General features: G+C 68.0%; 213 protein-coding genes, 4 tRNA genes, 3 pseudogenes and 1 riboswitch (2 of these 221 running past the window's edge). Of the genes and pseudogenes, 125 read left to right on the forward strand and 95 right to left on the reverse strand.

Going from position 1 to position 221,052, the window contains the following annotated elements:
* The 3 genes in view from N5I32_RS01355 to N5I32_RS01365 are tightly spaced (at most 29 nt apart) and all read left to right on the forward strand, a layout consistent with a single transcriptional unit that may run on beyond the window.
* A protein-coding gene (locus N5I32_RS01355; protein WP_261493599.1) for an LLM class flavin-dependent oxidoreductase crosses the window boundary here: on the forward strand, positions 1 to 757 show its 3' portion. It extends 272 nt beyond the left edge of the window; only the last 757 of its 1,029 coding nucleotides appear in the window; its start codon lies off the left edge, out of view; the stop codon is at positions 755 to 757.
* 29 nt (positions 758 to 786) lie between these two features.
* Positions 787 to 981, forward strand: a complete 195-nt coding sequence (locus N5I32_RS01360) for a 4-oxalocrotonate tautomerase (RefSeq protein WP_261493600.1) — start codon at positions 787 to 789, stop codon at positions 979 to 981.
* A gap of 3 nt (positions 982 to 984) precedes the next feature.
* Complete coding sequence (locus N5I32_RS01365) at positions 985 to 1,755, forward strand: alpha/beta fold hydrolase (protein ID WP_261493601.1); 771 nt, start codon at positions 985 to 987, stop codon at positions 1,753 to 1,755.
* Here the strand turns inward: N5I32_RS01365 and N5I32_RS01370 are convergent.
* The 5 genes from N5I32_RS01370 to N5I32_RS01390 form a co-directional block, all read right to left on the reverse strand.
* Positions 1,742 to 2,608, reverse strand: a complete 867-nt coding sequence (locus N5I32_RS01370) for a LysR family transcriptional regulator (RefSeq protein WP_261493602.1) — start codon at positions 2,606 to 2,608, stop codon at positions 1,742 to 1,744. The genes N5I32_RS01365 and N5I32_RS01370 overlap by 14 nt on opposite strands.
* A 101-nt stretch (positions 2,609 to 2,709) precedes the next feature.
* Positions 2,710 to 3,783, reverse strand: a complete 1,074-nt coding sequence (locus N5I32_RS01375; protein ID WP_261493603.1) for a DUF1513 domain-containing protein — start codon at positions 3,781 to 3,783, stop codon at positions 2,710 to 2,712.
* A gap of 2 nt (positions 3,784 to 3,785) precedes the next feature.
* Positions 3,786 to 4,784, reverse strand: coding sequence for an imelysin family protein (locus N5I32_RS01380; RefSeq protein ID WP_261493604.1), 999 nt, complete (start codon positions 4,782 to 4,784; stop codon positions 3,786 to 3,788).
* A gap of 1 nt (position 4,785) precedes the next feature.
* Positions 4,786 to 6,321 (reverse strand): di-heme oxidoreductase family protein, encoded by a 1,536-nt coding sequence (locus tag N5I32_RS01385; protein WP_261493605.1) that lies wholly within the window; start codon positions 6,319 to 6,321, stop codon positions 4,786 to 4,788.
* On the reverse strand, positions 6,318 to 7,583 hold the full coding sequence (locus N5I32_RS01390) for an imelysin family protein (RefSeq protein ID WP_261493606.1): 1,266 nt from the start codon (positions 7,581 to 7,583) through the stop codon (positions 6,318 to 6,320). Before N5I32_RS01390 ends, N5I32_RS01385 begins: the two co-directional genes overlap by 4 nt.
* Before the next feature lie 230 nt (positions 7,584 to 7,813).
* On the opposite strand from N5I32_RS01390, the gene N5I32_RS01395 reads away from it, so the two are divergent.
* From N5I32_RS01395 to N5I32_RS01435, 9 genes are all read left to right on the forward strand, one after another.
* A complete protein-coding gene (locus N5I32_RS01395; RefSeq protein WP_261493607.1) occupies positions 7,814 to 9,094 on the forward strand; it encodes a GNAT family N-acetyltransferase in 1,281 nt (426 codons plus the stop codon).
* Positions 9,095 to 9,311: 217 nt separating this feature from the next.
* Positions 9,312 to 10,496 (forward strand): FAD-dependent oxidoreductase, encoded by a 1,185-nt coding sequence (locus N5I32_RS01400; RefSeq protein WP_261493608.1) that lies wholly within the window; start codon positions 9,312 to 9,314, stop codon positions 10,494 to 10,496.
* 4 nt (positions 10,497 to 10,500) lie between these two features.
* Positions 10,501 to 10,758 carry a sarcosine oxidase subunit delta gene (locus tag N5I32_RS01405; protein ID WP_261493609.1) on the forward strand — a complete coding sequence of 86 codons (258 nt, stop codon included), beginning with the start codon at positions 10,501 to 10,503 and terminating at the stop codon, positions 10,756 to 10,758.
* Entirely contained in the window at positions 10,748 to 13,681 is a 2,934-nt protein-coding gene (locus N5I32_RS01410) for a sarcosine oxidase subunit alpha family protein (protein WP_261493610.1), read from the forward strand. Before N5I32_RS01405 ends, N5I32_RS01410 begins: the two co-directional genes overlap by 11 nt.
* Entirely contained in the window at positions 13,678 to 14,178 is a 501-nt protein-coding gene (locus tag N5I32_RS01415; protein WP_261493611.1) for an aminomethyltransferase family protein, read from the forward strand. Before N5I32_RS01410 ends, N5I32_RS01415 begins: the two co-directional genes overlap by 4 nt.
* Positions 14,179 to 14,370: 192 nt before the next feature.
* Positions 14,371 to 14,952, forward strand: coding sequence for an OsmC family protein (locus N5I32_RS01420; RefSeq protein ID WP_261493612.1), 582 nt, complete (start codon positions 14,371 to 14,373; stop codon positions 14,950 to 14,952).
* 51 nt (positions 14,953 to 15,003) lie between these two features.
* Positions 15,004 to 15,180: a hypothetical protein gene (locus N5I32_RS01425; protein ID WP_261493613.1), complete on the forward strand. Its 177-nt coding sequence runs from the start codon at positions 15,004 to 15,006 to the stop codon at positions 15,178 to 15,180.
* 197 nt (positions 15,181 to 15,377) lie between these two features.
* Entirely contained in the window at positions 15,378 to 16,625 is a 1,248-nt protein-coding gene (locus tag N5I32_RS01430; RefSeq protein ID WP_261493614.1) for a flavin-containing monooxygenase, read from the forward strand.
* 11 nt (positions 16,626 to 16,636) lie between these two features.
* Positions 16,637 to 17,782 (forward strand): NAD(P)/FAD-dependent oxidoreductase, encoded by a 1,146-nt coding sequence (locus N5I32_RS01435; RefSeq protein WP_261493615.1) that lies wholly within the window; start codon positions 16,637 to 16,639, stop codon positions 17,780 to 17,782.
* 122 nt (positions 17,783 to 17,904) lie between these two features.
* Here the strand turns inward: N5I32_RS01435 and N5I32_RS01440 are convergent, their stop codons facing one another.
* Complete coding sequence (locus tag N5I32_RS01440) at positions 17,905 to 18,054, reverse strand: hypothetical protein (RefSeq protein WP_261493616.1); 150 nt, start codon at positions 18,052 to 18,054, stop codon at positions 17,905 to 17,907.
* Positions 18,055 to 18,348: 294 nt separating this feature from the next.
* Between N5I32_RS01440 and N5I32_RS01445 the strand changes: the two genes are divergently transcribed.
* The 12 genes and pseudogenes from N5I32_RS01445 to N5I32_RS01500 all read left to right on the forward strand — a co-directional run bounded on the left by N5I32_RS01445 (position 18,349) and on the right by N5I32_RS01500 (position 31,733).
* Positions 18,349 to 18,705, forward strand: a complete 357-nt coding sequence (locus N5I32_RS01445; RefSeq protein WP_261493617.1) for a group I truncated hemoglobin — start codon at positions 18,349 to 18,351, stop codon at positions 18,703 to 18,705.
* A gap of 3 nt (positions 18,706 to 18,708) precedes the next feature.
* Positions 18,709 to 19,758 (forward strand): adenylate/guanylate cyclase domain-containing protein, encoded by a 1,050-nt coding sequence (locus N5I32_RS01450; protein ID WP_261493618.1) that lies wholly within the window; start codon positions 18,709 to 18,711, stop codon positions 19,756 to 19,758.
* A gap of 1 nt (position 19,759) precedes the next feature.
* Positions 19,760 to 21,688 (forward strand): hybrid sensor histidine kinase/response regulator, encoded by a 1,929-nt coding sequence (locus N5I32_RS01455; protein ID WP_261493619.1) that lies wholly within the window; start codon positions 19,760 to 19,762, stop codon positions 21,686 to 21,688.
* On the forward strand, positions 21,685 to 22,383 hold the full coding sequence (locus tag N5I32_RS01460) for a response regulator (protein WP_261493620.1): 699 nt from the start codon (positions 21,685 to 21,687) through the stop codon (positions 22,381 to 22,383). The genes N5I32_RS01455 and N5I32_RS01460 overlap by 4 nt, the downstream gene beginning before the upstream one ends.
* A gap of 187 nt (positions 22,384 to 22,570) precedes the next feature.
* A complete protein-coding gene (locus N5I32_RS01465) occupies positions 22,571 to 22,744 on the forward strand; it encodes a hypothetical protein (protein WP_261493621.1) in 174 nt (57 codons plus the stop codon).
* 11 nt (positions 22,745 to 22,755) lie between these two features.
* Positions 22,756 to 23,793 (forward strand): annotated as a pseudogene (gene cysK / locus N5I32_RS01470) (cysteine synthase A); the annotation flags it as partial.
* Between the two features lie 75 nt (positions 23,794 to 23,868).
* Positions 23,869 to 24,258 (forward strand): glutaredoxin, encoded by a 390-nt coding sequence (locus N5I32_RS01475; RefSeq protein WP_261495889.1) that lies wholly within the window; start codon positions 23,869 to 23,871, stop codon positions 24,256 to 24,258.
* A gap of 33 nt (positions 24,259 to 24,291) precedes the next feature.
* Positions 24,292 to 25,551, forward strand: coding sequence for an MFS transporter (locus tag N5I32_RS01480; RefSeq protein ID WP_261493622.1), 1,260 nt, complete (start codon positions 24,292 to 24,294; stop codon positions 25,549 to 25,551).
* Positions 25,552 to 25,644: 93 nt separating this feature from the next.
* Positions 25,645 to 28,074 carry a GcvT family protein gene (locus N5I32_RS01485; RefSeq protein WP_261495891.1) on the forward strand — a complete coding sequence of 810 codons (2,430 nt, stop codon included), beginning with the start codon at positions 25,645 to 25,647 and terminating at the stop codon, positions 28,072 to 28,074.
* Positions 28,075 to 28,464: 390 nt separating this feature from the next.
* Positions 28,465 to 28,590, forward strand: coding sequence for a hypothetical protein (locus N5I32_RS01490; protein ID WP_261493623.1), 126 nt, complete (start codon positions 28,465 to 28,467; stop codon positions 28,588 to 28,590).
* Between the two features lie 61 nt (positions 28,591 to 28,651).
* The gene (locus N5I32_RS01495; RefSeq protein WP_261493624.1) at positions 28,652 to 29,335 is read left to right on the forward strand and encodes a TVP38/TMEM64 family protein; all 684 of its coding nucleotides are present in this window, start codon (positions 28,652 to 28,654) and stop codon (positions 29,333 to 29,335) included.
* A gap of 67 nt (positions 29,336 to 29,402) precedes the next feature.
* Positions 29,403 to 31,733, forward strand: coding sequence for a heavy metal translocating P-type ATPase (locus tag N5I32_RS01500; protein WP_261495892.1), 2,331 nt, complete (start codon positions 29,403 to 29,405; stop codon positions 31,731 to 31,733).
* 190 nt (positions 31,734 to 31,923) lie between these two features.
* Here N5I32_RS01500 and N5I32_RS01505 read toward each other — a convergent pair whose 3' ends face one another.
* From N5I32_RS01505 to N5I32_RS01535, 7 genes are read right to left on the reverse strand one after another with little or no spacing between them, the layout of a single operon-like run.
* On the reverse strand, positions 31,924 to 33,450 hold the full coding sequence (locus N5I32_RS01505) for a M81 family metallopeptidase (RefSeq protein WP_261493625.1): 1,527 nt from the start codon (positions 33,448 to 33,450) through the stop codon (positions 31,924 to 31,926).
* Between the two features lie 13 nt (positions 33,451 to 33,463).
* Positions 33,464 to 34,411, reverse strand: coding sequence for an ABC transporter ATP-binding protein (locus N5I32_RS01510; RefSeq protein WP_261493626.1), 948 nt, complete (start codon positions 34,409 to 34,411; stop codon positions 33,464 to 33,466).
* On the reverse strand, positions 34,408 to 35,367 hold the full coding sequence (locus tag N5I32_RS01515; RefSeq protein WP_261493627.1) for an ABC transporter ATP-binding protein: 960 nt from the start codon (positions 35,365 to 35,367) through the stop codon (positions 34,408 to 34,410). Before N5I32_RS01515 ends, N5I32_RS01510 begins: the two co-directional genes overlap by 4 nt.
* The gene (locus N5I32_RS01520; RefSeq protein ID WP_261493628.1) at positions 35,364 to 36,203 is read right to left on the reverse strand and encodes an ABC transporter permease; all 840 of its coding nucleotides are present in this window, start codon (positions 36,201 to 36,203) and stop codon (positions 35,364 to 35,366) included. Before N5I32_RS01520 ends, N5I32_RS01515 begins: the two co-directional genes overlap by 4 nt.
* A complete protein-coding gene (locus tag N5I32_RS01525; protein ID WP_261493629.1) occupies positions 36,200 to 37,126 on the reverse strand; it encodes an ABC transporter permease in 927 nt (308 codons plus the stop codon). Before N5I32_RS01525 ends, N5I32_RS01520 begins: the two co-directional genes overlap by 4 nt.
* A 24-nt stretch (positions 37,127 to 37,150) precedes the next feature.
* Positions 37,151 to 38,734: an ABC transporter substrate-binding protein gene (locus N5I32_RS01530; RefSeq protein WP_261493630.1), complete on the reverse strand. Its 1,584-nt coding sequence runs from the start codon at positions 38,732 to 38,734 to the stop codon at positions 37,151 to 37,153.
* 24 nt (positions 38,735 to 38,758) lie between these two features.
* Positions 38,759 to 39,682, reverse strand: coding sequence for a MurR/RpiR family transcriptional regulator (locus tag N5I32_RS01535; protein ID WP_261493631.1), 924 nt, complete (start codon positions 39,680 to 39,682; stop codon positions 38,759 to 38,761).
* A gap of 107 nt (positions 39,683 to 39,789) precedes the next feature.
* Between N5I32_RS01535 and menC the strand changes: the two genes are divergently transcribed.
* From menC to N5I32_RS01570, 6 genes are all read left to right on the forward strand, one after another.
* On the forward strand, positions 39,790 to 40,923 hold the full coding sequence (menC, locus tag N5I32_RS01540) for an o-succinylbenzoate synthase (RefSeq protein ID WP_261493632.1): 1,134 nt from the start codon (positions 39,790 to 39,792) through the stop codon (positions 40,921 to 40,923).
* A complete protein-coding gene (locus N5I32_RS01545; protein ID WP_261493633.1) occupies positions 40,920 to 41,630 on the forward strand; it encodes a GNAT family N-acetyltransferase in 711 nt (236 codons plus the stop codon). The genes menC and N5I32_RS01545 overlap by 4 nt, the downstream gene beginning before the upstream one ends.
* Positions 41,631 to 42,328: 698 nt before the next feature.
* Positions 42,329 to 43,216 (forward strand): LysR family transcriptional regulator, encoded by an 888-nt coding sequence (locus N5I32_RS01555; protein ID WP_261493634.1) that lies wholly within the window; start codon positions 42,329 to 42,331, stop codon positions 43,214 to 43,216.
* 107 nt (positions 43,217 to 43,323) lie between these two features.
* A complete protein-coding gene (wrbA, locus tag N5I32_RS01560) occupies positions 43,324 to 43,947 on the forward strand; it encodes an NAD(P)H:quinone oxidoreductase (protein WP_261493635.1) in 624 nt (207 codons plus the stop codon).
* Positions 43,947 to 44,585: a DsbA family oxidoreductase gene (locus tag N5I32_RS01565; protein ID WP_261493636.1), complete on the forward strand. Its 639-nt coding sequence runs from the start codon at positions 43,947 to 43,949 to the stop codon at positions 44,583 to 44,585. Before wrbA (N5I32_RS01560) ends, N5I32_RS01565 begins: the two co-directional genes overlap by 1 nt.
* A gap of 182 nt (positions 44,586 to 44,767) precedes the next feature.
* Positions 44,768 to 45,646 (forward strand): EamA family transporter, encoded by an 879-nt coding sequence (locus N5I32_RS01570; protein WP_261495893.1) that lies wholly within the window; start codon positions 44,768 to 44,770, stop codon positions 45,644 to 45,646.
* 82 nt (positions 45,647 to 45,728) lie between these two features.
* Here the strand turns inward: N5I32_RS01570 and N5I32_RS01575 are convergent, their stop codons facing one another.
* Entirely contained in the window at positions 45,729 to 48,215 is a 2,487-nt protein-coding gene (locus tag N5I32_RS01575; protein ID WP_261493637.1) for a heavy metal translocating P-type ATPase, read from the reverse strand.
* 234 nt (positions 48,216 to 48,449) lie between these two features.
* Here N5I32_RS01575 and N5I32_RS01580 point away from each other — a divergent pair, with 234 nt between their 5' ends.
* Positions 48,450 to 48,650 carry a heavy-metal-associated domain-containing protein gene (locus tag N5I32_RS01580; protein WP_261493638.1) on the forward strand — a complete coding sequence of 67 codons (201 nt, stop codon included), beginning with the start codon at positions 48,450 to 48,452 and terminating at the stop codon, positions 48,648 to 48,650.
* An 89-nt stretch (positions 48,651 to 48,739) separates the two neighbouring features.
* Positions 48,740 to 49,015, forward strand: coding sequence for a hypothetical protein (locus N5I32_RS01585; RefSeq protein ID WP_261493639.1), 276 nt, complete (start codon positions 48,740 to 48,742; stop codon positions 49,013 to 49,015).
* A 241-nt stretch (positions 49,016 to 49,256) separates the two neighbouring features.
* On the opposite strand, the gene N5I32_RS01590 is transcribed toward N5I32_RS01585, so the two are convergent.
* Together N5I32_RS01590 and N5I32_RS01595 are read right to left on the reverse strand one after the other, a co-directional pair.
* Complete coding sequence (locus N5I32_RS01590; protein WP_261493640.1) at positions 49,257 to 50,060, reverse strand: class I SAM-dependent methyltransferase; 804 nt, start codon at positions 50,058 to 50,060, stop codon at positions 49,257 to 49,259.
* 200 nt (positions 50,061 to 50,260) lie between these two features.
* The gene (locus N5I32_RS01595; RefSeq protein WP_261493641.1) at positions 50,261 to 51,310 is read right to left on the reverse strand and encodes a GlxA family transcriptional regulator; all 1,050 of its coding nucleotides are present in this window, start codon (positions 51,308 to 51,310) and stop codon (positions 50,261 to 50,263) included.
* A 144-nt stretch (positions 51,311 to 51,454) separates the two neighbouring features.
* Between N5I32_RS01595 and N5I32_RS01600 the strand changes: the two genes are divergently transcribed.
* From N5I32_RS01600 to N5I32_RS01635, 8 genes are all read left to right on the forward strand, one after another.
* Positions 51,455 to 52,348, forward strand: a complete 894-nt coding sequence (locus N5I32_RS01600) for a beta-keto acid cleavage family enzyme (protein ID WP_261493642.1) — start codon at positions 51,455 to 51,457, stop codon at positions 52,346 to 52,348.
* Positions 52,345 to 53,349 (forward strand): ABC transporter ATP-binding protein, encoded by a 1,005-nt coding sequence (locus tag N5I32_RS01605; RefSeq protein WP_261493643.1) that lies wholly within the window; start codon positions 52,345 to 52,347, stop codon positions 53,347 to 53,349. The genes N5I32_RS01600 and N5I32_RS01605 overlap by 4 nt, the downstream gene beginning before the upstream one ends.
* A gap of 78 nt (positions 53,350 to 53,427) precedes the next feature.
* Positions 53,428 to 54,537, forward strand: a complete 1,110-nt coding sequence (locus N5I32_RS01610) for an extracellular solute-binding protein (RefSeq protein ID WP_261493644.1) — start codon at positions 53,428 to 53,430, stop codon at positions 54,535 to 54,537.
* 97 nt (positions 54,538 to 54,634) lie between these two features.
* Positions 54,635 to 55,486 (forward strand): ABC transporter permease, encoded by an 852-nt coding sequence (locus tag N5I32_RS01615; RefSeq protein ID WP_261493645.1) that lies wholly within the window; start codon positions 54,635 to 54,637, stop codon positions 55,484 to 55,486.
* The gene (locus N5I32_RS01620; protein WP_261493646.1) at positions 55,483 to 56,286 is read left to right on the forward strand and encodes an ABC transporter permease; all 804 of its coding nucleotides are present in this window, start codon (positions 55,483 to 55,485) and stop codon (positions 56,284 to 56,286) included. Before N5I32_RS01615 ends, N5I32_RS01620 begins: the two co-directional genes overlap by 4 nt.
* Positions 56,286 to 57,446 carry an acyl-CoA dehydrogenase family protein gene (locus tag N5I32_RS01625; protein ID WP_261493647.1) on the forward strand — a complete coding sequence of 387 codons (1,161 nt, stop codon included), beginning with the start codon at positions 56,286 to 56,288 and terminating at the stop codon, positions 57,444 to 57,446. The genes N5I32_RS01620 and N5I32_RS01625 overlap by 1 nt, the downstream gene beginning before the upstream one ends.
* Positions 57,443 to 59,542 (forward strand): acetate--CoA ligase family protein, encoded by a 2,100-nt coding sequence (locus tag N5I32_RS01630; protein WP_261493648.1) that lies wholly within the window; start codon positions 57,443 to 57,445, stop codon positions 59,540 to 59,542. Before N5I32_RS01625 ends, N5I32_RS01630 begins: the two co-directional genes overlap by 4 nt.
* Positions 59,539 to 60,678 carry a serine hydrolase domain-containing protein gene (locus N5I32_RS01635; protein WP_261493649.1) on the forward strand — a complete coding sequence of 380 codons (1,140 nt, stop codon included), beginning with the start codon at positions 59,539 to 59,541 and terminating at the stop codon, positions 60,676 to 60,678. Before N5I32_RS01630 ends, N5I32_RS01635 begins: the two co-directional genes overlap by 4 nt.
* A 23-nt stretch (positions 60,679 to 60,701) precedes the next feature.
* Here N5I32_RS01635 and N5I32_RS01640 read toward each other — a convergent pair whose 3' ends face one another.
* From N5I32_RS01640 to N5I32_RS01655, 4 genes are read right to left on the reverse strand one after another with little or no spacing between them, the layout of a single operon-like run.
* Positions 60,702 to 61,304: an amino acid synthesis family protein gene (locus tag N5I32_RS01640; RefSeq protein ID WP_261493650.1), complete on the reverse strand. Its 603-nt coding sequence runs from the start codon at positions 61,302 to 61,304 to the stop codon at positions 60,702 to 60,704.
* A gap of 11 nt (positions 61,305 to 61,315) precedes the next feature.
* Complete coding sequence (locus N5I32_RS01645) at positions 61,316 to 63,400, reverse strand: CoA transferase (protein WP_261493651.1); 2,085 nt, start codon at positions 63,398 to 63,400, stop codon at positions 61,316 to 61,318.
* Entirely contained in the window at positions 63,397 to 64,197 is an 801-nt protein-coding gene (locus tag N5I32_RS01650) for an alpha/beta fold hydrolase (RefSeq protein ID WP_261493652.1), read from the reverse strand. The genes N5I32_RS01645 and N5I32_RS01650 overlap by 4 nt, the downstream gene beginning before the upstream one ends.
* 8 nt (positions 64,198 to 64,205) lie before the next feature.
* Entirely contained in the window at positions 64,206 to 64,601 is a 396-nt protein-coding gene (locus tag N5I32_RS01655) for a RidA family protein (RefSeq protein WP_261493653.1), read from the reverse strand.
* A gap of 142 nt (positions 64,602 to 64,743) precedes the next feature.
* On the opposite strand from N5I32_RS01655, the gene N5I32_RS01660 reads away from it, so the two are divergent.
* Complete coding sequence (locus N5I32_RS01660; protein WP_261493654.1) at positions 64,744 to 66,225, forward strand: aldehyde dehydrogenase; 1,482 nt, start codon at positions 64,744 to 64,746, stop codon at positions 66,223 to 66,225.
* A gap of 71 nt (positions 66,226 to 66,296) precedes the next feature.
* On the opposite strand, the gene N5I32_RS01665 is transcribed toward N5I32_RS01660, so the two are convergent.
* Positions 66,297 to 67,181: an AraC family transcriptional regulator gene (locus N5I32_RS01665; protein WP_261493655.1), complete on the reverse strand. Its 885-nt coding sequence runs from the start codon at positions 67,179 to 67,181 to the stop codon at positions 66,297 to 66,299.
* A 209-nt stretch (positions 67,182 to 67,390) separates the two neighbouring features.
* On the opposite strand from N5I32_RS01665, the gene N5I32_RS01670 reads away from it, so the two are divergent.
* The 4 genes from N5I32_RS01670 (at position 67,391) to N5I32_RS01685 (ending at position 71,275) form a co-directional block, all read left to right on the forward strand.
* Positions 67,391 to 68,314 (forward strand): aldo/keto reductase, encoded by a 924-nt coding sequence (locus N5I32_RS01670; RefSeq protein ID WP_261493656.1) that lies wholly within the window; start codon positions 67,391 to 67,393, stop codon positions 68,312 to 68,314.
* Between the two features lie 168 nt (positions 68,315 to 68,482).
* Entirely contained in the window at positions 68,483 to 69,517 is a 1,035-nt protein-coding gene (locus tag N5I32_RS01675; RefSeq protein ID WP_261493657.1) for an LLM class flavin-dependent oxidoreductase, read from the forward strand.
* Between the two features lie 8 nt (positions 69,518 to 69,525).
* Positions 69,526 to 70,323 (forward strand): carnitinyl-CoA dehydratase, encoded by a 798-nt coding sequence (locus N5I32_RS01680; protein WP_261493658.1) that lies wholly within the window; start codon positions 69,526 to 69,528, stop codon positions 70,321 to 70,323.
* A 1-nt stretch (position 70,324) separates the two neighbouring features.
* Complete coding sequence (locus N5I32_RS01685; RefSeq protein WP_261493659.1) at positions 70,325 to 71,275, forward strand: 3-hydroxyacyl-CoA dehydrogenase NAD-binding domain-containing protein; 951 nt, start codon at positions 70,325 to 70,327, stop codon at positions 71,273 to 71,275.
* A 144-nt stretch (positions 71,276 to 71,419) separates the two neighbouring features.
* Here the strand turns inward: N5I32_RS01685 and arsB are convergent, their stop codons facing one another.
* From arsB to N5I32_RS01710, 5 genes are read right to left on the reverse strand one after another with little or no spacing between them, the layout of a single operon-like run.
* Positions 71,420 to 72,427 (reverse strand): ACR3 family arsenite efflux transporter, encoded by a 1,008-nt coding sequence (gene arsB, locus N5I32_RS01690; protein ID WP_261493660.1) that lies wholly within the window; start codon positions 72,425 to 72,427, stop codon positions 71,420 to 71,422.
* On the reverse strand, positions 72,424 to 73,707 hold the full coding sequence (gene arsJ, locus N5I32_RS01695; protein ID WP_261493661.1) for an organoarsenical effux MFS transporter ArsJ: 1,284 nt from the start codon (positions 73,705 to 73,707) through the stop codon (positions 72,424 to 72,426). The genes arsB and arsJ overlap by 4 nt, the downstream gene beginning before the upstream one ends.
* Complete coding sequence (locus N5I32_RS01700; protein ID WP_261493662.1) at positions 73,704 to 74,702, reverse strand: ArsJ-associated glyceraldehyde-3-phosphate dehydrogenase; 999 nt, start codon at positions 74,700 to 74,702, stop codon at positions 73,704 to 73,706. Before N5I32_RS01700 ends, arsJ begins: the two co-directional genes overlap by 4 nt.
* Positions 74,699 to 75,544 carry an arsenate reductase/protein-tyrosine-phosphatase family protein gene (locus N5I32_RS01705; protein ID WP_261493663.1) on the reverse strand — a complete coding sequence of 282 codons (846 nt, stop codon included), beginning with the start codon at positions 75,542 to 75,544 and terminating at the stop codon, positions 74,699 to 74,701. Before N5I32_RS01705 ends, N5I32_RS01700 begins: the two co-directional genes overlap by 4 nt.
* A 50-nt stretch (positions 75,545 to 75,594) precedes the next feature.
* Positions 75,595 to 75,825 carry a hypothetical protein gene (locus tag N5I32_RS01710; RefSeq protein WP_261493664.1) on the reverse strand — a complete coding sequence of 77 codons (231 nt, stop codon included), beginning with the start codon at positions 75,823 to 75,825 and terminating at the stop codon, positions 75,595 to 75,597.
* Positions 75,826 to 76,429: 604 nt separating this feature from the next.
* Between N5I32_RS01710 and N5I32_RS01715 the strand changes: the two genes are divergently transcribed.
* From N5I32_RS01715 to N5I32_RS21415, 5 genes are all read left to right on the forward strand, one after another.
* Entirely contained in the window at positions 76,430 to 76,912 is a 483-nt protein-coding gene (locus tag N5I32_RS01715) for an Lrp/AsnC family transcriptional regulator (RefSeq protein ID WP_261493665.1), read from the forward strand.
* 183 nt (positions 76,913 to 77,095) lie between these two features.
* A complete protein-coding gene (locus N5I32_RS01720; RefSeq protein ID WP_261493666.1) occupies positions 77,096 to 78,238 on the forward strand; it encodes a glycine cleavage T C-terminal barrel domain-containing protein in 1,143 nt (380 codons plus the stop codon).
* A 30-nt stretch (positions 78,239 to 78,268) separates the two neighbouring features.
* Complete coding sequence (locus N5I32_RS01725) at positions 78,269 to 78,718, forward strand: OsmC family protein (RefSeq protein WP_261493667.1); 450 nt, start codon at positions 78,269 to 78,271, stop codon at positions 78,716 to 78,718.
* Positions 78,719 to 78,739: 21 nt separating this feature from the next.
* Positions 78,740 to 79,537: an enoyl-CoA hydratase gene (locus N5I32_RS01730; protein WP_261493668.1), complete on the forward strand. Its 798-nt coding sequence runs from the start codon at positions 78,740 to 78,742 to the stop codon at positions 79,535 to 79,537.
* Positions 79,538 to 79,593: 56 nt separating this feature from the next.
* The gene (locus N5I32_RS21415; RefSeq protein WP_439648168.1) at positions 79,594 to 79,992 is read left to right on the forward strand and encodes an integrase core domain-containing protein; all 399 of its coding nucleotides are present in this window, start codon (positions 79,594 to 79,596) and stop codon (positions 79,990 to 79,992) included.
* A 190-nt stretch (positions 79,993 to 80,182) separates the two neighbouring features.
* Here N5I32_RS21415 and N5I32_RS01740 read toward each other — a convergent pair whose 3' ends face one another.
* Positions 80,183 to 80,560: a hypothetical protein gene (locus N5I32_RS01740; RefSeq protein ID WP_261493669.1), complete on the reverse strand. Its 378-nt coding sequence runs from the start codon at positions 80,558 to 80,560 to the stop codon at positions 80,183 to 80,185.
* 164 nt (positions 80,561 to 80,724) lie between these two features.
* Here N5I32_RS01740 and ppsA point away from each other — a divergent pair, with 164 nt between their 5' ends.
* Positions 80,725 to 83,112: a phosphoenolpyruvate synthase gene (gene ppsA, locus N5I32_RS01745; protein WP_261493670.1), complete on the forward strand. Its 2,388-nt coding sequence runs from the start codon at positions 80,725 to 80,727 to the stop codon at positions 83,110 to 83,112.
* A gap of 359 nt (positions 83,113 to 83,471) precedes the next feature.
* Here ppsA and N5I32_RS01750 read toward each other — a convergent pair whose 3' ends face one another.
* Positions 83,472 to 84,173 (reverse strand): IS6 family transposase, encoded by a 702-nt coding sequence (locus tag N5I32_RS01750; protein WP_261493671.1) that lies wholly within the window; start codon positions 84,171 to 84,173, stop codon positions 83,472 to 83,474.
* A gap of 320 nt (positions 84,174 to 84,493) precedes the next feature.
* Here N5I32_RS01750 and N5I32_RS01755 point away from each other — a divergent pair, with 320 nt between their 5' ends.
* The 4 genes from N5I32_RS01755 (at position 84,494) to N5I32_RS01770 (ending at position 89,577) form a co-directional block, all read left to right on the forward strand.
* A complete protein-coding gene (locus tag N5I32_RS01755) occupies positions 84,494 to 85,243 on the forward strand; it encodes a sulfotransferase family 2 domain-containing protein (RefSeq protein WP_261493672.1) in 750 nt (249 codons plus the stop codon).
* Positions 85,244 to 85,327: 84 nt separating this feature from the next.
* Positions 85,328 to 87,397: a caspase family protein gene (locus tag N5I32_RS01760; protein ID WP_261493673.1), complete on the forward strand. Its 2,070-nt coding sequence runs from the start codon at positions 85,328 to 85,330 to the stop codon at positions 87,395 to 87,397.
* A 33-nt stretch (positions 87,398 to 87,430) separates the two neighbouring features.
* Positions 87,431 to 88,720, forward strand: a complete 1,290-nt coding sequence (locus tag N5I32_RS21310; RefSeq protein WP_261493674.1) for a tetratricopeptide repeat protein — start codon at positions 87,431 to 87,433, stop codon at positions 88,718 to 88,720.
* A gap of 68 nt (positions 88,721 to 88,788) precedes the next feature.
* Complete coding sequence (locus N5I32_RS01770) at positions 88,789 to 89,577, forward strand: hypothetical protein (RefSeq protein ID WP_261493675.1); 789 nt, start codon at positions 88,789 to 88,791, stop codon at positions 89,575 to 89,577.
* Here the strand turns inward: N5I32_RS01770 and N5I32_RS01775 are convergent.
* From N5I32_RS01775 to N5I32_RS01785, 3 genes are read right to left on the reverse strand one after another with little or no spacing between them, the layout of a single operon-like run.
* A complete protein-coding gene (locus N5I32_RS01775) occupies positions 89,548 to 90,201 on the reverse strand; it encodes a hypothetical protein (RefSeq protein ID WP_261493676.1) in 654 nt (217 codons plus the stop codon). The genes N5I32_RS01770 and N5I32_RS01775 overlap by 30 nt on opposite strands.
* 22 nt (positions 90,202 to 90,223) lie before the next feature.
* Positions 90,224 to 90,559, reverse strand: coding sequence for a hypothetical protein (locus N5I32_RS01780; protein WP_261493677.1), 336 nt, complete (start codon positions 90,557 to 90,559; stop codon positions 90,224 to 90,226).
* Between the two features lie 57 nt (positions 90,560 to 90,616).
* Positions 90,617 to 91,069: a hypothetical protein gene (locus tag N5I32_RS01785; RefSeq protein ID WP_261493678.1), complete on the reverse strand. Its 453-nt coding sequence runs from the start codon at positions 91,067 to 91,069 to the stop codon at positions 90,617 to 90,619.
* 85 nt (positions 91,070 to 91,154) lie between these two features.
* Between N5I32_RS01785 and N5I32_RS21315 the strand changes: the two genes are divergently transcribed.
* Complete coding sequence (locus N5I32_RS21315) at positions 91,155 to 93,311, forward strand: glycosyltransferase (RefSeq protein ID WP_261493679.1); 2,157 nt, start codon at positions 91,155 to 91,157, stop codon at positions 93,309 to 93,311.
* Here the strand turns inward: N5I32_RS21315 and N5I32_RS01795 are convergent.
* The 20 genes and pseudogenes from N5I32_RS01795 to N5I32_RS01890 all read right to left on the reverse strand — a co-directional run bounded on the left by N5I32_RS01795 (position 93,308) and on the right by N5I32_RS01890 (position 111,392).
* Positions 93,308 to 94,393: a radical SAM protein gene (locus N5I32_RS01795; RefSeq protein ID WP_261493680.1), complete on the reverse strand. Its 1,086-nt coding sequence runs from the start codon at positions 94,391 to 94,393 to the stop codon at positions 93,308 to 93,310. The genes N5I32_RS21315 and N5I32_RS01795 overlap by 4 nt on opposite strands.
* Before the next feature lie 98 nt (positions 94,394 to 94,491).
* The gene (locus N5I32_RS01800) at positions 94,492 to 95,658 is read right to left on the reverse strand and encodes a nucleotide sugar dehydrogenase (protein WP_261493681.1); all 1,167 of its coding nucleotides are present in this window, start codon (positions 95,656 to 95,658) and stop codon (positions 94,492 to 94,494) included.
* A 19-nt stretch (positions 95,659 to 95,677) separates the two neighbouring features.
* Positions 95,678 to 95,818: pseudogene (locus N5I32_RS01805) on the reverse strand (IS6 family transposase); the annotation flags it as partial.
* A gap of 248 nt (positions 95,819 to 96,066) precedes the next feature.
* Complete coding sequence (locus N5I32_RS01810; RefSeq protein ID WP_261493682.1) at positions 96,067 to 96,771, reverse strand: IS6 family transposase; 705 nt, start codon at positions 96,769 to 96,771, stop codon at positions 96,067 to 96,069.
* 118 nt (positions 96,772 to 96,889) lie between these two features.
* A tRNA-Ser gene (locus N5I32_RS01815) sits at positions 96,890 to 96,979 on the reverse strand.
* A gap of 121 nt (positions 96,980 to 97,100) precedes the next feature.
* Positions 97,101 to 97,754: a glutathione S-transferase family protein gene (locus N5I32_RS01820; RefSeq protein ID WP_261493683.1), complete on the reverse strand. Its 654-nt coding sequence runs from the start codon at positions 97,752 to 97,754 to the stop codon at positions 97,101 to 97,103.
* Positions 97,755 to 97,820: 66 nt separating this feature from the next.
* Complete coding sequence (locus tag N5I32_RS01825; RefSeq protein WP_261493684.1) at positions 97,821 to 99,119, reverse strand: amidohydrolase family protein; 1,299 nt, start codon at positions 99,117 to 99,119, stop codon at positions 97,821 to 97,823.
* Positions 99,119 to 100,063: an ABC transporter permease gene (locus tag N5I32_RS01830; RefSeq protein ID WP_261493685.1), complete on the reverse strand. Its 945-nt coding sequence runs from the start codon at positions 100,061 to 100,063 to the stop codon at positions 99,119 to 99,121. The genes N5I32_RS01825 and N5I32_RS01830 overlap by 1 nt, the downstream gene beginning before the upstream one ends.
* Complete coding sequence (locus N5I32_RS01835; RefSeq protein ID WP_261493686.1) at positions 100,063 to 101,112, reverse strand: ABC transporter permease; 1,050 nt, start codon at positions 101,110 to 101,112, stop codon at positions 100,063 to 100,065. The genes N5I32_RS01830 and N5I32_RS01835 overlap by 1 nt, the downstream gene beginning before the upstream one ends.
* Positions 101,102 to 102,646: an ABC transporter ATP-binding protein gene (locus N5I32_RS01840; protein WP_261493687.1), complete on the reverse strand. Its 1,545-nt coding sequence runs from the start codon at positions 102,644 to 102,646 to the stop codon at positions 101,102 to 101,104. Before N5I32_RS01840 ends, N5I32_RS01835 begins: the two co-directional genes overlap by 11 nt.
* Positions 102,646 to 103,674: a BMP family protein gene (locus N5I32_RS01845; protein ID WP_439648169.1), complete on the reverse strand. Its 1,029-nt coding sequence runs from the start codon at positions 103,672 to 103,674 to the stop codon at positions 102,646 to 102,648. The genes N5I32_RS01840 and N5I32_RS01845 overlap by 1 nt, the downstream gene beginning before the upstream one ends.
* 115 nt (positions 103,675 to 103,789) lie before the next feature.
* The gene (locus tag N5I32_RS01850; protein ID WP_261493688.1) at positions 103,790 to 105,298 is read right to left on the reverse strand and encodes an aldehyde dehydrogenase family protein; all 1,509 of its coding nucleotides are present in this window, start codon (positions 105,296 to 105,298) and stop codon (positions 103,790 to 103,792) included.
* Between the two features lie 6 nt (positions 105,299 to 105,304).
* A complete protein-coding gene (locus N5I32_RS01855) occupies positions 105,305 to 105,652 on the reverse strand; it encodes a cupin domain-containing protein (RefSeq protein WP_261493689.1) in 348 nt (115 codons plus the stop codon).
* A 7-nt stretch (positions 105,653 to 105,659) separates the two neighbouring features.
* On the reverse strand, positions 105,660 to 106,001 hold the full coding sequence (locus tag N5I32_RS01860; RefSeq protein WP_261493690.1) for a cupin domain-containing protein: 342 nt from the start codon (positions 105,999 to 106,001) through the stop codon (positions 105,660 to 105,662).
* Complete coding sequence (locus N5I32_RS01865) at positions 105,998 to 106,363, reverse strand: cupin domain-containing protein (protein ID WP_261493691.1); 366 nt, start codon at positions 106,361 to 106,363, stop codon at positions 105,998 to 106,000. Before N5I32_RS01865 ends, N5I32_RS01860 begins: the two co-directional genes overlap by 4 nt.
* A complete protein-coding gene (locus tag N5I32_RS01870; RefSeq protein ID WP_261493692.1) occupies positions 106,360 to 107,637 on the reverse strand; it encodes a nucleotide disphospho-sugar-binding domain-containing protein in 1,278 nt (425 codons plus the stop codon). The genes N5I32_RS01865 and N5I32_RS01870 overlap by 4 nt, the downstream gene beginning before the upstream one ends.
* Before the next feature lie 10 nt (positions 107,638 to 107,647).
* A complete protein-coding gene (locus tag N5I32_RS01875; RefSeq protein WP_261493693.1) occupies positions 107,648 to 108,643 on the reverse strand; it encodes an ABC transporter ATP-binding protein in 996 nt (331 codons plus the stop codon).
* Complete coding sequence (locus N5I32_RS01880; RefSeq protein WP_261493694.1) at positions 108,640 to 109,434, reverse strand: ABC transporter permease; 795 nt, start codon at positions 109,432 to 109,434, stop codon at positions 108,640 to 108,642. The genes N5I32_RS01875 and N5I32_RS01880 overlap by 4 nt, the downstream gene beginning before the upstream one ends.
* Positions 109,427 to 110,293, reverse strand: coding sequence for an ABC transporter permease (locus tag N5I32_RS01885; RefSeq protein ID WP_261493695.1), 867 nt, complete (start codon positions 110,291 to 110,293; stop codon positions 109,427 to 109,429). Before N5I32_RS01885 ends, N5I32_RS01880 begins: the two co-directional genes overlap by 8 nt.
* Positions 110,294 to 110,342: 49 nt before the next feature.
* Entirely contained in the window at positions 110,343 to 111,392 is a 1,050-nt protein-coding gene (locus tag N5I32_RS01890) for a polyamine ABC transporter substrate-binding protein (RefSeq protein ID WP_261493696.1), read from the reverse strand.
* Positions 111,393 to 111,562: 170 nt separating this feature from the next.
* On the opposite strand from N5I32_RS01890, the gene N5I32_RS01895 reads away from it, so the two are divergent.
* Both N5I32_RS01895 and N5I32_RS01900 read left to right on the forward strand, forming a co-directional pair.
* Positions 111,563 to 112,537: a GntR family transcriptional regulator gene (locus tag N5I32_RS01895; RefSeq protein WP_261493697.1), complete on the forward strand. Its 975-nt coding sequence runs from the start codon at positions 111,563 to 111,565 to the stop codon at positions 112,535 to 112,537.
* Entirely contained in the window at positions 112,530 to 113,819 is a 1,290-nt protein-coding gene (locus tag N5I32_RS01900; RefSeq protein WP_261493698.1) for a glycosyltransferase, read from the forward strand. Before N5I32_RS01895 ends, N5I32_RS01900 begins: the two co-directional genes overlap by 8 nt.
* On the opposite strand, the gene N5I32_RS01905 is transcribed toward N5I32_RS01900, so the two are convergent.
* Positions 113,816 to 114,430 carry a TetR/AcrR family transcriptional regulator gene (locus N5I32_RS01905; protein ID WP_261493699.1) on the reverse strand — a complete coding sequence of 205 codons (615 nt, stop codon included), beginning with the start codon at positions 114,428 to 114,430 and terminating at the stop codon, positions 113,816 to 113,818. The genes N5I32_RS01900 and N5I32_RS01905 overlap by 4 nt on opposite strands.
* 114 nt (positions 114,431 to 114,544) lie before the next feature.
* On the opposite strand from N5I32_RS01905, the gene N5I32_RS01910 reads away from it, so the two are divergent.
* The gene (locus N5I32_RS01910) at positions 114,545 to 116,119 is read left to right on the forward strand and encodes a trimethylamine methyltransferase family protein (protein ID WP_261493700.1); all 1,575 of its coding nucleotides are present in this window, start codon (positions 114,545 to 114,547) and stop codon (positions 116,117 to 116,119) included.
* 49 nt (positions 116,120 to 116,168) lie between these two features.
* Here the strand turns inward: N5I32_RS01910 and N5I32_RS01915 are convergent, their stop codons facing one another.
* Positions 116,169 to 117,062 carry a hypothetical protein gene (locus tag N5I32_RS01915; protein WP_261493701.1) on the reverse strand — a complete coding sequence of 298 codons (894 nt, stop codon included), beginning with the start codon at positions 117,060 to 117,062 and terminating at the stop codon, positions 116,169 to 116,171.
* 521 nt (positions 117,063 to 117,583) lie between these two features.
* On the opposite strand from N5I32_RS01915, the gene N5I32_RS01920 reads away from it, so the two are divergent.
* The 8 genes from N5I32_RS01920 to N5I32_RS01950 all read left to right on the forward strand — a co-directional run bounded on the left by N5I32_RS01920 (position 117,584) and on the right by N5I32_RS01950 (position 125,232).
* Positions 117,584 to 117,991 (forward strand): hypothetical protein, encoded by a 408-nt coding sequence (locus N5I32_RS01920; protein ID WP_261493702.1) that lies wholly within the window; start codon positions 117,584 to 117,586, stop codon positions 117,989 to 117,991.
* Positions 117,988 to 118,872, forward strand: coding sequence for an AAA family ATPase (locus N5I32_RS01925; RefSeq protein WP_261493703.1), 885 nt, complete (start codon positions 117,988 to 117,990; stop codon positions 118,870 to 118,872). The genes N5I32_RS01920 and N5I32_RS01925 overlap by 4 nt, the downstream gene beginning before the upstream one ends.
* 399 nt (positions 118,873 to 119,271) lie before the next feature.
* Positions 119,272 to 119,532, forward strand: a complete 261-nt coding sequence (locus N5I32_RS21320; RefSeq protein WP_369414219.1) for a helix-turn-helix domain-containing protein — start codon at positions 119,272 to 119,274, stop codon at positions 119,530 to 119,532.
* Complete coding sequence (locus tag N5I32_RS01930; RefSeq protein ID WP_261493704.1) at positions 119,529 to 119,738, forward strand: hypothetical protein; 210 nt, start codon at positions 119,529 to 119,531, stop codon at positions 119,736 to 119,738. The genes N5I32_RS21320 and N5I32_RS01930 overlap by 4 nt, the downstream gene beginning before the upstream one ends.
* Entirely contained in the window at positions 119,738 to 119,956 is a 219-nt protein-coding gene (locus tag N5I32_RS01935; RefSeq protein WP_261493705.1) for a hypothetical protein, read from the forward strand. The genes N5I32_RS01930 and N5I32_RS01935 overlap by 1 nt, the downstream gene beginning before the upstream one ends.
* 139 nt (positions 119,957 to 120,095) lie before the next feature.
* Positions 120,096 to 120,797 (forward strand): HK97 family phage prohead protease, encoded by a 702-nt coding sequence (locus tag N5I32_RS01940; protein ID WP_261493706.1) that lies wholly within the window; start codon positions 120,096 to 120,098, stop codon positions 120,795 to 120,797.
* A gap of 4 nt (positions 120,798 to 120,801) precedes the next feature.
* Positions 120,802 to 121,998 (forward strand): phage major capsid protein, encoded by a 1,197-nt coding sequence (locus tag N5I32_RS01945; protein ID WP_261493707.1) that lies wholly within the window; start codon positions 120,802 to 120,804, stop codon positions 121,996 to 121,998.
* Between the two features lie 168 nt (positions 121,999 to 122,166).
* Positions 122,167 to 125,232 (forward strand): tape measure protein, encoded by a 3,066-nt coding sequence (locus tag N5I32_RS01950; RefSeq protein ID WP_261493708.1) that lies wholly within the window; start codon positions 122,167 to 122,169, stop codon positions 125,230 to 125,232.
* A 22-nt stretch (positions 125,233 to 125,254) separates the two neighbouring features.
* On the opposite strand, the gene N5I32_RS01955 is transcribed toward N5I32_RS01950, so the two are convergent.
* Positions 125,255 to 125,443 (reverse strand): ribbon-helix-helix domain-containing protein, encoded by a 189-nt coding sequence (locus N5I32_RS01955; protein WP_261493709.1) that lies wholly within the window; start codon positions 125,441 to 125,443, stop codon positions 125,255 to 125,257.
* A gap of 137 nt (positions 125,444 to 125,580) precedes the next feature.
* Between N5I32_RS01955 and N5I32_RS01960 the strand changes: the two genes are divergently transcribed.
* From N5I32_RS01960 to N5I32_RS01975, 4 genes are all read left to right on the forward strand, one after another.
* Positions 125,581 to 125,712 (forward strand): hypothetical protein, encoded by a 132-nt coding sequence (locus N5I32_RS01960; protein ID WP_261493710.1) that lies wholly within the window; start codon positions 125,581 to 125,583, stop codon positions 125,710 to 125,712.
* The gene (locus N5I32_RS01965; protein WP_261493711.1) at positions 125,702 to 125,986 is read left to right on the forward strand and encodes a hypothetical protein; all 285 of its coding nucleotides are present in this window, start codon (positions 125,702 to 125,704) and stop codon (positions 125,984 to 125,986) included. The genes N5I32_RS01960 and N5I32_RS01965 overlap by 11 nt, the downstream gene beginning before the upstream one ends.
* Before the next feature lie 75 nt (positions 125,987 to 126,061).
* Complete coding sequence (locus N5I32_RS01970; RefSeq protein ID WP_261493712.1) at positions 126,062 to 126,631, forward strand: MerR family transcriptional regulator; 570 nt, start codon at positions 126,062 to 126,064, stop codon at positions 126,629 to 126,631.
* Positions 126,632 to 126,821: 190 nt separating this feature from the next.
* Complete coding sequence (locus N5I32_RS01975) at positions 126,822 to 127,823, forward strand: tyrosine-type recombinase/integrase (protein ID WP_261493713.1); 1,002 nt, start codon at positions 126,822 to 126,824, stop codon at positions 127,821 to 127,823.
* 83 nt (positions 127,824 to 127,906) lie between these two features.
* On the opposite strand, the gene N5I32_RS01980 is transcribed toward N5I32_RS01975, so the two are convergent.
* From N5I32_RS01980 to N5I32_RS01990, 3 genes are all read right to left on the reverse strand, one after another.
* Positions 127,907 to 127,983, reverse strand: a tRNA-Arg gene (locus tag N5I32_RS01980).
* A gap of 29 nt (positions 127,984 to 128,012) precedes the next feature.
* The gene (locus N5I32_RS01985) at positions 128,013 to 128,477 is read right to left on the reverse strand and encodes a GNAT family N-acetyltransferase (RefSeq protein WP_439648170.1); all 465 of its coding nucleotides are present in this window, start codon (positions 128,475 to 128,477) and stop codon (positions 128,013 to 128,015) included.
* Positions 128,477 to 128,788, reverse strand: coding sequence for an ETC complex I subunit (locus N5I32_RS01990; protein WP_261493714.1), 312 nt, complete (start codon positions 128,786 to 128,788; stop codon positions 128,477 to 128,479). Before N5I32_RS01990 ends, N5I32_RS01985 begins: the two co-directional genes overlap by 1 nt.
* Before the next feature lie 272 nt (positions 128,789 to 129,060).
* On the opposite strand from N5I32_RS01990, the gene N5I32_RS01995 reads away from it, so the two are divergent.
* Positions 129,061 to 129,837 carry a DUF5020 family protein gene (locus N5I32_RS01995; protein ID WP_261493715.1) on the forward strand — a complete coding sequence of 259 codons (777 nt, stop codon included), beginning with the start codon at positions 129,061 to 129,063 and terminating at the stop codon, positions 129,835 to 129,837.
* Positions 129,838 to 130,183: 346 nt separating this feature from the next.
* Complete coding sequence (locus N5I32_RS02000) at positions 130,184 to 130,639, forward strand: MerR family transcriptional regulator (RefSeq protein WP_261493716.1); 456 nt, start codon at positions 130,184 to 130,186, stop codon at positions 130,637 to 130,639.
* On the opposite strand, the gene N5I32_RS02005 is transcribed toward N5I32_RS02000, so the two are convergent.
* Together N5I32_RS02005 and N5I32_RS02010 are read right to left on the reverse strand one after the other, a co-directional pair.
* Complete coding sequence (locus N5I32_RS02005) at positions 130,636 to 131,292, reverse strand: class I SAM-dependent methyltransferase (RefSeq protein ID WP_261493717.1); 657 nt, start codon at positions 131,290 to 131,292, stop codon at positions 130,636 to 130,638. The genes N5I32_RS02000 and N5I32_RS02005 overlap by 4 nt on opposite strands.
* An 11-nt stretch (positions 131,293 to 131,303) precedes the next feature.
* The gene (locus N5I32_RS02010) at positions 131,304 to 132,149 is read right to left on the reverse strand and encodes a 3-methyl-2-oxobutanoate hydroxymethyltransferase (protein ID WP_261493718.1); all 846 of its coding nucleotides are present in this window, start codon (positions 132,147 to 132,149) and stop codon (positions 131,304 to 131,306) included.
* 214 nt (positions 132,150 to 132,363) lie between these two features.
* Between N5I32_RS02010 and uvrB the strand changes: the two genes are divergently transcribed.
* From uvrB to N5I32_RS02025, 3 genes are all read left to right on the forward strand, one after another.
* Positions 132,364 to 134,541 carry an excinuclease ABC subunit UvrB gene (uvrB, locus tag N5I32_RS02015; protein ID WP_261493719.1) on the forward strand — a complete coding sequence of 726 codons (2,178 nt, stop codon included), beginning with the start codon at positions 132,364 to 132,366 and terminating at the stop codon, positions 134,539 to 134,541.
* Positions 134,542 to 134,691: 150 nt separating this feature from the next.
* On the forward strand, positions 134,692 to 136,515 hold the full coding sequence (locus tag N5I32_RS02020) for a PHA/PHB synthase family protein (RefSeq protein WP_261493720.1): 1,824 nt from the start codon (positions 134,692 to 134,694) through the stop codon (positions 136,513 to 136,515).
* Positions 136,516 to 136,541: 26 nt separating this feature from the next.
* Positions 136,542 to 138,155, forward strand: coding sequence for an MBL fold metallo-hydrolase RNA specificity domain-containing protein (locus N5I32_RS02025; RefSeq protein ID WP_261493721.1), 1,614 nt, complete (start codon positions 136,542 to 136,544; stop codon positions 138,153 to 138,155).
* A 56-nt stretch (positions 138,156 to 138,211) separates the two neighbouring features.
* Here N5I32_RS02025 and N5I32_RS02030 read toward each other — a convergent pair whose 3' ends face one another.
* Both N5I32_RS02030 and N5I32_RS02035 read right to left on the reverse strand, forming a co-directional pair.
* Entirely contained in the window at positions 138,212 to 139,555 is a 1,344-nt protein-coding gene (locus N5I32_RS02030; RefSeq protein WP_261493722.1) for an ATP-binding protein, read from the reverse strand.
* A complete protein-coding gene (locus tag N5I32_RS02035) occupies positions 139,552 to 140,211 on the reverse strand; it encodes a response regulator transcription factor (RefSeq protein WP_261493723.1) in 660 nt (219 codons plus the stop codon). The genes N5I32_RS02030 and N5I32_RS02035 overlap by 4 nt, the downstream gene beginning before the upstream one ends.
* A gap of 151 nt (positions 140,212 to 140,362) precedes the next feature.
* Here N5I32_RS02035 and N5I32_RS02040 point away from each other — a divergent pair, with 151 nt between their 5' ends.
* The 9 genes from N5I32_RS02040 (at position 140,363) to N5I32_RS02080 (ending at position 149,570) form a co-directional block, all read left to right on the forward strand.
* Complete coding sequence (locus N5I32_RS02040) at positions 140,363 to 140,671, forward strand: PepSY domain-containing protein (RefSeq protein ID WP_261493724.1); 309 nt, start codon at positions 140,363 to 140,365, stop codon at positions 140,669 to 140,671.
* Positions 140,664 to 141,311, forward strand: a complete 648-nt coding sequence (locus N5I32_RS02045) for a cytochrome b/b6 domain-containing protein (protein ID WP_261493725.1) — start codon at positions 140,664 to 140,666, stop codon at positions 141,309 to 141,311. The genes N5I32_RS02040 and N5I32_RS02045 overlap by 8 nt, the downstream gene beginning before the upstream one ends.
* A 164-nt stretch (positions 141,312 to 141,475) precedes the next feature.
* Positions 141,476 to 141,865, forward strand: coding sequence for a hypothetical protein (locus tag N5I32_RS02050; protein ID WP_261493726.1), 390 nt, complete (start codon positions 141,476 to 141,478; stop codon positions 141,863 to 141,865).
* A 61-nt stretch (positions 141,866 to 141,926) separates the two neighbouring features.
* Positions 141,927 to 142,394 carry a DUF2271 domain-containing protein gene (locus tag N5I32_RS02055; protein WP_261493727.1) on the forward strand — a complete coding sequence of 156 codons (468 nt, stop codon included), beginning with the start codon at positions 141,927 to 141,929 and terminating at the stop codon, positions 142,392 to 142,394.
* 12 nt (positions 142,395 to 142,406) lie between these two features.
* Positions 142,407 to 144,614, forward strand: a complete 2,208-nt coding sequence (locus N5I32_RS02060) for a PepSY domain-containing protein (protein WP_261493728.1) — start codon at positions 142,407 to 142,409, stop codon at positions 144,612 to 144,614.
* Positions 144,595 to 145,575: an FAD:protein FMN transferase gene (locus tag N5I32_RS02065; RefSeq protein ID WP_261493729.1), complete on the forward strand. Its 981-nt coding sequence runs from the start codon at positions 144,595 to 144,597 to the stop codon at positions 145,573 to 145,575. Before N5I32_RS02060 ends, N5I32_RS02065 begins: the two co-directional genes overlap by 20 nt.
* 4 nt (positions 145,576 to 145,579) lie before the next feature.
* A complete protein-coding gene (locus N5I32_RS02070; RefSeq protein ID WP_261493730.1) occupies positions 145,580 to 147,499 on the forward strand; it encodes a heavy metal translocating P-type ATPase in 1,920 nt (639 codons plus the stop codon).
* Positions 147,496 to 148,737 (forward strand): MFS transporter, encoded by a 1,242-nt coding sequence (locus N5I32_RS02075; protein WP_261493731.1) that lies wholly within the window; start codon positions 147,496 to 147,498, stop codon positions 148,735 to 148,737. The genes N5I32_RS02070 and N5I32_RS02075 overlap by 4 nt, the downstream gene beginning before the upstream one ends.
* A gap of 107 nt (positions 148,738 to 148,844) precedes the next feature.
* The gene (locus tag N5I32_RS02080; RefSeq protein ID WP_261493732.1) at positions 148,845 to 149,570 is read left to right on the forward strand and encodes a DUF6782 family putative metallopeptidase; all 726 of its coding nucleotides are present in this window, start codon (positions 148,845 to 148,847) and stop codon (positions 149,568 to 149,570) included.
* A gap of 12 nt (positions 149,571 to 149,582) precedes the next feature.
* On the opposite strand, the gene N5I32_RS02085 is transcribed toward N5I32_RS02080, so the two are convergent.
* From N5I32_RS02085 to N5I32_RS02105, 5 genes are all read right to left on the reverse strand, one after another.
* On the reverse strand, positions 149,583 to 150,011 hold the full coding sequence (locus N5I32_RS02085; protein WP_261493733.1) for a GFA family protein: 429 nt from the start codon (positions 150,009 to 150,011) through the stop codon (positions 149,583 to 149,585).
* Positions 150,012 to 150,100: 89 nt separating this feature from the next.
* A complete protein-coding gene (locus tag N5I32_RS02090; RefSeq protein ID WP_261493734.1) occupies positions 150,101 to 150,466 on the reverse strand; it encodes a TFIIB-type zinc ribbon-containing protein in 366 nt (121 codons plus the stop codon).
* 92 nt (positions 150,467 to 150,558) lie between these two features.
* On the reverse strand, positions 150,559 to 152,277 hold the full coding sequence (metG, locus tag N5I32_RS02095) for a methionine--tRNA ligase (protein ID WP_261493735.1): 1,719 nt from the start codon (positions 152,275 to 152,277) through the stop codon (positions 150,559 to 150,561).
* Positions 152,278 to 152,451: 174 nt separating this feature from the next.
* The gene (locus N5I32_RS02100; protein ID WP_261493736.1) at positions 152,452 to 153,675 is read right to left on the reverse strand and encodes an MFS transporter; all 1,224 of its coding nucleotides are present in this window, start codon (positions 153,673 to 153,675) and stop codon (positions 152,452 to 152,454) included.
* An 82-nt stretch (positions 153,676 to 153,757) separates the two neighbouring features.
* Positions 153,758 to 154,333 carry a YceI family protein gene (locus N5I32_RS02105; protein WP_261493737.1) on the reverse strand — a complete coding sequence of 192 codons (576 nt, stop codon included), beginning with the start codon at positions 154,331 to 154,333 and terminating at the stop codon, positions 153,758 to 153,760.
* A 219-nt stretch (positions 154,334 to 154,552) separates the two neighbouring features.
* Here N5I32_RS02105 and wrbA (N5I32_RS02110) point away from each other — a divergent pair, with 219 nt between their 5' ends.
* The gene (wrbA, locus tag N5I32_RS02110; protein ID WP_261493738.1) at positions 154,553 to 155,146 is read left to right on the forward strand and encodes an NAD(P)H:quinone oxidoreductase; all 594 of its coding nucleotides are present in this window, start codon (positions 154,553 to 154,555) and stop codon (positions 155,144 to 155,146) included.
* A 19-nt stretch (positions 155,147 to 155,165) separates the two neighbouring features.
* Here the strand turns inward: wrbA (N5I32_RS02110) and N5I32_RS02115 are convergent, their stop codons facing one another.
* The 5 genes from N5I32_RS02115 to N5I32_RS02135 all read right to left on the reverse strand — a co-directional run bounded on the left by N5I32_RS02115 (position 155,166) and on the right by N5I32_RS02135 (position 158,845).
* Positions 155,166 to 156,098: a 1-phosphofructokinase family hexose kinase gene (locus N5I32_RS02115; protein WP_369414223.1), complete on the reverse strand. Its 933-nt coding sequence runs from the start codon at positions 156,096 to 156,098 to the stop codon at positions 155,166 to 155,168.
* Positions 156,099 to 156,198: 100 nt separating this feature from the next.
* Positions 156,199 to 157,140, reverse strand: coding sequence for an MBL fold metallo-hydrolase (locus tag N5I32_RS02120; protein ID WP_261493739.1), 942 nt, complete (start codon positions 157,138 to 157,140; stop codon positions 156,199 to 156,201).
* A gap of 79 nt (positions 157,141 to 157,219) precedes the next feature.
* Positions 157,220 to 157,936, reverse strand: coding sequence for an LrgB family protein (locus N5I32_RS02125; protein WP_261493740.1), 717 nt, complete (start codon positions 157,934 to 157,936; stop codon positions 157,220 to 157,222).
* Entirely contained in the window at positions 157,929 to 158,282 is a 354-nt protein-coding gene (locus tag N5I32_RS02130) for a CidA/LrgA family protein (protein WP_261493741.1), read from the reverse strand. Before N5I32_RS02130 ends, N5I32_RS02125 begins: the two co-directional genes overlap by 8 nt.
* Positions 158,283 to 158,437: 155 nt before the next feature.
* On the reverse strand, positions 158,438 to 158,845 hold the full coding sequence (locus tag N5I32_RS02135) for a metallopeptidase family protein (protein WP_261493742.1): 408 nt from the start codon (positions 158,843 to 158,845) through the stop codon (positions 158,438 to 158,440).
* Between the two features lie 73 nt (positions 158,846 to 158,918).
* On the opposite strand from N5I32_RS02135, the gene gltX reads away from it, so the two are divergent.
* Positions 158,919 to 160,244: a glutamate--tRNA ligase gene (gltX, locus tag N5I32_RS02140; protein WP_261495897.1), complete on the forward strand. Its 1,326-nt coding sequence runs from the start codon at positions 158,919 to 158,921 to the stop codon at positions 160,242 to 160,244.
* Between the two features lie 78 nt (positions 160,245 to 160,322).
* On the opposite strand, the gene N5I32_RS02145 is transcribed toward gltX, so the two are convergent.
* Complete coding sequence (locus tag N5I32_RS02145) at positions 160,323 to 160,889, reverse strand: gamma-glutamylcyclotransferase family protein (RefSeq protein WP_261493743.1); 567 nt, start codon at positions 160,887 to 160,889, stop codon at positions 160,323 to 160,325.
* Between the two features lie 124 nt (positions 160,890 to 161,013).
* A riboswitch (glycine riboswitch) is annotated at positions 161,014 to 161,114 on the forward strand.
* Positions 161,115 to 161,261: 147 nt separating this feature from the next.
* On the opposite strand from N5I32_RS02145, the gene gcvT reads away from it, so the two are divergent.
* The 10 genes from gcvT (at position 161,262) to N5I32_RS02195 (ending at position 172,569) form a co-directional block, all read left to right on the forward strand.
* A complete protein-coding gene (gene gcvT, locus N5I32_RS02150; protein WP_261493744.1) occupies positions 161,262 to 162,389 on the forward strand; it encodes a glycine cleavage system aminomethyltransferase GcvT in 1,128 nt (375 codons plus the stop codon).
* Positions 162,390 to 162,407: 18 nt separating this feature from the next.
* On the forward strand, positions 162,408 to 162,767 hold the full coding sequence (gcvH, locus tag N5I32_RS02155) for a glycine cleavage system protein GcvH (protein WP_261493745.1): 360 nt from the start codon (positions 162,408 to 162,410) through the stop codon (positions 162,765 to 162,767).
* Positions 162,768 to 162,779: 12 nt separating this feature from the next.
* Positions 162,780 to 165,629, forward strand: a complete 2,850-nt coding sequence (gene gcvP / locus N5I32_RS02160; RefSeq protein WP_261493746.1) for an aminomethyl-transferring glycine dehydrogenase — start codon at positions 162,780 to 162,782, stop codon at positions 165,627 to 165,629.
* A 112-nt stretch (positions 165,630 to 165,741) separates the two neighbouring features.
* Entirely contained in the window at positions 165,742 to 166,059 is a 318-nt protein-coding gene (locus tag N5I32_RS02165) for a DUF3775 domain-containing protein (RefSeq protein WP_261493747.1), read from the forward strand.
* Positions 166,060 to 166,102: 43 nt separating this feature from the next.
* Positions 166,103 to 166,567, forward strand: a complete 465-nt coding sequence (trxC, locus tag N5I32_RS02170) for a thioredoxin TrxC (protein ID WP_304504705.1) — start codon at positions 166,103 to 166,105, stop codon at positions 166,565 to 166,567.
* A gap of 73 nt (positions 166,568 to 166,640) precedes the next feature.
* A tRNA-Ala gene (locus tag N5I32_RS02175) sits at positions 166,641 to 166,716 on the forward strand.
* Positions 166,717 to 167,266: 550 nt separating this feature from the next.
* Entirely contained in the window at positions 167,267 to 168,694 is a 1,428-nt protein-coding gene (locus tag N5I32_RS02180) for an oligosaccharide flippase family protein (RefSeq protein WP_261493748.1), read from the forward strand.
* A gap of 499 nt (positions 168,695 to 169,193) precedes the next feature.
* On the forward strand, positions 169,194 to 170,309 hold the full coding sequence (locus tag N5I32_RS02185; protein ID WP_261493749.1) for a DegT/DnrJ/EryC1/StrS family aminotransferase: 1,116 nt from the start codon (positions 169,194 to 169,196) through the stop codon (positions 170,307 to 170,309).
* Positions 170,303 to 171,355 (forward strand): glycosyltransferase 61 family protein, encoded by a 1,053-nt coding sequence (locus N5I32_RS02190; protein WP_261493750.1) that lies wholly within the window; start codon positions 170,303 to 170,305, stop codon positions 171,353 to 171,355. The genes N5I32_RS02185 and N5I32_RS02190 overlap by 7 nt, the downstream gene beginning before the upstream one ends.
* A complete protein-coding gene (locus N5I32_RS02195) occupies positions 171,352 to 172,569 on the forward strand; it encodes a glycosyltransferase (protein ID WP_261493751.1) in 1,218 nt (405 codons plus the stop codon). Before N5I32_RS02190 ends, N5I32_RS02195 begins: the two co-directional genes overlap by 4 nt.
* Positions 172,570 to 172,603: 34 nt before the next feature.
* On the opposite strand, the gene N5I32_RS02200 is transcribed toward N5I32_RS02195, so the two are convergent.
* Positions 172,604 to 173,452, reverse strand: coding sequence for a MurR/RpiR family transcriptional regulator (locus N5I32_RS02200; protein ID WP_261493752.1), 849 nt, complete (start codon positions 173,450 to 173,452; stop codon positions 172,604 to 172,606).
* A gap of 74 nt (positions 173,453 to 173,526) precedes the next feature.
* Here N5I32_RS02200 and N5I32_RS02205 point away from each other — a divergent pair, with 74 nt between their 5' ends.
* The 5 genes from N5I32_RS02205 (at position 173,527) to aguB (ending at position 178,587) form a co-directional block, all read left to right on the forward strand.
* On the forward strand, positions 173,527 to 174,264 hold the full coding sequence (locus tag N5I32_RS02205) for a 5-formyltetrahydrofolate cyclo-ligase (RefSeq protein WP_261493753.1): 738 nt from the start codon (positions 173,527 to 173,529) through the stop codon (positions 174,262 to 174,264).
* A gap of 28 nt (positions 174,265 to 174,292) precedes the next feature.
* Positions 174,293 to 175,267 carry an ABC transporter substrate-binding protein gene (locus tag N5I32_RS02210; RefSeq protein WP_261493754.1) on the forward strand — a complete coding sequence of 325 codons (975 nt, stop codon included), beginning with the start codon at positions 174,293 to 174,295 and terminating at the stop codon, positions 175,265 to 175,267.
* Complete coding sequence (locus tag N5I32_RS02215) at positions 175,267 to 176,037, forward strand: ABC transporter ATP-binding protein (protein ID WP_261493755.1); 771 nt, start codon at positions 175,267 to 175,269, stop codon at positions 176,035 to 176,037. Before N5I32_RS02210 ends, N5I32_RS02215 begins: the two co-directional genes overlap by 1 nt.
* Entirely contained in the window at positions 176,027 to 177,598 is a 1,572-nt protein-coding gene (locus N5I32_RS02220) for an ABC transporter permease (protein ID WP_261493756.1), read from the forward strand. Before N5I32_RS02215 ends, N5I32_RS02220 begins: the two co-directional genes overlap by 11 nt.
* A 107-nt stretch (positions 177,599 to 177,705) precedes the next feature.
* The gene (gene aguB, locus N5I32_RS02225) at positions 177,706 to 178,587 is read left to right on the forward strand and encodes an N-carbamoylputrescine amidase (protein ID WP_261493757.1); all 882 of its coding nucleotides are present in this window, start codon (positions 177,706 to 177,708) and stop codon (positions 178,585 to 178,587) included.
* A gap of 9 nt (positions 178,588 to 178,596) precedes the next feature.
* Here aguB and N5I32_RS02230 read toward each other — a convergent pair whose 3' ends face one another.
* Positions 178,597 to 179,745, reverse strand: a complete 1,149-nt coding sequence (locus tag N5I32_RS02230) for a 3-hydroxyacyl-CoA dehydrogenase (protein ID WP_261493758.1) — start codon at positions 179,743 to 179,745, stop codon at positions 178,597 to 178,599.
* A gap of 127 nt (positions 179,746 to 179,872) precedes the next feature.
* Here N5I32_RS02230 and N5I32_RS02235 point away from each other — a divergent pair, with 127 nt between their 5' ends.
* The 13 genes from N5I32_RS02235 to N5I32_RS02295 all read left to right on the forward strand — a co-directional run bounded on the left by N5I32_RS02235 (position 179,873) and on the right by N5I32_RS02295 (position 192,386).
* On the forward strand, positions 179,873 to 182,155 hold the full coding sequence (locus N5I32_RS02235; protein WP_261493759.1) for a bifunctional salicylyl-CoA 5-hydroxylase/oxidoreductase: 2,283 nt from the start codon (positions 179,873 to 179,875) through the stop codon (positions 182,153 to 182,155).
* The gene (locus N5I32_RS02240; protein WP_261493760.1) at positions 182,152 to 182,892 is read left to right on the forward strand and encodes an SDR family NAD(P)-dependent oxidoreductase; all 741 of its coding nucleotides are present in this window, start codon (positions 182,152 to 182,154) and stop codon (positions 182,890 to 182,892) included. Before N5I32_RS02235 ends, N5I32_RS02240 begins: the two co-directional genes overlap by 4 nt.
* Positions 182,889 to 183,320, forward strand: coding sequence for a MarR family winged helix-turn-helix transcriptional regulator (locus N5I32_RS02245; RefSeq protein WP_261493761.1), 432 nt, complete (start codon positions 182,889 to 182,891; stop codon positions 183,318 to 183,320). The genes N5I32_RS02240 and N5I32_RS02245 overlap by 4 nt, the downstream gene beginning before the upstream one ends.
* Positions 183,317 to 184,129: an enoyl-CoA hydratase family protein gene (locus N5I32_RS02250; protein ID WP_261493762.1), complete on the forward strand. Its 813-nt coding sequence runs from the start codon at positions 183,317 to 183,319 to the stop codon at positions 184,127 to 184,129. Before N5I32_RS02245 ends, N5I32_RS02250 begins: the two co-directional genes overlap by 4 nt.
* Before the next feature lie 60 nt (positions 184,130 to 184,189).
* Positions 184,190 to 185,323, forward strand: a complete 1,134-nt coding sequence (locus N5I32_RS02255; RefSeq protein WP_261493763.1) for an acyl-CoA dehydrogenase family protein — start codon at positions 184,190 to 184,192, stop codon at positions 185,321 to 185,323.
* Positions 185,320 to 185,739 (forward strand): acyl-CoA thioesterase, encoded by a 420-nt coding sequence (locus N5I32_RS02260; protein WP_261493764.1) that lies wholly within the window; start codon positions 185,320 to 185,322, stop codon positions 185,737 to 185,739. Before N5I32_RS02255 ends, N5I32_RS02260 begins: the two co-directional genes overlap by 4 nt.
* Positions 185,717 to 186,130, forward strand: coding sequence for a RidA family protein (locus tag N5I32_RS02265; RefSeq protein WP_261493765.1), 414 nt, complete (start codon positions 185,717 to 185,719; stop codon positions 186,128 to 186,130). Before N5I32_RS02260 ends, N5I32_RS02265 begins: the two co-directional genes overlap by 23 nt.
* Positions 186,131 to 186,155: 25 nt before the next feature.
* Positions 186,156 to 187,778 carry an AMP-binding protein gene (locus tag N5I32_RS02270; protein WP_261493766.1) on the forward strand — a complete coding sequence of 541 codons (1,623 nt, stop codon included), beginning with the start codon at positions 186,156 to 186,158 and terminating at the stop codon, positions 187,776 to 187,778.
* A gap of 88 nt (positions 187,779 to 187,866) precedes the next feature.
* Positions 187,867 to 189,009, forward strand: a complete 1,143-nt coding sequence (locus tag N5I32_RS02275; protein WP_261493767.1) for an ABC transporter substrate-binding protein — start codon at positions 187,867 to 187,869, stop codon at positions 189,007 to 189,009.
* 55 nt (positions 189,010 to 189,064) lie between these two features.
* Positions 189,065 to 189,976, forward strand: coding sequence for a branched-chain amino acid ABC transporter permease (locus N5I32_RS02280; protein ID WP_261493768.1), 912 nt, complete (start codon positions 189,065 to 189,067; stop codon positions 189,974 to 189,976).
* Position 189,977: 1 nt separating this feature from the next.
* Positions 189,978 to 190,958, forward strand: a complete 981-nt coding sequence (locus tag N5I32_RS02285) for a branched-chain amino acid ABC transporter permease (protein ID WP_261493769.1) — start codon at positions 189,978 to 189,980, stop codon at positions 190,956 to 190,958.
* The gene (locus N5I32_RS02290) at positions 190,951 to 191,700 is read left to right on the forward strand and encodes an ABC transporter ATP-binding protein (protein ID WP_261493770.1); all 750 of its coding nucleotides are present in this window, start codon (positions 190,951 to 190,953) and stop codon (positions 191,698 to 191,700) included. The genes N5I32_RS02285 and N5I32_RS02290 overlap by 8 nt, the downstream gene beginning before the upstream one ends.
* Complete coding sequence (locus tag N5I32_RS02295; protein WP_261493771.1) at positions 191,697 to 192,386, forward strand: ABC transporter ATP-binding protein; 690 nt, start codon at positions 191,697 to 191,699, stop codon at positions 192,384 to 192,386. Before N5I32_RS02290 ends, N5I32_RS02295 begins: the two co-directional genes overlap by 4 nt.
* Before the next feature lie 20 nt (positions 192,387 to 192,406).
* On the opposite strand, the gene N5I32_RS02300 is transcribed toward N5I32_RS02295, so the two are convergent.
* Positions 192,407 to 193,774 (reverse strand): MATE family efflux transporter, encoded by a 1,368-nt coding sequence (locus N5I32_RS02300; protein WP_261493772.1) that lies wholly within the window; start codon positions 193,772 to 193,774, stop codon positions 192,407 to 192,409.
* Between the two features lie 15 nt (positions 193,775 to 193,789).
* Positions 193,790 to 194,134 (reverse strand): MarR family winged helix-turn-helix transcriptional regulator, encoded by a 345-nt coding sequence (locus tag N5I32_RS02305; protein WP_261493773.1) that lies wholly within the window; start codon positions 194,132 to 194,134, stop codon positions 193,790 to 193,792.
* A gap of 247 nt (positions 194,135 to 194,381) precedes the next feature.
* Here N5I32_RS02305 and N5I32_RS02310 point away from each other — a divergent pair, with 247 nt between their 5' ends.
* The gene (locus N5I32_RS02310) at positions 194,382 to 195,230 is read left to right on the forward strand and encodes a sugar phosphate isomerase/epimerase family protein (protein ID WP_261493774.1); all 849 of its coding nucleotides are present in this window, start codon (positions 194,382 to 194,384) and stop codon (positions 195,228 to 195,230) included.
* A gap of 7 nt (positions 195,231 to 195,237) precedes the next feature.
* Here the strand turns inward: N5I32_RS02310 and N5I32_RS02315 are convergent, their stop codons facing one another.
* Together N5I32_RS02315 and N5I32_RS02320 are read right to left on the reverse strand one after the other, a co-directional pair.
* Positions 195,238 to 195,849 (reverse strand): helix-turn-helix domain-containing protein, encoded by a 612-nt coding sequence (locus tag N5I32_RS02315; RefSeq protein WP_261493775.1) that lies wholly within the window; start codon positions 195,847 to 195,849, stop codon positions 195,238 to 195,240.
* A gap of 90 nt (positions 195,850 to 195,939) precedes the next feature.
* A complete protein-coding gene (locus tag N5I32_RS02320) occupies positions 195,940 to 196,965 on the reverse strand; it encodes an amidohydrolase family protein (protein WP_261493776.1) in 1,026 nt (341 codons plus the stop codon).
* Positions 196,966 to 197,047: 82 nt separating this feature from the next.
* On the opposite strand from N5I32_RS02320, the gene N5I32_RS02325 reads away from it, so the two are divergent.
* On the forward strand, positions 197,048 to 198,082 hold the full coding sequence (locus N5I32_RS02325) for an aromatic ring-hydroxylating dioxygenase subunit alpha (RefSeq protein WP_261493777.1): 1,035 nt from the start codon (positions 197,048 to 197,050) through the stop codon (positions 198,080 to 198,082).
* A 432-nt stretch (positions 198,083 to 198,514) separates the two neighbouring features.
* Here the strand turns inward: N5I32_RS02325 and N5I32_RS02330 are convergent, their stop codons facing one another.
* The 3 genes from N5I32_RS02330 to N5I32_RS02340 all read right to left on the reverse strand — a co-directional run bounded on the left by N5I32_RS02330 (position 198,515) and on the right by N5I32_RS02340 (position 199,364).
* Entirely contained in the window at positions 198,515 to 198,697 is a 183-nt protein-coding gene (locus N5I32_RS02330; protein WP_261493778.1) for a hypothetical protein, read from the reverse strand.
* A 70-nt stretch (positions 198,698 to 198,767) separates the two neighbouring features.
* Positions 198,768 to 199,046, reverse strand: coding sequence for a DUF982 domain-containing protein (locus N5I32_RS02335; RefSeq protein ID WP_261493779.1), 279 nt, complete (start codon positions 199,044 to 199,046; stop codon positions 198,768 to 198,770).
* 111 nt (positions 199,047 to 199,157) lie between these two features.
* Positions 199,158 to 199,364, reverse strand: a complete 207-nt coding sequence (locus N5I32_RS02340) for a cold-shock protein (protein WP_261493780.1) — start codon at positions 199,362 to 199,364, stop codon at positions 199,158 to 199,160.
* 235 nt (positions 199,365 to 199,599) lie between these two features.
* Here N5I32_RS02340 and N5I32_RS02345 point away from each other — a divergent pair, with 235 nt between their 5' ends.
* The gene (locus tag N5I32_RS02345; protein WP_261493781.1) at positions 199,600 to 199,782 is read left to right on the forward strand and encodes an HNH endonuclease; all 183 of its coding nucleotides are present in this window, start codon (positions 199,600 to 199,602) and stop codon (positions 199,780 to 199,782) included.
* Positions 199,783 to 199,917: 135 nt separating this feature from the next.
* Here N5I32_RS02345 and N5I32_RS02350 read toward each other — a convergent pair whose 3' ends face one another.
* Entirely contained in the window at positions 199,918 to 200,181 is a 264-nt protein-coding gene (locus tag N5I32_RS02350; RefSeq protein ID WP_261493782.1) for a hypothetical protein, read from the reverse strand.
* 101 nt (positions 200,182 to 200,282) lie between these two features.
* Here N5I32_RS02350 and N5I32_RS02355 point away from each other — a divergent pair, with 101 nt between their 5' ends.
* Genes N5I32_RS02355 through N5I32_RS02370 form a run of 4 tightly spaced genes read left to right on the forward strand, consistent with a single transcriptional unit; the run spans position 200,283 to position 204,054 of the window.
* A complete protein-coding gene (locus tag N5I32_RS02355; protein ID WP_261493783.1) occupies positions 200,283 to 201,065 on the forward strand; it encodes a methyltransferase domain-containing protein in 783 nt (260 codons plus the stop codon).
* Positions 201,066 to 201,084: 19 nt separating this feature from the next.
* Entirely contained in the window at positions 201,085 to 201,471 is a 387-nt protein-coding gene (locus N5I32_RS02360) for a GtrA family protein (RefSeq protein WP_261493784.1), read from the forward strand.
* On the forward strand, positions 201,468 to 202,478 hold the full coding sequence (locus N5I32_RS02365) for a glycosyltransferase family 2 protein (RefSeq protein ID WP_261493785.1): 1,011 nt from the start codon (positions 201,468 to 201,470) through the stop codon (positions 202,476 to 202,478). The genes N5I32_RS02360 and N5I32_RS02365 overlap by 4 nt, the downstream gene beginning before the upstream one ends.
* Positions 202,459 to 204,054 carry a hypothetical protein gene (locus N5I32_RS02370; RefSeq protein WP_261493786.1) on the forward strand — a complete coding sequence of 532 codons (1,596 nt, stop codon included), beginning with the start codon at positions 202,459 to 202,461 and terminating at the stop codon, positions 204,052 to 204,054. Before N5I32_RS02365 ends, N5I32_RS02370 begins: the two co-directional genes overlap by 20 nt.
* A 293-nt stretch (positions 204,055 to 204,347) precedes the next feature.
* On the opposite strand, the gene N5I32_RS02375 is transcribed toward N5I32_RS02370, so the two are convergent.
* Positions 204,348 to 204,422, reverse strand: a tRNA-Gln gene (locus N5I32_RS02375).
* An 89-nt stretch (positions 204,423 to 204,511) separates the two neighbouring features.
* Between N5I32_RS02375 and N5I32_RS02380 the strand changes: the two are divergent.
* Positions 204,512 to 205,711: pseudogene (locus N5I32_RS02380) on the forward strand (BaiN/RdsA family NAD(P)/FAD-dependent oxidoreductase); the annotation flags it as partial.
* A 114-nt stretch (positions 205,712 to 205,825) separates the two neighbouring features.
* Here the strand turns inward: N5I32_RS02380 and kdsA are convergent.
* The 4 genes from kdsA to N5I32_RS02400 all read right to left on the reverse strand — a co-directional run bounded on the left by kdsA (position 205,826) and on the right by N5I32_RS02400 (position 210,253).
* Entirely contained in the window at positions 205,826 to 206,659 is an 834-nt protein-coding gene (kdsA, locus tag N5I32_RS02385) for a 3-deoxy-8-phosphooctulonate synthase (protein WP_261495902.1), read from the reverse strand.
* A 16-nt stretch (positions 206,660 to 206,675) separates the two neighbouring features.
* Positions 206,676 to 208,223 (reverse strand): KpsE/RkpR family capsule polysaccharide export protein, encoded by a 1,548-nt coding sequence (locus N5I32_RS02390; RefSeq protein WP_261493787.1) that lies wholly within the window; start codon positions 208,221 to 208,223, stop codon positions 206,676 to 206,678.
* Positions 208,213 to 208,866 carry an ABC transporter ATP-binding protein gene (locus N5I32_RS02395; protein ID WP_261493788.1) on the reverse strand — a complete coding sequence of 218 codons (654 nt, stop codon included), beginning with the start codon at positions 208,864 to 208,866 and terminating at the stop codon, positions 208,213 to 208,215. Before N5I32_RS02395 ends, N5I32_RS02390 begins: the two co-directional genes overlap by 11 nt.
* Positions 208,867 to 208,999: 133 nt before the next feature.
* Entirely contained in the window at positions 209,000 to 210,253 is a 1,254-nt protein-coding gene (locus N5I32_RS02400) for a Na+/H+ antiporter NhaA (protein WP_261493789.1), read from the reverse strand.
* 120 nt (positions 210,254 to 210,373) lie between these two features.
* Here N5I32_RS02400 and N5I32_RS02405 point away from each other — a divergent pair, with 120 nt between their 5' ends.
* Positions 210,374 to 211,000 (forward strand): uracil-DNA glycosylase family protein, encoded by a 627-nt coding sequence (locus N5I32_RS02405; protein ID WP_261493790.1) that lies wholly within the window; start codon positions 210,374 to 210,376, stop codon positions 210,998 to 211,000.
* Positions 210,978 to 211,784, forward strand: a complete 807-nt coding sequence (locus N5I32_RS02410) for an SseB family protein (protein ID WP_261493791.1) — start codon at positions 210,978 to 210,980, stop codon at positions 211,782 to 211,784. The genes N5I32_RS02405 and N5I32_RS02410 overlap by 23 nt, the downstream gene beginning before the upstream one ends.
* A 67-nt stretch (positions 211,785 to 211,851) precedes the next feature.
* Here the strand turns inward: N5I32_RS02410 and N5I32_RS02415 are convergent, their stop codons facing one another.
* The 8 genes from N5I32_RS02415 to N5I32_RS02450 all read right to left on the reverse strand — a co-directional run.
* On the reverse strand, positions 211,852 to 212,790 hold the full coding sequence (locus N5I32_RS02415) for a 2-hydroxyacid dehydrogenase (RefSeq protein WP_261493792.1): 939 nt from the start codon (positions 212,788 to 212,790) through the stop codon (positions 211,852 to 211,854).
* Between the two features lie 4 nt (positions 212,791 to 212,794).
* On the reverse strand, positions 212,795 to 213,934 hold the full coding sequence (gene rodA, locus N5I32_RS02420; protein ID WP_261493793.1) for a rod shape-determining protein RodA: 1,140 nt from the start codon (positions 213,932 to 213,934) through the stop codon (positions 212,795 to 212,797).
* A complete protein-coding gene (mrdA, locus tag N5I32_RS02425; RefSeq protein WP_261493794.1) occupies positions 213,931 to 215,874 on the reverse strand; it encodes a penicillin-binding protein 2 in 1,944 nt (647 codons plus the stop codon). Before mrdA ends, rodA begins: the two co-directional genes overlap by 4 nt.
* Positions 215,871 to 216,410, reverse strand: a complete 540-nt coding sequence (locus N5I32_RS02430; RefSeq protein ID WP_261493795.1) for a rod shape-determining protein MreD — start codon at positions 216,408 to 216,410, stop codon at positions 215,871 to 215,873. The genes mrdA and N5I32_RS02430 overlap by 4 nt, the downstream gene beginning before the upstream one ends.
* Positions 216,403 to 217,320: a rod shape-determining protein MreC gene (mreC, locus tag N5I32_RS02435; protein ID WP_261493796.1), complete on the reverse strand. Its 918-nt coding sequence runs from the start codon at positions 217,318 to 217,320 to the stop codon at positions 216,403 to 216,405. Before mreC ends, N5I32_RS02430 begins: the two co-directional genes overlap by 8 nt.
* A 35-nt stretch (positions 217,321 to 217,355) precedes the next feature.
* Positions 217,356 to 218,390, reverse strand: a complete 1,035-nt coding sequence (locus N5I32_RS02440) for a rod shape-determining protein (RefSeq protein ID WP_261493797.1) — start codon at positions 218,388 to 218,390, stop codon at positions 217,356 to 217,358.
* Between the two features lie 190 nt (positions 218,391 to 218,580).
* Entirely contained in the window at positions 218,581 to 220,164 is a 1,584-nt protein-coding gene (locus N5I32_RS02445) for a 2-isopropylmalate synthase (protein WP_261493798.1), read from the reverse strand.
* A gap of 247 nt (positions 220,165 to 220,411) precedes the next feature.
* A protein-coding gene (locus N5I32_RS02450) for an MORN repeat-containing protein (RefSeq protein WP_261493799.1) crosses the window boundary here: on the reverse strand, positions 220,412 to 221,052 show its 3' end. Its footprint extends 844 nt past the window's final position; only the last 641 of its 1,485 coding nucleotides appear in the window; its start codon lies beyond the right edge, outside the window; its stop codon occupies positions 220,412 to 220,414.

Here is a 221,052-nt window from a genome sequence, read left to right on the forward strand (position 1 = left end):
CGTGCAGGCGCAGGCGCTGTGCGACGGCCGCCTGATCCTGGGCGTCGGCAAGGGCGCCTTCGGCTACGAGACGGGGCGCATCGGCGTGCCGATGGAGGAGACGAAGGCCCGGTTCGAGGAAAGCCTTGCCGTGCTCGAAGCCCTGCTCGCGCGCGACGAGGTGTCGTGGGACGGCGCCCTTTACCGCTTCGAGGCGCTGACGGTGATGCCGCGCCCCGAGGCGCCGATCCCGATCGCGCTTGCCATCATGGCCCCGCCGGGGATCGAGGCGGCGGCGGCGCGCGGCTATCACATCCAGACGACACCCCTGGGTGCCAGCCACGGCGTCCTGCAGGAACAGGTGAATGCCTTCCATCGCGGCAAGGCGCTGGCGGGGCCGGGCTGCACCTCGCGGCTGTCGCTGCAACGGGGGCTTTACCTCGCGCGCGACGATGCCGACGCCCGCGACAAGATCGCGCGCGCTCATCGCTATTACAAAAGCTTCGACAACGTCTTCGGCGGGCCCGGTATCGTCGAGCACGGCATCATCCGGCCCCTGCCGCGCAAGCAGACGGTCGAGGAACTGGGGCAGAACGTGCTGATCTGCGGCGCCTCGGAGATGATCGACCGGCTGTCGGGCTATGCGGAGCTCGGCATCGACGAGGTCATCGCATCCTCGAACTTTGGCCAGCCGCAGGACGAGACGCTCGACATGATGGCCCGCCTCGGCGCGGAGGTTCTGCCGCACCTGCGCGCCGCCGGCCGCAAGGTTGCCTGAAACATCGCAAACGAAAAGGGAAACCCCGAATGCCCGTCATCCGCATCGAAATGTTCGAAGGTCGGAGCGTCGACCAGAAACGCGCCTGCGCCGAGGCCGTCACCCGTGCCTTCCTCGACACCTGCGGGGGCACGCCGCAGTCGGTCCATGTCGTCTTTCAGGACGTGGCAAAGCACGACTGGGCCGTGGCCGGGCGGCTGGCCAGCGACCCGAAGCCGGAGTGAGCCATGCCGATCGACTGCGCCTACACGGTCGAGGGCACTGGCCCGGCCCTTTTCCTCATCCACGGTATCGGCGCGCGCCGGGCCACCTTTGCGGGGCTGGTCGAGGGGTTGAAGGACCGCTTCACCTGCATCCGCTACGATCTGCGCGGCCATGGCGAAAGCCCGCTGCCGGGCGGGCGCTTCGGCCTTGACGATCTGGTTGACGACCTTGAGGCGCTCAGGGCGCGTCTGGGCATCGAGAAGGCCCATTTCGCCGGCCATTCGCTGGGTGGCATGATCGGCCCGGCCTATGCGCGGCGCCATCCGGCCCGTGTGCTGTCGCTGGGTCTCTGGTCCACCGCCGCGTTCCGCACCGAGGACGACAGCGCCAAGGTCAGGGCGGTAGTGGCCGCCATGCGCGAGAAGGGCATCGGCCAGGTGCTCGACACGCTGACCGCACGCTGGTTCACCGACGATTTCGCCGCCGCCCACCCCGAGGTGATCGAGCGGCGCAAGAGGCAGGTGATGGACACCGACGCCGAGGTGTTCCTGAACGTCTTCGACATCTACGCCGAGACCGAAATGGGCCCCTGGCTGCACGAGATCGCGGCACCCGCGCAGGTTCTGACCGGGGAACTCGACGGCGGCTGCAACCCGCGTCTCAACCGGCTGATCGCGGCGGCGATGCCGGAGGCGGAACTGGTGATCCTCGACGGTCTCAAGCACGCGATCTTCATCGAGGCGACCGATCGCGTCCTGCCGCCGGTGCGCGACTTCCTGATCAGGCGGGGCTAGGGCCGGCGGCGGCGATCGTCTCCCTCAGCGCCTCGACCGAGGGTCTGAACCAGGCCCAGCCCGCCGCCAGGTTCGGCCGCGCGACCAGATAGGCGGTGCGGCGGAAGACGGGCGCGCCCTCGACCCGGTGGAGCCTGCCCGCCGCGATGTCATCCGCGACCATACGTTCGGGCAGGAAGGCCGATCCGCCCCAGGTCGCCAGGTAGTCGCGCGCCCAGTCGCTCGACCCGAGCGTGACGACCGGGGTGCGCGCCACCGCGAAGGTTTCGGCATGCAGGCGGCGGAACTCGCGCCCGAGATCGACATAGACGTAATCCGGGTCCCACTCCATGTAGCCGCGCCGCACCGTCGCGACCTGGATCAGCCGGTCCTGGAACAACGGCACCACGTCAAGCTCGCCCGACACCGCCGCATCGAACATCAGCGCCACGTCGATCAGCCCGGTGGACAGCCAGTTCTCGATGTCGTCGGTGCTTCCCGGCCAGAACGACAGCGCGACGCCGGGATGGTCGCCGCGCAGGCGGTCCGCCCAGGTCTTGGCGACCCCGTGCCAGAGGTCGAACTGGCAGCCGACGTTGCACACGCTCTCGAAACCCGCGCTGAGCGACAGGGTCTGGCGGGCCTGGCTCCAGGCGCGGGTCATCACCTCGGCATAGCGCAGGAACTGGAACCCGGCCGAGGTCAGCTCCGCCCCCGCACGGCTGCGGATCAGGAGCTTCTGGCCGAGAAGATCCTCAAGCCCGTTCAGCCGCGCCGTGACGGTCGATTCGGTGACGTTCAGCCGCTCTGCCGCGCGGTTGAGGTTGCCGGTCTTCACGACCTCCAGGAAGGTCTGGACAAAGGCGATGTTCATGGACGCCGTTCCTGCCGCCGGTACGCGCCGGCCGATGGGCCGCCTGCACGGTCATACGTCAGGGGCCGGGCCTTGGCCACCCGCAACGCCCCTCCAAGGGGTCAAAGCGCGACGATGTGGTTATCCCAGGCGCGGGGGGCGCGGGTGTGGGCCACGGGCCGGCCCCCCTCGGTCACGACGAAGGCGCCGAAGCCGTCGGTCATCACCAGCCGCGCGCCCGCAGCGGCAATCCCGCAGACATCGGCGCGCAGGATCTCGTGCGCAAAGCGGCCGTCGCTGCCGAAGACCTGCACCCGCCCGCCCTTGGGGGAGGAGATGGCGACCTGCCGGCCCGCGTCGAAGACCGCGATCGACCCGGCATAGCCCCGCATCGCGCGGTGCAGATCGTCCGGGGCCTTCGCCAGCCGGGGCGCGCCGCCGTTCAGGCGGTGAAAGCCCAGAAGCGCCGGCGCCTGATCCTCCGCGCCTTCCCACTGCATCGCGAAGGCAACGGTGCCGAGGGCGTCGATCGCCAGGTGGCGGATCGAGGCCCGGTGCAGGTCCGGCGCCAGCCGCGCCTGATCCTCCACCCGGCCATCGGGGGAGAGGTAGGTGAGGTTCGGCGCCATCGTGTCGAGGTTCAGCTTGTCGCGGTCGCCGGGGCCGGTGCGGATGCCGCCGTTCGCGACCGCCAGCACCTCGGACCCCGGCAGGCGGCGGATCTCGTGCGGGCCGATCCCGCCCGAGGCGATCTCTCCTATGAGGCGGTAGCCGTCGGGCCGCGACCAGAGCGCGATGCGCCCTTCGCCGGTCGCGGCCTCCACCTCGGAGGTGTAAAGCACCGCGCCGTCCATCGAAAAGGCGCCGTGGCCGTTGAACGCGCGCCCCGGCGCCGCGGCCAGCCGCGCCGTCACCGCGCCGGTCGCGCAGTTCAGGACCAGCGCATAGGTGCCGGGGCGGCGGGCGAAGGCCACAGCCTCGGGCGCCTCGGGGTGGGCGGCGGCGGCATGGCCGCGCGCGGGCAGGGGCACGCGGAAGAGGTCCGCCCCCTCCTCCGTCAGGCCGAAGAGCGCATGGGTGCCGTCGGGTTCCTGCGCCGCCGCCAGGAAAGCGGGGCTGCCGGCATCGGCCCAGCCCAGCCGGGGCAGCGCCGCCGCGGCAAGGACGGTGCCGAGGAAGCGGCGGCGGCTTGTCATGCTCAGTCCCCGTCCAGCGCGTTCAGGCCCATGGTCACGCCGAGTGCTGCCGAAAGCTCCTCGTTCGCGACGGTCCTGAGAAGCGTCAGCGCGGTCTGCACCGCCTCGAGCCGGAAGCGGCCGGTCGGGTCCGCGACGCCGGAAAAGTCAGGGTCATCAAGCCGCGCGGCCATCCAGCGGACGCGCTCGAAATCCTCCCCGGTCAGGGTCGCCCCCTCGGGGACAAGGGCGCGGGCCAAGGCCTCATGCGCCGCAAGTGACAGCTCCAGGTTGCGCTGCGACCGGCCCGACAGCCGCCCCTCGGCGCGCGTCGGGCGCGGGGTTTCGACGGTGCCGAGGGGCAGGCCGATCCGCTCGACGATGTCGAACTGAAGCGAGGTGAGAAGCGCGGTGAAGACCGCCTGCCGCGCCTCGATCGCATCGAGGAAGCGCGCGTTGCCGGCATCGCCCGCCGTCCGCAGCACCGTGGCGAAGTCCTCCTCCCAGGCGGTGGCCACCTCATGCGCCGTCGCGCTCAGGTCGGCTGTGGCAAGCCGGACCAGCGCGCAGCCCGCGTCCGACTTCGTGTAGGTGTTGAAGCGCGGGTCGTATAACATTGATTCCATAGCATAAAGACCGCGAACGGAGACCGGCTGCGTCCGGAACGCCGCGGCATCTTCCGCCCCCGGCTGCCAGCCCGCCAGCCACCGCGCCAGCGCCTTCGGCCGGTGGCCACCATTGTCCGGCCAGTAGGCGATGATCTGGCGTTGCGCGCCATCCTCGAGCGGGCCGAAGCGCAAGTCGGCGATGCCGAACCAGGCGTCCATCGCGCCCGCCCAGGCCGCGCGCAGGTCTTCGGACGTGGCCCGGCAGTCGGCGACCGCGGCGGCCTCCAGCGCCCCGGTCGCGGTGGTGAAGACGGCAAGGCCGGGGCTCACGACCTCGTCCAGCACCCGGTCGATGACCGGATCGGCGCGAAGCGGCAAGGGCAGCAGGCAGAGGGCGGCGATCAGCAGGCGCATGTCACAGGCTCCCCAGGAAGCTGACCAGGGCGTCGCGGTCCTCTTTCGGCAGGTGGTAGACGGCATCGCGCGCGGCCTTCCCCTCGCCCCCGTGCCACATCACCGCCTCGAGGAACGTGGTGGCGCGTCCGTCGTGCAGGTAGCTTTCGCGCCCCGACACCTGCGCCGTCAAGCCGATCCCCCACAAGGGCGGCGTGCGCCATTCGGTCCCCGTGGCGCGGCCCTCGGGGCGGTGGTCGGCCAGCCCCGCGCCCATGTCGTGGAGCAAGAGGTCGCTGTAGGGCCAGATCAGCTGGAACGACTGCGCGACCGCCCCCTCCATCCGGCCGGTCACGTATTTCGGCACGTGGCAGCCGATGCAGCCGGCCGTGTAGAAGATCTCCTTGCCGCGCAGGACCGCCGGGTCGGCCACGTCGCGCCGCTCCGGCACGCCGAGGTTGCGGGCGTAGAAGGTGACGAGGTCGAGGTTTACCTGCGACACTTCCAACCCGTCGGCGGGGTCGGCGCCGGTCTCGGCGTCCAGGCAGGCGGCTTGCGCGGCCGTGCAGTCGCCGTGGCCCGAAGGGTGCAGCGGCGTCGACAGCCCCATGTCGCCGGAAAAGGCGCCGGCACTTTGCTCCTCCACCGTGGGCTGGCCGGCCTTGTGGCCGAAGCGCCCCAGCATCGGCACCCCGTGGCGGGCCGAGAGGACGATGCTCGCCCGCCCCGAGATGCCGTCGCCGTCGGCGTCGTCGGGGTCGGCATGGGCCAGGATGTCGGCCGCCGGGATCGCCTCCAGCAGGCCGAGCCCGATCATCTGAGGCGCGACACGGGGTGACAGCATCAGGTCGGGTGCGGGCGGCCCGTAGCCCGGATCGGCAAGGCGGTAGCTGGGCGCGTGCATGGTGATCGCCTCGCCGTCGGGGAAGGTCAGCGGGGTTTCCTCCGTCTCGACCTCCATCCGCCCCTCGGCGGGGAGGCCGGCCAGCGTGAAGTTCTGCAACTGCCCGCCGTAGACCGGGTCGGGGCTGGTCGCGATCCAGTCCGGGATCAGCGCGGTTTCCGCCGCCGCGCCGCCGGGGACCGACAGGCGCAGGAACAGCGCCACCGCATCCTCGTCCGGGCGTGCGGGGGGCAGGCCGCGGCCGTCCTTCAGGTGGCAAAGCTGGCAGGCGCGCGCGTTGAACAGCGGCCCGAGGCCATCGGAGGACTGCGTGGAGGAGGGCGCGGAAACCCAGGCCTTGGTGAACAGACCGTTGCCGAGGTTGAAGGTCATCCGCCCCTCGAGCCCGATGTTGGCCGAGGGGTCGGAGAAGGCATCTGCCGTCGCCCGCGCCCGCACCGTCGCCGCGCCGGCGGGCTTCGCCTCGAACCGCTCGGGGGCGGTGAAATCGCGGGTCGGGGCGGTGACGGCGGCGATGCGCGCGTCCTCCTCCGCGGTGCGGGGCAGGAGCGGCAGGTGCAGGTCCCTCAGGTCTCCGGTGTGGCCAGGGGCCGGGTGCGCGGACGCGGCGAGAAGCGCCAGTGCCGCCAGCGGAAACCCGAGGGCCCGCGTCATTGGAACACGTCCCCCGCGCCTTCGAGCGTCTCGTCGCCCTCGACGACCACGCCTGCGAGGCCGAGCGCGGTCGAGGCCCGCTCGATCGAGCGTGACTGCGCCACCAGCGCCTCGACCAGCGCGGTGATTGCGGCCTCGCCCCCGGCATTGCCGACCTGAAGCAGCATGTCGTAGCTCTGCCCCTCGTCCGCCAGCGTGCGGAGCGCGTCCGCGGCCGCGAGGCTTTGGCCGATCTCGCCGCCAAGCGCCCCGGCCAGCGCGGGATCGGCCGCCGCCAGCGCGTCCTTCAGCGCGGGTCCGGTAACCTCGGTCCCGTCGATCCGGGTGTAGCGGCCGAGATAGACGTTCTCCACCCCCTTGATGTCGAAGTAATGGCTCTCAGGCGTGTTGTCGGAAAAGCAGTCGTGCTCCTCCTCCGGGTCGTTCAGGATCAGCCCCAGCTTGACCCGCTGCCCGGCCATCTCGCCGTAGGAGAGGTTGCCCATGCCGGTCAGGATCGCGGCGAGGCCCGCGTCGGCATCGGCGGCAACGGCGGCGCGCGCATCGCCCCCCTCGGCCCATTGCGCGGCCATCCAGGCGAGGTCGGAAACCAGAAGGTCGGTCGCGACCTTGAGGTATTGCGCGCGCCGGTCGCAATTGCCGCCGGTGCAATCGGCGCCCTGCGCATAGTCGGTCCAGGGGCGGCCGCCCGCCTGCGGCGCGTCGCTGACCAGATCCTGCCCCCAGAGCAGGAATTCGATCGCGTGATAGCCGGTGGCCACGTTCGCCTCGTTCTCGCCCGCCTCCTGCAGCACGTCGGTGAGCAGCGCGGGGGTGATCGTGGTGGCATCGACCGTCGCGCCCGACAGGGTGAAACTCGGGTTGGCGATGACGTTCAGTTGCGCCAGCGCGTTTTCCTCGGAACCGAAATAGGCGGCATCGACATAGTCGATCAGCCCCTCGTCCAGCGGCCAGGCGTTCACCCGGCCTTCCCAGTCGTCGACGATGGGGTTGCCGAAGCGGAAGACCTCGGTCTGCATGTAGGGGTCGCGCGCGGCGCGCCAGGCGGCGCGGGCGGTGTCAAGCGCCTCGGGCGAGGGTGCTGAGATCAGCGCGTCGACCGCGACCTGAAGATCGCGCGCCAGCGTCAGGCTGTCCTCGTAGCCCGCCTCGGCGATGTCGGCATAGGTCGCCACGATCGCCGGCCCGTCCGCGGCCGACGCACCGGGGACGAAGGCGAGAAGGGCGAGGGGGGCGCAGCAGAGAAGCCTGTGGGCGCGCATGGTGTCGTTCTTCCGAATCTGTCCTGGTCGCGGCTAAAACCAACAGAAGTTGTCAGAATTGTAAATCCGATAAAAATAGTAATCTAATGCACGGCCCGATGACCTGCCGCAACAGCCTGCGCGTTTCCCGAATGGCAGGCCAACATCGGCAATTCGCGGATTGGTTGAGCATCAAGAAACGCCTCGCGTTAAAAGTGGTCGCATCGCGGATCTTGCCGCATAGTATCACGATGAATCGAAGCAGCGTCCTGCGCACCGACATTCTTGCCGCGGCCGGTGCCGGGGCGATTGCGCAGGCATGTGCCGACGCCGTGTCGGCGCGGCTTGTCGGTTGCGGGCATGCGGATACCGCGCATCCCGACGCCCGGACCGGGGCCGGTCTCCTGCAGGAGTGGGAGGACTTCCTTGCCGAAACCCGGCAATCCACCCGCTACAACGGTGCCCGCCGTTTCCAGGCCCGGGCGGCGGCTGTCGCGGCCGGCGCCAAGGACAACTGGGGAGAGCCCGTGGCGGCGCTTTTCTCGGACACCGGGGTCCGGGCGCTGATCACGGGTGCGGCGCGGGCGCGCGGCCCTTGGTACGGGGCGCGCCGCCTCTCGGGCCTGCTGCCGCCGCTGCGATGCCTCTCGATCCCCGAAAGCGGCATCGTCCTTGGCGATCAGGCCGCAGCCCTCGACGCGGTCCGACGCCACCTCGGGGCGCTGCTGGACCGCGGCGCGGTGGATCGGATCGACATTCTGAACGTGCCGACCGACAGCGCCCTTCACGCCGCACTAGCCCGCGACCTCGGCGGGCGGTTCCGGGTGATGTCGAACGACCATGTGCGCCACCTCCGGCAACTGCGCGAACCGGGGAGCGGGGCGCCGATCCAGCAGAACTCGGCCAAGACGCGCCAGAGCCTGCGCCGAAAGCTCAGGAACCTTTCGGACGCGTTCGGCGGCGCGTTCGAGTTCCTGCGCTTCGATGCGCCCGAATCCACGGACCGTTTTGTCGCGCTGGCGGCCGAGGTCACGGCGCACACCTATCAGGTGGCACTGAACGTCGGGGTCAAGGATGACGCGCCAACCCGCGCCCTGGCACGCGAACTGGCGGCCGAGGGTCTGTTCCGCGGCTATGTCTTCCTGGGTGCGGGCCGGCCCATTGCCCATGTCATGGGCGATCTGGAATGCGGCACCTTTCGCCTGTGGGCGACCTCGTTCCTGCCCGAGTGGGGCCGGTTCTCGCCGGGGATACTCCTTCTCGACCGGGTCTTCGATGACCTGACCGAAGAGGGGGCAGAACGTTTCGACTTCGGCCACGGGGACGCCGCCTACAAGCGGCTCTTGTCCACCGGATCGCAAACCGAGGCGGACCTGACCCTCTACGGGCCGGGAAAGGCGGCGGCGCTGGCCTGGGCCGTCCACTGCGTCACCGTCAGGTGCAAGTCGCTGCTGCGGCAGGCGGCGGCACGGTGGGGCGTGCTCGACTGGCTGCGGAAGGCGGGACGCGGGGCGCTTCGCCGCATGGGCTGAGGCGGGCGGGGGCTTGTCGTCCCGTTCGAGCGCCGCGGCCCGCCTCCCCGCGCGGGGGCTGGATCGGCGGCTGAAGCAGCGGCTGAATCGGGCAGTCGCGCACCGTTGCCGGTTGCCAATGCGATGTGCATGAGGCAACATCATTATCAGCATGCAACGATATTCCTTCCTTTCCCTCTGTCGCCACGCGCTCGGTCAGCATCGGGGCTGGGCGCCGGTGTGGCGGACGCGGCCGCTGCGCGACCGCTACAGCGCCATCATCGTGGGCGCCGGCGGGCACGGGCTGGCGGCGGCCTACCACCTGGCGAAGGATCACGGCATCACCGATGTCGCGGTGCTCGAGGCGGGCTGGCTGGGCGGCGGCAATGTCGCGCGCAACACGGTCACGATCCGGTCGAACTACATGCGCGACGAATCGATCCCGTTCTACGTGAAGTCGGTCGCGATGTACGAGGCGCTGACCCGCGACCTCAACTTCAACCTGATGCATTCGCGGCGCACGATGATCGACGTGCTGCAGACCTGGGGCATGGTGCGCGACCGCCGCCGCCGCCGTCTGATCATGGACATCTACGGCTCCACCTATCGGGACATCGACGTGGCCGAACTGCGCCGCCGCATCCCGGCGCTGACCGGCGGCGGGCCCGGGAGCCGCCTGCCCATCCTGGGCGCCGCCGTCCACACCGACGCCGCGGTGAACCGGCATGACGCGGTGGCCTGGGGATACGCGCGCGCCGCCGACGCGATGGGGGTGGAGATCCACCAGCAGACCCCGGTCCGGACGCTTTTGCGCGGGGCGGACGGCGCCATCGCCGGGGTCGAGACGGCCCGCGGGCCCGTGCGGGCGCCGGTCGTCGCGCTTGCGGTCTCGGGCCACACGACGACGCTGACAGAGACGGTGGGCCTGCGCCTGCCGCTTCGCACGATCAACCTCACCGCCTTCGTCTCCGAACCCGTGAAGCCGGTCGTCGACGTGGTGGTGAACTGCCCCGACCTCGGCGTCTACCTGTCGCAGTCCGACAAGGGCGAACTGGTGATCGGGGGCGCGACCGACCTGGGCCAGTCGTTCCGGCGCGACATCAAGCAGTCGGTGTTCGAGGACACGGTCGCCGCGATGCTGGAGCTTTTCCCGGCGTTCCGGCGGCTGAAGCTGATGCGGCAGTGGGGCGGGCATCTCGACATGGCGCATGATGCGAGCCCCATCGTCTCGGCCACCGACATTGCGGGGCTGATCGTCAGCGCGGGCTGGTGGGGCGGCTACAAGGCCATTCCCGCCGGCGGCGCCGGTCTGGCCCACCTGATCGCCACCGGCCGCCCGGACGCGCTGACGGCGCCCTTCGGGCTGAACCGTTTCCGCCATCTCGACTACGTGATCGAGACCGGCACGACCACGGCGAGGTAGGGCGATGCTGGTGCTCGACTGTCCCTTCTGCGGGCCCCGGAACGAAAGCGAGTTCGCCTATGGCGGGCCCGCCCTGGCGCCGCGCCCCGCCGATCCTTCGGCCGTCAGCGACGCGGACTGGGTCGACTGGCTGACGGTACCGCCGAACCCGATGGGCGAGGTCGAGGAGCGCTGGTGGCATCTGCGCGGCTGCGGCGCGTGGCTGACCGTGCGCCGCCACACCGTGACCCATGCGGTGACGGAGGTGCGCCTTGGGCGGTAACGGGTGGCGGCTGGCGGAGGGGGGGCGCATAGACCGGTCGCGGCCGCTCCGGTTCCGCTTCGACGGGCGCGACCATGTCGGGTTCCACGGCGACACGCTGGCCTCCGCGCTGCTGGCCAACGGGGTGCGGCTGAGCGCGCGCAGCTTCAAGTATCACCGCCCGCGCGGGATCATGGGGGCGGGCGTGGAAGAGCCCGCGACGCTTGTCCATCTCGCGGGTGAGCTTGCCTCGGGCAACCGGCCGGCGACGACGCTGAGGCTGAGCGACGGGCTGGAGGCCTGGCCGGTGAATGCCTGGCCCTCGGCGCGGCTCGATATTGGCGCGGTCAACCAGATGATCGCGCGGCTGATCCCGGCGGGGTTCTACTACAAGACATTCAAATGGCCTGACTGGCACCTTTACGAACCGGCGATCCGGCGCGCCGCAGGGCTTGCGCCGGCCCCCGCGACGCCGCCCGACGGCGCCTGGGAGGCGCGCCACGCCCATGCCGACATCCTGATTGCCGGGGCGGGGCCGGCAGGCCTGATGGCCGCGCTGGTCGCGGGCCGGGCGGGCGCGCGGGTGATCCTGGCCGACGAGGGGATCGAGGCGGGCGGATCGCTGCTGACGCGCCGGCTCTCCATTGCCGGCGCGCCGGCCTTGGACTGGGTCACGGCGGCGGTCGCGGAGCTTGCCGCCCTGCCGAACGTCATGCACCTGCAGGATGCGGCCGTCTGGGCCTGCCGCGAGCACAACCTTGTCATGGTCGAGGAGCGCGCGCCCTCCCGTCCCGCGATCCTGGGGCGAAGCTGGCGCGTCCGGGCGGGGCGGGTGATCACCGCGACCGGCGCCATCGAGCGGCTCATGGTCTTCGAGGGGAACGACCAGCCGGGGGTCATGCTCGCCTCGGCCGCGCAGGCTTATGTCAACCGCTGGGCGGTCCGGCCGGGCCGGCGCGCGGTGGTCTTCACCAACAACGACAGCGCCTATGCCGCCGCGGCCGACCTGGCGCGCGCGGGCGTCGAGGTCGCGGCCATTGTCGACAGCCGCGACCCGGTGCCGGAGCATGCCCGCGCGGCGTCAGCGGGCCTGCCCGTGCTGGCGGGCCACGTCGTGCGTTCGACGCAGGGCGGCCGGGCGCTGCGTGCGGTGACCGTGGCCCCCCTGGCGGGCGGCGGCGCGCGGCGGATCGACTGCGACCTGCTCGCCGTGTCGGGGGGCTGGAGCCCGGCGGTTCACCTCTATTCGCAGTCGCGCGCGCCGATCGCCTGGGACGACCGGCTGGCCGCCTTCCTTCCGGCCGGACCCGCGGGGCCGGTCGCGGCGGCGGGGGCGGCCGACGGCGCGCTGGAGCTTGGCGTGGCCCTTGCCGACGGTGCAGCGAAGGCGCGGGCCGCCCTTGCGGACCTGGGGTTCGCCCCGCCCGATGCCGCCCTGCCGGAGGCGGAGGATCTGCCCTATGGCATCACCCCGCTCTGGACCGTGCCGGGCGCGGGGGCGAAGGCCTTCCTCGACATCCAGAACGACGTCACCGTGGCCGACATCGAACTGGCCCTGCGCGAGGGCTATTCCAGCATCGAGCATGTCAAGCGCTACACCACCGGCGGCATGGGGCTCGATCAGGGCAAGACCGGCAACGTCAACATCATCGGCGCGGTGGCCGAGCGTCTGGGCAAGACCCCCGGCGAGGTCGGCGTGACCACCTTCCGACCGCCCTGGACGCCGGTCGAATTCGGCGCCATCGCCGGGCGGCGGTCGGGGCCGGTCGTCCTGCCCTATCGCCACACGCCGCTGACGGACTGGCACATGGACCAAGGCGCGGTGATCTACGAGGCGGGCGCGCGCTGGCGCCGGCCCGGCTACTACCCCCGCCTCGGCGAGGCGTTCCAGGACACCGTCAACCGTGAGGCGCGGACCGTGCGCGAGGGCGTCGGCATCTACGACGGCGCCCCCTTGGGCAAGTACGAGATCAAGGGCCGGGACGCGGCCCGCTTCCTCGACTGGATCTACACCAATGTCTTTTCGTCCCTGACGGTCGGGAATGGCCGCTACGGGCTGATGCTGACCGACGACGGGCTGATCCTTGACGATGGCGTGTCGTTCCGGCTGGCCGAGGATCGTTTCGTCATGTCGACCTCTACCGGCAACGCCGATGCCGTCGGACAGCATATGGAGAAGTTGCTCCAGATCGAACGGCCGGACTGGCAGGTCATGATCACCAATGTCACCAGCCAGTGGGCGAACGCGACGATCTGCGGCCCGAAGGCGCGTGCGGTGCTTCAGGCGATGGGCACCGACATCGACATGTCGCCCGCGGCCTTTCCGTTCATGTCCGTCCGCGACGGCCGGGTGGCGGGATTGCCCGCACGGGTCGCCCGCGTCTCCTTCACCGGCGAGTTGTCGTTCGAGGTCAACGTGCGCCCCCGCGACCTGCCCGCCCTTTGGGCCGCGGCGATGACGGCCGGCGCGCCCTTCGGCATCACGCCGATCGGGTCCGAGGCCAACCATGTGCTGCGGGTGGAAAAGGGCTTTCTCTCGCTCGGGCATGAGGTCGACGGCACCGCCGATCCCCATGACCTCGGCATGTCCTGGGTGATGGCGGCGGCCAAGCCCGACTTCATCGGCAAGCGGTCGGTGGACCTGCGCCGCGCCTCGGGCCGGCCACGCCGGGAACTGGTGGGCTTCCGCCCGCTCGACCCCGACCGGCAGGTTCCGGAAGGCGCGCCGCTGACCCCCGGCGGCCGGACCGAGGCGACCGAGGGCTTCGTCACCGCCTGCGTCTGGTCCGTGGTCGAGGGGCGCTGGCTGGGGCTGGCGCTGTTGCAGGACGGCCGTGCCCGGATCGGCACGCGGGCGCATGTGCGCCTGCCCGGTGGCGTGATCGAGGTGGAGCTTTGCCCGCCGGTCTTCCACGACCCGAAGGGGGAAAGGCTGCGGTCATGACAGGCTACGATGTCGCGATCGAAAGCCTGCCGATGCAGGCGGTCATCGACCTGAAGGGCGAGGCGGCGGCACTGGCGGGCTGGTGCGGCGACGTCCTGCCGCAGTTTCCGGCGCGGCCGAACAGCCTGACCCGCGCCTCGGGCCGCGCGCTTCTGCACATCGGGCCCGGCCACTGGCTCCTCTGCGCCGACCTCGCCGACGAAGACAGCCTGATCGCGGCCCTGCGGCCCGACGCGGCCCCGCCGCAGGTATCGGTCGTTCCGGTCTCCGACTCGCTTGCCCATTTCGCGGTGACAGGCCCCGACGCGGCCGAGGTGATGGCCGTGGCCACGCCGCTTGACCTGCATCCGACCGTCTTCGCCGAGGATGCGGCGAGCTTCACCGAGGCCTTCGGCCTCCGCGCGCTGGTTCGCCGCCACCCCGGCGGGTTCGCGCTGTCGGTCGACCGCAGCTTTGCCCCGATGATCCTTCAGGCGCTGAGCCTCTCCGCCGGTTGAGGACGCCGGGCCTGATCCCCCTTGCCGACGGTGCGCAGGGTGCCGGCGTGACCGCCCTTCGCGGCCCCGGGCGGCGAAACCATTGAAACACTCCGGGCAATTCGACTGAAACGCGGCGCCTCTAGGTCTTCGCCCCATCGGTCCGGACGGATCGAGCGAAACCAGACACACCGTCAATCCAGGAGAGATGACATGACCACCGCAACCATCGAGAAACCCGCCCGCGTCGCCATGAACGGCGTCGACATCCCGACCTTCGTCGCCACGCTCGGCGTCGTGGGCCAAAACCCCGAGATCGCGCACTTCACCTTCCGCGCGAGCGGCGAATGGCTTTCGGGAACGCATTCGCGGACCAGCTTCGAGGGTTTCTTCGGCGCCATGGGCGAACAGAAGCACCGCCAGAGCTACGCGATCGAGGGCGACCATCCGCAGGTGCTCTGCGGGGCCGACAACGGCGTGACCCCGGTCGAGATGCTGCTGGCGGCGCTGTCGGCCTGCCTGACCGCGGGCATCGGCAACATCGCCGCGATGCGGCAGGTGAAGCTCCATTCGGTCGAGACCTCGATCGAGGGCGACATCGACCTCAACGGCATCCTCGGCCTCGACAAGTCCGTGCGCAACGGCTTCTCGGGCATCCGCGCGACCTTCCGCATCAAGGGCGAGGCGTCCGACGAGGTGCTGGAGGCCATCGTTCACCAGTCCGTCGCGCGTTCAGCGGTGTTCGACGTGCTGACCAACGGCGTTCCCGTCACCGTCGCGGCCATCGCCGCGTGACCGACCCGCAGGGGCCGCGCCGGCCCCTGCCGCAAAAGGAGCAGGACAGAGATGAAACGGAAATTCGACACGCCCATGGGCAAGACCTACGGCCACGGCTTCGACGCCGTGACCGACCGCGCCGACATCCGCGCCTTCGTCACCTGGTGGAACGACAGGTCGGCCTTTCCCGTCGGCGGGCAGGCGCCGGAGCCGCTGGACCTTCCGGCCCCGCGCATGGCGGCCTGAAACCCCCCGCCATTCCACCCGAAGCGCCCGCGGCACCCTGCTGCGGGCGTCTTCGTTTCCGCGCGCCCCGGAGGTTTCCCCGGACGCGCCCCGGACCCACCGCGAAACAACTGAAACCGGAACCCCCGCCGCGCGCCATCGGCCTGAAACCTGGCGCTGGCATCCCGTGCCGAAAGCACAGGATCCCGGAGAAAACCATGCCATTGCACATTGATGTCGTCGTCATCGGCGCGGGCCAGGCCGGCCTTGCGCTCAGCCATTGCCTGACCGCCCGCGGCATCGAGCACGTGGTTCTGGACCGCGGCCGGGTCGGCGAACGCTGGCGGTCGGAGCGCTGGCCGGGCCTGCGGCTCCTGACGCCGAACTGGATGACGCAGCTGCCCGGACTGGCGCCCGACGTCGAGCCCGACGGCTTCATGCCGGCGGGGGAGTTCGCGGGCCTTCTCGACCGCTATGCGGAAAGCTTCCGCGCGCCTCTGGTCACGGGGTGCGAGGTGCTGTCGCTGGAACGCGGCGCGCGCGGCTTCGTCCTGCGCACGACTCTGAGCGGCTGGAGCGCGAACCAGGTGGTAATCGCGACCGGGGCCTGCGACAGGCCCGCCGTGCCCGACTGGGCGCGCGCGCTGCCCGCGGGGGTGCGCCAGGTGACGCCCGCCGCCTACCGCGGCCCCGACGATCTGGCGCCGGGCGGCGTGCTCGTCGTCGGCGCCTCCGCGACCGGCATCCAGATCGCCGGCGAAATCCGGCGCTCGGGGCGGCCGGTGACCCTTGCGGTCGGCCGCCATGTCAGGACGCCACGCCGCTATCGCGGGCGCGACATCTTCTGCTGGCTCGACGAAAGCGGCTTCCTGCGCCAGCCCCGCGACCCGGCTGCCGACAATGGCCGTCTGCTGGCGATGCCGTCGCTGCAACTGGCGGGCAACGCCGATGGCGGCGACATCGGGCTCGATCCGCTGGCGGCGCTTGGCGTCACCATCACCGGGCGCGCGACCGGGGTGCGGGACGGGCGGGTGGAGTTCGCCGCGACCCTTGCGCGCGAACGGGCCGCGGCCGAGGCGCGGCGGCAGGGGCTCCTGGCCGGCATCGACCTGCATGTTTCACGGCACGCGCCTTATGCGCCGGAAGATCCCGCCGCCTGGGCAGCGCCCGCGCCGATGGCCGAAGGTCCGCGCACGCTCGACCTTTGCGGCGGCGCCGTCCGCACGGTCGTCTGGGCCACCGGGTTCCGCCGCCGCTATCCGTGGCTGCGGCTCCCCGTCCTCGACGCGGCGGGAGAGATCGAGACGCGCGGCGGCAGGACGCGGATTCCGGGGCTTTTCGTCCTTGGCCTGCCGTTCCTGCGCCATCGCAGTTCGGCCTTCATCTACGGAGTCGGCCGCGATGCCGAATGGATCGCCGCCGCGATCGAGGCCGGACGCAGACATCCCCATCTGATTGCAGCCTGAAGGAGAAGGCCATGACCGGATCACAGACCCCGAACACCTACGATGCCATCGTCGTCGGCGCCCGCTGCGCCGGGGCGGCGGTGGCCATGCTCCTGGCGCGCCAGGGCGCGCGCGTGCTGGCGGTCGATCACGACCAGCCCGGCACCGACACGATGTCCACCCACGCGCTGATGCGCGGCGCGGTGTTCCAGCTGCGCAAGTGGGGCGTTCTGGCCGAAATGGAGGTCAGGGGAACGCCGGCCATCCGCCGCACCAGTTTCCTTTACGGCGACGAGGCCATCGACATTGACCTGAGGATGGAGCACGGCATCGACGCGCTGCTTGCCCCGCGCCGTGCCATTCTTGACGCCGCACTGGCTGGTGCGGCCGCAGCGGCAGGGGCGGAACTGCGCTATGGCACCGGGCTTGCCGGTCTCGTCCGCGACGCGGCGGGGCGGGTCTGTGGCGCCGAACTGCGCCTGCCCTCGGGCGGCATCGAAACGGTCCGCGCGCCCATCGTCATCGGCGCCGACGGCCGCCGCTCGGCGGTGGCGCGCCTGGCCGGGGCCGGCATCCTGCACCGGGGCCGCCACGCCGCCGCCTGCGCCTACCGCTATGTCGAGGGGCTGCCCAACCGCGGCTATCGCTGGCATTACGCGGCCGGGGCGGCAGGCGGGGTCATCCCCACGAACGAGGGGCTGAGCTGCGTCTTCGTCGCGCTGCCGCCGCCGGTCCTTGCCGAGGCCCGCGCCGCCGGGTGGGAGGCGCTTCTGCGCCACGTCCCGACCCTGGGCGATGATCTTGCCTCTGCCCGCCCGGTCACCGCGCCGGTGGTGTTTCCCGGCCTGCCGGGCTACTTCCGCCAGTCCGCCGGCCCGGGCTGGGCGCTGGTCGGGGATGCGGGCTATTTCCGCGACCCGATCACCGCCCACGGGATCACTGACGCGTTCCGCGACGCCGAGATCCTGGCCGGGGCGGTGGTCCATGGCCGGGTTGCGGACTATCCGCTGACCCGCGATGCCCTGTCGCGCGACTTCTTCGAGCTGACCGACCGGCTCGCCTCGTTCGACTGGACGCTGGCCGAGGCGAAGGTGCTGCACCAGGCGCTCAACAAGACGATGAAGGCCAACCAGAACTGGATCGCCGGCATGGGAGACGGGCGGGCCGAGGCGGCCTGATCCATCCGCCCGAACGCGCAAGACCCGCCTTCGGGCGGGTCTTTTCGCGTTCCGGGCCGGCCAACGGCAAAAAGGCCCGCCGGGTGTGGCGGGCCTTCAGGCGCTTGCGCGCGGGCAAGGGGTCAGGCGCGGCGGGCGCGGGCGTTCACGTCGTCCACGAACAGGCCGATGTCGCGGCACAGGGACGGGGAAAGGTGGCGCACCGCGAAGTAGGCCCGGCGCTCCTCACGCCGTTTGCGCAGGGCATCGTAAAGGTCGTTGATCGCTTTCATCTCAGGGTTCCTTCCGGGGTTTCGATGCCCCTCTTTTCCACCCGCAGGGTTTCAGGGCGATGTCGCGGCGCGCCCGAATGCGCTTCAATTCCTTCGGCCGCGGCGGGCTGGCTGAAACAGTTGAAACATTCCGGGCGGGGCGGCGACACACGTCTGAAACAGCGGGCGGGGAGCATGGAGCCCCTCGAAGGCCGGAAATGCTTGCCACGCGGAGCCCGATTGCCCATGCTTGACGCTTACCAGTTCCTGTCGGCCGCCTGTTCCGGAGGCCCCGAGCATCAGGGAGGTGAACGCATGCAGAAAACGCTGTTCGAGAAGTACGGCGGCTTCTCCTTTGTCAGCAAGATCGTGCTCGATCTCTACGACCGCCTGCTCGACGACGACGATATCGGACCGTTCTTCGACGATATCGAAATGGCGCGGATCGTGGACCATCAGACCAAGTTCATCTCCTCGCTCATGGGGGGGCCGGCCTCCTACACCGACGACCAGATCGAGAAGATGCACGCCCGGCTGTCGGTGACGCACGCGCATTTCGACCGCCTGCAGGACATCTTGCGCGAAACGCTGGCCGATCACGGGATCGAACAGGCCGATGTCGATGCCATCGCCGCCTCGTTCGAGGGCCGGCGCGGTCGGGTCGTGGGATAGGCCATGTCCATCGCCGCGATCAACGAGCAGCTGCTGCGGGCGATCGGGGTGGGCGTCGCGCTCCTCGACCTCGATACGATGCGGCTGCGCTTCTGCAACGACACCTTCCGCGAATGGTTCGGCGAGATCGAGGCGGGGCAGCATCTGGCCGACCTGTTCTCCGGTCTCGAGATCGACGCGCTGAAGGCCGCCCTGCACGGCGAGGGGCGCTACAGCTCGGAAACGACCTTTCGCGTGCGCCGCCGCACCATGACGGTGGCGATGGCCTTCAACCGCGCGCTGGACGGCGAGGAACGCATCGTCGTCCTCGTCTGCCAGAACATCTCGCGGATCAAGGAGCTGGAATCGATGATCGATTCCTACTCGATGATGGTCGAGCGCAACACCCGCGAGATCCGGCGCGAGAAGGAGCAGGTCGAGAAGCTGCTGCTCAACATGATGCCGCGGTCGGTCTACGAGGAATACAAGACCTTCGGCATCGTCACCCCGCGCCTCTACGATCCGGTCGCGGCACTCTGCCTCGACTTCGTGGGCTTTGCCGAGACGGTGGTCGAACATGACCCCGGCGTGATCGTCTCGGAGCTCAACGACATCTACACCGCGTTCGACCGCATCGGCGAACAGTTCGGCTGCGCCCGCATCCGCGCGGTGGGGGATTTCTACATCGCCGTCGCGGGCATGCCCGACCCGTCGGAGGACTACGCCCGGTCGGCGGCAAGTGCCGCCGTGCGCTACCTGCGCTATCTCCACCAGCGCAACGAAAGCCACCCGATCAAGTGGACCTGCCGCATCGGCATCGCCGCCGGCCCGGTGGTGGGGTCGGTCGTCGGCGTGCAGAAATACATCTACGACGTGTTCGGCCCGGCGGTCGTCCACGCCAGCCGCATGCGCGCCGCCGCGCGTCCCATGCAGATCGTCGGCAACCGCGACTTCGTCGACCGTCTCGACGACCGTTTCGCCACAGCCCCCGCAGGCCGCCTCGACCCCGGCGCGGAGTGCCGGGACGAGGCCTTCGCGATCACGGCCGAGGTTCACGCCGGCCAGGACGGCTGACATGGCCGCCGGGCTCGAACCTTCCGTTCCGGACGGCGTCGGCATCGGGGAGGACGCGGAGGCGCAGAGCGCGGATCTTCTGGTGGAGGTGATCGACGCGCTGTCGGTGGGGCTTGCGATCTTCGACGAGGACGCCCTTCTGCAACGCTGCAATGCCGGGTTCCGCAGGATGAACCCGGTGCTGGCCGATCTGCTCGAGATCGGCATGGGCTGGGATATCATCCTGCGGGAATGGGCCCTTCGCGGCGGTATCCCCGCCCCGGCGCGCGACCGTCTCGAAAGGGCCGAGGCGCGGCTGGCCGATGGCGAGGCGACGGTCGCCCCGCTCGAATTCGGGATCGGCGGCTCGGTCTTCGAGATCGCCATGCGCGCGACGGCAGCCGGCGGTTTCGTCCTGGTCCAGAACGACATCACCGAGCGGCGCAACCTGGAGCAGAGCGAGCGCGAGGCCGACCTTCTGCTGCGCAAGGTGCTGGAGGCCTGCCCGGCCAACATCGTCATGTCGCGCGTGGGCGACGGCGAGGTGATCTACCGCACTCCGGCGGCAACGGAACTTCTCGGGACGGCGAAGCGGACCCACGGCATCTTCGCCTCGCGCGAGGAGCGGGCGGATTTCATCACCGCCCTTCTGCCCGACGGGCGCGTGGACAACATGACGGTGACCGGCCTGCGCGCCGACGGCACACGCTTTCCCTGCGTCATCTCGGCCCGGCTGATCGACTACCGGGGCGAGGATGTGATGGTCTCGACGACGGTCGACATCAGCCGGGAAATCCAGTTGCGCCGCACCCTGGCCGAGCAGCGCGAACAGATCTTCCAGGCCGAGAAGATGTCGGCGCTGGGCGAGTTGCTGGCTGGCGTGGCGCACGAGCTGAACAACCCGCTGTCGGTCGTCGTGGGCCATGCGCTGATGCTGCGCGACGAGGATATCGACCCCGAGACGCTGAGGCGGGTGGAAAAGATCAGCGATGCCGCCGAACGCTGCGCGCGGATCGTGAAGTCGTTCCTGGCGATGGCGCGCCAGCAGCCGGCGCGGCTGGTTCCCGTCGATCTGGGCGAGACGCTGGAAATGGCGATCGAGGCGCTGCGCAACGGCGCCGATGGCCTTCAGACCGCGATCGACCTCGACATCGCGGACGCCCTGCCGCCGGTGCGCGGCGACGCCCACCAGATCGCCCAGGTCGTCATCAACCTTGTCACCAACGCCGATCAGGCGATCCGCGACAGCGGCACGGGCGACCGCGTGCGTATCTCGGTGCGCCTCGACGACCGGCAGGGCATGGTCGAGATCACCGTGGCCGACAACGGCCCCGGCATCCCCGACGCGATCCAGGGCCGCATCTTCGACCCGCTCTACACGACCAAGCCCGTGGGCAGCGGCACCGGCATCGGGCTGGCGCTTTGCCACCGCATCGTGACGGCACACTCCGGCCAGATCCGGGTGCTGCCCGACCGCGGCACGGGTGCGGTCTTCGTCGTCCGCCTGCCGGTGACGCGCGGCGATGTCCTGCCCGAGGGGACCGGCGGGCTGGCCCGCGCGGGCGGGTCGCGCGGCCGCATCCTCGTCGTCGACGACGAGGAGGACGTCGTCGACCTGATCCGCGAGGTGCTGGTCCGGGCGGGCTTCGACGTCGATACCGCGGCCTCGGCGGAAGCCGCGCTTGCGATGGTGGAGGAGGGCGACTATGCGCTGATCCTGACCGACCTCAACATGCCGGGGATGGGCGGGCGCGGCCTTTACGAGCGCCTTCTGCGCGAACGCCCGGCGCTGGCCCGGCGCACCGGCTTCGTCACCGGCGACACGATGAGCCCGCAGGCGCGCGGCTTTCTCGACGGCGCCGGGCGGCCGTGCCTTGAAAAGCCGATCGCGCCGGCGGAACTGAGGAAGCTCGCCGAAACCATGCTGGGAAGCCGGGGGGCGCCGGGATGAGCGACCATGTCCTGATCTGCGACGACGAGGCCGACCTGCGCGAGATGCTGGCCGAATACCTGGGCAAGCGGGGGTTCCGCACCACGCTGGCCGCGGGGGCCGCGGACCTGCGCGCCGCCCTTCAGCGCGAAAGGCCCGACGTCATCCTGCTCGACATCGCCATGCCGGGCGAGGACGGGCTGTCGGTCCTGCGCAGCCTTCAGGGCCCGGATGCGCCGCTGGTCATCATGCTGACGGCGGCGGGCGAGGTCGTCGACCGGATCGTCGGGCTCGAGATGGGGGCGGACGACTATCTGGCCAAGCCGGTGGACCTGCGGGAGCTTGTCTCGCGCATCAAGGCGGTGCTGCGCCGGCGCACCGCCCCCGCCCCGCAGCCCGAGACCGAGCGGACGCGGTTCCGCTTCGGCAAGACCTGGCTCGACCTCGCCGGGGCGCGGCTGATCGACGAGGACGGTCAGGAGATTCCGCTGACCTCGATGGAGTTCAACCTGCTGAAGCTTTTCGCGAAGAACCGGGGCAGGGTGCTCAACCGCGACCAGATCCTCGAGGGCGCGCACGACCGGTCCTGGGACCCGTTCGACCGGTCAATCGACATCCGCATCTCGCGCATCCGCAAGAAGATCGAGGCCAATCCCGCCAAGCCCGAGGTCATCCGCACGGTGCGCGGCGTGGGCTACATCTACGACCCCTCCTGAAACATTTGAAACCGCGAAGCACCGGGGGCGCAATCGCGCCGAAACGGTCGCGCCGCATGTTCGCGCCATCCACCCCGACCGTGGATGCCGGCAGGACACCCCCGCCTTTCATCGTGGCTGCGGTCCCCGGCGTGGCACGGCCGGCCCCGTCAACCCACCCCGTCACTCCAACCGGAAGGTTACCGAAATGCACGTCTCCGATCACCCTCGCAAGCACGCGCCTGCCGCGACCGCCGACATTCTCGGCCCCTTCAGCCCCTGGCCCCGCCGGACGGGCAAGCCCCGGCGCCGACTGCTGGCAGGCGGGGCCGCCGCCGCTGCGGCCGCGGTCTTCGTCCATTGCATCGCCCCCCTGCCGTGAGGGCCGCCCCGATGACACGCACCCTGAACAGCCTTCTCGACACCATCGGCAACACACCCGTCGTCCGCCTTTCGCGTATGGCGCCGGAGGGCGTCGAGGTCTTCGTCAAGCTCGAAGCCTTCAACCCGATGGGTTCGGTCAAGGACCGCCTGGCGATGGGCATCATCGAGGCAGCCGAGCGTGACGGCTCGCTGCGCCCCGGTCAGACGGTGATCGAGGCGACCAGCGGCAACACCGGCATCGGGCTGGCGATGGTCTGCGCGGCCCGGGGCTATCCCCTCGTCGTCACCATGGCCGAGAACTTCAGCGTCGAGCGGCGCCGGCTGATGCGGTTCCTGGGCGCGAAGGTGATCCTGACGCCGGCCTCCGAAAAGGGCTCCGGCATGGTCGCGAAGGCGCGCGAACTGGCCGAGCGGCATGGCTGGTTCCTCTGCCGCCAGTTCGAGAACGAGGCCGGACCCGACATCCATTCCCGCACCACGGCGGAGGAGATCCTGCGCGATTTCGCCGGGGCGCCGCTCGACTGCTTCGTCTCGGGCCTCGGCACCGGCGGCACGATGAAGGGCGTCGCGCGGGTGCTGAAGGCGCAGAGCCCCGCGACCCGCATCATCGCGGCCGAACCCGACAACGCGCCCCTGCTGGGATCGGGCCGCGCGCAATCCTATGCGCCCGACGGCGGCCCTGCGGCCAGCCATCCGGCGTTCCGGCCGCACCTGATGCAGGGCTGGACTCCGGATTTCATCCCCCGGCTGGCCGCCGATGTCGTCGCGGCGGGCCACATCGACGAAATCTGCCCCGTCGCGGGGGCCGAGGCGCTGGCCGTGGCGCGGGATCTGGCGCGGAAAGAGGGGATCCTCTGCGGCATCACCGGCGGGGCGACGCTGGCCGCGGCGCTGACGGTCGCACGCCGCGCACCGAAGGGCGCGCGCATCCTCGCGATGCTGCCCGACACCGGGGAACGCTACCTCTCCACCCCGCTTTTTGCCGACATCGACGCGGCGATGGACGCGGAGGAACAGGCCATCGCCGCCTCCACGCCGCGGTTCCGCTTCGACACCGCCGCCGCGCCGGCCCCGGCTGCAGCGGCGGCCCCCGAAGCGCCGGCCCCCGACGCAATCGCCCACATGGAGGCGCTGATCGCGGACCCGGATCATCCGGTCGTGCTGTTCGCGCTGGAATGGTGCGAATTCTGCTGGTCGGTGCGCAAGCTGCTGGCCGCCGCCGGCGTCCCGTTCCGATCTATCGATCTCGACGGCGCGGCCTACCGCGAGGGCGACCTCGGCGGGGCGGTCCGCAAGGCGCTTGCCGCCCGGACCGGTGCCGCGACGATCCCGCAGGTCTTTGTCGGCGGGCGCCACGTCGGCGGCGCGACCGAGACGTTCGAGGCCTTCAACGACGGCAGCCTGGGGCGGATGCTGGCCGCGCTCGGCCACGAGGTCCGCGGCGCGGAGGTGGGCAATGCCTACCGCTTCCTGCCGGCCTGGCTTCACCCGCGCACGCCGAAGGCGGCCTGAACGGCCGTGCCCGACGCCCCGAAAGGATATACGATGACACCGTCCCGCACCCCAGAACCCGCCTTCCGCTGGGTGATCGTCGCCGCCGCCGCGGCGATGCTCGCCATCGCGATGGGGCAGCTTGTCAACGGCCTGTCGGCCTTCCTCGCGCCGCTCGAGCGGGAATTCGGCGCGACACGGGGGCAGGTCGCGCTGGTCAACACGATGGGGCTTGTCGGTCTGGCGATCGGCGGGATCGTCATGGGCGCGCTCGCCGACCGCGTCAGCATCCGGGCCGTCGTCCTTGCCGGGGCGGTGATGACCGGCCTTTGCATCGCCACCGCATCGCAGGTGACGGCACTCTGGCAGCTTCACCTGCTGTTCCTCGTCGCCGGCGCGCTCGGGGGCGGCGCGCTCTTCGCCCCGCTCTTTGCGCTGGTCGGCACCTGGTTCCGCACCGGCGCCGGTCTGGCCATCGGCATCGTCTCGGCCGGGCAGGCGATCGGGCAGGGGGGCGTTCCGCTGGCCAACGCGCTCCTGATCGAGAGCCTGGGGTGGCGCGGGGCCTTCCTGGCGGTCGGGCTGGCATCGCTTGCGCTGCTCGTCCCGCTTGCCCTGCTAGCCCGGCGGCCCGGCGCACGGCCCGGTCCGGCCGCCGCCGCCCAGCCGGGACAGGCGGCCGGGGGCGCCGCTGCCATGCGCCCCGCGACCGTCATCGCGACGCTCAGCCTGGCGGTGCTCTGCTGCTGCAGCCTGATGTCGGTGCCGCTGATGCACCTGGCCCCGCTGGTCCAGCTTTGCGCCATCCCCGCACCGGAGGCCGCGGGCGTGGTGATGGTGATGATGCTGGCCGCGATCGCGGGCCGCGTGGCCTTCGGCCGGCTGGCCGACATGATCGGCGCGCTGCCGGCCTATTTCGCCGCCTCCGCCTGGCAGACCGCGCTGGTGGTCATGTTCACCTGGATCGACGATCTTGGCCTGTTCTACATCTTCTCGCCGATCTACGGCTTCGGCTATGCGGGCGTGATGACCGGCGTGCTGACCACGATCCGCGCCCTGACGCCCCTGAACCGGCGCGCCGGCGCCACGGGGATCATCCTGGCCTTCGCCTGGATCGGCCACGGGCTTGGCGGTTTTCTCGGCGGTGTCTTCTTCGACCTGACGGGAAGCTACGACCTCAGCTTTGCCGCCGCCATGGCCGCGGGGTTGGTGAACCTGATCACGATCGGCGCCCTTGCCTGGTGGGTGCTGCGCGGACCGGCCGGGCGGGCAACGGTCAACGGGTCTTTTGCCGCGGGCTCTGGCCGGATATGACTTGCGGGCAAGGGGCCCGGCCGCTTCGGATGACCGGAAGCCCCTGTCCGAAACGGCGGGAAGAGATCGGCGATGACGAACCCTGATGCGAAGCTGAAATCCCATGCGCAGGCGGTCGTCATCGGCGGCGGGCTGGTCGGCTGCTCAATCCTGTACCACCTGACCAAGCTTGGCTGGACCGACGTGGTGCTGCTGGAGCGGGCGGAGCTGACCTCCGGCTCCACCTGGCACGCGGCGGCGAACATCCACGGCCTGCACGACAGCACCAACATCAGCCGCCTGCAGCACTACACGATGGGCCTTTACAAGGATCTGGAGGCCGAGACGGGGCAGGGCTGCGGCATCTTCCAGCCGGGCAGCCTCTATCTGGCGCAGACCGAGGCGCGCGAACACCAGCTGCGGCTTCAGGCCGCCAAGGCGCGCTACTACGGGATGAACTTCCACGAGGTCAGCCGGGACGAGGCGGAGCGGCTGCACCCGCTGGTCAATTTCGACGGCATCCGCTGCATCATGTACGAACCCCAGGGCGGCAACGTCGACCCTTCGGGCGTGACCATGGCCTATGCGGCCGGCGCGCGGGCGCGGGGGGCGCAGATCCACCGCAACTGCCCGGTCACGGCGACGGTGCCGCAAGCGGACGGGACGTGGATTGTCGAAACCCCGCTCGGCAGCATCCGCGCGGGCTGGGTGGTGAACGCGGCCGGGCTCTGGGCGCGCGAGGTCGCCGCCCTGGCGGGGATCGCGCTCCCGCTGATCCCGACCGAGCATCAGTATTTCGTCACCGAGACCATCCCCGAGATCGCCGCGATGGACCGCCGCCTGCCTTCGGTTGCGGACCGGGACGGCGAGTATTACCTGCGGCAGGAGGGCAAGGGCCTTCTGGTCGGCGCCTATGAGCGCGACATGAGGTTCTGGGCCGAGGATGGCACGCCGCAGGGCTTCGGGCACGAGCTTTTCGCCGATGAACTGGAGCGGATCGAGCCCAACATGCTGCGCGCCATCGACCGGGTGCCGGTGGTGGGCAGCGCTGGGATCAAGCGGGTAATCAACGGGCCGATGATCTGGTCGCCCGATTCATCGGCACTGTTCGGGCCCGTGCCGGAGCTGCGCAACTATTTCTGCTGCAACGGGATCATCCCCGGCTTCTCGCAATCCGGCGGACTTGGCCTTCTGTCAGCGGAATGGATCGTGGAGGGCGAGCCGAAGCTCGATATGTTCGGCTGGGACCTCGCCAGGTTCGGGGCTTGGGCGGGCAAGGACTTCACCAAGGCCCGCGTCCGCGACCAGTACGCGAACCGCTTCAAAATCCACTTCCCGAATGAGGAACGCGCCGCCGGTCGCCCGGTGCGGGTGCGGCCGATCTACGAGACCCAGAAGGCCATGGGGGCGGTCTTCGGGCTGAACTACGGCTGGGAACATCCGCTGTGGTTCGCAGCCGAGGGCGAGCCCCGCGAGGAGACGATCGGCTTCGACCGCCAGAACTGGTGGGGTCCCGTGGGCCGCGAGGCACGGATGCTGCGGGACCGCGCCGGGATCATCGACATCTCAAACTTCGCCCGCTACCGGATCACCGGGCCGGGGGCCAAGGCGTGGCTGGACGCGCTGTTGGCCAACCGCATTCCCGGCCTGCCGGGCCGCTCCTGCCTTGCCCCGCTGATCGGCAAGCGCGGCGGGATCGCGGGCGATTTCACCGTCACCTGTCTGGGCGAGGGCGACTATTTCATGGTCGGCTCGGGCATGGCGGAACGCTATCACAAGCGGTTCTTCGATGCCGTTCCCTTGCCTGCTGGAACCCGTTGGGACAGCGTGACCGAGGCCATGGCCGGCTTCAACGTGGCAGGCCCCTTGGCGCGGGAGCTGCTGATGCGGCTGACGAATGCGGACCTGTCAAACGACGCCTTCCCCTTCCTGCGATCGGCACGGATCGAGGTGGCGGGGGTGCCCTGCATCGCGCTGCGGGTCAGTTTCACCGGCGACCTGGGGTGGGAGCTGCACTGCGCCGAGGCCGATCAGGCGCGGCTTTACGCGGCGCTCCTGAAGGCGGGCGAACCGCTTGGTGCCGGCCCCGTCGGCAGCCGGGCGCTGATGAGCCTGCGGGTGGAAAAGGGCTATGGGTCCTGGGGGCGCGACTATAGCCCGGAATACTGGCCGCAGGAGACGGGGCTTGCGGGGCTGATCAAGCTGGACAAGCCCTTCCTGAACCGGGATGCCTGCGCTGAAGTTATGGCGCGACCCCCGCGAGAGATGCTGCGCAGCCTGGTGATCGAGGCAACAGGGGCAGAGGCGACGGGGGCAGACGCGACGGGGAACGAGCCGATCTTCGATCTGGACGGCAGGCCGGCAGGGAAGGTGTCGTCCGGCGCCTACGGCTATCACGTCGAACAGTCGCTGGCGCTGGCCTACCTGCGCCCCGACATCGCGGCGGGAACCGCGCTGGACGTCATGGTGCTGGGAAAGCCGCATCGCGCCAGGGTGTTGCCCGGCCCCGCGTTCGACCCGGAAGGAAGGCGGCTCAGGGCCTAGCGGGACGGACGGGGCAACCGGAAAACCACCACCGTCGCCGTTCCCGGCATCGGCTCCGGCGCCTGCGCGATGGCGGCCCTGCGGCCGCCTTGTGCGCAGGCGGCCCTTCAGCCGGGTCAGGGTCGCGAAGGCAGCCGTCCACGGGCGGCAGCGTAGCGCGCCCGATGGCTCCCGCATCAATTCCTCACCCTCGGTCGGAACCTGTCGGCATGCATCCGCCGGATCGGTCCCCGCATCCCCGGCGGTCGCACGCCTGCATCCCCTGGCCACGGCCCCCCGGATCGACGGCCAGATCCCGTCCCGGCGGCACGAGCGAAACTTGCGGTCGCTGTCTGTCGTCAAAGCCCCGCAAAGGGCGCATAATCCCGATGAAGGCGAGGAGGTGCGACGATGAACTGGAGTGACATGGGAAACGGAATGGGTTTCGGGATGGGGTTTGGCTGGCTGTTCGGCCTGCTGATCCTCGTGCTCGTGGTCTTGGCGATTGCGGCGCTGATCAAGTATCTTCGGAAATAGGGGAAGGAGGGCGCGTTGACCTGCACGATGATCCGGATGATCGCTTGCGCCGCGGTCTGAGATGAGCCTGCGCGCCGCCATACTCGCAGCCCTGGCGATCCTCGCGATCGTCCTCATCGGCGTCTGGCAGTTTGCGCCCTCGGCCTTCGCCGAGGCCTGCGCACTTGTGGACCGCGAGCGTCTGGAGGCAATCGTTGCGCGTGCGGGTCTCTGGGGGCCGGTCCTGATCGTCACGCTCATGACAATCGCGGTCGTGGCCAGCCCGATCCCGAGCGCGCCGATCGCGCTGGCGGCCGGGGCGGCCTACGGGCACGTCTGGGGCACGGTTCAGGTCGTCATCGGCGCCGAGCTTGGCGCGCTGATCGCCTTCGGCCTCGCACGGGTCCTGGGGCACGATATCCTGCGGCGCGTGTTCGGCGCCTCGGTCGATGCCGGGCTCCTCGGTTCGCAGGCCGCGTTGACGGCGACGGTCTTTGCCAGCCGCCTCATGCCGTTCGTGTCCTTCGACATGATCAGCTACGCGGCCGGGCTCAGCCGCCTTCAGGCCTGGCGGTTCGCCCTCGCGACGCTTGCCGGCATCATCCCGGCAAGCTTCCTGCTGGCGCATGTCGGGGGCGAGGCGGCCAGCGGAGACCTTGGCCGGGCCGGCTGGGCGGTGCTCGGCCTCGGGTTCGTGACGGGGCTGCCGCTGATCTGGGCGGCGATGCGGGGAAAGGGACGCCCCTCGGCTGACGATCGCCGGTGATTCCTCTTGAGCCTCCCAGCGTTGGAGGCTTCAGGCATGAGTCGACAGGATGAAAGGTTGGCATGTCATGGACCACGATCACCACCACGAGAAGGCCGACCTTCCGGCCGGAACGAAGACGGCAACGGACCCGGTCTGCGGCATGACGGTGGCCGTCAGGCCGGACGGGCGCCAGGCCGAGTTCGCTGGCGGGACCTTTCACTTCTGCTCGGAGTCGTGCCGGACGAAGTTCAGGGCCGACCCGTATTTCTACGCCTCCGGCAACGCGGGGAAGGCAGGGCAGCGCGCGCGGCCCGGAACGCAGTACACCTGTCCGATGCACCCCCAGATCGTTCGCGACGAACCGGGAAGCTGCCCGATCTGCGGCATGGCGCTGGAACCCATGGTCCCATCGGACGAACCCAGCCCTGAGCTTGTGGACTTCACGCGGCGGATGTGGATATCGGCGGCGGCGGCGGTGCCGCTTGTCATCATCACCATGGGCGAGCTTGTCGGGCTCGACGTGCGCGGATGGATGGGGCATCGCCTGTCCGTCCATGCCGAGTTCATTCTGGCGACCCCGGTGATCCTCTGGGCGGCGCTGCCGTTCTTCCGGCGCGGGATCGACTCGATCCGCAACGCTTCGCCCAACATGTGGACGCTGATTTCTCTCGGCGTCGGCGCGGCCTACCTCTATTCACTGGTCGCGACCTTCGCGCCAGGTCTGTTTCCTGCCGAGTACCGGATGGGCCACGGTGTCGGCACCTATTACGAGGCCGCCGTGGTGATCGTGGCGCTTGTATTCCTGGGCCAGGTGCTGGAGTTGCGCGCGCGGGAACGGACGGGCGATGCGATCCGCGCGCTCCTGGACCTCGCGCCCAAGACCGCGCGGCGGATCCTGGCGGACGGCTCGGAATACGACGCGCCGCTCGAGAACATCGTGGAGGGCGACCTTCTCCGGGTCCGGCCCGGCGACAGCGTGCCGGTTGACGGCGAGGTGGTCGAGGGTCGGTCCTCGGTCGACGAGAGCATGATCACGGGCGAACCGGTGCCGGTCGAGAAGGTCGAAGGCGACCGCGTCACCGGCGGCACGATCAACAGGAACGGCACGCTGGCGGTGCGCGCGACACAGGTCGGCGCCGACACCGTGCTGGCGCAGATCGTCGAGATGGTCGCGGGCGCGCGGCGGTCGCGGGCGCCGATCCAGGGGCTGGCGGACCGGGTGTCGTCGATCTTCGTGCCGACGGTGGTGCTGGTGGCGCTTGCCGCCTTCGGCGTCTGGCTCTGGGCCGGCCCCGAACCGGCGCTGGCCTTCGCCATCGCCGCGGCCGTGTCGGTGCTGATCATCGCCTGCCCCTGCGCGCTGGGGCTTGCCACGCCGATCTCGATCACCACGGCGGCCGGCCGGGGTGCACAGGCGGGCGTCCTGATCAAGGATGCCGAGGCGCTGGAACGCATGGCGCGGGTCGATACAGTGATCGTCGACAAGACCGGGACGCTGACCGAGGGAAAGCCGCGTCTGACCGACGTGCTGGCGCTCGCCCGCGACGAGTCGGAGGTGCTGGCCCTCGCCGCCGCGCTGGAGCGCGGGTCGGAGCATCCCCTGGCCGAGGCGATCGTGGCCGGCGCGAAGGACCGCGGGCTGACGCTTGATGCCACGCAGGAATTCGAGGCGGTCACCGGCAAGGGCGTGCACGGCACCGTCGCGGGCCGCAGGGTGGCACTCGGCAACGCGGCGATGATGACCGATCTCGGGCTTTCGACGGACGCGGCCGAGGCGCGGGCCGACGCGCTGCGCTCGGAGGGCAAGACGGCGATGTTCGTGGCCGTGGACGGCGTGCTTGCCGGAATCGTCGCCGTGGCCGATCCGATCAAGGAAACGACCGCCGCGGCGATCCGCGACCTTCATGCGCTGGGGCTGACCATCATCATGGCCACCGGCGACAACCGGCGCACCGCCGAGGCGGTGGCCTCAAGGCTCGGCATCGACGAGGTGCGCGCGGGCGTCCTGCCGGAGGACAAGCAGAAGCTGGTCGAGGAGTTGCGGGCGAAGGGCGCCTCGGTGGCGATGGCCGGCGACGGCGTGAACGACGCCCCGGCGCTTGCGGCGGCGGATGTCGGCATCGCGATGAGCACCGGGGCCGACGTGGCGGTGGAAAGCGCGGGGATCACGCTCATGCGCGGGGACCTCGCCGGCCTCGTGCGGGCGCGGAAACTGGCCGTGGCCACGCTCGGCAACATCCGGCAGAACCTGTTCTTCGCCTTCGTCTACAACGCCGCGGGCGTGCCCATTGCCGCCGGCGTCCTCTATCCCCTGACCGGCCTCCTGCTCTCGCCGATGATCGCGGCTGCGGCGATGAGCCTTTCGTCGGTCTCGGTCATCACCAACGCGCTGCGCCTCAGGCGGATCGACCTCTGAGCCTGGTCCCGCGGCGAAGGTTCGCGCCGAACCGTCGGGTCGGACCTGGGCGCCCGGGGGCCGGGAAAGGGCGATCGCGGGCAGCGCGGCACGAACGGCAGGAAACCCGCGACCGATCGGTGTGCGCGACCTCGCTGACTGCCGGCGGAGACCGATCCGGACACCTGAACGCCGGCGCGCCGGCAATGCGTCACGCGTTTTCAGGCGCGTGTCCGGGAACCGGAAAGGCAGCATCGCGATCAAGGGGCCAGACCGGGCGACGCACGCGCGCATAGGGCCGCAGATGCGCCTGCGGGGTGGCAAGCGCGCCGGTGTCGCAGACGATGACGCGGCCGGCGACCGGTTCGAAGGCGGCGCGGAAATGCTGCATCGACTTGACCACCAGAAAGCGCTGGCTTGCGGGTTCGATGCCGAAGGCGCGCACCTGCTGAAGGTCCAGCATCTGGCCGGGAAGCGTCACCACCAGAATGTCGATCCCCTGGACACGGAAGACCGCCGTCGGGCCGAAGCTGTGGGTGATGCCGCCCAGAATGGGACCGTCGCCGGTAAAGACGCCGTCCGAAAGATGCCTCACCTCGCCTGTCAGGCGCAGCGGGCCGCCGCCGAAGGACGGATCGCACTTGCCGCCAAGAACCAGGGTCACGCTGTCGCCGACCTTGTGGCGGTGCAGAAGCGCCGCCGCCTCTGCGTCGATCATCGGGGCAAAGGCGCCCGGCGCGGCGCCAGCCTCGAGCAGGGCCTTGAGCAGGGCGGTCGCATCGCCATAGGCACCTGCGCCGGGGTTGTCGGCGTAATCGGCGATCACCAGGGGCCCCCCGGCCGGGTCGAAGTCGCGGGCCTGCGCCGCGGCCTCCGCCGGGGTCAGGAAGGTGTTCGCGACCTTGCCGCGCCCGTCCCAGATGCTGTGCGCCAGGCCTGCGGCGATGTCGCGGGCCTGCGTCTCGCGACCTGCGTCATAAGTGACCAGCACGGTTGGCCCCATCTCGGTGATGTCGGCCTCGGAAAACCCGGCGTTGATCGACACGGCCAGAATCCCCGGCTCCGCCTCGTGCGCGCGGGCGCGGGCGTAGAGCGCCGCGGTTTCGGGCACGTCGGTGCGGCCGGCGTTGGCCTCGTCCAGCATCGGCACATGGACGCGCAACGTGCGCGGCTGGACCTCGCGGCGCATGGCCCGGTCCAGGATGCGGCCCGCCTGCAGGCCGATCTCGCGCATGTCGATGTGGGGATAGGTCTTGTAGCTGACGAGGATCTGCGCCAGGTCGACCATCGCGGGCGTCACCATCGCATGCAGGTCCAGCGTGACGGCAATCGGCAGGTCCGGCCCCACGACCTCCCGCAACCGGCGCAGAAGCTCCCCTTCTCCGTCCTCGCAGAAGCTTGGCACCATCGAGCCGTGCAGCGACAGAAGGATGCCGTCCAGCGTGGCCCGATGTTCCCGCGCCGCCTCGCAGATGAGGCCGGCGATGTGGTCGAAGGCCGCGCGCGAGACGGTGGCGCCGGGCGTGGCGTGGGCCGAGACGGTGTGCGTGACCTGCCAGCCCGCCTCGCGGCCCGCATCGAGAAAGCCCGCCAGTTCGTCGTTCACGTCGCCGAAGCGGTCGATGGCGGCCTGCCCGAGGTCGAACACCTCGTCGTGGAAATCCTGAAGCGTCGTCTCCCCCTTCTTGAAGGTGTTGCTTTCATGGACAAAAGCGCCGGTCAGAACGTGGAAGGGCATGAGCGTGAGCCTTTCAAAGCGGGTGGAAACAGGCCACCGGGTGGGTCGCGTCCCCATCCAGCGCGGGGGGCTGGCGGCGGCAGAGGTCCGAGGCGCGCGGGCAGCGTGCGGCAAAGGCGCAGCCCGGCGGCAGGGCGAAGGGGCTGGGGATCTCGCCGCTCAGCGGTTCGATGGCCCTGCGGCGGGCCGGATCGGGGGCGAAGTTCGACTCCATCAGCGCCTGCGTATAGGGGTGGCGCGGCGCTGTGGCCGTGTCGGGCAGCACCTCGACCACCGCGCCCAGATACATCACCACGATCCGGTCGCAGAAATAGCGCACCAGCCCGAGGTCGTGGCTGATGAACAGATAGCTCAGCCCCAGCCGGTCGCGCAGATCGGCCAGAAGCGCGATGATCTGCGCCTGGATGGACACGTCAAGGCTGGCGGTGGGTTCGTCCAGCACCACGAAATCGGGCCGCAGCGCCAGGGCGCGGGCAATGCCGACGCGCTGGCGCTGGCCGCCCGACAACTGATGCGGATGGTTGCCCGCCAGTGCCGCCGGCAGGCCGACCGCCGCCAGCATCGCCTCGACCCGGTTCGCGGGCAGCGGTTCGTTCTGCACGCGGAACGGCTCTGCCAGCACATCGGCCAGCGTGTAGCGCGGATCAAGGCTGGAATAGGGGTCCTGAAACACCATCGCCATGCGCCGGCGCATCCGGCGCAGCGCCGGGGGGGAAAGCGCGGTGATCTCGGTGCCGTCGAAGGTGACGCGGCCCGAGGTCGGCTCGATCAGCCGCAGCACCAGCCGGGCGAGCGTCGACTTGCCGCAGCCGCTTTCGCCGACCACGCCCAGAACCTCGCCCTTGCCGACGCTCAGCGTCACGTCGCGCACGGCCATCATCGCGCGCGGACGGGCGAACAGCCCGCCCCCGGACTGGAAGCGCTTGCCAAGCGCCTCGATCCGGATCAGGGGCGCAGTCATGCCGACACCTCGGGGTGGTGGCAGGCGACCCGGCCTTCGCCGCGCGAAAGGATCGGCGGCGGACTGGCGCGGCAGGCTTGGCTTGCGCGGGGGCAGCGCGGATGGAACCGGCAGCCTTCGGGGAAGGTCATGGCCGAGGGGACCGCGCCGGGAATGCCGGTCAGGCTACCCTTCGCCATGCCCGCTTGCGGGATGCAGCCGATCAGCGCGGCGGTATAGGGATGGGCGGGCGCGGCAAAGATCGGACCGACCGGGCCTTCCTCCGCGACACGGCCCGCGTAAAGCACCGCCACCCGGTCGCAGACCTGCGCCACAACGCTCATGTCATGGGTGATGAGCAGGAGCGAAACGCCGCGGTCGCGCACCAGATGGCCGAGGATATGGATGATCTGCGCCTGCACCGTCACGTCCAGCGCGGTCGTGGGTTCGTCGGCGATGATGAGGTCGGGATCACCCGCGAGCGCCATGGCGATGACGATCCGCTGCTTCATGCCGCCCGAGAGCTGATGTGGCCAGGCCTCGGCGACGGTCTCCGCCTCGGGGATGCGAAGCTGGGTCAGAAGGTCCAGCGTGCGGGCGCGGGCCTCGTCCCTGGACAGCCCCAGATGCAGGCGCGACACCACGTCCACCTGCGCGCCGATGCGCTGCACCGGGTCGAGCGCCGTCATCGGGTTCTGGGTGACAAAGCCGATGCGCCCGCCGCGCAGCCTGCGCCGCTGCACCTCGGTCATCGCGGCCATGTCCTGCCCGTCGAAGCGCACCGCGCCCGCCGTGACGCGCCCGCCGATCAGCGGCAGAAGGCCCATCGCGGCCATCGCGGTCAGCGACTTGCCCGAACCGCTTTCGCCGACAAGGCCCAGGATCTGCCCGCGTTCGACGGTCAGCGCGATGCCGTCAAGCAGCGCCACCTTGCCGATCGCGACGCTGAGGGACTGAAGCTCAAGCAGCGCGCTCATGCCTCCCTCCGCAACCTTGACCGGATGTCGAGTTCGGCAATCAGCGCATCGCCGTAAAGGTTGATGGCGACGACGGTGACCGCCACCGCCAGGCCGGGAAAGATGATGACCCAGGGCGCCTTGAAGACGAGGGCGGAGCCTGCCGACATCATGCCGCCCCAACTGGGCACCGGGGGCTGGGCGCCAAGGCCGAAAAAGCCCAGCGTCGCCTCGAGGATGATGGCGTCGCCGGTCGCCAGCATGGCGGAAACCAGGACCGGGGCCAGCGCGTTGGGCAAGAGGTGGCGGAAGAGGATATGGGCATGGCCCGCCCCGAGCGAACGCGCGGCCTCGATGAAGGTCTCCCCCTTCAGCGTCAGGATCTGGGCGCGGGTCAGGCGGGTGAACTGCGCGATGTAGGCGACCGCGATGGCGATCATCACTCCGATGGTCCCCGGTCCGATGATCGCCACGAGGATCAGCGCGATGAGGATTTCCGGGAACGACCAGCTGAGGTCGACGACCATGGTCACGGCACGGTCGAGCCAGCCGCCGAACCACGCCGCCGCCGCCCCCAGCACCATGCCGCACAGGACCGAGATCGAGATCGCCGTGGCGCTGACCGAAAGCGAGGTGCGGGCGCCGTAGATCAGCCGGGTCAGCAGGTCGCGCCCGAATTCGTCGGTGCCCAGCCAGTGCCGCGCCGAGGCCGGTTGATAGGCCTGCGGCAGGTTCTGTACGTCATAGGCATAGGGCGTCAGCAGGGGTGCTGCCAGGGCGGCCGCGATCACGAGGATCAGCCAGCCCCCGGCCAGTCCGCCCTGCGGGCGACGGAAGGCGCGCAGCGGCGCCGTCATGTCATGGCCGCCCGCACGCGCGGGTCCATCAACGCCTGCAGGATGTCGCCCATGAGGGTGCCGAGCATCACCGCCATCGCCAGCATCAGAAGGCAGGCCTGCACCACCGGATAGTCGTGCTGGGAAAGCGACTTTATCAGCAGCGTGCCGAGGCCGGGGCGGGCGAACACCACCTCGACGGTGACGGCCCCGCCGAGGATCCAGCCGATGCGCAGGGCAAGGATGGTCACCACCGGGATCAGCGCGTGGCGCAGCACATGGCGCAACTGGATGCGCAGGGGCGACAGGCCCTTGGCATGCAGAAGGGTGACGAAGTCGCGCCCCGCCGCCTCGATCATCGACACCCGTGTGATGCGGGCCACCAGCGCGGTGCCGCCAAGCCCGATGGTCAGCACCGGCAGCACCAGAGACTGCCAGCCGCGCGCGCCCGAGACCGGGAACCATCCGAGGCCGACCGAGAAGATCAGGATCAGGATCAGCCCCAGCCAGAAGCTGGGCATGGTCGACCCCACAAGGACGCCGCCCATGATCGCCCGGTCGGGCCAGCGGTCGCGGCTCAGCGCCGCCACCACGCCCAGCGTCACGCCGACGACGGTGGAAAACAGGAGCGCCAGCCCCCCGAGCCGGAGCGAATGCGGCAGCGCCTGCGCGATCAGGTCCGCGACCGGACGGCGCGCCACGATGGCGGTGCCCAGATCCCCTTGCAGGACGTTCGAAAGCCAGATGAGGTATTGCACCGGCAACGGCCGGTCCAGACCGTAGCGCGCCTCCATCTCGGCGCGCGCCTCGGGGGACGACCCGATCTTGAGAAGATTGTCGATCGGATCGCCCGGAATGAAGTGGAGGATCGAGAAGATCACCACCGAGACGGCCAGGAAGACCGGCACCAGCATCAAGAGCCGTTTGATGAGCCAGGACAGCATGCCGGTCTTCCCGTGGTCTGCCGGTTACTCCTTGACTTCCAGGTCGAGGAAGGCCGCCGCGCCAAAGGCCGGCGCGTCGATCGTTTCGGGAAGCGCGATGCGGTCGGTGCTGTAGGCCATGGCCTGCACCGGCTGGTAGATCGGCGCCATCGGGAACTGGGTCAGGACGTATTCATGATAGGCGGTGAAGTTGGCGATCCGCTCGTCCATGTTCTTCGCCCCGGTCATCGCCGCCGCGCGCAGTTCCTCGGCCTTGGGATCGTTGAACATCGACACGTTGGGATAGCCCAGCCGGTCGCCGCCGAAGAACCAGTCGACGATGTCGGCGTTGTCCCAGTTGTAGGACCGCACGGCCAGTTGCTGTTCGCCGGTCCGGTACTGGTCGCGGATCATCGAACTGTCGAAGGTGGTAATCTCCGCCTCGATCCCCACGGCCTTCAGCTGCGCCTGCACGACCTCGGTCAGGCGGCGGAAGATGCTGTCGCTTTGCGTCCAGAGCGCGACCTTCAGCGGCTGGCCATCCTTCATCCGCACGCCGCCCTCGCCCATGGCCCAGCCGGCCTCGTCCAGCAGGGCATTGGAACGGGCGGGGTCGAACCTGATCTTCGCGCCGTCCGGGACCTGGCTCTCCGGCAGGGCCGAGATCAGGAAGGTATCGGCCACCGCGCCGACCCCGCCGAAGACCGAGGCCAGGATTTCCTCCTGGTTGATCGCCTTGGCGGCGGCCTCGCGCACGCGGATGTCGTCGAAGGGCGCGCTGGTGACGTTGATCGGCATGTACCAGACGTCCTGCCCCGGCAGGGTCAGCACGGCCAGGTTGGCCTCTTTCTGCACCTCGCCCATCAGGTCGGCCGGGACCGACAACAGGAAATCCACCCCGCCGGTCTTCAGTTCCAGAAACGCGGTCGAATCCTCTGGGATTTCGCGGAAGGTGAGGCGTTCCACCTTGGCCGGACCCTGGTTCGCGGCCACGGCGGGGCCCCAGGTGTAGCCCTCGTTGCGCACCAGCACGGTTTCCTGCCCGATGGCAAAGCTTTCCAGCCTGAAGGGGCCGGTGCCGTAGACCTCGGTCACGCCGTAGTCGTCGCCAAGGGCCGCGAAGGACTTCGGTTCGACCACGCCCATGAAGGTCGACGACAGGTTGTAAAGCAGGTTCGGCTCGGGCCGCGACATCACGAACCTGACGGTGTGCTCGTCCACCACCTCGACCGAGGCGATGGCCTCGGCCATGTAGCCGTTCTCGCCCTCGGTGGTTTTGAACAGATCAAGCCAGCCCTTCACGGCTTCGGCGTTGAACGGCTCGCCGTTGTGGTAGGTCACGCCCTGCTTCAGGTGGAAGGTCCAGGCCATGCCGTCGGGCGCCTCTTCCCAGCTTTCGGCCAGCCAGGGGTGGTAGGACAGGTCCGCGGCCTGGGAGACCAGCCGGTCGAAGATCAGGCCCGTGGCCGTGTTCAGCATGGTGGCCTTGATCGGGTTGTAGGTGGGGGCGCCCACCTCGTTCGTGGCCATCACGAAGACGGCCTCCTGCGCCATCGCGCCTTGCGCGGCGATCAGGGCGGCCAGGCTGACGCTGGCCGACAGCAGGGTCTTGCGGAAAAGAAGGGTCATGGCGGGTCCTCTCTGTTGGATGGGTCAGGGTTTGCCCGGGTTTCGCCCCGGGACGGTATGTCCGATGAAATCGTCGTAAAGTGCGGAGACGCGGGCCATGCGGCCCTCGACCTCGGCGCCCAGTTCGCGGAACACGCCATTGACCAGAAGCCCGATCAGCGAGGACATGGCCGACGTGGTGTCCCAGAAGTGGTTGAGGTCGGTCGGCACGGCGAAATGTTCGCTCACCAGCCCCGGCGCCCAGTCGCAGTAGGGGTCGGTGATCAGCGTGACGGGGATCCCCTCGTCCCGCGCGGCCACGGCGAGGTCGCGGGTCAGGCGCGAATAGCGGCGCCCGTCGATCAGGACCAGCGTCGTCTCCTCCGGGTCCGACAGCAGCACCTCGGCGAAATGCCCGCCCGGGACATCGGCCAGGTTCACGCCTGCGCGGAGGTATTGCAGGTTGTGGACCAGTTCCGCCGCATGGCCGCGTTCGGTCTGGAAGCCCGCCACCCAGACCGCCTGCCTCCGCGCCAGCCGCTGCACCGCCGCGCCAAAGGCGGGAGTGGCGGCCAGTTCGTAGACGTTGACAAGGGCCGCGATCTCGCGTTCCAGCGCACGGGCCAGTTCTTCGTTGCCCTGCTGGCTGCGCTGGTGAAAATCCTTCAGGCGGTCGCCGATCAGCCAGGCCTTTTCGCCAAGGTCCACCTGCAGCCTGGACTTCAGGTCCTTGAGGTGCCCGTAGCCGATCGACCGGCAGAACCGCCCGACCGAGGCCTCCGACACGCCCACCTTGGCGGCGATGGTGGCCGCCGTCTCGAACGGCAGGGACGACAGGTTGGAGGCAAGGTAATGCGCCAGCGCGCGTTCCGAAGGGGTGCCGTTCCTGGCCGCGAGGGACAGTCGCTGATGCAGGTTGTCACCGGGCGTCGGCGCCTTGTCTTCCGTCTCTGGCCGGTCCTGGTCCACAGCACGTCCCCCTTTGTCGGGGAAGCCTGTCAGAAAACTTTCATTCGGTCAACGATGCAAGTAAACTGCAACAGATCGCCCGCATCCCACCCGACCGGAGGACCCCGATGCCCATTTCCACGCCGACCCGTGCCCCCTTGCGTATCGACGGGGCCACATTGCGGCTGGTGCGCCTGCCGCTGGTCACGCCCTTCACCATCGCGACCGGCACGATGACCGAAAAGGTGTTTCCTCTGCTGACCTTGCGGGCCGACGGGCTTGAGGGCTACGCCGAGGGCGTGATGGACCCGCTGCCCGATTATCTGGAAGAAACCGTGGCCGGCGCGATGGACCTGATCGCACGGGTGCTGCTCCCGCAGGTGCTGGGCAGAAGCTTCGCGCACCCCGAGTCGCTGGCGCGCGCCTTTGCCCCCTGGCGGGCGAACTTCATGGCCCGGGCGACCGTCGAAATGGCCTTCTGGGATCTCTGGGCGAAATCGCTGGGCCTGCCCCTGCAGACCGTGCTGGGTGGCGCGGGCGAGGCCATCGACGTCGGCGTGTCGCTGGGCATCGGCCCCGTCGCCGGCACGCTGGAGCGGGTGGCGACCCACCTTGAGCAGGGCTACAAGCGCATCAAGCTGAAGGTGAAGCCGGGCCATGACATCGCCCTTCTGGAGGCGGTGCGCCATGCCTTCCCGGATGCGCACCTGACCGTGGACGCCAACTGCTGCTACACGCTGGCCGACAGCGACCTGATCCGCGGGATGGACGATTTCGCGCTGGACTACATCGAACAGCCGCTGGCCTGGGACGACATCCACGATCACGCGACCCTGCAACGGCGGATTCGGACGCCGCTTTGCCTCGATGAATGCATCCGCACGGTGGACCACGCCCGCAAGGCGCTGCAAACCGACGCGGCGCGCGTGATCAACATCAAGGTCGGCCGGGTGGGCGGCCATGCCGCCGCCCGCCAGATCCACGACCTCTGCCAGTCCTTCCAGGTGCCGGTCTGGTGCGGAGGCATGCTGGAATCCGGCATCGGCCGGGCGCACAACATCCACCTCTCCACGCTGCCGGGCTTTACCAAGCCGGGCGACACCTCCTCGGCCAGCCGGTATTTCACCCGCGACATCATCGAGCAGAAGCTTGAGACGGAGGGCGGCCGGATGCCTGTGCCGAAGGGACCGGGCATTGGCGTGACGCTGGATCTCGACTATCTGGGGACGGCAACGCTTTCGGTGCAGGACTTCGCCGCATGACCGACCTGACCTTCCGCGACCTCTCCGGCATGGCCGAGTTCCGCGCCGCGGAAAACCTGCAACGCGCGGTCTGGGGCGAGGGGGACCAGCCCGACCCCGCCGACCTGATGATGGTCATCCAGGCGGAAGGCGGCCTGGTCGGGGGGGCCTTCGCGGGGGACAGGATTCTGGGCTATGTCTTCGGCTTTCCCACGCGCGAGGGGCGGGTGCAGCATTCCCACCGGCTGGCCGTGCTGCCCGAGGCGCGGGGGCTGCAACTGGGGGTGCGGCTGAAGTTCTATCAGCGGCGCTGGTGCCTTGAGCGCGGCATCACCCATGTCCGCTGGACCTTCGACCCGCTTCGCCTGGTCAACGCGACGATGAACATCCATCGCCTTGGCGCCACCTCCGACACCTACCTGCCCGACTATTATGGCGAGATGGCGGGCATCAACAGCGGCCTCGCCTCCGACCGGCTTCTGGTCGACTGGGATCTGGCCGCGCCGGTGAGCCGCGCGCTGGCCGAGGGCCTGCCGCGCCCGGCCCAACCCTGCCGGCCCCTGAACGTGACCCTGCCCGAAGACCTGGAAACCCTGACCCGCGACGACCCGGAGCAGGCCCACGCCCTTCGCATCGACCTGCGCAAGGCGTTGCAGGCCGCCCTCGCCAACGGGCACCGGATCATGGATTTCGACCGAAACCGCCGCCAGTACCTGCTGACGCCCTGAACACGCGGGTGGGTGCCAGGGCCGCGCGGCGGCGGGCAGCAGGGTGTCGCGGCGGTACTTGAGGAACTCGACGCCCGTGCGGTTCTGGCGACCGACGGCCCGCGCGCCCAGCCGGCGCAGGGCGCCAAGGTTGCGACGAGAGGGCGGCAACAGGAACGTGACGAAGGGGATGCGCCCGTCGCATGCGCGGCAGGCTTCCTTCGCGGCGGCGAAGCGCAGCACTTCGACCTCTCCCCAACCACCGCCCAGCAAAGGCATGCGCGCGCGCAGGCGCGGGTCCGACATATGCGCGGCCAGTTCCGCCAGCGGCACCCCGGTCAGGCGCGCGAACCGGGCTGAGGGCGGCGTGACGGGGTTCTGGAACCCCCATCTCGGGCGGGGGCCGAGTGCGGTTCATCGCGCGCCGACGGCATGGTGCGGACGGGCACATCACGATTGGCCCTCCTGTTCCTCGAACCTCGCCGACCGCCTCATGCTCTGGCCGGCACCTGCCTTTCGGGCGAGGAGGTGGCGACCGGCACGGGCGCGTCGCGGTCCGCGGCCGGCGACCGTGTCTTCGGTCCCGCCGGCATGCATGCTGGTGCGCATGCGCCCCGCGACCTGTTCCCGCGCCGGTCCTGTTTCCCGGTCCCCCTTTGTTGTGTCGGGAAAGCCTTTGGTTCAGGATTGCGGAAACACCCGAGGGGATCCCGCCCGAGATGGACAAGCTATCCGTCATGCATGCCTTCCGCCGCATCGTCGAACGCGGCAGTTTCGCGCGTGCGGCGGAAGACCTTGGCGTCTCGCCCGCGCTTCTGAGCCGCGAGATCAAGCTGCTGGAGGAAGGTCTCGGGACAAGTCTCCTCACGCGCACGACACGATCCATGTCGCTGACCGATGCCGGCCGGCTTTACTACGACGAAGCGTCGGGCATCCTCGACGCCGTGAGCCAGGTCGAAACCCGCATCCGCGAGGGTTCCGGCGTCGTGCGGGGCCATCTGAAGGTGAACGCCTCCAGTTCCTTCGGGCAGACGATCATCGCGGCGATGCTGCCCTCGTTCCTGGGGGCTTATCCGGATCTTCGTCTCACTCTCTCGATGGACGACCGGGTGGTCGACATGGTCGAGGGCGGTTTCGACGTCTCGATCCGCATTCGGGCCGCCATGCCGGACTCGGCGCTCGTGGCGCGCAAGATCGGGACGATGCGGCAACGGATCTTCGCCGCACCCGCCTATCTTGCGCGGGCCGGCGTTCCGCAGACGCCGGAGGACATCGCAGGTCACAGGGTGATCGGTTTCCTCCTCGCGGATCACCTGACCTCGTGGGTGCTGAACGGCCCTTCCGGTTCGACCTCGGTTGACCTCGATCCACCGGTCCGCGTGGGCAACAGCCTTGTGCTGCGCGATCTGCTGATCGCGGGTCAGGGTATCGGAACGCTGCCGGACTTCGTCTCGAAGCAGCCCGAGGCGCGCAAGGAGCTGGTCCGCGTCCTGCCGGACTGGGAGCTTCCGGCGCCGGACATCTTCGCGGTGGCGACCTCGCGGCTGGGGATGGATGCGCGCGTGACGGCGTTTCTCGACCATCTCCGCGCGGCGCTGGACCCCTGACATCATTCAACCTGCGTAAAGAATGAAGTGAGCGCCGGCGGGTTATTCCGGCGCGACCGATCTCCCATCCTCCCGGGCACCGAAACCCGAAGCCTGATGAGGATCCCATGACCCGCGTCCTGATACTCTACTATTCCAGCTACGGCCACGTCCGTGCCCTTGCGCAGGCCGAGGCCGAGGGCGCCCGCAGCGTGCCCGGCACCCGGGTGGACCTGCGGCGCGTGCCCGAAACCGTCCCTGAAGATGTCCGGCAGAAGGCCGGTTTCGTCGCGGACGATACGCCCGTTGCGACCCCTGCCGATCTGGAAACCTACGATGCCATCATCTTCGGCACACCGACGCTCTTCGGCATGATGGCCGGGCAGATGAAGTCGTTCCTCGACCGGGCCGGCGGGCTCTGGGCGCGCAATGCGCTGGTCGGCAAGGTGGCCGCGGTCTTCACCTCCACCGGCTCGCAGCATGGCGGGCACGAGGCGACGCTGCTGTCCACCCAGATCCCGCTCCAGCATTTCGGGATGCTGATCGCGGGCATGCCTTACACCTTTTCGGGACAGAAGTCTGCCGGGGGCATCGTCGGCGGCGCCCCCTATGGCGCCGGCACCATCGCCGGTGCCGACGGGGCCCTTGTGCCCACCGAAACCGATCTGGCCGGCGCGCGCTTCCAGGGCGCCCATGTGGCCCGGATCGCCGCGCGGCTGGCCGTGGCCAGCCCGGCCGAGGAGGCTGCGTGATGGCCTCGCTCACCATCGACTTCTTTCACGACGTCGTCTGTTGCTGGTGCTTCAACATCTCGTCGCGCGTACGCAGCCTGGCCGACGAGTTCGATCTCGACCTGCGGCACCGGACCTTCGTCCTGCAGGCCAGCCGCGCCGAGATGGCCGCGCGCTGGGGCACGCCCCGGGACGCGCGCGAGACCATCCTTGGCCACTGGGCCGCGTGCCGCCGCGCCAGCGACCGGCCGGAACGTGTCGCCATCGACGCGATGCGCGCCGCGCCATTCGAGTATCCGCACGGGATGACGGCCGCGCGCGGGTGCAAGGCGGCGGAGCGGCTCGCGGGGCAGGCCGCGCACTGGGACATGTTCGACCGGCTCCAGCAGATGCATCTGGGCGAAGCGCGCAACGTCGCGGACGCGGAGGTCGTTCTGAGCGCCGCACGGGACCTGGGCCTCGACGCCACGGCCTTCGCGGAGGCGTTCGACGACCCTGTCACGGTCCGCGCCGTCGAGGCTGACCGCCAGCGCGCCCGCACGCTCCACGTCCGCTCGATCCCGGCCCTCATTGTCCGCGAGACGGGCACCCGCCTCGTCAACGGCCCGCGCGAGGACCTGGCCGCACAGCTGCGCGCCGACCTCCGTCTTGTCGCCTGAAGGGGACCTTCATGGCCGTCCTTCCCTTCCGCCGCAGCCACCGGAGGTGCCACCGCGGGTCCAGGGGCGTGCTCTGCGACCTGCCGTCCCACATCCTGCGCGACATCGGCCTCGATCCGTGGCCGGAACGTCCGCGCATCCCCTTTTCCGGCTCTGGTGAGCCTGTTCCGGAGACCGTGCCGATGTCTCGTACCACCGATATCCTGTTCACTTCGCTTGCCCCGGCGGTCTGGGGCAGCACCTATCTCGTCACGACCGAGGCACTGCCCGCGGGGCATCCCGTCACCCTCGCTGCACTTCGCGCGCTGCCCGCGGGGCTGCTGCTGCTCGCTCTCACGCGCTGCCTGCCGCCGCGCGCCTGGCTCGGACGGGCCTTCCTGCTCGGCAGCCTGAACTTCGCGTTGTTCTGGGTGCTGCTGTTCGTGGCGGCCTACAGGCTTCCTGGCGGGGTCGCGGCCACGCTGGGATCGCTGCAGGCGATGATGGTCATCCTGATGGCGCGCGGGTGGCTCGGGACTCCGATCCGGGCGGGGGCGGTCGCCGCGGCCGCCACGGGGGCGCTGGGCGTGGCGCTGCTGCTGATCGACCCCGACTCCGCGCTCGACCCCATGGGCATCGCGGCCGGCCTTGGCGGCGCGGCTTCCATGGCGGCGGGCACGGTTCTCAGCCGGAAATGGCAGCCGCCCGTCTCCTCTCTCAGCTTCACCGCCTGGCAACTGACCGCCGGCGGCCTGATCCTTCTGCCGCTCGCGCTTTTGCTCGAGCCTCCGCTGCCGCCTCTTTCGGCATCGAACCTCGCCGGTCTCGCCTGGCTCGGCCTCGTCGGGGCCGCCGCGACATATGCGATCTGGTTCCGTGGTGTCGCAAGGCTGGAACCCGGCGCGGTCTCCATGCTCGGCATGATGAGCCCCGTGACCGCGGTGATCCTGGGCTGGGTGTGGCTGGGTCAGTCCCTCTCGGCCGTGCAGGCGGTCGGCGCGGCCATCGTTCTGGGCGCTGTCTGGGCAGGGCAGCGCTGCAATCGCGGCCGGTCCGGCGCGGGGCAGGTCGGGGTGGCATAGACGATGACGGTGCCGGTCGTGAGAGGTCTCCTCGTGCTGGATCTTGGGGGCGCCCCCGGCCGGGCCGGGGGCGCGGGGGCCGTCAGTGCGCGGCGCGGGCGGTGTCGTGCATCGGCGCCCTGACGCGGCGGAGGCGGAGCGCGTTGCCGAGCACGAAGACCGAGGACAGCGCCATCGCGCCTGCCGCGAAGACGGGCGACAGAAGGATGCCCGAGACGGGCCAGAGGGCGCCGGCGGCGACCGGGATCAGCGCGGCATTGTAGGCGAAGGCCCAAAACAGGTTCTGGCGGATGTTGCGCATCGTCGCGCGGGAGAGCGCGATGGCGTTCGGCACGCCCTTCAGGCTGCCCGACATCAGCACCACGTCGGCGGCCTCGATGGCCACGTCGGTGCCGGTGCCGATGGCAAGGCCCACGTCGGCCTCGGCCAGCGCCGGGGCGTCGTTGATGCCGTCGCCGACGAAGGCCACGGGTCCGAGCGCCTTCAGCCGCCTGATCGCCGCGACCTTGCCGTCGGGCAGCACCTCGGCCACCACCTCGTCGATGCCGAGCCGGCGGGCGATGGCCTCGGCCGTGCGGCGGTTGTCGCCGGTGATCATCGCGACCTTCAGGCCAAGGCCGTGCAGCGCGCGGATCGCCTCGGGCGTCGTCTCCTTGATCGGGTCGGCCACCGCGATGATCGCGGCCGTGTGCCCGCCGATGGCGGCGTAGAGCGGCGACTTGCCTTCGTCCGCAAGCCGGGCCGCCGTGGCCGCGAAGGCGCTCACGTCATGGCCGAGCTTCGCCATGTAGCGGTCGGCGCCGATCTCGACACGGACCCCGCCAGCCTCGGCATTGACACCGAACCCCGTCACGCTCTCGAACAAGGCGAGCGGGGGCAGGGCCAGCCCCTCGGCCCCGGCCGCCTCGACGATGGCGCGCGCGATCGGATGTTCCGACTTCGCCTCGACGGCGGCGATCCGGGACAGCACCTCGGCGCGGTTGAACCCGTCCGACAGCACGAGGTCGGTGAGCGTCGGCTTGCCCATCGTCAGTGTGCCGGTCTTGTCGAGCGCGACCACGCGGGCCTCCTGCAGACCCTGCAGCGCATCGCCCTTGCGGAAGAGGACGCCCAGTTCCGCGCCGCGCCCCGTGCCGACCATGATCGAGGTCGGCGTGGCCAGCCCCATCGCACAGGGGCAGGCGATGATCAGGACGGCGACCGCGTTCACCAGGCCGAAGGTCAGCGCCGGGTCGGGTCCGAAGAAGAACCAGACGCCGAAGGTCAGCGCCGCGAGCGTCATCACCGCCGGCACGAACCACATCGTTATCCTGTCGACGAGACCCTGGATCGGCAGCTTTGCCCCCTGCGCCTCCTCGACCATGCGGATGATCTGGGCGAGCATCGTGTCGCCGCCCACAGCCGTGGCGCGGAAGGCGAAGGCGCCGGTCTGGTTGACCGTGCCGCCCGTCACCGTCGCGCCCGCGGACTTGGCGACCGGGATCGGCTCGCCGGTGATCATGCTCTCGTCGATCCAGCTTTCGCCCTCGACCACCTCGCCGTCGACCGGCACCCGTTCGCCCGGGCGCACCTCGACGATGTCGCCGGGGGCGACGTCGGCAACCTCGATCTCGCTGACGGTCGCACCGCGCCGCACGCGGGCGGTCCTGGCCTGCAGCCCGACAAGCCGCTTGATCGCCTCGGATGTCCGGCCCTTGGCCCGCGCCTCGAGGACGCGGCCCAGAAGGATCAGCGTGACGATGACGGCCGCGGCCTCGTAGTAGACGTTGACCGTGCCGGCGGGCAGCAGGCCCGGCGCGAAGGTCGCGACCAGCGAATAGGCATAGGCCGCCAGCGTGCCGACGGCGACCAGGCTGTTCATGTCCGGCGCGGCACGCAGCAGCGCGGGGATCCCCTTGCGGTAGAAGCGGAAGCCGGGGACGGCAAGGACAAGCGTCGTCAGCGCGAACTGGATCAGCCAGCTTGTCCCCATGCCGATGGTCGAGGCGATCAGGTGGTGCATTCCGGGGATGACATGGCTGCCCATCTCGAGCGCGAAGACCGGCAGGGTGAGGCCCGCGGCGATCGCCAGGTCACGCGACAGGACACGGCGCTCCTCCGCTTTCTGGGCCTCGGTCTCGGCATTGGCGGCGCCGCTGCGATCCACCGGGCGGGCCTCGTAGCCGACATCGGCCACCGCCGCGATCAGCGTGGCGGCATCGGCGCTGCCCTTCACCGTGGCGCGCTCGGTGGCGAGGTTGACGCTCGCCCCGGTGACGCCCGGCACGGCGCGCAGCGCGCGCTCGACGCGCCCCACGCAGGACGCACAGGTCATGCCCTCGATGGCGAGTTCGACCGTCGCGGCGCTGACGGTGTAGCCCGCGTCCTCGACCGCGCGGATCAGACCGGCGCGATCGGCGGCTCCGGCAAGGCGGACCTCGGCACGCTCGGATGCGAGGTTGACGCTGGCGTCGAGGACGCCGGCGACACCCCTCAGGGCCCGTTCGACGCGCCCCACGCAGGAGGCGCAGGTCATGCCCTCGATGGGGAGGGAGACGGTCTTCCGGCTGAAGCTGGCTGGCGCATTCATGGCTGATTCCCTTCGGATGAGCGGTGATGCGCACAGACATGGGATCTCCCATCATGGGAGGGTCAAGCGATGAAATCTCCCCTTGCGGGCTGGAGCGGGCGCCCATGCCGCCGCCCATGCCGCCGCCCGTGCCGCCGCCCGTGCAGCCCCGGAAAAAATCCGCGCCGTTCCCTTGACCCTCCCATGCTGGGAACGCCCAGATGTCCGATTGCCAAGCGAACACAGGAGGCAAACTTGCAATTCCACATCGAGAACATGACCTGCTCCGGCTGCGCCCGGAGCGTGACGAAGGCGATCCAGTCGGTCGACCGGGGCGCGGTGATCGACGCCGACCCCGAGAACCGCAAGGTCGAGGTCGAGACTTCGGCTGCACGCGCCGAGATCGAGGCGATCCTCGCCGTGGCGGGCTATCCCGCCGCGCGCGGCGCAGCCTGACAGGGGCAATCTCCCACCTTCACTGCCGCACTGCCGGCCTTGCCGGCCCGGATCGCTGGCGGAACCAGCGAATACAGAAAGGAAAGACCATGACGTCGCATCTCACCCTCTCCACCCTCGCGCTGCTGGTGGCAGCCCCTGCCTTCGCGGCCCCCAGCCAGCTTGAACGCGCGGCCAGTGTGGCGGAAGGCATCTACACGCCGGTTCAGGTCGGCGAAATCGCGGCGGCGGACGCGCCCGCGGAGGCGCTGCGCCTGCGCAAGTTCCACGCCGCCCATAACGCCGGTGGCGTCAACCGCCACGACTTCGCCGCGCCCGAATACGGCGCCGAAACCGCTCGCGAAGGCGGATCGGACCGCAACTGACCCGCCGCTCCAAGCGCAGACAAACCTGAACAGGGCGCCCGGACATCCGGGCGCCCCAATGCGTGCCCGGTCAGGTTCGCCCCCCGAGTTCGGACAACCGGCGGCACGGTTCCGGGCCCTGACCGGACCGTCCGCAAGCTCCGCGCCCTTCGCGCCGGGCCTGCCCTTCACGGCCGCCTCCCCATTCGGGGGATGACCGAGGACAAGACACCGCGAGGAGTCCCGAGTCCGGGTTCGGACCCTAGCCGGGCACTGCCGATTTCACGGCCCAGGCCCGCGCGGTGAGGCGAAGGGGTCCAACCGCACCCAGCGTCTCGGACAGCCTCGATTTCAAGGCTTCGCGCCGATCCTCCGGCAAGCTCATGCAGTATCCCGGCGCCGGGCCGGCGCCCAGCGTGAAGGGATGCCAGAACGCCTCGAAGCCGGGAAACTCGGTCGTGATCTCGATCGGCGCAATCGCGGGCGCGTCGATTCCGGCCTGCGCACAAAGACCGGCGAGCCCCTCCGCCGTGCAGAAGGGAAACCGTGTCCCCTCGTCCAGATCGGCCGCCGTCGGATCGAGTGATGCCGCCGCCTTCCAGAACGCATCGATGAACCCGATCCCGCCACCGGGATAGTCCCAGACGTAGAATGACAGCAGGCCGCCCGGACGCAGGACACGCTGCATTTCCTTCAGGGCCGCCGGGCGATCCGGCACGAAATTGAGCACCAGGGCAGAGGTGACGATATCCACGCTGCTGTCCTCTGCCGGCAGGTGCCGGGCATCGGCAGAGCGGAAGCTGGCCCTCGGGTCGCCGATCGTTCCGCGTGCATGGGCGATGAAGTCCTCGGATGCGTCTGTGGCCAGGATCGAGTTCGGCGCGCATTCCCGCAGGATGGCCGAAGTCAGCGCCCCGGTTCCGCATCCGACTTCAAGCCAGTCGGCCCCCTCGGGCGCGTCCAGCCAGTCAAGAAACCCGGAGGCGACAATGCGGCTCCAGCGGCCCATGTACTGTTCGTAGTTCTGGCCCGCGCTCCAGGCGTCGTGGTCTGCCTGTGAGGACATGGCGCGCTCCCCTGTGATGGCAGATCCCTGAAGGGATGGGACATGATAGCACGGAGCGGACGCCCTGTCTGCCTTGCGCCGCCCGCATGGCGCCCCTTCGGCCGACCGGGACGGGATATCCCCGAGAGGATCGGGTTGCGGGCCGCTTGCGCCATGCTCCATCGCGCCCCCGGCAGCGCAGGCAACGCCGCCCGTTCGTCTTACCCGCTCGTCTTCCTGAGGATCTGCATCGGCTTGGCACTGCCCCGGTTCTCCAGCGCTTCCAGGAACTTCGACAAGGTTCCGGGCCAGCTCGGGGTCGCATCCTGCTCCGGCCAGGCCTGACGGTAGTCCGAGGGCCTGCGGCCAAAGCACTTGCCGAAGGAAAAGGCAAAGTGGGACAGCGTGTTGAACCCCGAGGCCGTGGCGATCTCGCGCACCGACAGATCGGTCGCGATCAAGAGGACCCGCGCGTGTTGCAGCCGCAGGAGCAGGCCGAACTGCACCACCGTGCAGCCGATGCTCGCCTTGAACTGCCGTTCCAGCTGCCGCTGCGACACCCCGAGATGTTCGGCAATCGCGGGTACGGCCATGGGTTCCGCGATGTTCTTTTCGATCAGATGGATCGCCTCGCGCACCATCGGGGCAAGGGTTTCCATGCCGCGCCCCATGGTGCGCCGCTGCGGCGCCGTGCCGGGCCGGATCGGGTGATAGAGCATCTGGTCCGCGATCTCGCCGGCCAGCCGTTCCCCGTGCGCATCACCCACGAGTCGAAGCATCAGGTCGACACCGGCAAGGCCGCCCGAACAGGTCATCATCTGGCCATCCATCGTGAACAGCTGCTCCGTGACCGTTATTTCGTCAAACTGCTCGCCGAAGCCGGACATCCATGACCAGTGCGTCGTCGCGCGCTTGCCCGCCAGAAGCCCGGCCCGCGCCACGAGATAGCAGCCGAGCTCGACCGAACAGATGCGCTGGCCGCCCCGCGCCTGACGCCGGATCCAGGCCAGGGTCTGCGGGTTCCGATAGGTCTCGGCGTTCCAGGAGCCCAGCACGAAGATCGTCTCGTTCCGGTGCACATGTTCGTCCGGCTTCTGCGCACGCACGGTGAACCCGTTCGATGCGGTGATCTCTTCTCCGTCGAAGGACAGCACCTCCCATCGATAGAGCGGCGACGGAGACAGGTAATTGGCGATCCGCATCACCTCGATCATCGTCATCATCGTGGTCATGTTGAAACGCGGCACGACCAGAAAGGCGACCCGCGTCACGGGCGCCGCGGGCTGACCGGGGGCAGGGGGCGGGGCTGGCCGGGAAGTGCGTATTTTCGACATGGAGGCAGCATATCAGTCGAAAAACTGACAGGAAATAGCCTTCCGCGCCACAAGATGAAGAAAAACAGGGAGGAGAGGCGCATGAATTTCGAGGTGGTCCTGACCTGTGCTGTCACCGGGGCCGGGGCGACGACCAACATCAGCCCGCATGTTCCGGTGACGCCCGAGGCAATCGCGCGCGAGGCGATCGAGGCTGCGAAGGCGGGCGCCTCCTGTGCCCATATCCATGTCCGCGACCCCGAAACCGGGAAGGGGTCGCGCGACCCGGGACTGTTCCGCGAGGTCGTGGACCGGGTGCGCGACAGCGGCACCGATGTCGTCATCAACCTGACCGCCGGGATGGGCGGCGACTGGGTGCCTTCGAAGGAGGATTGGGCCATGCCCGGCCCCGGCACCGACATGATCGGCCCCGACGAACGGCTGGCGCATGTGAAGGACTGTCTGCCGGAGATCTGTTCGCTCGACTGCGGGACGCTGAACTTCGGCAACGACGACACGATCTACATCTCGACGCCGCCGATCCTGCGCCGCATGGCCGCGCTGACGAAGGAATGGGGCGTCAAGCCCGAGCTTGAGGTCTTCGACCTTGGCCACATCCGTTTCGCCAGGGCGATGGTGGACGAGGGGCTGATCGCCGCGCCGCCGATGTTCCAGCTGTGCCTTGGCATCCCCTGGGGCGCCGACCAGACGGTCGAGACGATGGCCGCGATGAAGGCGCAACTGCCGGCCGGTGCAAGCTGGGCCAGCTTCGGCATCAGCCGGATGCAGATGCCGATGGTCGCCGCCGCCGTGTCGCTGGGCGGCAATGTCCGTGTCGGGCTCGAGGACAACATCTATCTCTCGAAAGGCGTGCTCGCCACCAATGCCCAGCTTGTCGAACGCGCCCGCACGATCATCGAGGCGATGGGCGCGCGCGTCCTGACCCCGCAGGAGGCGCGCAACAAGCTGAAGCTGCGCGGCGCGAACGCAGCATGAGCGAGGTCGCCGCCTTGCCGGGGCTGAGGTTGCGGGCGCTGACCAAGCGCTTCGGAACCTTCACGGCTGCCGAGGACATCGATCTCGACATCCGGCGTGGCGAGTTCCTGACCCTGCTCGGGCCGTCGGGCTCGGGCAAGACCACGCTTCTGATGATGATCGCGGGGTTTCTCGACATCACCTCGGGCGACATCCTGCTTGACGGCGCATCCATCGCCGGCATGCCGCCCGAGAAACGCAATTTCGGGATGGTGTTCCAGGGCTACGCGCTGTTCCCGCACATGACGGTGCGCCAGAACATCGCCTACCCCCTCGACGTGCGTCGGCGCCCCCGGGCCGAGATCGACCGGCGCGTCGACGAGATGCTGGAGCTGGTGCAGCTTCGGGACTTCGGCCACCGCCTGCCACGGCAGTTGTCGGGCGGCCAGCAGCAACGCGTCGCGCTGGCCCGTGCACTGTGCTTCGCGCCGCCGGTGCTGCTTCTCGACGAGCCGCTGGGGGCGCTCGACAAGAAGCTGCGCATCGAGGTGCAGGACCAGCTCAAGGACATTCACCGCCGGGTCGGCACCACCTTCATCTACGTGACCCATGATCAGGAAGAGGCGCTGTCGATGTCCGACCGCATCGTGATCATGCAGAACGGCCGCATCGAGCAGGTGGGCACGCCGCAGGAGCTGTACCAGAGGCCGCGCACCGCGTTCGCGGCCAGCTTTCTGGGCAAGTCGAACTTCCTGACCAGGGACGGCACGCTCCATGCGCTCCGACCCGAAAAGATCGAGATCGCGCCGAAAGGGCAGGGCCAGGGGCCGAACATGGTCAGCGGGACCATCCGGGCCATCACCTACTTCGGTTCGATCCTGAAGTACGACGTTGCGGTGCCGGGCATGGACGAGATCGAGGTCGACGTCGACGCCTGGCGCGGCGGCGCGGCCATGGCCGAGGGCGCCGAGGTGGACCTCAGCTGGTCCGACACGGCGGCGGTGCCGCTGGAAAGGGACTGACGACCCGTAGCGGGGAGGGCGGAACAGACCCCGCGAACGACCGGGCGGCAAGCCCGATCAACATGGAGGAGACCTGGAATGCACGACAAGCAATTCATGCGTGAAGCCGCACAGGAGGGTGCAAAGGCGTTCAAGGAAGGCCGGATGGACCGGCGCACCTTCCTCGTGCTCTGCGGCATGGCCGGCATCGCCACGCAGGCCGTGATCGCCGGTGACGCGGAAGCGGCGGCGAACGAGATCGTGATGTGGAACTGGGGCGGCCAGTCCGAGGAATGCCACGGCAAGGCCATCGGCGATCCCTTCACCGCTGAAACCGGGATGCCGCTGAAGTTCGACACGTCGGGTCCGCTTCAGGGCAAGATCAAGGAAATGGTCGACAGCGGCAACGTCACGGCGGACGTCTGCGACGCCGACCTTTTCGACGCCGTGGCGCTTGGCCCCTCGGGGCATCTCGAACCGATCGACTACGACATCGTCTCGAAGGACCGGACGCTGCCGCAATACGCGCTGGAGCACGGCGTTTCGATCATTCTCTACGGCTATGCCTTCGTCTACGATACCGAAGCCTACGGGGACAATCCGCCGAAAAACTGGGCCGACTTCTTCGACACCGCGAAGTTTCCCGGCAAGCGGTCGCTCTACAAATGGGCGAACGGGGCGCTTGAAGGCGCGCTTCTGGCCGACGGCGTGGCCAAGGATGCGCTCTACCCCCTCGACATGGACCGGGCGCTCGCCAAGATCAAGTCGATCAAGGACGACAGCCTCTACTGGGGCTCGGGCTCCGAGGCGCATTCGATGGTGGTCAACGGCGAGGTGTCCATGGGCATGATCTGGCAGAACCGCGGCCGCAACATCGAGATGGACACCGACGGCCGCTACAAGCTGGTGATGAACGAGGCGCTTGCCATGCCGGGCGCCTATATCGTGCCGAAGGGCAACCCCGCCGGGCGAGAGGCGGTGATGAAGTTCATCGCCACCGCGCAGTCCGTTCCCTCGCAGCTCACGCTTCTCGGTTGCCTCGGCATGACGCCGTCGAACCCCGAAGCCTTCGCCCAGATCCCCGAGGATCAGCAACCCTATGCCATCACCTCGGCGATGAACATCGACGGGATCGTCTACAACGATCCGACCTGGTGGGGCGAGAACGGCGGCGACGCCGTCAACGCCTTCCTCGAGGCGATCTCCTGATCCTCGATCCCGGCGGCGCCGCTCCCGCGCCGCCGGGTCTGTCACCTGGCAGGGCCTTCGGGCCCCGCCCCTTTTCCACGCGAAGGAATCGCCCCGGATGAACGGCTCGCCCCTCACACGCTTCGGTACCGGCTGGCTTCTGGTCCTGCCGTTCCTTGCGCTGGTGGTGGCGCTTTTCCTCGGCCCCATCGCCAACATCCTGTGGCTGAGCGTGACCGACCCCGAGCCGGGCCTTGGCAACTACGCCGCGCTCGTCACCTCGGACAACCTCGCCGGCATTCTCTGGACGACCATCCGCATCTGCGTAATCACCACCGCCTTCTCGGTGGTCCTCGGCTATTCCATCGCCTACGCCATGGTCCATGTCGCACAGGGCAGCCGCAACCGGATGCTCGGCCTTCTCCTCGTCTCGTTCTGGATCTCGGTCCTGGTGCGCACGTTCAGCTGGCTCATGCTTCTCGGCCGCAAGGGGCTGGTCAACGAGACGCTTCTGGGTATCGGCCTCATCGCCCAGCCCATCGAATTCATGCGCAACGAGCTTGGCGTGCTGATCGGCATGGTGCATTACATGATCCCCTACGCCGTCCTGCCGCTTCTGGCCTCGATGCAGAACATCGACACGCGGGTGCTGGCGGCATCGCGCAGCCTGGGCGCGACCGGCACCCAGACATTCTGGCGCATCTACCTGCCGCTGACGAAACCCGGCCTCGTGGCGGCGGCGCTTCTGGTCTTCATCCTGTCGCTCGGCTTTTACGTGACGCCTGCGATCCTGGGCGGCGGCAAGGTGCTTATGGTCGCCGAATACATCTCGGTCCAGATTCTCGTGACGCTCCGCTGGGGCACGGCGGCGATGCTGGCGGCGCTGATGCTCTTCGGGGTTCTTGCCCTTCTCTTCGTCATGTCGCGCTTCATGAAGCTTTCGACCGTCTTCGGGGGGGCCAAGGCATGAAACCGGGCCTGCCGGCCATCCTGAACCGTTACGGGGCGTGGCTCATCCTGCTTTTCCTGGTCGCGCCGGCGCTGGTCGCCATTCCGGTTTCGCTGACACCCAAGGGCTTTCTTTCGATGCCGAAGGGCGACTATTCCGCCAGGCATTTCGAAAAGCTCTTCACCTCCGAAGAGTGGATGTCGAGCTTCTGGCAAAGCACCGTGATCGGCCTTTCCGTCGCGGTGCTGGCAACCGCGCTCGGCACGTTCTGCGCCATCGGTCTGTGGCGGGTGGCGTCGAGATGGGGCGAGGTGGTGCGCGCCTTCCTGCTTCTTCCGCTGGTCGTGCCGCCGATCATTTCTGCAATGGCCTTCTACCGGCTGATGGTGCCCCTGGGCCTGATCGACACCTATGCCGGGCTGATCCTCGCCCACACGGTCCTGGCCGCGCCGCTGGTCCTGATCACGGTATCGGCCTCGCTCGCCGGGTTCGATCCGCGGCTTGAGCAGGCTTCGCGCAATCTGGGCGCCTCGAACTGGACGACGATGCGGCGGGTGATCCTGCCGTCGATCCGGCCGGGCGTCCTCGCAGGGGCGATCTTTGCCTTCATCGCGTCCTGGGACGAGATCGTCGTGACGCTGTTCCTGTCCAAGTTCAGCGTCTACACGCTGCCCCGTCGCATGTGGAACGGCATCCGCGAGAACACCGACCCCACGGTCGCGGCCGCCGCCGTGGTGCTGATCGCCGTCACCCTGATCTTCTTCCTCATCCAGGCGCTGAACGCGCGCCGCAGCCGCAATTCCGCTTCCGGAGAGACCTGATGACCGTAGTTCACTCGCACGAGGACGAGCTTCTGCGCGCCTCTGTCCGTGCCTTCTTCGAGCGTGAGGTGATCCCGCACGAAGACCTGGTCGACCGCCTGGGCGAAGTGCCTGAGGAGATCGGGCGCGAGATCGAGGCGAAGTCGAAGGAACTTGGCCTCTTCGCCGCCAACCTGCCGGAACGGGTCGGCGGGGGGGGGCTCAACTATACCCAGATGTCGATCATAGAGCGGGAATTCGGGCGCACCAGCCACGCGCTGCATTCCTGGGTCGCCCGGCCGACGGAACTGCTTCTGGCCTGCGAGGGCGATCAGGTCGGCACCTACCTCATGCCCTGCGTCACGGGCGAAAAGCGCGAGTTGTTCGGGCTGACCGAGCCGGGCGCGGGATCGGATGCGATGGGGATGCAGACCCGCGCGCGCAAGGACGGCGACGACTGGATCCTGGACGGGATGAAGCATTTCATCTCGGCCCCGACGATGGCCGATTTCGCCATCGTCTTCGCCGTCACCGGCATGGACGAAACCAAGCGCGGGCCGCGCAAACGCATCACCGCCTTCCTCGTCGATCGCGACAGGCCCGGCGTGACCTTCCGTGAGGGCACCAAGTGCGTCTCGAACCGTGGCTACAAGACTTATGAGCTGATCTTCGACCGCGTGCGCCTCGGCCCCGGCCAGGTGTTGGGCGAAGAGGGCAGGGGCTTTGAACTGGCGGGCAAGTGGCTGGGCATGGGGCGGGTCTGGATCGGCGCGACCTGCTGCGGCAAGGCGGAACGGCTGATCGAGATGGCGACCGACTGGTGCGCCACCCGCAAGCAGTTCGGCCAGCCGATCGGCCAGTTCCAGGCCACGGGCTTCCGTCTGGCCGACATGGCGATCGGGCTTCGCACCGGCGATCTGCTGGTCGCCGACACGGTGCGCCGCGCGGACCAGGGGATCATGACCGACAGCGACGCCGCAATGGTCAAGGTCTATTGCTCCGAGATGCTGAACCGGGTCGCCGACGACACCGTGCAGATCTACGGCGGCATGGGGTTGATGGAGGAATTGCCCGTCCAGCGGATGTGGCGCGACGCGCGGATCGAACGCATCTGGGATGGAACCTCCGAGATCCAGCGCCACATCATCACCCGCGCGATCCTGAGGCCGCTCGGAGCATGACGCCCGCCCGCCGTGCCAACCTGACCCGGCTCCTGTCGCCGCGCCACATCGCCTTCGTCGGCGGGCGTGACGCCGAGGTCGCGATCGGAGAGGCCGAACGGCGCGGCTTTCGCGGCGCTATCTGGGCGGTCAATCCCCGGCGCGACGCGCTTGGCGGCCATCCCTGCTTCCGCAGCCTCGCCGACCTGCCGGAGGCACCGGACGCGGTCTTTCTGGCCGTGCCCGCACCCGCTGCGGTGGAGGCCGTGGCCGAACTTGCCCGGATGGGCGCGGGCGGCATCGTCTGCTACACCGCCGGCTTCCGCGAGGCCGGCGCGACGGGGGCAGAGCTGGAACGCCGCCTGATCGAGGCGACCGGCGACATGGCCCTGATCGGGCCCAACTGCTACGGCATGATCAACTACCTCGACGGCGCGGCGCTCTGGCCCTTTGCCCATGGCGGCACCTGCCCCGGCTGGGGCGCGGCGATCATCACCCAGTCGGGGATGCTTTCTTCCGACATCACCATGGCCCAGCGGTCGCTGCCGCTGACGCACATGATTTCGGGCGGCAATCAATCGGTCCTGACGATCGAGGATTTCATCGACCACCTTGCCGACCATCCCGCCGTCCGCGCCATCGGCGTTCACATCGAAGGCCTGCGCGACGTGCGCAGCTTCGAGGCCGCCTGCCTGAAGGCGCTGGACCGGGGGGTGCCGGTGGTCGCGCTCAAGACCGGGTCATCGCGGATCGGCGCACGCCTGACCGTCAGCCACACCGGCTCGCTTTCAGGCGCCGACGATCTGCACAACGCGCTGTTCGACCGTTCCGGGGTGATCCGGGTCAAGAACCCGTCGGAACTTCTTGAAACGTTGAAGTTTATCTGCGTCTCTGGTGCGCCCGCCGGCCCCCGGGTCGCCGGCTTCACCTGTTCGGGCGGCGGGGCGACCATGCTGGCCGACCACGCCGAGATCATCGGGCTCGACTTTCCCGCCTTCGACGCACCCGCGCAGGCCGAACTGGCCGGGATGCTGCCCCCTATCGCGACCGTGTCGAACCCGCTCGACTACACCACGCCGATCTGGGGCCAGCCCGGGATCACCGGCCCGGTCTTCGAACGCGCCATCGCCCTTGCGAAGGCCGATGCGGCGGTTCTGGTGCAGGATTACCCGGCGGCCGGGCTGGATGAGTCGAAGGTCTATTACCTGAACGACGCCTTCGCCTTTTGCGCGGCCGCCCGGCGCCACGGCATCCCGGCCGCGATCTGCGCGACGCTGCCGGAAAACCTGGACGCCGAGACGCGCGACATGCTGATCGCGCGCGCCGTCGCCCCGATGCAGGGCATTGACGAGACGCTGAACGCGATCGCGGCTGCTGCCAGGTGGTCGGCGATGCGTGCCCGGCTCTCTGCTGACCGGCCGCAGCCGCTCTTGCCGGCTGTCCCCCGAAACGATGTCCGGATGATCGAGGAGGCGGAAGGCAAGCAGTGGCTCAGCGCGCTTGGCCTCGCGGTGCCCGAGGGGCGCGTCGTGGCGGGCGAGGCGGCCCCCATCGCTGCTGCCGAGGTCGGATTTCCGGTCGTGCTGAAGATGATGGGGCCACGGCTGGCCCACAAGTCAGAGGCCGGCGCGGTAGCCGTCGGGTTGGTCGACGCCGCAGGTGTTGCCCGGGCCGTCGCCGACATGCGCGCAGCCGTCGCCGCCCGCGACCCTGCCGCGCTGACCGACCGCTTCCTCGTCGAGGAAATGGCGGAAAGGCCCGTCGCCGAACTGATCCTTTCGGTGCGTTCCGATCCGCAGTTCGGGCTGGCTCTGACGCTGGGATCGGGGGGCGTTCTGGCCGAACTGATCGGCGACAGCGCGACACTGCTCCTGCCCGCGACCGCGTTTGAGGTCGAGTCCGCGCTGCGCGGTCTGAAGGTGGCGCATCTTCTAGGCGGCTACCGGGGCGCGAAAGCGGTCGACATCGCAGGCCTCGCCGCCCGGATCGCCGGTTTCGCCGAAGCCGTCGCGGCGCGTGCCGACGTGCTGGCGGAGGTGGAGATCAATCCCTTGTTCGTCTACGATAAGGGCGGTGTCGCCGTCGACGTGCTGATCCATGAATGGGCCGCGACATGACGGGGTTGCCCAGCATTCCCAACCCGGACCTCACGGTTGGCAAGGACAACAAGCAGGGCTGGAACCAGCCCGACCGGCGCCGCGAGGGGTTTCACAACGGCCATGCCCGCTGGCGGCGCATGCTGATGATCCGCGCGCGCCGCATTCTCTCCCTTCGCGACACCCCCGATCCCCGCCTGTCGGCCGCGGTCGAGGCAACCGGCCTGACCCGCAATCCCGCCTTTTCTGCGCTGGTCGTGGCCGAGGGCGACCGTGTCCTGCACTCTTCCCATGCCGGTGACTTCGGTCCGGACCGGCCGCATTCGATCCAGTCGGTCACCAAGCTGCACGCCCATCTCATCCTTGGTGAACTTGTCGCTTCCGGTCGGATCGACCCCGACCTGCCGGTGGTCCGCTACCTGCCCTGGATCGGTTCCGGCTATGCGGCGGCGTCCGTGCAGGATGTTCTCGACATGAACGTGGAGAACGACTTCACCGAGGATTACGACGACCCGCAGTCAGGATGCTACGCCGAGGAGGAGGCGCTGGGATGGCGGCTTCCGCCGGACGGCCGGGCCGAGATCACCTTGCGGGATTTCGTCGCCGGCCTGACCGGCGGCGACCTCGTGAACCGGACGGGGCACGCGCTTTACAAGTCGGCCAATACCGATGTCCTCACCCTCATCGCGGCGGCGGTCGGCGATCAGCCTCCGCTGGCACGGTTGCAGGCCATCGCGGACGCGGCGGGATACGAGGGCGGGTTTCACATCTCGCTCAGCCCCGACCTTCTGCCGGCCCTGTCGGGCGGCGCCTGCCTGTCGGCCCGCGATCTGGCCCGTTTCGGCCTGCTGCTGGCCCGCCGCGGCGGTGCGGTCAGCGGCGCCGATGTCGGCGACCGGATGTTTCTGGAGCGATCGCTGCACCGGCCGGCGCCGATCCTCGGCGCGACGCGCGGCTGGGTCCGCTACTCGAACCAGTTGATGACCGATGGCAAATGGGTCGGCCACGCCGGCTACGGCGGCCAGTTCCTGATGGCGGACATGGAGACCGGGCGCGTCGCCGCCTTCCTCAGCGTCCTCGAGAACGACTCGGGCTACGATGACGCCTACATGGCCCATGTCATCCGAAGCCTTGAGGGTGTTCTCTCGACGCGCTGAGGTGATGCGGTGTGCGGGGCCACCTAGACGCCGGCGGGGTTCTCGATGTCGCGCCCCATCGCGGCAAGGTCGGAATAGCGGTCGCCGATGCGGTGGTGCGGCCGCCCGCGGGTGGCGGCACCCAGCGCCACGACAAGTTCGTCGTGCCCCGGCGCGTCGGGGATCGCGAACTGCACGGTCAGGTAGTGCGACCGCCGCCCGCTGTCGTGCTTGTCCATCAGCGGCACCTGGATCTGCGTGTTCGCCGGCCCGCGCGTGTTGGTGAAGCCGAGATAGGTCTTGGCTCCGACGGCCTCGCGGTAGAAGTTGCCGAAAAGCAGGGTGTGGATCAGCGCCGAGCCATGTTCCAGCTCGCAATCGGTACCGCAGAGGGCGGCCTTGCCATAGGCCTCGATCGCGTCGCCCGATCCCGCCAGGGCGATCAGCCGGTCGGTCAGCATCTTGCCGAGCGGCGGCGCCATGCGCTTGATCTCGGGCGAGAGATCCTCGACGAAGCCTTTTCCGTGCCAGGGGTTCCTGACCACGGCGGCGACCCCGATCATCCGCAGCACCGGCGCGACGGTGCGGCCGCCGTCCTGGTGGATGTCTTCGTCATAAGTCACGACCTTGCGTAATTCCGGCAGCATCATCATCTCCCTCAACTCTCCGTCACGCGACGGACTTTTCCCGTGATTTCATTGCCCTGATAGATGCCGAACGATCCATGCCGGAATTCCCCGGCATAGCGTTCCAGCATCGCGCGTTCGGCGGTGCTGGCGACCCGGTCCCAGGGCAGGGCGTCGAGCGGCAGGTAGACCATACCTTTCGGCGCCGCCCCTTCGACCTGGCCGTGGTAGAAGATTCCGGTGGTACCGGTCTCGCGGTCCTCATAGACCGCATAGAGGAACTCGACCTCGGGCGTCAGCCCCTCGGCCGACAGTCCGGCGCGAAGGGTGTCAAGGCTCGGCTTCGCCCCGCGTGCGACCGGGACGGACAGGGCGCCGTTCGGCCCTTCGCACAGGAGCAGGCGGCCCCGGTTGTTCAGGACCGCGCCGATCCGGGTGGCGCCCGCCGCGGCGACGGCAGAGACAAGCCGATCCTCAAGCCCGATGGAGAAATAGTTGCCCCGGAAGTAGCCCAGCGGATCGCCGTCGGCGGTGGCGAAGTCGAGGACGCGCCCGATCAGCACGACGTGGTCGCCGGCGTCGACCAGCCTTTCACGCGCGCAGGCGAAATGCGCCAGCGCGCCGTCGATCAGCGGTACGTCCTGCGCGCCGGGTCTCCAGGCGCACTGGTCGAACTTGTCCGGCGCCCGGCTGGCAAAAAGGCCCGATATGGCCTTCTGATGCTCCGCGAGCACGTTCACCGCGAAATGCTCGGCGCCCATGAAGGTGGCAAAGCTGTGCGCCGTCTTGGCCAGGCACACGAGCAGCAGCGGCGGGTCGAGCGAGACCGAGGTGAAGGAATTCGCGGTAAATCCGCGCGGCGTGCCGTCGGCTTGCCGGGTGGTCAGCACCGTGACCCCCGTGGCAAAGGCGCCGAAGGCGTTGCGCAGCGCCCGGGCATCGAGGGCTGGCGCCGTGGCGGTGCCCAGAATCTCAGGGTTGCTTTGCCCCAAGCGCTCGGGCGGTGCGTAGTCCGGCGCGGGATGGGCGGAGAACCTGACCGGATTGCCCGCGACCCGCCAGGGCCTCCGGCCCGGTTCGGCATGGGGCACCGTCGCGATCATGCCGCGCGCCGCCACATGCGGATCGGCGACGATGTCGGCCACGGTGTTCACCGGGCCGAAGGGCACCAGGCCGCCGAGAATGCCGGCAAGCTCGACCTTGGTCCGCGCCGCGGTCCAGTCGGACACGATGGCATTGATGCTGGTCGCGTTGGCCCGCCGCGCCGCACGGGTGGCGTAGCGCGGGTCGCTGCCCAGCTCAGCCCGGCCCATCGCGGTGGCCAGCCTGACCCAGAACGCATCGTCGACGATGCCCAGTGCCACATGCCCGTCCCGGGCCGCGAAGATGCCGAAGGGCGCCAGCAGCGGATGGCCATTGCCCTCGGGTCCCGGCACGATGCCCTCGAAGTCGTACAGATAGAGCGCGCGTTCACAAAGCGAGACCATGGCATCGTACATGGCGACATCGACGAACTGGCCGCGCCCGGTCGCCTCGGCCTCGCGCAGCGCCGCGAGGATGGCGAAGGCCATCAGCGATCCGGCGAAGACGTCGCCGATGCCGGGGCCGACCTTTGTCGGCGTCCGCGCATCCGGCCCGGTCAGCGCGACAAGCCCGCCCATCGCCTGCGCCACCACGTCGTAGGCCGGCCAGTCCCGATAGGGGCTTTCGCCCGATCGCGGATCGCCGAAGCCCCGGATTGCCGCATAGACGAGGCGCGGGTTCACCTCGGCCAGGCTTTCGCAGGACAGCCCCAGCCGGTCCATCACGCCGGGGCGGAAGTTTTCCACCACGACATCGGCGGTGGCGGCCAGGGCGCGGAAGGCCGCCTTGCCGGCCTCGGTCTTCAGATCGATCTGCACGCTTCTCTTCGACCGGTTCAGGCTGACGAAATAGCCCGCCCAGTCGTGGTCGGGGTCGTCGTCCCGGAAGGGGCCGTTCTGGCGGCTGGTGTCGCCGAAGCGGTCCTCGATCTTGATCACCTCGGCGCCGTGATCGGCCAGCATCATCGTGCAATAAGGCCCCGACAGCATGCGGGACAGGTCCAGAACGCGAATGCCTTTCAGGATGCCGGTCATGCGCGCGCCCCCAGATGCCGGTCAAGGAAGGTGACCAGCGGCCGGTTCAACGCCGGCGGGTCTTCGGCCAGCGCCATGTGGCGAAGGCCGGGCAGGATCAGCGCCTCGGCACCCGCGATCTCGGCCGCGATGGCGCGGGTCATCTCGGGGCCATTGCCGTAATCTTCGTCCCCGGTGATCACCAGCGTGGGCACGGCGATCGGCGGGTTCGGCGCAACGACCTCGTCGACGCCTTCGGCGAGGATGCGGTAGATCGACGGATAGACCACCGGATCGTTGGCCATGACCCAGGACCGCACAAGATCCATCATCTCGGGATTGGCCGCGCGGAAGCTATCGGTGAACCAGCGCACCAGCGCCGCCTCGACCGTTGCCTGTGGCCCCTCCGTCCTGGCCTGCCCGACGCGGGCAACGACGGCCGCCTGCGCAGCGGGCGTGCGGCGATGGGGCGAATGCAGGATGCCAAGCGCGCTCACCCGCGCCGGGTGATCCTGTGCGAAGCGCCGGGCGATCATGCCGCCGAGTGAGAAACCGACAAGCGCCGCCCGCGCGATCCCGAGGTGATCCAGCAGCGCCGCCAGATGGTCGGAGAGCGTCCGCAGCGTGGGAGAGGGCGGCGGCGCGGCGCTTTGGCCGTGGCCGGGAAGATCGTAGGTCAGGACCCGGTAGCGCGCCGCCAGGTCCGGCACGAGCCATTGCCAGCAGGCCCGGTTGAGCCCGAGGCCGTGGATCAGCACCACCACCGGCGCGCCCTCCGGTCCGGTCAGGTCATGGGCGGTGCCGTCAGGCGCGCGCATGGCCGCGTTCATGGCCGGGCCACGGGCTTGTGGGCGATGACCTCGACCTCGACCTTCACGTCGACAAGCAGATCGGAAACCACGGCAGACCGGGTCGGTGGATCGTTCGGGAAGTATTCGCCATAAACCGCGTTGAAGCCCGGAAAATCGGCGCGATCGACAAGCCAGACCATGGCCTTGACCACATCATCCCGGCTGCATCCGGCCAGCGCCAGCGTCGCGGTGATCTCGTCAAGCACCGCGCGCGTCTGGTCCTCGATCGTCCCCGAGGTCATCACCGCCCCGTCCCTCATCGGCACCTGCCCGGTCAGGAAAACGAAATCTCCCGCGCGTATCGCCCGGCTGAGCGAAAGGCGGCGTCCGTTGATCACGATCGGTTCCCCGATGACCTGCTTTTCCGGCATCCGCGCCCCCCTTTTCCCAATCCGTGCCATCTGCGGCCGTGCGAATATACGCAATTTTCGCCATGGCCTGGCGAAAATTCGGAGTTCATCTGTCCCGGCGCGGTCAGTATGGATGGAACCGGACCTGGGGAGGAAACGCGCGATGGCCGACGTGAAACGCTACAAGATGCTGATCGACGGCGAGTGGGTCGATGCCTCGGACGGCGGCACCTTCGACAGCATCAACCCCGCCACGGGGCAGGTCTGGTCGCGCGTGCCCGAGGCTACGGCGGCGGATGTCGACCGCGCGGTGCGCGCCGCCGACCGCGCCTTCAGCTCCGGGCCCTGGGCCTCGATGCTGCCCAGCCAGCGCGGCAAATGCCTGCGCAGGCTGGGCGATCTCCTGGCCGAGAGGTCGGAGCAGCTGGGCCGGACGGAATCGATCGACACCGGCAAGATGCTGAAGGAAACCCGCTGGCAGGCGAAGTACATCGCCGAGTTCTTCCATTTCTACGCGGGCTGCGCCGACAAGATCGCGGGCGAGACGCTGCCCATCGACAAGCCCGACCTGTTCGTCTTCACGCGGCGCGAACCCCTGGGCGTGGTGGCCGCCGTGGTGCCCTGGAACTCGCAGCTGTTCCTGGTGGCGGTGAAGATCGGCCCCGCGCTGGCGGCGGGCAATACCGTGGTGCTGAAGGCGTCGGAGCAGGCCTCGGCGGCGATGCTGGAGTTCGGTGAGCTGATCGAAGAGGCGGGCTTTCCCCCCGGTGTGGTCAACATCGTCTCGGGCCACGGCGATCCGTGCGGCAAGGCGCTGACCTCGCACTCGCTGGTCGCGCGCATCTCCTTCACCGGCGGCCCGAACGCCGCCCGGCATGTCCTTTACAATTCGGCCGAGAACTTTGCCGAGGTCTCGCTGGAACTTGGCGGCAAGTCGCCCTTCATCGTCTTCGAGGACGCGGACATCGAAAGCGCGGTGAACGGATCGATCGCCGGGATCTTCGGGGCGACGGGGCAAAGCTGCGTGGCGGGGTCGCGGCTCTATCTGCACGAAGACATCGCCGACGAATTCCTCGAACGGATGACCGCGATTGCGCGCACCATCCTGATCGGCGACCCCTTGGCCGAGGAAACCCAGATGGGGCCGCTTTGCACCGCGGGCCAGCTTGACCACATCGAACGCGAGGTCGCCCGCGCGCTCAGCGAGGGCGCGCGCCTTGTGACCGGCGGCAAGCGGCCTGCGGGGCTCCCGGGCACCTATTACGAGCCCACGATCCTCGAATGTCCGCGCCAGGACCTGCACATCGTCGATACCGAGCTTTTCGGCCCGGTGCTGGCGGTGCAGCGGTTCCGCACCGAGGAAGAGGTGATCGGGCTGGCCAATGACACCAGGCACGGGCTGGCCGCCGGCATCTTCACCCGCTCGGGCGCGCGGCAGATGCGGATGGCCAAGGCGATCCGTGCCGGCATCGTCTGGATCAACACCTACCGCGTCGTGTCGCCCATCGCCGAGTTTGGCGGGGTCAAGGGATCGGGCTACGGCCGCGAAAGCGGCTTTCAGGCGATGTGGGACTATACGCGCCCGAAGACCGTCTGGGTGAACACCTCCGACACGCCGATGGCCAATCCCTTCGTCATGCGGTAAGGGCGTCGTGCGCCCTGCGGTCTGCCGCCGGGCTGCCGGCACGCGCCTGCAGTCGGCATTTCGCGCGAAGGTCAGGCGGCGCCGGGTGCCGCCCGTGTTCCCGCGCGTCCCCGGTGGCGGTCTTCGCGCGGGGATTGACCGAACTTGCGCGAATAGTCACGGCTGAACTGTGCGGGGCTTTCGTAGCCGACATCGAAGGCGACCGAGGAAATCGCATCGCTGCTTTCCATGATAAGCCGGCGCGCCTCGAGAAGGCGAACATCCTTCTGGTACTGGCCGGGCGTCTGGCCCGTCACTGCCTTGAAATGCGCGTGGAATGACGACTTGCTCATGCCGGCATGTGCCGCCAGAACTGAAACCGACAGCGGTTCGTTGATGGAAGAACGGATCGACGCAATCGCCCTGGCGAGGTGGTTCGAGGGGTCGTCGCGGCGAAGGAAACGCCGCAGGATGGCCCCTTGCGCGGACACGAGCAGACGGGCGTGTATCTCGCGCAGAAGGATCGGACCAAGAAGCGCTGCGGCCGCGTCGCCACGGACAAGCTCAAGGAACCGGGCGACGGCGCCAGTCAGGCCGGCGTCCGCCGGGTAAGATCTCAGCGCCGCCATATCCTGCTGTCCGTCATCGAAGTCCGGAACAAGGTCATAGAAGCTGCGCAACAGGCCAAGATCGATGGGAAGCACGAAGGCGGCATAGGGTTTGTCCGGCGATGCTTCGGTGATGCGTGACAGGACCGGCAGGTCATGGCTGACGATGATGGCGTGCCCGGCAGGGCAATGAACGCGGTGGGTGCCTGCCATGACCTCCTTCGCCCCCTGAATGACCATGCACAGGAGCGGGCGGTAAAGCGACCCCTCGATGGCGGAAGGATGACTGCGCCAGAGGATCGCGGCATCCCCCAACCCGAGCTTGGTAACGCCATCCGTCGCCGCGGCGTCCACAAGATCGCCCGCCATCCGAGAGAGTTCCGGTTCCACAACGCCTCCATCCTTCTGCGCCGGGCAAGGGGTAGCACAGCCTGCGGTCAACTTGGCATTCTTTCCGTTGGTATGGAGGAATTGACAAGTGTTCTCTCTCAATGAGCAAGAAACCATCTGTCTTGTCAGCTAAAGATCATCCTGAAAGTCAAATACCCTGGGCATCTGGGTGCTAGCCGGAGATCGAAATGACTGACCATTCCACAAGGAAAAGCAAGACAGCTGCCGGCATTCCTCCGGTCGGATTCGGGACGTACCTGATTGCAGACGATGATGCGCCGGCTGCCGTCGCCGCCGCGATCGCGGCCGGCTATCGCCACATCGACACCGCTGCCGGCTATCAAAACGAGGCGGGGGTAGGCAGAGGCATCCGCGAGGGGATCGAAGATGCCGGCCTTGACCGCTCGGACATCTTCGTGACAACCAAGCTCTGGCCCGGGAATCCTGCCTGGGGCGACAAGCCGAAAGGTTACGGCGAGACCGTCGCGGCCTTCGCAGGTTCACTGGACGCACTCGGGCTCGACTACGTCGATCTCTACCTCATCCACGCACCCTCAGGCGGGTCCGAGCGCGTGAACGAATGGCGGGCACTGGTCGATCTGAAAGCGCAGGGCAAGGCGCGGTCGATCGGGGTAAGCAATTACACCGAGGCACATGTCGAGGAGATCCGCGCCGCGGGCTTGCCGTTGCCGGAGTACAATCAGATCGAGCTGCATCCCTGGTCGCAGAAGCCGCAGCTTCTGGAGTTCATGGCGAAAAACGGGATCGCGCCTATCGCCTATAGCTCGCTCGTGCCCCTTTCCACGTGGCGTGCCGCACCCGGTCAAGGCAGCGCGAAGACCAGCGAGATGCGCGCCGCGGGCGACGAAGCCGGTTCGCCCTTCAAGGCGATGGCCGTCAAGTACGGTGTGACGGAGGCGCAGGTGCTGCTGCGCTGGGGTGTGCAGAAAGGCTTTGCGGTCCTGCCCAAGAGCCTGAATCCCGTGCGGATGCGCCAGAACATCGACCTCTTCGGATTCGAGATAGATGCGGAAGACATGGCGCTGCTCGCAACCATGGATCGCGGCGACGGCGTTGCATGGGCGACCGGGGATCCGCGTTTCATGGGGTAGGTCCGGCTGACCCGCCGAAGCGAGGCGAAGCTGCCCTGACAGACAAGGCCGGGGTCTCACCACGGACGAAAACGTTGGCGAAAAACCGCTTTGGGTGTCGAAATTCCGACAAACACCGGCCGCGAAGCGGCGAACATGGAGGTCAAAAGCGATCCGGGGAGGGATGAGATGAAATTTCAGCTGGCGATCAACCTGGAGCGCTTGGACGACACGCTCGACATGCGGGACGTCGCGCGCCACACGCTTGAAATGGTGCAGATGGCGGAGGAGGGCGGCTTTACCATCGCCTGGGCGGCCGAACACCACGCGCTGGAGATGACCATCGCGCCCAACCCCTTCTCGATCCTGACCTGGTGGGCCGAGAATACCAGCCGCATCCGCCTGGGCACGGCTGTCGCCGTCGCCGCCTACTGGCATCCGATCAAGCTGGCGGGCGAGGCGGCCTTCTTCGACCTGATCTCGGGCGGGCGGCTCGAATTCGGCATCGGTTCGGGCGCCTACCAGCGCGAGTTCGACCGCATGCATCCTGGCCTGAAGCAATCGGACGCCTGGCGCCACATGCAGGAAATGCTGCCCGCCGTGCAGGCGCTCTGGCAGGGCGACTATGAGCACAACGGCCAGTTCTGGTCCTTCCCCAAGGCCACGTCGGTGCCAAAGCCCCTGCAGAAGGAGGTGCCGATCTGGGTCGCCGCGCGCGCGCCGATGACCTACGACTACGCGGTCAGGAACGGCTGCAACATCCAGTCCTGGCCGCTCACGCGCGGGATGGACGAGGCCGAGACCTACATGGCTCGCATGGCCGAGGCGATGGCCGCCAACCCCGGCAAGAAGCGCCCCACGATGGCGATGATGCGCCACACCGCCCTTTACGACCGCAAGGAAGACTGGATGGTGCCGGTGCGCGCGGCGCAGCGCCAGCTGTCGCAGTTCGAGAACCTGTTCAAGAACATGGGCGACGTGGAAAACGGCTTTCCGCGCTCGATCCCCTTTGACCAGCTCGGCAACCGCGCCGAATACGACCCGGAGATGCTGACGCGCAACCTGATGTTCGGCACGCCCGACGAGGTGATCGCCAAGCTGAAGCAGTACGAGGCGATCGGCGTCGACGAATTCATCTACTACGCCTCGCTCGGCCTTGGCCACAGGGAGCAGAAACGCTCGATGGAGCTGTTCTGCAAGGAAGTCATCCCCGCGTTCTCCTGAGGGTTCCGATGTCTCTTGTCGAAACGGCGCGGCGCGGCCGCGTGCTGGAAGTCACGCTGAACAAGCCCAAGGTCAACGCCATCGACATCGAGATGAGCCGGCAGATGGGCCGGGCCTTCGCCGAGTTGCGCGACGACCCGGAGCTTTGGTGCGCGATCCTGACCGGCGCGGGGAAGAAGATCTTTTCCGCCGGCTGGGACCTGAAGGCGCTGAACGCGGGCGAGATGGAGCTCGATAACTGGTGGCAGGAGGATTACGGGATCGGCGGCTTTGCCGGGCTGACCGAGAACTGGCGGCTGAACAAGCCGGTGATCTGCGCGCTGAACGGCCTGGCCATCGGCGGCGGCTTTGAAATCGCGCTGTCCTGCGACCTGATCATCGCCGCCGAGCACGTGGAATTCGGCCTGCCGGAGATGCCGCTGGGCATCGTGCCCGACGCGGGTGCGCTGCAACGCCTGCCGCGCCGCATCCCCCACAACATCGCGATGGAGATGTTCCTTCTGGGCCGCCGCATGACCGCGCAGGAGGCCGCGCACTACGGCCTTGTCAACAAGGTCGTGCCGAAAGGGCAGGAAATGGATGCGGCCCGCGAATGGGCCGACCGGATTGCCGGTTCGGCGCCGCTGGCGATGCAAAGCGTCAAGGAGGTGCAGCGCGCAATCGAATGCCGGCCGCTGGAACAGGCCTTCGCCCATATGCGCGAAGGCGACCTGCCGACCTACCGCAGGATGCTGACTTCGGAGGACGCCAGGGAAGGCGTGGCGGCCTTCGTCGAGCGGCGCGATCCCGTGTTCAAGGGGCGATAAGATGTATCCCGATCCTTCCTCTGTCACCCGCGTCACCACGCTTGGCGCGGGTCCCATCGGCGGGGGCTGGGCCGCGCATTTCCTGGCGCGCGGCTATGACGTGACCGCCTATATCCACGCCGAAGGCGAACGCGCGGCGCTGATGTCGGTCATCGACACCGCCTGGATCAGCCTTGAGGCGCTGGGGCTGGCCCCCGGTGCCTCGCGCGACCGGCTGAGGGTCACGACCGATCTCGATGCGGCGGTGCGGGACGCGCAGTTCATCCAGGAAAGCGCGCCCGAGCGGCTGGAGCTGAAGCAGGCGCTCTACAAGCGTTTGGGCGAGGTCGCGCCGAGGGGCTGTGTCATCGCCTCCTCGACCTCGGGGCTGATGATGACGGACATCCAGAAGGACTGCCCGACGCCCGAACGCACCGTCATCGGCCACCCGTTCAACCCGCCCTACCTTCTGCCGCTGGTCGAGATCGTCGGCGGCCGGAAAACCGATCCGGCAGCCGTGCGGTGGGCGGAGGATTTCTACCGGGTTGCGGGCAAGGCGCCGCTGGTGATGAAGAAGGAAATCCCCGGCTTCGTCGCCACGCGGCTGCAGGAGGCGCTCTGGCGCGAGGCCCTGCACATGGTGGCGAACGGCGAGGCGACGCCAGAAGACATCGACAACGCGCTGATGAACGGCCCGGCGCCGCGCATGGCGGTGCAAGGCCAGTGCATGGCCTTCCACGTCGCCTGCGGAGAGGGTGGCATGGCCACCAACCTCGACCAGTTCGGCCCGGCGCTGAAATGGCCCTGGACGCGGCTCGAGGCGCCCGAACTGACGCGGGAACTGCGCGACCGCATGGTCGACGGCTGCAACGCCATCGCCGCGGGGCGACCTTTCGAGGAGATGGCGGCAGAGCGCGACCGGGAGATCGTCGCCGTCCTCAACGCGATCCGCGCGGCGCGGCGCAGGACGTGATCGCCCGAACCCGCGCGACGGCGCGTGCGGGTCCCGAGGTGGGGCCCCGACGCTGAAGCCGGGCGACAGCCCGTCTTTCGCCGACCCGCCACGGCTCCATGCCCGCCCTTCCGGCAGGGCAGGCCCGCCGTGCTCGACACCCGGTCAGGCGAATTTCGCGCGGGTGCGGTTGGCGAATGCCACGAGCGACAACATGACCGGGACCTCGACCAGCACGCCAACGACCGTGGCCAGTGCCGCACCCGAGTTCAGGCCGAAGAGGCTGATCGCCACGGCCACCGCGAGCTCGAAGAAGTTCGACGTGCCGATCAGCGCGCAGGGCGCCGCGATGCGGTGCGGCACCCGCAGCGCGTAGGCGGCGGCATAGGCCAGCGCGAAGATGCCGTAGGACTGGATCAGGATCGGCACGGCGATCAGCGCGATGACCTGCGGCCGGTCGAGGATCACCTGCCCCTGGAGGCCGAAGAGAATGACGACTGTCGCGACAAGACCGACGACCGACCATGGCTTGACCCGGTCACGGAACGCCTCGATCCGGGCCGCGCTGCCAAGCCGCGTGCGCGTCCAGAGTCCCGCGGCGAGCGGTAGCGCCACGAAGAGCACCACAGAGAGAACCAATGTCTCCCAAGGTACGGTGATGTCGGTAACACCGAGCAGGAATGCCACGATGGGCGCGAAGGCGAACACCATGACGACGTCGTTCACGGAGACCTGCAGCAGCGTGTAGCTTTCGTCGCCGCGCGTGAGCTGCGACCAGACGAAGACCATCGCCGTGCAGGGCGCGGCGCCAAGCAGGATCAGGCCCGCGATGTATTGCTGCGCGTCCCCGGGCGCGATCAGGTCGGCGAAGACGACCTCGAAGAACAGGACCCCGAGCGCGGCCATCGTGAAGGGCTTGATCAGCCAGTTCACCGCGAGCGTGATGGCCAGCCCCCTGGGCTGCTTGAAGGCATTCCTGAGGCTGCCGGGATCGACACCGACCATCATCGGATAGACCATCGCCCAGATCAGCACCGCGACGACGAGATTGACGCTGGCCACCTTGGCCGCCGCGATCGCCTCGACGAGCGATGGCGCGATGCTGCCGATCGCGATCCCGGCCACGATGGCCAGGGCGATCCAGACGGAAAGATAGCGCTCGAACACGCTCATGCGGAGATCTCCTGTCGAGGTTCGGCGCCGAGTCGACCGGCGGCCAGCGCCGAGAGTGCGACCATCGCGGCTGCCGTGCCGAGCATAAGCGACAGCCCCCCGGCCTGGTAGGTCAGACCGGACAGAACGGTGCCCATGAGACGGCCGGCGGCATTCGCCATGTAGTAGAAGCCCACGTCCATCGTGACCCGTTCGGCCTTGGTGAAGGCGAGGATCAGATAGGAATGGAGCGACGAGTTCACCGCGAAGACCGCGCCGAAGACGAGAAGCCCGCCCACGAGCGTGACCGTCAGCCAGGTCTGCGGAACGGGTGACAGCAACGCTGCCACGGTCAGCACGGCCGGCACCAGGGCCAGCATCCAGGCCCAACCTCTGGCTGCCGCGATCAACTCCCCCTCGGGCCGGCTGGCCGCGCGGAGGAGGCGCGGCGCCGCGGCCTGGACCGCTCCGTAGAGGATGATCCAGAGCGCCATGAAGATTCCGATCATGAAGAAGGCGCCGCGGTTCCCCTCGGGCGATCCGTCGGACAGAACGGCATGGAAATAGACGGGCAGGCCAACCACGAACCAGACGTCGCGGGCGCCGAAAAGGAACACCCGGGCCGCGCTCAGCCAGTTCACGTTGGCGGACCGGGAGAAGACCTCGGAGAACCTCACTCCCTTGCGCCCCTTCGGCAGCCCCGGCGGCATCGCGACCCGCACGGCCACGAGGATCACCGCCAGGACGGCGGCCATCGCCAGAGCCGCCCAGACGAAGCCCAGCGTTGCCAGAAGCGCCGCGCCGAGAAGGAAGCCCGCGCCCTTCACCGCGTTCTTCGAGCCGGTGAGGAGGGCCACCCAGCGGAAAAGAATGCCACCCTCTGTCGGCGCCAGCAGCTTCACCGCGGATTTCGAGGACATCTTGGCAAGATCCTTGGCCACGCCGCTCGCGCCCTGCACGACCATCACATAGGCGACCGAAAGCCCGATGGCCCATTCCGGATCGAGCTGCGCCAACGCGACCAGCGCCGCCACCTGAAGCCCGAGGCCCGCGACAAGCGTCGAGCTCAGCCCGAAGCGCGCCGCGATCCACCCGGCGGACAGATTGGTCACCATCCCGGCGATCTCGTATAGCACGAAGAGGTAGGCCAGCTGCACCGGCGAGAAGCCGAGCGTGTGGAAGTGCAGCAGCACCAGCATCCTGAGCGCGCCGTCCGTCAGCATGAACGCCCAGTAGGCGGCGGTGACCGCGACATAGGCCCCCAGGGCATCGGGCCGCGCGGGCGCAGGGCGGCCGGTCAAAGCGAGGCCCCGACCATCAGTGCGACGTCGACGAGGCGGTGCGCGTATCCCATCTCGTTGTCGTACCAGGCGTAGACCTTCACCTGCGTGCCGTTCACGACCATGGTCGAGGGCGCGTCCACGATGCCGGACCGCGTGTCGTTGGTGTAGTCGGCCGAGACCAGCGGCCGCTCCTCGTAGCCGAGGATGCCTGCGAGCGGCCCCTCCGCCGCGGCCTTGAAGAGGGCGTTCACCTCCTCGGCGGTCGTCGACCGCTTCACCTCGAACACGCAGTCGGTGATCGAGGCGTTCAGCAGCGGCACGCGCACGGCATGGCCGTTCAGTCGTCCCTTCAGTTCGGGATAGATCAGCGTGATCGCCGTGGCCGAGCCGGTGGTGGTCGGGATCAGCGAATTCAGCGCCGAGCGCGCGCGGCGCAGGTCCTTCGCGGGCCGGTCGACGATGGTCTGGGTGTTCGTGACGTCATGAATCGTGGTGATCGAGCCGTGCCGGATGCCGATCGCCTCGTGGATCACCTTCACCACGGGCGCCAGGCAGTTCGTCGTGCAGCTTGCGGCGGTGACGATCCGGTGCGCCGCGGCATCGTAGGTGTCGTGGTTGACCCCGTAGACGATATTGGCCGTGCCTGCGTCCTTGACCGGCGCCGAAACGACGACCTTCTTCACGCCCGCCTCGAAATACGGCGCCAACTTCGTCACGGTCTTGAAGGCGCCGGTGCAGTCGATGACCACGTCGACACCCCGGAGCGGCAGGGCCGAAAGGTCCCGCGTGCCGATGAACGGCAGCCGCGTGCCGTCGATGGTCACGCTGTCCGCATCGTGGGAAAGACGCGCATTCCAGCGACCATGCACCGTGTCGAACTCAAGCAGGTGTGCATGCATCGCGGGATTGCCCACGGCGTCGTTGATCCAGGCGATCCTGGCCCCGCGCGCGAGAAGGGGCTTGAGGGCAAGCTTGCCGATGCGGCCAAGGCCGTTCAGGGCATAGGTCGTCATGACAGCTCCGCACAGGATTTGCCGCCGATCTCGTCGATCCTGGCCTGCAGGGCCAGACGGCTCAGGGACTCGATGTTGAGCGCGGTGAAGAGGTCGATCCGCTGCTTCAGCGCCCCATAGGCCTGCTGGAACGCGAGCGCCTTCTGGGCATCGTTCCCCTCGGCCTTGACCGGATCCGGCATGCCCCAGTGCCCGGTGACCGGCTGACCTTCCCAGGCCGGGCATTCTTCATTGGCCGCCTGGTTGCAGACGGTGAAGACGAAATGGAAATGCGGAGCGTCCGGGCCGGAAACCTCCGAGACGTCCTTCGACCTGAGCACCGATATGTCGTGCCCCTTGTCCCTGAGGACCTGGACGGCAAAGGGATTGAGTGTCGATCCGGGACGCGTCCCGGCGGAGTAGGCGTTGAACCTGTCGCCCGCGGTCTCGCGCAGGATGGACTCGGCGAAGATGGATCGCGCCGAGTTGCCGGTGCAGATGAACAGCACGTTGAACTTGGCGCGCGGCATGGCATCGGACCCCATGGCAAAGGGCATTGAAACGGGTGAGCAGAATTCCGGGCGACCGCGGCAGCAGTCGAGGAGCAGGTAGTCGAAGGTCCGTCGCACCTCGGACATGTCGATCGAGTAGCGAAGCGAGGTTGCGACCCGATCCTGGGTCACCAGCCCGGCTTGCATCAGCGCGGACAGATAGGCCGACAGCGTGGAGGCCTTGAGACCCAACGCCTCTGCCAGTTCCCCGGCCGGCACGCGGTCCGGATAGCGGCGCATGAGCAGACGGAAGATGGCCAGCCGCTGAGGGTGACCGAGAATGGACAGGCGTGAAGGAATCAGTGTTTCCATATTTCATGGATAACAGAAATAAAGAGGCGGGCAATTCCAAACCCGTGCCGTCACGAAATCTTCACATGCAGACCCGCCCGTGATCCCGCATCACGGCGCAGCCGCTCGTGAAACCAAGGGACCGCGGCCCGGACCGGATGAATATCGACGAGACCATCCCCTCTCATCCTGCAAGAGCCGCCGAATTCGTCCCAATGCGGCGCGCCGATAACCGTCACGGTGAAGGTGGCGTATGTCCGGACGCCGCGCGGCACCTGCGCCCGCTTCAAACCGGTTTCCACTGACACGGCCCTGACGGGGCTATTTGATCCTCGCCGGGAGTGATGCAACCGCACTAGGTGTTTGATCCCGCGGTTTGATGGTGCGATCCTGGCGGTTGGTCACTGGGGCTGGGGCACGAAAACATCGACACGACCCTCAGGGCCCATTGCCCGGTTTCGTCCGCGCGGCGCGCAGAGTTGATCCGGGGAATGCGCTAACAGGCATCGTGCGAATGGGCGGGAGGCCGACTTTTGCCGTAGGTGCAATGGCACCACAGACCGAGCGCAAGAGCGGACATCGGGAGACGGAAACGGCCTGAATGGGCTGGCTCCTGCCCGCGGGCGGAGAGCTGACTTTCGCCGTAAGTCCGAAACCGCGGATCGTGCCCGAAAAAGCATCCACTCATCGCGGGCAGATCAAGTTTCGGCGGGGTGGGGAGGAGTTTGGCGGCACGGGCATTCACCCGGGTGGCGGGCGCCTAATACCACGGGAGCGCCCCTCGATGTCAGTGCATCGCCAGATTGCAAAGCGATCTTGCAGAGAATAGATGTCCGGGCGCCCTTGCGCTTGGGCGGCGCATGTCCGGAATGAAGTTCCTCATCCACGCTGCTGGAGAATGAAAAGATGAACCTGGACGCCGCTGACATTCGTATCCTTTGCGCGTTGCAGCAACATGGGCAGCTTAGCAAGTCCAAACTGGCGGAACTCGTCGGGCTTTCCCCTACACCTTGCTGGGCGCGCTTCGCGCGACTGAAGAAGGCAGGGCTGATCTGCGGCTACCATGCTGACCTTGCTCTGGGCAGGATCGTCGATGTTTCCAAGGTCGTGGTTACGGTTTCGTTGAAAAGTCACCGCAAATTGGATTTCGACCGCTTCGAGGCGCACGTCCGCAGCCTTTACGAGGTTACAGACTGCGTCGCCACCGGCGGGGGGATGGATTACGTCATGACGGTCGTCACCACCAGTCTTTCGGCCTTTCAAACCCTGATGGAGGAAATGCTGTTAGCGGAGCTCGGGGTCGACCGCTACATGACGTACATCGTGACACGGGAGGTCAAATCGGTTCAGCCTGACCTCGCACGGCTGAGCGCTGCATCGGCGAAATGACCCGATAAAGCTGCTGCCCACAGCACGAAGTCTAAACGGCCCGGTTGGCGCCCGAAATTGGTCCGTTCGGTCTGTCGTGCATGCGTTTTCGGTCCGATTCTGGACGCCGATTGTCGCTAGAACCACGCCCAGTTCCACAAGGTGTAGCGGTCCGTGAAAGACCAGCAGGAAAGGGCAATCAGAATGGCACAATCAGATGATTTCGGTTTCGGCACCCAGATCCGCAAGTCCCCGTATTTCGATGCCACGGTTCGCTGGGGCGCCAAGGGCTTCTCGGTCTACAACCACATGTATATCCCGCGCGACTTCGGCGACCCGGAGCAGAACTTCTGGAACCTGATAAACGACGCCATCCTCTGCGACGTGGCGGTCGAGCGTCAGGTCGAGATCACCGGCCCGGATGCGGCGAAGTTCGTGCAGATGCTGACGCCGCGCGACCTGTCGAAAATGGCGGTCGGGCAGTGTAAATATGTGCTCATCACCAATGCCGAAGGCGGGATCCTGAACGACCCGATCCTGCTGCGTCTGGCCGAAAACCACTTCTGGATCTCGCTCGCCGACAGCGACATCCTGCTCTGGGCGCAGGGCTTGGCCGTGCATTCGGGGCTGGATGTGACGATCCGCGAACCCGATGTGTCGCCCTTGCAGCTTCAGGGCCCGAAGTCGGGCGAGGTGATGAAGGCGCTCTTTGGCGACAGCATCATGGATCTGAAATATTACTGGCTGCGCGCGGTTGAACTGGACGGCATCCCGCTGATTGTGTCGCGCACCGGCTGGTCGAGCGAACTGGGTTACGAACTTTACCTGCAGGATGGGTCGCGCGGCGACGAGCTCTGGGAAAAGATCATGGCGGCGGGCAAGCCCTTTGGCCTGAAGCCCGGCCACACCTCCTCGATCCGTCGGATTGAAGGCGGCATGCTGTCCTATCACGCCGATGCAGACATCAACACCAACCCCTACGAGCTTGGGCTGGGCCGCCTCGTGAACCTCGACATCGAGGCCGATTTCATCGGAAAGACCGCGCTGCGCCGGATCAAGGAAGCGGGCGTGCGCCGCAAGCAGGTCGGTCTGTTGATCGAGGGCGCCCCGCTGAAAGGGCCGAACACGACGTTCTGGACCATCAACAAGAACGGCGCCGCCATCGGCCAGGTCACGTCGGCTGTCTATTCGCCCCGACTGGAGCAGAACATCGCACTGGCGATGGTCTCGGCAGATGCCGCCAAGATTGGCGCCGAGGTCGAGGTCGTCACCGCATCCGGGCCGGCCCGCGCGACGATCGTCGAGCGCCCGTTCTACGATCCGCAGAAGAAACTTGCCGCTGCCTGATCGCCAACAGACAGACAGGAAACCGTAGCCATGTCCGACCTTTCGATCGAACTGCACTGGCACCGCACCGAGTCCGGTTTTGTACCCGGAAAATACTCTGCCGAGCATGTCGTGCGCTACAATAATAGCTATGAAGTGCGCGCGGATGCTGCCCCGGACTGGGGCGGCAAAGCGGAAAATACCAACCCAGAACAGGCCCTCGCATCGGCGCTGTCCAGTTGCCACATGATGACCTTCCTGGCGCTGGCGGCGAAAGCGAATTGGCCGGTAGCCAGCTACCACGACCATGCGGTCGCTCATCTTGGCAAAAACCCGAAGGGTCAGATGTCGGTCACGCGCATCGACCTGCACCCGGTGGTGCGCTTCGACACAGGCTTCTCGGTCGACGACAAGATCCTGGCGGACATGCAGGACCGCGCGCATCGCTACTGCTTCATCGCAAACACGCTCGCCGACAGCGTCGAGATCAATGTCTTATAGGCCCCGGCCGGGAGAAGCCCTGTGCAAGATAACTTCCTGCTGCGCGACTTGGATGGCGACGGCGTCCTGCGCCTGACCCTGAATGACGTAAAGCGACGCAATGCGCTGTCCGAAGCGATGCTGGGGGAACTGCGAGCGGTCTTTGCCGAGGCCGGGGACAACCCAGCGGTTCGGGTCATCATCCTGGCCGCCAACGGGCCGGCATTCTGCGCGGGTCACGACCTGAAGGAAATGACCGCTGGCCGGTCGGCACCAGACCGCGGAAGGGCCTATTTCACCAAGGTGATGGCAATGTGCTCGGGTGTCATGCAGGCGGTCGTGAATTGCCCGAAACCCGTCATTGCCGAGGTGACGGGCATTGCGACGGCCGCGGGGTGTCAGCTGGTCGCAAGCTGCGATCTGGCCGTCGCCGCCGAGACCGCGCAGTTCAGCACGCCGGGGGTGCATATCGGCCTCTTCTGCTCCACGCCGATGGTGGCGCTGTCGCGCAACGTCGGCAACAAGCACGCGATGGAGATGCTTCTGACCGGGGAAATGATACCGGCGGCCCGTGCGGCCGAGATCGGGCTGGTCAACCGGGTGGTCACCACCGACGCGTTGCGGGAGGCGACCCACGAGGTGGCGCGCAAGATCGCGTCCAAGTCCAGCATGACGCTCGCCACCGGCAAACGCGCCTTCTACGCACAGCGCGAAATGCCGCTGTCGGAGGCCTACGACTACGCCTCCAGCGTCATGGTCGAGAACATGCTGGCCCGCGACGCCGAGGAAGGCATCGGCGCCTTCATCGAAAAACGCGCGCCCCAGTGGCAGGAACAGTGAGGTCAGGCCCCACAGCGCGATCGGATACAACGTCCCGATCGCCCTGCATTATCCCGATGGCGCAGCCAGCCCGTCATCGTGAAAGAGCCGGGAAATTCCAGCTTCCGGCGATCCAAGGTTGGGGCTCAGAGCAGAAGCGGCAAAACTCTGGCCAGCAGTGGTCCAAGGTTGGGGGGGGCGGATCAAATCAGCTTCCGGCTGCGGTCGCGGCTGGACAAAAGACCAGTGGCAGGTCACCGGGAAAACCGAACGACAATGTCTACATCGAAGCATTCAACAGCCGGGTCAGGCAGGAATGCCTCAACGCCTCATGGTTCCTGTCGATGGTCGACGCGCGTCAGAGGATCAACGAATGGAGGGCCGATTACAACGAATGCAGGCCGCATTCGGCGCTCGGAAACTTGACGCCGAACGCCTTTGCTGCCCAACTGAAACCAACCCGAAAGGTTGCATGACGTCCGGACCTGAGACAGGGTGAGGTCCCAAAGTAAAAACTCATTTAAAGTAATTAAAAACAATTACTTAAATGGTAGAGAAGTTTGGATATCAGACCCATCCGCTCCCTTGGCCGACTTCGAACGCGCCTGGACGGCCTTTGAACGGGCGTGCACCCGACCAGGTCCTCCCCGCCGCAGCCCCCCCGTGTCAGGCCAGCGCCCTGAAGGCCAACACCCGCAAGAGCGCTCCGACCAGCGCGTTCGACAGGTCGGGGCCATGGGCGTGGCCGATGAATTCCGCATCGTCGCTGGTGTCTGTCGGGCGCAGGCTGCATTGCCAATGGCCGTCGGGTTCCATCGCCTTGCCCCGCAGCCGGATGGTCCAACCCGGCGTCACCCGGTCGATCAGGTGCAGCACATAGTCGGTCGACGCCAGGTCGTCGGCCCGGACAGCCACACCTTCCCTGCCTTCGGGCAGGAACCGGTTGACGGCATCGGCCACCTCATGGGCCAGCGGGCCAGTCAGCGTCAGTCTTTGTTCGACTTTTTCGGCCAGATCCTCGCAGACCTGCGATAACGATGTCATGCCCTATCCTCCGGTCTGTGGGCGCGCCGGATGCGGGCGCGGCCAATGTAGTGCGATCAACCTAAGGCGCGGGTTCTAGCCCGGCTTTGATACAGATCATCGCCCTGAACGCGGCCTTGGCACAAGTTTGTCTTAGTCCGGCTTGGCAAGAAGGGCCCGCTACGATGCATGCGCCGAACCTGATCTGGCTTGAACATCTGAACCGTGGCGACGTGGCGCGGGTGGGGGGCAAGAATGCCTCTCTGGGCGAGATGATCCAGGCGCTGGAGCCCCGCGGCATCCGCATCCCGCCGGGATTCGCGACGACTGCCGATGCCTACCGCCTTTTTCTGGCGGAAAACGGGCTGGGCGACCTGATCAGCCGGACCCTTGCGGCACAGGTCGAAGGGCGAATGTCGCTTCAAAAGGCGGGTGCCACCATCCGCGACGCGATCCGGGCCGGGGAATGGCCGGCCGCCATCGCCGCCGACATCCGCGCAGCCTATCGCACGCTGGGCCAGCGAGCGGGCAAGGCCGATCCGTCGGTCGCTGTCCGGTCCAGCGCGACCGCCGAAGACCTGCCCGATGCCAGCTTTGCCGGACAGCAGGAAACCTTTCTGAACATCACGGGCGAAGCGGCGCTGCTGGATGCCTGCCGCCGCTGCTATGCGTCGCTGTTCACCGACCGGGCGATCACCTACCGCACGCTCAAGGGGTTTGACCACGACAAGGTGGCGCTGTCGGTCGGCGTGCAGATGATGGTGCGGTCGGATACCGGCGGCGCGGGGGTGATGTTCTCGATCGACACAGAGTCGGGCTTTGACAGGATCGTGTTGATCAATGCGGCATGGGGATTGGGCGAAAACGTGGTGCAAGGCGCCGTCGATCCCGACGAATACCAGGTCTACAAACCCTTTCTCGACCGACCGGGCATCATGCCGGTGGTCGCCAGGTCTCTGGGCGCCAAGGAACGCAAGATGATCTACGGGTCCGGCGCCACCGGCCCGACGCGCAACGTGCCCACCTCTCGGGCCGAGCGCGAAACCTTTGTGCTGTCCGACGCCGAAATCGTGGATCTTGCGCGGCAGGCCCGCATCATCGAAGCCCATTACAGCATGCCGATGGACATTGAATGGGCCCGCGACGGCGAGACGGGGCGCATTTACATCGTTCAGGCCCGGCCCGAGACGGTGCAGGCCCGCGCCGACGTCCATGCACTGCGCAGCTATCGCATCCGCGAGGCCGGCGCAAAGCTGATCGAAGGGCTGAGCGTCGGAGAGGCCATCGCCACGGGCGAGGTCTGCCTGCTGGAATCGGCCCACGACATCGACCGCTTCGTAGACGGCGCGATCCTTGTGACTTCGACCACCGACCCCGACTGGGTGCCCATCATGAAGCGCGCCGCAGCGATCGTTACCGATCACGGCGGTCGGACGAGCCACGCCGCCATCGTCAGCCGTGAGCTTGGGCTGCCCGCGATCGTGGGAACGGGCAATGCCACGCGGCTGCTTCACGACCATCAGCAGGTCACCGTTTCTTGCGCCGAGGGCGACCGGGGCATGGTCTATGCAGGCATCGCGGACTTCGACGTGCAGGATGTGGCACTTGACCGGATGCCCCCGACGCGCACCAAAGTGATGCTGAACTTGGCCAATCCTGCGGCAGCGGCGCGCTGGTGGCGCCTCCCGGCCGATGGCGTGGGGCTGGCGCGGATGGAATTCGTCATCGCCAACGCGATCCGGGTGCATCCTCTGGCGCTGACTCGCTACGACAGCCTTAAGGACGATGTCACCCGGGCCGAGGTGGACCGCCTGACCCGCGGCTACGCGCGGCGGACCGACTACTTCGTGCAATCGCTGGCGATGGGCCTCTCTCGCATTGCGGCCACCTGGTACCCCAACCCGGTCATTGTGCGAATGAGCGATTTCAAGACCAACGAATACGCCGAGCTTCTGGGGGGAAGCCAGTTCGAACCGCACGAGGAGAACCCGATGATCGGGTGGCGTGGAGCCTCACGCTACTATGCCGAGGGCTACCGCGACGGGTTCGCGCTGGAATGCCAGGCCATTCGGCGCCTGCGCGACGACATGGGGTTCGACAACGTGATCGTGATGATCCCCTTCTGCCGGTCCCCCGAAGAGGCCGACAAGGTGCTGGAGGTAATGGCCGAAAACGGGCTGCGGCGCGGCGAAGGGGGCCTTGAGGTCTATGTCATGTGCGAAATCCCCTCGAACGTGATCCTGGCCGAGGAATTCGCCCGCCGCTTCGACGGCTTTTCCATCGGGTCGAACGACCTGACCCAGTTGACGCTGGGCGTTGACCGCGATTCCAGCCAGCTGGCCGATCTTTTCCGCGAACGCGACGCCGCCGTGATGTGGATGATTGAAGAGGTGATCCGCCGTGCCCACAAGGCGGGGGCCAAGGTTGGCCTGTGCGGCCAGGCTCCCAGCAACGACCCCGACTTCGCGCGGCTGCTGGTGGCGGCGGGGATCGACTCGATCTCTGTCACGCCCGACAGCTTCGTCGCGGTCAAGGCGAATGTCGCCGCCGCTGAACAGGCCGCACCATCCTGACAAGGACGGCCGCTGCGCCAACCTATCGGTTGCGCAGCCAGTCCAGCATCGTCTCGACCCCCGACACCTGCACCGGCACGTCCGGCAGGTTGTAGCGGAAACCATGATCGACAAACTGACCTGCCCTCCGGTCGTCCCTCGATCATGACGAGGGTCCTTGGGGTTGTGATCCGAACCCAATCTTGGACCACTGCTGGCCAGAGTTTTGCCGCTTCGCTCAGGGTGACGGGCTGGTGGCGTCCCCCGATTTCGTCAGCGCGATCGGCACCTTGTTCCCGATCGCGCCGTGTGGTCGTTCCTCGCTGTGGTGCTGCCAGACAAATTCGAACCAGTCTCAGCTAGGACAGTGAGGCTGTCCGTTATTCCGCGCAGAGGCCGCGCCACTGGGCTAGAGCCGCGGCTCGGTTGGCCTTGAAATGGTGTCGGGTGGAGAGGCTGGGTTCCAGGTTGAAGTGATTGTGGACGGAAGCGTGTATGGCCGCAAACTTCTGCAGACTACGCATCCGCCGAAAGCGGAGCATCGCCCGCTCGCGTCGTCGGAACGGCAGGTGTGAATTCTCGACCTGATTGTTGAGCCAGCGGCCGGTAACCTGCCGATCCTCGGCGCCGATCTCCCTCAGGGCGCCATAGGACCGAAGCCGATCGGTCACGATGGCTTTCGGCTGCCCATGCCGCTTCATCGATTTTCGCAGGAATTTCAATGCAGCTTTCTTGTCTCGGGTCTTTGTGACGAAGCTTTCCAGCACCTCGCCTTCGTGATCCACCGCGCGCCAGAGGTAGTGCCGTTCGCCGTTGATCTTCACGAAGATCTCGTCCAGGTGCCATTTCCAGCGGCTCAACTGCATGCCTTCAATCCGTCGTTTCCGGATCTCGGTGGCAAACATCGGGCCGAACCTGTGCCACCAGTAGCGAACCGTTTCGTGGCTGATATCGACACCACGTTCGTGCAGCAAATCTTCGACATTCCGAAGCGAGAGCGGAAACCGCACATAGAGCATCACTGCCAGGCGGATGATCTCCTCGCTCGTCTTGAAGTATCTAAACGGGCTGGGTTTGGTCATGCTCGTACGCTACCCAGCCCCCTGCCGCACCTCAAGCCAAGTTGCTCTGACAATGCCCGGTCACATGCACCGCGCACAAAGGCCGGACAAATGACCGCAACCTGCTTCGATCACCGCCGCATACAAAACCCTTGCAAAACCGGAGCCGTCCACAAATGACACGTCCCTGATGGGGCTATTTGATCCTCGCCGGGAGTGATGCGACCGCACTAGGAACGGTTTGCGCCAACCGATAGTATCGGCGCATTGCGCCACCGGTCAGGGAGACCCAGGTCGCCTGCGTCGGACGCGCATCCGATGTCTTGGAGCGCGTGCAGCGAATGATTGTCGCAAACAGCGGAAGGTTCATCTTCGTTCACATCCACAAGACCGGTGGAACCAGCATGGAGTTGGCGATCGCGCCGCACCTGCGCTGGAACGATCTGATCCTCGGCAGCACCCCGCTCGGCCAGGCCGCGAACCAGGAATTCCGCAATGCGCACGGATTGTTCGACCATGCCTCAGCCGAGGAAATAGCCTTCGTTTGCGGCACGGAGCTGTTTGAAAGCTATTACAGCTTCGCCCTGGTTCGCCACCCGCTCGACCGGGCGGTGTCGATGTACAATTTCATCGCCTCGCTTTGCCGGTTCGCCGCGCGGCGCCGGGGCTTCAATCACGCAAGGCTCGCCGCCTTCGTGCTGGATCGTCGTGCCCACAGCGAAGACTTCGCCTTGGCGGTGGAGCGCGATCCGTTCCTGGGATGGCCGATCACCGCAGCTTTTCTTGAGCACGATGGTTTCAGCGGCTTCATTCGCGCGCCCGAGACGCGCGCGGACCGGTCGTTCCTGCCCCAGGTCGACATGGTCCGCAGCCTGGACGGTCGCGTCAGGGTGCGTGATTGCATCCGGCTTGAAGATCTGCCGCTTCACGTCAGCGATCTGAGCCGAAGACTGGGTGTGCCGCTGGAACTTGGCCACCACAATGCCGCACCGTTCACGGTGCTCGACAGGCGCGATTTGCGCGCCGACGACAGGGACTACTTGCTGCACGAGTTCGGCGAGGACATTCTTGCTTTCGATTACCGGGCTTGAGTTGCCGATTCTGGTTTCCTGCCGGCCGGCATGCTGCCAGTCTGCCACGAACTGCCAGGCGTGGCCGCGAACAGGGAGAGCGTTGTGATCATCCGGTCAGCAAGATTGGGGATTTCGATCCTGTTCGTACTGGCCTGCGCGGTGGTCGGACCCGGGGCTGCCCGGGCAGCCGAACGTTGGGCGCTCGTGGTCGGAAACGCGGTCTACGAGGATGCCGCCGTTCCGGGGCTCGCCAATACCGTCAACGACGCACGCACCATGGCGGCATCGCTGACCGACATGGGGTTTCAAGTATACCTTATTGAAAACGCAAGGAAAAACGACATAGCGGAGACCGTTGCCAGGATCGCGGCCGAAGAGTCCGGAGCAAATCTGGGGCTGTTCTTCTTTGCCGGTCACGGGCTGCAGCAATCGGGCGTGAACTACATTCTGCCCTCGGACATGAAACCGACGGCGGCCGATTTCCTGCAAACGCAGACGGTTGCGCTGAATGATCTGCTTCGTGACCTCAAGGCGACCGGGATCGGGCAGCTCGTGGTCATTCTCGATTCCTGCCGGAATTCTCCTTTCGGCGATGATCAGGCGTTCGGCACCGGGCTGGCACTGGTCGATGCGCCGGAAGACACGATCATCGCCTATTCGACCGCGCCCGGCGCCGTCGCGCTTGACGGGGCGGGAAAGAACAGCCCGTTCACCGCGGCGCTGGCCTCGATCCTGGATGGACCCGGACAGGACATCCGCGACATTCTGCGCCTTGTCCGCGCGAAGGTTCGCTTTGCGACGGACGGCGCGCAGACCCCCTGGTTCATCGACAATACCAGGTCCGAGATGTTCATCCAGCCGCGTGCCGCGATTGCGCTGTCGGAGGAGGAACAGAGCGCGCTTGCCGGCCCGATCACGCTCGCCTCCACCGCTTGGCAGACCATATCGCGCAGTTCCGACGTCAACGACTTCGAGCAGTTTGCACAGCTCTTTTCCGATAACGAACTGGCGCCCGTGGCGCTCAGGCAGTTGTCGCTTCTGCGCGGGTCCGGCCTGCCGGACCTGCCGCCGATGGATCTGGGTGTTCCCGATCCGAACCCGGATGTGCCCGGTGGCCTTGGAACGATCATCACCGGATGCGATGTCCTTGCAACGGGCATCGGTGATGTCTACGGCCTGGTCGAACCGGTTCCACACGATCTGGTGAACACGCGGGCCGCGCTGCGGGCCTGTATCGCCGCGGTCTCGAACGATCCGCAAAACCCCCGCCTGAACGCCCTTCTTGGCCGCGTCCTGCGGCTTGAGGGGCGCTTTGAGGAAGCGAAGATCTTCTTCGACAAGGCTGTGTCCCTGGGCAGCTCGACGGCATTTGCCGGGCTTGTGGAACTCTACCGCTTTGGTCTCGGTGTCCCGCAGGACCTGACCAAGGCCGCCGAATACGCGCGCGCGGGCGCCATGATGGGCAATGCGCCGCTAAGGCTGGTTCTTGCCGGCTACTACAAGCAAGGCTGGGGTGTGCCCCAATCATTTTCCGAAGCGCGCCGCTGGCTTGAGATCGCGTCATATTCCGGCTATCCGGGCGCGCTGACAGCACTTGGCGACATCTATCGCAAGGGGGAGGGCGTGCCACCAGACCCGGCGCTGGCGATGAAATACTACCGTGCGGCCGCCGCGAACGGAAAGACGGACGCCATGAACAATCTCGGCATGGCCTACATGCGCGGCGACGGCGTGCCGGAGGATACGAACCTGGGCATCCAGTGGCTGACACAGGCTTCGGAACTGGGAAATCCCTATGCGGCCTATCACCTCGGCCGCGCGTTCCGAAAGGGCTGGGGCGTGCCGGCGGACGCCAACCAGGCGCTGGCCTACCTCCGTCTGTCCGCGCAGCGCAACTTTCTGGGCGCCTATACCCAGATCGGCGACATGCTGGCGGCGGGCGAAGGGGTCGAGAAGAACGTGCAGGAAGCCTACGCGAACTACACGATCGCGATCGAGGCGGCGAAGCTGCGCGATACGATGGCATCCGATGAGAACCTGAAGGAAGCGACCGAGAAACGCGACGCGCTGGTCAAGGACATGAGCGCCGAGGACATCGCAAAGGGTGAACGGATTGCGGCCAACTGGATCGCACAATACGGGCTTCTGGATTTCAACCTGGTGAACGAGTGACCCGGGTCGATCGGTCTGCCGGGGAGCGTCGGCGTGAAAACCGGTGACCTGCCCATCGTCTTTCTGTCGCTTGACGAACCATGGGCGGATTCCTTCTTTGCGGACCTGCAGCGACATTTCCCGAAGGCGCTGCGCGTGCATGGTGTGCGCGGGCTGGATGCCTGCCACAAGGCGGCGGCGAAGGCGGCCGGAACGCGCTGGTTCGTGACGGTCGATTGCGACACGCTGGTCCACCCCGACTTTGCCGAGGTCGACATCCCGCAGGAATTCCTGAACGATACCTGCCGCATCGAATGGTCGAGCCGCAATGGCGTCAACGGCCTCAGCTACGGCAACGGTTCCCTGAAGTGTTGGCCGGCGCGGCTCGTCGAGCGGATGCGCACGCACGAAGCCGCGCCCTCGGGGCAGCGGTCGATCGATCATGACATCGGCAAGGCGCGCGGCGAGATAGCCACCGGGCAAAGGATCCTGTTGCCCGGAATGCACTCGACGACCCATCCTGCACAGACGCCGTTTCACGCGTTCCGATGTGGCTTTCGCGAGGGCGCCCGACTGGCGTTGGGCGGCGATGTCGTGCGTTTCGGGAAGGGATTTTCGGAGAGGCTGCCATCCTGGCACCGTCAGCGGGTGGTGGCATGGAGCAGCCTCGGGCGGCACGCGCCGAACGGGATCTGGGTGCTCTACGGCGCGCGCCTTGGCGTCCTCATGGCGCAGCTGGGCGACTGGGACGTGACATCGATCAACGATTATCGGTGGTTCAACGCGCTGTGGGAGGACATCCTGGCCCCCCGTTTCGCTGGCCGTTCGGCGGTTTGTGAGATGACAGGTTTCCGCTGGGACGTCGAACGCATCGAAGACGAAACACGAGGTCTGGCGCAAAGGCTTCAGGACGAACTCGCCTTCGACGTGCCGGAGGTGGAGGCAGCCGCAAGCCGCTTCATTGTCGGGCACCTGCACGAAAACCGGTCGCCCAGCATGATGGATATCTTGGGTGTGCTTTTCGACAAGGGCAGGGACCTGCCGCGCGACCCGGTGCGGGCCGAAGAAAATTTCGAGATCGGTGTCGCCTACAACCTGGCGTCTTCGCACAATAATCTGGCGCGCATGCACCATCTTGGGCGAAGCCCCGCTCCGGACAGAACCAAGGCTCTATATCACTATGAGCGGGCGGTTGAGCTTGAAGACCGCTTTGCGCCCTGGCACCTCGCGAACTACCTTTCGGAGATGGAGCCCGACACCGACCCATCGCGAATTGCCATGCTGAAGGATCTGGCGCGCAGTCGGGGTTTCGACCCCGAGCCGGCCGGGGGGCAGCAAGGATGACAGCGGGGGCGCCCTATCCCTGTTTCTGGCTGTCGCCGTCTCCGGCACCGCGGGCAGTCGCGCTCAGGATGGCCAGCTATTTCCCGGATGCGCGCCTCATGGATGAGGCGGATACGGGCGCGCTGGTTCAGGCGCTGGAGGAATGCGAGGCTGATTGGGTCTTCGTGATGCGTTCCGACCTCTTGCCTTACTCGACCTTGCCCGGCGCGCGCCCGGATCATCTTCATGCCGCACGTCGCAGACCGATGCGATTCCTGTCGCGGAACTCCGTGACGGGTGAATTCAGCACCGAGCGGGGGCCAGAGCTTTGGCCGCGCGACGTGCTCTTGAACACGGTTTCCAGGGCAGGTGCCGCGCCGAACGTCACTCTCGTCCCGCAGGCGATGGCGCAATGGTATGTCAATGCTTCCGGTGCGTCGGCCTTTCGGCATGCGCATGCATCGATCACAGCCCGGCTGCAGACCGGGGCTGGGACGCAGGAAAAGCGCGACCTGGAAATCGGCGCCTCGCTTGGGGCGGACGCACAGCACGGATACGCATGGATCGCCGGGGCATGCGCCGCGCTTCTGGGTCTTCCCCCGGAAAATTGGGAATGGGTGGAAGACGCCGATGCGGTGGGCCTGGCAGCCAGGGATTTCGCCCGCCGAGTCCGTCTGGAAACGCCGTACGAGGTTCACGTGCTGACGCCCGGCGAATGCCGGATTGTCCGGGATCTGTGTTTCCAGATGCCCCCAGCGTCAGTCTATGATCAGGCGGCTGCGCTGGCCGAGGATGGCACGAAGGAGGGGGAACACAGCGCCCGGATCTTGCGCGCTGCCGGGGACTGGCTATGGCTGGGCCAGTATCCGCCGGATTGATCCGGACGACCGGCACGTTTCCTGCGCCCCGAGGGATCCCGCGTTCCGCCCGGTGAACTCTGCCCGGACTGTTCGTGGCGGTTCCTTGCGTGCAATTGCGGTCCAGACAACGTGGACCCGGTGGCGTTCCGCGATGCTTGCCGCATATCCCGAGCCGTCGGAAAGGCGCGCCACGTGAATGGTGAACTTCGACTGCGACGAAAACTTGCGCCGGTCCAGCTCGCCGGCGCCATCGGTAGCGGCAGGCAATGCGGAATCGGCGGTTGTTCCGGCAAGCCGGGTCCGACGATTGCCTGTCGTCACTACGAACGTTCCGCAATCGAGGAGGTCCGGCGAGGACGTCGCGCCCCATACGTTCCCCGTGCGGACATCTGCCCTGAGCTTCGTATAGCCGGCGTCCTTCAATCCTTGGACGACGCCCGCAACGGCCTCTTTGCGGCTGGCCCCGGCGACGCGGAAATAGCCGCCGGTTTCGCCGTGCGATACCGGTGCCTCGTAATTCAGCCTGGCCGCGCCTTGCCGGAAGCTTGCCGGGTTCGTGGGGTCTGGTGCGGTGCAGGCAGTCGCCAGGACGGCCAGGCCGAGGAGTCCTGCGCGTGAAGATGTCATGACCTTGAGCAACATGAGCGGCCCTTTCCGTCGGAAATCAGTAGAGACTGAGGCTGCCGCTCGCAGGCACGGCCGACGGCAGGGCAGGCAGTGCCGGGGGCGGCGCCGCGGGGCCGCAGTCGACCGGGGCCGCGCCGCCGTTGCGCACACCCAACGCCGTCAGCATCGTTACTGCCTCCGCGAGGTGTTGGCCGGCCGGATTGCGGCGCAGATACCAAAGATATCCTTCTGCCGAGCAGGACTGTTGTGCCAGTTGCCAGTCGGCCTCATCGGTCTGGCTTGACTTTGCGCCGGTTGGCGTGGCCGCGCCGCCAAACAGAAGGGTCACCAGGAATGCACGCCAAAAAATGATCCAACGCGAAACGGTTGCCATTTTCATTCCCCTCGCTGCCCCGATACGTTGCCGGATTCTTGCGAGATAAACAACTTGTTAACGCAGGCGAACCTGATTTCCTTCCGGGGGAAGGCGGGTATTGAGCGCGCGCATCGCGCCAAGCCATCCCGCAGTGGCAGGGCCGACGGGATAAAGACTGCCCAAGCGCCACTTTTCGCAGATCATGGCGAGGCGTCTGGCGGCGTACAGAAGCCGGGCAGAGTCGGGCGGCGTTGACCCGTCTGCATCGGCGAACGGCAGGAATTCGGTCGTAAGACCGGGTGTCTGATACTGCGCAAGATCGCGCGACGCCGTTATCAGGAACGCGATCTTGCCAAGCTTGCGCATCGCGGCCCGGACCTCTGCCGTCTCGCACTCGGCACCGAGCGCGAGGACGGCAGGGACATCCGGCACGGTCGGGGCATCATCGGGAATGCCGCGCGTATTGCTGTTGGCGACCGCATCCCGGCCGGCCTGCAGCGCCTCGCGGAAACGGCTGAGCAGTATCATGTGCCGCCTCCCGGCAGACTGGCGTGGACATGTCGCGTACCTTGGTTCACTCTGTTTGCATGTTCAAGTCTGCTGCCGGAGCATCGTGCAATCTGACGTTCTGATCCTGGGCGATATCCGGTTTCCCGGCGGCACCGCGACGGCCATGGCGTCAGAGGCCCGTGCCTTGGCGGAAGCAGGCTACGAAGTCGGGATATTGCCGGTCAGGGGCGGTGTCCTGAATTTCCCGCACCCGGTGAACCCCGCGCTGCAGGCGCTGTCGGGGCGCGAACGCATCACTCTGGTGCCCCCCGGCGTCGTGCCGCGCGCCCGGCTATGTCTCCTGCATCATCCGCAGCTTTACACGGACCTTCCCGCCGACCCCATCCGGGTCATCGCCGATGAATTTCGGATGATCGTCCACCACCCACCCGTCGACGCGCGCGGAACGGCGAACTACGACTGGCGGGCGATCGATCGCAACCTGCGCCTTCTTTTCGGCCCCCTGCGCTGGGCGCCGGTGGGGCCCAAAGTGCGTGCGGCTTTCCGGGGACTTCCGGATGGACCCGACGTCACTTCCGAAGACTGGGTCAACGTTCTGGATTCCAATGATTTTCGACTGGCGCGCACCGGTTTCCTGCCAGCGGTCCCGGTGGTCGGGCGGCACGGTCGGCCCGATCCGCTGAAATGGCCCGACGACAGGACGAGTTTCCTTGCCGCCTACCCGGCGCGCCCGGACATCCGCGTCAGGCTGATGGGCTACGGGCCTGAACAGGATGCGGTCGTTGTCAAGCGCCCAGAGAACTGGGAAGTCCTGCCGTTCAACGCCGAACCTGTGCGACATTTCCTCGGCAGCATCGACTATTATGTGCACTTCCATGGCGGCGACTGGATCGAGGCGTTCGGCCGCGCCATCCTGGAGGCGATCGCATCAGGGGCCGTTGCGATCCTTCCGGAGCATTTCCGCGGCGTTTTCGGCGATGCGGCCGTCTATTGCCCGGCAAAGGGCGTGGCTGACACGGTGCTGGCGCTGCACCGCGACCCGGCGGCCTATACCCGGCAATCTGCCCGTGCGCTCGCAATCATACGCGAGTCCTATGGACCGGAGACGGCGGTGGCGAGGGTTCGCCAGATCATCGGGGCCCCTGCGCCGACCCGGCCCGTGCCAGCCCGGGCTGCGCCTGCGGCAAAGGCACTGTTCCTGACCTCGAACGGTGTCGGCATGGGACACCTGACGCGCGCGGTGGCCGTCGCGCGGCGTTTGCCCCCGGCCGTTCGTCCGGTGGTCGTGACCTTGTCCAAGGCTTTCGGCGTTTGCACGGCCGACGGCATCGAGGCGGAATATCTTCCTTATCACAAGTCGGTCGACATGGATTACGACCGCTGGCAAGGCTTTCTCGTGCGCGAGATGGACGAAATCCTTGGCTTCCACCGCCCCCAGGTCTTCGTGTTCGACGGCAACGTGCCCTATCCCGGGCTGGTGGCCGCACTGAGCGGGCGGCAGGGCCTGTGGAAGGTCTGGGAAAGGCGGGCGATGTGGGCACCGGGTTCGGGCGCGCATCACCTGGCGCAGGAACCTGCCTTCGATGCGGTCATCGAGCCGGGCGAACTGGCTGGCCTCATGGACCGCGGGCTGACCCGCGACAGCCGGGCACGGACGATCGCCGTGCCGCCCGTCCGCTATCTCCGCCAGGATGAAGGCCTGGATCGCCAGACTGCCCGCAAGGAACTGGGCCTGGAGGAGGGTACGACTGCGGTTCTGCTGCAACTTGGTTCAGAAAACAACTTTGACCTGTCGTCCGTGCGCAATGCCGCGATAGCCGAACTGAGCCGCTATCCGCGGGTGGCCCTTGTCAACGCCGAATGGCTGATCCGCAACGGCACGACCGAGGTTCCGCCGGGCGTCATCGCTCTTCGCCAGTTTCCCATCGCCCGGTATCTGTCGGCCTTCGACTTCGCGATTTCGACGGCGGGCTACAACACCTATCACGAAAACATCTTTGCCGGCCTGCCGACGATCTTCGTTCCGAACGAGAACCCGGAACAGGACGAACAATGGTTGCGCGCCCGCTACGCCGAAATGAGCGGGCTGGCGATGTCGGCGCGCCTCATCGACCCTCATGATCTGGCGCCCAAGATCGCGGCGATGATGGATCCCGAGGTGCGAGACGGTCTGGCGCGCGCCTGTGCGGCGCTCGATCCATCGAACGGCGCCGATGCGGCCGCGCGGTACATCGCGGAACTGGCGATGATCCGGCGCTAGGCGGCAGGATTGCCGGAGGGGCGGAACTGATCGGTCGACAGATAGGTCGAGGTGAAGGCGTCGATACCCACCTGTCCGCAGATCTGCGCGCATTTCATCAGCCGCTCGGGGCCGGGCCCCCAGGCACGCGTAAAGTGTGGCAGGTATCGCTCGATGATGACGGCCAGAGGCGTTTCGCGCAGATTCAGGCGATCTTCGCCAACTCTCCCGACCAGTTCATGAAAGGACTGGTGAACGGCACTTGATTTCCGGCTGTCGGGCAGCCCCGGCTTTTCGTGCAGGATCGCGCCAAGCCAACAGCAGGGAAAGACATGCCCGGTCGCGGCGACGTAGACCGAGCCCTCGGGTATCACCTTGCACCGGATCGGGCAGGACGCCAGAGCCTGACGGTCGGGCCGCGCGGCAAGTGCGGGTGCGGGAAACCTCTCGCTCGGGTGCAGGCGGTCGACCTCGCGCCCGTCGTCGTCAAGAACCCTGTGGTCCGGGCCGTTGAAACGGGTCGTGGACTTCAGGACGAAGCGTTCGAAACCCATCTGGCGCGCCATGGTGCGCGCTGTCTCCACCTCGTGCTCGTTATGGGAAAAGACCAGCATGTCCCAGGTCGCCCGTCCGCCTGCGCCCATGAAGGTGGCGGCATTCTGCAGGATCGTGCCGAACCGGGTATGACGCCGGTAACGGCGATGCGTCTCTTCGGTTGCGCCGTCCAGCGCAAAATGGGCATGCGCCCCCAGCGCACCAAGGTCCGACCAGAAGCTTGCTGGGCGCGCGCTGCCGTTGGTGATCAGGTTCAGATGCAGACGCCGGTTCATGCGCCGCGCGTGTTCCAGCATCGGCAGGCAGTCCTGCGCGATGATCGGGTCGCCGAAGTTTCCGCAGAAGGTCAGGGTGGATAGCTGCCTCAGGAAGGCGGGGCTGAACCACGCGACGAACTCCGCAAGCGTGACTTCGTTCAACGGCAGGTTGGCACGCGGGCGCCCGCCAGCGACGTTGCGCCCGCACATCGGGCAGGCAGCCTGGCATTTCGCGCTTGGTTCGAGGTGCAGGTTGCGCACTTCGGCGTAGCTGTAGAGCCGTTGGAACATGCGTTCGTTCAACCTGAAAGACGCGGCGACCTTCGCCATGGGCGCGTGGCGCAATAGTGACCCAAGAGGTGCTGGCTGTCACCCGCAAAGCCCGATGTTCAGTCCAACCCGAACAGATCCCGGGAAAAGACCTTTCCCGCGACATCGGCAAGATCATCCGATACCCGGTTGGCGATGATGACATCCGAGCTTTGCTTGAAGACCGCGAGATTCCCGATCAGGCGCGCGCCCTTGATCCGGTCCCCACTCAACAGCGGCTCGTGGACAAGCAATTCGATCCCGCGGTCCCGAAGACGGGCCATGACGTCGAGGATCGGCGAATGGCGGAAACTGTCGCTGCCCGCCTTCATCTCGAGCCGGTGTATGCCAACAGTTCGCGGCATCAGGGCGAATATCCGGTCCGCCAGGAAATCGGTCCGCGTCCGGTTTGCGTCCACGATGGCGCGAATGATGTTCTGCGGAACTCCTGAATAGCTCGCAAGGAGCTGCCGGGTGTCCTTGGGCAGGCAGTAACCGCCGTAACCGAAGGATGGATTGTTGTAGTGATTGCCGATCCGCGGGTCGTGCCCCAGACCCTCGATGACAGGGCGCGCGTTGATGCCGCGCGCCAACGCAAAACTATCCAGTTCGTTGAAGAACGCAACGCGCATCGCAAGGAAGGCGTTGGAGAAAAGCTTGATCGCCTCGGCTTCCCGCGGGTCTGTCAGAAGAACCGGAATATCCGAGGAGTGGGCCCCCTGACGCAACAGTTCGGCGAAGGCCCGTGCCCTGTCCGAGATTTCGCCGACGACGATCCGCGACGGGTTCAGCGTATCGTGAAGTGCGTGGCTTTCACGGAGGAACTCAGGGCTGAACAGGACCTGCCGGGTGTTCAGTTGCGCTCGAACGTTCTCGACGAATCCCACGGGTATCGTCGAACGGATGACGATCACCGCCTCCGGGTTCAGCGCGGCCGCCTCGGCGATCACCTGCTCAACCGAAGAGGTGTCGAAGCAATCGGTTGCCGGGTCATAATCGGTGGGCGTGGCGATCAGGACGTATCGTGCGCCGGGCACGGCCTTTGCGAGGTCGGTCGTTGCGGAAAGTCGCAGGTTTTCGCTTGCCAGAAAGCTTGCCAGCTCTCGATCGCCAAGGGGGCTTTCGCGCCGGACGATACTTGCCACCCGGTCTGGGTCGGAATCGACCGCCACGACGTCGTTGTGCCGCGCCAGGAGAACGGCGTTCGAAAGCCCGACATGGCCAAGCCCCACGACACAGATGCGCACTTTGCCTTACTCCTCTCCGGCGGAATGTCTCATGGCTCACATCGACCCCGCGCTGGTGCAACAGAACTTCGGCATTCCGGAGCGAGGGCGGGAACCGGACTTGGAGCATCACGGCCGGCCGGAAAGCCTCGGGGCTGGTCTTGAACCATTTGAAAGGGCTGGGATTGACCCCGCCCTGACGCTAGCGAATGCCCGGTCACGCCTCAAGCCGAGTTTGTCCGGCAAAGCCTGGCGGACCACTTCATCGCGGGAGGATCAGCGTCATCGGAGCCCGCTCCATGGCAAAGGAGAGGCAGAACCTGTCCGAGCGCGGCCTTGCTCGATTGATCGGCAGCGGCGTTGCATCCGTCTGCAGGGTGGTGGCAGACAAATGCAAAGTCGTCTCAGCAAGGGCAGGATGGTTGTCCCTTATGCCGCGCAGAGGCCGCGCCACTCGGCGAGAGCAGCGGCGCGGTTCAACTTGAAATTCTGTCGCGAGGAGAGGCTGCGCTCCGAGTTGAACAGGTTGAGGACAGAGGCGTGGACGGATGCGAACTTCTGCAACGATCGCATCTGACGAAAGCGGAGCATGGCCCGCTCCCGTCGTCGAAAGGGCAAGTGCGAGTTCTCGGCGCCGTTGTTCATCCATCGGCCGGTTTGCTGGCGGTCGCGGATACCCATCTCGCCAAGTGCAGCGCCATAGGATCGAAGGCGATCAGTCACGAATTCGTCGGCTCGGCCATGCCGCTTCAGGGATTTCTTGAGGAATTTCAATGCCGCGTTCTTGTCCCGCCTATTCGTAACGAAGCTTTCCAGCACCTCACCCTCGTGATCGACGGCCCGCCTCAGATAATGCCGCTCGCCGTTGACCCTTACGAACATCTCGTCTAGGTGCCAACGGGCGCGACTGGACTGCATCCTCTCCACACGCCGCTTTCGGATCTCCGCCGCGAACATCGGGCCGAACCTGTGCCACCAAAAGCGAACCGTCTCGTGGCAGATATCGACGCCCCGTTCGTGCAGCAAATCCTCGACATTCCTGAGCGACAGCGGAAACCGGATGTACATCATCACCGCCAGGCGGATGATCTCGGGCGACGTTTTGAAGTAGCGAAAGGGGGAGCGTTTCGTCATGGGCGGAGGCTACGAAACCGACCAGCCCGCCTCAAGCCGCGTTTGTCTGACAGAGCCCACCGGAATCACGCCACAATGCGCGGAGCATAAAATCGATCAATATCAATGACTTACGTGGTGGCGGAGTGGAAGGGATTCGAACCCTCGAGACGGTTTCCCGTCTGCACCCTTAGCAGGGGTGTGCCTTCGACCACTCGGCCACCACTCCGCCTGCTGCTCTATCAGGGGTGCGGGGGCGGAAACAAGGGCAAAGTCGCCGGACTGCTGGCGAAAGGACCGCCCGTGGTCCCGGGGCGGCACACGGTGACCCCGGACGGCCCGCGGGGCGGTCAGGCCTTGTCGGCGCTGGCAAGTGCGGCCCAGTCCTCGGCCAGTGGCCGGTAGGTCGCGAATTCGGCCGCGACCGCGGGAAGGGCGGCGCAGCGGGCGCGATAGGCGGTGACGGTCGCGGGCCAGTCGATCCCGAGGCCGAGGGGGGCAGCCACCGTCTCGATCCAGAAGAGCGTGATCGGCAGGCCGCAATCGGCGATCGTCAGCGCCGCGCCGGCGTCGGGCGTCGTCTCCAGCATCCGGCCAAGCTGGCCCAGCCGCGTCTGCACCTGGCTCGCGGCCTCGGCCAGCCCGGTCGTATCGCGCCGTGACGGGCGCACGTGCGGGAAAAGCTTGCGCACCTCGGGGTCGAGCCGGGTGTCGTTGAAGCGCGAGCGTTCGCGCACCCGCGCGCGGTCCGCCGGATCGCGGGGCAGCGCGGGGGGCTCGGGGAAGCGGTCCTCCAGATACTCCGCGATCGCCTCGCTGTCGGCGATCGTCAGCCCGTCATGGACAAGCGTCGGCAGGTTGCCCGAGGGCACGATGCGGCGATATTCCTCCGACCCGTAGCCGCCGGGCGGGGGCACCTCGCGGTAATCGAGGCCCTTGTGGCGCAGAAGGATGCGCGTCTTGGCGCAGTAACTGCTCATCGGAATGGCGTAGAGCGTGATCATCGGCACCCTCCCTCGGTGGACGTCAGGCGCAGGCTAGCAGGTCGCGGCACCGCCGGCGAGCGGCATTCAGGATGCGCCGTGCGCCGGCACGCGCCCCGGCGCGCGGCGGCGCGCCGCACCGGGGCGGCCGGGCAGGGCCAGCGCATGGTCCCCCCGCGGCGTGCGCGCGACGACCTGGCCCTTCGACACCACCGCGAGGCGGGCGGGGCGCAGGCGCAACGCCTCGGTCGGGGTTCCCGCGTCGAGGACGACGAGCGAGGCCATGGCGCCGGGCCTGATCCCGTAGCCCTGAAGGTTCAGGATCGCGGCGTTGCCCTCCGTCACCATCTCGAAGCACTTGGCCATCTCGGCCGGATGGGTCATCTGTGCGACATGCAGCCCCATGAAGGCCACGTCCAGCATGTCGGCGGTGCCCAGCGAATACCAGGGGTCGAGCACGCAGTCCTGCCCCCAGCCGACGGTGATGCCGTGGGCCAGCATCTCCATCACCCGGGTCATGCCGCGCCGCTTCGGATAGGTGTCGTGGCGCCCCTGAAGGGTGATGTTGATCAAGGGGTTGGGGATCGCGCACATGCCGCTTTCGGCGATCAGCGGCAGAAGCTTGGAGACATAGTAGTTGTCCATCGAATGCATCGAGGTCAGGTGGCTGCCCGCCGCGCGGCCGCCCAGACCGTGGCGCGTGACCTCGGCCGCAAGCGTCTCGACATGCCGGCTGAGGGGGTCGTCGGTCTCGTCGCAGTGCAGGTCCAGCATCAGCCCGCGTTCGGCGGCGATCCGGGCCACGTCAGCCACGCTGTCGCGGCCCGCCTCCATCGTGCGTTCGAAATGCGGGATGCCGCCGACCACGTCGACGCCCATGTCGAGCGCGCGGATCAGGTTCGCGCGCCCGGTGGCGGTACGGTAGAGGCCGTCCTGCGGAAAGGCGACAAGCTGCAGGTCGATGTAGTCGCGCACGCGCCGCTTGACCTCAAGCATCGCCGTCACGCCGCGCAGGTGGTCGGGGGTGGTGTCGACATGGGTGCGGATCGCCAGCAACCCCATGCCCACGGCCCAGTCGCAGTAGGCCAGCGCGCGCTCGACCATCTCCTCGACCGTCGCCATGTCGCGCAACTCGCCCCAGAGCGCGATCCCCTCCAGAAGCGTGCCGGAGGCGTTGACGCGGGGCAGGCCGTAGGACAGCGTCGCGTCCATGTGGAAATGCGGGTCCACGAAGGGCGGGCTGACCAGATCGCCCGTGGCCTCGATCACCTCGCGCGCGGGGGCGCCCTCCAGCCGTTCGACCGCCGCGATCCGGTCGCCGCGGATGCCGATGTCGGCCACCCGCCCGTCGGGCAGCGTGCCGCCCTTCACGATCAGATCGAACATCACCGTTCCCCCTTGTTGTAGGGCACCATCAGCGCCGCCGGCACCTCGGCCCGCCGCGACATCAGGATCAGCGCGAGGATGGAGAGCGCGAAGGGCATCATCAGGAAGACCTGATAGGGCACGACCGCGCCGATGGGCATCTGCTGCAGCCGGATCTGCAGCGCGTCGAAGGCGGCGAACAGGACCGCGCCTAGAAGCGACTTCCACGGCTTCCACGCCCCGAAGACGACCAGCGCGATGCAGATCCAGCCGCGCCCGTTCACCATCTCGAAGAAGAAGGAGTTGAAGGCCGACATGGTCAGGAAGGCCCCCCCCACGGCCATCAGACCCGACCCGGCCATGACCGCGCCCATGCGCAAGGCGGTGACCGAGAGGCCCTGCGCCTCGACGGCGGCCGGGTTCTCGCCCACCGCGCGCAGCGCAAGGCCCATGGGCGTGCGGTAAAGGACGAAGGCCACCGCCGCGACCGTCGCGAAGGCGAGGTAGGTCAGCGGCGTTTGGGCAAACAGCGCCGGGCCCACCAGCGGCAAGTCGGACAGGACCGGCACCGGCCATTCCGCGAAGGCCTCGATCCGCGGGGGCGAGGTGACCTCGGGCAGGGCGAGGCGGTAGGTGAAATAGGTCATCGAGGTCGCGAGCAGCGTGACGCCCAGCCCGACCACATGCTGCGACAGGCCGAAGGGCACGGTCAGCGTGCCGTGCAGCGCGCCGAAGGCCATGCCGACCAGCAGCGCCATCAGGACGCCCGCGGGCAGCGGCAGGCCGGAATAGACCGCGAACCAGCCGGTGAAGGCGCCCGCGATCATGATCCCCTCGATGCCGAGGTTCAGGACACCCGCACGCTCGCAGATCAACTCGCCCACGGTGGCGAAGATCAGTGGGCTGGCGATCCGGATCGCCGCCGCCCAGAAGGTCGCCGACAGAAGGATGTCGAAGATCTCCATCAGCCCCTCCTGACCCTGACCCGCGCGAGCAGGAGTGCGAGCACCATGAACAGGAGCGCCGCCGCCGTCAGCGCGTCGGCGATGTAGGTGGGCACGCCGATCGCCCGGCTCATCGAATCCGCGCCGACGAAGACCCCGGCGACGAAAAGCGCCGAGACGACGACGCCCAGCGGGTTGAGAAGGGCCAGCATGGCGACGATGATCCCGGCGTAACCGAAGCCGGGGCTGAGGTCGAGCGTCAGGCTCCCCTTCAGCCCGGCCACCTCGGACCAGCCGGCAAGGGCGGCAAGCCCCCCCGACAGAAGCGCGGTCTTGATGAGGATCCGCCCCACCGGCAGCCCGGCAAAGCGCGCGGCCTCGGGGTTCAGGCCGACCGCGCGCATCTCGTAGCCGAGCGTGGTGCGGGTCTGCACGACCCAGACCCCCAGGGCCGCGATCAGCGCGAGGAGAAAGCCCCAGTGCAGGCGCAGCCCCTCCATGATCCGGGGCAGCCGCGCCTCGGCGATCAGCTTTTCCGACTTGGGCCAGCCCATGCCCGCGGGGTCTTTCATCGGCCCTTCCAGCAGGTAGGACACGAACAGCAGCATGATGAAGTTGAACAGGAGCGTGGTGACAACTTCATCCACCCCGAAGCGCAGCTTCAGCGTGGCGGGGCCGAGAAGGACCAGCGCCCCCGCCACCGCCGCGAAAAGCGCCGAGACCGGCAAGAGGAGCGGCCAGGGCAGGCCAAGCGCGCCAGTGCCCAGAAGCACGGTGACGATCGCACCCGCGTAAAGCTGCGCCTCCGCGCCGATGTTCCACAGCTTGGCGCGGAAGGCGACCGCGACGGCCAGTCCGGTGAAGATCAGGGGCGTCGCCCGGTTCAGCGTTTCGAGAAGCGCGAACTTCGACCCGGCGGCCCCCTTCACCATCAGCCCCAGCACCGCGAACGGGTCGGCCCCCGCCACCAGCGCCAGCGCCATCGCGAAGGCGACCGTGGCGCCAAGGGCCGCGGCGGGATAGCCGAGGCTGCGGCCGAGGCCCGGATCGGCAACCGGTTCAAGCCGCATGTCCGGCCTCCTCGAACCCGTGGCCGGCCATCCACACGCCGAGGCCGGCAGGCGTCATGTCGCCCCGCGCGAAGGCAGGGGACAGGCGGCCTTCGGAAATCACGTGGATCACGTCGGAAAGCGCCATCACCTCGTCAAGATCCTCCGAGATCAGCAAGACCGCCGCGCCCTCGTCCCGCGCCCTGAGCAGGCGCTGGTGCACATAGGTCACCGCGCCGATGTCGAGCCCCCGCACCGGCTGATTCGCCAGGATGATCTTCGGCCCGCGTTCCAGCACGCGGCCGAGGATCAGCTTCTGCATGTTGCCCCCCGACAGCAGGCGGATGCGCGTCGCCGGGCCGGGGCAGCGCACGTCATAGGTGGCGATGATGTCCTGCGCAAAGCCTTCGGCCGCGCGCCAGTCCATCCATCCGCGGCGGCTGAAGCGGGCGTCGCCGTAGCTTTCGAGGATCGCGTTCTCGGTCAGGGTGAAGTCGGCGATGGTGCCGGTCTTGTGCCGGTCCTCGGGGATGCGCGCCACGCCCGCGTCGACGGCCAGCCGGGGCGACCAGCCCTCGACCGGCGCGCCGGCCAGGTCCATCTCGCCCGTCTCGGGCATCTCCAGCCCGCCGACCAGCGCGGCAAGGGTTGCCTGCCCGTTGCCGGACACCCCGGCAAGCCCGGTGATCTGCCCCGCCCGCAACTCCAGCGTCACCCCGCGCAACCCCGTCGCATTGCCCCGCGCCGGGGTGGAGACGCCGCGCAGCCCCATCAGCACCGGCCCCGGCGCATGCGGCCTGACCTCAAGCTCCGCCACCTCGGCGCCGACCATCATCGTCGCCAGCTGGTGCCGGTCGGTCTCCGCCGTCCTGACCTCGCCCACCAGCCTGCCGTGCCTGAGGACCAGCACGCGCGAGGATATCGCCATCACCTCGTGCAGCTTGTGGCTGATGAAGATCACCGACATCCCGCGCGCCACCGCCTTCCCCAGCGTGGCGAAAAGGTCGTCGGCCTCCTGCGGGGTCAGCACCGCCGTCGGCTCGTCCAGGATCAGGATGCGCGCATCCCGGTAGAGCGCCTTGAGGATCTCGACCCGCTGCCGCTCTCCCACCGTCAGGCTGCCCACCCGCGCATCGGGGTGCACCGCCAGCCCGAAATCGCGCGAGAGATCCTCGACCCGGCCCCGCGCCGCCGCGCGACCCCGGCCCAGCCGCCACAGGGGCTCGGTGCCCAGCGTGATATTCTCCATCACCGTCAGGTTGTCGGCCAGCGTGAAGTGCTGGTGCACCATGCCGACACCCGCGGCCAGCGCCGCGCGCGGGTTGCCCGGGGGCAGGGGCGCGCCGAACAGCTCGACCGCGCCTTCGTCGGCCGAATAATGGCCGAACAGGATGTTCATCAGCGTGGTCTTGCCCGCGCCGTTCTCGCCCAGAAGCGCGATCACCTCGCCCTCGTGCAGGTCGAAGGTGATCGCGTCATTGGCCACCAGCGGCCCGAACCGCTTGGTGATGCCCGAAAGGCGCAGGACGACCCGCGCCTGCGCCTCCATGCCCATCAGCCCGCCACGGGCTCGTTGTCGTTGATCTCGACGGTAAGGCTGCCGTCCTTGATCGCCGCCTCGCGTTCGGCGACCAGCGCCACCGCCGCCTCGGGCACCTTGCCCTCGAACGTGCCAAGGGGGGCGAGCGAGCAGCCGCCTTCCTTCATCTGCGAATAGACGCCGTAGTTGTCGGCCGTGAAGCTGCCGTCCTGCACCTTCGCCAGCGCGGCGTTGAAGGTCGGCTCGAAGTGCCAGAGCGCCGAGGCGACGACGGTTTCGGGATAGTCGGCCTGCGTGTCGATGACGTTGCCCACCGAGAACACGCCGCGCTCCTTCGCCGCGTCCGAGACGCCGAAGCGTTCGGCATACATCACGTCCGCGCCCGCATCGATCATGGCGAATGCGGTTTCCTTGGCCTTCGGGGGATCGAACCACGAGCCGATGAAGCTGATCTGGAACTTCGCGTCCGCGCGCGTTTCGCGCACGCCCGCCATGAAGGCGTTCATCAGCCGGTTGACCTCGGGGATGGGGAAGCCGCCGACCATGCCGATGTTTCCGCTTTGCGTCATCGCGCCGGCGATGATGCCCGACAGGTAGGAGGCATCCTGGATGTAGTTGTCGAAGACCGCGAGGTTCGGATGGGCCGGGTCGGGCATGAAGCTCGACCCCATCAGGAAGGCCACCTCGGGATAGTCGCCCACGACCTCGCGCGCCTCGTCCTCGACGCCGAAGATCTCGCCCACGATCAGCTTGGCGCCGCCCTCGGCATATTCCCGCATGACGCGGGCATAGTCGGTGTTCGCGGTGTTCTCCGAGAAGGTATAGCTGACCGCGCCCGCGTCCTGCTGGGCCATCGCGGCCTTGTGGATGCGGCTGACCCACTGCTGCTCGACGGGCACGGTGTAGATGCCCGCGACGCTGACCGGATCGGCCGCCAGAAGCCGGGCGGGCAGGCCGATGAGGCCGGTCGCGGTCAGCGCGCCGGTGGATTGAAGCAGTCTGCGGCGCGACAAGGGCGCCCCGGCCGTCATTCGCTGGATCATTGTCGTTTTCCCTGTTGGTGGATATTTTTTACTATCTGGTCAAACATTGCCGATTCGGGCAAGCGCCTTCACGGCCCCGCCAGCATAGACCGCGCGGGGGCAGGGACCAGCGGCTTCAGTTGGCCTTGCGCCCGCCGGCGTCCAGGAACCAGTCGTCCGGGTAGGGATACCACCACCCCTGCATCCGCGGCTTGTGGTCGATGATGACCATCTTCGTGCGGCGGAACGCGTCGAGCCCCTGCCGCCCCAGTTCGCGCCCGAGGCCCGAGGCCTTCCAGCCGCCGAAGGGCAGCGCGTCGTTGTCGATCAGCGGGTTGTTGACCCAGACCATGCCGGCCTCCAGCCGCTCCGCCGCCTCCATCGCCTCGTCGAGCCGCGTGGTGAAGACGGAGGCGCCAAGACCGAAGGGGGAATCGTTTGCCCGTTCAATGGCTTCCTCGAAGTCTTTCACGCGGACGACGGCGGCGACGGGGCCGAAGCATTCCGTGCGCAGGATCTCCATCTCGTCGGTGCAGCCGGTCAGGATCGTCGGTTCATAGAACCAGCCCCGCGGCTGGTCGGGCGGGATGCGCCCGCCGGTCACGACCGTGGCCCCGCGCGCGCGGGCATCGTCCACAAGCCGCATGACCTTCGCCCGCGCCCCCTCGCTGACCAGGGGGCCGATCTCGGACCGGGCCAGCCCGTTGCCGATGCGCAGCATCCGGGCGCGGCGGGCGAACTCCGCCACGAAGGCGTCGTGGACCGCGTCCACCACGTAAAGGCGCTCGGCCGAGGTGCAGACCTGGCCCGAGAGGTGAAAGGCCGCCGTGACCGCACCCGCCGCGGCAACGTCGAGGGGCGCGCTCTCGCTGATGATCATCGGGTCGCTGCCGCCTGCCTCGATCACCGCGGGCTTCATCGCGCCTGCCGCCGCGGCGCCGACCGCGCGCCCTGCCGCGACCGAGCCGGTGAAGGCGACCGCATGGGTCAGGGGCGAGGCGATCAGCGCCTCGGCCAGCCCCGCGCCGCCGGGCAGGCAGGCCACAAGGCCCTCCGGCAAACTGCTGAAGCATTTCATGAATTCGAGCGTGGAGAGGGTCGTCGCCGGGGCCGGCTTGATCACGCAGCCGTTACCCGCGGCCAGCGACGCCGCGACCGTCCAGCACATCAGGAGGACGGGGAAGTTGAACGGCATGATGTGGACCGACACGCCAAGGGGTTCGTAGCGCGCATGCTGGAACGACCCGGCCTGCGTGGTGCCCGCGACCTTGCCCGCCTCATCCCGCGCCATCTCGGCGTAGTAGCGGAAGATCGGCGCGCAGTTCGCGATTTCTCCGATCGCCTCGGGGTAGGGCTTGCCCATCTCGCGGCTCATCAGGATGGCGGCGGGGCGGTGGTCCGCCGCCTCGATCCGGTTGGCCAGATCGTGAAGCGCCTTTGCGCGGCTCTTGGCGTCAAGCCGCTTCCACACGCCCTGCGCGGCGTTGACCGCGCGCAGGACCGCCTCCGCCTCCGCCCAGGTCGTCTCGGCGATGCGTCCGACCTCCTCCAGCGTCGCCGGGTCGACGACCGGCCGGGCGGCGGCGGCAAGCGGCCGGTAACCGGGCGCAAGGTAAAGGGCGGGGGTGGCGGGATCGAAGGTCATGCGGCCTCAGCGGATCATGTAGACTTTCTTGATCGTCTCGTGGACGGTGCAGACGCCTTTCCAGTCCTGCGGGAAGAAGGCGGCGGTATCCGGCGTGATTTCAATCACTTCGCCGCTGTCGTGAACGTAGGTGCAGCGGCCTTCGAGGAAGTGGCAGAACTCGTCCCGGGTGACGTGGCAGACCCATTTGCCGGGCGTGCAGACCCAGAGCCCGCATTCGCTCATCCCCTCCGGCCCCTTGTGGATCACCCGGCCCGAGGTGCGGCTTTGCCCCTCCAGCATGGTCGGGATCACGCCCCAGTCGACAAGGTCGGCCTGCTCCAGCGGCTTGCGCATCAAAGGTGTGGTGGTCATGGCTCTCCTATCGGCTCATGAAGGCCTTGGTGACGGTTTCGGTGACGATGCAGGTGCCGCTCCAGCCGGCGCGGAAGAAGACCATGCCGCCGGGGTTTATCGGGATCTCCTGTCCGTCCTCAGCGACATAGGCGCCGCGCCCGGCGACGAAGTAGCAGAACTCGTCGGCGGGGATGGTGACGCGCCGCTTGCCCGGCGTGCAGGACCAGAGACCGCATTCGCTGCTGCCGTCGGGGTTGGCGTGCATCACCTTGCCCGAGAGGTGGGGCGCGCCCTCGATCACGTTGGCGCTGGGCCCCCAGTCCTCCAGCGTGACGTCGGCCGCGTTCGGCCAGTTGGGTGTGGTCATGTCTCCGCCTCCCGGTCGGTCAGGTAATAGGTGTTGCGCAGGGTCTCGTGCACCGTGCACTCCCCCGCCCAGCCGGCGGGGAAAAGGACGGCAGTGCCGGGGGTTATCTCGATCACCTCGCCCGCGACGGAACGGTAGGTCGCCCGCCCCGCGACGAAGTGGCAGAACTCGTCCCGCGGGATGGCGAGGCGCCAGCGCCCCGGCGTGCAGACCCAGATGCCGATCTCGGGCCGGTTGCCGGGGCCCTTGTGGACCAGCCGCCCGGAGGAGTGCGAGGTGCCCGAGATCGCGTCGGGTTGCGCGCCCCAGTCCACGAGGTCGGCGCGGGTCGAGGCGTCGTGAAGGTGCGGGGCGCTGCTCACCTGACCAGCGCCTCCAGCAGCTTCGCGGCCTTGGCGGGGCCGTCCTGGCCCTGCATATGCGCCGATGTCGCCGCAAGTTTCGCCGCCATCCCCTTGTCGGATATGCAGGTTTCGAGCTTGGCCAGCAGCTCCGCCTCGGTCCAGTCGTAGCGCGGCATCTTGAAGCCGTGCCCGGTCTCCTGCACCCGCGTGGCGTTGTCGTGGCCGTCCCAGACATAGGGCATGATGATCGCGGGTTTGCCGAAATAGAGGCATTCGGTGAAGGAGTTGTTGCCGCCGTGGTGGATCGCCACGTCGACCTGCGGGATGACGGAAGGCTGCGGGAACCAATTCGATACATGAACGTTGCCCGGCAGATCGCGGTATTCGCTGCCATAATCGCCGATGTTGACCAGCGCGCGGAAGCGCGAGTTGCCGAGTGCCGCGATGATCCGCTTCAGGAGGTCCGTATCCCCGGCACCGAGCGAGCCGAAGGAGACATAGACCAGCGGGCCGTCGTTGTTCTTCGCGAAGGTCGGAACCTCATAGGGCGCCTCCTTGCGCACGCAGCCTTCGAGGTACTGGAAGCGCGCGGGGTCGAGCGGGTGCTGGCGGTCGAACTTCACCGGCTCGGGGTAGAGCAGCAGGTTGAGGAAGGGCGAGGCCTCGAAGAACTGGCCGATCGGATAGGCGTCTTCGCCGCAGGAGGCCAGGAAGGCGTTGAAGTCGTCGTGGATCGGCTTGATCACCGTGTTGAAGCGGTCGCGGAAGGCCTGGTGGCAGGCGTGGTCCTTTTCGCCGCAGCCCGACAGATGCGGCGGGATCCCCTCATCCTCGATCTCGTTTTCCGAACACGAAATGACGCGGACCCAGGGCACGCCATGCTGCTTGATCGCGGGAAAGAGGATGACGTTGTCCACCGCGATCACGTCGGGCTTCACCTTCGCCAGAACGCCCGGCAGGTCCTTCTGCGCCCATTTCGCGCTGTCGACGATCGCGGTCCAGCAGTCCTTCACGTAGTTGTCGATCTGGTCGTAGGGCGACTTGCGGAAGTTCGGGATGTGGCCATTGATGAAATCCTCCCAGAACTTCGCCATCTGCTCGGGCGGCATCGGTTCGGAGAGCGCCACGGGATGCGCCTCGAACCCGTAGCCCTCGTAGACCGGGACGAAGCCGGGGTCGGAGAGGAACACCGCCCGGTGGCCCAGCGCCTCGACCGCCTGGGCGATGCCGACGGAGTTGAGCGCGGGGCCGAAGGCGGCCTCGGGGAAGAAGGCGAAGGTTTTCTGCGGCATCTGGGTCTCCCTATTCGGTGAAGGTGCGGGTGTCGGCCTGGGTCCAGCCGAGCGTGACGGTATCGCCCTCGGCCACCGGGCGGCGGTCGGCGGCCTCGGCGGTCAGGCGGACGACAAGCGGGCGGGGCGAAAGCGGCGTGGCGACGTGCAGCATGAGGTCGAGCCCGTGGTAGGCCCGCGCGGTGACGCGGCCTTCGGTGGTGCGATCGGCGGCGTCGGGGAACAGGCGGATGCGCTCAGGGCGGATGGCCAGCGTGCGGCCCGCCTCCTCGATGAAGTTCATCACGCCGATGAAGTCGGCGGCATAGCGGCTGGCCGGGGCCTCGTAGACCTCGTGCGGGGTGCCTACCTGCAAAAGCCGCCCGTCCTTCAGGATGGCGATGCGGTCGGCCATGACCAGCGCCTCTTCCTGGTCGTGGGTGACGACGATGAAGGTGATGCCGACCTCGTGCTGGAGGCGTTTCAGTTCCAGCTGCATCGCCGCGCGCAGCTTCTTGTCGAGCGCGCCCAGCGGCTCGTCCAGAAGCAGGAGCCGCGGCCGCTTGACCAGCGCGCGGGCCAGCGCCACGCGCTGCCGCTGCCCGCCCGATAGCTGGTCCGGCTTGCGCCCGGCCATGGGGGACAGTTCGGTGATCGCCATGATCTCGTCCACCCGCGCGGCGATCTCGGCGCGGGGAAGGCGTTCCATTTCAAGCCCGTAGGCGATGTTGCCCGCAACCGTCATATGCGGGAAAAGCGCGTAGGACTGGAACATCAGGTTGACCGGACGGCGGTTCGGCGGAACCCGCGCGATGTCGGCACCATCGAGGCGGATCGCCCCTTCCTCGGGCGTCTCGAACCCGGCGAGCATCCTGAGAAGCGTGGTCTTGCCGGAACCGGACGCGCCCAGAAGGGCGAAGAACTCGTTTTCGCGGATGTCGAGCGACAGCCGGTCCACCGCCGTCACCCGGCCGAAGCGCTTGGTCACGCCGTCGATGGAAAGTAGTGTCGTCGCGCTGGAGTTCATGGCGCGATCACCCCCCTGTTGAGCCGTTGCGCCAGCGTCAGGGCGGTGACCGAGACCAGCATGACGAGGGTGGCGAGCGCGTTGATCTCGGGCGTCACGCCGAAGCGGATCATGGCGAAGATCTGCATCGGCAGCGTGGTCGAGGCGCGGCCGGCGCCGGCGGTGAAGAAGGCGATGATGAATTCGTCGACCGACAGCGTGAAGGCCAGAAGCGCGCCCGCGATGACGGCCGGCAGGATCAGCGGCAGCGTCACCCTGCGGAAGGTGGTGAGGGCGCTGGCGCCGAGATCTGCCGAGGCCTCGGTCACCGACCAGTCGAAGGTCTTGAGCCGCGCGCGCACCACCGCAGAGACGAAGGCGAGGTTGAATACGACGTGGGAGGCGATGATCGTGTGAAGCCCCATCGGCACGTTCAGGAGCGAGAAGAACGACAGGAGCGCGATTGCGAGCACGATGTCGGGAATGATCATCGGCGCGAAGACCAGCGCCTCGATCGCGCGGCCCTTGCGGCGGCGGGTTTCGATGCCGAGGGCAAGCAGGGTGCCGAGGATTGTGGCGATCAGGGTGGAGATCACGCCCACCACCAGCGTGTTGCCCGCCGCCGACAGGATGTCGCGGTTCGACAGCAGCGCGCCATACCACTTTGCCGAAAACCCGGTCCAGGCGGTGGGCATGCCGCCGGCGTTGAACGACAGCGCCACCAGGATGCCGATGGGCAGGTAGAGGAAGGCGAGGACGAAGGCCAGGAGCGTCGCGAGGCCGCGCCGGGTGGCGGGGGACCGTTCAGCCATCCGCACCCTCCCGCCGCTGACCGGCGCCGCGGTCGGCGGCCATCGCCTGAAGCGTGAGAAGCCCCATCATGATCGCGATCAGCGCCATCGACAGGGCCGCGCCGAAGGGCCAGTCGTTCGCGGTCAGGAACTGCGCGTAGACGAGGTTGCCGATCATCTGGAACCGCCCGCCGCCCAGAAGGGCCGGGGTGATGAAATTGCCGATGGAGAGGACGAAGACGAAGACCGCGCCCGCCGCGACCCCGTGCAGCGTCATCGGCAGGACCACGCGGCGGAAGGTGGTGAAGGCCGAGGCACCCAGATCGCGCGAGGCCTCGGCCAGTTCGGGGTTCAGCCGGGCAAGCGGCGCGTAGCAGGCGAGGATTACGAAGGGCAGGTAGTTGTAGACCAGCCCGGTGATGACCGCCCCCTCGGTGTAGAGGAGCGAGGGTGGCTCCCCCTCATACCCCATCATCCGCAGGGCTTGCGTGATCAGCCCCTCGCGGTTCAGGAGCACGATCCAGGCGTAGGTGCGGATCAGGTAGTTCGACCAGAACGGCAGCACGGCGAGGAAGAGGAGAAGCGGCTGGCGGTGGCGCGGCGCCGCGGCGATGGCGTAGGCGGCGGCATAGCCGATGACGACGGCGATCAGGGTGGCGGTGCCGGCGATCCGGGCCGAGGTCAGGAAGATGCCCGCATAGAGCGGGTCGAGGAGAAGCGCGAAATTCTCCAGCGTGAACGTGTATTCGATGCCGCCGTAGACGCCGCGCCGGAAGAAGCCGAGCGCCAGGATCAGTGCGCAGGGAATGACCATGAGCGCGGTCAGCCAGGCCAGCGCCGGGGCCATGAGGGCGGTCGAGCGTGCGTTCGAAGGGGTCACGTGTCGGGTCCGGTGGGGAAGGGCGGGCGCGGGGGCCCGCCCGCTATCTTCAGTTCGCGGCCTTGATGGCGGAGACCGCCTTGGCATAGGCCCGCGTCGCGTCGCCAACGTCGCGCAGCTGTTCGAGCTTCAGCAGGTCGGCGGGCGTCATGCCCATGTTCGGGAACTGCGCGATCAGGTCGGGCGACAGCCCCTCCATCGCGGCCTGGTTCGGCACCTTGTAAAGGATGTTCTCGGCCGCCCAGCGGTGGTTGCCGGCATCGAGGATGTAGTTGAGGAACTTGAAGGCCCCGTCCTTGTTCTTCGACGCCTTCAGCACCACCATCGTGTCCACCCAGAGGTCGGAGCCTTCGGACGGCACCGCGAACTTGATCGCCGCGTTCTCGGCGATGCCGTAGTTGCACCAGCCGTCCCAGGCATGGACCAGCGTCGCCTCGCCCGAGACGAGCTTGGAATAGAAGGTGGTGTCGTCGAAGGCGAGCATGGTCTGCTTCGCGGCGATCAGGTCGGCCTCGACCTCGTCAAGTTTCGCCTGGTCGGTCTCGTTCACCGAATAGCCCTTGGCGAGGAACCCTGCGGCGAGAAGCCAGCGGTCGGTGCCCAGAAGCGTGACCTTGCCCGCCTGCGCCTCGGCCGGTTGGAGGAGGTCGTTCCAGGACGCGGGCTCGGGCGAGACGAGGTCAGAGCGGTAGCAAAGCCCCGTGGTGCCCCAGGCATAGGGGACGGAGAAGGCGTTGCCGGGGTCGTGCGGCAGGCTTGCCGCCTCGGGGTAAAGGTTGGCGAGGTTCGGCACCTTGGCCGGGTCGATCGGCTCCAGCAGGCCGAGGTTGTTCAGCACCTCGGCGAAGGGGGAGGAGACGAAGGCCACGTCGAACCCCTCCCCGCCAGAGGCGATGATCTTGCCCATGATCTCCTCGTTGGTGGCGTGGACCACCATCTCGGCGGCCTCGCCGGTCTCGGTCGAGAAGTTCGCGACCGCATCGGGGGCCATGTAGCCGTCCCAGTTGGAGATCACGAGCTGGGCAAGCGCGGGGGCGGCGGACAGCGAAAACGCGGCGCCGGCAAAAAGCGCGCGCAGCGGAAGGGAGGTGGTGATCATGGCGGTTCCTCTCTGGCTGGACTTCCGGATTGGTCTTTTTTGCTTATTTCCGCCCGCACAATTTGCGCCGGGCGGCGACTTCCTTGACCAGAGAGTATTATTGCGCGAAAAAATACGTCAACAGAAACCTTGCCGCCTTGGTGCGGTTGCCGCGACGGGGCAGATGCGACATGGCACGATCCGCCAGCCCGAACCGCCAGGCCCGCCCCCGGAGCAGCCCCCGGGCCAGCCATCTGGACCTGGCGCAGCGCATTCTCGACCTGGCCCGCGCGCGGGGCATGGGGGCGGGGGCGCATCTGCCCGAACAGGTGCTGGCGACCGCCTGCAACGTGTCGCGCACGCCCGTGCGGGCGGCGCTCGATCTCTTGGTGGATCAGGGGCTTGCGGAGCATGAGTCGTCTTCGGGCTATCGCCTGGCGGCGGGGTTCTCGCCCGCCTCGACGATTTCCGGGCCGCTGCCGGACGCGGCCGAGGCCGACCTTGCGCGGCGCATCCTGCGCGACCGAGCGGCGCGGCGGCTGGATGAAACGGTGACGGTGGGCGAGTTGATCCGCCGCTATGGCGCGGCACGTTCCGCGGTCGGAAAGGCGCTGGCGCGGCTGGCGGAAGACGGGCTCGTGACCCGCGCGCCGGGGCAGTCCTGGGTTTTCGCGGCCCTGCCCGACGCCCCCGAATCGCAGGCCGACAGCTATGAGTTCCGCCTGATGCTGGAACCTGCGGCGCTGACCGCGCCGGGATTCCGGCTTGACCCCGACCGGGCGGCGGCGCTGCGCCGGGCCATGGTCGCCTTTCTGGCCGAGCCGGACGACCGGCTTGACCCGCGCGCTTTCCAGACGCTTGACGCCGCGTTTCACGGGCTGATCGCGCGGGGGGCGGCGAACCGCTTCGTGGCCGACGCGCTGGGCCAGCACCTGCGCCTGCGCGAACTGCCGGGTGCCGTGGTGCGGGCCAATGTCGTGCGGCTGAGGCAGGCGATGCAGGAACACCTCGGCATCCTCGACCAGATGGAGGCGGGGCGGTTCGACGTCGCGGCCGACCTGCTTTGCGTGCACCTGAGGCTGTCGCGCAGCCAGCGACCGCAGGCGGCCAACCGCGGCGCGCCGCCCCTGTTCGGGCTGACATACCGGGTGGGCGGCGATGGCTGAGGCGCCGGTCATCGCCTTCTTCCCCGAGGCGAGCTTCGGCGCAGCGCTGAACTGCGTCGGCATCGCCCGTGCGGCGCAGGCGCGTGGCGCGCGCCCCGTCTTCATCTGCCATCCGGGCTTCACCGGCATCTTCGCCGACTACGGGTTTCAGGAATACCACCTGCCCGCGGTGGGCGCGCCGCCCTCTGCGGATTACTGGCAGGACTTCATCCGCCGGCACCTGCCGCATTTCAACCTGACGCCGATCGACCAGATCGAGACCTATGTCGCCCCCACCTGGGAGGCGATCGTGGACACCGCCATCGGGGCCGAGGCGGCGCTCGCGGCCCTTCTGGCGCGGCTCCGGCCGGATGTGGTGGTGCTCGACAACGTGGTGATGTTCCCGGCCATCGCGCGGGCGGGCTGCCCCTGGGTGCGCGTCGTCTCCTGCGCCGAGACCGAGATCGCCGACGAAGCCGTGCCGCCCTATTGCTCGGGCCTTGCGCGCGACGACCGGGAAGGGCGCGCGCGCTTCCTCGCCCGCTACCTGCGCGCCGTCGCCCCGGCGCAGGACCGCTACAACCGCTTCCGCGCGGGCGCGGGACTGCCGGCGCTGCCACCGGGGGAGTTCCTGGAGCCGTCGCCGCACCTGAACCTGCTGCTGGCCCCGTCGATCCTGCGTCACGACCGTGCCCGCCCGCTCGACCCCGCCCGCTTTGCCTTCCTCGAAGGGGCGGTGCGGCGCGAAGGCCCCTACGACCTGCCGGAGTTCCCGAAGGGCGAGGGGCCGCTGGTCTACGTCGCCTTCGGCAGCCTCGGGGCGATGGATGTCGCGCTGATGGAACGCATGATCGCCGCGTTTGCCCATGTGCCCGCGCGGTTCCTTGTCAATGTGGGCGCGTTCCGCGATGCCTACCGCGCGGTGCCCGACAACGTGCACCTGGAGGGCTGGTATCCGCAGCCCTCGGTCGTGGCGATGGCCGATCTCTTCATCCACCACGGCGGCAACAACAGCTTTTGCGAGGCGCTTTACCACGGCGTGCCGTCGCTGATCCTGCCCTATTGCTGGGACGGCCACGACAACGCCACGCGGGCCGGGGAGACGGGGACGGGGATGCGTCTCGACCGTGCCCGCTGGACGACCGGGGACCTTGCGGCGGCGATTGCCGCGCTGGTGTCCGACCAGGCGATGCGCGCGCGTCTGCGCGAGAACGCACGGGCGATGCAGGCCAGCCCCGGCGTCGATCTGGCGGCGGAGCGCATCCTCGCCCTCGTGCCCGGCCGGGCCAAGGCGGCGGGCTAGATCCGGTCGGCCAGATGCGGCAGCATGAGCCGCAGATGGTCGAGCGCCTGGCCGAGCGCGCGCGCCCGCGGCATCCGCGCGCCATGGATGTGCATCTGCAGCCAGAGCCCGTCGGTCATCGCGTCGACTGACCGCGCCAGCAGGTCGGGCGCCGGTCCGCCGTAGAGGGCGACCAAGTCGCGCGCCGCCTCCTCCATCGCGAGCGCGCGTTCCCGTTCGGCGGTTTCGCACAGGTTGCGGCAGATCGGCCGGGCCGCCGTCTCACCCCAGAAGGCGAACCAGAGTGCCAGCGTGCGGCGCGAGCAGACCGGGGCGCTGTAGTCGGTGCGGATCAGGCCAAGGACGCGCGCCAAGGGGTCGGACCGCGTCAGCGCGGCTTGCCAGAGCCGCCGGTAGTCGGCGTTCTGGCGGCGCAGCGTTTCGGCCAGAAGCCCCTCCTTCGTGCGGAAGTGAAAGACCAGAACCCCCTGCGACACCCCGGCCGCCCTGGCGACGAGCGCGAGCGTCGTGCCCGAAATCCCGTGCGCGGCAACGGTGTCGATCACCGCCTCGATGATGCGGGCCTGCATGCGGCGGCTGGTCGGGGAGAGAGAGGCATCTTCATCAAGCATAGCAGCATGGTAATGGTGGAAATTCGAAAAACCAAGATTATTGAGCGGGTGCACGAAAAAAATTGACTCAACGCTCAGGTATTTCTAGCCTCGCCTGAACCGACAGGAGTCCTCATGCACACCACCGCATCCCCTGAACGCCGCGCCCGGCCGGGCGGACGTGCCGCGCGTCTTGCCCTTCGGGGCGCGGCGCCCGATCCCGACCGCAAGCCTGTCCGGGCCGGGGTGTCGGGCGGGCGCTACAACCCCCTGACGGAGCCGGACGTTCTGGCGATCCACCGCGCCGCACTGGAGATTCTGGCAACCGTCGGCATCGGGCAGGCGACGGCAGAGGTCGTCGCTATCGCCACCGCGCAGGGGTGCCGCCTCAGTCCGCGCGGGCGGCTCCTGTTCCCCTCCGCGCTGGTCGAAGACCTGCTGACGAAGGCGGCGCGCGAGTACATGATCTGCAGCCGTGACCCCGCGCATGCCGATCTGCATGTGGGCGGAAGCCGCGTCCACTACGCAACCTCGGGCGAGGCGGTGTCGGTCCTCGACCCCGCGACGCGCCGCTACCGGCCTTCGACGCTGTGCGATGTCTACGACACCGCGCGGGTGACCGATGCGTTGCCGAATATCCACCAATACGGCCAGATGGTCGTGCCGACCGAGATCGAGGATCTGGTCGAGGCCGACATCAACGTGGCCTATGCCGCGCTGGCCGGGACGACGAAGCCGGTCGAGCATGCGGTGAACGCGGTCGGCTCGTTGCCGGCGCTGATGGAGATTTATGCGACGGTGGCGGGGTCGGAGCGCCGGTTCCGCGACCGGCCCTTCGTCTCGTTCGGGGGCTGCCCGATCGTGTCGCCCTTGCGCTTCGCGGCCGACAGCCTGGATGTCATGGTCGCGACCGCGCGGCTGGGCCTGGTCAGCGACATCGCCATCGCACCGCAGGCGGGGGCGACGGCGCCCGCCTATCTGGCCGGCACGCTGGTGCAGGTGGTGGCCGAGGCGCTGGCCTGCCTCGCAGTCGTCAACATGGTCAATCCGGGTTGCCCGATGTCCTTCGCCGCCTGGCCCTTCACCGTCGACCTGAGGACCGGCGCCTTTGCCGGCGGCTCGGCCGAGGTGGCCGTGCTGATGGCCGCCATCGCGCAGATCGGCCGCTTCTACGACGTGCCGACGACGGTTGCGACCTCGATGTCGGATGCGAAGATGCCCGATGCGCAGATGGGCTACGAGAAGGGCATCAGTTCCATCGTCGCGGGGCTGGCGGGGGCCAACCGGATCATGGAATCGGCGGGCATGATGGCAAGCCTGATGGGTGTGTCCTACGAGGCGCTGGTGATCGACAACGACATGCTGGGCATGGCGCAGCGCGTGGTGCGCGGGATCGAGGTGACGGAGGAGACGCTGTCGGTCGGGGCGATCCGGGCGGCTGTGCTGGGCGAGGGGCATTTCCTCGGCGCCGCGGACACGCTGAAAAGCATGGAGACGGAATACCTCTATCCCGCGTTGGCCGACCGCTCCTCGGTTCAGGTCTGGACCGCGGACGGGGCCAGCACGATCGAGGAGCGCGCCCGCGATGCGGCGGCGGCGCTGCTGGCGGGGCATTTCCCGCAAGCGATCGCCCCGGAGGTCGACGCGCGGCTCCGCGACCGCTTTCCGATCCGCCTGCCGGAGGATCGGATGCGGCCGGCCGCAAACTGAAACGGGCGGCCTCCGTGGGCCGCCCGCCTGATGCCGGTCTGCCCGGTTTCTATTCGGTCACAAGGACGATCTCTTCCTCGACCGGGACCTCGCCTTCGGCCAGCTCCTCGCCCTCGACCGGTACTTCCTCGACAAGCTCTTCCTCGGGCGTCAGGTCAAGACCCCACTTGTCGCCCATCTCGTCGAAGAGCTCTTCCTGCTGGGCTTCGTCGAGCGGCTTGTTGGATTCGTCGATGATGCGCTGCTTGGAGTCCTCGAGGAACTGGTCATAGGCATCCGCGATCGCTTCCGCCTCCAGTTCCTCCGCGATCGCGTCCGCCTCGGCCTGCTTCTCCGCAAGTGCGGCGTCGTCGATGCCGTCGCAGTTCGCGGAGCAGTCGACCAGGCCGTTTTCGTCCACCGAGTATTGCGGGTCGGTATCCGGATCAGTCCCTTCGTTCAGGGCATCGGCGATTGCCTGCGGGTCGGCCATGACGTCGCTTGTGTCCACGAAACCGTCAAGCGCGGCCTGCTGCTCAGGCGTCAGTTCCGCGCCCGAGGCGGCCATCGCCGCCAGGCGCACCTGCGACAGGGCACCGATGGTGCCGTTGAAGTTGCCGTTGGCGATATGGGCGTCGAGCGCGTTGGTGTTCGCGTTCATCGCGTTCCACTTGCCCTTCTGGCTCGGATGCAGCGTGCCGTCGGCCGACGCCACCTTGGCGGCCTTGCCGTTTGCGGCGGCGGACTTGCCGCTGGCCGACTGGCCCTTGGCTTTGCCGTTACCGTTACCGCCATTGCCGTTGCCGCCATTGCCGTTTCCGCCGGCCTTGTCGGACTTGGCGTAGGCCGCACCGTCCCAGCCGATGCCACCCAGGGGGGCGAAGCCGGGGGCCGCCGCCAGCACCGCGGCCAATGCGCAGCACGACAGTATCCGCACCGTTTTCGTCCTGTCAGAATATCCCATCGCTCGGTTCCTCGCTTGTTGTGCGCGCCATGGGTTCGGCGCAGCAGTCTGAATTCGGCAAGTCTAGTTGTCAGGATAGCGGAGGCGCGAGCTTTTCTGCGGCGGGAATTTGGCCGAATAGTGACCACTGGCGGGAACATGCTCGACAATAAGAGGCGATTTTACGGATTGTCGCCGACGACACCTCATGCCCCTGCACCGGCCTTGCGCCTTCGGCGAACTTTCGCCCAGACTTTCTCCTCAGCGATTTTGCCAGCAACCACCAAGGCTTGCGTCGCGTTCGAGATTCGCAACCAGGGCGGGAATCTGGCTGCCCCCCGAGTCGCGCGGGGCAGCCCCGAGGCAAGGGGGCGGATCGTCGGGGCAATGGCAGGCTGGCGATCCCGGGAGGACGGCGCCGCCGCCCGGATTTCTGACAGTTTTCAAAGTAGGCGACGGGACACGAGCGCCGGAACGGGGCGCTTGGCGGCCAATAGGTTGCTGAGCGGTTCGGGACACACTTTGCAGGTGGGCGCGCGGCCATGAATCAGCAAGCGCGCCTCGCGAACCTCTCCCGTCCCGGCCTTGCCTGGGAAGACATCGCCTGCCGCCTCGAATGCGCCGAGCGCCTGGCCGAGGCCATCGCGGATGCTCATCCCGACGATGCCGCGCAGCTGATGACAGCGGCGCTCCTCGATCATGCCGCCCGGTCGCCTGTCGGTGACGTGTTCCTGAACGCCGAGGAGGATGCTCGCTGGTGGGCGAGCATCGCGCCGCCGCACCAGCTCGTCGCGGTCCTGGCAGCGACCCTCGACGCTCTGGGCAGCAAGGCGCTGCACCTGAAGATGCGCAAGCAGCTGTTCCTCACGCTTTGGAAGAGCTTCCCGACTGCCGATCGGCAGAACTTCGTCGATTACGCCGCGGGCCAAGGCAGAGGGGCAACAGAATGACGGTGGACCAGGTGCGCCAGATGATGAGTGCGGCCGAAGAGATCGACCCGTCGAGGGCCGCGCCGGGCGTCGGCGACAAGACGGTGACGCCGCTGCGCCGCGGCTTGGCTGATCACGCCAAGCGCCTCCTGGCGCGGATCGAGTTCGCAGGAGAGATCAGCCCGTCGCTTGATCGGGATTATGTGATCAAGGGCTGGATCGACCGGGGCGGGCTGTCGATCGTCTATGGTGACGCCAACGCCGGGAAGTCATTCTTCGCGGTCGATGTCGCTCACCATGTGCATGCGGGGGCGACCTGGGCGGGCTGCAAGGTGCGGCGAGGTGCGGTGCTCTATGTCGCGGCCGAGGGCGGGGCGCTGTTCGACAACCGGCTTGCCGCCCGACACGCGAACTTCATGGTCCTGCGCGGGCCGATTCGGTTTGGCGGTCGAGGCAGCGACGGCCCGCCGCTGGCCGATACCGTGCGCCACCTGGCCGAGATCCACGGCCCGTTCGCGCTGATCATCGTGGACACCCTGGCGCGGACCATGGCCGGCGACGAGAACACGGCACCGGACGTGGCGGCGCTCCTGCGCGACCTCGATCTCATCCGGGAGCGGACGGGCGCGCATGTCATGGTCGTGCACCACAATGGCAAGGATGCGTCCCGCGGCGCACGGGGGCATTCCTCGCTGCGCGCGGCCGTCGATACCGAACTGCACCTGTCGAAGGACGAGGACGGTCGGCGCTTGGTGCGCGTGACGAAGCAGCGGGACGGCGAAACCGGGCTGGAGCGCCGGTTCACCCTGAAACAGGTGCAGCTTGGGTCCGACGCTGACGGCGATCCGGTCACCACCTGCATTGTTCAACACGAAGAGAGGGAGGAGCAGCGACTGTTCTAGTCTGACCCGCCTCATTGTCCCGGCCGCGCCAGCACGGGCTGGCCCGCTTGTACGCCCCCCGCGACCTCATGGCGCCCCGGGGCTGATGCAGAGGCGACGACGACAGGAAGCCCGATCAGGACCGGGGAGCGAAGGCCAAGCGACCCCCAGACCTAACGCGGAGTCCGTGAACGGAGGCGGCTTGCCCGACGAAGAGAGAGGCGCGGAACAATGAACAGAACGGCATATCGAACGGCCCAAGGGACCGGGTGGGGTTCCCCCCTAAAGGGGGAAACCCCCACTCCCTGCAGGAGGCCCTTGGCTGTCGAGGGGGAGGGGGGCAAATCCTTGGAGATCGACCGGCCCCAGACCCGCGTCACCCTCAACGGCAGATTTTTTTCTCGGAGGGGGTGAGATCGGATGTCTGAGGCTCAGGGTTCGCTGTTCGACCTCGGCCCGGAGTGCCCCCGGAGAGGGCGCGGGCGCCCAAGATTTGAGAAAAATAAAGAAAATCAATGGCTTGTTGACGCCATGTTGCGGCATGGCATGACGCAGGACCAGATCGCGGAGCGCCTGGGCGTCTCCGTGCCGACCTTGCGGCGCTATTTTTTCAGCTCGCCGCACTGGAACCCGAAGGGCCTTGGCCCAGGACCTAGAGACCGGAAAGGAGAGGAAGAATGAGGTCGAGTGAGATCGAGCAGGCCCTGATCGAGGCTCAAGCGAAAGGGGTTGAGGAGCTGGCGGCCGTTTCGACGCTGCAGCTCTACATCATGTTGGCGAGCGTCACTGTCGCAATTTCGCTGCGCCGCGGGCGTGGCGAGGCAGCCGCAGATCTTCACGATCTGGCCGATGTGATCGCCGACGAGCGGCGCAGGGTGGTGAACTGATGCGCAGCGTCTCCCGGGAAGAAGCGGCGCAGATCGCCGTGCATCGGTTCCGGGCCTCTCGCGCAGCGGCCCGGATGAGTGACGCGGAGCTGGAGGGATGCCTGATAGCGTTCCTGCGCGAGAGGTCCAAGCGCGACGGCCTGACCGCAGCCTCGGCCTGGTGCATGCACTGGGGCGACAAGCTGATGCTCGCAGCTGGTCGAGAAGGTGACTCTTGATCATGCACCATATTTTGCGTATCGTTGCCTGCAAGTCGCAGCCCTTGGCGCGTCGGACATATGCGCGGCAGCTCTCCAGCGTCGCAGCACAACGGAAACCCGGCGCCTCGCGTCGGTTCGGTGCTAACGGAGGGCTGCGGTGAATACACCCCTCAAATTCGATGCTCCTCTTCGGTTCGGCTTGGCCCTTGAAGCCAAGGCGAGCGCTCAAGGGCATATCTCCGGGCTTGCCTCGCCCTTCGGCGGGGAACCGGATACCTACGGCGACGTCATCGCGCCTGGTGCCTACGCGGCTTCCCTGGCGCGTCACGAGGCCGAGAAAACAGCGCCCGTCATGCTTTGGGGCCACGATCAGACCCGCGTCGTCGGGCGGTGGGACGCCCTCCACGAAAGGGCGGACGGGCTCCACGTCGAAGGCTTTCTGAACATGGCAACGGCAATGGGCCGGGACGCCTTCGAACACCTGAAGGCCGGCGATCTCTCAGGCCTCTCGATCGGTTTCGTGGTGCCGAAAGACGGCGCATCCATGGACTATCGAACCGGCGTGCGCACGCTGACCAAGATCGACCTTTGGGAAATCTCGCTGGTGGCTCTTCCAGCGGCACGGCGCGCGCGGGTTCGGAGTGTGAAGTCGATCGGCGGGCCGGAGGAGCTGCGCGACCTGTTGCGCTCGCACGGGCTGCCGCATCGCTTCTGCGAAAAGGTCGCGGCCGGCGGATGGGCCGCGCTCGAAGGCAAGAGCATCGAAGACCTGGAAGCCGAGGCGCGCGCCGCGGCTGTTTCTGAAACCCTGGCCCAAGCTCTCGGCATTCTGCGCGAGACGGCCAAATCAATGAGGTAGCGACATGGATCCTCTTCTGGAAATCAAGACGACCCTGGAAACGATCAAGGGCAAGGCGGGCGAAGTGGACGGCGTGAAGGCCGACATCGAAACCCTGAAGCGCAGCTTCGAAGACCTCGAAGCGGTGATTTCGCGGCCGGCCGGCAATGGCGGTGGCGAGTACGTTTCGCCGCAACAGAAGGAACACGCGGACACCTTCGCGAAGTGGTTGCGGAATCCGCGTGACATGGAGATCAGGGCGCAGCTGCGGGCGCTGGAAACGAAGACCGCCTCCGGCCTTTCGGACAGCTCGGGCGGTGCGCTGGTGCCGGAGCTGATCGTCAATCAGATCCTGAAGCGGCTGAAGGATGGCAGTGTCATCCGGTCGCTTGCCAGCGTTCGCAGCGTCGGTACCTCCGATGTGAAAATGATCCTGTCGAACAACGAAGCTTCTTCGGCATGGGTCGGTGAAACCGGAACGCGCAGCCAGACGACCGAGCCGACGATCGAGCCGCGATCGCCGACCTTCGGCACGCTCTACAGCTACGTCTACACGACCGAAGAGCTGGCGATGGACAGCCAGTTCGATATCGCCTCCTGGTTCTCCGATGCGATCGCAGATGAGATGATAGTGCAGGAGGGTGTCGCGTTCATCTCCGGGAACGGGTCGAACAAGCCGACTGGCATGCTCAACACGTCTCCGTCTTCGGCAGGCGACAATGACAGCCCGGCGCGCAACGTGGCGGCGTTCAAGTACGTCCCGACCGGAGTCGCGGGAGCCTTCCCCGCCGACATGCTCGGATCGCCGGCCAGCAACCCCGCCGATGTCCTGGTCGATACGGTCTATGATCTGCGCGCGCCCTACCGTCGCAATGCCTCCTGGCTGATGAACTCTGCGACGGCTGGCGTGCTGCGCAAGTGGAAGGACGCGGACGGTCGGCACATCTGGACCGACAGCCTGGCCGCAGGGCAGCCCGCGCGGCTGATGGGTTATCCCGTGGCGATCGACGAGGCCATGCCGGACATCGGATCGAACACCTTCCCGGTCGGCTTCGGCGATTTCAGCCGGGGATACGGGATCTTCGATCTGGGCGGGCTGCGGATCACGATCGACGACAACATCACCACGCCGGGCCTGGTGAAGTACTACTTCCGCAAGCGCGTCGGCGGTTGCGTCCTGAACAACAATGCGGTGCGCTTCATCAAGTGCGCTGCTTCCTGATCAAGGGCAGGGCCTCCTCTCTCGGCTTAGCCGATGGCCCTCCCTCCTGCCTAAACGGACGGGCAGGCCGACCAGCTGGCGGTGTCGGGAACAACACCAGCGGCCCGGGCGCACCACTGTCTCGGTGCGGCCCGGGCACCTTCCTCCACCTAGACAAGGTTTGTAGGCATGGCTGACAAGGATCCGCTCGAACTCGACATCACGCTGGCGCTGCAGAAGATCTTTGCCCAGACGGCGCGGATGGAACAGCGGTTCGCGCGGGCGAGCAAGAAGATGGAAAACGACTTCCGCGCCGCGAACGCCAAGGCCGCCCGGTCCATGGACCAGGTGCAAGAGGCGATCGGGCGCACCGGGCGGAGCCTATCCGGTCTTCGCAACATCCTGATCGGGGCGCTGTCGGCGCGCGAGATCGTGGCCTATGCCGACGCCTGGACGATAGCCGAGAACAAGATCGCAGCGGCGGCGCAGGTGGCGGGAATCTCCGCGCGCTCCCTGTCGGCGATCAACGACATCGCGACCGAGACCCGCGCCTCGATCGGATCGACGGCCGACCTCTACGCCAAGCTGCTGCAATCGACGAAGGGCGTGGCGAAGAGCGAGCAGGAGGTGGCCCGCGCCACCGCCATCGTCAACAAGGCCTTCAAGGCCGGTGGCGCCGCGGCGAGCGAACAGGCGGCGGGGATCCTGCAGCTGGCGCAGGCGCTCTCCTCCGGCGTCCTTCAGGGCGACGAGCTGCGCAGCCTGCGCGAGAACGCGCCGCTCCTGGCCAAGGCGATCGCGGACGCCTTCGGCGTAACCGTGGGCCAGCTGAAGGATCTGGGCGCCGAGGGCCAGCTGACGTCCGACAAGGTGTTCGGCGCGATCCTCGCCGCGCAGCCCGAGATCGAGGCCGCGTTCGCGAAGACGAACGCCACCATCGGCGAGGGCTTCACCCGGCTCAGAAACGCGCTGACCGAATACATCGGCCGCGCCGACGACACGATCGGGGCGACCCGCAAGATCGCCGACGCGCTGACCTTCCTCGCCGACAACATCGACGGGGTGGTGACGGCCGCGACGATCCTGGGCGCGTCCTTCCTCGGTCGCGGGCTGACGCCGCTCCTGGCAAGCCTGGTCCCGCTCCTGGGCGGCGCCACGGCGGCGCTGGCGGGCCTCTCGGCCGGCGCGCGCGCCACCGCCGTGGGCATGACCGCGCTCCGGGGTGCGATCGGCCTCCTGGGCGGGCCTGTGGGCGCCACGCTGGTCGCGCTGACGGCGCTGCCTCTGATGGTCCAGACATCTAGCGAGAAGGTGGCCGGCATGGCGCAGGCGTCTCGTGACGCGGTGACGGCGCTCGACGCCTACGCCACCGCGTCGCAGCGCGCGACCGACGAGCAGGAGAAGCTTGGCGGGCAGGTTTCGACCACGACGCTGGAAATCCTGGAGCAGAGCAGGACGCAGTTGAAAGAGGCGCTGCGTGCCCTGAAGGAATCGGCCGGGTCAACGCTTTCCGACCTGAAGGGGCAGGGCCTGTTCGATTTGGACAACCTGACACAGGTGGCCGACGACATCCGGCGCGCAATCAACCTCGACCCGCTCGGCAACGACTTCCTCGCCGGGATCGAGGAGGGGCTGCGCGGCCTGCGGCAGGGCACCGGGGACGCAACGGCAATCGCGGATCAGATGGCCCGCCTTGCGACTATCGGCGACGAGGTGCTGCCCTTCGTGGAGCGGTTCACTGCGGCGCTGGCGGCTGGCGACCAGGGCGCGCTGGCACAGGTGCAGGGCGAGCTGGTGCGCCTGGCCGAGACGCTGGGCGGCTTCGAGGCCGAACTGGCGGCGGTGCAGGCGGCCGCGAGCGACGAGGCGCGGGTGGCGGCTTTTAAGGCGCTGCGCGACCGCATCCTCGAAGCGGCGCAGGCGGGCGATGTTCTGCGCCAGACCCAGATCGCCGCGATCCGCGAGCAACTGGCGGCCTACGGGTTGCAGAAGACGCAGATCGACGCGATCGAGGCCGCCTTGGTCGGGAACAACGAACAGGTTCAGAAGATCAGGGATCGCCTGAACGAAGGCGCCGACGCGGCGGGCGAGCTTGGCGCCGCGGCGGGCCAGATCGACTTCTCAAACGGCGCCGCCACGGCTGGCGCCATGGCCGATCAGCTGCGCCGGGCGGTCAATGCCGCGATGGACCTGCGCACGCAAAGCATTCAGGGCGTCGAGCGGGCGCGCATCGAGTACGAGTTCCGGGACGATCCGGTCCGGAAGGCTGCTGAACTTGCGGCTGCCGACTTCGACAGAAAATCGCCGGTTCCGCCCGGTGCTGACAGCACGGTCCTGAATTTCCGCGAAGCGCAGCGCCGCGCGACGATCGCCAACGCTGCCGAAGAGGAAAGGTATCGGCAGAAGATCATCGCTTCGAATGAAGCCCTACGCAGCCGCGGTGGTGGCGGTGGTGGTGGTTCCACGACCGAGGATCGCCCGTTCTTCGAGGTCAGCCAGGAACAGATCGACCGGCTGAACGCGCAGATCGCGGCGATCGGCCAGACGGCAGGCAGGACGGCTGAGCTCTACGCCAAGACCGAGATGCTGAACGAAGCGAAGCGCCGCGGCCTCGACCTGGACGCGGTGCAGGCCGAGACGGGCAAGACCTTGCGCCAGGAGATCGACGCGCAGGCCGCGACGATCGGGCGGCTGGTTGACAAGAAAGATGAGCTGGCGGAGCGCTCGCAGTTCGTCAACGGGCTGATGCAGGACTTCCGGCAGGGTCTAGTTGACGCCATCGTGGACGGGGAAAGCTTCATCGGCACGCTGGAAGGGATCGCCCGGGCGCTGGCCAAGGCGCTCCTGCAGGCGGCGCTCTTCGGCGAGGGGCCGTTCGCGACACTCTGGGGCGGCATCAAGGGCGTCGGGCTTCTCACTGGCTGGGACAAGGGCGGATACACCGGCCCTGGCGGCAAGCACGATCCGGCCGGCATCGTGCACCGCGGCGAGTACGTCTTTTCCGCCGACGCGGTGAAGCGGATCGGGGTGCCGAACCTGGACGCCATGCACCGCCGGCTGAAGGGGTTCAGGGAAGGGGGCTTCGTCGGGTCGGCGCCCGCGGTGCCGATGGCCCAGGCGGCGCCGGTGACGGTTGCGCCGGTGGTCAAGGTCGTTGTCCTCGACGACAAGCGCAAGCTCGGTGAGTTCCTGCAATCGGCCGAGGGCGAGCGCGCGGTGATCGCGGCGCTCCGGAAGAACAGGGACGCGCTTTGATGTTTTCAGGCGCCGCGCCCGATCAGCCCTTAGCGGCTTCGATGAGTTGCCGAATGAACTCCGGGCGCGAAGGCGCAGGATCGAGCTTGGCGCGCTCGGCATCAACCCATGCGAGGAGGTCAGGCTGTAGGCGAACGCCGATCAAGGTGCCAAGCCCTGTAGCAGGGCGGCCCCGCCGCTTTTCCGTTATCGTTTTTTCTTGCTCGGTCATCGCGTTTCATGTTATCGGAAAAGCGGACCGAACGAAAGCGGCAACTCTCGCTCGATCCTCACCGAAACCCGATCCAGAGGAGATCGCGAATGGCTACGCAGTGCCATAACACCCCCGGCTTGCCCGGAGAAACCCCCTTGAATCGACAAGCCGCTTCGCCTGCTTCGGAGATCGAAGCGGAGTTCGCCGCGCTCCTGCGGTCGATGACCCACGCGCAGTTCGGCCGGTTCCTGGACATGATCGAGAAGGAGGGGGCAAATGCTCGCTAAGCGCATCGACGGACAAGCCGACTTAAGCGCTTTCAAGACTGTCGAAGAGTACGTGGAGGCCAAACAGGCGGCGGCCCGCGAAGTCGCGGAGATCCTTCCCTTCTACCAGGAGCTTGGACAGGAAGAGAAGGAGTTGATGCTGGCCTATATGAAGGCCGCGGCTGCAGACCACGGGCGGGGTGTGGAGATCCTGAGGGAGTTCTTTCGGGAACTGATCCGGCGCCGGCGCGCGGCTGGCGAGGTTTACGATCTGCCGCCGAATTGGCCGGAGTGATCGGCGCGTTAATCGTGAGACTTGACACGGAATGAGAAACCGTGGAAAGTCTCACGATACAAACGGGGCGTGCAGATGAAATACACAGTCAAAGCGATCGACCGCGAGTTCACCCCTGCAGAGGCTGCGCAGATTTCTGGCGCCTCTAACGATGTCCAGCGGGATTGGCGGCGGCGCGGTATTCTGCCGGAGCGCAAAGATAGCAAGCGCTCTTCGTTCAGCCTTACCGACGTGATCCGCATGACGGTGCTTCGCTCGCTCTCTCAAAGCGGAATCGGACTGGAGACCGCAGACATAGCGGCTTCGCTCTCTGTGTTGCCGGTGATCTCCAGCTTGATGCTTTGGAAGGGCGCCGCGGCCTTCGAAGGGGACGAGCTTAGCGCTGCCGCTAGGCTGCGCATTCTTGACGGGCATGTGCGCGGCGCTTCGGATGAAGATCAGTTCGTTGTTCTTCCTTTGGGCGCCGCCGATAGCGCTGGAGTTCGGGTGAAGGATCTTCGTGACGCGGAGGGCGTGATGGGTAGGGCGGGCGCGTTCCAGGCGCTTGTGGTTGATCATCTTTCGCTGGCGCAACACATCATCAGGACAGCGCCCATGCCGCTGGTCCGGTTCATCGTTGAAGTCACGGAGAACGGGGAAAGCTGATGTCTCGCCCTTCCGCCCCCTCTATGCCGACCGATAAGCAGATTCAAGACGCACACCGTACCGTTGCGGCGCTGCATCCTGGCGCCCGGATCGCGCGTGTGGGGCCGGAGGGCGTCACCTTCGAATATCCCGGCCAGGAGAGCGCCCCGGATCACAGGTGGTCTGGTGTCCCGTTCAGTTCGGAGGGGTGATGAGGAAGTATCCCTACCTTCGCTCCAAGCGCCGCCGGGGCCGCTGGTTTCATACCTACCGCCGGGGCGATCGGGAAATTTCCCTGGGCGTGCATGGTCTGCACCCGACCGACCCGCAAGTGATCGCCGCATGGGCAGCTGAGCATGCGCGGTGGGAGTTCTCGCCTCCCGACACCCCCACGCCTTCGCCGGAGACCTTCGCCTGGGGCGTGGATATCTACAAGGCAGGGCCGCATTGGCCGACGCTCAGCGCCGAGACGCGGAAGAACAGGGAAGCGATCCTGAGGCGCTACGTTCGCGCGCAGGGCGCCCGCCCTCTCCGCACCATCTCAACCGCCGACATCGAGGCGGCGCTTTCGGCCAAGGGTGGAAACGCAGCGGCAAACGAGCTGAAGGCCATCCGGCCCGTGTTCGCGCACCTGGCCAAGATCAAGTTCATCCCGCGCGACCCGACGCAGGGCATTGCGATCGAGCGGCCGAAGACGAAGGGCCATCCGACTGCCAGTTCGGCGGAGATCGCCAAGTTTCAGGAGCGGTGGCCGATCGGGACGCGTGAGCGTCTGATCTTCGACCTGGCGCTCTACACCGGCGCCGCGCGCGTGGATCTGGCGAGCCTGGGGCGGCGCAACATCGACGGGGGCATGATCATCTTCGAGCGCCACAAGACCGGCGTGGAAACGATAGTGCCCCTCACACACGAGCTCCGGGCAGTGATCGCCAGGACGCCGGACATAGCCCCCGCTTTCGTCCTTACGAGCCGCGGGAAGCCTTATTCGAAGGAGAGCCTTGGAAACATCTTCAGGGACGCCGCAGCGGCGGCCGGGGTGAACTTTCGGCTCCACGGCCTTCGCAAGGCCTTCTGCGTCTATTGGGCTGAACAGGGCAGATCGACTCACCAGATCGCGACGATGGCGGGGCACCTGACCCTGAAGGAAGTGGAGCGCTACACCCGTGATGCCGACCGCAAGCGGATGATCCAGCTACTTGTGGAGAGTTCATGAAACGGGACACACCCACCCAGAAACGGGACACGCTCTTGCAAGTAACTGTTATTGCGGGGGCAAATTTGCCGGGTTTGTGCAAATGGCGATCCCGGGAGGACTCGAACCCCCGACCCGCTGCTTAGAAGGCAGCTGCTCTATCCAGCTGAGCTACGGGACCGTGGCCCCCTTTTGCGACAGTCCGCGCCGTCACGCAAGCCGGAGCGTCATGAAGACGCTGGCGGGATCGGGGCCGTAGCCCTCGAACGGGGGGCATTCGATGAACCCGGCCCGGGCGTAGAGCGCGCGTGCCGGCGCGAAGCCCGGCTGCGATCCGGTCTCGAGGCTGAGTTGCCGGATGCCCGAGGCCCGCGCCTCGGCCAGAAGGTGGTCAAGCATCGCCTGCGCCAGGCCGCGCCCGCGCTCTTCTGCCAGGATATGCATCGACTTGATTTCGGCGTGATCGCCCGTCAGGCGCTTCAGCGCGCCCATGCCGACGGGGCGGCCGTCCTCGTCCCGCATCACGAAGAAGGCGATCCCGGGCACGGCAAGAGCGGCGGCGTCCAGCATGTGGATGCTTTCGGGCGGCGTTTCGGCGTGCATGGCGGCGGTGTGCCGCTCCATCAGCAGCGCGAGGTCCGGCAAGGTCGGGCTTTCGCGACGGATCGCGGGCATCAGTGTGTCCAGGCGCCCTTGCGGTCGGTGGCGAAGTTCTCGCCATAGCCGCGCGGGCGGATATTGGGCGCGCGCTTGTGGGGCTCGGCCACGGTGTAGTCGATGCCGTGGTCGCGGGCATAGGCCTCGGCCGCCTCGCGGCTGTCGAAGCGGAGCCTGACCTGGCTTTGCGTGTCGGGCGATCCGGTCCAGCCCATCAGGGGGTCGATCTCGCGCGCCGCGGCGGGGGCGAATTCGAGGACCCAGACGCGGGTCTTTGCGGTGCCCGACTGCATCGCGTTGCGGGCCGGCTGATAGATGCGCGCGCGCATGGGAACCTCCGTGGAACCTCCGTGCTCTCGGCCCCTTATCGTGAAAGCGGCGGCCGCGCGCAAGGGGGGGCGCAAGTGGGACGGTGGGGGGGCGGTGTTGGGCGGCGCCCGCGCCGGCGCGATCACGGATCGGGCACTTTTCGCTCAATCGAACGTGCTGATTGCGTGAACGGGGACAGGTCTATCCTTCCCGACATGTCCGACCGGACTCGTCACAAGACCGCACCAGTGGCACCGCGACCGGCGACGGACCTGATCAGGGGAGGAACTCCATGACAAGACCCACCTTACCAGCGACACGCGCGGCCGCGCTGGCCCTGCTGTCGCTGGGCCTGTCCGGCACCGCCGCGCAGGCATTCTCCTACACCGATGTCCAGCTTCACTACGGCGACGGGTTCCGCCTTGGCCGCAACGGCATCGAGGAGACATCGCGCGCGGTCCTGACGCTCGAACACTTCTCCACCTTCGGATATGGCGACTTCTTCGCCTTCATCGATCTTTTCAACGATTTCGACGGGCCGGACACGAACACCGAAAGCGGCCACTACGGCGAAGCCTACCTGCATTTCAGCGGCAAGGCCTTCGGGCTGGGGCTTGGCGACGGGATCCTGCGCGACATCGGCGCGGACATCGGCATCAACCATGGCGACGACTTCGGCGTGGGGCTGATCGGTGCGCGGGCGGATTTCAACGTTCCCGGCTTCAATGTCCTCTCGCTCGGCCTCTATTCCTACAACAACTACCTCGACCCGTTCGACCGCGACCTCGATTCCACCTACCAGGTGACGATCGTCTGGAACGCGCCCTTCGAGATCGGCAACCAGAAGTTCACCGCGCAGGGCTTTGTCGATTTCATCGGCGACCAGGGGTCGGGGGTGGACGACCAGATCGTGTTTTCCCCGCAGCTGCGCTGGGATGTCGGCAACGCCCTTGGCCACGAGCCGGGCAAGTTCGACCTTGGCCTCGAATACACGCATTTCAACAACAAGTTCGGCGTGACCGGCGTTGATGACAACTCCCTCACCATCTTCGCCGCAATGAAGTTCTAGGGCAGGGGAATTTCCGGCATCAGGCTCCCTCCTGCGCCGGAAAAGCTCTGGAACTGGGCCAATCCCGGCCTGCCTGGCGGTTCCGGTCCGGCAGGTGGCGGGATTGGCCTGATTGCCGTCCATCGGGCGTTAGGTGCGAGCCGATGCTGCCGCCCGTCTCTCCGTGGTGATACTTGCGCTGGCAGCGGAAGCGATGACACCTTGCGGACATGCAGAGAGAATCGCCCCGCCCCCTCGACGACGCCCGCCCGCCGATGCCGCGCCCAAAAGGTCCGGCCGTGCGCCGTCCTGCGGGCGTTGATGGCGGCGGGCGGTCGGGGCCGGGCGGGCGGACGTGGGGGTGCCGATGAAGATCGGCGATCTTGTCCGCAGGTCCGGCCTGAGCGAGCGCATGTTGCGCCACTATGAATCGCTCGGCATCCTCTCGCCCTCCCGCAGTCCGGGGGGGACGCGCGAGTATTCGGAGGCCGATCTTCAGATCGCCCGCCTTGCCGGGTATTTCCGCGCCGTCGACGTGCCGCTTGAAGAGGTCGCGGCCGTCGCCCGGGAACGGGTGCACCACGCCACCGGGGACAGTTCGCAACGCGCGATCGGCGCGCTTCTGGGCGAACTGGCGCGCGAACTGGCGATCAAGGCCGAACGCGCCGCGACGCTGCAACGGCTTGTCGCAGAGGCGTCAAGCGCAGTGGCGCAGTGCAAGGGCTGCGAAAACCCGCCCGGCGCCGCGACCTGCCCGGACTGCCCGATGAACGACGCGGCCGAACGCAACGCGGTCGTGGCGATGATCTGGAAGGACGGCTAGGCGCGGAAGACGCGCCCGATCAGCGGCCATGACAGATCGAAGGGGGCCGCCAGTCCGGGCGCCTTTGGCAGCGGGATCGCCACGCCGGCCCGGCGCGCGGCGCGCGCGGCGCTCCAGCGGGAGATCTCGGCGTTCAGCCCGGCAATGTCGGCGCGGCGCCGCATTGCAGCCGTGGGCAAGGGAACCGGCTGGCCTGCAAACCCGAGGCCGCGATAGCCGGAGAGGACCCAGTCCCTCTCGCTTTCCCAGAAGGGGGCCAGCGCCGCGAAGGCGGGCCGGTAGAGCGGTCTGAGGGCTTCGGGAAGCACGATTTCCCCCCAGCAGAGCGCGGCGAAGACGCCGCCGGGGCGCAGGATCCGCCTCGCCTCGCGCAGGTGGGCGGGCACGTCGAAGTGGTGCAGCGCCTGCATCGACACGACAAGGTCGGCGCTGGCATCGGCAAAGGGCAGATGCTCGGCCCGTGCGGCCAAGATGGGGACGGCACACGGGACGCCCGAGTGCGGCGGGGCCGCGTCGGTGGCGATGGCGCGGGCGAAGGTGCCACCCAGAAAGGCGGTCACCTCGCCCGCGCCCGCGCCACATTCCACGCAGACGTCCCGGCGCGGGGGCAGGGACGCCAGCCAGCGGAAGAATGCGGGCGGGTCGAGCGCCATCGCCGGGGGCCTCAGGCGATGTCGCTCAGGAAGCGCGCGAACTCGCCCTCCGGCATGGTGTGGCTGAGGTCGGGGTTGGGGAAGGCGCCGCTGCGGGCCGCGGCGAAATAGGCCGAATAGGCCTTCTGCATCTCGCCCCAGACATCGCCGAACACCTCGCGCTTGGGCGGGATCGGAAAGACCGAACAGCCGATGATGTCGCTCGAGACATGGAAGATCCCGTGCGCGTAGGGGCCCGACCCAAGGCTTGCCACCGCGACGGGCAGGTTCTCGTAGCACCATTTCGTCAGTTCGACCGAGGTATGCTCGAAGAGCGCGGCGAATATCCCCGCGTTGATCGAGGCGCGGACCAGCCGGACGATGTCGGCCGCTTCCTTCGCGGTGCGGCCCGCCGACGCGTGGCCCGAGTTCATCACCGCGCGTTCACCCTGCACGCCGAAATGGCCGACGACGGGAATGCCCGCGTCGACGATCGCGCGGATATGCGGCACGGTGCCGAGCGAGGGTTCGATATGCACGCCGTCGGCCCCGAGCTTGACCACGCGCGCCGCGTTGCGCACCGATTCCTCGATCGAGATGCAGGCCGTCGTGTTCGGCATGTTGCAGATGATGAAGGGCGAGGAGGCCCCCCGCAGCACGCCCTGCAGCATGTAGAGCTGTTCCTCGAAGTCCACCGTGGCCATGGACTTGTGCCCCATCAGCCCCATCGGGCCGGGGCTGCCGCAGCACAGCAGGTCCATGCCCAGTTCCTCGGCCATCATCGCGCTGGGCGTGTCATGGCATTCCATGCCGATGATCCGTTCGCCGCGCTGAACCTTTTCGGCCAGGTGCTTCAGCCGTGTCTTGCGTCGTGCCATCCTTCGTCCTCCCTGATGGTGATGGTCCGGTGAGGTCAAAATCTGACATTAATGTTAGATTCGCAATCGAAACCTCTCGGTTCCCGGTCGCAGGTTGGCGGCGTGGCAGGCGCCGGTCTTTCCGCATTCGCCTTGAACAGGAACAAAAACAGATCAAATCTGTGGGGCGCGCGGGAATCGTCCATGTCTTCCGACGCCGCCAGAAGGTCAGGCCATGCCCCACAACAACACCAACATGCCGATGCACCGCCCGGAGGTCCTGACCCGGCCCAAGCTTGAAGGCGGGCGGCGCTTCGTGATGAAGACGGAGTTCAGCGCGGCCGGCGACCAGCCGACGGCCATCGCGGAACTCGCGGCGGGTGTGCTGGCGGGGGAGCGTGACCAGGTGCTTCTGGGTGCCACCGGCACCGGCAAGACCTTCACCATGGCGAAGGTGATCGAGGAGACGCAGCGCCCGGCGATCATTCTTGCGCCCAACAAGACGCTCGCCGCGCAATTATACGGCGAATTCAAGGGCTTCTTCCCGGAAAACGCGGTCGAATACTTCGTCAGCTATTACGACTACTACCAGCCCGAGGCCTACGTCCCGCGCACCGACACCTATATCGAGAAGGAATCCCAGATCAACGAACAGATCGACCGCATGCGCCACTCGGCCACGCGGGCGCTGCTGGAGCGCGACGACGTGATCATCGTCGCCTCGGTCTCCTGCATCTACGGCATCGGCTCGGTCGAGACCTATTCGGCGATGACGCAGGACCTGGCGGTCGGCGGGCTTTACGACCAGCGCAAGTTCCTGGCCGAACTGGTGGCGCAGCAATACCGCCGGCAGGACGCGGCCTTCCAGCGCGGCGCCTTCCGGGTCAAGGGCGACACGGTCGACCTCTGGCCCGCCCACCTCGAGGATCGGGCCTGGCGGTTTTCCTTCTTCGGCGAGGAGCTTGAGGCGATCACCGAGTTCGACCCCCTGACCGGCGCCAAGACCGACGCCTTCGAGAAGATCCGCATCTACGCCAACAGCCACTACGTCACCCCGCGCCCGACGCTGCAACAGGCGATCAAGGGCATTCGGGTGGAACTGGCCCAGCGGCTGAAGCAACTGACCGGCGAGGGCAAGCTCCTGGAGGCGCAGCGGCTGGAACAGCGCTGCAACTTCGACCTCGAGATGCTGGAGGCGACGGGCGTCTGCAACGGGATCGAGAACTACTCGCGCTACCTGACGGGCCGCGCGCCGGGCGAACCGCCGCCGACGCTGTTCGAGTTCATCCCCGACCATGCCATCGTCTTCGCCGATGAAAGCCACGTCTCGGTGCCGCAGATCGGCGGCATGTACCGGGGCGACTACCGGCGCAAGTTCACGCTGGCCGAGCACGGGTTCCGGCTACCCTCCTGCATGGACAACCGCCCCCTGAAGTTCGAGGAATGGGACGCGATGCGCCCGCAGTCCGTCTTCGTCTCCGCCACACCCGCCGCCTGGGAGCTGGAGCAGACGGGCGGGGTCTTCACCGAACAGGTGATCCGCCCGACCGGGCTTCTGGACCCGGAGGTGGAAATCCGCCCGGTCGAGATGCAGGTCGACGACCTGCTGGACGAGGTGCGGAAGGTGGCCGCGCGGGGCCTGCGCACGCTGGTGACCACGCTGACCAAGCGCATGGCCGAGGACCTGACCGAATACATGCACGAACAGGGCATCCGTGTGCGCTACATGCATTCGGACATCGACACGATCGAGCGGATCGAGATCCTGCGCGACCTGCGGCTGGGCGCCTTCGACGTGCTCGTGGGCATCAACCTTCTGCGCGAGGGGCTGGATATTCCCGAATGCGGGCTGGTTGCGATCCTCGATGCCGACAAGGAAGGCTTCCTGCGATCCGAGACCTCGCTGATCCAGACCATCGGCCGGGCCGCGCGGAACGCGGAAGGCCGCGTCATCATGTATGCCGACCGGGTGACCGGCAGCATGGAGCGCGCGCTGGCCGAGACCAACCGGCGGCGCGAAAAGCAGGTCGCCTACAACGAGGCCCACGGGATCACGCCCGCGACGGTCAGGAAGAACGTCGAGGATATCCTGGCGGGCCTCTACAAGGGCGATACCGACCAGTCCCGCGTCACCGCGAAGGTCGACCGGCCGATGGCGGGCGCGAACCTTGCCGCCCATCTCGACGCGCTGCGGCTGCAGATGCGCAAGGCGGCCGAGAACCTCGAGTTCGAGGAGGCCGCGCGGCTCAGGGACGAGGTCAGGCGGCTTGAGGCGGTGGAACTGGCCGTCGCCGACGACCCGCTTGCCCGCCAATCGGCGGTGGACGAGGCGGTGGAAGCGGCCGTCCGGACCTCCGGCCGGTCGACGGCCGGAAGGGCAGGGCAAAGGGGCGGGAAGAGGAGGCGGGGGTGACGATCGGGATGGAGGCGGCAGCCGGTTCCGCCTGTCCGGCCGCGGTGTTTCCCTGCGACCGCCTGTCGCTGCATGGGGACGGCCCGCGACTCCCGCGGGCAAATGATCCACAGTGTCGCGCGCCGGCGTTCTGACCGGCAGGGGGCAAGCATGGCCAGAAAGGCGTCGAAGACCGCGATCACGAAGCCGGCCGTTTCCGGGGCGGGGGCGCCCATGGTTCCGGCCGGGATCCCGCAGCCGGCCCCGAAAGAGCCGGTGCATCCCCGCCAGACTCTCGATCGCAGCGTCCGGGCGGCGATGGCGCAGCTGAGCGGCGGCGTCTCGGCGCATGCGTTCATCGGGGCATGGACCGACTGGCTCTATCACCTCGGCGAGTCGCCGGGACGTCAGCTGGAACTGATCGAGCGCGCGCAGCGCAATGCGCTGGCCCTGACCGCCCTGGCCGCCGGCGTCGATCGCGACAGCCCGCCGCCGTTCCGGCCAAAGCCCTTCGACCATCGCTTCGGCCACCCCGACTGGCAGAAGGAGCCGTTCCGGATGTGGCAGCAGGGGTTCCTGGCGGTGCAGGACTGGTGGGACCACGCGACGGACCATCTGCGCGGCCTTCGACCCGAGGATGCGGACCGGGTGCGGTTCATGGCGCGACAGGCCCTCGATACGGTCTCGCCCTCGAACTTTCCCGTGCTCAACCCCGAAATCCTCGCGGCCACCCTGGCTTCGGGCGGGCAGAACCTGATCGAGGGCGCGGCCAACTTCGCCAAGGACTTCTACCGGACCGTGACCCAGACCCACGACCCGGCCCCAGAAGGCTTCCGCGTCGGGCAGGACCTTGCCTGCACGCCGGGGACGGTCGTGTTCCGAAACGAGTTGTTCGAACTGATCCAGTATGCGCCGCAGACGGCCGCCGTGCAGGCCGAGCCGGTGCTGATCGTGCCGGCCTGGATCATGAAGTACTACATCCTCGACCTGTCGCCCCACGATTCGATGGTCCGCTACCTGGTCGGGCAGGGGTTCACGGTGTTCATGATCTCTTGGACCAATCCCACCGCGGCCCAGGCCGCACTTTCGCTCGAGGACTATCGCAAGTCGGGCGTGATGACGGCGCTGGATGCCGTCGGCCGGATCGTGCCCGACCGCAGGGTGCATGCCGTGGGCTACTGTCTGGGCGGAACGATGCTGGCAATCGCGGCGGCGACCATGGCGCGGGACGGGGACGATCGCCTGGCCACGGTCACGCTCATGGCCGCGCAGGTCGATTTCGCCGAGGCGGGCGAACTGCTCCTTTTCGTCGATGAAAGCCAGGTGGCCTTCCTCGAGGACATGATGTGGGATCAGGGCTATCTCGACCGGCCCCAGATGGCGCGGACCTTCTCCACCATCCGGTCCGAGGATCTGATCTGGTCGCGCGCGGTGCGACGGTACTTCCTGGGGCAACAGGACCAGCCCACCGATCTTGGGGTCTGGTCGGCCGACACGACCCGGATGCCCGCGCGCATGCATTCCGAATACCTGCGCGGCCTGTTCCTCGAGAACCGGCTGACCGCGGGGCGCTTCGCGGTCGAGGGGCGGGTGATCGCGCTCAAGGACATCTGTGTCCCCATGTTCGTCATCGCCACCGAAACGGACCACATCGCGCCCTGGAAATCCGTCTACAAGACCCAGCTTTTCACCGATTGCGATCTGAGCTTCGTGCTGACCTCGGGCGGGCACAACAGCGGCATCGTGAACCCGCCGGACGGTGATCCGCGCAGCCGCTACCGGCGCGGGCACCGCCCGGCAAAGGCGCATTACGAGGGGGCCGACCGCTGGCTGAACACGGCCGAGACTCGCGCGGGTTCCTGGTGGCCGGAATGGGCCGGCTGGATGGCCGACCACGGCACCGGCGCCGCGGCCGCCCCCCCCGCAACCGGCGCGCCGGACAGGGGAGTTTTCCCCCTCTGCGCCGCGCCGGGCACCTATGTCTTCCAGACATGACGCGCGCGCCCGGAAAGGACCTCAGAATGTCCCATCCCCGCCTCAGCTTCCATGGCGCTGCCGGGGCCGTCACCGGCTCCTGCTTCCGGCTGCAGACAGAGGCGGGGCAGGTGCTGATCGACTGCGGACTGTTCCAGGGGTCCAAGACCGAGAAGGAGCTGAACTACCGGCCCTTCCCGTTCGCGCCGGGCAAGATCGCGGCGGTGATCCTGAGCCATGCGCACATCGATCATTCCGGGCTGCTGCCCAAACTGGTGCGCCACGGTTTCTCCGGCGCCATCCACGCCACCCCGGCCACCATCGACCTGGCCGGGGTCATGCTCCCCGACAGCGCCCACATCCAGGAGATCGAGGTCGAGCAGTTCAACCGCCGCGCGGCGCATCGCAACCGCGACAGGGTGTCGCCGATCTATGACGGCACGGACGTCGCGGCCTGTCTTGACCTGTTGCGCCCGCAGGACCTGGGGGACTGGTTCGCCGTACTCCCCGGCCTGCGCGCCAGGTTCTGGAACGCCGGGCATCTTCTCGGGTCAGCCTCGATCGAGATCGAGCTGGCGCAGGGCGGGGACGAACCGCCGCTGCGCCTCATGTTCTCGGCCGATATCGGCCCGGACAGCAAGCTGATGCATTCCGACCCGGAGGGGCCGAGCGGCGTCGATTACCTGATCTGCGAATCCACCTATGGCGACGTGGACCGCGAGGAGGCGACCGCCGCGCGCCGCCGCGCCCTCCTGCGCGAGGAGGTGCGGGCGGCGATGCATCCGAACGGTGCGCTCCTGATCCCGTCCTTCGCGGTCGAGCGGGCGCAGGAGCTGATCAGCGACATCGGCCGCCTGATCGCAGACGGCGAACTGCCCGATATCCCCATCCACGTCGACAGCCCGCTGGCAACGCAGGCGACCCGGATCTTTGCCAGGCACCATCGCGAACTCGAGGAGGGCGCGGTGCTGATGCGGGGCCTGCGGGCCCGGAACCTGCATTTCACCGAGACGGTCGAACAGAGCAAGGCGCTGGACCGCCTGCACGGGTTCCACATCGTCATCGCCGCCTCGGGGATGTGCGACGCCGGCCGCATCCGGCACCGGCTGCGGAACTGGCTGTGGCGCGACGAGGCGACGGTGCTGTTCACCGGCTATCAGGCCGAGGGGACGCTGGGCCGCATCCTGCAGGACGGTGCGCGGTCAGTCCGCATACAGGGCGAGGAATTCAGGGTCCGCGCCCGCATCCGCTCGCTCGACCTCTATTCCGGGCACGCCGACGGCCCCGAACTGGCGGACTGGATCAAGGCGCGGTTGCCGCTGGCGCATGACCTGTTTCTGGTCCATGGCGAGCCGGACGCGATCGAGGGGCTGGCCGCGCGGCTGGCCGGGGTCGTCGATCCGGACCGCATCCTGCGGCCGGTGCTGGACGAGGAATTCGAACTGACCGCCACGGGGGCGCGCCGCCTTGGCGGGGCTGCTCCGCGCCGCCTGCGCCCCGAAATGGTTGCCCGTCTCGACTGGCACAACGATGTCTCGCGGCTGATCCTCGACATCAACGAGGCCCTGGCCTCGGAGCCGGACGAAAAGGTGCGTGCCGTCCTGATCCGGCGGCTGCGCCGGGCGCTCGACCCGGACGAGGGTGCGGGCCGCAGGGCCTGACGGCCCCGCTGCAAGGCCGGTCCCCGTCGCGTGCGCTGCGGCCCATTGCAGGGCCATCAGGCCCCGTCCGGCGGGCACTCCGGCAGCCGGATCGTCGCCTCGAACCCCGCATCATGGCCCGATCGGGGCGAATCGAGGGTCAGGCCGCTGCCGATCCTTTCGGCAATCGCCGACACGATGGCGAGGCCGAGGCCGCTGCCGTCGCCCCGGGCACCCGCCCGTTCGAAGCGGCGTGTCAGGCGATCCAGAACGGCTGACGGCACGACAGGCCCATCATTCGCCACTGAAAACATGCCATCCTGCGCGAGGGTCACCTCGACCGGTCCGGCCGGTGCCCCATGCCGCAGCGCATTCTCGACGAGGTTGCGGAACAGGATGGCGAAGGCGTCCGGGTCAAGGTCGGACATGACGGATGCCTCGGGCAGCGAAAGCCTGATGCGACCCGGCCCCGCCAGCGGCGCCATCTCGTCGGTCAGGATGCGGGCGAGGGGGCGAAGGTCCGCGGCCCGGTCACGCCGGAGCCGGGCGCCTTCCGCGCGCGCGAGTTGCATCAGCCGCTCCGACAGACGCGTGAGGCGCTTCAGCGTGGCTTCCATCTCGGCCGCCCGTGCCCTCGCCGCGTCATCCCGCGTTTCCGACTGAAGCCGCTGTGCCTGTGCGATCGCCCCGGCCAGGGGGGTGCGCAGTTCATGCGCGGCATTCGCGGCAAAGTTGCGTTCGGCCTCGAATGCCGCGTCCAGCCTGGCCAGCAGGCCGTTCATCGTCTCGGCCACGGGGGCGATCTCGGCGGGCAGATCGACGCTGGCGACCGGGCTCAGGTCGCGCGCCCCGCGCGCGGCCAGCCGGTCGCGGAACTGCCTGAGCGGCGCAAGGCTGGCGCGGACGGCGAGCACGATGGCCAGAAACGTCACCGGCAACACGATCAGGAGCGGCAGGCCGAGGCCCATCTGGATTTCCCGTGCGATGCCGGCGCGGTGATCCAGTGGTTCTGCGACGGTGATCCGGATCGTGCCCCGGACGGCTTCGTCGCTGAAAAGCCGGTGTGTCGCGGTCTGCCGGAACCCGGTCCCGTCCCAGGCCGGAAAGACCGCCGGATCGGCGGCATGGGATTGCAGCAGCACGCGCCCCTGATCGTCGCGCACGATGTAGGTGAAGAACTCGTCATGTTCCCGGATCGCGGCGAGGCGCTGGCTGATGCCTTCCTCCTCGCGGTTCAGGATGTCGACGACGGCCAGCGGCAGGATGCGCTGCGCGGTTTCCTGCAGGGCCGCATCGAAGACCTCCTCGATCTCGGCGCGCGCGATCAGGGCCGTCACGCTGGCCGCCGTCACCCAGAGCAGCGTCAGCGCAATGCCCAGCCAGAGCCCGAGGCGCCCCTGAAGGCTGCGCGGACCCCTCATCCCCGGCCCAGCCGGTAGCCGAGACCGCGTTCGGTCTCGATCACCTCGGCGCCCAGCTTCTTGCGCAGGCGGCTGACATGGACCTCGATGGTGTTGCTTTCGATCTCGGCCCCGAAGGCATAAAGCTTGTCTTCCAGCTGCGCCTTGGACAGAAGCTGGCCGGGACGCGACAGGAAGGCCTCGAACAGCGCCCATTCGCGCGCGGTCAGGCCGACGGGGCGGCCGTCGCGATGGATGCTGCGGGCAGCGAGGTCGATCTCCAGCGGTCCGTGCGTGACGATCGGGTTGGGGTTGCCGGCATAGCGCCGCGCCACCGACCCGATCCGCGCCGAAAGTTCGGCCAGATCGAAGGGTTTCACCAGATAGTCGTCTGCCCCGGCGTTCAGCCCCTCGATCCGGTCGCTGATCTGGTCGAGCGCGGTCAGGATGATGACGGGCGTCACGTCGCCCCGCGCGCGCAGGCGGCGCAGGAACGGGATGCCCCGGCCGTCGGGCAGCATCAGGTCGAGAAGCACGAGGTCGAACGCCGTGCCCCTCAAGGCATCCCCGGCGGCGTCCAGTCGCTGCACCCAGTCGACGGAATGGCCATCGGCCGCAACCTGGTCACGCACGGCTGCGCCCAGAACCAGGTCATCCTCGATCAGCAATATGCGCATGCTCTCTTGCCGTCCCTGTGGCCCGTGCTGCGTGCCTTCTGCCCCGCGCCCCTGACAGAAAGCTGAAGCGTCCTCTTCCCCGTCTTCAGGCTGCCGTCAGCTTCGGCGCGCATCACATCCTCCAGACTGGCCGTAACCCGGAGTGTGGCCCATGCGAAAGGCCCTGACAATTCTTGCTTTTCTGGCGGCGATTCCCGCCGGGGCGGCGTTCGCGGACGATGACTGCTTCGTGCCTATGGCCGATTGGCAGCCGCGTGAGGCCGTCGCCCGGCTCGCGGCCGAGCAGGGATGGGCGGTGCGCCGCATCAGGATCGACGATGGCTGCTACGAGATCGACGGCCGCGACGCCGAGGGCCGCGCCATCGAGGTGAAGGTCCATCCCGGCACGCTCCGGATCGTCGAGCTCGAGTTCGAGGATGACGATCAGGGCCACGAACGCGAGGGGCAGGAGGATGACTGAGCAGGCATTCGAACGTGACGCCGGGGCCGGGACGGTGCGCGTCTGGGATCCGCTGGTGCGCGTCTTCCACTGGAGCCTGGTGGCCGCCTTCGCGATCGCCTGGCTGAGCGCCGACGAGGCGCAACCCATCCACGAGGTCGCGGGCTACGCCGTCGCCGGTCTTGTCGCCTTCCGGCTGGTCTGGGGGTTTGTGGGCAGCCGCCATGCCCGCTTTGCGGATTTCGTAAAGGGGCCAAGGGCCACGCTTGCCTATCTCGGCACTCTGCTGCGCGGGTCCGAGCGCAGGTATCTGGGGCACAACCCGGCCGGGGCTGCCATGGTCGTGGCGCTGCTCCTGACGCTTTCGGGCACCGCGTTCACCGGCTGGCTGATGGCGGAGCCGTCCCGCGTGGCGATGCTGCCCGGCCTGCCGCAGATCGTGACGCCCGCCTGGGCGGACGATGACGAAGAGGACGGCGGGGAATCGGAGGTCGAGGATCTGCTTGAGGAGGTGCACGAGACGCTGGCCAACCTCATGCTTCTGCTCGTGGCGCTTCATGTCGGTGGCGTCGTTCTCGCCTCGCTCCGCCATCGGGAGAATCTGGCCCGTGCCATGGTCACCGGCGACAAGCGGGCGCCCGGCCCTGGCGACGTGGCCTGACGCGGGCCACGCATCACCCGTCCCCGTGGTCCGGTTGGCCCCTCCCTTGCCGGGTGGGGCCATCGACTTCCTGACACCAAGCTGAAGCACGAAGGGCCGGGCCGTCAGCAACCGCTCAGGTCGCGCGCACAGACAGGCTTCATCGCATTCACGGAGATACAGCCATGAAGACCCGCCTTTCCCTTCTCTTCGCCTCGACGACCCTTGCCGCGGCGCTTGGCCTGCCGGCGCTTTCGGCAATGGCGTCCCAGGACAGCGTTGCTGGCCCGTGCAGCGGCGCCTCAGCCGCGCTGTTCGACACGGACGGACGGCCCCTGCAGCCGATCCGGGTCAGCGGAGACGATGACGACGAGGATGACGGCGGCTGGTTTGGCCGCTGGCGCGATGACGATGACGATGACGAGGATGAGGACGACGACTGCGACGATGATGACGACGATGACGACTGCACGGGGGCCCGAGGCAGGGCCAATCCCGCGCCCGCGGGCACCGTCGCTCCACCGGCCAACGGGCTTTTCGGAACCGGCGCGCCGCCCCGCGCCGTGACCAACTGACCCCGACGGACCGCGGCGCGCACGCCGTCTGACCCGAGACCAGAAGCCAAGGAAAGATCAGATGAAATCCCTTCCAGCCGCACTTGCACTGACCACCGCGCTGACCCTGCCGGGTCTGGCGTTGGCCCGCCCCGTCACGCTTGCCACGACCCTGAATGCCTATGGCGGCGATGGCGCCTATCTCGCCCTCTACGTCACCGATCCCTCCGGCGCCTATGTGGGCAGCCTGTGGATGGCCGGCGGCAAGTCGAAATACTACGAGCATCTGAGCGACTGGCATGCCGCCACCGGGGGCGATCCCGCGCAGGTCGACGGCATCACCGGGGCCAGCGTCGGCGCGGGCCGGACGCTGGAGATCACGCTGGACCTGGCCGATGCGCTGTTCGACGCCGGCTATGTGCTGCACATCGACGCTGCGGTCGAGGAGATGCGCGACAGCCCGAACGAGATCGCGGTGCCGCTGACGGCCTCCGGGGCGGGCACGCCGGTGCCGGGCCGCCGCTACATCGCCAGCTTCACCTACCGGTAAGAGGCCGGCCCGATGATCCGCGCGCTTCACCGCTGGCCGGGGCTTCTGGCCCTGGCCCTTGTGACCGTCCTCGCGCTCAGCGGTGCGGCGCTGTCGGTCTTTCCGGCCGCGGAGCGCCTGTCGGCCCCGCGTCCCGTCGCGGGGCAAGGCGTGGCCGATCTGGCCGCGCGGGTTGCCGCGGCCCATCCGGGGCTGGAGGAGATCCGCCGGTCACCGTCCGGCACGATCACCGCCTGGTGGTTCGACGGCGGCACGCCGGGGTCGGCGGTGATCGACCCGGCGACCGGAGCGGATGCCGGCTCGGCCGATCCAAACCCGGTGGAACGCTGGCTGACCAACCTGCACCGGTCGCTGTTTCTGGACGACGCCGGGCGCCTGGTGATGGCGGCGGGGGCGGCGGCGTTGCTGGTGCTGTCGCTCTCGGGCGCGGCGCTGGTCGCGCGGCGCGCGGGCGGCTGGCGGCACTGGTTCGCGCGGCTTCGCGGACCGTGGCCCGGGCGGCTGCATGTGGAGATGGCGCGGGTCGCGGTCTTCGGCCTTGCGCTGTCGGGCGCGACGGCCCTGTGGATGACCGCCTCGACCTTCGACCTTCTGCCCGATGGCGCCCTGCGCCCGGCCGCGCCTGCCCTGGTGAGCGGGCAGACGGACTTCCCGCTGGACCGGATGGCCGCGCTCAGGGACATGCCGGTCGAAAGCCTCCGCAAGCTGAGCTTTCCCTTCGAAGGTGACGCGCAGGACGTGTTCACCCTGTCCACCGAGACCGGCACGGGTCTGATCGACCAGGGCACGGGTGAACTGCTGTCCTGGACCGGCCTGACGGCGTGGCAGCAGGTGTCGGAGACCATCTACATGCTGCATACCGGTCAGGGCGCGGCGGTTCTGGGCCTGGTCCTGGGCCTGATGGCGCTGGGCGTGCCGGCGATGGGTGCGACCGGCGCCCTGGTGTGGGCCGCCGGACGCCGGGGCCGCCCCCGCCTGCGGGACAACGCCCCGGCCGCCCGCGCGCAGACGGTGATCCTGGTCGGCTCCGAAGGCGGCAGCACCTGGGGCTTTGCCGCGACGCTGGCCCGCGCCCTGCGCGAGGCCGGTCAGGCGGTGCATCTGGCGCCGATGTCGGCCTTCGACCCTGCCCGTCATCCCCGCGCCGAGCGGTTCCTGATCCTGGCCGCCACCTATGGCGAGGGCGATGCCCCGGCCTCGGCCAAGTGGTTCCTCGACCGGCTGGCGGGCTTGGCGGCGGCGCCGCAGGCCCCGCTGGCCGTCCTGGGTTTCGGCGACCGCAGTTTCCCCGCCTTCTGCGCCTTCGCGGCCAAGGTTGAACGGGCGGCGCGCGCCAGGGGCTGGGCAAGCCTGCTCCCGATGGACACGGTGGACCGCCAGTCGCCGCAGGATTTCGCCCGCTGGGGCCGGGCGCTGGGGACGGCGCTTGGCGTGCCGCTGGAGCTTGACCACCAGCCCGCCCGACCCGCCGCCGAGAGCCTGACCCTGATCTCGCGCCGCGATTACGGGGCCGAGGTGCAGGCCCCGACCGCGATCCTGCGCCTTGCCTTGCCGAAGGCCGGCCTTTGGGCACGCATCGCCGGCCGGGGCCTGACGCGGTTCGAGGCGGGCGACCTGCTGGGCATCCTGCCCGAGGGATCGGCCGTGCCGCGCTTCTATTCTGTGGCCTCCGGCAGCCGGGACGGCTTCATCGAGATCGCGGTGAAACGACACCCCGGCGGGTTATGTTCCGGCCAACTGCTGTCGCTGGAACCCGGCGACCGCGTGCAGGCCTTCCTGCGCCGCAATCCGGGCTTCCATGCCGGCCGCGGCCGGGCGGCCCTGATCCTGATCGGGGCGGGAACCGGGATCGGGCCGCTGGCGGGGTTCATCCGCGCCAACGACCGCCGCCGCCCGGTGCATCTGTTCTTCGGGATGCGCCATCCGGACAGCGACTTCCTCTATGAAAGGGATCTTGCCGCGTGGCATGCAGACGGGCGGCTTGCCAGGCTGACGACCGCCGCCTCGCGCGGGGCAAGGCCGCATTATGTGCAGGATGCGCTCAGGGCCGAGGCCGCGCAGGTCATCGAGGCAATCCGCAAAGGGGCAAGGGTCATGGTTTGCGGCGGGCGTGACATGGCGCAAGGCGTGGCCTGCACGCTGGAGGATATTCTTGCGCCGGCGGGCCTGACACCCGCGATGCTGAAGGAGCGGGGGCGCTATGCCGAAGATGTCTACTGACCTTGTCCGTCACGCGCTGAACGGCGCCACGATGGGCACGCGCTGGACGGCCCTGTTCTTTGCCGCCCCCGGCTTCGATCCCGCCCCGGTGCGGGCCGCACTTCAGGCCGCGGTCGATGCGGTGGACGCGCAGATGTCCACCTGGAGGCCCGACAGCGACCTGATGCGCCTGAACGCGGCGCCGGTGGGCGCATGGCTGCGGGTTCCGCCCGACCTGGCGCGTGTTCTTGCGCTGGGCCTCGCCATCGGCCGCGCCTCGGGCGGGGCTTTCGACATCGGCCAGGGCGATGCAGTCCTTGCCTGGGGCTTCGGCCCCGGCGCGGCCGACCCCAAGGCCATCCGCGCCGCGACAGAGGCCCCGCGTCGCCCCGCCTTCGAGGTGCTGGAACTGGCCGGGGACAGGGCACGCAAGGCCGCGCCCGTCACGCTGGACCTGAACGGCATCGCCAAGGGATACGGCGTCGACCGGCTGGCCGAGGTCCTGCGGGGTCACGGCATCCGCGACGGACTGGTCGGCATAGACGGCGAGATGCGCGCCCTCGGCCTGCGCCCCGATGGCACCCCCTGGACCGTCGCGGTCGAGGCGCCCGACCCCGATCGACGCGCGCCCCATTCGATCCTGAGCCTTTCGGACGCCGCCGTCGCGACCTCGGGCGATTACCGACACCGGGTGAAAGTGCAGGGCCGGCACCTTTCGCACACGATGGACCCGGAACGGCGCGCGCCGCTGACGGCATCGCCCGCATCGGTCACCGTGGTCGCGCCCGCTTGCGTCGCGGCCGATGCCTGGGCCACGGCGCTGATGGTCGCCGGCGCGGTCGCCGGGCACCGGATGGCGGAGCGGCATGGCCTCGACGCCCTCATCATCTCGCGCGATGATGCGGGCGGCTTGCAAAGCAGGGCGGTTGGCCGCCTGTTCTCGATCGGGATCGCGGCGACAGTCCCGGCCATCGTGGAGTAGACCTGTGGATCGCGAACGGACGGACCGACTGAAGACCCTTCTGCTGGCGATCGCGCTCGCCGGTCTTCTGCTGGGGCTGGCGCTTCACTTCGGCGGGCGGCCCGACCTCGCCCGGAGCCTCTGGTTCGCGGGTGTCGTGCCCGTTCTGGCGGCGCTGGTGATCGAGATCCTGCGCGGCCTTGCCCGCGGCGAGGTCGGGCTGGACATCGTGGCGGCGCTTTCGATGTCGGCCGCGCTGACCTTCGGCGAGACGCTGGCGGCTGCGGTGGTCGCCGTCATGTATTCGGGCGGCACCTTCCTGGAAAGCTTTGCCGAAGGCCGTGCCCGCCGCGAGATGCGCGATCTTCTCTCCCGCGTGCCGCGCACCGCGACGCGCCACCGCAACGGCGGGCTGGAGGAGGTGCCGCTTGACGAGGTCGCTCCGGGCGACCGCCTGCTGATCCGCCAGGGCGATGTCGTGCCGGTTGACGGGCGCATCGCCTCGGCCACGGCCCATCTCGATACCTCGGCGCTGACCGGGGAATCGCTGCCCGTCCGGCTGGAGCGCGGCGCCGACGCGATGAGCGGGTCGACCAACGCAGGCGAAGCCTTCGACCTCGAGGCCACGCACGAAGCCCGCGACAGCACCTATGCCGGTATCGTGCGCCTGGTCGAGGAGGCGCAGCGTTCCAGGGCCCCGATGGCGCGTCTGGCCGACCGCTGGTCGCTGGGATTTCTGGCCGTCACCCTCGTTGTCGCCGGTGCCGCCGGGTGGCTTACCGGCGATCCGATCCGCGCCGTGGCGGTCATGGTCGTCGCCACGCCGTGCCCGCTGATCCTGGCCGTTCCGGTCGCGCTTGTCGCCGGGCTGAGCCGGGCCGCGCACTTCGGGGTTCTGGTCAAGGGCGCGAGGCCGCTCGAGGCGATGGCGCGCACCCGGACCCTGATCCTCGACAAGACCGGCACGCTGACCGACGGGCGCCCGCAGATCGTGAGCATCGATTGCCATGACGGGATGGGCGGCGATGACATCCTGCGCTTCGCCGCGGCACTGGATCAGGCGTCGAAACACCCCGTCGCGCAGGCCATTGTGGCGGCTGCGAAGGACCGCGGCCTGACCCTTCCGGTTCCCGAGGATGTCGCCGAGATTGCCGGCGAAGGCGTGATCGGTTTCATCGACGGCCGTCAGGTGATCGTCGGCGGGGACGGCTTCGTTGCCGGTCGTGTCGGCCGGGCGCCGGCCGATCACCCTGACATCGCGGCAGGATCGGTGATGGTGGCGGTGGCGGTCGATGGCCGCATGGCCGGCCATCTGGTGATGTCGGACCCGCTGCGCGAGGGGACGAAGGAGATGCTGGAAGGCCTCAGGCGGCAGGGTGTGGGGCGGATCCTGCTGGCCACCGGCGACCGCGCGGAGGTGGCGCACCGGGTGACCGATGGCCTGGGCCTGGACGGTATCCGCGCGGGCCTGACCCCCGACCAGAAGGTGCTGCTGGTCCTGAGCGAGCACAAGAACGGCCCGGTGATGATGGTGGGCGACGGGGTGAACGACGCCCCGGCGCTCGCCGCAGCCGACGTCGGCGTCGCCATGGGTGCGCGGGGGGCCGCGGCCAGCGCCGAGGCGGCGGATGTGGTGCTGCTGGTCGACCGGGTCGACCGCATCGCGCCGGGGATCGAGATTGCCCGCCGCGCGCGCGGTATCGCGATCGAAAGCGTGGTCGCGGGGATCGGCCTGTCGTTTCTCGGAATGCTCGCCGCGGCCTTCGGCTACCTGGCGCCCGTCGAGGGCGCGCTCCTGCAGGAGGGGATCGACGTCGCCGTCATCCTGAACGCGCTGCGCGCCCTGCGCATCGCGCCGCAGGGCGTGTCCGTCGACCGCGCCGCCACCGACGCGACGCCGGCGGTGGCCGGCCAGACCCCGCAGGCGGGGGAAGGCGCGCCGTGAGCGACCGGCCCCCGTCCGCAGCGGGGGATGCCCGCGCGCCCTGGCGCCGCCTGCCCGCCGGCATCTGGGCGCTGGGCCTTGTGTCGATGCTGATGGATGTCTCGTCCGAGATGATCCATGCGCTGCTGCCGGTCTACCTGGTGGTGGGGCTGGGCACGACGACGCTGACCGTGGGTATCATCGAGGGTATCGCCGAGGCGACGGCGGCGATCACCAAGGTCTTCTCGGGCGCGATCAGCGACCGCGTCGGCCGGCGCAAGGACCTCGCGGCGCTGGGCTACGGCCTGGCCGCGGTGACGAAGCCGGTCTTTCCGCTGGCGCCGACCGTGGGCTGGCTGGTCGCCGCGCGATTTATCGACCGGGTCGGAAAGGGCATCCGCGGCGCCCCCCGCGATGCGCTGGTGGCCGACATCGCGCCGCCCGACCTGCGCGGCGCGGCCTTCGGGTTGCGGCAGTCGCTGGATACGGCGGGGGCTTTCCTCGGGCCGCTTGTGGCCATCGGGCTGATGTGGCTTTTCGCCGACGATTTCGCCGCGGTCTTCTGGGTGGCGGTGGTCCCGGCCTTCGCGGCGCTGGCGCTGATCCTGTTCGCCGTCCACGAACCGCCGCGCCCGGCAGGGCTGCGGAGGGTCCGCAACCCGCTGTCCCGGCGCGAGCTTGCTGGGCTTGGCGGGGTCTACTGGTGGGTCGTGGCCGTGGCTGCGGTCTTCTCGCTGGCGCGCTTCAGCGAGGCGTTCCTGATCCTGCGGGCCGAGGGAGCGGGCCTTTCGCTGATGCTCGTGCCGCTGGTGCTGGTGGTGCTGAACATCGCCTATGCGCTGTCGGCCTATCCCGCGGGCGCACTGTCGGACAGCATCAACCGCATCGGCCTGCTGGTGGTGGGGCTGGTCCTGCTGATCGCAGCCGATCTCGTCCTGGCACTCGTGCCCGGCCTTCCGGGGATCGTAGCGGGGGTGATCCTGTGGGGGCTGCACATGGGGTTCACGCAAGGGATCCTTGCCGCGCTCGTGGCCGACAGCGCCCCGCCCGATGTGCGCGGCACCGCATTCGGCGTGTTCAACCTCGTGACCGGCGCGGCCCTACTGGCGGCAAGCGTCCTTGCGGGGCTTCTCTGGGACGCGTTCGGCGCCCGGTGGACCTTTCTCGCCGGTGCCGCCTTCGGCCTTCTGGCGATCGGCGGGCTGATCGCGCTGCACCGTCGGCTGGCCGAAGACCGGCGCGGGACGGACGAGGGGTAAGCGGCGCCCTTTCCAGCGCGGCGGCAAGGCCCTAGTCTTTCCCCATGCGTCGCTCCGCCGCCCTTTTCGCCGCGCTCCTCCTCGCCCCGCAGGCGGGGGCGGATCCCTTGACCGCGTGGCACCCGAACGCCGCCGACCTGTGCCTTGTGCCGCCCTACGACGGCGCGGGGGGCGAGGAACCGGCCTCGCTTCACGCGCTTCTGGAGGCGGTCGAGGCGCTCGACCCCGCGCCCGACCCGCTGCTGGCCGTGCTGGCCGACACCGGCGCGGCGGTCTGCCTCGAGGATCGCCCGACCACGGTGCGCGGCGCCTACAACGTCGAGCGCAACCTGATCGAACTGCGCGCCGACCTCGACCAGGGGGAACGCCTGCTGATCCTGATCCACGAACTTCGCCACCTCGAACAGTTCGGCCGCGGCTTCTGCCCCTCGACCGACTTCGACCTCGAGGAGGCGGTGCGCTTCACCTACATGGTGGAGGCCGATGCGCAGGCCATCGCCACCCTCTACGCCTGGCGGCTGAGAGAGGCGGGCGACGCGCGGGCCTGGGACGCCATCGCGCGGCTCAGGGAATACGCCGACATCGGCGCGGTCTTTGCCGATGCCATGCGCCATGGCGCCGCGCCCGAGACGGCGGTCGCCGCCGCCTTCGACGCCTGGTTCACCTCGCCCTGGCGGGTGGAGAGCTACCGGCTGTCCACCTGCACCGCCTATCTCGACCGGCTCGACGACAGCAAGCGCCTGCGCAGCTACGCCCCCTTGCCGGAGGGCTATTTCGCGCGCCTCTGCACCCTGCCGGACGGCACCGGCTATCCCTGCACCCTGCCGGACTGAAAGGGCGCGCGGCTACTCGGCCACCATCTCGCCCGACCCGCCGAAATCGGCCGGGAAGTCGCGGAACTTGGGCAGGCCATCCTTCATCCGCAGCGCGGTCTCGCCGTAGTTCACATGCACGCCCGGCTTGAAGTCCACCGAGGGCAGGAGGGCGGCATAGACGTCGACAAGCTTCAGGCCCGGATGCCCGGTCATCAGGTGCCCGCCGCATCTGGTGCACCACTGCCGGTCGCTGGCCGGGGTCTTGTTATAGCGGCCGACGAACTCCGCCCCCTTGCTCACCCGGACCTTCGCCGGATCCCAGAGCGTGAAGGCGTTGACCGGCCCCGCCGACCAGTGGCGACAACTGTCGCAGTGGCAATATCCCATCGCGACCGGATCGCCCTCGGCCTCGATCTCGACCGCGCCGCAGAAACAGGTACCCTTGTGAACCGCTGCCATTCTTCCCTCCCTGATGAACGGAGGTTTCCGGCCTGCATCACTACCCCGCGCCATGCTATCACGGCGCGGGCCGGGCCACTACCGGCGCGTCAGTCGAAATCGAAGATCTCGCTGAGGAAGCTCTTGCGGCGATGCGACCGTCGGCCGTCGCGGTCGTCGCTGTCGTCATGGCGGCGGTCGTCGTGGCGGCGGTCGTGATGGCGGTCGTCATACCGGCGCTCATCGTGGTCGCGGCGGTCCTGACGCGGGGCGGGGCGCGCTTCCGCACGCGGGTCGGGCCGCCCCGCCGCTTCCCTCCGGGGTTCGTCGAGCGCCACCGCGGGCGTCGCCCGGTCGATGATCTTGTCAAGCTCGCCGCGGTCGAGCCAGACGCCCCGGCACTTCGGGCAATAGTCGATCTCGACCCCGTGCCGCTCCGTCATCACCAGTTCGGCGCCATCCACCGGACATTGCATCCCGTCATCTCCTGTCGTTGTCCGATCCCCATATGGGGGCGCGGTCGCGACAGGCAAGACGGGCCGGCGGAATGCCGCGGGTTGGCAGGCGGTCAGGTGCGCACGCCGGCGAACCGCTTCTGCCAGTCCTCGCGCTCCTCGTCCGCGATCTTGCGGAAGAGAACCTCGGGCGTCTCGAAGGCGTGGCCTGCGGGCAGGACCGAAAGCGCCTCGGCGATCGGGCCGGGCCAGCTGCGGTCATCGGTTCCCATCGCCGCCAGCATCCGGGCGGAGGCATCGGGGATGAAGGGTTCGGACAGGACCGCGTAAAGCCGCACGAGGTTCAGCCCCAGCCGCGTCATCGCCGCCGCCCGCTCCGGGTCCTCCTTGAAGACGGTCCAGGGCGCGGCCGACTGCAGGTATTCGTTGCCCGCGACCCAGATCGCGCGCAACTCCGCCGCCGCCTTGCGGACCTCCATCGCCTCCATGTGGCCCTCATAGGCCCGCACGCGCGTCTCCAGTTCCGCGATCAGCGCCGCCGCCCGTTCTCCGGTCTGCCCGCCCTCGGGCACCAACTCGCCGAACTTCGAGCGGCAGAACTTGGTCACCCGGCTTACGAAGTTGCCCAGCACGTCGGCCAGGTCCTTGTTCACGCTCGCCTGGAAATTCTCCCAGGTGAACTCGCTGTCCGAGTTCTCCGGCGCGTGGGACAGAAGCCACCAGCGCCAGTAGTCCGCCGGCAGGATACTGAGCGCCTGGTCCATGAAGACGCCGCGGCCCTGGGAGGTGGAGAACTGGCCGCCGTCGTAGTTCAGGTAGTTGAAGGACTTGATGTAGTCGACGAGCTTCCAGGGCTCGTCCGAGCCGATGATCGTCGCCGGGAACGACAGCGTGTGGAAGGGCACGTTGTCCTTGCCCATGAACTGCACATAGGTCACGTCGTGCGCGCCCTTGTCGGTGCGCCACCAGCGTTCCCAGGCGGCATCGTCCAGCCCGTGCGCGTCGGCCCATTCGGCGGTCCCCGCGATGTATTCGATCGGCGCGTCGAACCAGACGTAGAAGACCTTGCCCTCCATCCCCTGCCAGGGCGCGCCTGCGAACTGCGCCGGCACGCCCCAGGCGAGGTCGCGGGTGATGCCCCGGTCCTGCAACCCCTCGCCGTCGTTCAGCCATTTCTTCGCGATTGAGGTGGTCAGCACCGGCCAGCCGGTCTTGCTGTCGATCCACTCCGCCAGCCGCTCCTTCAGCACGCGCTGGCGCAGGTAAAGGTGCTTGGTCTCGCGCAGTTCGAGATCGGTCGAGCCCGAGACGGCCGAACGCGGGTTGATCAGGTCGGTCGGGTCAAGCTGCTTGGTGCAGTTCTCGCACTGGTCGCCGCGCGCTCGGTCGTAGCCGCAGTTCGGGCAGGTACCCTCGATATAGCGGTCGGGCAGGAAGCGGTCGTCGGCCCTCGAGAACATCTGCTTCTCGACCACCTCGGCGATCAGCCCCTGCTCGCCCAGCCGGCGGGCGAAATGCTGCGTCAGCCGGTGGTTGCGCGCCGAGGAGGAACGGCCGAAATGATCGAACGACAACCGGAACCCGCGCGCGATTTCGGCCTGCACCCCGTGCATCTCGGCGCAATACTCCGCCACCGGCTTGCCCGCCTTGGCGGCGGCCAGTTCGGCCGGCGTGCCATGTTCGTCGGTGGCGCAGATGAACATCACCTCGTTCCCGCGCATGCGCATGTAGCGGGCGTAGAGGTCGGCCGGCAGCTGCGAGCCGACGAGGTTGCCGAGATGCTTGATCCCGTTGATGTAGGGGATCGCCGAGGTGATCAGAATCCGGGCCATGCGCGCGCCTTTCCCTTGTGTCCCGGCCCCTTTATCGCCCCTCGGCGCGAAGGGCCAGAGGGCACGCGGACCCCGCGCCGCCACCCCTTCTTCTTTTCGGAAATATCCTCGGGGGGCGCGGGGGGCAGACGGCCCCCCGCTCTCCTTCAGACCCGCCTCTTCAAACCCGCAGCTTCAGCCGTCGCGCGGCGTCCGACGGAACAGCCGCCCGGCGATGAACGAGGTGCGCGGGGTGTAGATGTAGGGGGTGCGCGGGCCGACCGAGGGGCGCGCCCGCATCCTCAGGATGCCGAAACCGATCAGCAGGACATGGATCACCGCGATGAAGACGAACATCGCCGAGGGGCCATAGGCCTCGATCAGCCACGAGGCGGCGGCGGGCGAGGCGATGGCGCCGACCGCGTAGAGGAACATCAGCGCCGCCGAAAGCTCCACCCGCTCGTCGTCCTGCGCAAAGTCGTGGGCATGCGCGGTCGAGAGCGAATAGATCGGCATCGTGGTCGCACCGAAGAAGGCAGCCCCCGCAAAGACCGCGACGGTGCCCATCCCCGACACCGCGATTGTCACCGCGCAGGACAGGATCGCCACCACCGAGATGCCGATCAGGACGTGGCGGCGGTCATGGCGGTCGGCCAGCCAGCCGAGCGGGAACTGCACCAGCGCGCCGCCGACGACGAAGGCGGCGAGGAAAAGCGCGATCATGTCCTGCGTCAGCCCGACCTCGAGCCCGTAGATGGGCCCGACCATGCGGAAGGCGGCACTCGTCACCCCCGACACCACGACGCCAAGCGCGGCCAGCGGCGAGCGTTGCCAGGCCAGCCCCGGACGCAGGCGCGGGGCCAGCGGCATGCCCGGCTCCTCGGCCTTGGAGACGAGCATCGGCAGCAGCGCCGCGCAGCACAGGAGTGCGAGCATGTTGTAGGAGAAATAGGCGGCGGGCGTCAGCACCCCGATGACCAGCTGTGCCGCCAGCGACCCGCCGGTATCGACGACGCGGTATATGCCCATCGCGCGGCCCCGCGTCTCGTTCGTGACCTTGGCCTGAAGCCAGGCCTCGATCACCGTGTAGGCGCCCGCGACGCAGAGACCCGAGAGCATCCTGAGCCCCGCCCAGGCCAGCGGATCGACGATCATCATGTGGGCGATGACGCCGATCGTTCCCGAGGCGGTAAAGGCGCCGAAGGCGCGCGAATGGCCAACCGCCCCGATCAGGCGCGGCGCCCACCAGCAGCCGATGAAGAAGCCGAAGAAATGCGCCGACCCCATGGTGCCGATCTCGGCCTTGGAGAATCCGAGTTCCACCCCCGACAGCGCGTCGAGCGGCGCGACTGACCCGGTGCCGAGTTGCAGGAACACGACCGACAGGAAAAGGGCGGCGAAGGAGATCAGAAGGCGCATCGCGGGGGCTCTTGCAGGTGCCGCCACCATGTCGCCTCCGGCGCCGGTTGCCCAGAGCGAAAACGCAGGCCGGGGGCGGAAATCAGGGCGACAGCACCAGCCGCGCCAGGATCTTCAGCCGCACCTCGTCGCCCACCAAGTCGGCAAAGCCGGTCGCGCCGAACTCCGACCGCCGCACCGTTCCCGTCAGTTGCACCGCAAGACGCTCACGGTAGCCCGGATCGGTCCCCTGAGGGCGGAAGACGCGGGCCGAAAGCGTGACCGGCCGGGTCTGGCCGCGCAGGGTCAGCATGCCGGTCACCACCGCCGCATCGCCCTCGCGGCGGAACCCCGTGCTCTCGAAGCTGATCTTGGGGAAGCGGTCAGTGGCCAGCACGCCATCGCTTTTCATCGCCTGCGTGGCGAAAGGGATGTTCGCGACCGCACCCGCGGCGTCAAGGACGACCAGCGCCCGGCTGTTGGCCGCGCGATCGAAGTCGAGCGTCAGGTCCGCCTCCGCGACCGGGAAGGTGCCGCGAATCGTGCCCTCGTTGAACCCCACCTCGAAGCCGACAAGCGACCCCTCGGCCTGAAGGACGTAATCGAGCGGCCTGGCGGTGGCGGGCGGGGCCAGCCCCGCCGCAAGGCCGATCAGCAGGGCCGCGAGGGCTGGGCGCATGGCGACTCCGTCAGGGGGCGGCGGCGGTCCGACGGCGCCGGATTCCGCGTGCGGCAGCATAGCCGCTCCGGTTCCGTCGCGCGCTCATATTGTGGTGAGCGCGCTGCCCCGAGGGCCCTTTTTTATGTGCAAGAAAGAACAGAGTCGGTTCGATAATGGCCAGATAACATCCCCACCGCACAGACTACATTACCGCAAGATGAATCGCCGGAGACCGAAATGACCAAACCGAACATCCTTGTCGTCTTCTATTCCACATACGGCACCAACCATGCCGTCGCCCAGGCCGCGGCCGAGGCTGCCGGCGCCGCGGGGGCGGAAGTGCGCCTGCGCCGCATCGCCGAAACCGCGCCGGAGGCCGTCGTCAACGGCCAGGACGCGTGGAAGGCGCAGGCCGAAAAAACCTCGGACATTCCCGTGGTAAGCCACGAGGACATGGAATGGGCCGACGGCTACTTCTTCTCCGCCCCGACGCGCTACGGCGTGTCCGCCAGCCAGTTGCGCGTCTTCATCGACACGCTCGGGCCGCTCTGGATGAAGGGGGCGCTGGCCAACAAGACCTTCACCGCGACGACCAGCGCGCAGAACGCCCACGGCGGGCAGGAGGCGACGATCCTGTCGCTTTACACGACCGTGATGCACTGGGGCGCGATCATCGTGGCGCCGGGCTACACCGACCCCGCGATCTTCGAGGCGGGCGGCAACCCCTATGGTTATTCCGCCAATGCCGGCAGCTTTGACGACAAGGGCCGCGCGGCGGTGGCGCATCAGGCGAAACGCCTGGTCGCGATGACCGCGAAGCTCAAGGCCTGAGGCGGCGCGCCCTGCAGGGTCAGACCGGCTCTACCGGGCAGGCCGCGATCAGGCGCCGGACATCCGTCGCGCGGCACAGCTCGGTGGCCGGCGTCATGACGGCGGCGCTGGCAGCTGCCATGCCCTCCTGCAGGGCACGGACGGGGGGCCGCCCGCGCGCCAGCGCCAGCACCATCGCGGCCATGAAACTGTCGCCCGCGCCGATCCGGCTTTGAACCGGGACGGCGGGGGCGCGGACCAGGAACCGCCCTTCCGGACCCGCCATGACCGAGCCTTCGGCGCCGCGCGCCAGCACGACGCGGTCGGCGGCGCCCCCCTTGACCAGCGACTGCGCATAGTCGGCGCTGTCGCGCGCGGTCGCCAACGCGCTTCCCGCCTGCGCCTCGGCCTCGGCCGCGTCGAGCCTGAGGAGCGCCAGCCGCGCCTGACCCGCGATCGCCGCCGCCAGCGCAGCGCCCGAGGTGTCAACCGCCAGAAGCGCCCCCTTGCGCGCCATCCGCCGCGCCAGGTGGAGCGCGAAATCTGCGGGCACGCCGGGTGGCAGACTGCCCGAAAGGACAAGGAACTGGCCAGCCCCGACCGCCGCCACGGCCGCCGACAGGGCGCTGTCCGCATCGCGCCGGCGCCAGGCAGGGCCGGGCAGGACGAAGCGGAACTGTTGCCCCGTGCCCGCGTCCGTGACCGTCAGGCCTTCGCGCGTTTCGCCGCGGCAGGGCAGCGGCGCAAGCGCCACCCCCTCCCGTTCCAGCAGGGCCGCAAGCCGGTCCCCCGTCGCGCCGCCAAGCGCCGCAATCGCCAGCGTCCGGCCGCCAAGACGCCGGATCACGCGCGACACGTTGATGCCGCCGCCGCCCGGATGGACCGCGGGGGCGGTGCAGCGCAGCTTGGGGCCGGGCACGACCTTCGCCGTCTCGACCGCAAGGTCGAGCGCGGGGTTGAGCGTGAGCGTCACGACGGGCAGCAGGGCGGCACTCCTTCCGGTCGGTAAGAGAGTGCCGCAAAAGTCGCGCCCGGCCAAGCGCGCCCGGCCAAGCGCGGCCGGGCCCGGCGCCTCAGCCCAGCATCAGCTGGTAGGCCGTCGGCACGTAGCGGAAGCCGTCGCCCGCGGCTTCGATGAAGCCGGTGGCGGGGAAGGGCATGTGATAGCCGACGAAGGGGATCCGCTCGGCCGCGATCATGCCCAGAAGGCTCTTGCGGGTCGTCGCCGCCTGCGCCTTGTCCGCGTCGAACTTCACCTCCCACTCGGGGTGGGCCAGCGACCAGACCGGGTGGTTGGCCGCGTCCGCGATCAGCACCAGCGACTTGCCGGCGCTGTCGATCCGGTAGGCCATGTGGCCGGGGGTGTGGCCGTGGGCGGCGATTGCGGTGATGCCGGGGGCGACCGTGCCGCCGTCGTCGAGGAAGCTGAAGCGGTCGTTCAGCGGGCGCACCTTGGTGTCGAAGGTCTCGTTCCCGGCACCCATCCAGTGGTTGTGCTCGGCCGCGCCGGTGACATAGGCGGCGTTGGCGAAGGTCGCCCCCGCATCGCCCATCAGTCCGCCGATGTGATCGCCGTGCATGTGGGTGATGACCACGGTATCGACCTCGTCCGGGGTGTGGCCGGCGGCGGCTAGGGCGGCGGTGATGCCCTGCGGGTCAAGCCCGGTGTCGAACAGGATCAGCGCCTCGCCGGTATTGACCAGCGTGGGGGTGAAGAAGAACTGCGCCACATCGGTGGGCAGGAAGGCCGCGTCCGAGGCGGCGGCGAATTCCTCGGGGCTGACGTTCAGGCCGAAGATCTCCTGCGGCTTCTCGACCGCGCGGGTTCCGGCCAGAAGCGTCGTCACCTCGAAATCGCCCAAGGCAAAGCGGCTGAAGGTCGGAACGCTCATCCCCTGCTTCGCGGCCTTCGCGTGGACGGCCGAGGGGATCGCGGCGGGAATGGCAGTGGCCAGCGGAAGGGCGGCAGCGGCAAAAAGCGCCTGGCGGCGCGACAGTCCGGATCTGTCAGTCATCTCTCTCTCCCGTTTCTTGATCGCCGGATACTAGGATGTGGTCACGTCCGGGCCGTTCACAATCCCGTGGGAGCGCGATTCAGAGGAAAAGCCAGAGCACCATCGGGGCGACGAAGGCCGTGGCGATGGCATTCAGCGCCATGCCGAGGCCCGCGAAGGCGCCGGCCGTCGCATCCACCTGGAAGGCGCGCGCGGTGCCGATGCCGTGGCTGGCGATGCCGACGGCCAGGCCGCGGGCGCGCCAGTCGCGGATGCCCATGGCGTTGAGGAGCGGCGTGGCGACGACGGCGCCCACGATGCCGGTCAGGATCACCAGCACCGCGGTCAGCGTCGGCGCCCCGCCCACACGTTCGGCGATGCCGATGGCGACCGGCGCGGTCGCCGACTTCGGCGCGAGCGAGGCGAGTTCCACCGGCCCGACCCCCAGTGCCGCCGCGATGGCGACGGCCGAGACCGCGGCGGTCAGCGACCCCGCGGCCAGGGCCGCAAGCACCGGCAGCGCCGCCCGCCGCAGCCGGCCGAGCGTGTCGAACAGAGGCAGCGCAAGCGACACCGTCGCCGGACCCAGCAGGAAATGGACGAACTGCGCCCCCTCGAAATAGATGCCGTAGGGCGTCTCGGTGGCCCACAGGATCGCCGCCAGGATCACGACCGCGATCAGCACCGTGTTCACCCAGGGCCTGCGCCCCGACCAGCGGAAGCAGGCATCGCCCGCGACATAGGCGGCCAGCGTCAGCCCCAGCCAGAGAAGCGGCCCTTCGGACAGGTAGCTCCAGAAGGCGGCAAGCTCACTCATCCGCCGCCCCCGTCAGCCGCGCGACAAGGACGAAGGCCGCCGCCCCCGCCGCGATGGCGAGCACAGTCGAGACGACGACGGCGACGAGGAGCGAGGCCGCCTGCGTGCCCAGCGTGGACAGGTGGCCTACGACGCCAACGCCCGCCGGAACGAAGAGGAGCGAGAGGTTGGCAAGGATGCCCTCGGCGGTGGGGCGCGCCAGCACCGCAAGGCGCGGCCAGGCGACGACAAGGCCGAGCATCAGCACCATCCCGATCACAGGGCCGGGCACGGGAAGGCCCAGAAGGCGCGCGCCGGCCTCTCCGGCAAGCTGGCAGGCGAGAAGGACGATGAGGGTGTGGATCATGGGGCCGCTCCGGTCTGGTCGGGCGGAGCTTAGGCGGAGGGAAGGTCGCCGCCAACCGGATCGTTCGGGGAGCCTTGTCCGGGCGCGCTGGCCCTCCGCTCGCGCCTCGGGCGTTCGGCGGGGAAATCGTCCACTGGACGATGTCCGATCCCGCCTCACTCCCACCAGCGGTCGATTTCGGCGATGTCCTCGTCGGACCAGCCGAAGTGGTGGGCCAGTTCGTGGATCATCACATGCGCGACCATCTGGCCCAGCGTCACGTCGCCCCGCTCGGCCCATTCGTCCAGGATCGGGCGGCGGAACAGCCAGATCGTGTCGGGCCGGTCGACCACGTCCATCACCGATTTCTCGGTCATCGGGATGCCGTCGTAGAGCCCGGTCAGCTCGAACGGGTTCTCGATGTCCATCTCCTCGAGGATCTCCTCGGGGGCGAAATCCTCGACCCGGATCAGCACGCCGCGCGCGGGGCCTGCGAACTGGGCCGGCAGCTCCGCGAGCGTCGCGCGGGCCAGCGTTTCGATCGCCTCGATATCGGGCGCCGCGCGCCCCAGCCAGTCGTTCATGCGCCTCTCCTTGTCGGCCCTCATATGGACAAAATGCGCCGCCTGTGAAAGAGGGTGCGGCAACAGGAGGCTTCTGATGACCGTCACCCGCTTCGCGCCCTCGCCCACCGGCTATATCCACGTGGGCAACCTGCGCACCGCGCTGATGAACTACCTGATCGCCCGCAAGACCGGCGGCACCTTCATCCTGCGCCTCGACGACACCGACCGCGAACGGTCGAAGCAGGAATACGCGGACGGGATCAAGGAAGACCTCGACTGGCTCGGCCTGCACTGGGACCGGGTCGAGCGGCAGTCCGACCGGCTGGAGCGTTACGGCGCCGTCGCCGCCGACCTGCGGGCGTCGGGTGCCTTCTACGAATGCTTCGAGACGCCGACCGAACTGGACCTGAAGCGCAAGAAGCTGCTCAACATGGGCAAGCCGCCGGTCTACGACCGCGCCGCGCTGAAGCTTTCGGAGGAGGACCGGGCGAAGCTCAGGGCCGAGCGCGAGGGCTACTGGCGCTTCCTGCTCGACCAGAAGCGCACGGATTGGGAGGACGGCATCCTCGGCCCGGTCTCGATCGACACGGCCTCGGTCTCGGACCCGGTGCTGATCCGCGCCGACGGGCAGGTGCTTTACACCTTCGCTTCCTCGGTCGACGACGTCGACATGGGGATCACCCATATCGTGCGCGGTGCCGACCACGTCACCAACACCGCGACGCAGATCCAGATCATGCGCGCGATGGGCGGCACGCCGCCCGCCTTCGCGCACCACTCGCTCCTGACCGGCGCGCAGGGCGAGGGGCTGTCGAAGCGGCTCGGCACGCTCAGCCTGCGCGACCTGCGCGCGCAGGGGGTGGCGAAGGAGGCGCTCCTCAGCCTGATGGCGCGGCTTGGCTCCTCGCAGCCGGTGGAGCTGAAGATGTCGCTCGACGAGATCGCGGATGGGTTCGACCTGTCGCAGTTCGGCGCCGCGCCGACGAAATTCGACGCCGAGGATCTCTGGCCGCTGACGCGGGCGCGCAACCAGGCGCTGCCCTTCGCGGCGGTGAAGGACCGGATCGCCGCGCTGGGCGTGCCGGCTGACAAGGCCGAGCGGTTCTGGGCGGTGGCGTCGAAGAACATCACCCGGCTCGACGACCTGTCCGGGTGGTGGACGCTTTGCCGCGACGGCGCGGAACCGGTGATCGCGCCCGAGGATGCGGGCTTCGTCGCCGAGGCGATGGCGCTGTTGCCGGCGCCGCCCTACGGCGAGACGGCCTGGGCGGACTGGACCGCCGCGGTGAAGGAGCGGACCGGCCGCAAGGGGCGGGGCCTTTTCATGCCCCTGCGCCTGGCGCTGACCGGGCAGGCGCAGGGGCCGGAGATGGCCGAACTGATGCCGCTGCTGGAGCGGGTCCGCGCGAAGGGCTGAGCCCGCGCCTGCGGCCGGCTGCGGGAGCGGGGGTTTTCCACCCCCGCACCCCCGTAAAGTATTTGGGCCAGACTGAAATCAGGGGCGAATGACGGGAAGGCCGAGGGCGGCGAGATGGGCGTCGGTCAGCGCGCGTTCGGCCGCGGCGAGGGGCTGGTGGCGGGGATAGAGCGGGGCGGCGCGGTCGTCGTGGATCGCCGTCCAGCCGGCGGTCGTGGCGAAGAAGCGGCCGACGCCATCCTCGCCGAATTCGCGCAGGAAGCCCTGCACCACCACGTCGAGATAGCTGAGCAGGATCGGGTGGCGGTCCGCGGTCTGGTGCGCGGGGTCGATCGTGTAGATCTCCACCCGTGCGGCCCATCCAAGTGGCTCGGCGAAATCGCCTGTGGCCAGCGGGCGGCGGAGATAGGCGGCCTCGCGCCGGTCGAGGGCGGCCCAGTCGTTGCCGGGGACCGCGGCGAGAAGCCCGTCGATGCTGCCCGGGGCGGGTTCGGCGGAGAGGAAGGCGAAGGGGCGCAGCCGGGTCTGGCGCCAGGTGCGCCGCCAGCCGGCAAGCGTCGCGGGCCGGGCGGGCGTGTGGTCGTGCGTCGCCCGGTTCACGAGCGATCCGTAGCCGAAGAAGGCGGGAGGGCGGTCATCCGGCATGGTCGGGGGCCGAGGCAAAGTTGATCGTCACGCAAGCAAGTTGCGCCCGGAAGGGGTTCGGCGCAAGAATGTATTCCATCGCATACACTATTGCCAGACCCCCCGTGACCCGGCTATTGCTTGCCTGTCAGGATCGGGAGAATCCGGCAGGGCGGCGACGCCCCGGCCGGTGCCGAAGGAGCAACCGCCCCGGTAAACTCTCAGGCGCCAGGACCGTCCTGATGACGAAGAACTCTGGAGAGACCCCGGGCCACCGGGGCGCCGAAGGGATAACGATCTCAGGCGGAAGGACAGAGGGGGCATCGGAAGGGTGGAATGGTTCCGCCCTGAACGGTGCCGGATCATGCGAACCGGCGGGAGAGGAGGGACGGCATGGCCGACCTGAAGCGCACGGTTCTTTACGATCTGCACATCGCCCTTGGCGGCAAGATGGTGCCCTTCGCGGGCTACGAGATGCCGGTGCAGTACCCGATGGGGGTGCTGAAGGAGCATCTGCACACACGCTCGCACGCGGGGCTTTTCGACGTCAGCCACATGGGCCAGGTGATCCTCAGGCCGAAGTCGGGCGCGGTCGCGGATGCCGCGCTGGCGTTCGAGCGGCTGGTGCCGGTGGATGTGGCAGGGCTGGCCGAGGGCCGGCAGCGCTACGGTATGTTCACCGATGAGGCGGGCGGCATCCTTGACGACCTGATGTTCGCCAACCGCGGCGATCACCTCTTCGTCGTGGTGAACGCCGGTTGCCGGGACCAGGACATCGCCCACATGCGCGCGCATCTGGCGGATGCCTGCGAGGTCGAGGAAATCACCGACCGCGCACTGGTGGCCCTTCAGGGCCCCGCGGCGGAGGCGGCGCTGGCCCGCCTGTTGCCCGGCGCGGCGGCGATGAGCTTCATGCAGGTCGCGATCCTGGACTGGGACGGGGTGGAGATTTGGGTGTCCCGGTCCGGCTATACAGGCGAGGACGGCTATGAAATCTCGGTCCCGGACGCCCAGGCGCGGGCCTTCTGCGAGGCGCTTCTGGCGATGGAGGAGGTGGCGCCCATCGGCCTTGGCGCGCGCGATTCGCTGCGGCTCGAGGCTGGGATGTGCCTTTACGGGCACGACATCGACACCACGACCTCGCCGGTCGAGGCGAACCTGTCCTGGGCGATCCAGAAGGCCCGCCGGGCGGGCGGCGCGCGCGCGGGCGGCTTTCCCGGCGCCGGGCGCATCCTGCGCGAACTGGCCGAGGGGCCGGCCCGCCGCCGCGTCGGGCTGAAGCCCGAGGGCCGCGCGCCGATGCGCGAGGGCACGCAGGTCTTTGCCGCGGCCGAAGGGGGCGAACCCATTGGCGCGATCACCTCGGGCGGGTTCGGCCCGTCGATCGAGGGGCCGATGGCGATGGCCTACCTGCCCGCGACCCTGGCCGAGGGCGCGACCGTCTATGGCGACGTGCGCGGCAAGCGCCTGCCGGCCACGATCGTTCCCATGCCCTTCCTTCCCAACCGTTTCAAACGCTGACCAACAGGAGAGAGACCGATGAAATATACCGAAGATCATGAGTGGCTGCGCGTCGATGGCGATGTCGTGGTGGTGGGCATCACCGCGCATGCCTCCGAACAGCTGGGCGACGTCGTCTTCGTCGAACTGCCCGAGGCCGGCACCGCGGTGTCAGCCGGCGACGAGGTCTGCGTCATCGAAAGCGTGAAGGCCGCGTCCGACATCCGCGCGCCCCTGGACGGCGAAATCGTCGAGGTGAACGGCGATCTGGCCGACAACCCCGGCATGGTGAACGAGGACCCGACCGGCAAGGCCTGGTTCTTCAAGATGAAGATCGCCGACCTCTCCGCGCTCGACGGGATGATGGACGAGGCGGCCTACAACGAGATGATCGGATAAGGACCAAGGGCAATGACCTTCACCCCCACCGACTACCGGCCCTATGACTTCGCCAACCGCCGCCACATCGGCCCCTCTCCGGCAGAGATGGAGGAGATGTTCAGGGTGTTGGGGGTGAAGGACCTTGACGAACTGATCGACCAGACGGTGCCGAAATCGCTGCGGCAGGAAAAGCCGCTCGACTTCGGCAAGCCGAAGTCGGAACGCGAACTCTTGTGGTTCATGCGGCAGGTCGCGAAGAAGAACAAGGTCTTCACCTCGATGATCGGGCAGGGGTTCTACGGCACCGTCTGCCCGCCCGCGATCCAGCGCAACATCCTGGAAAACCCGGCCTGGTACACCGCCTACACCCCCTACCAGCCCGAGATATCGCAAGGCCGGCTTGAGGCGCTGCTGAACTACCAGACCATGGTCTGCGACATGACCGGCCTCGAGATCGCCAACGCGTCCCTGCTGGACGAGGCGACCGCGGCGGCCGAGGCGATGACGATGGCGCAGCGGGTGGCGAAGTCGAAGGCGACCGCGTTCTTCATCGACGAGAACTGCCATCCCCAGAACATCGAGGTGATGAAGGTGCGCGCCGAGCCGCTCGGCATCGAGATCATCGTCGGTGACCCGGCGAAGGTCGAGGCCGCCACGGTCTTCGGGGCGATCTTCCAGTATCCGGGCACCCATGGCCACCTGACCGACTTCACCCCCCATATCGCGAAGCTGCACGCGGCCGGCGCCGTGGGCATCGTCATCGCCGACATCATGGCGCTGACGATCCTGAAGGAGCCGGGCGCGATGGGCGCGGACATCGCCGTGGGCTCGACCCAGCGCTTCGGCGTGCCGATGGGCTATGGCGGGCCGTCGGCGGCCTACATGGCCTGCAAGGACGCGCACAAGCGCAACATGCCGGGGCGCATCGTCGGCGTGTCGATCGACGCGCAGGGCGGCCGCGCCTATCGCCTGTCGCTGCAGACCCGCGAACAGCACATCCGCCGCGAAAAGGCGACCTCGAACGTCTGCACCGCGCAGGCGCTGCTGGCCAACATCGCCTCCTTCTATGCCGTCTACCACGGGCCCGAGGGGCTGAAGGCCATCGGCCAGCGCATCCACCGCAAGGCCGTGCGCACGGTGAAAGGGCTTGAGGAAGCGGGCTACAGGGTCGAGCCGAAGCACTTCTTCGACACCTTCACGGTCGAGGTCGGCGCGATGCAGTCCATCATCCTGAAGGCCGCCCGGAAGGAGCGCATCAACCTGCGCAAGGTCGGCACGACGAAGGTCGGCATCTCGCTTGACGAAACCACGCGGACCGACACGATCGAACGGCTCTGGCGCGCCTTCGGGATCGAGAAGAAGGACGACCGGGTGACGCCGGGCTACCGCGTTCCCGATCCGCTCCTGCGCGACAGCGAATACCTCGCCCACCCGGTCTTCCACATGAACCGGGCGGAAACCGAGATGATGCGCTACATGCGCCGGCTGGCCGACCGCGACCTCGCGCTTGACCGGGCGATGATCCCGCTCGGCTCCTGCACGATGAAGCTGAACGCGGCGGCCGAGATGATGCCGATCACCTGGCCAGAGTTCTGCAACCTTCATCCGTTCGCGCCCTCCGAACAGGCGCAGGGCTATGCGGAACTGTTCCACGACCTGTCGGAAAAGCTCTGCACCATCACCGGCTACGACGCGATGAGCCTGCAGCCGAACTCGGGCGCGCAGGGGGAATACGCCGGGCTCCTGACCATCCAGGCGTGGCACCGGGCACGGGGCGAGGGGCACCGCAGCATCTGCCTGATCCCGACCTCGGCGCACGGCACCAACCCGGCCTCGGCGCAGATGGCGGGGATGAAGGTGGTGGTGGTCAAATCGGCCGAGAACGGCGACATCGACGTGGCGGATTTCCGCGCCAAGGCCGAGGCGGCGGGCGGCGATCTGGCCGCCTGCATGATCACCTATCCCTCGACCCACGGCGTCTTCGAGGAAACCGTGCGCGAGGTCTGCAAGATCACGCATGAGCATGGCGGGCAGGTCTATATCGACGGCGCCAACATGAACGCGATGGTCGGCCTCGTCCGGCCCGGAGATCTGGGCGGCGACGTCAGCCACCTGAACCTCCACAAGACCTTCTGCATCCCGCATGGCGGCGGCGGCCCCGGCATGGGACCGATCGGCGTCAAGGCGCATCTCGCGCCCCATCTGCCGGGCCACCCGATGACCGGCGGCGCCGAGGGGCCGGTGAGTGCCGCGCCCTGGGGCTCGGCCTCGATCCTGCCGATCTCCTGGGCCTATATCCTGATGATGGGCGGGCAGGGGCTGACGCAGGCGACGAAGGTGGCGATCCTGAACGCCAACTACATCGCCAAGCGGCTGGAAGGGGCCTATGACGTTCTGTTCAAGGGCAAGGGGGGACGGGTCGCGCATGAATGCATCCTCGACACCCGCCCCTTTGCCGACAGCGCCGGGATCACCGTGGACGACATCGCCAAGCGGCTGATCGACAACGGCTTCCACGCGCCGACGATGAGCTGGCCGGTCGCCGGCACGCTGATGGTGGAGCCGACGGAGTCGGAGACGAAGGCCGAGCTTGACCGCTTCGTCACCGCGATGCTCTCGATCCGGGACGAGATCGCGGCGGTGGAAAAGGGCGAGATCGACGCGGAGAACAACCCGCTCAAGCACGCCCCCCACACCGTCAGCGCGCTGATCGGGGACTGGGACCGGCCCTACTCGCGCGAGCAGGGCTGCTTCCCGCCGGGCGCGTTCCGGGTCGACAAGTACTGGCCTCCGGTCGGTCGGGTCGACAACGTCTATGGCGACCGTCACCTCGTCTGCATCTGCCCGCCGGTGGAAAGCTACGCCGAGGCCGCCGAATAGGCCCACAGGCCCCCGGGAATTCCCCCGGGGGCACCCCCCTTCGATTTGATTTCGGACAAGGCGCATCCGCCTGTGGCATGATCAGGTGGCCCAAAGCCAAGGGAACCGCGCCATGAACGAACTTGCCCCCGCCACCGCCGTACAGGTCATCTTCCTCGCCCGAGAAGGCACGATGGCCGAGGCTGAGTTGCGCGACTTCATCGCCAACCTGAACGACGACGAAAAGGCCGAACTGACCGCCGTCGCCTGGATCGGGCGCGGCGCGTTCGAGCCGGAGGACTTCGACGAGGCGGTGGCCACCGCGCTCGCCGAGGCGACGACACCGACCGAGGATTACCTGATGGGCATGCCCCACCTCGCCGAGAACATCGAGGCGGGGCTGGATGCGCTGGGCGTCGATGTCACCGGGGAGGAGGAAGACCTGCTGTAGCCGGTCTTGTCCGGTCGCGGGTGCATGCCAATATGTTCTGCGAATGGAATTCGAGGATGCCATGGCCGAAGCCCTGAAGCTGACCTGTACGACCTGCGGACAGACGAACCGCGTTCCCGCCGACCGCATCGCGCTTGGCCCCAAATGCGGGACCTGCGGCGATCCGCTGGCATCGGGCAAGGTGGCAGAACTTGACCCCGCCGCCCACGACAAGATGGTCCGCACCGACACGCTGCCGGTCGTTGTCGATTACTGGGCCCCCTGGTGCGGCCCCTGCCGGATGATGGCGCCGCAGTTCGCGCAGGCCGCGATGGCCCTGAAGGGGCGGGCGCGGTTTGCCAAGATCAACACCGAGGATCATCCAAGGGTTTCCCAACGCCTTGGAATCCGTGGGATTCCGCTCCTTATCCTCTACGCGGGCGGGCGTGAGGTGGCCCGCCTCGCGGGTGCCCGCCCCGCCGCCGAGATCGAGGCTTTCGTGCGCCAGGGAATGCCTGCGTCCGCGTGACGAAAAATATCCCCGCCCGCCGGGAGGATCGCTTGACAACCCCCGGCGCATCGGCCAAATACGCCCTCGGTGCGGGGCAGTAGCTCAGTTGGGAGAGCGCGTCGTTCGCAATGACGAGGTCAGGGGTTCGATCCCCCTCTGCTCCACCAGTCACCGTCGATCTTCCGGAAATGGCAAGCAAGTGAAGCGGCCGCGCGCGATGCCGGGGTCGTGAATCGTCCATTCCGGCGCGGTTTCCCTGGGTGACCTTGACGCTCCGCCGAGGCCGTCGAACTACTTCCGGACCGTTGATCGCATGCGCCGCAAGCGCGCGGGTGGATGCGATCATCCCTCGGGCGCGGCGGGGGGTGCTGCATCTTCGCCAGCCATCGCCATGCCGGCGCGTGTTTCGAATTCGGAAACCGTTCGAACGGAGTCGCCCGAAAGGCGACCGCGGCGAACCGTCGCCGGGCCAGCGCAGCATTTCGGTGGAAAATGCGCGGGCGAGGGTCCATAGGGGGCGAAGCGAGGCGCGCGTTCCCGCCCGCAAGAGCCGGGAGCACGCGTCAGCAAGGTGGAGAGTGGAGCGGTGGCAGTGCGGTTCGACAGGCCCGAGACATGGTTTCCGGCGTCCCGCGGCGCCCTTGCAGGTCTGCGGGCGCGTCCCGTGCATCGTCCGTCCCGGCGCGCTCCGGATACCGTCGCATCCGGGAACCGCGCATGAGCCCGCGCGGCATCCGTCCCCGGCTCGCATCCCTGTTCGCCCGCAAGGGCCCGGATGCCGAAGGCGGACCGTCCCAGGCGGTTCCGGGTGGAAGGATCGCTGACCGGATCGGGTCCAGCGCGGCGGTTATCGTCGGCAACCTCTTCGGCGGCCAGCTGCTGCGCCTGGCGGGGAACCTCGTCCTTTCGCGCATCCTTTTCCCCGAGGCCTTCGGCCTGATGACGCTGGTGACGGCGGTCATCGTCGGGGTCACGATGTTCTCGGACGTCGGCATCAAGCCATCGATCCAGCAAAGCAAGCGGGGCGACGACCAGGTTTTCCTCGATACCGCCTGGACGATACAGATCCTCCGCTCCTTCGCGCTGTGGATCGCATGCTGCCTCCTGTCCTGGCCGGCCGGGCAGTTCTTCAACGAGCCCATGCTGACCCAACTCCTTCCGGTGGCAAGCTTTTCGCTGGTCGTCATGGGGTTCTTCCCGACCCGCGAGGACACCGCCAGCCGGCACCTGAAGATCGGGCGGGTGATGGCTATAGATCTCGTGTCCCAGGCGCTAGGACTGGTCGTCATCATCGGGCTTGCCTGGTGGCTGCGCTCGGTCTGGGCGATGGCCTTCGGCATGGTAATCGGTGCCGTCATCAAGCTCGTGCTCTACGACCTCCTGCTGCCTGGCCCGCGCAACCGCCTGTGCTGGGAACGCGAGGCCCGGATCGAGCTCATCCACTTCGGCAAGTGGATATTTCTCAGCACCGCGTTCAGCTTCCTGCTGTCGCAAAGCGACAAGATGATCCTGGGCAAGTTCATCACCCTGGAAGGGATCGGCATCTACAATGTCGGCTTCTTCATTGCCGCCGCACCGATGATGATCGCGACATCCATGAACGGGCGGATCATGCTGCCGCTTTGCCGCGACCACCCGCCGGGAAAAAGCGCGACCGACTTCGCCCTGGTTCGGCGCGTCCGCGTCCGGTTCACGATGGCGTTCCTGGCCTGCCAGCTGGCTTTGTCCCTGCTGGGCGTGACGATCATCGAGATCCTCTACGACGACCGGTTCCATGCCTCCGGCGGCGTGGTCGTCGCGGTTGCGCTGATGAACATCCCGTTCCTGATCGGCATGACCTACGAGAACGCGGCGATGGCTTCGGGCGATTCCCGCGCTGTCTTCGCGCTGAACGCGACCCGCGCGATCCTGCAGACGGGTCTGTTCCTGGCGGGGATCCAGATTGGCGGCCTGACCGGGGCCTTCGTCGGCTTCGCGGCGGGCCATCTGCTGGCGCATGCGATGGTGATCCGCATCGCGGTGAAGCACGGGGCCTGGGATCCGCTGCACGATGCCGCGATGGCGCTGATCGGGGCCGGCGGCGCGGCGCTGGCCCTTTGGGTCCACGCCGACGACCTGGCGCTTCTGGCCGGGTTCCTGAGCTAGGCGATGCCGATGCGGTCACGCTCCCTCGCGCCGGTCCCGATCCCGCCCCGAAGGCGCGGGCCATCGCGGCGGGAATCATTGCCCCCTCCACCGGCAACAATCGCCCGCCCGACCCCCCAATGGCCACGCCCGGAGACAGGTCTGCGCGGTCGCGGCGGACTTCTGCCCGATATCATTGAGTCGCCGTGCGGGCTCGGTCAGGATGGTGCCGCGGGCTGGGCTGCCCGCCCGGCCGGACGGCCATCCAACTGCGAACGGAGCTATCGGTGATCAGTGTCGAGGAAGGGAGGACCGGCGCAATCCCTTCGGTCCCCGGCAAGTCGCTCGGGGGCGGAGGCGTGCCCGGCCCGGAGGCGCGCACGGCACACCCGGCGGTCGGGCCGTCATCTCCGGGGGCCGTCATGCCGGGGGCCGTCCTTCCTGCGGCAGTCCAGCCCGCCGAAACTTGCAACAGTTGAATCCGAAATCGGCCATGCAGAACCTCAAGGAAGACCCGGCGATGACAAGACCGCCTGTTTACGTGACGCGCCCCATCCTGCCGCCCCTCGACGCGGTGCAGGATCTCATGCGGGAAATCTGGCAAAGCCGGATCCTGTCCAATGGCGGCCCGATCCTGCAGCGGTTCGAGGCGGCACTTGGCGCCTATCTGGGCGTCGATCACATCTCGCTGGTCAACAACGCCTCGCTCGGTCTGGTGCTGGCGCTCAGGCACCACGGGATCACCGGAGAGGTCATCACACCGCCCTTTTCCTTCGTTGCCACCAGCCACGCGATCCGCTGGGCGGGGGCCGAACCCGTGTTCGCGGACATCGACCCGGTGACGCTGAACCTGGACCCCGCCGAGGTCGAGAAGCGGATCACCGACAGGACGCAGGCGATCCTGGCCGTGCACTGCTACGGGGTGCCCTGCGACACCGAGGCGCTCGGGGACATCGCGCGGCGTCACGGGCTGAAGCTGATCTACGACGCCGCGCACGCGTTCGGCGTGCGGGATGACAGCGGCCGCTCTGTCTGCCTCGCGGGCGACCTGTCGATCCTCAGCTTTCATGCGACGAAGGTTTTCAACACGTTCGAAGGCGGCGCGATCATCGCGCCGGACCGCGAAACCAAGCTCGCGCTCGACCGTCTGGGCAACTACGGGATCGTCGATGAGACCACCGTTCTCGAAACCGGCCTGAACACCAAGATGAGCGAGTTGAACGCCGCTGTCGGGCTCGCGCTCCTGCCGCAGGTGGACGAAGCGATCGCCGACCGGGAAAGGATCGCGACACGCTACCGGGACGCGCTGTCCGGCGTGGCGGGGGTGCGGGCCGTCTGTCCGACCGGGCGGGCAGGGCACAACTACTACCACTTTCCCATCCAGGTCGGCCCTGGCTATCCGGTCGGACGCGACGCCCTTTACGCACGTCTGCGTCAGGACGGCCTCTTTGCCCGGCGCTATTTCTATCCGCTGATCTCCGATCTGCCGATGTACCGCGATCTGCCCTCCGCCGATCCGGCGGCGCTGCCCGCTGCGCGTCAGGCCGCGGACCAGGTCCTGTGCCTGCCGATCTTTCCCGGCCTCGATCCGGTCGATCAGGAACGGATCATCGCGATCGTCCGGTCGCCATGCTGATCCACTCCGCGTTTCTCGGCTGGGGTTGGCGCCGGCTCGTGCGCGGCCGGAACGCGACGATCGCCGAGGTCGCCGCAGACAGCTGGGAAGTCAGCCCGGGAGACGAGGCGACGATCCCGCCGGCGCTGTACCCCGAGGGGGCGCTGGAGCGGATCCGGGGGCTTTCGCCGTGGCGCGATTGGGCGGCGGAGAAGACGCTGATCGAGGGGGCGGTGGTCCGTCATCAGCCGACGCGGGCCTTCCTGATCGAGGATGTCGTCGCCGCGGGTCCGTTTCTCTACCGCGGGCCGTGGAAGGAACGCATCGGTGCAGAGGCGATGCCGTCCGCCGTGAAATCCGCGCCCGGCTGGCAGGAGATCGACGAGGCGCAACTTGCGGTGACCCTGACCGGGGCCGATTACTTCGGAAACTTCCTGCTGGACAGCTTTCCGCTGGAATTGATCCCGCCGGCGGGCGCTACAAGGATCGGCGCGCCGGGCAAGGTCTACAGGCACGCGCCGGGATACCGCGACCTTCTGGCACTGCCCGAGCCCGCCATGGCGGGCAACGCGCGCATCAGGCGCCTGACGGTCTACCAGGATTTTGCGCAGAACGCCTTCAAGGAAGCGCGCTATCGCACGCTGCGCGAACGCCTGCGCCTGCGCCTTGGCCGGCCCTCGACCGGCCCGGGTGTCTTCCTTGCACGCGGCGATGACGGGGAACCGCGACGGCTGACCAACGAGGCGGCGCTCTGCGAAATGCTGGCGGCGCGCGGTTTCGACATCCTGGAGCCGTCCGGACTGGCGCCGGAAGAGATATCGCGCAGGCTTCTTGGCGCGCCGATCGTAATCGCCGTCGAGGGAAGCCACCTGTCGCACGCGATCTATTCCCTGGCCGACGATGGCGCCTTCCTGGTCATCCAGCCCCCGGACCGCTTTGCCATGCCCTACAAGGAGTTCGCTGACCGCATGGGCATGCGTTTCGGCTTTGTCGTGGCCGAACCGGCGGAGGGCGGCTTTGTCGCCGACGCCGGAGAGATCCTTTCAATGGTGGAACGCCTGACATGATCGCTGCCCCGGATGCGCCGCGCGAACTGGTCCTGCTTCCGTCCCTGACCGCGCAGCGGGGGCCGCGCGGCGGTCTGATCCTGACCCGCAAGTACATGACCGGGACGGCTGAAATCGCCCGGACATGGCCCGGGCCGGTCACCAGCCTTGCCCGCCTTTCCGACACGCCCACGACTGACATGGACCACACCGAATACCTGCCCGGCGAGGCCGAGACGGAGCTTGAGATCCGCCCCGAGGAGGAAGAGAGGCTGGCCGCGCGGCTGTCCTCGGCGGCGGCGGTCCTCGGCTTTCTCTCGCGCGAGGAGGCGGGGACCGCGCGGCTCTGCCGGCGCCTTGGCGTGCCCATCGTCTTCACCGCCGAATATTCCCCCACCACCGAACGGCAGATCCTCGATGCCGAGGTGTCGAACCCGATCCTCCGGCTGCGCCGCCGGCTGTGGCTCTGGCGGACCGAGCGCATCCGCAGGAAGGTGCTGGGCATCGCCGCGGGGCTGCACTGCTCCGGCACCCCGACCTACGAGGCCTATCGCGATCTGAACCGGAACACGCTTCTGTTCTTCGACAACCGCGTCAGCCGCGATGGCGTCATCTCCGACGCCGACTTCGCCGGGAAGATCGCGCGGCTGAAGCGTGCCGCGCCGCTCAGGCTGGTCTTCGGCGGGCGCCTCATGGCGATGAAGGGGGTCATGGAACTGCCGCGGGTGGCCGCCGACCTGGCCCGGCGCGGCGTGCCGTTCCAGTTCGACATCTTCGGTTCCGGGCCGCTCAAGGACGCGCTTGAGGCGCAGATCCGCGACCAGGGGCTGCAGGACCGGATGGCCCTTTGCGGTGTGCGCGACTTCGACACCGGCTGGATCCCCTATCTCAAGGAACAGGCCGACCTGTTCGTCTGCTGTCACCCGCAGGGCGATCCGTCAAGCACCTACCCCGAGGTGATGTCCTGCGGCGTTCCGATCGCGGGATACGACAACGAGGCCTTCTGCGGCATCGTCCGGGAATCGCGGGGCGGGTGGGTCGCGCCCATGTTCGATTCCGCCACGCTTGCCGGAACGATCGCGCGGCTGCACGAGAACCGGGACGAAATCGCCGAAACCGCTACCCGGGCGCGGGATTTCGCGCGCCAGCACGTGTTCGAGCAGACATTTGCGAACCGCGCGGCCCATCTGATCCGCGTTAGCCGCCTGCCGGCGGACCTGAAGTCCGGGGTCTGACCCGGGGCAAGGGGGCGATCGCCGCCGCCCTTCGCTACTCGCTCAGATCCAGTTCCTCGTTGATGGCGTCCAGCGTCGCGATCCTCTGACCGACCTCCTCGGCGTTCTGGCCAAGGTAGGCCACCGCCATCAGGCGCAGCATGGCCACCATCGTCGCATGCGTGGGCAGGACGCCGTAGGTCGCGACATGACAGGGCAGGACCAGGTCGCAGAAGCGCTGCGCCTGTGCCGCGAAGGCGTGATCGGTGACGGTGATGATCTGCATCCGCGTCGTGCGCGCATGGGCCAGAAGCGCGCGCAGAAGCTTGGGCCGCGGTTCGAAGCTCAGCAGGACCAGCACGTCGCGCGGCCCCGTCATCGACAGTTCCGCCGCCCAGTCCTGCCCCGCCCCCTCGATCTGGTGGACGTCGTGGCGCAGCCGCGAGAACATCGACCGGCCAAGGCGGGCCGCGCCGTATTCGTCGCCGAAGCCCAGGAACCAGACGCGCGGCGCGGCGCCAAGCACGGCGGCGATCCTCGGCAAGAGGTCGGAGCGCAGTTCCTCGAAGGTGCGGGTAAGGTTGCGCAGTTCCAGTTCGACATGCTCCGACAGCGCCCGGCCAAGGCTTGCCGGTTCGCCGCGCGATTCGAATCGCGCATAGGGTTCGCGCCGGTTGCGTTCCTCGCGCGCCTGAAGGCGGACCTCCTCGAAGTCGGCGTATCCCAGGGTGCGGAAGAATCGGGCGGTCGTCGCCTTCGACACCCCGGCCAGCCCGGCCAGCTCTGTCGCCGTGTGGGTTTCCACAAGGCTCTGATTGTCCAGCAGTATCTGCGCGATCTTCTGCTCGCTCGAGGTCAGCCGCCGCTGCCGTTCCTGAATCCGAAGGATGAGTCTCGAGGCCATGTCACCGAAAACTTCTTGACGTTTGAAACCATCGTTTCACAAATATGAAACAGTGAAACAGGCGGGGCTGCAAGATGACGACCTCCAGGGTGATCCGCGAAAAAATATGGACCAAGCTGCACGACGTGGCGAGGCCCGATACCCGGTTCCACCTGAACTTCGCCGAGGTCATCCCCGATTTCGAAGGCTCCGAGGCCGCGACCGACCGTCTGGTCGAGGACCCCGCCTACCTCGCCAGCCGCTTCGCCTTCATCACCCCCGACAATTGCCTGAACGACCTGCGCCGGCGCATGATCGAGGCCGGAAAGCCCTTCGTGATGTCGACCTACGGCATCTACCGCGGCTTTCTCTTCCTCGACCCCGCGCGCGTGCCCGCCGGGGCCGCGCGCTATGCCTCCTGGCTCGACGGCATGGAATACTTCGGCCAGCCGATCACGCTGGCCGAGATCGCCCGGCGCGGCCGCTTCGACTATCTCGTCACCGGCGCCTCGGCGGTGTCGGTCAACGGTGTCCGCTTCGGCAAGGGGCACGGCTTCTTCGACCTCGAATGGGGCATGTTCACCGATCTGGGTCTGGTCGACGAGACGACACCGGTCCACGCGCTCGTCCATGACGTGCAACTGGTGCAGGAACAGCTTCAGCCCTCCGAAACCGACATCCTCGTCGACAAGATCTTCACGCCGACGCGCACGCATGTCGTCGAGCGGCGGGCACGGCGCCCGCGCGGGGTGAAATGGCCGTTGCTCGACCCACGGCAGATCGCCGCCACCCCCCCGCTTCAGGAATTGCAGCGCCTTCAGGGCCTTGCCTGACCCATCCGCAACCAGAGGAGATCCCGCGATGACCCTCAGACTGAACCGCCGCCACTTCCTGCAGGCCGCCGCAACCGGTGCCGCTGCCGCCTCGCTCCCCCGGCGCGCACTTGCGGCCGGCGGTCCCTTAACCATGCAGGCCGCCTGGATCAACGACGCGGAATTCGCGGGCTACTTCCTCGGGCTGGATGGCGGGCACTATGCCGCCGAGGGGCTCGACCTGACCTATCTCTCCGGCGGTCCGGACGTGATCCCCGAAAGCACGATCATCGCGGGGCGCGCGGACCTGGCGCTGACCACGCCCGATACGACGATCAAGGCGATCGTGGAGCAGGGGGCACCCTTCCGGATCATCGGCGCGCAATACCAGAAGAACCCGATCGGGATCGTCTCGCTGGCCTCGAACCCGATCCGGGAACCGAAGGACCTGATCGGCAAGACGCTGGCCGTGCCCCCGGTCAACGTGATCTCGGTCGAGGCGATGCTGAAGATGAACGGGCTTTCGCCGGCAGACGTCAACATCGTGCCCTATGCCTACGACCCGACGCCGCTGGTGAAGGGCGAGATCGACGCGAGCCTCGATTTCACCACCAACGTGCCCTACACGATCAGCCAGCAGGGGGTCGAGGCGACGTCGTTCCTGCTCTATGACTTCGGCTACACGATCTACAACGACACCGTCGTCGTGACCGAGGAGGTGCTGGCCGGCAAACGCGACCTTCTGGTGGCCTGGCTGCGCGCCTCGCGCCGGGCCTGGGCGGAAAACCTGGCCGACCCCGCGCTCTGGCCGCCGAAGTTTGCCGACACCTGGTTCAAGGGCACCGGCCGCACGATCGAGAACGAGGTCTTCTTCAACACCGCGCAGAAGCCCCTGATCGAACATCCCGACGGGATATTCGCGCTTTCGGGCGACGGGATCGAGAAATGCCTCAGCGCGCTCGGCACGGTGGGGATCGTGGGCAGCCACGACATGTTCGACGCCTCGCTGCTTGCCGAGGTGTGATGGCCGCCCCGGACGGGATCGTGCTTGAAGGGGTCTCGAAGACCTTCCGCGGACGCGGCAAGGTGGTCGAGGCCCTGCGCGATGTCAGCCTGGCCTGCCCCTCGGGGTCGTTCACCGCGATCATCGGGCCTTCGGGCTGCGGCAAGTCCACGGTCATGCGCATCGCGCTCGGGCTCGAAACCGCCGACAGCGGTAGCGTGCGCATCGCCGGCGAGGCTCCGATGGAGGCGGCGCGCGCCGGCATCACCGGCGTCGCCTTCCAGGACGCGGCGCTGCTGCCCTGGCGCAGCGTCCGGCGCAACGTCGAGGTCCCGCTCGAGGTGCTGCGCCGGCGGCCCTCCGACCATGCCGCCGAGGTGGCGGCGATGATCGGTCTGGTCGGCCTTGGCGGGTTCGAGAACTCGCTTCCCGGAGAGCTGTCGGGGGGCATGCGCCAGCGCGTCGCCATCGCGCGCGCGCTGGTCACCCATCCGCAGGTCCTGTTCATGGACGAGCCCTTCGGCGCGCTCGACCAGATCCTGCGCCGGCAGATGAATGTCGAGTTGCAGCGGATCTGGGCCGAGACGGGTTCGACGGCACTCCTCGTCACGCACGGCATCGACGAGGCCGTGTTCCTCGCCGACCGTGTCGTCGTCATGCATGCCGCGCCCGGCCGGGTGGTCGAGGTCATCGACGTGCCGTTCGAACGCCCGCGGCGGCCGCCGCTCTTTTCCGACCCGGCCTTCCACCGGGTCTGCGATCATATCGCCGAGGTGCTGCATGGCGGCTGATCGCGGCAGCGGCTGGCGCGGCCTGCGGGTGGCGATCCTGATCCTCGCGCTGTGGGAGGTGGCCGGCCGGTTCGACCTGGTGGCGGGCGGCGCGCTGCCCTCGGTCGGAGAGATCCTGGTCCGGCTCTGGCAGGACCGCGCCGACTACCCGCTGCATGTCTGGGCCACACTCTACGCCTCGGCCGCGGGCTTCGTCCTCGGCAATCTGGCCGGCGTCGCCGCCGGGGTGGTGTTCGCGCTTTCGACCACCGCGCTGCGCATCTTTCGCGGCGTCAACATCGCCATCTTCGCGCTGCCGCCCATCGCCATCGCGCCGATCCTCGTGCTGACGCTTCCGGGCATGGCGCCGCGCGTCGCGCTGGCCGCGCTCGGGGTCTATTTCGTCACCATGACGGCGACGGTTGTCGGCATCTCCCAGGCCGACAGCCGGGCCGCCGACCTTGTCCGCGCCTACGGCGGCAGCCGCCGGGACGTGCTGCGCCTCGTGGAGTTTCGCGGCGCCCTGCCGGTCATCCTCGCGGGGCTGCGCATCGCGGCGCCGAACGCCGTCCTCGGCGCCATCCTTGCCGAGTTCGGCGGCGGCGGGCGCTGGGGGCTTGGCACCTATCTGCTCGGCTCGCTCGGGCGGGGCGAGCCTGACCGCCTCTGGGGGATCGGCGTGATCGCGACGCTGATCGCGGGGCTGAGCTATGCGGCCTTCGCGCTGCTGTCGCGGCGCTTCCTCGGATCGGCCCGCGCGGTGACACTGAACACCGCCGTGCCGGCCGCGCAGCCCGACCGCGGCCCGCTTGCACGGCGGATCGTGATGTCGCTCGCGACCGTCGCGCTGCCGTTCTTCCTCTGGTGGGTCTTCATCAAGGCGACCGGCGTGCCGGACCTGATCGCCAAGACCCCCGCGGCGGTGGTGGACTATCTTTTCTTCTCGCCTGCCGCCGGTGCGGCGCAGGAACGGCTCTGGGCGGCGATGGCCCAGACGCTGCCGATCACCTTCCTCGGTATGGTGGCGGGGCTGTCGTTCGCCTTCATCCTTGCCATCCTGTCGCGGCTTGCCCCGCGCGCGATCGAGGCCTTCATGCCGGTGGCGCTCGTCACCCAGACCATGCCGCTGGTCGCGCTGACGCCGCTGCTTGTCCTCATCCTCGGGCGCGGAACCTCGCTGACCCTCTGGGTCACCATCTCCGTCACCTTCTTTCCCGCCTTCGTGACGCTGGCCCAGGGGATCGCCCTTGTCCCCCGAAGCGCCGAGGAATTGCCGCGCGTCTACGGTGCCAGCCGCTGGACCGAAATGCGGATGGTGACCATCCCCGCCTCGCTGCCCTACCTGTTCGCGGCGACCCGGCTGACGGTGCCGCGCGCCCTTCTGGGGGTGATGATCGCGGAATGGCTGGCGACCGGCAGGGGGCTTGGCAACCTGCTGAACCAATCGCGCGGCTATCTGGACTATGCGATGATCTGGACCGTGGCCGCGGTGTCGGTCGGCCTCGCGGTGCTGTTCTACCAGGCCGTCGTGATGGTGGAGCGGCGCGTTCTCGGGCGGCTGGGCATGACCACGGCCGAATAGCGCCGCCGTCCCGCCGGCCTCTGCGCCCCTTTATCGCCTATCCCTTTGGGGGAATATGGCCGCCGCCGCCGCTCTGCTATTCCGTCCCGGACACGAGGGAGGACAGAATGCGCGAAGTGACCTTTGCCGCGACCCAGATGGCCTGCACATGGGACGCCGATGAAACCCTGGAACGGGCCGAGGCGCTGGTCCTCAGGGCCGCCGGGGCAGGGGCCCAGGTGATCCTGCTGCAGGAACTGTTCCAGACCCCCTACTTCTGCCTCGAGATCGACGCGCGCCACCTCGACCTGGCGAGGACTCTGGAAGAGGACCGCGCCGTCGGCCATTTCCGCGCGTTGGCGCGGCGGCTGGGCGTCGTCCTGCCGATCTCCTTCTTCGAACGTGCGGGGCTCGCGCACTACAACACGCTGGCCATGATCGACGCAGATGGCGAGATCCTCGGCACCTACCGCAAGACCCATATCCCGCAGGCGGCGGGGTATGAGGAGAAGTATTACTTCACCCCCGGCGATACCGGCTTCAAGGTCTTCCAGACCCGCTTCGGCCGGATCGGCTGCGGCATCTGCTGGGACCAGTGGTTCCCCGAAACCGCGCGCGCGCTGGCGCTGATGGGGGCCGAGGCGCTCTTGTTCCCCACCGCCATCGGGTCGGAGCCGCAATATCCCGACCTCGACAGCGCGGGCCACTGGCAGCGCGCGATGCAGGGCCACGCGGCGGCCAACATCCTGCCGGTCGTCGCCTCGAACCGGATCGGCGTGGAACGCGACGGCCGGACCGAGATGACTTTCTACGGCTCCTCCTTCATCGCCGACCATACCGGCGCGATGGTGGCCGAGGCGGGGCGCGAGGAGGAGGCGGTGCTGACCGCGCGCTTCGACCTGGACGAAATCGCGCGCTACCGCCGTGCCTGGGGCGTCTTCCGCGACCGCCGGCCCGACATGTACGGCGCGCTTCAGACCATGGACGGGGTCAACCGCGTGATCGGCTGACCCGCGCGGTCAGTCGCGCGCCAGCACCGGCGCGGGCCGGTAGCGGCCGGCCAGATGCGCGGGCGCGCGCGCCTCAAGCTCGGCAAGCGTGGAGCGGATCGCGGGCGCACCGTGGCGGGCCAGCGCCTCGAACGGCCCGTGCGGGAAGTTCAGGCCCAGCCGCATCGCGGTGTCGATCCCCTCGGCCGTCACCCCGCCCTCGGCCAGTAGCCAGCCCGCCTCGTTGATCAGCGCCGCCTCGATCCGGCGCACGATCGCCGCCGCATCCCCGGGCGCATCCCCGGGCGCATCCTCGGGTGCGGGACCGGGGGCGGCGGGAAAGACGAATCCGCGCCCGGCCTTGCGCCCGAGCGCGCCCGAGGCGACCTGCGCCCTGAGGGCTGCAAAGACGTGATAGCGCGGATGCCCGCCCATCGCCGCCGAAAGCCCCTCGGTCGCGGCCAGGTTCACGTCCGCGCCGACAAGGTCGATGAGCGAGAAGGGCCCCAGCCGGTAGCCCGCCGCGACCATCGCCGCGTCGACCGCGGCCGCCGTCCGGCCCTCCTCCAGCAGCGCCAGCGCCTCGCCGTAGAAGGGGCGCGCGCAGCGGTTGACGATGAAGCCGGGGCGGTCGGGGCAGGCGATTACGGTCTTGCCCGCGGCCTCCGCCAGCGCCCGTCCGAGCGCCAGCGCCGAGGGATCGCTGCCCGCGTGACCGGCAAGCTCGACCAGCTTCATCGCCGGGGCGGGGTTGAAGAAGTGGAGCGCGATCAGCCGGCCCGGCCGTGCCAGCCCTTCGGCCACGCCCGCGAGGGGCAGGGACGAGGTGTTGGTGGCCAGAACCGCGTCCGCCGCCAGCCCCGGCTCGATCCGCGCGAACAGCGCGCGCTTGGCCGCCATGTCCTCGACGATTGCCTCTATCGCCAGCGTCGATCCGGCCAGATCCTCGGGCACCGCCACGATCCGCAGCCGCGCGAGTGTCGCGTCGCGCGCCTCGGGCGAAAGCTTGCCTGCCGCCACCCGCGCGTCGAGTGCGGCGGCCATTCGGGCCGGGGCGCTGTCGCGCGCCGGGGCGTGGGCGTCGGTCGCCGCGACCGGAAAGCCCGCCGCCGCGAAGACCTGCGCGATGCCCAGGCCCATCGTGCCCAGCCCCGCGACTGCGATCTGCGCTGTCTCCATCGCCCGTCCCCTGCCGACCTGCCGCCCATGATGGCCTGCGGGACAGAAATTTCAAGCTGGAAATTTCAAGCTTGAAATTATTTCCGACCGGTGCCAGTCTGATGGCAGGGCATGAGGGAGGCGGCGGATGAAGGTTCTGTGTCTCGGGGGCGGGCCGGCGGGCCTTTACTTCGCGATCTCGATGAAGCTGCGCGACCCCGCCCATCAGGTCACCGTTCTGGAACGCAACCGCGCCAATGATACCTTCGGCTGGGGCGTGGTCCTGTCCGACGACGCGCTGTCGCGGATGCAGAAGAACGACCCGAAATCGACCGACGCGATCCGCAGCCATTTCGCCTACTGGGACGACATCGCGGTTGTCCACGACGGCCACCGCACCGTGTCGGGCGGCCACGGCTTTGCCGGGATCGGGCGCCGGCAGATGCTGATCCTGCTCCAGGACCGCGCACGCGAACTGGGCGTCGACCTGCGCTTCGAGACCGAGTTCGAAAGCGCGGAGACCTACCGCAAGGATTACGACCTTGTCGTCGCCTCCGACGGCATCAATTCCCGCGTCCGCAAGGAATACGAAGGCACCTTCCGCCCCGACATCGATGTGCGCCGCTGCAAGTTCGTCTGGCTCGGCACCCACCAGAAATTCGACGACGCCTTCACCTTCATCTTCGAAAAGACCGAACACGGCTGGGTCTGGGCGCATGTCTACCAGTTCGACGCCACCACCGCGACCTTCATCGTCGAATGCCTGCCCGAGACCTGGGACCGCTGGGGGTTCGAGCGGATGTCGAAGGAGGAAACGGTCGAGACCTGCCGCAGGATCTTCGCGCGTCACCTGGGCGGGCATGACCTGATGTCGAACGCCGCCCACCTGCGCGGCTCGGCCGTCTGGATGCAGTTTCCGCGCGTCATCTGCGAACGCTGGTACACCGGCAATGTCGTCCTGATGGGGGACGCGGCGGCGACCGGGCATTTCTCCATCGGCTCGGGCTCTCGCCTCGCCTTCGACAGCGCCATCGCGCTGGCAGACTACCTGCACAGCGAACCCACCCTGGAGGCCGCCTTCGAACGCTACCAGGAGGAGCGGCGGACCGAGGTGCTGCGCCTCCAGTCGGCCGCGCGCAACAGCCTCGAATGGTTCGAGGAGGTGGAGCGCTATCTGGACCTGCCGCCTGCCCAGTTCGCCTATTCGCTCCTGACCCGCAGCCAGCGGATCAGCCATGAGAACCTGCGCCTGCGCGACCCCGAATGGCTGCGCGGCGCCGAGGACTGGTTTCAGGAACAGGCCGGCGGCACGCCCGGACGCGCGCCGATGTTCGCACCCTTCCGGCTGCGCGACATGGCGCTCAAGAACCGCGTCGTCGTCTCGCCCATGGCGCAGTACAAGGCCGTGGACGGCTGCCCGACCGACTGGCACTTCGTCCACTACGCCGAACGCGCCAAGGGGGGCGCGGGGCTCGTCTATGTCGAGATGACCTGTGTCAGCCCCGAGGGGCGGATCACGCCGGGCTGCCCCGGCCTTTACGCGCCCGAACATGAGGCCGCCTGGACCCGGCTTGTCGATTTCGTGTACCGGGAGACGACGGCGAAGATCTGCTGCCAGATCGGTCACGCGGGCCGCAAGGCCTCCGTTCAGGTCCCGTGGGCGGATGACGAGATGCCGCTGGCGGAGGGGTGGGAGGTCATCGGCCCCTCGGCCCTGCCGTGGTCGCCCGCCCACCCGGTGCCGCGGGAAATGACGCAGGCAGACCTGGACCGTGTGCGCGACGAATTCGTGCGGGCAACCGAAATGGCCGCGCGGGCGGGCTTCGACATGATCGAACTGCATGCCGCGCACGGCTACCTGATCTCCAGCTTCATCAGCCCGCTGTCGAACCGGCGCACCGACGCCTACGGCGGCAGCCTGGAAAACCGCATGCGCTGGCCCCTGGAGGTGCTGGGCGCCATGCGCCGCACCTGGGGTGAGGCAAGGCCCCTGTCGGTCAGGATTTCCGCCAACGACTGGGTGGGCGATGAAGGCGTGACCCCGGCCGAGGCGGTGCAGATCGCGCGGATGTTCGCCGCGGCGGGGGCCGACATCATCGACGTCAGCGCCGGCCAGACCTCGCCCAAGGCAAGGCCGGTCTACGGGCGCATGTTCCAGACCCCGTTCTCCGACCGCATCCGCAACGAGGCGGGGCTGGCGACGATGGCGGTGGGCAACATCACCGAGGTCGATCACGTGAACTCCATCCTGCTCGCCGGCCGGGCCGACCTCGTCTGCCTGGCCCGCCCGCATCTGGCGGACCCCTACTGGATGCTGCACGCGGCGGTGGAGATGGGGGATACGGCCGAGGCCTGGCCGGTGCCCTATCACCGCGGCCGTGACCAGGCGCGGCGGCTGAGGGAAAAGACGGTGGAGGCGATCCGGGCATGACGCTGGCGGGAAAGCGCGTTCTCATCACCGGCGGCGGCGCCGGCGCGGGGGCGGACCTGGCACTCGGTTTCGCCCGTGCGGGCGCCGAGGTCGTGATCACCGGGCGGCGGGCCGATGCGCTGAAGGCCACGGCGGCGCTCTACGAGGGGATGCGCTGGGTGCAGGGCGACGTCACCGACGAAGCCTCGGTGCGGGCGATGTTCGCCGAGGCCGGGCCCTGCCAGATCGTGATCGCCAACGCCGGCGCGGCCGACAGCGGGGTGATGGCGAAGACGACGCTCGACCAGTGGAACGCGATGATCGCGGTCAACCTGACCGGCGCGTTCCTGACGCTCCGCGAGGGGCTGCGCCAGATCGACGGCTGGGGGCGCCTGATCGCCATTGCCTCCACTGCGGGGCTGAAAGGTTACGCGAAGGTCGCGCCCTATGCCGCTGCGAAACATGGCGTTATCGGGATTGTCCGCTCGCTCGCGCTGGAAATCGCGCGCACGCCGGTCACGGTGAACGCGATCTGCCCCGGATTCCTCGACACGCCGATGACCGACCACTCGGTCGCGGTCATCGCGGCGAAGACCGGCCGCAGCCCTGCCGAGGCGCGCGCGGCGCTTGAGGCGATGAGCCCGCAGAACCGGCTGATCCGCCCGGCGGAGGTTACCGCCTGCGCGCTCTGGCTTTGTGCGGCGGGGTCGGAGGGGGTGAACGGCCAGGCCATCCCGATCAACGGGGGCGAGGCATGAGCGATCTGTCGAAGCGCCGTCTGAAGCTCTGGATCCGGCTGCTGGGGGTGACCCGGTCGGCGGAAAACCGGCTCAGGGAATTCCTGCGCGTGACCCATGCCACGACGCTGCCGCGCTTCGACGTGATGGCGGCACTCTACCGCCGGCGCGAGGGGGTGACGATGAGCGAGCTTTCCCGCATGCTCCTCGTCTCGAACGGCAATGCCACCGCCGTGGTGGACCGGCTCGAGGCCGAAGGCCTGGTCCGGCGCACGCCCTCGGCCGCCGACCGGCGCACCGTCTTCGTCGCCCTGACCGAGCCGGGGCTGGCCGCCTTCGAAACGCTCGCCGCCGATCACGAGCGCGAGGTGGACGCGATCCTTTCCGCGCTTTCGGAGGAGGACCTGGACCGCATGACGGAAATCCTGAAACGGATGGGAAAACAATGACCTTGATGGCGTCCCTCAAGCCCGTTCACTTCCTGTGGGAGGTCATCGACCGCGTTGCGGTGATCCGGCTTGCCCGGCCCGAGCGGAAGAACCCGCTGACCTTCGAAAGCTACGCCGAACTGCGCGACACCTTCCGCGCGCTGCCCTATGCCGAGGATGTGGACGTGGTGGTGCTGGCCCCGAACGGCGGCAACTTCTGTTCGGGCGGGGACGTGCACGACATCATCGGGCCGCTCGTCGGCATGGACATGAAGGGCCTTCTGGCCTTCACCCGGATGACCGGGGATCTGGTCAAGGCGATGCTGCACTGCACCAAGCCGGTGATCGCGGCCGTCGACGGGGTGGCGGTGGGGGCGGGCGCGATCCTGGCCATGGCCGCCGACCTTCGGATCGCCACGCCCGAGGCGAAATGCGCCTTTCTCTTCACCCGCGTGGGCCTTGCAGGCTGCGACATGGGCGCCTGCGCCATGCTGCCCCGGATCGTCGGTCAGGGGCGGGCGGCGGAACTGCTCTACACCGGGCGGACGATGAGCGCCGAGGAGGGCGCGGCCTGGGGCTTCTGGAACGCGCTCCACCCGGCGGAGCGTCTGGAGGCGGAGGCGATGGCGCTGGCGGCGCGGCTCGCGGCCGGCCCGACCTTTGCCCACGGCATCACCAAGACGCAACTGAACCAGGAGTGGACCATGGGGCTTGACCAGGCGATCGAGGCCGAGGCGCAGGCGCAGGCGATCTGCATGCAGACCCGCGATTTCGAACGCGCCTACCGCGCCTTCGTGGCGAAGGAGAAACCGGTCTTCGAGGGAAACTGAGGGCAAGGCAGGGGGCGCTGCCCCCCTGACCCCCCGGGATATTTGGGAAAAGAAGAAGGGATGAGCGACAGGAGCTTTCTGGATTGGCCGTTCTTCGACGATCGCCACCGCGATCTGGCGGCGTCGCTCGAGGCGTGGTGCGACCGTCACCTGCCGGTCGATCACGGCGATGCGGATGCGGCCTGCCGGGGGCTGGTGGCGGCGCTGGGCGCGGGCGGCTGGCTGGCCCATACCGGCGCGGGGGCGGGCGAGCGGCTGGATATCCGCACGCTCTGCCTGATCCGCGAGACGCTGGCGCGCCACGACGGGCTGGCGGATTTCGCCTTCGCCATGCAGGGGCTGGGGATGGGGGCGGTCAGCCTGTTCGGAACCGAAGCGCAGCGCGGCTGGCTGGCGCGGACGCGCGCCGGGACGGCGATCGCGGGCTTCGCGCTGACCGAGCCGGGCGCGGGGTCGGACGTGGCGCAGACCGCGACCACGGCGCGGCGCGAGGGCACGGACTGGGTGCTGGAGGGGGAGAAGACCTATATCTCCAACGGCGGGATCGCGGATCTTTACGTGGTCATCGCGCGAACCGGCGAGGGGGAGGGCGCGAAGGGTCTGTCCGCGTTCCTGATGCCGGCGGAGGCGCCGGGGCTGAGCGTGGCGGAGCGGATCGAGGTGATGGCGCCGCATCCGCTGGCGCGGCTGAGGCTGGATTGCGTGCGGCTGGGCGAGGGCGCGCGGATCGGCGCGGCGGGGCAGGGCTTCAAGGTGGCGATGACGGTACTCGATCATTTCCGGCCCACGGTCGGGGCGGCGGCGCTGGGCTTTGCCCGCCGCGCGCTGGACGAGGCGCTGGCGCGGGTGGCGCGGGTGCGGCCGGGGGGCGGGCGGCTTGCCGACCACCAGATCGTGCAGGGGCACCTGGCCGACATGGCGCTGAAGATCGACGCGGCGGCCCTGCTGGTTTACCGCGCGGCCTGGGCCAAGGACGGAGGCGCAGCGCGGATCAGCCGCGAGGCGGCGATGGCGAAGCTTTACGCCACCGAGGCGGCGCAGGAGGTGATCGACATGGCAGTGCAGCTGCATGGCGGCGACGGGGTGCGCACGGGCGTCGCGGTCGAGGGCCTTTACCGCGAGATCCGGGCGCTGCGAATCTACGAGGGCGCCTCGGACGTGCAGCGGATGGTCATCGCGCGGGGGCTGGCATGAGCTATTCCCGCGTCATTCCGGTCGAGTTCAACCATTGCGACCCGGCGGGCATCGTCTTTTTCCCGCGCTACTTCGAGATGGTGAACTCCGTTGTGGAGACCTTCTTCGCCGAGGTGCTGGGCCGACCCTTCGCGGCGGTCGTGGCGGCCGGGCACGGGGTGCCGACGGTGCGGCTGGAAAGCGATTTCCGCGCGCCCTCGCGCCTGGGCGACCGGCTGCGGTTCACGCTGCGGGTGGAGCGGGCGGGGACCACGTCGCTGGCCCTGGCCCACGAGGCACGGGCGGGGGAGGAACTCAGGATCGCGGTGAGGCAGACGATCGTCTGGACCGAGGGCGGGCGGGCATGTCCCTGGCCCGTAGAGATCCGGGCGCGGATCGAGGCATTTCAGGAGGATGGCGATGCACAGCCCGCATGAATTCCTGCACCCGGCGGGGTGGAAGCCGGCGGTCGGCTATTCCCACGGCATGGCGGCCACGGGCCGGATGGTCCTGACCGGCGGTGTCATCGGCTGGAACGCCGATCAGGTCTTCGAGACCGACGACTTCGTGGGTCAGGTGCGGCAGGCGCTGATCTCGATCGTGGAGATCCTCGCCGCCGGGGGGGCGCGGCCGGAGCATCTGGTGCGGCTGACTTGGTATGTCACCGACAAGCGGGAATACCTGAACAATCTCAAGGCGCTGGGCGCCGTCTACAAGGAAGTGGTCGGGCGCCACTATCCGGCGATGGCGCTGGTGCAGGTGGTGGCGCTGGTCGAGGACCGGGCCAGGGTGGAAATCGAGGCGACGGCGGTCATTCCGCAGGGCTGAGGCGCGAAGGGTGGGAGGACCCGACATGCTGGGACCGACAGGACACGAAGATACGTTCACGCGGGACAACCTGCCGCCGGAGGACGCGTGGCCGGAGATCCGGCTGGCGGGGTTCGACTATCCCGACTGGCTGAACGCGGGGGTGGAGCTGTCCGACCGGATGGTCGAGAAGGGCTTTGGCGATCATACCGCGCTGATCGGGAACGGGCGCATCCGGACCTACAAGGAACTGGCCGACTGGTCCAACCGGATCGCCCATGCGCTGGTCGAGGATTACGGCGTAAGGCCGGGAAATCGTATCCTGATCCGGTCCGCGAACAACCCGGCGATGGTGGCCTGCTGGCTGGCCGCGACCAAGGCGGGGGCGGTCGTCGTCAACACCATGCCGATGCTGCGGGCGGGCGAGCTTTCCAAGATCGTCGACAAGGCGGAGATTGCGCTCGCGCTTTGCGACACGCGGCTGATGGAGGAGATGGTGGCCTGCGCGAAGGGCTCGCGCTTCCTGGCGAAGGTCGTGGGTTTCGACGGAACCGCGAACCACGACGCGGAGCTGGACCGGATCGCTCTGGGCAAGCCGGTGCGGTTCCAGGCGGCGCGGACCGGGCGCGACGACGTGGCGCTTCTGGGCTTCACCAGCGGCACCACGGGGGAACCTAAGGCCACGATGCACTTCCACCGCGATCTCCTGATCATCGCCGACGGCTATGCGCGCGAGGTGCTGAAGGTCACGCCCGAGGACGTCTTTGTCGGCTCTCCGCCCCTGGCCTTCACCTTCGGGCTGGGCGGGCTGGCGGTCTTTCCACTGCGGTTCGGGGCGGCCGCGGCACTTCTGGAGCAGGCGACGCCGCCCAACCTGATCTCCATCATCCAGGAACACAAGGCGACGGTTTGTTTCACTGCGCCAACGGCTTACCGGGTGATGTTGAAGGCGATGGAGGAGGGGGCGGACCTTACTTCCCTGCGCGCGGCGGTCAGCGCGGGCGAAACCCTGCCGGCGCCGGTCTACGAGGAGTGGATGGCCAGGACCGGCAAGCCGATGCTGGACGGGATCGGCGCGACCGAGATGCTGCACATCTTCCTGACCAACCGCTTCGACGACCACCGCCCGGCCTGCACCGGCCGGCCGGTGACGGGCTACGAGGCGCGCGTGGTCGATGCGGAGGGGCGCGAATGCCCGCGCGGCACGCCGGGGCGGCTTGCGGTCAGGGGGCCGACGGGGTGCCGCTACCTCGCCGACGAGCGGCAGCGGGCCTATGTGCAGAACGGCTGGAACATCACCGGCGACACCTTCGTGCAGACCGAGGACGGCTATTTCCACTTTGCCGCGCGCAACGACGACATGATCATCTCGTCGGGCTACAACATCGCCGGGCCGGAGGTGGAGGCCGCGCTCCTCTCGCACCCGGACGTGTTCGAATGCGCCGTCATCGGCGCCCCGGACCCGGACCGTGGCCAGATCGTCGAGGCGCATGTGGTTCTGGCGGAAGGCAAGGCCGGAGATGCCTTGATGGTCAAGGTCTTGCAAGATCATGTGAAGGCAGTGATCGCGCCCTACAAGTACCCGCGCCGGATCGTCTTCGAGACTGCGCTGCCGAAGACCCAGACCGGCAAGATCCAGCGGTTCCGCCTGCGTGCACCTGAGGGGTGACGCCGGGGCAGGACGGGGAGATTCCGGCTTGCGCGCGGTTGCAAAGCCATCAGACTGACGACCATCAAACAACAGGGAGAGAGTTGAGATGAAAGCGAGAACCATCCTTCTTGGAACGCTTGCCGCGCTGGCGCTCGGCGCGGGGGCGGCGGGTGCCGAGGGCATCAAGGTGGGCATGATCACCACGCTGTCGGGCGGCGGCGCGGGCCTTGGCATCGACGTGCGCGACGGCTTCCTGCTGGCGCTGAAGATGGCCGGCGCGACCGATGTCGAGGCCGTGATCGAGGATGACCAGCAGAAGCCCGACATCGCGGTTCAGATCGCCGACAAGATGATCCAGTCCGATCAGGTCGACGTGCTGACCGGCATCATCTGGTCGAACCTCGCCATGGCGGTGGTCCCGGCGGCGGTGGCGCAGGGCAAGTTCTACCTGTCGCCCAACGCCGGCCCCTCGGCGCTGGCGGGTTCGGGCTGCGACAAGAACTACTTCAACGTCGCCTGGCAGAACGATAACCTGCACGAGGCGGCCGGGGCCTATGCGAATTCGGCCGGTTACAATAACAGCTTCATGCTGGCGCCGAACTATCCCGCGGGGACGGACGCGATCACCGGCTACAAGCGCTTCTACACCGGCGCGGCGGCGGGTGAGGTCTATACCCAGCTTGGTCAGACCGACTACGCAGCCGAGATCGCGCAGATCCGGGCCAGTGGCGCGGACAGCGTGTTCTTCTTCCTGCCGGGCGGCATGGGCATCGCCTTCATGAAGCAGTACGCGGAATCGGGCGTGGGCATCCCGCTGGTCGGGCCTGCCTTCTCGTTCGACCAGAACATCCTTCAGGCGGTGGGCGACGCGGCCCTTGGCGTGCGCAACACCTCGCAGTGGAACAAGGATCTGGACAACGCGGCCAACGCGGCCTTCGTGGCGGCCTTCCAGGCCGAATACAACCGCCTGCCGTCGCTTTACGCCAGCCAGGGCTATGACACCGCGAACCTGCTTCTGTCGGCCAAGGCCAAGGCGGACGTGGCCGATCAGGACGCCTTCCGTGCGGCGCTGGAGGCGGCCGACTTCGCCTCGACCCGCGGCGACTTCAAGTTCGGGCCGAACCACCACCCGATCCAGGACATCTACGTCCGCGAGGTGGTGAAGGAGGGCGACATCTACACCAACAAGCTTGTGGGCGTGGCGCTGGAAGACCGCGGCGACGCCTATGTGGACGAGTGCAAGATGTAAGCGCAAGGGGGGCCGGGGCACGACCCCGGCCCTTTCCAGGGGGAATGATCCGGTGATGCTTCTGGCGGAGCAGGCGCTGAACGGCCTGCAATACGGGATGATGCTGTTTCTAATGGCCGCCGGGCTGACGCTCGTCTTCGGGGTCATGGGGCTGATCAACCTGGCGCATGGCTCGCTCTACATGCTGGGCGCCTTCGCCTGCGCCTGGGTGGCGGCGGCGACGGGGTCTTTTGCGCTGGGGCTGGCGGCGAGCCTTGCGGCCGCCGCCGCCGCGGGCGTGCTGGTCGAGGTGGCGGTGATCCGGCGGCTTTATGCGCGCGACCATCTGGAGCAGGTGCTGGCCACCTTCGCGCTGATCCTGGTCTTTTCGGAAGGCACGCGCTGGGTTTTCGGGTCGTTCCCGCTTTACCTCACGCTGCCGGCGGCGCTTTCCGGGGCGGTCACGCTGCCTGGCGGGCTGCAATACCCGCTGTTCCGGCTGGCGATCATCGGCGTCGGCGCGGCGGTGGCGGTGGGGCTGTGGTTGCTGATCGCGCGCACGCGGCTTGGCATCCGCATTCGCGCGGGCGAGGCGGACAGGGAGATGGTGGCGGCTCTCGGCGTCGACATCGCGCGGCTTTACACGCTGGTCTTCGCGCTCGGTGCCGCGCTTGCGGGGCTGGCCGGGGCGCTGGTGGGCACGATCCAATCGGTGCAGGTGGGGATGGGGGAGCCGGTGCTGATCCTGGCCTTCGTCGTCATCGTCATCGGCGGCATCGGGTCGATCAAGGGGGCGCTGGTCGCGGCGCTGCTGGTCGGGCTGACCGATGCGCTGGGAAAGGCGCTTCTGCCGGCGCTGTTCGCGCGCTTCATGGAGGTGTCGGCGGCGAACGGGATCGGCGCGGCGCTTGGCTCCATGCTCATCTACATCCTGATGGCGGGGGTGCTGATCTGGCGCCCGCAGGGGCTTTACGGGGCGCGGGGCTAGGATGAGACGGGTTGCCATCCTCAATGCCACCGTCTTCGCCGCGCTGGTCGCGGTGGCGCTGGTCGCCCATCTCGCGGGCGCGCCCTATGTGGTGACGCTGGCCACCAAGGCCGCGATCTTCGCGCTGGCGGGCGTGGGTCTGAACCTCGCGCTCGGCTACGGGGGGATGGTGTCCTTCGGGCACGCGGTCTTCTTCGGGATAGGCGGCTATGTCACCGGCATCTTCGCAAGCCACGCGGCCGCGGGCACGCCGGTCCTGACCTTTCCGTTCACCGTCGCGGGCAGTGCCGAAATGCTGGGCCTCTGGCCCATGGCGATGGTGGTCACCGCGCTGGCCGCGCTGGTGATCGGGGCGCTGAGCCTGCGCACGAGCGGCGTCTACTTCATCATGGTCACCCTCGCCTTCGCGCAGATGGTCTATTACTTCGCGATCAGTTGGCGCGCCTATGGCGGGGAGGACGGGCTGTCCTTCTACGTCCGCAACAGCTTTCCGGGGCTGAACACCTTTGCCCCGCTCCAGTTCTTCGCCATCGCGGCCGGGCTGCTGGCGCTGGCGATGGGCTTTTCGGCGCTGGTCACGCGGTCGCGCTTCGGGCTGGCGCTGCAGGCGGCGCGGGCGAACCGGCAGCGGGTCATGGCCTCGGGCATCCGGCCCTTCGCGCTGCAACTGACGGCCTTTGTCCTCTCGGCGGTGATCGTCGGGCTGGCGGGGTCGCTTTACGCCGACCTCAACCGCTTCGTCAGCCCGGCGATGCTGTCCTGGCATATGTCGGGGGAGATCATGGTGTTCGTCATTCTCGGCGGCGTCGGGCGGCTGGCGGGGCCGGTCGCCGGGGCGGGGGTCTTCATTCTGCTGGAGCAGGTGCTGGGCGGGGTGTCGGAATACTGGCAGGCGTTGCTGGGGCTTCTGCTGCTGGCGATCGTGCTTTATGCGCCGGGCGGCATCCTGGGCCTGTTGCCCGGGGGGCGGCGCCATGTCTGACGTGATCCTCAACATCCGCGGGCTGGAGAAAAGCTTTGGCGCGCTCAAGGCCACCGACGGGGTGACGCTTGACCTGCGCCGGGGGGAGATCCACGCGCTGATCGGGCCGAACGGGGCGGGGAAATCGACGCTGATCAAGCAGATCACCGGAGAGCTGCGGCAGGACCGCGGCACCATCACCTTCGAGGGGCAGGCGATCGACACGCTCGACGCCGCGGCGCGGGCGCGGTTGGGGCTGGCGCGCAGTTTCCAGGTCTCATCGGTGGTGCCGGAGTTCACGGCGCTTGAAAACACCATGCTGGCCGTTCTGGGCGCGGGGGGCGGGGTGTTCCGCTTCCTCAGACCCGCGCTGCAGGATCGGGCGCTGACCGATCCGGCGCGGTTCCACCTGGAGCAGGCGGGGCTGGCCGGGCGGGAAGGCGTGCCCGCAAGCACGCTGTCGCATGGCGAACGGCGGCGGCTGGAGATCGCGATGGCGCTGGCGATGCGGCCGCGCGCCTTCCTGCTCGACGAGCCGATGGCGGGGATGGGGGCGGAAGGCGCGCGCGACCTGACCGCGATCCTGTCGGACCTTCGGGCCGAGGCGCCGATCCTGCTGGTCGAGCACGACATGGACGCGGTCTTTGCGCTGGCTGACCGCATCTCGGTCCTGGTCTACGGGCGCATCATCGCCACCGGCCCGGTCGCCGAGATCCGCGCCAACCCCGAGGTGCGCCGGTCCTACCTGGGGGAGGAGGCATGAGCGCGCTGCTGGAGCTTTCGGGGGTGACGGCGGGTTATGGCGCGGTGCAGGCGCTTTACGGTGTCGGCCTGACGGTGGGCGAGGGGGAGGCTGTCGCGCTGATGGGGCGCAACGGCATGGGCAAGACGACGACGGTGCGCACCATCGCGCGGATGCTGCCGGCGACGGGCGGGCGCGTCGCCTTCGCGGGCACGGACCTTGCCCGGCTGCCGTCCTACCGGGCGGCGCGGCTGGGGATCGGCCTTGTGCCTGAGGGGCGGCGGACCTTCGGGCCGCTGACGGTGTCCGAAAACCTGGCCGTCGCCGCGCGCCCCGGCCCCTGGGACGTGGCGCGGGTGACGCGGCTGTTCCCGCGCCTGGGCGAGCGGATGGGGCAGACGGCGCGGACGCTGTCGGGGGGCGAGCAGCAGATGCTGGCGATCGCGCGGGCGCTGATGACCAATCCGCGGCTTCTGATCCTCGACGAGGCGACCGAGGGGCTGGCACCCTCGGTCCGGCAGGAGATCTGGGCGGCGATCCGCGCGCTGAAGGGCGAGGGCCTTGCCATCCTCCTGATCGACAAGTCGGTGCGCGAGATCGCGGGCGTGGCCGACCGCGCCGTGATCCTCGAACGCGGGGCAACCGCCTGGGCCGGGGTGATCGGCGCGCTCAGCGCCGATGTCGCCGACCGCTATCTGGGGGTCTGAGCGGGGCAGCCCGCCCGCCTTCAGGCATGGACCGCCGGCGCCCCGTTTTCGAGTGCCCTGCGCGCCAGCACGGCTGCGCGGGCGAAGGTGCCGCGGTGGGCGCGCCAGAGCATCCAGACGACGACGCCCGACAGCGCCACGTTCGAGAGCGGCATCGCGAGCCAGACGCCGTCGACGCCCAGAAACAGCGGCAGCAGCCACAGGAACGGCAGTTGCACCGCCATGTTGCCCGCGGTGATGAAGGTGGCGCTGCGCGCCTGCCCGACCGCCTGGAAATAGGTCGCCGACAGGATGATGAACCCGTCCAGAACCATCGCCGACAGATGCAGCCGCAGCCCGTGCGCCGCCTCGGCGATCAGGGCGCGGTCGCTGCCGGCGAAGACCTGCGCCACCGGGCCGGGGAAGGCCACGACCAGCACGGTCAGCACCGCCCCGCCGCCCAGGCTCAGCATCAGCGCAAGCTTCAGGACGGCGGCCATCCGCATCCGGTCGCGGGCGCCGTGGTAGTAGCTGACCAGTGGCTGCATGCCGCCGCCGACGCCCTCGGCGAAGTAATAGAAGAAGGACATGACATAGCCCGCGACAGTGTAGGCGGCCAGCGTCAGGGGGCCGCCATGCTTGAGAAACAGCATGTTGTGCAGCACCACGACGAAGCTGACGTAAAGCGCCATCACCATCGAGGAGAAGCCGATCGCCAGGATGCGGGCGGCGCGCGCCAGCGCCGTCCGTCCGGGGCGGAGTGCGCGGAAGGCGCCGAGGCGGGCCATGGCGACGGTGCAGAGGGCGATCACCACAAGCTCCGCGATCACCGTGGCGCGGGCGGCCCCGGCCAGGCCGTGGTCCAGGCGGATGACGAACAGCCAGTCGAAGCCGACGTTGACGGCGGCGCCGGCCAGCATCGCCACGGTGGCAAGCCGCGGCGCGCCGAGGTTGCGAAGCAGAAGCGGGAAGGCCATGCCGGCCATGATCGCGGGCGCGGCCCAGCCCTGAACGGACAGGTAGCCAAGCCCCATCGCGGCCAGCCCCGCCTCCGCGCCCTGAAGCGCCAGGAAGGCCGGCCCGAAGCCGAGGATCGCGGCGCCGGTCGCCGCGCCGATCAGCACCATGAGCAGCAGCGTCACCGCCAGCGTCTCGCCCCGCGCGGCTGCGTCGCCGGCCCCGCGCGCGCGGCCGATCTCGGCCCCGCCGCCCATGCCGACCAGCATCGCGACCGCCCAGATGATCCCCGCGAGCGGCCAGGCGAGGTTCAGGGCCGACAGGCCCGGCGCGCCGAGTGCGTGGCCGATGAAGATGCCGTCCACGACCGCGTAAAGCCCGCTGACCATCAGCGCGGCCATGGCGGGCAGGGTGTAGGACCAGAAGGTCCGGGTCAGGGTCGTCGTCGTCATCTCAACCTCCACCCGTCAGGCAGAGGGCAACCCCTGACAGGCTTTCTCGAAAAGTTCCTCGAACCGGGCCAGTTCCTCGTCGCTGAGAGCAGCGGCTAGGGTGGCGGCGGCGCGCGCGTGAATGGCGTTTTCCTCGCCTTCCAGTGCCGTGGTCCTGGGCGTGGGCCGGATCAGGCTTGCACGCTTGTCCTCGGGGTCGGGGGTCCGTTCGAGATATCCCCGCGCCTCGAGCTTGGAGGCCATGGCACTGGCGGAGGCCTTGCTGACCCCCATGCGCTCGGCCAGATCGGTCAGGCGCAACCCCTCGGGGTGCCAAGCGACGACATCGAGATAGTCGTACTCGGTGGAAGTCAGCTCCATGCTGCCGCTTTTCTGCGACTCCTGTCGCCAGAGACGCCACAGGTGCCACTGAAGGCGCCTGATGCTGTCTTGCAGCTGCGTGGTTGCATCCGTTTGTTTGTTAGTCATGACTAACTTGTTTTCCCGCCCATGTCAAGCACCCTGTTTGCCGGTCCCGAGACGACGCAGGATCGGCGCGGCCTCGCGAATGACTCTTCCGGCCATAGTTAACGCAGCCTATGAAGAGGGCAAGCAAAGGAGGACGCCGATGAGCCGCACGAACAGCCTTCCGGTTCTGGGTGTGGCGCTGACACTGGACGAGCTGGAGGGCGTGGAGGGGCTGAAGGCCTTCGTCCTGGGCGCTGACCGCGACGTGGAGGTGCGCGACTTCATCCCGGTCGGCGCGATCGGGCAGGACTGGCGCGCCATCGGCCGGCGCGGGCGGGCGGCGCTGCAAGGGCATCGCGGGCGCATCGGCATCCATGGCCCCTACGAGGGGCTTCTGGTTGATACGCCCGACCCCGAGGTGCGCGCCATCGTCCAGCGCCGGTTCCTTGACGCGCTTGACGGTTTGGCCGTGATGGCCGAGGGGCGGGAGGCGGCGCACATGGTGCTGCACAGCCCCTACACGACCTGGCACGCCCACAACCGGAGCACCGAATGGGACGATTGCGCCGGCATCCTGGCGCGCACCCATGCCACGCTCACCCCCGTGGTGCGGCGGGCCGAGGCGCTGGGCGTCACGCTCGTCCTCGAGAACTGCGAGGATGTGGACCCGGCCGAACGGGTGGCGCTGGCCGCCTCGTTCGGGAGCGCGGCCGTCGCGGTCTCGATCGACACCGGGCACGCGCAGTATGCCCATCGCGCCACCGGGGCGCCGCCGGTCGATGCCTTCGTCCGCGCGGCGGGGGCGCGCCTTGCGCATGTGCATGTGCAGGATGCCGACGGATGGGGCGACCGGCACTGGCCGATCGGGCAGGGCAACATTGCCTGGCCCGCGGTCTTTGCCGCGCTGGCCGGGCTTGCCGTCATGCCGCGACTGATCCTGGAATTGGCCGATGTGCGGGGGGTCTTCGCCTCGGCCCGCTGGCTTGAGGCGCAGGGTCTGGCGCGGTGATCGCGCGTCAGGCGGGGCGGGCCGAAACGGTGAGGAAGGTGACCGTGTCGGTCAGGATCGAGCGCACGCCATGGCGCAACTGCGCGTCGAAGGTCAGGGAATCGCCGGGCCCCATGTCGTAGACATGGTCGCCGCAGCCGTAGACGCACTGCCCTTCGAGGATGGTGATGAGCACGTAGCCGGTGTTGTGGTAGACCGGGTGGGTGCCGTCGTCGGCGCGGCTGAGGGTGACGCGCGCCACCGAGAACCGCAGGGCGTTGTTGGCGAAGCTGCCGAGGATCCGGTAATCGTGGGTGTGGCCGGGCGCGATGCGCCGGGCCTGCAGCCCTTCGCCGGCCCGCGCGAAGGCGATGTCGGACTTCTGCACCGTGTGCTGGAAAAGCGAGATCACCGGCACGTCAAGCGCCGTGGCCAGCGATTCGAGCGTGGAGAGAGAGGGGGAGACCTGCCCATTCTCGATGCGGGAGATCATTGCGGGCGACACGCCGGACTTGCGGCCGAGTTCGCGCAGCGTGATCGAGGCGTGGACGCGCAGGTTGTGGACGGCGGTGCCGACCGCCGACGAGATCCCCGATTTTCCCTCGGCTCCCGCCGGGTCGATGGACTGGTTCTCCGCCACGAGCCCTCCTTTCGCGCCTGCCCCGATTATGCGCGAAAGCGATCGTGCCACCAGCCCGAACTGCCCCCGCCCGTGACAGGTGACGTAAAGTCACCCGAGGGTTTGCTCAAGACACTCAAAAGCATTGGCGCCGGCTATTCGGAGTTTGTCCGCCGGGGCGATGTCGGCCGGATCGAGGGCGCGCGCGTGGGGGTCGTCGAGGAAGATCGGGTAGTCGGAGCCGAGGAAGATGCGGTCCGCGCCCAGCACCTTGACCGCCGCCTCCAGCGCGCGCGGGCCGAGCGAGGCGCAGTCGTACCAGAGGTTGCGCAGGCGCGCGGTGGGGAAGGGCTCGTCGGGGTTCCGGTGGCGCGCGATCGCCTCCATCCGCTCGAAGATGAAGGGGAGCGTGCCGCCGAGGTTGACGATCTGGAAGCCGAGGCGCGGCCAGAGGTCCTGGATGTCGGACAGGATCAGGGTAAGCGCGGATTGCGATGCCTGCGCCTGAAGGGCGACCGCCGAGGTGCGGTACTGCATGAAATCGGCCGGCGGCGGGGGCGGCACCTCTCCGACCTTGAGGCCGGGGTGGATCATGACGTGGCAGCCCGTCTCGTTCGCGGCGGCGAGGACCGGGGCGAGGGTCTTCGCCTCGGCCACCGAGTTGAAGTAGTTCGAGGGCAGGATGATGCCGGGAAGGTTCAACTCGCGCCGGATGCGGCGCACTTCGCTGACCGCGGCGTCGATGTCGGCCAGCGGCAGGCCCGCAAGGCCGAAGATGCGCCCGCCCGTCGCCCCGCGCAGGCCGGCGAGGTGGTCGTTGAAGGCCGCGATCATGGCGCGCGCCTCGGGTGCGGGCAGCACGTCGAGACCGAGCGCGCCGGGAAAGGTCAGGAGCCGATGGGTCAGCCCCTGCGCGTCCATCTGCGCGAGACCCACGGAGATGTCGAAATAGTCCGGCTTGAACGGAAACTCGCCGTTCATCGCGACCATGCCCAGCGTCCCGTCGTCACGGCGCCGGAGGTAGGGGCGGGCCTCGCGGGCGGACAGCGCCTCCACCAGGCCGCCGCCGTAGAAATGGGCGTGCATGTCGATGCGCAAGGGGCGTGCCGGGGCGGGGCGGAGTGAAGGATCGGGCATCTCTGGCCTGCGGCAAGTGACTTTAGTTTGACTTAATCATCTGCTAATGATCGGAGCAAGCGAATCCGAAGGGGAGGGGACCATGTTTTCGGGCGAGTTTCCACGCAATGCCTGGTACGTCGCGGGCCGGAGCGAGGATTTCGGCCGCGACCTGCGCGCGGTCAGGCTGTTCGGCGACGAGATCGTCTTTTACCGCCGTGGCGACGGCAGCCCGGTGGCGCTGGAGGATGCCTGCCCGCACCGCAAGCTGCCGCTCTCGAAAGGCACGCTTAAGGGCGATACGGTTGTCTGCGGCTATCACGGGCTGACCTTCGACGGGGCGGGTGGATGCGTCGCCGCCCCCACGCAGGAGGGCGCGATCCCGAAACGCGCGCGGGTGCATTCCTATCCGCTGGCCGAACGCTACGGCTTTGTCTGGATCTGGCCGGGCGACCCGGCGAAGGCCGACACGGGCGCGATCCTGGAGATCCCGAACTACGACAACCCGACCTGGGGGCAGACCCGGCGCGGCGCGCTCGACATCGCGTGCAACTACCTCTGGATCACGGACAACCTGCTGGACCCGAGCCATGTGGCCTGGGTGCACCTGACCTCCTTCGCGGGCGCGGGCACCGACAACGTGCCCTTGCAGATCACCGAAGGCGCGGACCGGGTGATCGTCTGGCGCTGGATCCCCGACCGGCCTGCCGCGCCCTATTACCAGCAGTTCCTGGGCTTCAACGGCAACTGCGACCGCAAGCAGCACTACGAATGCCGCACGCCCTCGATCGCCATCAACAAGTCGATCTACACGCCCGCCGGGACCGGGGGCGACGACGACGCCCTGCCGGGGACGGCCTTCGTCAACTTCTCCTACAACTTCATGACGCCGGTCGACGAGGACCACACGCTCTACTTCTGGTTCCAGCACCGCAGCGCGCTGGCCGGTGACGAGGAGGTGTCCGAACGCATGTTCGCGGGTGCGACGATGGCCTTCAACGAGGACAAGGAGGTTCTGGAGGCCGTCCACAAGGGCATGAAATCCCCCGCGACCCCCTACCTCAACCTCGGCCTCGACGCGGGCGCCATGCGCTTCCGCAAGCTGGTGGAGCGGATGGTCGAGGCGGAACGGGGGTAGGGGCGTCAACAGGGTTGCGGAAACCGCGCAGGATGCCGGGCGCGCGACCTGCCGGGCCGCAAAGCCCGGCAGTCTGGTATCCGGTGGTCGGGATCAAGGAGTTTGGCTCCGCCCTGAGAGAGCCGCCGGGCGGAGCCAACTCCAGAAACTCATCGTCGCACTTACACTTGCCGCACTGGTTACACACACAACGACGATGATATCTGCGTCTCAGATAATATCGCATGGCGCGGCGCTTTGGGGAACTTGTCTAAATGGACATGCACTTTCGGCCAAAGTGAACAATCCCGCGCCGGCCGGGCGGATTGGCTGGGCAAGTCCGTAAAATTCGCCGAAATTCTGACGGACTCCTGCCGCCGCAATACCTTCGCGCTCACGGGACTTATCAGGGGTCACACGCCGGCGACTCACTCGACGGCACGGGTCGGCCCGTCATTTCCGGCGTTGCAGCCTCGACCAGGCCTTGCGCAGCTCCGCCCGCTCCGGCGCGTAAGAGGTGTCGAAGATCGACTCGCGCTGTTCCCGATCCGCCGGTTCCGGCCTGGTTTCCGGCTTCGGCGATGTGCCGCTGCGGTCCTTGCCGGGTTCACTTTCCAAGGGGGTGTTCTTCATCATTTGGCGTCCTTTCTGGGCAATGTTGCCGTTCCCGGATCGGCTCCGGAGCCCTAACAAGGCGCCGCGCCGGTCAGCTGGTCGGTTGAAGCTGGGCGTCCGCGATCAGGGTCTCGTGCACGAAGCCTGCGGATCGGGCCGCCGCGATGAAGGCGCGCCGGGCAGTGCCAACCGAGCAGATGCAGTCCATGGCGTCCTGGATCCTGCTGAGCGCGGTCTGCCGCGCGTCGTCGGCGATCGGCCACCGGTTGCGTAGCCAATAGCGCACCTGTTCGACGGTGCTGAAGCTTTGCAGGGTGCCGTCGGACGACACCACGAAGTTGAGGGGGTGCCCCCAGTTGATTTCTATCATGTCCAGTTTCTTACATATAATTCTTCCAGCGAGCGTATGGGACGGCGCCGGAAAAGAGGTGGGGAAGGCGACCAAATCGCCCCCTTCCCGAGTGCCACGTGAAGTATGCCCTCAAGCGAGCTTAAGGTTCGTTGCCGACTCGCGGCCATTGCGGTCAGACTCGACGTCGAAGCTGACAGCCTGACCATCTTTGAGGTGCTGGATGCCCGCTCGCTCGAGCGCGGTGATGTGAATAAACACATCTTTGCTCATGCCCTCTGGGGCAATGAAGCCGAAGCCTTTGGTGGAGTTGAACCATTTCACGGTGCCAGTGGCCATCGTGTCATTCCTTGAATGGGCGCCGCCCACGGGACGTGGCGGCTTGGCAAAGCTGAAAGTCCAAAGCTGAGCCAGAAGGAACAGGTTCGAAGATAGAGATGCCCGCCCTAGATAGGTCATCGTAACGCCGATTGCGAGCTTTAGTTCTCATTGGCGCCGCCAGCCGTCGCTTAGCCCTTGTTCCGGCACGAAAGATTCTTTCGGTGTTCGATTTGTCGCGCCTGCCAACCGCCTCATGCCAATCTGGAAAATCGTTCAAGAGGAACTTGGGCACGACAACCCCAAGGGGCACCCCAGGCACCGCTGCAACAACCGCCTCTGCATCAACCCCGACCACTTGGAACTGGGCAGCCGGGGCGAGAACCTGCAGGACGAGCGGAACTTCGCGGCGAACGGGGTGGATTACGACCTGCTGTAGGCCAGCCCCGTGTCACTGACCCGCCGGAACTCGAAAGCGGGAGACCCGTCGGACCCGATGGGGGCTGGTGGTCTGTTTGTCGAGAACCACTGGCCTCGCGCGGTATCGAGCCAGATCGTAGCCCAGGTTACCACGCTAATCCCCCACGAGAGACCGCATCTGGGCAAACATGGTTTCCATCTGCCCAATCAGTTCGTCCCTGTCTATCGAGAGCCAAGCAGGGAGTTTATCGAGTACTTCGTCGATGGCCAGCTTCGTCGTCTCGACGGTCTCCTGAATGTATTGGTCCACCGTGCCTTGCTGGTTTTCTTCCTGCCACTCTGTATAGTCGTTGTATTCGAACGCAGTGGCTACGCCTGAAATTGGAACAACCAGGGTCAGGCTGCGTAGAAATTGCACGACGTGCGCGGACCGACTGTGCAAGAGTGCTGGCCTAAGCGATAGAGGGCTCTATACTCTTCACTGGAATGAAACCCGGGGCGGAAAGAACAAAAGGGGTCTTGCGCCGCGCTGCGCGTCTGCAAATGGTCGAATGCGAAATGGCAGGATTATACGACACACGGTACTATCGCTCGATTTCTTCAGGATCCCGCCGCTCGGCGGTATCGGTTTTCAACCATTTGGCGCCGTTACTGGAAGATGGTGAAGCATCGCTTGTTGATGTTGGCTGTGGTTCCGGCGCTTGGGCTGCTGTGTTCGCTGAACGGTTCGCCACCAAGGATATCCGCGGAATTGATGGCGACTATGTCGACCGTGCTAGGCTTGAGATTGCCGAAGACGCATTTCAGGCCCATGACCTGACACGCCCTTTGAAGGCGGACCGGCGTTTCGCGCTGGCAAGCTCGCTCGAGGTCGCCGAACATCTGCCCGAGGCATCGGCTCCGATCCTGATCGACACCCTGTCGGGGTTTTCCGATCGTGTGCTCTTCTCGGCGGCTGTTCCGGGGCAGGGCGGCGAATATCATGTGAACGAACAGCCGCTGGAGTACTGGCGGGCGCTGTTTAGGGCGCGCGGATTTACTGCTGTCGATTGCATCCGCCCGGTCCTGCGCAAAGACCGTTCTGTCGCCCCTTGGTATCGGTACAATTCGATTCTTTATGTGCGTGACGACGCGGTGGCGACCCTTCCTGCATCGTTAGGCCGCCATGTCGTCCCCGAGGGCACCCCATTGCCGAACTACGCGTCAGCCTGGTGGCGGCTGCGCTGTGCAATCCTGTCGCTGCTGCCCGCTTCGGTCGTTCAGGAACTGGCGCGCCTGAAACGCCGCAGTCTGAGCCTTTGACGGCCGATCGGATGGATTGATGGAAGCGCAGACCAGTACCTTATCCACGATTATGCGGTTCGGGTTGATCGGTGGGCTGACGGCCCTGATCTACGTGCTGTCATTCATGTTTCTAGCGGCGCAGGGCCTGGCGACGTTCTCCGCCAACCTGATCGCCTATTTGGTGGCGATCGTCTTCCAGTTCGCAGGACACAGATGGCATACGTTCCGGTCTCAGGCCGCGATCCTTCCCGCTGTTCTTCGTTTTGCCGTCACAAACGGGATCGGGCTTTTTGTTAGCAGTGTCCTTGCCTATGCGTTGCGTGACCTCCTGCGACTTGGTTCGATGTCAACCGGGGTGATCGTCTCCGGTACTCTTGCGATCCTCAACTGGCAACTCATGCGGCTTTGGGTGTTCCGTAGATGAAAGCGATGGCAACCGGCCTATCCGTCTGTGCCCCCCGACGGCAAGCTGGCAAGCCGCTGACGGTTTCTTTTGTCGCGCCCTGTTATAACGAGGAGGCGAATGTCGAAGCGTTCATCGATGCAATCCTCGGGCTTTGGGATCGCATGAAGACCGATATTCCGTCCCTTGGAAGCTGCGAGATCGTTCTGGTCGACGACGGTTCCTCGGACCCTACATGGGACTTGATCAGATCGGCCTCGCGTCGCAGGCCCGAGGTTGTCGGCGTGCGTCTTTCGCGAAATTTTGGCCACCAGGCTGCGCTGCTTTCCGGCCTGATGACGGCGCGCGGCGATGCGGTCATTAGTCTGGACGCCGATTTGCAGGATGACATAGAAATCATTCCGGCGATGTTGCGTGCCTATGTTTCCGGAGACGAGATCGTCTTTGGCGTTCGCAGCGACCGCAGTAGCGACACCGTATTCAAGCGGATGAGCGCGCACGTATACTACCGCCTTCTCGGAGCCTTGGGGGTCGACTCGGTCTACAACCACGCCGATTTCCGGCTGATGAGCCGAAAGGCCCTTGATGCGCTGATGCAATACGGCGAGCGCAATCTTTACCTTCGCGGATTGATCAAGAGCTTCGGCTTTCGAACTTCCACGGTCGAATACGAACGCAAGCGGCGCGAACGCGGGCAGTCCGCCTATACGTTGCACAAGATGATTGTGCTTGGCCTCAATGGGATCACTGCCTTTTCCGTCCGGCCGCTTAGGCTTTTCTTCTATCTGGGTATGACTATTTCGACATTCTCGCTTGGCTACATCATCTATTCCGTCGTCATGGCATTCATGGGTGTGACGATCTCGGGCTGGGCATCGCTGATCGTGTCGATCTACCTGATCGGCGGCATCCAGATCATCGGGATCGGCATCCTCGGCGAATACATCGGACGGATCTACATCGAGACAAAGGGACGACCGCACTACCTTGTCGAAGAGATTGCACGCAATGAAGAAATGGACAGGTGACACCGCGACGGCCGCACTGGCGCTGTTGATAGCGGTTCTCTTGCTGGCGCCGCTGGTACGCAATGCGTACCTGCCGCTCGAAGATCTGCCGAACCACATCGCGCGGCGCTTCGTCGCGGCCAATCTGGATGGTCCGCTTTCCGAGTATTTCACCTATTCGGTCAGCCTGACAACGAATGTCGCGGTCGATATGCTTTGGCTGGCGCTTGGCCAGCTGGCCACGGATGCGGCAACATTCTCGCGCGCGGTGATTGCCATGGGGATGGTCGGGTTCGTGGCCAGTGTCGCGGTGCTCTACCGAGTGCTGCACAAGTCGTGGTCGGTGTGGTCCCTTGCGTCCGCCCTGCTCGTGCACAATGCGGCATTGCTCTGGGGGTTCGAAAATTTCTATCTATTCAGCATGTTCGTGATCCTCGGATTCGCGGCTTGGGTGGGGTATCGCGGACGACCGATCTTGCACGCAGGTTCGGCGTTGCTTTTTTCCGTCGTTCTCTATGTCGGCCATGTTCTCGACCTGCTGGCTTTCGCCTGCATCGTGACGTCTTACGAACTGTCGAGGTTTCGGCGAAGTGGTTGGCTTCGGCCAGCCTCGATGAGCTGGCCAGCACTGCTGATCGTTGGCTCCGTCGTGCTTGCAGCACTGGCGTTCTCAGCTCCCGGCAGCAGCACTGATGGGTATGGCGCTGTCACAACCTTCGGCCACCCGATGACCAGGCTGAGCGCATTGCTGTCGCCCTTCGGCCGCTCTCCGGCCGGCGATGAGCTGATATGGCTGTTGCGCGGCGGGGTGCTTATCTTGGCTATGGCGTCAATCGCGGTCCTTCTAAAGGGCAGGTTCGGTTTTCGTCTCGAACTGGCCCGGGATCTGGCCCTGCCGCTGTCGTTGTTCGGGCTCTTGACACTGATGATGCCCAGTACTCTGGCCGGTGTCGCATTTGTTCACATCCGTTTTCCGGCGCTTTGGCTTGCGCTGGCGATCGGCGCGACAAAGTTGGAATGCAAGAACCGGAACGCCGCCCGCGCTCTGTCGGTCCTGCTGGTCGTGGTCGTGACCTCCCGGACCTACGTTTTTGACCGGGCGGCACACGCCTACAGTGCTGACATCGCCGATCTGAAAGCCGTCGCTGCCGATCTGCCTGCCGGATCGCGCGTCATTCCGGTCCGTGGCGACAGGTTGGTCCTAACCACCTTCGATTGGCACACCGCGGCGTATCTCGTCCCCTTCGCGCAGGCCTTCGTGCCGACGCTGTTCGTCCGGGGGTCGCATCCGCTGCATTTGACGGAAAAGTGGAAGCACCTGTCCGCGCCTCAACCCTCTTCCTCACCTGCCAGGGCCGCGAGGCTGGCATTCGATGGCAAGTGGCCGGAAAACTCCGGGGTTTGGTGGAACTACCTCGAATTCTGGGACACGGGCTTTTCCTACATCCTGCTTTCCGGAGAATGGCCGGACGGGGTTAGCCCCTTGTCAGCCGAGACCGTCGAAACGCGGGGCGCCTTCACGCTTCTCCGGATCCGCGACGTGAAGGGTGCGGACGGTACTGTCGTGTGTGGGCGGCTCCGTTTGTGCAAGGGTTGATTTGAGCTGATGGCGATCGTTCGGTGCGCGGTCATGTGTCCGGTCGTTGTGCGCGGTACGTCTGAACGCCTTCGCTGATGAAGTCCGCCCGCTAGGCCATCATCAGGCCAACGAGCCGTCGCGCCTTGACTGCACCTCGGGGTGTTCCAACTGAGGTCTCGCTTGACCATCATCACTCACGTCTGCCCTTGCATTTCCTAGCGAAGCCTCTGGGGCACCCCATGGGGCAGCGCGAACGGCGCCCGGATCGCAAGACCCAAGCCTTCGAAGGCTGCCGTCATGTCTGGACTGGTTGGCTGGGGCGCCAGGATTCGAACCTGGGAATGGCGGTACCAAAAACCGCTGCCTTACCACTTGGCGACGCCCCATCCGGTGCGGCGGTTCTTATCCAAGCGCCCGCAGCGCTGCAAGCCCAAAATCGCGCTTTCCGCCGGTTGAGGCCGCACGCGATCCCGGCTATGTCCGGTCGATGCGTTCCTGCGATGTCCTTGTTCTCGGGGCCGGTGCGGCCGGCATGTTCGCCGCCGCCGAGGCCGCCCGGCGCGGCGCTCGCGTGATCGTGATCGATCATGTCGCGCGCCCGGGCGAGAAGATCCGGATCTCGGGCGGCGGGCGGTGCAACTTCACCAATCTCGCCACCGCGCCGGACCGGTTCCTGTCGGAAAACCCGCGCTTTGCGGCCTCGGCGCTTGCCCGCTTCACCGCGCGCGATTTCGTCGCCCGGATCGATGCGGCCGGCATCGCCTGGCACGAAAAGACGGCCGGCCAGCTGTTCTGCGACGGCTCCGCCCGGCAGGTCGTCGACATGCTGGTCTCGGACCTGCGCGCAGCCGGGGCGGAGCTGATCCTGTCCTGCGCGATCACCTCCGTTGCCCGAAAGGGCGATGGGTTCGTGACCGGCACCGCCAATGGCGACATCGCCTCCCGCCGGGTGATCGTGGCGACCGGGGGGAAGTCGATCCCGAAGATGGGGGCGACCGGCTTCGGCTACCGGATCGCGGCGGATTTCGGGCTGCGCGTCACCGAGACGCGGCCGGCGCTGGTCCCGCTGACCTTCGCCGAACAGGATCTTGCGGGCCTCCGCCCGCTCGCGGGCGTCGCACTTCCCGCCCGGCTTGCCTGCGGCAAGGCCCGGTTCGAAGAACCTATTCTCTTCACCCACCGCGGCCTTTCGGGCCCGGCGGTCCTGCAGATATCGTCCTACTGGCGCGAGGGGGAGGAGATCCTGGCCGATCTCCTTCCTGGCGCCGATCTTGCCCGCGACCTCGCGGCGCTCCGGTCCGTGGCCGGCCGGCAGGCGCTGTACAACGTCCTTGCCCGCTTCCTGCCCGAGCGGATCGCCCACTGGGTCTGCGCGCGGGCGGAACTTTCCGGTCCGCTTGCCGCGCAGTCGAACGCCGCCCTCGACCGTCTCGCGCAAACCATCCATCGCTGGCACCTCCGCCCGGTGGGCACCGAAGGCTACCGTACCGCCGAGGTGACGCTCGGCGGGGTCGACACCGCAGCGCTCGACGCCCGCACGATGGAAGCAAGATCCGTTCCCGGCCTCCACTTCGTGGGCGAGGTGGTGGACGTCACCGGCTGGCTCGGCGGCTACAACTTCCAGTGGGCCTGGTCCTCGGGCTGGGCCGCGGGGCAGGCCGCGTCCGGCGGCTAACCCTTTCAGTCTGGCCCAAATACTCCCGCCGGAGGCGCCTGAGCCGCCGCCGGCGGGCGGCGGCGAGGCAAGGGGTGTGCGCGCGCCCGCGCGCTCCGCTGATCTCCCTCGGGATCAGACCCGGACCGGGTCGGCCTTGGCCACGCGGTCGATCGCCATCAGCGTGCCCAGCAGCTTCGGCATCTGGTCAAGCGAGATCATGTTCGGCCCGTCCGAAGGCGCATGGTCGGGGTCCTCGTGCGTCTCGATGAAGACACCGGCGATGCCAAGGCTGACCGCCGCGCGTGCCATCACCGGCGCGAACTCGCGCTGGCCGCCGGACGAGCCGCCCAGACCGCCGGGCTGCTGCACCGAATGGGTCGCATCCATGATCACCGGGTAGCCGGTCTTCGCCATCGTCGGCAGCGACCGCATGTCGGCGACCAGCGTGTTGTAGCCAAAGCTTACGCCGCGTTCGGTCAGAAGGATGCGCCGGTTGCCGGTGCTTTCCACCTTGGCGGCGACATTGGCCATGTCCCAGGGCGCCAGGAACTGGCCCTTCTTGATGTTGACGGCGCAGCCGGTTTCGCCCGCCGCGATGAGGAGGTCCGTCTGCCGGCAAAGGAAGGCCGGGATCTGGATCACGTCGACGACACTCGCGGCGACCCTCGCCTGTTCGGCGTCGTGGATGTCGGTCAGGACCGGCACGCCAAGTGCTGCGCGCACGCCCTCCAGCACCTTCAGTCCAGCCTCCATCCCGATCCCGCGCTTGCCCTTGAGGGATGTGCGGTTGGCCTTGTCGTAGCTGGCCTTGAAGATGTACTGCGCGCCGGCCGCGCGGCAGGCCTCCGCCATCCGGCCCGCGATCATCTGCGCATGATCGGCGCTTTCCAGCTGGCAGGGCCCCGCGATCACGGTCAGAACCCGGTCGTTGCCGACGGTCAGCCCGCCGATCGTCACATCCGTCATCATCGGCCTCTCCAAGTCAGGCGCTGACCTGTTCCCGCAGGATCGAGACGGTCAGCGACAGCATCAGGTAGATGCCAGCAAAGATCAGGAAGGCCAAGGCGGTATTTTCAAACGCGCGCGGATAGGTCGGCTCATCCGGCGCGATCGGGCTGACGCCGGTCGAGAGGTAGCGCACCTGCCGGTTCGCCTCGATCCGCGCCAGTTCCAGCTGCTGGAGCGCCTGTGCCAGCATCATCTGCCGGGTCTGAAGATCATGTTCCGCGATCCGCATCTCGCCCGTCACGGCCGCCAGCGATCCGTTCGCGCCGGAGGTGCCGGTCAGCTGGCTGCGCAGGTCCGCGACCAGGGACGCGATCCGGGCGATGTCGCCCTTCACCCCTTCCACCCGCGCCTGGTTGGGGCGGGCGTTGTCGAGAAGCTGCTCAAGCTCCAGCCGCTTCTGCTGGCCTTCCAGTTCGAGCGTCGAAATCTGGGTCAGGATCGCCCCGGATTCCGACAGCGGGTCGAAGACGCCCAGACGCTCCTGCAGTTCCTGCACCCGCTTTTGCGCGGCCAGAAGCTTGGCCTCGGCATCCTCGTAGACCTCGCGCGCGCCCTTCATCTGATCCTCGCGCAGGCGTAGCGACAGGTTGTCCACCCGTTCCTCGGCATAGCCGATCAGCGCCTCGGCGAAGCTTTGCGAGGTGGCGGGATCGGCGGCGATCACCTCCATCTTGATGATACCCTCGGTCGGGTCGAAGCCGATGCGGACGTTGCGGCGGTAGAGCTTGTAGGCGTCCTCGTTCGAGGCGTCTGGCGCAAGGCGCTGGATCGGGTCGATCCAGTCCTGGCTGAAATGCGCCTTGAAGCCGAGGTCGGCATCGAGCCGGGCCATCGCATCGCGCGACTGGAGGTAGCTTTGAACGGTGATCGAATCCTGCGATGTCGCGAACTGCGTGCCGCTCAGCAGGCCGCCGATGCCCGCCGCGCCCGGCGCTTCGGCCTGCTGGATCAGGAATTCGCTGCGGGTGGCGAAAAGGGGCGTGGCGACGGCGAGGAAGTAGTAACCGGCGAGGATTGTCGGCAGCACCACGAAGGCCGCAAGCCGGGCCATCAGGGCGACAACGGCACGGCGGCGGCGGCGCACGATCTCGCGCTGCATCTTCAGGATCTCGCGCGCACGCTCCCCTTCGCCCAGAGGGGCGGCGGGCAGTTGCCGTTCCGGCTGCGGCACGACGCGGGGCAGGCCCGCGTCCGGCGCGGCCTCCGTCCCCGGCTGGCCGGCGATGCCCACCAGTTCGGCGCGCGCGAAGGGGTCGATCCCGGCCTTGCGCAGGAGCCGCACGGCATCGAATTCCGATGTCGCGGCAAAGCCTCGGCGCTGGGCGATCCGCTGGGCGGTGCGCAACTGGTGGCCGGTCAGCCCCTCGGCCCGGATCGCCGCGATCTCGGCATCTTCGGCGGGTGCGGCGGCGGCGGTAGGAAAGGGATCGTTGCCGAAGCCGTCCTCGTCGCCGCCCTCCAGCGGCAGCAAGTCGGTCGGGGCGGCGCGGCGGATGCGGAACCGGGTGGCCTTAGGCGGCATATTCGTACATCCGTTTCGCCTCTTCGAGGGTGTCAAACATGTGCAGCCGACCGTCCCTGAGAACGGCGGCCGAGCGGCAGAACTTTTCCAGCGTCTTGGCCTGATGCGAGACGATGACGACGGTGGCGTTGCGCAGCCTTTCGCGCAGGATCCCGCCGGCCTTGCGGTTGAACTCCACGTCCGTCGTGCTCGGCATGCCCTCGTCGATCAGGTAGATGTCGAATTCGAGCGCGAGAAGCATCGCAAAGCCCAGCCGGGCCTTCATGCCGCTGGAATAGATCGACACCGGGCGGTCGAAATATTCGCCGATGTCGCAGACCCAGCGGCAGAACGCCTCAACGTAGTCGGGGTCGAGCCCGTAAAGCCGGGCGAGGAAGCGCGCGTTTTCCCGCGCGCTTTGCCCGGCGTTCATGGTCGAGGGGGCGCCCAGCGGAAAGGATACCCGGCAGGCGCGGCGGATGCGCCCCTCGTCCGGGCGTTCGGTCCCGGCCATCATGTTGATGATCGTGGTCTTGCCCGTCCCGTTCGGGGCCAGGATGCCCAGCGAATTGCCCAGTTCGACCCTGAAGGTCGCCCGGTCCAGAATCACCTTGCGTTGTGTGCCCGTCCAGTAGGACTTGCTCACCTCGATGAATTCGAGCATCTGCCCGCCCCGATCACTGCTCTCGCTCCGTCGTCCTTACGGCAATTTTCTTAACAGGGACGATACGCGGTTATCCGGGCTGCATTATGACGCCTTCGCGCCCGAAAGGGGAAGGGGGATGTTGCACGCGGGCTCAGCCGCGCACCTTCTCCACCTTGCAAAGCCGGCCTGCGGCCAGAGAGATCAGCGCCGCCCCGAAGGAGAAGAGCGCGCCCATCTTCGCCGCGTCCTGCACCGGCCCGCCGGGGAAGGCGACCGAGGCGACGAAAAGTGCCACCGTGAAGCCGATCGCGGCGACGCAGCCCACCACCACTAGGTCGATCGTCCGCATCCCTTGCGGCAGGCCGAAGCGCAACGGATAGGCCGCGATCCAGCCCATGATGGCGATGCCCACCGGCTTGCCGATGATGAGGCCGAAGAAGACCAGCCAGGTCGGCTCGGAGATGGCCGAGAACTCGACGCCCGCGTTCAGCAGGCCGAAGAAGAACAGGATGATCTCCACCGGGTATTTCAGGTGATGCTCCATCCAGTTCAGCAGGTCGGTCAGGTGTTCCTCCGCCGCGGCGAAGATGCCGAAGGCGCGGTCGGCATGGGGCACCGTGGGCACGATCGGCAAGAGGCCGAGCGCGGGGTGGATGCCTGCCTCCTGAAAGCCGAACCAGCTGAGCGCCGCGGCAACCAGGTAGGGCCAGAACGACAGGTACTTGCGTACCCAGGTCGAGTTGGGCCTGAGCTGGTTGCCGCGGTCCATCCGCCGCGGCAGCCAGTTGAAGAGGACGAAGACCGTGACAGCCGCGCCCAGCGACAGCAGGAGCCACTCCGGCGCGAGGTCTCCGGTCGGGTAGAAGATGGCAAGGATGATGAGGCCCGCGGCATCGTCCGCGATCGCGAGCAACAGAAGGAAGCGGATCGCCGGGTGCCCGGCGCCGAAGACCATGCGCCCGACGAGGTAGGAGAAGGCGATGTCGGTCGCCGTCGGGATCGCCCAGCCGCGGCTGACGCTTTCGTAGACGCCGAGGACGGCGGCAAGGCCCAGATAGACGGCGACCGGCCCCAGCATGCCGCCCGCCGTGGCGATCAGCGGCGTCACCGCCTTGCGCCCGCGCAGCGCGCCGTTTTCCAGGATCACCGCCTCCCACACCTCCTTCGCGGCGATCGCGAAGAACAGCGCCATGAGAACGTCGTTCACGAGAAAGTGCAGCGTCAGCGTGCGGGTGACATGGCCGCCCTCCTCGTGCGGGTGGCCGATCCAGAAGTTGTCGATCAGCACGAAGTCGACGAAGTGGTGGTAGCTCTCGGCGTGGATATTCGCCCAGACCAGGGCCAGAAGCGCGCCTGCGATCAACAGCAGCGAATAGCTGGAGACGAAATTCCAGACGCGATACATGCGGTTCCCTCCTCCCGGCTTTCCGGTTGGCTTACTGGAAACGGGCTGTCGGGGCAACCGCCAGCACGCCGCAGGCGCATCGCCGTTGCCGCGATGCGGCGCGCGCCCTAGAGTGCCGGCATGAACAGTCCTGAACCCGGACTTCTGCCCGACATCGCGGCCTGTCGGCTGTGCGCTGCGGACTTCGTGGCGACGGCGACGGCGCACGAGCCGCGTCCGGTGGTCTGGTTCCGCCCCGGCGCGCGGATGCTGATCGCGGGGCAGGCGCCGGGCGCCCGCGTCCATGCCTCCGGCCGGCCCTTCACCGACCCTTCGGGCGACCGGTTGCGCGACTGGCTGGGGCTGGAGGAGTCAACCTTCTACGACCGCGACCGGGTGGCAATCGTGCCCATGGCCTTCTGCTTTCCGGGCTATGACGCGAAGGGCGCGGACCTGCCGCCGCCCGCGCGCTGTGCGGCCACCTGGCACGGCCGGGTGATGGCCGCACTCGGGCCGCCGCGGTTGACCGTTCTTGTCGGCGGGCATGCGCAACGCTGGCACCTCGGCGAACGGGCCTCTGCCGGCGGTGTCACCGCCACCGTCGCGCGCTGGCGCGACTTCGGCCCCGGTGTTTTTCCCTTGCCCCATCCGTCCTGGCGCAATACCGCGTGGCTGAAACGCAATCCCTGGTTCGCGGAGGATCTGCTTCCCGCCCTCCGCGCCCGGGTGGCCGAGGTGATGCGCGATGACCGAGACGACCCCGCTTGACCTGGCCCATGCCGCGATGCAGGCCGCACCCGAGGATGACGCGGCGCGGCTGCGCTTCTATCACCGGCTGGCCGATACCGAGCTTTTCCTGCTTCTCGCCGCAGAACCCGCGGGGGACGACATCGCGCCGCAGGTCTTCGCGCTGGAGCAGGGGGCCTTCGTCGCCGCCTTCGACCGGGAGGAGCGGCTGGCCACCTTCTGCGATGCGCCCGCGCCCTATGCCGCGCTGCCGGGCCGGGTCGTCGCCGCGCAGCTTGCGGGGCAGGGGATCGGGCTGGCGCTGAACCTGGCCGTCGCGCCCTCGGCCCATCTTCTGCCGGCCGAGGCGGTGGACTGGCTGGCCCGCACGCTCGGGCAGCGGCCGGACCGCGCCGAGGGTCGGCCGCGCGGCTTCGCGCCTGCGGGCGATGTCGCCCCGGCGCTGGTCGCGGAACTGGAGGCAAAGCTGCGCGGGCTCGGGGCGCTGGCCCGGCAGGCGGGACTGGCGCGCGCCGTTCACGACGACGGGCGCGCGCCGCTGGTCGCGGGCTTTGTCGGCGCGGTGCCCGGCGCCGAGCCGGGGCTGGCCAAGGCGGTGGCCGAGGCGCAGGTCTTTTCGGGTGGCGAGACCGAACTTGAGGTGGCCTTCCTGCCGCCCGAAGGCGCGGCGACGGAGGCTTTCCTGCGGGTGTCACGCGCCATCGACCTGTCGATTCCCCCGGCGCCGGACGAGGGCGCCACCCGGCCGGAACCCGCCGCCCCGAAGGTGCCCTACCTGCGCGGCTACCGGCAGCGCGATGGCTGACCCGGCGACCCGAGGCCCCGCACGGCTTGGCCTGTCAATGCTCTGAAGTCATGGGCCTTTCGCCCGGTCAGTACCCGAGCTTGCGGTCCACGAGATAGAGGAACGGCTCGCCCGCCTCGCCACGGCGGATGTTCTCCGCCACCACCCCGGCGGCCGTCGCGGTGCGGGTGTCGGCGGCCACATGCGGCGTCACCGTCACCTTCGGATGCGCCCAGAAGGGATGGCCGGGGGGCAGCGGTTCGACCCGGAAGACATCGAGCGTCGCCTGCGCGATCCGGCCTGCATCCAGCGCCGCCAGAAGCGCGTCGTCGTCGATCAGCGCGCCGCGGCCCGGATTGATCAGGAAACTGCCCATCGGCATGCAGGCGAAGCGTTCGGCGTTCATCAGGTTCTCGGTCGCCGCGGTGCGCGGCAGGAGCGTCACCAGGATGTCGGCCCGCGCCAGCGCCTCGGCCAGCCCCGCCTCGCCCGAAAGGCAGGCGATGCCCTCGATCGCCTTTTCCGTCCGGCTCCAGCCGGTGACGGGAAAGTTGAGCTGCGCCAAGGCCTTGGCACAGGATGTTCCCAGTTCGCCAAGGCCCAGGATGGTGACGCGCCGGTCCCGCGCCAGGGGCGGCTTGACGCCGTGACGCCAGACGCCGTCCTGCCCGAGGATATGGGCATCCATGCCCAGGTGATGGCGCAGGACATGGCCCGTCACCCATTCGACCATCCCCTCCGTCAGTCCGTCGTCGACCATCCGGCACAGCGGTTGCGTCAGCGTGGGGTTGGGGGCGATGCGCTCCACCCCGGCCCAGAGGCTGAGGACCGCCTTGCAGCGGGTGAAGGGGCCGAAGTCCGAGAGCGACTCGGTCGGGGCGTAGACGATGTAGTCGACCGCGGCCGGGTCCGGCGCGCTGTCGGACAGGTTGACCGCCAGGCCCCTCTTGGCCGAGGCCGCCCGGATCGCGTCCCGGTATTCGGGCCAGATGTCCTTGCCCGCGGCGAAATAGACGTTCAGTGCCATGCTCTTACCTTGTCCGGTGAATGTGCGCGCTCTGGATCAGGCCGAAGGCCAGAAGCAGGATCATCATCGCCGTCCCGCCGTAGGATACCAGCGGCAGCGGCACCCCCACGACCGGGATCAGCCCCATCACCATCGACATGTTGACGGCGAAGAACAGGAAGAAGGTGGACCCGATGCCGATGGTCAGGAGCGAGGCATAGCGGTCCTTGTTGGCGATCCCCGAGGCCAGCGCGAAGACGACGACCAGCGCGTAAAGCAGGAGGAGCGAGAAGGCGCCGACAAAGCCGAACTCCTCGGCCAGGGTGGTGAAGATGAAGTCGGTGTGCTTTTCGGGCAGGAAGTTCAGCCGCGACTGCGTGCCCTGCATGTAGCCCTTGCCGGCCCAGCCGCCGGAGCCGAGCGCGATCTGCGCCTGCATGATGTTGTAGCCCGCATTCAGCGGGTCGCTGCCGGGGTCGAGGAAGGTGTCGATCCGCTTGAACTGATAGTCCTTGATCAGTTGCCACTCGGTCCCGCGGCTCTCGAAGACCGCGAAGACCAGCGCGACGACCAGCGCGATGACGGTGCCGAAATACCACCAGCTGACGCCGGCCGCGAACATCACGATGCCGCCGCCCGCGACCAGAAGGATGGCGGTGCCAAGGTCGGGCTGCTTGAGGACGAGGAAGGTGGGCAGCAGGATCAGCGCGACCGGGATCGCCACCCAGAGCGGCCGCGACACCTTCTTGACGTCCAGCCAGTCGTAATAGGCCGCGAGCAGCATCACGAGGCCGATCTTCATCAGTTCCGACGGCTGCAGCCTCAGCGGGCCAAGCTCGATCCAGCGCTGCGCGCCCATGCCGATGGCGCCGAAAAGCTCCACCGCGACCAGAAGGACGAGGGAAACGAAATAGGCGAGTGCCGAGACGTTGCGCCAGAACCAGATCGGCACGAAGGCGACCACGAACATGCCCACCATGCCGGCGGCGAAGCGCTTCATCTGCGGTTCGGCCCAGGTTTCCAGCCGGCCGCCGGCGACGGAGTAAAGCATCAGGAACCCGACCGAGGCGATGGCGGTCAGCAGCACCACGATCGGCCAGTTCACGTGCAGCACCTTGCGGATGCCGGTCGGGACGGTCTTGACGTTGTACTCAAGGTAGCTCATGCGCGCGACTTCGCCCCCTGGCTGTCGGTGCGCGGCAGCAGGTTCATGTCCTTGCGCTGCGCCTCGATCCGGTCGCGCTGGCTGGCGGGATAGGCGCTGAGCGGGGGCAGGTCCTTGTAAAGCGCCTGCAGCAGGATGTCGCGCGCGACCGGGGCGGCCACCGCCGACCCGCCGCCGCCATGTTCGACCACGACCGAGACCGCGATTTCCGGGGCGTCGTAGGGCGCGAAGCAGACAAAGAGCGCGTGGTCGCGCCGGTTCCACGGCAGGTCGTCGTTCGAGATCACGCCGCGGTCGCGTTCGGCCTTGGTGATGTTGCGCACCTGGCTGGTCCCGGTCTTGCCGGCCATGCGCATCGCCTCCTCGACGATGCGCGACCCGTAGGCGGTGCCGCGCTGGTTGTTGATGACGTCGAACATGCCCTTGCGCACCGCCCGGAGCGCGTCCTGGGGCAGGTCGAGCGGGCGCGGCGCGGGATCGGGCGCGGGCACGCCGTCGCGGGCCCGCACCAGGCGCGGGCTGACATCGGTGCCCGAGGCCAGGCGCGCGGTCATCACCGCAAGCTGGAGCGGCGAGGCCAGCACATAACCCTGGCCGATCCCGGCATTGAGCGTGTCGCCCACCTGCCAGTCCTTGCCGTACTTGCCGAGCTTCCAGGCGCGGTCGGGGGCGATCCCCTCGGTGATCGCCGACATCGGCAGGTCGTGGCGCACCCCGATCCCCAGCCGGCGCGCCATCGCGGCGATGCGGTCGATGCCGACGCGCTGCGCGATCTCGTAATAATAGACGTCGCAGGACTGCTCCAGGCTTTGCGACAGGCCCACACGCCCGTGGCCGCCGCGTTTCCAGCAGTGGAAGCGGCGGTTGCCAAGTTCGGTGAAGCCGGGGCAGTAGACGGTTTCGCCGGGGTCGATCACGCCGGCCTCCATCGCGGCGAGCGCGGTCACCATCTTGAAGGTGGAACCCGGCGGATAGGCGCCCTGCACGGTCTTGTCGGCCAGCGGCCGGTGGTCGTTTTCGGTCAGGGACTTGTAGTCGGCCGAGGAGATGCCGCGCACGAACAGGTTGGGATCGAAGGTCGGCGACGACACGATGGCCAGAATGTCGCCGTTGCGCACGTCCATCACGACGGCGGCCGCGCTTTCGTTGCCCAGCCGCGCCTGCGCGTAGTTCTGCAGGTAGCGGTCGAGCGTCAGTTGCAGCGTGGTGCCGGGGATGCCCTCCTTGCGGTCAAGCTCGCGCATCACCCGCCCGGTCGAGGTCACCTCGATCCGACGGGTGCCGGCCTTGCCGCGCAGGTCGATCTCGAGCTTGCCCTCGACGCCGACCTTGCCGATCTGGAACTTCGGGATCTGCAGGAGCGGGTCGGGATTCTCGATCTTCGACAGGTCGTAGTCGCTGACCGGGCCGACGTAGCCCAGCACATGGGCGAAATCGCCCGCCTGCGGATAGACGCGCGACAGGCCCACCTCGGTGGTGATGCCGGGAAGGGCCGGGGCGTTGACGGCGACGCGGGAGAAGTCTTCCCACCGAAGCTGGTCGGCGACGGTGATGGGCAGCGTCGGGCTGCGGCGCATCACCTCCTTGAGGGTGCGGGCGATGTCGTCCTCGGTCATCGGGATCAGCCGGGCAAGGCGGCGCAGAACCTCCTCGACCTCGCCCGCATCCTCGCGCGTGATGACGACGCGGTAGTTCTGGCCGTTGCCGGCCAGAACCCCGCCGTTGCGGTCGAGGATCAGGCCGCGCGCCGGTGGCAGAAGCCTGATCTTGATCGAGTTTTCCTCGGCCAGAAGGCGGAACTGGTCCGCCTGTTCGACCTGCATGAAGCGCATCCGGAGCGCAAGCGTCGCCACCGTCGCGGCCTGGACCCCGCCGATCACGAGCGCCCGCCGGCTGATCTTGCGCGCGCTTTCCAGACTGTCCTTGGGGGAGCGCCTCATAGCCGCTGCCCCATCGCGTCGACCTCGCCGGGTGCGGCGCGGCGCAGGCCAAGCAGCGCCTGAAGGGCGAAGGCAAGGAAGGGATAGGCGGCCATCGACACGATCAGCTGAAGCAGCGATATCCCGAACCCCGCCTGCGGTACGACGAAGAGCGCAAGCAGGGCGCGGTTGACCAGCATGATGGCAAACATGGCCAGAGATGCAATCAGCCATTCGAGCAGGAAGTTCACCTCGCGCAGGCCGATCCGGTGCGAGCGCAGGAATTCCGTCACCACGAGCACGAGCGCCGCCCAAAGCCCGGGCGGGCGCATCGTCAGGATGTCCTCGACCAGGATCACCGCGGCAATCAGGGGCGCGGGCACGTGGTCCGGCCGCCGGATCACCCAGAGGAGGGTGAGCAGGAGCACGAAGTCCGGCCCCGGCACGCTGACCGGAAGGGTCGACAGCGGCAGAAGCCGCAGGAACAGGAAGCCCGCGCAGAGAAGCGCGTAGATGACACGGTAGCCAAGCCGGCGGGCGAGCAGCGGATCAACCATCGGCCGGCACCTCGACCGCGGGGGCCTCGGGCTCCTGCATCAGAAGGGGCGGCAGGGGTGGCGGGATCAGCACGCCCGGCTCGGTGATCTGCTCCGCCGGGTGGCTGCGCAGCACGCGCAGGAACTCGAGCCGCTGGTAGTCTGCGGCAAGCCGCACCCTCAGCCTCAGATCGGTGCCCTGCGCCACCTCGCCCACCAGAAGTCCCGAGGGAAAGACACCGCCATCGCCCGAGGACACCACCCGGTCGCCGGGGCGCACCTCGTCCGGGCTTTCGAGAAAGTCGATCAGCGGCGTCGGGCTGTTGTCGCCCACCAGCATCGCCTTCTGGCCCGAGGGCTGGATCGTCACCGGGATCCGGCTTGAGGCGTCGGTCAGAAGGATCACGCGGGACGTTGTCTGCCCGACGCCGGAAATGCGCCCGACGACGCCCAGCCCGTCCATCGTCGCCCAGCCGTCGACGATGCCGTCGCGCGCGCCCACGTTCAGAAGCACCGACTGGCGGAAGGGCGACCCCGCATCGGCCAGCACCACGCCCGACACCGTCGTCAGCTTCGGGTCGAGGCGGACCTGGTTCTGCGCCAGAAGCTTGGCGTTCTGCTGTTCCAGCTGGACCGCCGCCTCTTTCCACGCCTTCATCTGCTGCAACTCACGCCGGAGTTCCTGGTTCTGTTCGTAAAGGCTGGCGTAGGACTGGAAGCCCTCGACCATCGCCGCCAGCCTTGTGACGGGCACCATCGCCCAGTCGAAGCCGGGCACCACCCGGTCGATGAGCGCGGCGCGGAAGCGTTCGACCCGCGGGCTGTCGATACGCCAGACCAGGAAGATGCCCGCCAGCACAAGCAGGAGAAGCGCGATCAGCACGCGGCGGACCGGTCCCTTGTAGTCGGCGCTCTCGCGTTGGCGTGCCATGCGCGGCCTTTTTCCGGGGGCGCCGGGCAGGCGCCTCAGCTGTCGTAGTCGATGACGTGGCGCAGCTGCTTTTCGTATTCAAGCGCCTTGCCGGTGCCAAGCGCCACGCAGTTCAGCGACTGGTCGGCGATCGAGATGGGCAGGCCGGTCTGTTCGCGCAGCGCCAGGTCAAGCTCGCCCAGAAGCGCGCCGCCGCCGGTCAGCATGACACCGCGGTCGACGATGTCGGCGGCAAGGTCGGGGGGCGTCGCCTCAAGCGCGATCATCACCGCCTCGCAGATCTGCTGAACGGGTTCGGCCAGCGCCTCGGCGACCTGCGCCTGGTTGATCTCGATCTCCTTCGGCACCCCGTTCAGGAGGTCGCGGCCGCGGATCTGGATCGAGGCGCCGCGCCCGTCGTCGGGCATCCGCGCGGTGCCGATCGAGGTCTTGATGCGTTCGGCCGTGCTTTCGCCGACCAGAAGGTTCTGCTGGCGCCGCAGGTAGGAGATGATGGCCTCGTCCATGCGGTCGCCGCCGACGCGGACCGAGCGCGCATAGACGATGTCGCCAAGGCTCAGCACCGCGACCTCGGTGGTGCCGCCACCGATGTCGACCACCATCGAGCCGGTCGGGTCGGTGATCGGCATGCCCGCGCCGATGGCCGCGGCGATCGGTTCCGCGATCAGGCCCGCGCGGCGCGCGCCGGCGGAAAGGACCGACTGCCGGATCGCGCGCTTCTCGACCGGGGTGGCGCCGTGGGGGACGCAGACGATGATCTTCGGCTTGGAGAAGGTGGTGCGTTTGTGGACCTTGCGGATGAAGTGCTTGATCATCTCCTCGGCCACGTCGAAGTCGGCGATCACGCCCTCGCGCATCGGCCGGATCGCCTGAATCGAGCCGGGGGTGCGGCCAAGCATCAGCTTGGCATCCTCGCCCACGGCCAGCACCTGCTTCTTGCCGTCCTTGACGTGGTAGGCCACGACCGAAGGTTCGTTCAGGATGATCCCCTTGCCCTTCACGTAGACGAGCGTGTTCGCCGTCCCGAGGTCGATCGCCATGTCCGACGAAAACAGACCCATTCCAAACATGTTCGCTATCCCCAAACCGCAAAGGCCCGCGACTCGGCGCGCGCGCGGGCCTTAATTCGTTGGCGTTTCTTATAGGCGCTGGCGGAGGAAAGCGGAAGGGGGCACCGCTGTTGGGTCTGGCAGGAAACCGCCGGATTTCACTTTTCGAACATTTCCGGGGGCAGGGGTTCAACACCACCCCCGGAAACTTTCACGAAGCCGACTTGACGTCCTCCGCGGGCTTGGTCTTGGCCCGCCGCACGACAAGGTTGTTCAGCGCATTGACATAGGCCTTGGCCGAGGCAACGACGGTGTCGGTGTCCGACGACTGGCCGGTGACGATCTTGCCGCCCTCCTCCAGACGCACGGAAACGGTGGCCTGCGCGTCGGTTCCTTCGGTCACCGCGTGGACCTGGTAGAGCGCCAGCCGCGCGGTATGCGGGAACAGCTTCTTGACCGCGTTGAAGGTCGCGTCCACCGGCCCGTCGCCCTGCGCCGTCACCTGGTGATCGACCCCGTCCACGGTCAGGATCAGGTCGGCGGACTGCGGCGCCTCGGTCCCGCAGATCACGCGCAGGAACTTCACCTGCAGGTGGTCGCCCGCCGCTTCCGAGGCGGTGTCGGTCATCAGCGCGACCAGGTCGTCGTCGTAGACCTCCTTCTTGCGGTCGGCGAGCGCCTTGAAGCGCACGAAGACATCGTTGAGCTGGTTGTCGGCCAGCTCGTAGCCCAGTTGCCGCAGCTTGTCGCGCAGCGCCGCGCGGCCCGAATGCTTGCCCATGACGAGGTTCGAGGCCGACAGCCCGATATCCTCGGGGCGCATGATCTCGAAGGTCTGGGCGTTCTTCAGCATCCCGTCCTGGTGGATGCCGCTTTCGTGGGCGAAGGCGTTCTTGCCGACGATGGCCTTGTTGAACTGCACCGGGAAGCCCGACACCGCGGCGACCCGGCGCGAGATGTTCATGATCTTCGTGGTGTCGATGCCGGTGCGGTAGGGCATGATGTCGTTGCGCACCTTCAGCGCCATCACCACCTCTTCGAGCGCGGTGTTGCCGGCGCGTTCGCCCAGGCCGTTGATCGTGCACTCGATCTGGCGCGCGCCCGCCTCGACCGCGGCCAGCGCGTTCGCTGTCGCCATGCCGAGGTCGTTGTGGCAATGGGTGGCGAAGGTGATCGTGTCGGCCCCCGGCACGCGGTCCAGCAGCATGCGGATCAGGTCGGCCGATTCCCTGGGCGCGGTGTAGCCCACGGTGTCGGGGATGTTGATCGTGGTGGCGCCCGCCCTGATCGCGATCTCCACCACCCGGCAGAGGTAGTCGTGTTCGGTCCGCGTGGCGTCCATCGGCGACCACTGCACATTGTCGCAGAGGTTGCGCGCGTGGCTGACCGTCTCGTGGATGCGCTCTGCCATCTGGTCCATGTCCAGATTGGGAATCGCGCGGTGCAGCGGCGAGGTGCCGATGAAGGTGTGGATGCGCGGACGCTTGGCGTGGCGCACCGCTTCCCAGCAGCGGTCGATGTCCTTGTAGTTCGCGCGTGCGAGGCCGCAGATCACCGCGTTGCGGGATTGCCGGGCGATCGCGCTGACCGCCTCGAAGTCGCCCTCCGAGGCGATGGGAAAGCCCGCCTCGATGATGTCGACGCCCATCTCGTCGAGCATCTCGGCGATCTCGAGCTTTTCGGCATGCGTCATGGTCGCGCCGGGCGACTGTTCGCCGTCCCTCAGCGTGGTGTCGAAGATCAGGACGCGGTCCTGTCGGGACTTCGCGTCGGCGGTTCTGGTGTCGTTGGTCATGGCTTGTCTTCCGTCTGTGTCCCTAGCGTTGGCTTGGCGCTGGTCACCTCTGAGCGGTCGCGCCGGAGGGCACGCTCAGAGGCAGCTAAGGAGGAGAAGGCCACGGCGGCAGCCCGCGCCGAGGGCGCGCGAAGGCAGAAGGATATGCCGGATCCGTGTCATGGGCGCGACTATACGTGCCGCGAAGGAAAGGAAAAGCGAAAAATGACACCGTCGGGCGCCGGGCCTGTCGGCCCCGCGCGCGCCTTCAGTTGCCGGTGCCTTCGGCCGGCGCGGCGGGTGCGGCGGGTGCAGTTCCCTCGGGCGCCGTTCCCTCGGGGGTTGCGGCCGGGGCCGCGTCGGGCGCGGTCAGCGCATCCCCGTCCCAGGTGCCGGTCGCCACCTCGCCGGTGGCGTAGCGCAGCGTGCCCTGGCCCTGGCGGCGGCCGTTCCTGAAGGTGCCTTCGTAGACGTCGCCGTTGGGATAGGTGGCCACGCCCTTGCCGTCGATCTCGCCCGCCTTCCACTGGCCGGAATAGCGGAAGCCGTCGGTCATCACGATGTCGCCCTCGCCCTCCCGCTTGCCCGCCACGAAACCGCCGGTATAGACGGTGCCGTCGGCATAGACCGCGATCCCCTGACCCTCGCGCGCGCCGTCCTTCCAGTCGCCGTCATAGGAATAGCCGTCGGGGTAGGTCATCTTGCCCTTGCCGTGGTTCTTGCCGTCCTTGAACCCGCCTTCGTAGACAAGGCCGTTGGCATAGACCGCCTTGCCCTGTCCCTCGATCACGCCGGCCTTCCAGTCGCCCTCATAGGTGGCGCCGTCGGCGTAGGTGATATTGCCCTTGCCGTCGGCCTTGTCGGCCTTGAACTGGCCCTCGTAGACCGAGCCGTCCGGGTAGGTCGCCT

The sequence above is a fragment of the Albidovulum sediminis genome, from assembly GCF_025380365.1.
GTDB lineage: Bacteria > Pseudomonadota > Alphaproteobacteria > Rhodobacterales > Rhodobacteraceae > Albidovulum > Albidovulum sediminis.

What these genes read in the sequence shown, in the direction of transcription:
- N5I32_RS01360 (WP_261493600.1), top strand. Translation starts at nt 787, where the DNA reads ATGCCCGTCATCCGCATCGAAATGTTCGAAGGTCGGAGCGTCGACCAG.
- N5I32_RS01365 (WP_261493601.1), top strand. Translation starts at nt 985, where the DNA reads ATGCCGATCGACTGCGCCTACACGGTCGAGGGCACTGGCCCGGCCCTT.
- N5I32_RS01370 (WP_261493602.1), bottom strand. Translation starts at nt 2,608, where the DNA reads ATGAACATCGCCTTTGTCCAGACCTTCCTGGAGGTCGTGAAGACCGGC.
- N5I32_RS01375 (WP_261493603.1), bottom strand. Translation starts at nt 3,783, where the DNA reads ATGACAAGCCGCCGCCGCTTCCTCGGCACCGTCCTTGCCGCGGCGGCG.
- N5I32_RS01380 (WP_261493604.1), bottom strand. Translation starts at nt 4,784, where the DNA reads ATGCGCCTGCTGATCGCCGCCCTCTGCCTGCTGCCCTTGCCGCTTCGC.
- N5I32_RS01385 (WP_261493605.1), bottom strand. Translation starts at nt 6,321, where the DNA reads ATGACGCGGGCCCTCGGGTTTCCGCTGGCGGCACTGGCGCTTCTCGCC.
- N5I32_RS01390 (WP_261493606.1), bottom strand. Translation starts at nt 7,583, where the DNA reads ATGCGCGCCCACAGGCTTCTCTGCTGCGCCCCCCTCGCCCTTCTCGCC.
- N5I32_RS01395 (WP_261493607.1), top strand. Translation starts at nt 7,814, where the DNA reads ATGAATCGAAGCAGCGTCCTGCGCACCGACATTCTTGCCGCGGCCGGT.
- N5I32_RS01405 (WP_261493609.1), top strand. Translation starts at nt 10,501, where the DNA reads ATGCTGGTGCTCGACTGTCCCTTCTGCGGGCCCCGGAACGAAAGCGAG.
- N5I32_RS01415 (WP_261493611.1), top strand. Translation starts at nt 13,678, where the DNA reads ATGACAGGCTACGATGTCGCGATCGAAAGCCTGCCGATGCAGGCGGTC.
- N5I32_RS01420 (WP_261493612.1), top strand. Translation starts at nt 14,371, where the DNA reads ATGACCACCGCAACCATCGAGAAACCCGCCCGCGTCGCCATGAACGGC.
- N5I32_RS01425 (WP_261493613.1), top strand. Translation starts at nt 15,004, where the DNA reads ATGAAACGGAAATTCGACACGCCCATGGGCAAGACCTACGGCCACGGC.
- N5I32_RS01430 (WP_261493614.1), top strand. Translation starts at nt 15,378, where the DNA reads ATGCCATTGCACATTGATGTCGTCGTCATCGGCGCGGGCCAGGCCGGC.
- N5I32_RS01435 (WP_261493615.1), top strand. Translation starts at nt 16,637, where the DNA reads ATGACCGGATCACAGACCCCGAACACCTACGATGCCATCGTCGTCGGC.
- N5I32_RS01440 (WP_261493616.1), bottom strand. Translation starts at nt 18,054, where the DNA reads ATGAAAGCGATCAACGACCTTTACGATGCCCTGCGCAAACGGCGTGAG.
- N5I32_RS01445 (WP_261493617.1), top strand. Translation starts at nt 18,349, where the DNA reads ATGCAGAAAACGCTGTTCGAGAAGTACGGCGGCTTCTCCTTTGTCAGC.
- N5I32_RS01450 (WP_261493618.1), top strand. Translation starts at nt 18,709, where the DNA reads ATGTCCATCGCCGCGATCAACGAGCAGCTGCTGCGGGCGATCGGGGTG.
- N5I32_RS01455 (WP_261493619.1), top strand. Translation starts at nt 19,760, where the DNA reads ATGGCCGCCGGGCTCGAACCTTCCGTTCCGGACGGCGTCGGCATCGGG.
- N5I32_RS01460 (WP_261493620.1), top strand. Translation starts at nt 21,685, where the DNA reads ATGAGCGACCATGTCCTGATCTGCGACGACGAGGCCGACCTGCGCGAG.
- N5I32_RS01465 (WP_261493621.1), top strand. Translation starts at nt 22,571, where the DNA reads ATGCACGTCTCCGATCACCCTCGCAAGCACGCGCCTGCCGCGACCGCC.
- N5I32_RS01475 (WP_261495889.1), top strand. Translation starts at nt 23,869, where the DNA reads ATGGAGGCGCTGATCGCGGACCCGGATCATCCGGTCGTGCTGTTCGCG.
- N5I32_RS01480 (WP_261493622.1), top strand. Translation starts at nt 24,292, where the DNA reads ATGACACCGTCCCGCACCCCAGAACCCGCCTTCCGCTGGGTGATCGTC.
- N5I32_RS01490 (WP_261493623.1), top strand. Translation starts at nt 28,465, where the DNA reads ATGAACTGGAGTGACATGGGAAACGGAATGGGTTTCGGGATGGGGTTT.
- N5I32_RS01495 (WP_261493624.1), top strand. Translation starts at nt 28,652, where the DNA reads ATGAGCCTGCGCGCCGCCATACTCGCAGCCCTGGCGATCCTCGCGATC.
- N5I32_RS01500 (WP_261495892.1), top strand. Translation starts at nt 29,403, where the DNA reads ATGGACCACGATCACCACCACGAGAAGGCCGACCTTCCGGCCGGAACG.
- N5I32_RS01505 (WP_261493625.1), bottom strand. Translation starts at nt 33,450, where the DNA reads ATGCCCTTCCACGTTCTGACCGGCGCTTTTGTCCATGAAAGCAACACC.
- N5I32_RS01510 (WP_261493626.1), bottom strand. Translation starts at nt 34,411, where the DNA reads ATGACTGCGCCCCTGATCCGGATCGAGGCGCTTGGCAAGCGCTTCCAG.
- N5I32_RS01515 (WP_261493627.1), bottom strand. Translation starts at nt 35,367, where the DNA reads ATGAGCGCGCTGCTTGAGCTTCAGTCCCTCAGCGTCGCGATCGGCAAG.
- N5I32_RS01520 (WP_261493628.1), bottom strand. Translation starts at nt 36,203, where the DNA reads ATGACGGCGCCGCTGCGCGCCTTCCGTCGCCCGCAGGGCGGACTGGCC.
- N5I32_RS01525 (WP_261493629.1), bottom strand. Translation starts at nt 37,126, where the DNA reads ATGCTGTCCTGGCTCATCAAACGGCTCTTGATGCTGGTGCCGGTCTTC.
- N5I32_RS01530 (WP_261493630.1), bottom strand. Translation starts at nt 38,734, where the DNA reads ATGACCCTTCTTTTCCGCAAGACCCTGCTGTCGGCCAGCGTCAGCCTG.
- menC (WP_261493632.1), top strand. Translation starts at nt 39,790, where the DNA reads ATGCCCATTTCCACGCCGACCCGTGCCCCCTTGCGTATCGACGGGGCC.
- N5I32_RS01545 (WP_261493633.1), top strand. Translation starts at nt 40,920, where the DNA reads ATGACCGACCTGACCTTCCGCGACCTCTCCGGCATGGCCGAGTTCCGC.
- N5I32_RS01555 (WP_261493634.1), top strand. Translation starts at nt 42,329, where the DNA reads ATGGACAAGCTATCCGTCATGCATGCCTTCCGCCGCATCGTCGAACGC.
- wrbA (WP_261493635.1), top strand. Translation starts at nt 43,324, where the DNA reads ATGACCCGCGTCCTGATACTCTACTATTCCAGCTACGGCCACGTCCGT.
- N5I32_RS01565 (WP_261493636.1), top strand. Translation starts at nt 43,947, where the DNA reads ATGGCCTCGCTCACCATCGACTTCTTTCACGACGTCGTCTGTTGCTGG.
- N5I32_RS01570 (WP_261495893.1), top strand. Translation starts at nt 44,768, where the DNA reads ATGTCTCGTACCACCGATATCCTGTTCACTTCGCTTGCCCCGGCGGTC.
- N5I32_RS01575 (WP_261493637.1), bottom strand. Translation starts at nt 48,215, where the DNA reads ATGAATGCGCCAGCCAGCTTCAGCCGGAAGACCGTCTCCCTCCCCATC.
- N5I32_RS01585 (WP_261493639.1), top strand. Translation starts at nt 48,740, where the DNA reads ATGACGTCGCATCTCACCCTCTCCACCCTCGCGCTGCTGGTGGCAGCC.
- N5I32_RS01590 (WP_261493640.1), bottom strand. Translation starts at nt 50,060, where the DNA reads ATGTCCTCACAGGCAGACCACGACGCCTGGAGCGCGGGCCAGAACTAC.
- N5I32_RS01600 (WP_261493642.1), top strand. Translation starts at nt 51,455, where the DNA reads ATGAATTTCGAGGTGGTCCTGACCTGTGCTGTCACCGGGGCCGGGGCG.
- N5I32_RS01605 (WP_261493643.1), top strand. Translation starts at nt 52,345, where the DNA reads ATGAGCGAGGTCGCCGCCTTGCCGGGGCTGAGGTTGCGGGCGCTGACC.
- N5I32_RS01610 (WP_261493644.1), top strand. Translation starts at nt 53,428, where the DNA reads ATGCACGACAAGCAATTCATGCGTGAAGCCGCACAGGAGGGTGCAAAG.
- N5I32_RS01615 (WP_261493645.1), top strand. Translation starts at nt 54,635, where the DNA reads ATGAACGGCTCGCCCCTCACACGCTTCGGTACCGGCTGGCTTCTGGTC.
- N5I32_RS01620 (WP_261493646.1), top strand. Translation starts at nt 55,483, where the DNA reads ATGAAACCGGGCCTGCCGGCCATCCTGAACCGTTACGGGGCGTGGCTC.
- N5I32_RS01625 (WP_261493647.1), top strand. Translation starts at nt 56,286, where the DNA reads ATGACCGTAGTTCACTCGCACGAGGACGAGCTTCTGCGCGCCTCTGTC.
- N5I32_RS01630 (WP_261493648.1), top strand. Translation starts at nt 57,443, where the DNA reads ATGACGCCCGCCCGCCGTGCCAACCTGACCCGGCTCCTGTCGCCGCGC.
- N5I32_RS01635 (WP_261493649.1), top strand. Translation starts at nt 59,539, where the DNA reads ATGACGGGGTTGCCCAGCATTCCCAACCCGGACCTCACGGTTGGCAAG.
- N5I32_RS01640 (WP_261493650.1), bottom strand. Translation starts at nt 61,304, where the DNA reads ATGCTGCCGGAATTACGCAAGGTCGTGACTTATGACGAAGACATCCAC.
- N5I32_RS01645 (WP_261493651.1), bottom strand. Translation starts at nt 63,400, where the DNA reads ATGACCGGCATCCTGAAAGGCATTCGCGTTCTGGACCTGTCCCGCATG.
- N5I32_RS01650 (WP_261493652.1), bottom strand. Translation starts at nt 64,197, where the DNA reads ATGCGCGCGCCTGACGGCACCGCCCATGACCTGACCGGACCGGAGGGC.
- N5I32_RS01655 (WP_261493653.1), bottom strand. Translation starts at nt 64,601, where the DNA reads ATGCCGGAAAAGCAGGTCATCGGGGAACCGATCGTGATCAACGGACGC.
- N5I32_RS01660 (WP_261493654.1), top strand. Translation starts at nt 64,744, where the DNA reads ATGGCCGACGTGAAACGCTACAAGATGCTGATCGACGGCGAGTGGGTC.
- N5I32_RS01665 (WP_261493655.1), bottom strand. Translation starts at nt 67,181, where the DNA reads ATGGCGGGCGATCTTGTGGACGCCGCGGCGACGGATGGCGTTACCAAG.
- N5I32_RS01670 (WP_261493656.1), top strand. Translation starts at nt 67,391, where the DNA reads ATGACTGACCATTCCACAAGGAAAAGCAAGACAGCTGCCGGCATTCCT.
- N5I32_RS01675 (WP_261493657.1), top strand. Translation starts at nt 68,483, where the DNA reads ATGAAATTTCAGCTGGCGATCAACCTGGAGCGCTTGGACGACACGCTC.
- N5I32_RS01680 (WP_261493658.1), top strand. Translation starts at nt 69,526, where the DNA reads ATGTCTCTTGTCGAAACGGCGCGGCGCGGCCGCGTGCTGGAAGTCACG.
- N5I32_RS01685 (WP_261493659.1), top strand. Translation starts at nt 70,325, where the DNA reads ATGTATCCCGATCCTTCCTCTGTCACCCGCGTCACCACGCTTGGCGCG.
- arsB (WP_261493660.1), bottom strand. Translation starts at nt 72,427, where the DNA reads ATGAGCGTGTTCGAGCGCTATCTTTCCGTCTGGATCGCCCTGGCCATC.
- N5I32_RS01700 (WP_261493662.1), bottom strand. Translation starts at nt 74,702, where the DNA reads ATGACGACCTATGCCCTGAACGGCCTTGGCCGCATCGGCAAGCTTGCC.
- N5I32_RS01705 (WP_261493663.1), bottom strand. Translation starts at nt 75,544, where the DNA reads ATGGAAACACTGATTCCTTCACGCCTGTCCATTCTCGGTCACCCTCAG.
- N5I32_RS01715 (WP_261493665.1), top strand. Translation starts at nt 76,430, where the DNA reads ATGAACCTGGACGCCGCTGACATTCGTATCCTTTGCGCGTTGCAGCAA.
- N5I32_RS01720 (WP_261493666.1), top strand. Translation starts at nt 77,096, where the DNA reads ATGGCACAATCAGATGATTTCGGTTTCGGCACCCAGATCCGCAAGTCC.
- N5I32_RS01725 (WP_261493667.1), top strand. Translation starts at nt 78,269, where the DNA reads ATGTCCGACCTTTCGATCGAACTGCACTGGCACCGCACCGAGTCCGGT.
- N5I32_RS21415 (WP_439648168.1), top strand. Translation starts at nt 79,594, where the DNA reads ATGGCGCAGCCAGCCCGTCATCGTGAAAGAGCCGGGAAATTCCAGCTT.
- N5I32_RS01740 (WP_261493669.1), bottom strand. Translation starts at nt 80,560, where the DNA reads ATGACATCGTTATCGCAGGTCTGCGAGGATCTGGCCGAAAAAGTCGAA.
- ppsA (WP_261493670.1), top strand. Translation starts at nt 80,725, where the DNA reads ATGCATGCGCCGAACCTGATCTGGCTTGAACATCTGAACCGTGGCGAC.
- N5I32_RS01750 (WP_261493671.1), bottom strand. Translation starts at nt 84,173, where the DNA reads ATGACCAAACCCAGCCCGTTTAGATACTTCAAGACGAGCGAGGAGATC.
- N5I32_RS01755 (WP_261493672.1), top strand. Translation starts at nt 84,494, where the DNA reads ATGATTGTCGCAAACAGCGGAAGGTTCATCTTCGTTCACATCCACAAG.
- N5I32_RS01770 (WP_261493675.1), top strand. Translation starts at nt 88,789, where the DNA reads ATGGCCAGCTATTTCCCGGATGCGCGCCTCATGGATGAGGCGGATACG.
- N5I32_RS01775 (WP_261493676.1), bottom strand. Translation starts at nt 90,201, where the DNA reads ATGTTGCTCAAGGTCATGACATCTTCACGCGCAGGACTCCTCGGCCTG.
- N5I32_RS01780 (WP_261493677.1), bottom strand. Translation starts at nt 90,559, where the DNA reads ATGGCAACCGTTTCGCGTTGGATCATTTTTTGGCGTGCATTCCTGGTG.
- N5I32_RS01785 (WP_261493678.1), bottom strand. Translation starts at nt 91,069, where the DNA reads ATGATACTGCTCAGCCGTTTCCGCGAGGCGCTGCAGGCCGGCCGGGAT.
- N5I32_RS01795 (WP_261493680.1), bottom strand. Translation starts at nt 94,393, where the DNA reads ATGTTCCAACGGCTCTACAGCTACGCCGAAGTGCGCAACCTGCACCTC.
- N5I32_RS01810 (WP_261493682.1), bottom strand. Translation starts at nt 96,771, where the DNA reads ATGACGAAACGCTCCCCCTTTCGCTACTTCAAAACGTCGCCCGAGATC.
- N5I32_RS01820 (WP_261493683.1), bottom strand. Translation starts at nt 97,754, where the DNA reads ATGATCACGCTCTACGCCATTCCGATGAGCAGTTACTGCGCCAAGACG.
- N5I32_RS01825 (WP_261493684.1), bottom strand. Translation starts at nt 99,119, where the DNA reads ATGTTCGATCTGATCGTGAAGGGCGGCACGCTGCCCGACGGGCGGGTG.
- N5I32_RS01830 (WP_261493685.1), bottom strand. Translation starts at nt 100,063, where the DNA reads ATGGAGATCTTCGACATCCTTCTGTCGGCGACCTTCTGGGCGGCGGCG.
- N5I32_RS01835 (WP_261493686.1), bottom strand. Translation starts at nt 101,112, where the DNA reads ATGCGGCTTGAACCGGTTGCCGATCCGGGCCTCGGCCGCAGCCTCGGC.
- N5I32_RS01840 (WP_261493687.1), bottom strand. Translation starts at nt 102,646, where the DNA reads ATGGGCATGGAGGCGCAGGCGCGGGTCGTCCTGCGCCTTTCGGGCATC.
- N5I32_RS01845 (WP_439648169.1), bottom strand. Translation starts at nt 103,674, where the DNA reads ATGATCCAGCGAATGACGGCCGGGGCGCCCTTGTCGCGCCGCAGACTG.
- N5I32_RS01850 (WP_261493688.1), bottom strand. Translation starts at nt 105,298, where the DNA reads ATGACCTTCGATCCCGCCACCCCCGCCCTTTACCTTGCGCCCGGTTAC.
- N5I32_RS01855 (WP_261493689.1), bottom strand. Translation starts at nt 105,652, where the DNA reads ATGACCACCACACCTTTGATGCGCAAGCCGCTGGAGCAGGCCGACCTT.
- N5I32_RS01860 (WP_261493690.1), bottom strand. Translation starts at nt 106,001, where the DNA reads ATGACCACACCCAACTGGCCGAACGCGGCCGACGTCACGCTGGAGGAC.
- N5I32_RS01870 (WP_261493692.1), bottom strand. Translation starts at nt 107,637, where the DNA reads ATGCCGCAGAAAACCTTCGCCTTCTTCCCCGAGGCCGCCTTCGGCCCC.
- N5I32_RS01875 (WP_261493693.1), bottom strand. Translation starts at nt 108,643, where the DNA reads ATGAACTCCAGCGCGACGACACTACTTTCCATCGACGGCGTGACCAAG.
- N5I32_RS01880 (WP_261493694.1), bottom strand. Translation starts at nt 109,434, where the DNA reads ATGGCTGAACGGTCCCCCGCCACCCGGCGCGGCCTCGCGACGCTCCTG.
- N5I32_RS01890 (WP_261493696.1), bottom strand. Translation starts at nt 111,392, where the DNA reads ATGATCACCACCTCCCTTCCGCTGCGCGCGCTTTTTGCCGGCGCCGCG.
- N5I32_RS01895 (WP_261493697.1), top strand. Translation starts at nt 111,563, where the DNA reads ATGGCACGATCCGCCAGCCCGAACCGCCAGGCCCGCCCCCGGAGCAGC.
- N5I32_RS01900 (WP_261493698.1), top strand. Translation starts at nt 112,530, where the DNA reads ATGGCTGAGGCGCCGGTCATCGCCTTCTTCCCCGAGGCGAGCTTCGGC.
- N5I32_RS01905 (WP_261493699.1), bottom strand. Translation starts at nt 114,430, where the DNA reads ATGCTTGATGAAGATGCCTCTCTCTCCCCGACCAGCCGCCGCATGCAG.
- N5I32_RS01910 (WP_261493700.1), top strand. Translation starts at nt 114,545, where the DNA reads ATGCACACCACCGCATCCCCTGAACGCCGCGCCCGGCCGGGCGGACGT.
- N5I32_RS01915 (WP_261493701.1), bottom strand. Translation starts at nt 117,062, where the DNA reads ATGGGATATTCTGACAGGACGAAAACGGTGCGGATACTGTCGTGCTGC.
- N5I32_RS01920 (WP_261493702.1), top strand. Translation starts at nt 117,584, where the DNA reads ATGAATCAGCAAGCGCGCCTCGCGAACCTCTCCCGTCCCGGCCTTGCC.
- N5I32_RS01925 (WP_261493703.1), top strand. Translation starts at nt 117,988, where the DNA reads ATGACGGTGGACCAGGTGCGCCAGATGATGAGTGCGGCCGAAGAGATC.
- N5I32_RS21320 (WP_369414219.1), top strand. Translation starts at nt 119,272, where the DNA reads ATGTCTGAGGCTCAGGGTTCGCTGTTCGACCTCGGCCCGGAGTGCCCC.
- N5I32_RS01930 (WP_261493704.1), top strand. Translation starts at nt 119,529, where the DNA reads ATGAGGTCGAGTGAGATCGAGCAGGCCCTGATCGAGGCTCAAGCGAAA.
- N5I32_RS01935 (WP_261493705.1), top strand. Translation starts at nt 119,738, where the DNA reads ATGCGCAGCGTCTCCCGGGAAGAAGCGGCGCAGATCGCCGTGCATCGG.
- N5I32_RS01945 (WP_261493707.1), top strand. Translation starts at nt 120,802, where the DNA reads ATGGATCCTCTTCTGGAAATCAAGACGACCCTGGAAACGATCAAGGGC.
- N5I32_RS01950 (WP_261493708.1), top strand. Translation starts at nt 122,167, where the DNA reads ATGGCTGACAAGGATCCGCTCGAACTCGACATCACGCTGGCGCTGCAG.
- N5I32_RS01955 (WP_261493709.1), bottom strand. Translation starts at nt 125,443, where the DNA reads ATGACCGAGCAAGAAAAAACGATAACGGAAAAGCGGCGGGGCCGCCCT.
- N5I32_RS01965 (WP_261493711.1), top strand. Translation starts at nt 125,702, where the DNA reads ATGCTCGCTAAGCGCATCGACGGACAAGCCGACTTAAGCGCTTTCAAG.
- N5I32_RS01970 (WP_261493712.1), top strand. Translation starts at nt 126,062, where the DNA reads ATGAAATACACAGTCAAAGCGATCGACCGCGAGTTCACCCCTGCAGAG.
- N5I32_RS01975 (WP_261493713.1), top strand. Translation starts at nt 126,822, where the DNA reads ATGAGGAAGTATCCCTACCTTCGCTCCAAGCGCCGCCGGGGCCGCTGG.
- N5I32_RS01985 (WP_439648170.1), bottom strand. Translation starts at nt 128,477, where the DNA reads ATGCCCGCGATCCGTCGCGAAAGCCCGACCTTGCCGGACCTCGCGCTG.
- N5I32_RS01990 (WP_261493714.1), bottom strand. Translation starts at nt 128,788, where the DNA reads ATGCGCGCGCGCATCTATCAGCCGGCCCGCAACGCGATGCAGTCGGGC.
- N5I32_RS01995 (WP_261493715.1), top strand. Translation starts at nt 129,061, where the DNA reads ATGACAAGACCCACCTTACCAGCGACACGCGCGGCCGCGCTGGCCCTG.
- N5I32_RS02000 (WP_261493716.1), top strand. Translation starts at nt 130,184, where the DNA reads ATGAAGATCGGCGATCTTGTCCGCAGGTCCGGCCTGAGCGAGCGCATG.
- N5I32_RS02005 (WP_261493717.1), bottom strand. Translation starts at nt 131,292, where the DNA reads ATGGCGCTCGACCCGCCCGCATTCTTCCGCTGGCTGGCGTCCCTGCCC.
- N5I32_RS02010 (WP_261493718.1), bottom strand. Translation starts at nt 132,149, where the DNA reads ATGGCACGACGCAAGACACGGCTGAAGCACCTGGCCGAAAAGGTTCAG.
- uvrB (WP_261493719.1), top strand. Translation starts at nt 132,364, where the DNA reads ATGCCCCACAACAACACCAACATGCCGATGCACCGCCCGGAGGTCCTG.
- N5I32_RS02020 (WP_261493720.1), top strand. Translation starts at nt 134,692, where the DNA reads ATGGCCAGAAAGGCGTCGAAGACCGCGATCACGAAGCCGGCCGTTTCC.
- N5I32_RS02025 (WP_261493721.1), top strand. Translation starts at nt 136,542, where the DNA reads ATGTCCCATCCCCGCCTCAGCTTCCATGGCGCTGCCGGGGCCGTCACC.
- N5I32_RS02030 (WP_261493722.1), bottom strand. Translation starts at nt 139,555, where the DNA reads ATGAGGGGTCCGCGCAGCCTTCAGGGGCGCCTCGGGCTCTGGCTGGGC.
- N5I32_RS02035 (WP_261493723.1), bottom strand. Translation starts at nt 140,211, where the DNA reads ATGCGCATATTGCTGATCGAGGATGACCTGGTTCTGGGCGCAGCCGTG.
- N5I32_RS02040 (WP_261493724.1), top strand. Translation starts at nt 140,363, where the DNA reads ATGCGAAAGGCCCTGACAATTCTTGCTTTTCTGGCGGCGATTCCCGCC.
- N5I32_RS02045 (WP_261493725.1), top strand. Translation starts at nt 140,664, where the DNA reads ATGACTGAGCAGGCATTCGAACGTGACGCCGGGGCCGGGACGGTGCGC.
- N5I32_RS02050 (WP_261493726.1), top strand. Translation starts at nt 141,476, where the DNA reads ATGAAGACCCGCCTTTCCCTTCTCTTCGCCTCGACGACCCTTGCCGCG.
- N5I32_RS02055 (WP_261493727.1), top strand. Translation starts at nt 141,927, where the DNA reads ATGAAATCCCTTCCAGCCGCACTTGCACTGACCACCGCGCTGACCCTG.
- N5I32_RS02060 (WP_261493728.1), top strand. Translation starts at nt 142,407, where the DNA reads ATGATCCGCGCGCTTCACCGCTGGCCGGGGCTTCTGGCCCTGGCCCTT.
- N5I32_RS02065 (WP_261493729.1), top strand. Translation starts at nt 144,595, where the DNA reads ATGCCGAAGATGTCTACTGACCTTGTCCGTCACGCGCTGAACGGCGCC.
- N5I32_RS02085 (WP_261493733.1), bottom strand. Translation starts at nt 150,011, where the DNA reads ATGGCAGCGGTTCACAAGGGTACCTGTTTCTGCGGCGCGGTCGAGATC.
- N5I32_RS02090 (WP_261493734.1), bottom strand. Translation starts at nt 150,466, where the DNA reads ATGCAATGTCCGGTGGATGGCGCCGAACTGGTGATGACGGAGCGGCAC.
- metG (WP_261493735.1), bottom strand. Translation starts at nt 152,277, where the DNA reads ATGGCCCGGATTCTGATCACCTCGGCGATCCCCTACATCAACGGGATC.
- N5I32_RS02100 (WP_261493736.1), bottom strand. Translation starts at nt 153,675, where the DNA reads ATGCGCCTTCTGATCTCCTTCGCCGCCCTTTTCCTGTCGGTCGTGTTC.
- N5I32_RS02105 (WP_261493737.1), bottom strand. Translation starts at nt 154,333, where the DNA reads ATGCGCCCAGCCCTCGCGGCCCTGCTGATCGGCCTTGCGGCGGGGCTG.
- wrbA (WP_261493738.1), top strand. Translation starts at nt 154,553, where the DNA reads ATGACCAAACCGAACATCCTTGTCGTCTTCTATTCCACATACGGCACC.
- N5I32_RS02120 (WP_261493739.1), bottom strand. Translation starts at nt 157,140, where the DNA reads ATGACTGACAGATCCGGACTGTCGCGCCGCCAGGCGCTTTTTGCCGCT.
- N5I32_RS02125 (WP_261493740.1), bottom strand. Translation starts at nt 157,936, where the DNA reads ATGAGTGAGCTTGCCGCCTTCTGGAGCTACCTGTCCGAAGGGCCGCTT.
- N5I32_RS02130 (WP_261493741.1), bottom strand. Translation starts at nt 158,282, where the DNA reads ATGATCCACACCCTCATCGTCCTTCTCGCCTGCCAGCTTGCCGGAGAG.
- N5I32_RS02135 (WP_261493742.1), bottom strand. Translation starts at nt 158,845, where the DNA reads ATGAACGACTGGCTGGGGCGCGCGGCGCCCGATATCGAGGCGATCGAA.
- N5I32_RS02145 (WP_261493743.1), bottom strand. Translation starts at nt 160,889, where the DNA reads ATGCCGGATGACCGCCCTCCCGCCTTCTTCGGCTACGGATCGCTCGTG.
- gcvT (WP_261493744.1), top strand. Translation starts at nt 161,262, where the DNA reads ATGGCCGACCTGAAGCGCACGGTTCTTTACGATCTGCACATCGCCCTT.
- gcvH (WP_261493745.1), top strand. Translation starts at nt 162,408, where the DNA reads ATGAAATATACCGAAGATCATGAGTGGCTGCGCGTCGATGGCGATGTC.
- gcvP (WP_261493746.1), top strand. Translation starts at nt 162,780, where the DNA reads ATGACCTTCACCCCCACCGACTACCGGCCCTATGACTTCGCCAACCGC.
- N5I32_RS02165 (WP_261493747.1), top strand. Translation starts at nt 165,742, where the DNA reads ATGAACGAACTTGCCCCCGCCACCGCCGTACAGGTCATCTTCCTCGCC.
- trxC (WP_304504705.1), top strand. Translation starts at nt 166,103, where the DNA reads ATGGAATTCGAGGATGCCATGGCCGAAGCCCTGAAGCTGACCTGTACG.
- N5I32_RS02180 (WP_261493748.1), top strand. Translation starts at nt 167,267, where the DNA reads ATGAGCCCGCGCGGCATCCGTCCCCGGCTCGCATCCCTGTTCGCCCGC.
- N5I32_RS02185 (WP_261493749.1), top strand. Translation starts at nt 169,194, where the DNA reads ATGACAAGACCGCCTGTTTACGTGACGCGCCCCATCCTGCCGCCCCTC.
- N5I32_RS02190 (WP_261493750.1), top strand. Translation starts at nt 170,303, where the DNA reads ATGCTGATCCACTCCGCGTTTCTCGGCTGGGGTTGGCGCCGGCTCGTG.
- N5I32_RS02195 (WP_261493751.1), top strand. Translation starts at nt 171,352, where the DNA reads ATGATCGCTGCCCCGGATGCGCCGCGCGAACTGGTCCTGCTTCCGTCC.
- N5I32_RS02200 (WP_261493752.1), bottom strand. Translation starts at nt 173,452, where the DNA reads ATGGCCTCGAGACTCATCCTTCGGATTCAGGAACGGCAGCGGCGGCTG.
- N5I32_RS02205 (WP_261493753.1), top strand. Translation starts at nt 173,527, where the DNA reads ATGACGACCTCCAGGGTGATCCGCGAAAAAATATGGACCAAGCTGCAC.
- N5I32_RS02210 (WP_261493754.1), top strand. Translation starts at nt 174,293, where the DNA reads ATGACCCTCAGACTGAACCGCCGCCACTTCCTGCAGGCCGCCGCAACC.
- N5I32_RS02215 (WP_261493755.1), top strand. Translation starts at nt 175,267, where the DNA reads ATGGCCGCCCCGGACGGGATCGTGCTTGAAGGGGTCTCGAAGACCTTC.
- N5I32_RS02220 (WP_261493756.1), top strand. Translation starts at nt 176,027, where the DNA reads ATGGCGGCTGATCGCGGCAGCGGCTGGCGCGGCCTGCGGGTGGCGATC.
- aguB (WP_261493757.1), top strand. Translation starts at nt 177,706, where the DNA reads ATGCGCGAAGTGACCTTTGCCGCGACCCAGATGGCCTGCACATGGGAC.
- N5I32_RS02230 (WP_261493758.1), bottom strand. Translation starts at nt 179,745, where the DNA reads ATGGAGACAGCGCAGATCGCAGTCGCGGGGCTGGGCACGATGGGCCTG.
- N5I32_RS02235 (WP_261493759.1), top strand. Translation starts at nt 179,873, where the DNA reads ATGAAGGTTCTGTGTCTCGGGGGCGGGCCGGCGGGCCTTTACTTCGCG.
- N5I32_RS02240 (WP_261493760.1), top strand. Translation starts at nt 182,152, where the DNA reads ATGACGCTGGCGGGAAAGCGCGTTCTCATCACCGGCGGCGGCGCCGGC.
- N5I32_RS02245 (WP_261493761.1), top strand. Translation starts at nt 182,889, where the DNA reads ATGAGCGATCTGTCGAAGCGCCGTCTGAAGCTCTGGATCCGGCTGCTG.
- N5I32_RS02250 (WP_261493762.1), top strand. Translation starts at nt 183,317, where the DNA reads ATGACCTTGATGGCGTCCCTCAAGCCCGTTCACTTCCTGTGGGAGGTC.
- N5I32_RS02255 (WP_261493763.1), top strand. Translation starts at nt 184,190, where the DNA reads ATGAGCGACAGGAGCTTTCTGGATTGGCCGTTCTTCGACGATCGCCAC.
- N5I32_RS02260 (WP_261493764.1), top strand. Translation starts at nt 185,320, where the DNA reads ATGAGCTATTCCCGCGTCATTCCGGTCGAGTTCAACCATTGCGACCCG.
- N5I32_RS02265 (WP_261493765.1), top strand. Translation starts at nt 185,717, where the DNA reads ATGGCGATGCACAGCCCGCATGAATTCCTGCACCCGGCGGGGTGGAAG.
- N5I32_RS02270 (WP_261493766.1), top strand. Translation starts at nt 186,156, where the DNA reads ATGCTGGGACCGACAGGACACGAAGATACGTTCACGCGGGACAACCTG.
- N5I32_RS02275 (WP_261493767.1), top strand. Translation starts at nt 187,867, where the DNA reads ATGAAAGCGAGAACCATCCTTCTTGGAACGCTTGCCGCGCTGGCGCTC.
- N5I32_RS02280 (WP_261493768.1), top strand. Translation starts at nt 189,065, where the DNA reads ATGCTTCTGGCGGAGCAGGCGCTGAACGGCCTGCAATACGGGATGATG.
- N5I32_RS02285 (WP_261493769.1), top strand. Translation starts at nt 189,978, where the DNA reads ATGAGACGGGTTGCCATCCTCAATGCCACCGTCTTCGCCGCGCTGGTC.
- N5I32_RS02290 (WP_261493770.1), top strand. Translation starts at nt 190,951, where the DNA reads ATGTCTGACGTGATCCTCAACATCCGCGGGCTGGAGAAAAGCTTTGGC.
- N5I32_RS02295 (WP_261493771.1), top strand. Translation starts at nt 191,697, where the DNA reads ATGAGCGCGCTGCTGGAGCTTTCGGGGGTGACGGCGGGTTATGGCGCG.
- N5I32_RS02300 (WP_261493772.1), bottom strand. Translation starts at nt 193,774, where the DNA reads ATGACGACGACGACCCTGACCCGGACCTTCTGGTCCTACACCCTGCCC.
- N5I32_RS02305 (WP_261493773.1), bottom strand. Translation starts at nt 194,134, where the DNA reads ATGGAGCTGACTTCCACCGAGTACGACTATCTCGATGTCGTCGCTTGG.
- N5I32_RS02310 (WP_261493774.1), top strand. Translation starts at nt 194,382, where the DNA reads ATGAGCCGCACGAACAGCCTTCCGGTTCTGGGTGTGGCGCTGACACTG.
- N5I32_RS02320 (WP_261493776.1), bottom strand. Translation starts at nt 196,965, where the DNA reads ATGCCCGATCCTTCACTCCGCCCCGCCCCGGCACGCCCCTTGCGCATC.
- N5I32_RS02325 (WP_261493777.1), top strand. Translation starts at nt 197,048, where the DNA reads ATGTTTTCGGGCGAGTTTCCACGCAATGCCTGGTACGTCGCGGGCCGG.
- N5I32_RS02330 (WP_261493778.1), bottom strand. Translation starts at nt 198,697, where the DNA reads ATGATGAAGAACACCCCCTTGGAAAGTGAACCCGGCAAGGACCGCAGC.
- N5I32_RS02335 (WP_261493779.1), bottom strand. Translation starts at nt 199,046, where the DNA reads ATGATAGAAATCAACTGGGGGCACCCCCTCAACTTCGTGGTGTCGTCC.
- N5I32_RS02340 (WP_261493780.1), bottom strand. Translation starts at nt 199,364, where the DNA reads ATGGCCACTGGCACCGTGAAATGGTTCAACTCCACCAAAGGCTTCGGC.
- N5I32_RS02345 (WP_261493781.1), top strand. Translation starts at nt 199,600, where the DNA reads ATGCCAATCTGGAAAATCGTTCAAGAGGAACTTGGGCACGACAACCCC.
- N5I32_RS02360 (WP_261493784.1), top strand. Translation starts at nt 201,085, where the DNA reads ATGGAAGCGCAGACCAGTACCTTATCCACGATTATGCGGTTCGGGTTG.
- N5I32_RS02365 (WP_261493785.1), top strand. Translation starts at nt 201,468, where the DNA reads ATGAAAGCGATGGCAACCGGCCTATCCGTCTGTGCCCCCCGACGGCAA.
- N5I32_RS02370 (WP_261493786.1), top strand. Translation starts at nt 202,459, where the DNA reads ATGAAGAAATGGACAGGTGACACCGCGACGGCCGCACTGGCGCTGTTG.
- kdsA (WP_261495902.1), bottom strand. Translation starts at nt 206,659, where the DNA reads ATGACGGATGTGACGATCGGCGGGCTGACCGTCGGCAACGACCGGGTT.
- N5I32_RS02390 (WP_261493787.1), bottom strand. Translation starts at nt 208,223, where the DNA reads ATGCCGCCTAAGGCCACCCGGTTCCGCATCCGCCGCGCCGCCCCGACC.
- N5I32_RS02395 (WP_261493788.1), bottom strand. Translation starts at nt 208,866, where the DNA reads ATGCTCGAATTCATCGAGGTGAGCAAGTCCTACTGGACGGGCACACAA.
- N5I32_RS02400 (WP_261493789.1), bottom strand. Translation starts at nt 210,253, where the DNA reads ATGTATCGCGTCTGGAATTTCGTCTCCAGCTATTCGCTGCTGTTGATC.
- N5I32_RS02405 (WP_261493790.1), top strand. Translation starts at nt 210,374, where the DNA reads ATGAACAGTCCTGAACCCGGACTTCTGCCCGACATCGCGGCCTGTCGG.
- N5I32_RS02410 (WP_261493791.1), top strand. Translation starts at nt 210,978, where the DNA reads ATGACCGAGACGACCCCGCTTGACCTGGCCCATGCCGCGATGCAGGCC.
- N5I32_RS02415 (WP_261493792.1), bottom strand. Translation starts at nt 212,790, where the DNA reads ATGGCACTGAACGTCTATTTCGCCGCGGGCAAGGACATCTGGCCCGAA.
- rodA (WP_261493793.1), bottom strand. Translation starts at nt 213,934, where the DNA reads ATGAGCTACCTTGAGTACAACGTCAAGACCGTCCCGACCGGCATCCGC.
- mrdA (WP_261493794.1), bottom strand. Translation starts at nt 215,874, where the DNA reads ATGAGGCGCTCCCCCAAGGACAGTCTGGAAAGCGCGCGCAAGATCAGC.
- N5I32_RS02430 (WP_261493795.1), bottom strand. Translation starts at nt 216,410, where the DNA reads ATGGTTGATCCGCTGCTCGCCCGCCGGCTTGGCTACCGTGTCATCTAC.
- mreC (WP_261493796.1), bottom strand. Translation starts at nt 217,320, where the DNA reads ATGGCACGCCAACGCGAGAGCGCCGACTACAAGGGACCGGTCCGCCGC.
- N5I32_RS02440 (WP_261493797.1), bottom strand. Translation starts at nt 218,390, where the DNA reads ATGTTTGGAATGGGTCTGTTTTCGTCGGACATGGCGATCGACCTCGGG.
- N5I32_RS02445 (WP_261493798.1), bottom strand. Translation starts at nt 220,164, where the DNA reads ATGACCAACGACACCAGAACCGCCGACGCGAAGTCCCGACAGGACCGC.